This is a genomic window from Nocardia rosealba (assembly GCF_020216065.1).
In the GTDB taxonomy this organism is placed as follows: domain Bacteria; phylum Actinomycetota; class Actinomycetes; order Mycobacteriales; family Mycobacteriaceae; genus Nocardia; species Nocardia rosealba.
The window spans coordinates 1-227,691 of record NZ_JAIWNA010000004.1 but is presented as its reverse complement, the minus strand read 5'-3'; the positions used below and the strand labels follow the sequence as shown (position 1 = coordinate 227,691).

Annotated in this window: 213 protein-coding genes, 6 tRNA genes, 1 rRNA gene and 2 pseudogenes (1 of these 222 only partly in view); 101 read left to right on the top strand and 121 right to left on the bottom strand. The window is 68.2% G+C overall.

Going from position 1 to position 227,691, the window contains the following annotated elements; all coding sequences use genetic code 11:
• Positions 1-639: the 5' portion of a glutamate-5-semialdehyde dehydrogenase gene (locus LDL21_RS17875; RefSeq protein ID WP_225281027.1), read on the bottom strand. The gene continues 627 nt to the left of window position 1, outside the view; the window shows 639 of its 1,266 coding nt (coding positions 1-639); its start codon is at positions 637-639; the stop codon falls past the left edge of the window.
• Between the two features lie 184 nt (positions 640-823).
• Between LDL21_RS17875 and LDL21_RS17870 the strand changes: the two genes are divergently transcribed.
• The 7 genes from LDL21_RS17870 to LDL21_RS17840 all read left to right on the top strand — a co-directional run bounded on the left by LDL21_RS17870 (position 824) and on the right by LDL21_RS17840 (position 8,938).
• A complete protein-coding gene (locus LDL21_RS17870; RefSeq protein WP_225281026.1) occupies positions 824-1,699 on the top strand; it encodes a ribokinase in 876 nt (291 codons plus the stop codon).
• Positions 1,700-1,854: 155 nt separating this feature from the next.
• On the top strand, positions 1,855-3,078 hold the full coding sequence (locus LDL21_RS17865) for an RtcB family protein (protein ID WP_225281025.1): 1,224 nt from the start codon (positions 1,855-1,857) through the stop codon (positions 3,076-3,078).
• Positions 3,079-3,139: 61 nt separating this feature from the next.
• A complete protein-coding gene (locus LDL21_RS17860) occupies positions 3,140-5,263 on the top strand; it encodes a RecQ family ATP-dependent DNA helicase (RefSeq protein WP_225281024.1) in 2,124 nt (707 codons plus the stop codon).
• A gap of 79 nt (positions 5,264-5,342) precedes the next feature.
• Positions 5,343-6,434 carry a methyltransferase gene (locus tag LDL21_RS17855; protein WP_225281023.1) on the top strand — a complete coding sequence of 364 codons (1,092 nt, stop codon included), beginning with the start codon at positions 5,343-5,345 and terminating at the stop codon, positions 6,432-6,434.
• Positions 6,435-6,496: 62 nt separating this feature from the next.
• A complete protein-coding gene (locus LDL21_RS17850; protein WP_225281022.1) occupies positions 6,497-6,886 on the top strand; it encodes a hypothetical protein in 390 nt (129 codons plus the stop codon).
• A 64-nt stretch (positions 6,887-6,950) separates the two neighbouring features.
• Complete coding sequence (ligD, locus tag LDL21_RS17845; RefSeq protein WP_225281021.1) at positions 6,951-7,910, top strand: non-homologous end-joining DNA ligase; 960 nt, start codon at positions 6,951-6,953, stop codon at positions 7,908-7,910.
• 77 nt (positions 7,911-7,987) lie between these two features.
• Entirely contained in the window at positions 7,988-8,938 is a 951-nt protein-coding gene (locus LDL21_RS17840; RefSeq protein WP_225281020.1) for a D-isomer specific 2-hydroxyacid dehydrogenase family protein, read from the top strand.
• Here LDL21_RS17840 and LDL21_RS17835 read toward each other — a convergent pair.
• Together LDL21_RS17835 and LDL21_RS17830 are read right to left on the bottom strand one after the other, a co-directional pair.
• Complete coding sequence (locus LDL21_RS17835; RefSeq protein WP_225281019.1) at positions 8,932-11,676, bottom strand: ATP-binding protein; 2,745 nt, start codon at positions 11,674-11,676, stop codon at positions 8,932-8,934. The genes LDL21_RS17840 and LDL21_RS17835 overlap by 7 nt on opposite strands.
• 53 nt (positions 11,677-11,729) lie before the next feature.
• Complete coding sequence (locus LDL21_RS17830) at positions 11,730-12,530, bottom strand: DUF5602 domain-containing protein (protein WP_225281018.1); 801 nt, start codon at positions 12,528-12,530, stop codon at positions 11,730-11,732.
• 234 nt (positions 12,531-12,764) lie between these two features.
• Between LDL21_RS17830 and LDL21_RS17825 the strand changes: the two genes are divergently transcribed.
• Genes LDL21_RS17825 through LDL21_RS17815 form a run of 3 tightly spaced genes read left to right on the top strand, consistent with a single transcriptional unit; the run spans position 12,765 to position 15,334 of the window.
• Positions 12,765-13,499 carry an ESX secretion-associated protein EspG gene (locus tag LDL21_RS17825; RefSeq protein WP_181698333.1) on the top strand — a complete coding sequence of 245 codons (735 nt, stop codon included), beginning with the start codon at positions 12,765-12,767 and terminating at the stop codon, positions 13,497-13,499.
• Between the two features lie 36 nt (positions 13,500-13,535).
• Entirely contained in the window at positions 13,536-13,907 is a 372-nt protein-coding gene (locus tag LDL21_RS17820; RefSeq protein WP_181698332.1) for a hypothetical protein, read from the top strand.
• On the top strand, positions 13,907-15,334 hold the full coding sequence (locus LDL21_RS17815) for a hypothetical protein (RefSeq protein ID WP_225281197.1): 1,428 nt from the start codon (positions 13,907-13,909) through the stop codon (positions 15,332-15,334). The genes LDL21_RS17820 and LDL21_RS17815 overlap by 1 nt, the downstream gene beginning before the upstream one ends.
• A 399-nt stretch (positions 15,335-15,733) precedes the next feature.
• On the opposite strand, the gene LDL21_RS17810 is transcribed toward LDL21_RS17815, so the two are convergent.
• The 10 genes from LDL21_RS17810 to LDL21_RS17765 form a co-directional block, all read right to left on the bottom strand.
• Complete coding sequence (locus LDL21_RS17810) at positions 15,734-15,952, bottom strand: MafI2 family immunity protein (protein WP_504805436.1); 219 nt, start codon at positions 15,950-15,952, stop codon at positions 15,734-15,736.
• A gap of 103 nt (positions 15,953-16,055) precedes the next feature.
• Positions 16,056-17,171: a glutamate 5-kinase gene (gene proB, locus LDL21_RS17805; RefSeq protein WP_225281016.1), complete on the bottom strand. Its 1,116-nt coding sequence runs from the start codon at positions 17,169-17,171 to the stop codon at positions 16,056-16,058.
• A gap of 111 nt (positions 17,172-17,282) precedes the next feature.
• On the bottom strand, positions 17,283-18,746 hold the full coding sequence (gene obgE, locus LDL21_RS17800) for a GTPase ObgE (protein ID WP_181700559.1): 1,464 nt from the start codon (positions 18,744-18,746) through the stop codon (positions 17,283-17,285).
• Positions 18,747-18,864: 118 nt separating this feature from the next.
• Positions 18,865-19,131, bottom strand: coding sequence for a 50S ribosomal protein L27 (gene rpmA / locus LDL21_RS17795; RefSeq protein WP_067486232.1), 267 nt, complete (start codon positions 19,129-19,131; stop codon positions 18,865-18,867).
• Between the two features lie 22 nt (positions 19,132-19,153).
• Positions 19,154-19,465, bottom strand: a complete 312-nt coding sequence (rplU, locus tag LDL21_RS17790; protein WP_067486230.1) for a 50S ribosomal protein L21 — start codon at positions 19,463-19,465, stop codon at positions 19,154-19,156.
• 232 nt (positions 19,466-19,697) lie between these two features.
• On the bottom strand, positions 19,698-22,817 hold the full coding sequence (locus LDL21_RS17785; RefSeq protein ID WP_225281015.1) for a translation initiation factor IF-2 N-terminal domain-containing protein: 3,120 nt from the start codon (positions 22,815-22,817) through the stop codon (positions 19,698-19,700).
• Between the two features lie 496 nt (positions 22,818-23,313).
• Complete coding sequence (gene ndk, locus LDL21_RS17780) at positions 23,314-23,730, bottom strand: nucleoside-diphosphate kinase (protein WP_067486226.1); 417 nt, start codon at positions 23,728-23,730, stop codon at positions 23,314-23,316.
• A 46-nt stretch (positions 23,731-23,776) separates the two neighbouring features.
• Complete coding sequence (locus LDL21_RS17775; protein ID WP_225281014.1) at positions 23,777-24,175, bottom strand: DUF4233 domain-containing protein; 399 nt, start codon at positions 24,173-24,175, stop codon at positions 23,777-23,779.
• Complete coding sequence (gene folC / locus LDL21_RS17770) at positions 24,172-25,542, bottom strand: bifunctional tetrahydrofolate synthase/dihydrofolate synthase (RefSeq protein WP_181700591.1); 1,371 nt, start codon at positions 25,540-25,542, stop codon at positions 24,172-24,174. Before folC ends, LDL21_RS17775 begins: the two co-directional genes overlap by 4 nt.
• A 113-nt stretch (positions 25,543-25,655) precedes the next feature.
• Entirely contained in the window at positions 25,656-28,334 is a 2,679-nt protein-coding gene (locus LDL21_RS17765; RefSeq protein WP_225281013.1) for a valine--tRNA ligase, read from the bottom strand.
• Positions 28,335-28,748: 414 nt separating this feature from the next.
• Here LDL21_RS17765 and LDL21_RS17760 point away from each other — a divergent pair, with 414 nt between their 5' ends.
• Complete coding sequence (locus LDL21_RS17760; RefSeq protein WP_225281012.1) at positions 28,749-29,396, top strand: AAA family ATPase; 648 nt, start codon at positions 28,749-28,751, stop codon at positions 29,394-29,396.
• Positions 29,397-29,443: 47 nt separating this feature from the next.
• Here LDL21_RS17760 and LDL21_RS17755 read toward each other — a convergent pair whose 3' ends face one another.
• Complete coding sequence (locus tag LDL21_RS17755) at positions 29,444-30,394, bottom strand: diacylglycerol kinase family protein (protein WP_225281011.1); 951 nt, start codon at positions 30,392-30,394, stop codon at positions 29,444-29,446.
• Positions 30,391-32,019, bottom strand: a complete 1,629-nt coding sequence (locus LDL21_RS17750; RefSeq protein WP_225281010.1) for an FAD-binding oxidoreductase — start codon at positions 32,017-32,019, stop codon at positions 30,391-30,393. The genes LDL21_RS17755 and LDL21_RS17750 overlap by 4 nt, the downstream gene beginning before the upstream one ends.
• A 179-nt stretch (positions 32,020-32,198) precedes the next feature.
• Here LDL21_RS17750 and LDL21_RS17745 point away from each other — a divergent pair, with 179 nt between their 5' ends.
• Together LDL21_RS17745 and LDL21_RS17740 are read left to right on the top strand one after the other, a co-directional pair.
• On the top strand, positions 32,199-32,807 hold the full coding sequence (locus LDL21_RS17745) for a TetR/AcrR family transcriptional regulator (RefSeq protein ID WP_372462199.1): 609 nt from the start codon (positions 32,199-32,201) through the stop codon (positions 32,805-32,807).
• Between the two features lie 18 nt (positions 32,808-32,825).
• On the top strand, positions 32,826-34,385 hold the full coding sequence (locus LDL21_RS17740; protein ID WP_225281009.1) for a glycerol-3-phosphate dehydrogenase/oxidase: 1,560 nt from the start codon (positions 32,826-32,828) through the stop codon (positions 34,383-34,385).
• Between the two features lie 179 nt (positions 34,386-34,564).
• Here the strand turns inward: LDL21_RS17740 and LDL21_RS17735 are convergent, their stop codons facing one another.
• Both LDL21_RS17735 and LDL21_RS17730 read right to left on the bottom strand, forming a co-directional pair.
• A complete protein-coding gene (locus LDL21_RS17735) occupies positions 34,565-35,206 on the bottom strand; it encodes a GNAT family N-acetyltransferase (RefSeq protein WP_225281008.1) in 642 nt (213 codons plus the stop codon).
• Positions 35,203-35,844: a TetR/AcrR family transcriptional regulator gene (locus LDL21_RS17730; protein ID WP_225281007.1), complete on the bottom strand. Its 642-nt coding sequence runs from the start codon at positions 35,842-35,844 to the stop codon at positions 35,203-35,205. The genes LDL21_RS17735 and LDL21_RS17730 overlap by 4 nt, the downstream gene beginning before the upstream one ends.
• A gap of 152 nt (positions 35,845-35,996) precedes the next feature.
• On the opposite strand from LDL21_RS17730, the gene LDL21_RS17725 reads away from it, so the two are divergent.
• Positions 35,997-37,157 (top strand): FHA domain-containing protein, encoded by a 1,161-nt coding sequence (locus tag LDL21_RS17725; RefSeq protein ID WP_225281006.1) that lies wholly within the window; start codon positions 35,997-35,999, stop codon positions 37,155-37,157.
• Positions 37,158-37,227: 70 nt separating this feature from the next.
• On the opposite strand, the gene mihF is transcribed toward LDL21_RS17725, so the two are convergent.
• Positions 37,228-37,542, bottom strand: coding sequence for an integration host factor, actinobacterial type (gene mihF, locus LDL21_RS17720; RefSeq protein ID WP_019045768.1), 315 nt, complete (start codon positions 37,540-37,542; stop codon positions 37,228-37,230).
• A 476-nt stretch (positions 37,543-38,018) separates the two neighbouring features.
• On the opposite strand from mihF, the gene LDL21_RS17715 reads away from it, so the two are divergent.
• Entirely contained in the window at positions 38,019-38,828 is an 810-nt protein-coding gene (locus LDL21_RS17715) for a hypothetical protein (RefSeq protein ID WP_067486980.1), read from the top strand.
• A 77-nt stretch (positions 38,829-38,905) separates the two neighbouring features.
• Here LDL21_RS17715 and clpX read toward each other — a convergent pair whose 3' ends face one another.
• From clpX to LDL21_RS17690, 5 genes are all read right to left on the bottom strand, one after another.
• A complete protein-coding gene (gene clpX / locus LDL21_RS17710; RefSeq protein WP_067486214.1) occupies positions 38,906-40,186 on the bottom strand; it encodes an ATP-dependent Clp protease ATP-binding subunit ClpX in 1,281 nt (426 codons plus the stop codon).
• Between the two features lie 212 nt (positions 40,187-40,398).
• On the bottom strand, positions 40,399-41,064 hold the full coding sequence (locus tag LDL21_RS17705) for an ATP-dependent Clp protease proteolytic subunit (RefSeq protein ID WP_067486212.1): 666 nt from the start codon (positions 41,062-41,064) through the stop codon (positions 40,399-40,401).
• A 45-nt stretch (positions 41,065-41,109) separates the two neighbouring features.
• Positions 41,110-41,685 carry an ATP-dependent Clp protease proteolytic subunit gene (locus LDL21_RS17700; RefSeq protein WP_220139703.1) on the bottom strand — a complete coding sequence of 192 codons (576 nt, stop codon included), beginning with the start codon at positions 41,683-41,685 and terminating at the stop codon, positions 41,110-41,112.
• Positions 41,686-41,849: 164 nt separating this feature from the next.
• The gene (gene tig / locus LDL21_RS17695; RefSeq protein WP_181700579.1) at positions 41,850-43,214 is read right to left on the bottom strand and encodes a trigger factor; all 1,365 of its coding nucleotides are present in this window, start codon (positions 43,212-43,214) and stop codon (positions 41,850-41,852) included.
• Positions 43,215-43,356: 142 nt separating this feature from the next.
• The gene (locus LDL21_RS17690; RefSeq protein ID WP_181700581.1) at positions 43,357-43,878 is read right to left on the bottom strand and encodes an FKBP-type peptidyl-prolyl cis-trans isomerase; all 522 of its coding nucleotides are present in this window, start codon (positions 43,876-43,878) and stop codon (positions 43,357-43,359) included.
• Positions 43,879-44,039: 161 nt separating this feature from the next.
• On the opposite strand from LDL21_RS17690, the gene LDL21_RS17685 reads away from it, so the two are divergent.
• From LDL21_RS17685 to LDL21_RS17675, 3 genes and pseudogenes are all read left to right on the top strand, one after another.
• A complete protein-coding gene (locus LDL21_RS17685; protein ID WP_225281005.1) occupies positions 44,040-46,517 on the top strand; it encodes a phosphoketolase family protein in 2,478 nt (825 codons plus the stop codon).
• 78 nt (positions 46,518-46,595) lie between these two features.
• Positions 46,596-47,333: pseudogene (locus LDL21_RS17680) on the top strand (metallophosphoesterase); the annotation flags it as partial.
• Between the two features lie 79 nt (positions 47,334-47,412).
• Positions 47,413-47,772 (top strand): hypothetical protein, encoded by a 360-nt coding sequence (locus LDL21_RS17675; RefSeq protein ID WP_181700587.1) that lies wholly within the window; start codon positions 47,413-47,415, stop codon positions 47,770-47,772.
• 3 nt (positions 47,773-47,775) lie between these two features.
• On the opposite strand, the gene fabG is transcribed toward LDL21_RS17675, so the two are convergent.
• The 3 genes from fabG to LDL21_RS17660 form a co-directional block, all read right to left on the bottom strand.
• Complete coding sequence (fabG, locus tag LDL21_RS17670; RefSeq protein WP_067486204.1) at positions 47,776-48,534, bottom strand: 3-oxoacyl-ACP reductase FabG; 759 nt, start codon at positions 48,532-48,534, stop codon at positions 47,776-47,778.
• Positions 48,535-48,567: 33 nt separating this feature from the next.
• Positions 48,568-48,644, bottom strand: a tRNA-Pro gene (locus LDL21_RS17665).
• Between the two features lie 42 nt (positions 48,645-48,686).
• Positions 48,687-48,757 (bottom strand) — tRNA-Gly (locus LDL21_RS17660).
• Positions 48,758-49,406: 649 nt separating this feature from the next.
• On the opposite strand from LDL21_RS17660, the gene LDL21_RS17655 reads away from it, so the two are divergent.
• A complete protein-coding gene (locus tag LDL21_RS17655) occupies positions 49,407-50,363 on the top strand; it encodes a GGDEF domain-containing protein (protein WP_067486965.1) in 957 nt (318 codons plus the stop codon).
• A gap of 95 nt (positions 50,364-50,458) precedes the next feature.
• On the opposite strand, the gene LDL21_RS17650 is transcribed toward LDL21_RS17655, so the two are convergent.
• Together LDL21_RS17650 and LDL21_RS17645 are read right to left on the bottom strand one after the other, a co-directional pair.
• Positions 50,459-51,262, bottom strand: a complete 804-nt coding sequence (locus LDL21_RS17650; protein ID WP_225281004.1) for an Fpg/Nei family DNA glycosylase — start codon at positions 51,260-51,262, stop codon at positions 50,459-50,461.
• Positions 51,263-51,415: 153 nt separating this feature from the next.
• Positions 51,416-51,889 carry a ribose-5-phosphate isomerase gene (locus LDL21_RS17645; protein ID WP_225281003.1) on the bottom strand — a complete coding sequence of 158 codons (474 nt, stop codon included), beginning with the start codon at positions 51,887-51,889 and terminating at the stop codon, positions 51,416-51,418.
• Between the two features lie 36 nt (positions 51,890-51,925).
• Between LDL21_RS17645 and LDL21_RS17640 the strand changes: the two genes are divergently transcribed.
• Entirely contained in the window at positions 51,926-53,161 is a 1,236-nt protein-coding gene (locus tag LDL21_RS17640) for a M48 family metallopeptidase (protein WP_372462198.1), read from the top strand.
• A gap of 126 nt (positions 53,162-53,287) precedes the next feature.
• Here the strand turns inward: LDL21_RS17640 and LDL21_RS17635 are convergent, their stop codons facing one another.
• Positions 53,288-53,929 (bottom strand): mycothiol-dependent nitroreductase Rv2466c family protein, encoded by a 642-nt coding sequence (locus LDL21_RS17635; protein WP_225281002.1) that lies wholly within the window; start codon positions 53,927-53,929, stop codon positions 53,288-53,290.
• Positions 53,930-54,077: 148 nt separating this feature from the next.
• Between LDL21_RS17635 and LDL21_RS17630 the strand changes: the two genes are divergently transcribed.
• Positions 54,078-55,298 (top strand): NAD(P)/FAD-dependent oxidoreductase, encoded by a 1,221-nt coding sequence (locus LDL21_RS17630; protein WP_225281001.1) that lies wholly within the window; start codon positions 54,078-54,080, stop codon positions 55,296-55,298.
• Positions 55,299-55,307: 9 nt separating this feature from the next.
• On the opposite strand, the gene LDL21_RS17625 is transcribed toward LDL21_RS17630, so the two are convergent.
• Positions 55,308-55,727 carry a MarR family winged helix-turn-helix transcriptional regulator gene (locus LDL21_RS17625; protein WP_225281000.1) on the bottom strand — a complete coding sequence of 140 codons (420 nt, stop codon included), beginning with the start codon at positions 55,725-55,727 and terminating at the stop codon, positions 55,308-55,310.
• Positions 55,728-55,791: 64 nt separating this feature from the next.
• Here LDL21_RS17625 and LDL21_RS17620 point away from each other — a divergent pair, with 64 nt between their 5' ends.
• Entirely contained in the window at positions 55,792-56,202 is a 411-nt protein-coding gene (locus LDL21_RS17620) for a MarR family winged helix-turn-helix transcriptional regulator (protein WP_225280999.1), read from the top strand.
• Positions 56,203-56,241: 39 nt separating this feature from the next.
• Complete coding sequence (locus LDL21_RS17615; RefSeq protein ID WP_225280998.1) at positions 56,242-56,733, top strand: NUDIX hydrolase; 492 nt, start codon at positions 56,242-56,244, stop codon at positions 56,731-56,733.
• 1 nt (position 56,734) lies between these two features.
• On the opposite strand, the gene LDL21_RS17610 is transcribed toward LDL21_RS17615, so the two are convergent.
• Positions 56,735-57,697: an AraC family transcriptional regulator gene (locus tag LDL21_RS17610; protein ID WP_225280997.1), complete on the bottom strand. Its 963-nt coding sequence runs from the start codon at positions 57,695-57,697 to the stop codon at positions 56,735-56,737.
• Between the two features lie 124 nt (positions 57,698-57,821).
• Between LDL21_RS17610 and LDL21_RS17605 the strand changes: the two genes are divergently transcribed.
• Positions 57,822-58,580 (top strand): NAD(P)H oxidoreductase, encoded by a 759-nt coding sequence (locus LDL21_RS17605; protein ID WP_225280996.1) that lies wholly within the window; start codon positions 57,822-57,824, stop codon positions 58,578-58,580.
• A gap of 74 nt (positions 58,581-58,654) precedes the next feature.
• Here the strand turns inward: LDL21_RS17605 and LDL21_RS17600 are convergent, their stop codons facing one another.
• The gene (locus LDL21_RS17600) at positions 58,655-59,473 is read right to left on the bottom strand and encodes an NAD(P)-dependent oxidoreductase (protein ID WP_372462197.1); all 819 of its coding nucleotides are present in this window, start codon (positions 59,471-59,473) and stop codon (positions 58,655-58,657) included.
• A gap of 126 nt (positions 59,474-59,599) precedes the next feature.
• On the opposite strand from LDL21_RS17600, the gene LDL21_RS17595 reads away from it, so the two are divergent.
• Positions 59,600-59,956: a winged helix-turn-helix transcriptional regulator gene (locus tag LDL21_RS17595; protein WP_225280994.1), complete on the top strand. Its 357-nt coding sequence runs from the start codon at positions 59,600-59,602 to the stop codon at positions 59,954-59,956.
• Between the two features lie 15 nt (positions 59,957-59,971).
• On the opposite strand, the gene LDL21_RS17590 is transcribed toward LDL21_RS17595, so the two are convergent.
• The gene (locus LDL21_RS17590) at positions 59,972-60,808 is read right to left on the bottom strand and encodes a phosphoribosylaminoimidazolesuccinocarboxamide synthase (RefSeq protein WP_225280993.1); all 837 of its coding nucleotides are present in this window, start codon (positions 60,806-60,808) and stop codon (positions 59,972-59,974) included.
• A 166-nt stretch (positions 60,809-60,974) separates the two neighbouring features.
• Between LDL21_RS17590 and pepN the strand changes: the two genes are divergently transcribed.
• The 4 genes from pepN to LDL21_RS17570 all read left to right on the top strand — a co-directional run bounded on the left by pepN (position 60,975) and on the right by LDL21_RS17570 (position 65,504).
• Positions 60,975-63,566: an aminopeptidase N gene (pepN, locus tag LDL21_RS17585; protein ID WP_225280992.1), complete on the top strand. Its 2,592-nt coding sequence runs from the start codon at positions 60,975-60,977 to the stop codon at positions 63,564-63,566.
• A gap of 156 nt (positions 63,567-63,722) precedes the next feature.
• Entirely contained in the window at positions 63,723-64,175 is a 453-nt protein-coding gene (locus tag LDL21_RS17580; RefSeq protein WP_225280991.1) for an SRPBCC family protein, read from the top strand.
• A 124-nt stretch (positions 64,176-64,299) separates the two neighbouring features.
• Positions 64,300-64,905: a ClpP family protease gene (locus LDL21_RS17575; RefSeq protein WP_067486178.1), complete on the top strand. Its 606-nt coding sequence runs from the start codon at positions 64,300-64,302 to the stop codon at positions 64,903-64,905.
• Positions 64,906-64,913: 8 nt separating this feature from the next.
• Positions 64,914-65,504, top strand: a complete 591-nt coding sequence (locus LDL21_RS17570) for a ClpP family protease (RefSeq protein WP_181697908.1) — start codon at positions 64,914-64,916, stop codon at positions 65,502-65,504.
• An 8-nt stretch (positions 65,505-65,512) separates the two neighbouring features.
• Here LDL21_RS17570 and LDL21_RS17565 read toward each other — a convergent pair whose 3' ends face one another.
• The 3 genes from LDL21_RS17565 to LDL21_RS17555 form a co-directional block, all read right to left on the bottom strand.
• Positions 65,513-66,349, bottom strand: a complete 837-nt coding sequence (locus LDL21_RS17565) for an SDR family oxidoreductase (protein ID WP_225280990.1) — start codon at positions 66,347-66,349, stop codon at positions 65,513-65,515.
• Positions 66,346-67,818: a flavin-containing monooxygenase gene (locus LDL21_RS17560; RefSeq protein WP_225280989.1), complete on the bottom strand. Its 1,473-nt coding sequence runs from the start codon at positions 67,816-67,818 to the stop codon at positions 66,346-66,348. Before LDL21_RS17560 ends, LDL21_RS17565 begins: the two co-directional genes overlap by 4 nt.
• 175 nt (positions 67,819-67,993) lie before the next feature.
• Positions 67,994-68,971, bottom strand: a complete 978-nt coding sequence (locus LDL21_RS17555; RefSeq protein ID WP_225280988.1) for a patatin-like phospholipase family protein — start codon at positions 68,969-68,971, stop codon at positions 67,994-67,996.
• A gap of 60 nt (positions 68,972-69,031) precedes the next feature.
• Between LDL21_RS17555 and LDL21_RS17550 the strand changes: the two genes are divergently transcribed.
• Together LDL21_RS17550 and LDL21_RS17545 are read left to right on the top strand one after the other, a co-directional pair.
• On the top strand, positions 69,032-69,628 hold the full coding sequence (locus LDL21_RS17550; RefSeq protein WP_181697904.1) for a TetR/AcrR family transcriptional regulator: 597 nt from the start codon (positions 69,032-69,034) through the stop codon (positions 69,626-69,628).
• A gap of 243 nt (positions 69,629-69,871) precedes the next feature.
• Positions 69,872-70,684 (top strand): hypothetical protein, encoded by an 813-nt coding sequence (locus LDL21_RS17545; RefSeq protein WP_225280987.1) that lies wholly within the window; start codon positions 69,872-69,874, stop codon positions 70,682-70,684.
• Between the two features lie 232 nt (positions 70,685-70,916).
• Here LDL21_RS17545 and LDL21_RS17540 read toward each other — a convergent pair whose 3' ends face one another.
• The 9 genes from LDL21_RS17540 to LDL21_RS17500 form a co-directional block, all read right to left on the bottom strand.
• The gene (locus tag LDL21_RS17540) at positions 70,917-71,258 is read right to left on the bottom strand and encodes a DUF5713 family protein (RefSeq protein ID WP_225280986.1); all 342 of its coding nucleotides are present in this window, start codon (positions 71,256-71,258) and stop codon (positions 70,917-70,919) included.
• Between the two features lie 79 nt (positions 71,259-71,337).
• A complete protein-coding gene (locus tag LDL21_RS17535; protein WP_225280985.1) occupies positions 71,338-71,727 on the bottom strand; it encodes a helix-turn-helix domain-containing protein in 390 nt (129 codons plus the stop codon).
• 138 nt (positions 71,728-71,865) lie between these two features.
• The gene (locus LDL21_RS17530; protein ID WP_225280984.1) at positions 71,866-73,065 is read right to left on the bottom strand and encodes an alpha/beta hydrolase family protein; all 1,200 of its coding nucleotides are present in this window, start codon (positions 73,063-73,065) and stop codon (positions 71,866-71,868) included.
• Positions 73,066-73,170: 105 nt separating this feature from the next.
• Entirely contained in the window at positions 73,171-74,037 is an 867-nt protein-coding gene (locus LDL21_RS17525) for an alpha/beta fold hydrolase (RefSeq protein ID WP_225280983.1), read from the bottom strand.
• Between the two features lie 36 nt (positions 74,038-74,073).
• Entirely contained in the window at positions 74,074-75,213 is a 1,140-nt protein-coding gene (locus LDL21_RS17520; RefSeq protein WP_225280982.1) for an MFS transporter, read from the bottom strand.
• A 150-nt stretch (positions 75,214-75,363) separates the two neighbouring features.
• Positions 75,364-75,828, bottom strand: coding sequence for a DUF5130 domain-containing protein (locus LDL21_RS17515; protein ID WP_067486151.1), 465 nt, complete (start codon positions 75,826-75,828; stop codon positions 75,364-75,366).
• On the bottom strand, positions 75,815-76,093 hold the full coding sequence (gene ctaJ, locus LDL21_RS17510; RefSeq protein ID WP_067486150.1) for an aa3-type cytochrome oxidase subunit CtaJ: 279 nt from the start codon (positions 76,091-76,093) through the stop codon (positions 75,815-75,817). Before ctaJ ends, LDL21_RS17515 begins: the two co-directional genes overlap by 14 nt.
• A gap of 60 nt (positions 76,094-76,153) precedes the next feature.
• Positions 76,154-77,755 carry a glycoside hydrolase family 13 protein gene (locus tag LDL21_RS17505; RefSeq protein ID WP_225280981.1) on the bottom strand — a complete coding sequence of 534 codons (1,602 nt, stop codon included), beginning with the start codon at positions 77,753-77,755 and terminating at the stop codon, positions 76,154-76,156.
• A 175-nt stretch (positions 77,756-77,930) separates the two neighbouring features.
• Entirely contained in the window at positions 77,931-78,344 is a 414-nt protein-coding gene (locus tag LDL21_RS17500) for a globin (RefSeq protein ID WP_067486149.1), read from the bottom strand.
• A 152-nt stretch (positions 78,345-78,496) separates the two neighbouring features.
• On the opposite strand from LDL21_RS17500, the gene LDL21_RS17495 reads away from it, so the two are divergent.
• Positions 78,497-79,210: an HNH endonuclease gene (locus LDL21_RS17495; RefSeq protein WP_225280980.1), complete on the top strand. Its 714-nt coding sequence runs from the start codon at positions 78,497-78,499 to the stop codon at positions 79,208-79,210.
• Here LDL21_RS17495 and LDL21_RS17490 read toward each other — a convergent pair whose 3' ends face one another.
• The gene (locus tag LDL21_RS17490; protein WP_067486951.1) at positions 79,211-79,780 is read right to left on the bottom strand and encodes a helix-turn-helix domain-containing protein; all 570 of its coding nucleotides are present in this window, start codon (positions 79,778-79,780) and stop codon (positions 79,211-79,213) included. It abuts the gene before it with no gap.
• 65 nt (positions 79,781-79,845) lie between these two features.
• Here LDL21_RS17490 and LDL21_RS30075 point away from each other — a divergent pair, with 65 nt between their 5' ends.
• Positions 79,846-80,844, top strand: coding sequence for an AzlC family ABC transporter permease (locus tag LDL21_RS30075; protein WP_308017141.1), 999 nt, complete (start codon positions 79,846-79,848; stop codon positions 80,842-80,844).
• Positions 80,841-81,161: an AzlD domain-containing protein gene (locus LDL21_RS17480; protein WP_225280979.1), complete on the top strand. Its 321-nt coding sequence runs from the start codon at positions 80,841-80,843 to the stop codon at positions 81,159-81,161. The genes LDL21_RS30075 and LDL21_RS17480 overlap by 4 nt, the downstream gene beginning before the upstream one ends.
• Before the next feature lie 237 nt (positions 81,162-81,398).
• Here LDL21_RS17480 and LDL21_RS17475 read toward each other — a convergent pair whose 3' ends face one another.
• The 7 genes from LDL21_RS17475 to LDL21_RS17445 all read right to left on the bottom strand — a co-directional run bounded on the left by LDL21_RS17475 (position 81,399) and on the right by LDL21_RS17445 (position 93,124).
• Positions 81,399-82,070, bottom strand: coding sequence for a DUF8185 domain-containing protein (locus LDL21_RS17475; RefSeq protein ID WP_225280978.1), 672 nt, complete (start codon positions 82,068-82,070; stop codon positions 81,399-81,401).
• A gap of 4 nt (positions 82,071-82,074) precedes the next feature.
• The gene (locus LDL21_RS17470; RefSeq protein WP_067486948.1) at positions 82,075-82,500 is read right to left on the bottom strand and encodes a thioesterase family protein; all 426 of its coding nucleotides are present in this window, start codon (positions 82,498-82,500) and stop codon (positions 82,075-82,077) included.
• 41 nt (positions 82,501-82,541) lie between these two features.
• Positions 82,542-87,428, bottom strand: coding sequence for an NAD-glutamate dehydrogenase (locus LDL21_RS17465; protein WP_225280977.1), 4,887 nt, complete (start codon positions 87,426-87,428; stop codon positions 82,542-82,544).
• A gap of 198 nt (positions 87,429-87,626) precedes the next feature.
• On the bottom strand, positions 87,627-89,303 hold the full coding sequence (gene ettA / locus LDL21_RS17460) for an energy-dependent translational throttle protein EttA (RefSeq protein ID WP_181697892.1): 1,677 nt from the start codon (positions 89,301-89,303) through the stop codon (positions 87,627-87,629).
• A gap of 70 nt (positions 89,304-89,373) precedes the next feature.
• Positions 89,374-89,943, bottom strand: coding sequence for a single-stranded DNA-binding protein (locus LDL21_RS17455; protein ID WP_225280976.1), 570 nt, complete (start codon positions 89,941-89,943; stop codon positions 89,374-89,376).
• Between the two features lie 128 nt (positions 89,944-90,071).
• Entirely contained in the window at positions 90,072-90,974 is a 903-nt protein-coding gene (locus LDL21_RS17450) for a serine/threonine dehydratase (protein WP_225281185.1), read from the bottom strand.
• Between the two features lie 68 nt (positions 90,975-91,042).
• Positions 91,043-93,124: a bifunctional copper resistance protein CopD/cytochrome c oxidase assembly protein gene (locus LDL21_RS17445; protein WP_225280975.1), complete on the bottom strand. Its 2,082-nt coding sequence runs from the start codon at positions 93,122-93,124 to the stop codon at positions 91,043-91,045.
• Between the two features lie 134 nt (positions 93,125-93,258).
• Here LDL21_RS17445 and LDL21_RS17440 point away from each other — a divergent pair.
• Positions 93,259-93,332: transfer RNA gene (locus LDL21_RS17440), tRNA-Arg, on the top strand.
• Between the two features lie 440 nt (positions 93,333-93,772).
• Positions 93,773-94,141 (top strand): DUF732 domain-containing protein, encoded by a 369-nt coding sequence (locus LDL21_RS17435; protein ID WP_225280974.1) that lies wholly within the window; start codon positions 93,773-93,775, stop codon positions 94,139-94,141.
• A 146-nt stretch (positions 94,142-94,287) separates the two neighbouring features.
• On the opposite strand, the gene LDL21_RS17430 is transcribed toward LDL21_RS17435, so the two are convergent.
• The 6 genes from LDL21_RS17430 to LDL21_RS17405 all read right to left on the bottom strand — a co-directional run bounded on the left by LDL21_RS17430 (position 94,288) and on the right by LDL21_RS17405 (position 100,762).
• Entirely contained in the window at positions 94,288-94,998 is a 711-nt protein-coding gene (locus LDL21_RS17430) for a TetR/AcrR family transcriptional regulator (RefSeq protein ID WP_225280973.1), read from the bottom strand.
• Positions 94,999-95,117: 119 nt separating this feature from the next.
• Positions 95,118-97,328: an acyl-CoA dehydrogenase family protein gene (locus tag LDL21_RS17425; protein WP_225280972.1), complete on the bottom strand. Its 2,211-nt coding sequence runs from the start codon at positions 97,326-97,328 to the stop codon at positions 95,118-95,120.
• Positions 97,329-97,330: 2 nt separating this feature from the next.
• Positions 97,331-98,209: an SDR family oxidoreductase gene (locus LDL21_RS17420; protein WP_225280971.1), complete on the bottom strand. Its 879-nt coding sequence runs from the start codon at positions 98,207-98,209 to the stop codon at positions 97,331-97,333.
• 12 nt (positions 98,210-98,221) lie between these two features.
• A complete protein-coding gene (locus LDL21_RS17415; protein ID WP_067486119.1) occupies positions 98,222-99,100 on the bottom strand; it encodes a MaoC/PaaZ C-terminal domain-containing protein in 879 nt (292 codons plus the stop codon).
• Complete coding sequence (locus tag LDL21_RS17410; protein ID WP_181697885.1) at positions 99,097-99,537, bottom strand: type II toxin-antitoxin system Rv0910 family toxin; 441 nt, start codon at positions 99,535-99,537, stop codon at positions 99,097-99,099. Before LDL21_RS17410 ends, LDL21_RS17415 begins: the two co-directional genes overlap by 4 nt.
• Before the next feature lie 34 nt (positions 99,538-99,571).
• A complete protein-coding gene (locus LDL21_RS17405; protein ID WP_225280970.1) occupies positions 99,572-100,762 on the bottom strand; it encodes a lipid-transfer protein in 1,191 nt (396 codons plus the stop codon).
• A 205-nt stretch (positions 100,763-100,967) separates the two neighbouring features.
• Between LDL21_RS17405 and LDL21_RS17400 the strand changes: the two genes are divergently transcribed.
• The 4 genes from LDL21_RS17400 to LDL21_RS17385 all read left to right on the top strand — a co-directional run bounded on the left by LDL21_RS17400 (position 100,968) and on the right by LDL21_RS17385 (position 104,964).
• Positions 100,968-102,044: an alpha/beta fold hydrolase gene (locus LDL21_RS17400; RefSeq protein ID WP_225280969.1), complete on the top strand. Its 1,077-nt coding sequence runs from the start codon at positions 100,968-100,970 to the stop codon at positions 102,042-102,044.
• Between the two features lie 310 nt (positions 102,045-102,354).
• On the top strand, positions 102,355-103,143 hold the full coding sequence (locus LDL21_RS17395) for an ABC transporter permease (RefSeq protein ID WP_225280968.1): 789 nt from the start codon (positions 102,355-102,357) through the stop codon (positions 103,141-103,143).
• Positions 103,136-103,969, top strand: a complete 834-nt coding sequence (locus LDL21_RS17390) for an ABC transporter permease (protein WP_225280967.1) — start codon at positions 103,136-103,138, stop codon at positions 103,967-103,969. The genes LDL21_RS17395 and LDL21_RS17390 overlap by 8 nt, the downstream gene beginning before the upstream one ends.
• Positions 103,970-103,971: 2 nt before the next feature.
• Entirely contained in the window at positions 103,972-104,964 is a 993-nt protein-coding gene (locus LDL21_RS17385) for an ABC transporter ATP-binding protein (protein ID WP_067486110.1), read from the top strand.
• Between the two features lie 2 nt (positions 104,965-104,966).
• Here the strand turns inward: LDL21_RS17385 and LDL21_RS17380 are convergent, their stop codons facing one another.
• Positions 104,967-105,281, bottom strand: a complete 315-nt coding sequence (locus tag LDL21_RS17380) for a hypothetical protein (protein ID WP_067642455.1) — start codon at positions 105,279-105,281, stop codon at positions 104,967-104,969.
• Between the two features lie 335 nt (positions 105,282-105,616).
• Here LDL21_RS17380 and LDL21_RS17375 point away from each other — a divergent pair, with 335 nt between their 5' ends.
• Positions 105,617-106,102, top strand: a complete 486-nt coding sequence (locus LDL21_RS17375; protein WP_225280966.1) for a DUF4254 domain-containing protein — start codon at positions 105,617-105,619, stop codon at positions 106,100-106,102.
• Here the strand turns inward: LDL21_RS17375 and LDL21_RS17370 are convergent, their stop codons facing one another.
• Genes LDL21_RS17370 through LDL21_RS17360 form a run of 3 tightly spaced genes read right to left on the bottom strand, consistent with a single transcriptional unit; the run spans position 106,103 to position 108,697 of the window.
• On the bottom strand, positions 106,103-106,417 hold the full coding sequence (locus LDL21_RS17370; RefSeq protein ID WP_181697879.1) for a hypothetical protein: 315 nt from the start codon (positions 106,415-106,417) through the stop codon (positions 106,103-106,105). It lies immediately after the preceding gene.
• Positions 106,417-107,565 (bottom strand): fatty acid desaturase family protein, encoded by a 1,149-nt coding sequence (locus LDL21_RS17365; RefSeq protein ID WP_225280965.1) that lies wholly within the window; start codon positions 107,563-107,565, stop codon positions 106,417-106,419. Before LDL21_RS17365 ends, LDL21_RS17370 begins: the two co-directional genes overlap by 1 nt.
• A gap of 40 nt (positions 107,566-107,605) precedes the next feature.
• Positions 107,606-108,697, bottom strand: a complete 1,092-nt coding sequence (locus tag LDL21_RS17360) for a ferredoxin reductase (RefSeq protein WP_181697877.1) — start codon at positions 108,695-108,697, stop codon at positions 107,606-107,608.
• Positions 108,698-108,842: 145 nt separating this feature from the next.
• Between LDL21_RS17360 and LDL21_RS17355 the strand changes: the two genes are divergently transcribed.
• Positions 108,843-109,493, top strand: a complete 651-nt coding sequence (locus tag LDL21_RS17355) for a TetR family transcriptional regulator (RefSeq protein ID WP_181697876.1) — start codon at positions 108,843-108,845, stop codon at positions 109,491-109,493.
• Between the two features lie 159 nt (positions 109,494-109,652).
• Here the strand turns inward: LDL21_RS17355 and LDL21_RS17350 are convergent, their stop codons facing one another.
• On the bottom strand, positions 109,653-110,993 hold the full coding sequence (locus LDL21_RS17350) for an MFS transporter (RefSeq protein ID WP_225280963.1): 1,341 nt from the start codon (positions 110,991-110,993) through the stop codon (positions 109,653-109,655).
• Between the two features lie 113 nt (positions 110,994-111,106).
• On the opposite strand from LDL21_RS17350, the gene LDL21_RS17345 reads away from it, so the two are divergent.
• Both LDL21_RS17345 and LDL21_RS17340 read left to right on the top strand, forming a co-directional pair.
• On the top strand, positions 111,107-111,661 hold the full coding sequence (locus tag LDL21_RS17345; RefSeq protein ID WP_225280962.1) for a PadR family transcriptional regulator: 555 nt from the start codon (positions 111,107-111,109) through the stop codon (positions 111,659-111,661).
• Positions 111,658-113,688, top strand: a complete 2,031-nt coding sequence (locus LDL21_RS17340; RefSeq protein WP_225280961.1) for an NADPH-dependent 2,4-dienoyl-CoA reductase — start codon at positions 111,658-111,660, stop codon at positions 113,686-113,688. Before LDL21_RS17345 ends, LDL21_RS17340 begins: the two co-directional genes overlap by 4 nt.
• A 393-nt stretch (positions 113,689-114,081) precedes the next feature.
• Here LDL21_RS17340 and LDL21_RS17335 read toward each other — a convergent pair whose 3' ends face one another.
• Positions 114,082-115,248, bottom strand: coding sequence for a phosphotransferase enzyme family protein (locus LDL21_RS17335; RefSeq protein ID WP_225280960.1), 1,167 nt, complete (start codon positions 115,246-115,248; stop codon positions 114,082-114,084).
• Between the two features lie 156 nt (positions 115,249-115,404).
• On the bottom strand, positions 115,405-116,733 hold the full coding sequence (locus LDL21_RS17330; RefSeq protein WP_225280959.1) for a purine-cytosine permease family protein: 1,329 nt from the start codon (positions 116,731-116,733) through the stop codon (positions 115,405-115,407).
• 49 nt (positions 116,734-116,782) lie between these two features.
• On the opposite strand from LDL21_RS17330, the gene cmrA reads away from it, so the two are divergent.
• Positions 116,783-117,586 carry a mycolate reductase gene (gene cmrA / locus LDL21_RS17325; protein ID WP_067486092.1) on the top strand — a complete coding sequence of 268 codons (804 nt, stop codon included), beginning with the start codon at positions 116,783-116,785 and terminating at the stop codon, positions 117,584-117,586.
• A 4-nt stretch (positions 117,587-117,590) separates the two neighbouring features.
• Here cmrA and LDL21_RS17320 read toward each other — a convergent pair whose 3' ends face one another.
• Positions 117,591-118,487 carry a LysR family transcriptional regulator ArgP gene (locus LDL21_RS17320; RefSeq protein WP_225280958.1) on the bottom strand — a complete coding sequence of 299 codons (897 nt, stop codon included), beginning with the start codon at positions 118,485-118,487 and terminating at the stop codon, positions 117,591-117,593.
• 71 nt (positions 118,488-118,558) lie between these two features.
• Here LDL21_RS17320 and LDL21_RS17315 point away from each other — a divergent pair, with 71 nt between their 5' ends.
• Positions 118,559-119,179, top strand: a complete 621-nt coding sequence (locus LDL21_RS17315; RefSeq protein WP_067486088.1) for a LysE/ArgO family amino acid transporter — start codon at positions 118,559-118,561, stop codon at positions 119,177-119,179.
• A 1-nt stretch (position 119,180) separates the two neighbouring features.
• Here LDL21_RS17315 and LDL21_RS17310 read toward each other — a convergent pair whose 3' ends face one another.
• The 3 genes from LDL21_RS17310 to LDL21_RS17300 all read right to left on the bottom strand — a co-directional run bounded on the left by LDL21_RS17310 (position 119,181) and on the right by LDL21_RS17300 (position 120,858).
• On the bottom strand, positions 119,181-119,525 hold the full coding sequence (locus tag LDL21_RS17310) for a hypothetical protein (RefSeq protein ID WP_181697871.1): 345 nt from the start codon (positions 119,523-119,525) through the stop codon (positions 119,181-119,183).
• Between the two features lie 79 nt (positions 119,526-119,604).
• On the bottom strand, positions 119,605-120,234 hold the full coding sequence (locus tag LDL21_RS17305) for a transglycosylase SLT domain-containing protein (protein WP_067642507.1): 630 nt from the start codon (positions 120,232-120,234) through the stop codon (positions 119,605-119,607).
• 551 nt (positions 120,235-120,785) lie between these two features.
• A tRNA-Lys gene (locus LDL21_RS17300) sits at positions 120,786-120,858 on the bottom strand.
• A 253-nt stretch (positions 120,859-121,111) separates the two neighbouring features.
• On the opposite strand from LDL21_RS17300, the gene LDL21_RS17295 reads away from it, so the two are divergent.
• On the top strand, positions 121,112-122,320 hold the full coding sequence (locus tag LDL21_RS17295; protein ID WP_181697869.1) for a L,D-transpeptidase: 1,209 nt from the start codon (positions 121,112-121,114) through the stop codon (positions 122,318-122,320).
• A gap of 55 nt (positions 122,321-122,375) precedes the next feature.
• Here the strand turns inward: LDL21_RS17295 and LDL21_RS17290 are convergent, their stop codons facing one another.
• The 3 genes from LDL21_RS17290 to orn form a co-directional block, all read right to left on the bottom strand.
• Positions 122,376-122,717: a hypothetical protein gene (locus LDL21_RS17290; protein ID WP_067486076.1), complete on the bottom strand. Its 342-nt coding sequence runs from the start codon at positions 122,715-122,717 to the stop codon at positions 122,376-122,378.
• 155 nt (positions 122,718-122,872) lie between these two features.
• Positions 122,873-122,945: transfer RNA gene (locus LDL21_RS17285), tRNA-His, on the bottom strand.
• Positions 122,946-122,999: 54 nt separating this feature from the next.
• Positions 123,000-123,638, bottom strand: a complete 639-nt coding sequence (orn, locus tag LDL21_RS17280) for an oligoribonuclease (protein ID WP_225280957.1) — start codon at positions 123,636-123,638, stop codon at positions 123,000-123,002.
• Positions 123,639-123,810: 172 nt separating this feature from the next.
• Between orn and LDL21_RS17275 the strand changes: the two genes are divergently transcribed.
• Positions 123,811-125,472 (top strand): helicase HerA-like domain-containing protein, encoded by a 1,662-nt coding sequence (locus LDL21_RS17275; protein ID WP_225280956.1) that lies wholly within the window; start codon positions 123,811-123,813, stop codon positions 125,470-125,472.
• Here LDL21_RS17275 and LDL21_RS17270 read toward each other — a convergent pair whose 3' ends face one another.
• Positions 125,473-125,922: a MarR family winged helix-turn-helix transcriptional regulator gene (locus LDL21_RS17270; RefSeq protein ID WP_225280954.1), complete on the bottom strand. Its 450-nt coding sequence runs from the start codon at positions 125,920-125,922 to the stop codon at positions 125,473-125,475. It abuts the gene before it with no gap.
• 69 nt (positions 125,923-125,991) lie between these two features.
• On the opposite strand from LDL21_RS17270, the gene LDL21_RS17265 reads away from it, so the two are divergent.
• Entirely contained in the window at positions 125,992-126,963 is a 972-nt protein-coding gene (locus LDL21_RS17265; protein WP_181697866.1) for a pirin family protein, read from the top strand.
• Positions 126,964-127,080: 117 nt separating this feature from the next.
• Positions 127,081-127,380, top strand: a complete 300-nt coding sequence (locus LDL21_RS17260) for an excalibur calcium-binding domain-containing protein (RefSeq protein WP_067486070.1) — start codon at positions 127,081-127,083, stop codon at positions 127,378-127,380.
• 64 nt (positions 127,381-127,444) lie between these two features.
• Here LDL21_RS17260 and LDL21_RS17255 read toward each other — a convergent pair whose 3' ends face one another.
• Entirely contained in the window at positions 127,445-127,678 is a 234-nt protein-coding gene (locus tag LDL21_RS17255) for a DUF3618 domain-containing protein (RefSeq protein ID WP_084458565.1), read from the bottom strand.
• Positions 127,679-127,750: 72 nt separating this feature from the next.
• On the opposite strand from LDL21_RS17255, the gene bcp reads away from it, so the two are divergent.
• Positions 127,751-128,224: a thioredoxin-dependent thiol peroxidase gene (bcp, locus tag LDL21_RS17250; protein ID WP_225280953.1), complete on the top strand. Its 474-nt coding sequence runs from the start codon at positions 127,751-127,753 to the stop codon at positions 128,222-128,224.
• Here bcp and LDL21_RS17245 read toward each other — a convergent pair whose 3' ends face one another.
• A complete protein-coding gene (locus LDL21_RS17245; RefSeq protein WP_225280951.1) occupies positions 128,225-128,959 on the bottom strand; it encodes a TetR/AcrR family transcriptional regulator in 735 nt (244 codons plus the stop codon).
• 120 nt (positions 128,960-129,079) lie between these two features.
• On the opposite strand from LDL21_RS17245, the gene LDL21_RS17240 reads away from it, so the two are divergent.
• Both LDL21_RS17240 and LDL21_RS17235 read left to right on the top strand, forming a co-directional pair.
• The gene (locus tag LDL21_RS17240; RefSeq protein ID WP_181697858.1) at positions 129,080-130,021 is read left to right on the top strand and encodes an ABC transporter ATP-binding protein; all 942 of its coding nucleotides are present in this window, start codon (positions 129,080-129,082) and stop codon (positions 130,019-130,021) included.
• Positions 130,018-130,782: an ABC transporter permease gene (locus LDL21_RS17235; RefSeq protein ID WP_225280950.1), complete on the top strand. Its 765-nt coding sequence runs from the start codon at positions 130,018-130,020 to the stop codon at positions 130,780-130,782. The genes LDL21_RS17240 and LDL21_RS17235 overlap by 4 nt, the downstream gene beginning before the upstream one ends.
• Before the next feature lie 50 nt (positions 130,783-130,832).
• Here the strand turns inward: LDL21_RS17235 and LDL21_RS17230 are convergent, their stop codons facing one another.
• The gene (locus LDL21_RS17230) at positions 130,833-132,038 is read right to left on the bottom strand and encodes a hypothetical protein (RefSeq protein WP_225280948.1); all 1,206 of its coding nucleotides are present in this window, start codon (positions 132,036-132,038) and stop codon (positions 130,833-130,835) included.
• A gap of 283 nt (positions 132,039-132,321) precedes the next feature.
• On the opposite strand from LDL21_RS17230, the gene LDL21_RS17225 reads away from it, so the two are divergent.
• On the top strand, positions 132,322-132,954 hold the full coding sequence (locus tag LDL21_RS17225; protein WP_084457458.1) for a TetR/AcrR family transcriptional regulator: 633 nt from the start codon (positions 132,322-132,324) through the stop codon (positions 132,952-132,954).
• A 30-nt stretch (positions 132,955-132,984) separates the two neighbouring features.
• Here the strand turns inward: LDL21_RS17225 and acpS are convergent, their stop codons facing one another.
• Both acpS and LDL21_RS17215 read right to left on the bottom strand, forming a co-directional pair.
• Entirely contained in the window at positions 132,985-133,422 is a 438-nt protein-coding gene (gene acpS / locus LDL21_RS17220) for a holo-ACP synthase AcpS (protein ID WP_067486057.1), read from the bottom strand.
• An 11-nt stretch (positions 133,423-133,433) separates the two neighbouring features.
• Positions 133,434-142,763, bottom strand: a complete 9,330-nt coding sequence (locus LDL21_RS17215) for a fatty acid synthase subunit beta domain-containing protein (RefSeq protein ID WP_372462196.1) — start codon at positions 142,761-142,763, stop codon at positions 133,434-133,436.
• Positions 142,764-143,135: 372 nt separating this feature from the next.
• Here LDL21_RS17215 and LDL21_RS17210 point away from each other — a divergent pair.
• A tRNA-Leu gene (locus LDL21_RS17210) sits at positions 143,136-143,217 on the top strand.
• 297 nt (positions 143,218-143,514) lie between these two features.
• Here LDL21_RS17210 and LDL21_RS17205 read toward each other — a convergent pair.
• From LDL21_RS17205 to LDL21_RS17190, 4 genes are all read right to left on the bottom strand, one after another.
• Complete coding sequence (locus tag LDL21_RS17205; RefSeq protein ID WP_225280946.1) at positions 143,515-143,994, bottom strand: ankyrin repeat domain-containing protein; 480 nt, start codon at positions 143,992-143,994, stop codon at positions 143,515-143,517.
• 99 nt (positions 143,995-144,093) lie between these two features.
• Positions 144,094-144,672 carry a hypothetical protein gene (locus tag LDL21_RS17200; protein WP_225280945.1) on the bottom strand — a complete coding sequence of 193 codons (579 nt, stop codon included), beginning with the start codon at positions 144,670-144,672 and terminating at the stop codon, positions 144,094-144,096.
• A 301-nt stretch (positions 144,673-144,973) separates the two neighbouring features.
• Positions 144,974-145,621, bottom strand: coding sequence for an SMI1/KNR4 family protein (locus LDL21_RS17195; protein WP_225280943.1), 648 nt, complete (start codon positions 145,619-145,621; stop codon positions 144,974-144,976).
• A gap of 132 nt (positions 145,622-145,753) precedes the next feature.
• A complete protein-coding gene (locus tag LDL21_RS17190) occupies positions 145,754-146,263 on the bottom strand; it encodes a DUF1990 domain-containing protein (RefSeq protein WP_225280941.1) in 510 nt (169 codons plus the stop codon).
• Between the two features lie 88 nt (positions 146,264-146,351).
• On the opposite strand from LDL21_RS17190, the gene LDL21_RS17185 reads away from it, so the two are divergent.
• Complete coding sequence (locus LDL21_RS17185) at positions 146,352-147,056, top strand: helix-turn-helix domain-containing protein (RefSeq protein WP_225280940.1); 705 nt, start codon at positions 146,352-146,354, stop codon at positions 147,054-147,056.
• On the opposite strand, the gene LDL21_RS17180 is transcribed toward LDL21_RS17185, so the two are convergent.
• The 3 genes from LDL21_RS17180 to LDL21_RS17170 form a co-directional block, all read right to left on the bottom strand.
• Positions 147,038-147,613: a dihydrofolate reductase family protein gene (locus LDL21_RS17180; protein WP_225280938.1), complete on the bottom strand. Its 576-nt coding sequence runs from the start codon at positions 147,611-147,613 to the stop codon at positions 147,038-147,040. The two genes, LDL21_RS17185 and LDL21_RS17180, sit on opposite strands and share 19 nt — an antisense overlap.
• 222 nt (positions 147,614-147,835) lie before the next feature.
• On the bottom strand, positions 147,836-148,459 hold the full coding sequence (locus LDL21_RS17175; RefSeq protein ID WP_225280937.1) for a hypothetical protein: 624 nt from the start codon (positions 148,457-148,459) through the stop codon (positions 147,836-147,838).
• A gap of 363 nt (positions 148,460-148,822) precedes the next feature.
• Complete coding sequence (locus LDL21_RS17170) at positions 148,823-149,623, bottom strand: hypothetical protein (RefSeq protein WP_225280936.1); 801 nt, start codon at positions 149,621-149,623, stop codon at positions 148,823-148,825.
• A gap of 138 nt (positions 149,624-149,761) precedes the next feature.
• Here LDL21_RS17170 and LDL21_RS17165 point away from each other — a divergent pair, with 138 nt between their 5' ends.
• Complete coding sequence (locus tag LDL21_RS17165; RefSeq protein ID WP_225280935.1) at positions 149,762-150,184, top strand: FtsX-like permease family protein; 423 nt, start codon at positions 149,762-149,764, stop codon at positions 150,182-150,184.
• A 94-nt stretch (positions 150,185-150,278) separates the two neighbouring features.
• Here LDL21_RS17165 and LDL21_RS17160 read toward each other — a convergent pair whose 3' ends face one another.
• Complete coding sequence (locus LDL21_RS17160; protein WP_225280934.1) at positions 150,279-151,160, bottom strand: alpha/beta fold hydrolase; 882 nt, start codon at positions 151,158-151,160, stop codon at positions 150,279-150,281.
• Positions 151,161-151,242: 82 nt separating this feature from the next.
• On the opposite strand from LDL21_RS17160, the gene LDL21_RS17155 reads away from it, so the two are divergent.
• The 8 genes from LDL21_RS17155 to LDL21_RS17120 all read left to right on the top strand — a co-directional run bounded on the left by LDL21_RS17155 (position 151,243) and on the right by LDL21_RS17120 (position 157,612).
• Positions 151,243-151,872: a winged helix-turn-helix transcriptional regulator gene (locus tag LDL21_RS17155; protein WP_225280933.1), complete on the top strand. Its 630-nt coding sequence runs from the start codon at positions 151,243-151,245 to the stop codon at positions 151,870-151,872.
• A 94-nt stretch (positions 151,873-151,966) separates the two neighbouring features.
• Positions 151,967-152,305 carry an ArsR/SmtB family transcription factor gene (locus LDL21_RS17150; RefSeq protein ID WP_372462202.1) on the top strand — a complete coding sequence of 113 codons (339 nt, stop codon included), beginning with the start codon at positions 151,967-151,969 and terminating at the stop codon, positions 152,303-152,305.
• Positions 152,302-153,399, top strand: coding sequence for an ACR3 family arsenite efflux transporter (arsB, locus tag LDL21_RS17145; protein WP_225280931.1), 1,098 nt, complete (start codon positions 152,302-152,304; stop codon positions 153,397-153,399). The genes LDL21_RS17150 and arsB overlap by 4 nt, the downstream gene beginning before the upstream one ends.
• On the top strand, positions 153,396-153,806 hold the full coding sequence (locus LDL21_RS17140; protein WP_225280930.1) for an arsenate reductase ArsC: 411 nt from the start codon (positions 153,396-153,398) through the stop codon (positions 153,804-153,806). Before arsB ends, LDL21_RS17140 begins: the two co-directional genes overlap by 4 nt.
• A 40-nt stretch (positions 153,807-153,846) precedes the next feature.
• Positions 153,847-154,260 carry a hypothetical protein gene (locus tag LDL21_RS17135; protein ID WP_225280929.1) on the top strand — a complete coding sequence of 138 codons (414 nt, stop codon included), beginning with the start codon at positions 153,847-153,849 and terminating at the stop codon, positions 154,258-154,260.
• A gap of 293 nt (positions 154,261-154,553) precedes the next feature.
• Positions 154,554-154,982: a Gfo/Idh/MocA family oxidoreductase gene (locus tag LDL21_RS17130; protein ID WP_225280928.1), complete on the top strand. Its 429-nt coding sequence runs from the start codon at positions 154,554-154,556 to the stop codon at positions 154,980-154,982.
• 524 nt (positions 154,983-155,506) lie between these two features.
• A complete protein-coding gene (locus tag LDL21_RS17125) occupies positions 155,507-155,938 on the top strand; it encodes a MarR family winged helix-turn-helix transcriptional regulator (RefSeq protein ID WP_225280927.1) in 432 nt (143 codons plus the stop codon).
• Between the two features lie 78 nt (positions 155,939-156,016).
• Entirely contained in the window at positions 156,017-157,612 is a 1,596-nt protein-coding gene (locus LDL21_RS17120; protein WP_225280926.1) for a carboxylesterase/lipase family protein, read from the top strand.
• Here LDL21_RS17120 and LDL21_RS17115 read toward each other — a convergent pair whose 3' ends face one another.
• A complete protein-coding gene (locus LDL21_RS17115; protein WP_225280924.1) occupies positions 157,613-158,206 on the bottom strand; it encodes a hypothetical protein in 594 nt (197 codons plus the stop codon).
• 102 nt (positions 158,207-158,308) lie between these two features.
• A complete protein-coding gene (locus LDL21_RS17110) occupies positions 158,309-158,488 on the bottom strand; it encodes a hypothetical protein (RefSeq protein WP_067497001.1) in 180 nt (59 codons plus the stop codon).
• Positions 158,489-158,594: 106 nt separating this feature from the next.
• On the opposite strand from LDL21_RS17110, the gene LDL21_RS17105 reads away from it, so the two are divergent.
• Positions 158,595-158,864 carry a hypothetical protein gene (locus tag LDL21_RS17105; RefSeq protein WP_225280923.1) on the top strand — a complete coding sequence of 90 codons (270 nt, stop codon included), beginning with the start codon at positions 158,595-158,597 and terminating at the stop codon, positions 158,862-158,864.
• A 10-nt stretch (positions 158,865-158,874) separates the two neighbouring features.
• On the top strand, positions 158,875-160,707 hold the full coding sequence (gene glmS / locus LDL21_RS17100) for a glutamine--fructose-6-phosphate transaminase (isomerizing) (RefSeq protein ID WP_225280921.1): 1,833 nt from the start codon (positions 158,875-158,877) through the stop codon (positions 160,705-160,707).
• A gap of 1 nt (position 160,708) precedes the next feature.
• Here glmS and LDL21_RS17095 read toward each other — a convergent pair whose 3' ends face one another.
• A complete protein-coding gene (locus tag LDL21_RS17095; protein ID WP_225280920.1) occupies positions 160,709-161,518 on the bottom strand; it encodes an ABC transporter permease in 810 nt (269 codons plus the stop codon).
• A complete protein-coding gene (locus LDL21_RS17090; RefSeq protein WP_225280918.1) occupies positions 161,515-162,447 on the bottom strand; it encodes an ATP-binding cassette domain-containing protein in 933 nt (310 codons plus the stop codon). Before LDL21_RS17090 ends, LDL21_RS17095 begins: the two co-directional genes overlap by 4 nt.
• A 143-nt stretch (positions 162,448-162,590) precedes the next feature.
• Here LDL21_RS17090 and LDL21_RS17085 point away from each other — a divergent pair, with 143 nt between their 5' ends.
• Together LDL21_RS17085 and LDL21_RS17080 are read left to right on the top strand one after the other, a co-directional pair.
• Positions 162,591-163,229, top strand: a complete 639-nt coding sequence (locus LDL21_RS17085; protein WP_225280916.1) for a PadR family transcriptional regulator — start codon at positions 162,591-162,593, stop codon at positions 163,227-163,229.
• 70 nt (positions 163,230-163,299) lie between these two features.
• Positions 163,300-163,695, top strand: coding sequence for a RidA family protein (locus LDL21_RS17080; protein ID WP_225280915.1), 396 nt, complete (start codon positions 163,300-163,302; stop codon positions 163,693-163,695).
• A 3-nt stretch (positions 163,696-163,698) separates the two neighbouring features.
• On the opposite strand, the gene LDL21_RS17075 is transcribed toward LDL21_RS17080, so the two are convergent.
• Positions 163,699-164,166 (bottom strand): hypothetical protein, encoded by a 468-nt coding sequence (locus tag LDL21_RS17075; protein ID WP_181697803.1) that lies wholly within the window; start codon positions 164,164-164,166, stop codon positions 163,699-163,701.
• Positions 164,163-164,552 (bottom strand): hypothetical protein, encoded by a 390-nt coding sequence (locus LDL21_RS17070; protein WP_225280913.1) that lies wholly within the window; start codon positions 164,550-164,552, stop codon positions 164,163-164,165. The genes LDL21_RS17075 and LDL21_RS17070 overlap by 4 nt, the downstream gene beginning before the upstream one ends.
• Positions 164,553-164,774: 222 nt before the next feature.
• On the opposite strand from LDL21_RS17070, the gene LDL21_RS17065 reads away from it, so the two are divergent.
• A complete protein-coding gene (locus tag LDL21_RS17065; RefSeq protein WP_181697801.1) occupies positions 164,775-165,047 on the top strand; it encodes a hypothetical protein in 273 nt (90 codons plus the stop codon).
• Here LDL21_RS17065 and LDL21_RS17060 read toward each other — a convergent pair.
• From LDL21_RS17060 to LDL21_RS17045, 4 genes are all read right to left on the bottom strand, one after another.
• Positions 165,044-167,044 (bottom strand): hypothetical protein, encoded by a 2,001-nt coding sequence (locus LDL21_RS17060; RefSeq protein ID WP_225280911.1) that lies wholly within the window; start codon positions 167,042-167,044, stop codon positions 165,044-165,046. The genes LDL21_RS17065 and LDL21_RS17060 overlap by 4 nt on opposite strands.
• 12 nt (positions 167,045-167,056) lie before the next feature.
• On the bottom strand, positions 167,057-168,097 hold the full coding sequence (locus LDL21_RS17055; protein ID WP_225280910.1) for an ATP-grasp domain-containing protein: 1,041 nt from the start codon (positions 168,095-168,097) through the stop codon (positions 167,057-167,059).
• A gap of 331 nt (positions 168,098-168,428) precedes the next feature.
• Positions 168,429-173,885, bottom strand: a complete 5,457-nt coding sequence (locus LDL21_RS17050; RefSeq protein ID WP_225280908.1) for an ATP-binding protein — start codon at positions 173,883-173,885, stop codon at positions 168,429-168,431.
• A 291-nt stretch (positions 173,886-174,176) separates the two neighbouring features.
• Positions 174,177-175,205 (bottom strand): Acg family FMN-binding oxidoreductase, encoded by a 1,029-nt coding sequence (locus LDL21_RS17045; protein WP_443678046.1) that lies wholly within the window; start codon positions 175,203-175,205, stop codon positions 174,177-174,179.
• Between the two features lie 303 nt (positions 175,206-175,508).
• Here LDL21_RS17045 and LDL21_RS17040 point away from each other — a divergent pair, with 303 nt between their 5' ends.
• A complete protein-coding gene (locus LDL21_RS17040) occupies positions 175,509-177,026 on the top strand; it encodes a SulP family inorganic anion transporter (protein ID WP_225280906.1) in 1,518 nt (505 codons plus the stop codon).
• A 1-nt stretch (position 177,027) separates the two neighbouring features.
• Positions 177,028-177,396, top strand: a complete 369-nt coding sequence (locus tag LDL21_RS17035; RefSeq protein WP_225280904.1) for a MerR family transcriptional regulator — start codon at positions 177,028-177,030, stop codon at positions 177,394-177,396.
• On the opposite strand, the gene LDL21_RS17030 is transcribed toward LDL21_RS17035, so the two are convergent.
• Positions 177,397-178,443, bottom strand: coding sequence for a hypothetical protein (locus tag LDL21_RS17030; RefSeq protein ID WP_225280903.1), 1,047 nt, complete (start codon positions 178,441-178,443; stop codon positions 177,397-177,399).
• Positions 178,444-178,612: 169 nt separating this feature from the next.
• On the opposite strand from LDL21_RS17030, the gene LDL21_RS17025 reads away from it, so the two are divergent.
• The 6 genes from LDL21_RS17025 to LDL21_RS17000 all read left to right on the top strand — a co-directional run bounded on the left by LDL21_RS17025 (position 178,613) and on the right by LDL21_RS17000 (position 185,380).
• Positions 178,613-180,685, top strand: a complete 2,073-nt coding sequence (locus LDL21_RS17025) for an acyltransferase family protein (RefSeq protein ID WP_225280902.1) — start codon at positions 178,613-178,615, stop codon at positions 180,683-180,685.
• A gap of 56 nt (positions 180,686-180,741) precedes the next feature.
• Positions 180,742-181,323: a TerD family protein gene (locus tag LDL21_RS17020; RefSeq protein WP_067496979.1), complete on the top strand. Its 582-nt coding sequence runs from the start codon at positions 180,742-180,744 to the stop codon at positions 181,321-181,323.
• 157 nt (positions 181,324-181,480) lie between these two features.
• Complete coding sequence (gene nhaA, locus LDL21_RS17015; protein WP_225281182.1) at positions 181,481-182,770, top strand: Na+/H+ antiporter NhaA; 1,290 nt, start codon at positions 181,481-181,483, stop codon at positions 182,768-182,770.
• Between the two features lie 15 nt (positions 182,771-182,785).
• Entirely contained in the window at positions 182,786-183,313 is a 528-nt protein-coding gene (locus LDL21_RS17010; protein WP_225280900.1) for a TerD family protein, read from the top strand.
• Positions 183,310-184,011, top strand: a complete 702-nt coding sequence (locus LDL21_RS17005) for a response regulator transcription factor (RefSeq protein ID WP_181700143.1) — start codon at positions 183,310-183,312, stop codon at positions 184,009-184,011. Before LDL21_RS17010 ends, LDL21_RS17005 begins: the two co-directional genes overlap by 4 nt.
• Entirely contained in the window at positions 183,998-185,380 is a 1,383-nt protein-coding gene (locus tag LDL21_RS17000; RefSeq protein WP_225280898.1) for a sensor histidine kinase, read from the top strand. The genes LDL21_RS17005 and LDL21_RS17000 overlap by 14 nt, the downstream gene beginning before the upstream one ends.
• A 196-nt stretch (positions 185,381-185,576) precedes the next feature.
• Here the strand turns inward: LDL21_RS17000 and LDL21_RS16995 are convergent, their stop codons facing one another.
• Together LDL21_RS16995 and LDL21_RS16990 are read right to left on the bottom strand one after the other, a co-directional pair.
• Positions 185,577-186,242 (bottom strand): MspA family porin, encoded by a 666-nt coding sequence (locus tag LDL21_RS16995; protein ID WP_225280897.1) that lies wholly within the window; start codon positions 186,240-186,242, stop codon positions 185,577-185,579.
• A 34-nt stretch (positions 186,243-186,276) separates the two neighbouring features.
• Positions 186,277-186,921 (bottom strand): MspA family porin, encoded by a 645-nt coding sequence (locus tag LDL21_RS16990; protein ID WP_225280896.1) that lies wholly within the window; start codon positions 186,919-186,921, stop codon positions 186,277-186,279.
• Between the two features lie 285 nt (positions 186,922-187,206).
• On the opposite strand from LDL21_RS16990, the gene LDL21_RS16985 reads away from it, so the two are divergent.
• On the top strand, positions 187,207-187,578 hold the full coding sequence (locus LDL21_RS16985) for a hypothetical protein (protein ID WP_157105087.1): 372 nt from the start codon (positions 187,207-187,209) through the stop codon (positions 187,576-187,578).
• Entirely contained in the window at positions 187,527-187,991 is a 465-nt protein-coding gene (locus LDL21_RS16980) for a CinA family protein (RefSeq protein ID WP_225281181.1), read from the top strand. The genes LDL21_RS16985 and LDL21_RS16980 overlap by 52 nt, the downstream gene beginning before the upstream one ends.
• Here LDL21_RS16980 and LDL21_RS16975 read toward each other — a convergent pair.
• The gene (locus tag LDL21_RS16975) at positions 187,988-189,025 is read right to left on the bottom strand and encodes a beta-ketoacyl-ACP synthase 3 (RefSeq protein ID WP_181700137.1); all 1,038 of its coding nucleotides are present in this window, start codon (positions 189,023-189,025) and stop codon (positions 187,988-187,990) included. The two genes, LDL21_RS16980 and LDL21_RS16975, sit on opposite strands and share 4 nt — an antisense overlap.
• A gap of 93 nt (positions 189,026-189,118) precedes the next feature.
• Here LDL21_RS16975 and LDL21_RS16970 point away from each other — a divergent pair, with 93 nt between their 5' ends.
• A complete protein-coding gene (locus LDL21_RS16970; RefSeq protein ID WP_067642643.1) occupies positions 189,119-189,700 on the top strand; it encodes a TetR/AcrR family transcriptional regulator in 582 nt (193 codons plus the stop codon).
• On the opposite strand, the gene LDL21_RS16965 is transcribed toward LDL21_RS16970, so the two are convergent.
• From LDL21_RS16965 to LDL21_RS16935, 7 genes are all read right to left on the bottom strand, one after another.
• On the bottom strand, positions 189,691-190,614 hold the full coding sequence (locus LDL21_RS16965) for an alpha/beta hydrolase fold domain-containing protein (protein ID WP_225280895.1): 924 nt from the start codon (positions 190,612-190,614) through the stop codon (positions 189,691-189,693). The two genes, LDL21_RS16970 and LDL21_RS16965, sit on opposite strands and share 10 nt — an antisense overlap.
• 40 nt (positions 190,615-190,654) lie before the next feature.
• A complete protein-coding gene (locus LDL21_RS16960) occupies positions 190,655-191,197 on the bottom strand; it encodes a YaeQ family protein (protein WP_067497047.1) in 543 nt (180 codons plus the stop codon).
• 13 nt (positions 191,198-191,210) lie between these two features.
• Entirely contained in the window at positions 191,211-191,561 is a 351-nt protein-coding gene (locus LDL21_RS16955) for an MmcQ/YjbR family DNA-binding protein (protein WP_225280893.1), read from the bottom strand.
• A gap of 31 nt (positions 191,562-191,592) precedes the next feature.
• Positions 191,593-192,420, bottom strand: a complete 828-nt coding sequence (locus LDL21_RS16950; RefSeq protein WP_255675164.1) for a metal ABC transporter permease — start codon at positions 192,418-192,420, stop codon at positions 191,593-191,595.
• 41 nt (positions 192,421-192,461) lie between these two features.
• Entirely contained in the window at positions 192,462-193,190 is a 729-nt protein-coding gene (locus tag LDL21_RS16945) for a metal ABC transporter ATP-binding protein (RefSeq protein ID WP_225280891.1), read from the bottom strand.
• On the bottom strand, positions 193,187-194,116 hold the full coding sequence (locus LDL21_RS16940) for a metal ABC transporter substrate-binding protein (RefSeq protein ID WP_305082684.1): 930 nt from the start codon (positions 194,114-194,116) through the stop codon (positions 193,187-193,189). Before LDL21_RS16940 ends, LDL21_RS16945 begins: the two co-directional genes overlap by 4 nt.
• Positions 194,117-194,183: 67 nt before the next feature.
• The gene (locus tag LDL21_RS16935) at positions 194,184-194,558 is read right to left on the bottom strand and encodes a cupin domain-containing protein (protein WP_225280890.1); all 375 of its coding nucleotides are present in this window, start codon (positions 194,556-194,558) and stop codon (positions 194,184-194,186) included.
• A 70-nt stretch (positions 194,559-194,628) separates the two neighbouring features.
• Here LDL21_RS16935 and LDL21_RS16930 point away from each other — a divergent pair, with 70 nt between their 5' ends.
• Together LDL21_RS16930 and LDL21_RS16925 are read left to right on the top strand one after the other, a co-directional pair.
• A complete protein-coding gene (locus tag LDL21_RS16930; RefSeq protein WP_225280889.1) occupies positions 194,629-195,078 on the top strand; it encodes a MarR family winged helix-turn-helix transcriptional regulator in 450 nt (149 codons plus the stop codon).
• Positions 195,079-195,277: 199 nt separating this feature from the next.
• Positions 195,278-195,502, top strand: coding sequence for a hypothetical protein (locus LDL21_RS16925; protein WP_181700119.1), 225 nt, complete (start codon positions 195,278-195,280; stop codon positions 195,500-195,502).
• 4 nt (positions 195,503-195,506) lie between these two features.
• Here LDL21_RS16925 and LDL21_RS16920 read toward each other — a convergent pair whose 3' ends face one another.
• Together LDL21_RS16920 and LDL21_RS16915 are read right to left on the bottom strand one after the other, a co-directional pair.
• Positions 195,507-196,931, bottom strand: coding sequence for an amidase (locus LDL21_RS16920; protein WP_225280888.1), 1,425 nt, complete (start codon positions 196,929-196,931; stop codon positions 195,507-195,509).
• Positions 196,932-197,025: 94 nt separating this feature from the next.
• Positions 197,026-197,718 carry a DUF8020 domain-containing protein gene (locus tag LDL21_RS16915; protein ID WP_225280887.1) on the bottom strand — a complete coding sequence of 231 codons (693 nt, stop codon included), beginning with the start codon at positions 197,716-197,718 and terminating at the stop codon, positions 197,026-197,028.
• A gap of 100 nt (positions 197,719-197,818) precedes the next feature.
• Between LDL21_RS16915 and LDL21_RS16910 the strand changes: the two genes are divergently transcribed.
• From LDL21_RS16910 to LDL21_RS16865, 10 genes and pseudogenes are all read left to right on the top strand, one after another.
• A complete protein-coding gene (locus LDL21_RS16910; RefSeq protein WP_225280886.1) occupies positions 197,819-199,078 on the top strand; it encodes an ATP-grasp domain-containing protein in 1,260 nt (419 codons plus the stop codon).
• Complete coding sequence (locus LDL21_RS16905) at positions 199,075-199,896, top strand: hypothetical protein (RefSeq protein ID WP_225280884.1); 822 nt, start codon at positions 199,075-199,077, stop codon at positions 199,894-199,896. The genes LDL21_RS16910 and LDL21_RS16905 overlap by 4 nt, the downstream gene beginning before the upstream one ends.
• Entirely contained in the window at positions 199,893-200,975 is a 1,083-nt protein-coding gene (locus LDL21_RS16900) for a PLP-dependent cysteine synthase family protein (protein ID WP_225280883.1), read from the top strand. Before LDL21_RS16905 ends, LDL21_RS16900 begins: the two co-directional genes overlap by 4 nt.
• Entirely contained in the window at positions 200,972-202,237 is a 1,266-nt protein-coding gene (locus LDL21_RS16895; protein ID WP_225280881.1) for an MFS transporter, read from the top strand. The genes LDL21_RS16900 and LDL21_RS16895 overlap by 4 nt, the downstream gene beginning before the upstream one ends.
• Positions 202,234-203,211, top strand: coding sequence for a GHMP family kinase ATP-binding protein (locus LDL21_RS16890; protein ID WP_225280879.1), 978 nt, complete (start codon positions 202,234-202,236; stop codon positions 203,209-203,211). The genes LDL21_RS16895 and LDL21_RS16890 overlap by 4 nt, the downstream gene beginning before the upstream one ends.
• A pseudogene (locus LDL21_RS16885) lies at positions 203,208-203,921 on the top strand (ABC transporter ATP-binding protein); the annotation flags it as partial. The gene LDL21_RS16890 and the pseudogene LDL21_RS16885, both read left to right, overlap by 4 nt.
• Before the next feature lie 380 nt (positions 203,922-204,301).
• Positions 204,302-205,381 carry a FecCD family ABC transporter permease gene (locus LDL21_RS16880; protein WP_225280877.1) on the top strand — a complete coding sequence of 360 codons (1,080 nt, stop codon included), beginning with the start codon at positions 204,302-204,304 and terminating at the stop codon, positions 205,379-205,381.
• A 32-nt stretch (positions 205,382-205,413) separates the two neighbouring features.
• On the top strand, positions 205,414-206,388 hold the full coding sequence (locus LDL21_RS16875; protein WP_225280875.1) for an ABC transporter substrate-binding protein: 975 nt from the start codon (positions 205,414-205,416) through the stop codon (positions 206,386-206,388).
• On the top strand, positions 206,385-206,945 hold the full coding sequence (locus LDL21_RS16870) for a GNAT family N-acetyltransferase (protein WP_225280874.1): 561 nt from the start codon (positions 206,385-206,387) through the stop codon (positions 206,943-206,945). The genes LDL21_RS16875 and LDL21_RS16870 overlap by 4 nt, the downstream gene beginning before the upstream one ends.
• Before the next feature lie 66 nt (positions 206,946-207,011).
• Entirely contained in the window at positions 207,012-208,601 is a 1,590-nt protein-coding gene (locus LDL21_RS16865) for an AIM24 family protein (RefSeq protein WP_225280873.1), read from the top strand.
• Between the two features lie 140 nt (positions 208,602-208,741).
• Here LDL21_RS16865 and LDL21_RS16860 read toward each other — a convergent pair whose 3' ends face one another.
• Positions 208,742-209,971, bottom strand: coding sequence for a hypothetical protein (locus tag LDL21_RS16860; RefSeq protein ID WP_225280872.1), 1,230 nt, complete (start codon positions 209,969-209,971; stop codon positions 208,742-208,744).
• A 192-nt stretch (positions 209,972-210,163) separates the two neighbouring features.
• Positions 210,164-211,450, bottom strand: a complete 1,287-nt coding sequence (locus tag LDL21_RS16855) for a hypothetical protein (RefSeq protein ID WP_225280870.1) — start codon at positions 211,448-211,450, stop codon at positions 210,164-210,166.
• A 331-nt stretch (positions 211,451-211,781) separates the two neighbouring features.
• Here LDL21_RS16855 and LDL21_RS16850 point away from each other — a divergent pair, with 331 nt between their 5' ends.
• Positions 211,782-212,927, top strand: coding sequence for an acyl-CoA dehydrogenase family protein (locus tag LDL21_RS16850; RefSeq protein ID WP_181700091.1), 1,146 nt, complete (start codon positions 211,782-211,784; stop codon positions 212,925-212,927).
• Between the two features lie 97 nt (positions 212,928-213,024).
• The gene (locus LDL21_RS16845) at positions 213,025-213,513 is read left to right on the top strand and encodes a DUF4254 domain-containing protein (RefSeq protein ID WP_225280868.1); all 489 of its coding nucleotides are present in this window, start codon (positions 213,025-213,027) and stop codon (positions 213,511-213,513) included.
• A 6-nt stretch (positions 213,514-213,519) separates the two neighbouring features.
• Here the strand turns inward: LDL21_RS16845 and LDL21_RS30205 are convergent, their stop codons facing one another.
• Positions 213,520-213,828, bottom strand: a complete 309-nt coding sequence (locus LDL21_RS30205; protein WP_067496918.1) for an Rv3235 family protein — start codon at positions 213,826-213,828, stop codon at positions 213,520-213,522.
• Between the two features lie 314 nt (positions 213,829-214,142).
• Positions 214,143-214,973, bottom strand: coding sequence for a DUF72 domain-containing protein (locus LDL21_RS16835; RefSeq protein ID WP_225280867.1), 831 nt, complete (start codon positions 214,971-214,973; stop codon positions 214,143-214,145).
• Positions 214,974-215,078: 105 nt separating this feature from the next.
• Here LDL21_RS16835 and LDL21_RS16830 point away from each other — a divergent pair, with 105 nt between their 5' ends.
• From LDL21_RS16830 to LDL21_RS16810, 5 genes are all read left to right on the top strand, one after another.
• Positions 215,079-216,278, top strand: a complete 1,200-nt coding sequence (locus tag LDL21_RS16830; RefSeq protein ID WP_225280866.1) for an MFS transporter — start codon at positions 215,079-215,081, stop codon at positions 216,276-216,278.
• Positions 216,275-216,469 (top strand): hypothetical protein, encoded by a 195-nt coding sequence (locus tag LDL21_RS16825; protein ID WP_181700085.1) that lies wholly within the window; start codon positions 216,275-216,277, stop codon positions 216,467-216,469. Before LDL21_RS16830 ends, LDL21_RS16825 begins: the two co-directional genes overlap by 4 nt.
• Positions 216,470-216,560: 91 nt before the next feature.
• Positions 216,561-217,106: a YceI family protein gene (locus LDL21_RS16820; protein WP_225280865.1), complete on the top strand. Its 546-nt coding sequence runs from the start codon at positions 216,561-216,563 to the stop codon at positions 217,104-217,106.
• 26 nt (positions 217,107-217,132) lie between these two features.
• The gene (locus tag LDL21_RS16815) at positions 217,133-218,335 is read left to right on the top strand and encodes a L,D-transpeptidase (RefSeq protein ID WP_225280864.1); all 1,203 of its coding nucleotides are present in this window, start codon (positions 217,133-217,135) and stop codon (positions 218,333-218,335) included.
• Positions 218,336-218,460: 125 nt separating this feature from the next.
• Complete coding sequence (locus LDL21_RS16810) at positions 218,461-219,909, top strand: LCP family protein (RefSeq protein WP_225280863.1); 1,449 nt, start codon at positions 218,461-218,463, stop codon at positions 219,907-219,909.
• A 70-nt stretch (positions 219,910-219,979) separates the two neighbouring features.
• Here the strand turns inward: LDL21_RS16810 and fadD32 are convergent, their stop codons facing one another.
• Both fadD32 and LDL21_RS16800 read right to left on the bottom strand, forming a co-directional pair.
• The gene (gene fadD32, locus LDL21_RS16805; RefSeq protein ID WP_225280862.1) at positions 219,980-221,854 is read right to left on the bottom strand and encodes a long-chain-fatty-acid--AMP ligase FadD32; all 1,875 of its coding nucleotides are present in this window, start codon (positions 221,852-221,854) and stop codon (positions 219,980-219,982) included.
• The gene (locus LDL21_RS16800; protein ID WP_181700076.1) at positions 221,854-223,074 is read right to left on the bottom strand and encodes a KasA/KasB family beta-ketoacyl-ACP synthase; all 1,221 of its coding nucleotides are present in this window, start codon (positions 223,072-223,074) and stop codon (positions 221,854-221,856) included. Before LDL21_RS16800 ends, fadD32 begins: the two co-directional genes overlap by 1 nt.
• A gap of 181 nt (positions 223,075-223,255) precedes the next feature.
• Between LDL21_RS16800 and LDL21_RS16795 the strand changes: the two genes are divergently transcribed.
• On the top strand, positions 223,256-224,242 hold the full coding sequence (locus LDL21_RS16795; protein WP_181700074.1) for an acyl-ACP desaturase: 987 nt from the start codon (positions 223,256-223,258) through the stop codon (positions 224,240-224,242).
• On the opposite strand, the gene LDL21_RS16790 is transcribed toward LDL21_RS16795, so the two are convergent.
• From LDL21_RS16790 to rrf, 5 genes are all read right to left on the bottom strand, one after another.
• On the bottom strand, positions 224,230-225,549 hold the full coding sequence (locus LDL21_RS16790; RefSeq protein ID WP_225280861.1) for a sensor domain-containing diguanylate cyclase: 1,320 nt from the start codon (positions 225,547-225,549) through the stop codon (positions 224,230-224,232). The genes LDL21_RS16795 and LDL21_RS16790 overlap by 13 nt on opposite strands.
• A 48-nt stretch (positions 225,550-225,597) precedes the next feature.
• Positions 225,598-226,407: an SAM-dependent methyltransferase gene (locus LDL21_RS16785; RefSeq protein WP_181700071.1), complete on the bottom strand. Its 810-nt coding sequence runs from the start codon at positions 226,405-226,407 to the stop codon at positions 225,598-225,600.
• Between the two features lie 86 nt (positions 226,408-226,493).
• Complete coding sequence (locus LDL21_RS16780) at positions 226,494-227,141, bottom strand: YdcF family protein (RefSeq protein WP_225280860.1); 648 nt, start codon at positions 227,139-227,141, stop codon at positions 226,494-226,496.
• Positions 227,142-227,291: 150 nt separating this feature from the next.
• Positions 227,292-227,423, bottom strand: a complete 132-nt coding sequence (locus tag LDL21_RS29830; RefSeq protein WP_255495570.1) for a hypothetical protein — start codon at positions 227,421-227,423, stop codon at positions 227,292-227,294.
• A gap of 148 nt (positions 227,424-227,571) precedes the next feature.
• Positions 227,572-227,688 (bottom strand): 5S ribosomal RNA (gene rrf, locus LDL21_RS16775).
• Between the last annotated feature and the right edge of the window lie 3 nt (positions 227,689-227,691).

The following is a 227,691-nucleotide window of genomic DNA, read 5'->3' as shown; positions in this document are numbered from 1 at the left end:
GCGCGGGATGACCACATCGACCAGGCCGCGCGCCTGGATCAGGTGGGTGACGCTGGACCGGTCGTTGCTCGGCAGCAGCTGCACCGAGTCGGCCGGAATGCCCTGGGCGGTGAGCGCTTCGCGCAGGATCTCCACGAGCGCGGCATTGGAGTTCGCCGCCGAGGACGAGCCGCGCAGCAGCGCCGCGTTGCCCGATTTCAGTGCCAGGCCGAAGGCGTCGACGGTGACATTTGGCCGGGCCTCGTACACCATGCCGACCACGCCGAGGGGCACCCTGGTCTGCCGGATCTCGAGCCCGTTGGGCAGGGTGCTGCCGCGCACGACGACACCGACCGGATCGGGCAGGCCGGCGACCTGACGCAGGCCCGAGGCGATGCCGTCGATGCGGGCCTTGGTGAGCCGCAGCCGGTCGAGCAGGTTCTCCTGGGTGCCTGCCGCGCGGGCGGTCTCGATATCGGCGTCGTTGGCCGCGAGCACGCGGTCGGCCGCGGCGAGCAGCGCATCGGCCGCGGCGTGCAGTGCGTCGTTCTTCTGCGCCGTGGTGAGCTGAGCGAGCGCACGGGACGCGACGCGAGCCCTGCGGGCGGCGTCGTGCACCGCTGCGCGGATGTCGAGCTCGGGGGTCACTTCTACCGTCATGGGTATCAGCGTACGCATTGTGCCCGTCCCGCTCGACGCCACCCGGGACCCGGAATGTGGCTCCGACCGGCAGCGGGACCGAGTTATCCACAGGGTCTTGCGGGCAGGCGCCCCGCGACTCGACCACTGACATCGCGTCGCAAGCGGGCACCGCGCAACGCCGTCGCCGCTAAATTCGACGTTTATGAACCACTCCGCCGCACCGACCGTTGTGGTGTTGGGCAGCGTCAATATGGACCTGGTCACCACCACCGCGCATCGGCCGGCCCCCGGAGAAACAGTGCTCGGCTCCGGCTTCGCCACGGTTCCGGGCGGGAAAGGCGCCAACCAGGCGATCGCGGCGGCTCGCTCCGGTGCCGACGTGCGGTTCCTAGGCGCGATCGGCGACGACGCCTTCGGCGCCACCCTGCGCGCGACCCTCGACGACGCGGGCATCGACACCACCCTCCTGCGCACGGTCCCCGGCCCGAGCGGGGTAGCGACGATCGTGGTCGACGGTGCGGGCGAGAACAGCATCATCGTCGTGGCCGGGGCGAACGGCAGGATGACCCACCTGACCGAAGCGGAGCTCGCGGCGATCGAGGCCGCCGACATCCTGCTGTGCCAGCTCGAGATCCCCCTCGAAACAGTCACAGCGGCCGCACACCACGCCGGCTCCGCAGGCACACTCGTAGCCCTGAACCCCTCCCCCGTCCAGCTGCTGCCCGCACGACTGTGGGCCGATGTGGACCTGGCGATCGTGAATTCGCTGGAGTACGAACACTTCTCGTCGACGTTGGGGCCGGTGGCGCACGTGGTGCGAACCCTGGGCGCCGACGGTGCGATCTACCGTGGCAACGGCACGGAACTGACCGCCGATGGGCGCCGTGTAGACGTGGTCGACACGACCGGCGCGGGCGATGCCTTCACCGGCGCCCTCGTCGCAACGTGGTCTCAGGGCGCAGCCGCCGCTCTGAACTGGGCAAACACAGCCGGCGCCCTGGCGACTACCCAGCTCGGCGCCAGCGCGTCCATCCCCGGACGGGAACAGATCGCGGCCGCGCTCGCCGAGAATCGCTGATCCGCGGTGGCGAGTTCGGCACCGACCGCGCCAGAGCGCTAGGAGCGAATGGGACACAGGCAACGTTCCACCCACCCGCGACCGCGTGGTAAATGGGGTGCGCCGCCCACGACAAGGCCCCTACCGTTGGTGATACACCAAGGAAAGGACCGACCATGTTTCCCGTCGAGCTGCGCGGTACCCGAGCGCAGACGCTCATGTGGGCAGACGAGCACCAGATCGAGCAGGCCGCACTGAAGCAGCTCCGCAATATCGCCGAACTGCCCTGGGTGCACGGACTGCGCGTGATGCCGGATGTGCACCTGGGTAAAGGCGCGACGGTCGGTTCGGTCATCGCCATGCGGGACGCGGTGGCGCCCGCGGCGGTGGGAGTCGACATCGGGTGCGGGATGGAAAGCGTGAAGACCGGGCTCACGGCCTCCGATCTGCCAGACGACTTGCGTTCGTTGCGTGCGCGGATCGAGCAGGCGGTGCCGGTCGGGTTCCAGGCGCACAAGGAAGCCGTGAACGTCACGAAACTGGATGCCGGATTCGCGAACTCGCACGGCAAGGCGGCATTGCGTGCCAACAGCTGGGACCGGTTCTGGCGCGCGTTCGGGCAGCTGCACCCGGGTGTGTCGTCGTTGGAGTCCAAGGCGCACAAGCAGATCGGATCGCTCGGCGGCGGCAATCACTTCATCGAGATCTGCCTCGACCAGGACGACGCCGTGTGGATCCTGCTGCACTCCGGCTCGCGCAATATCGGCAAGGAGCTGGCGGAGCGGCACATGGCGATCGCACGGGCGCTGACGCACAACCAGCCGCTGCCCGATCGCGATCTGGCCGTTTTCCTTTCCGGGACACCGGAGATGGACGCCTATCGCCGGGACCTCACCTGGGCCCAGGAATACGCTGCGCGCAATCGCGCGGTGATGTTGTCGCTGGTCTGCCAGGCCGTGCGGGACGAATTCGGTGAGCGGCCGGTACGTTTCGAGGAGCCGATCAGCTGCCATCACAACTATGTGGCCGAGGAGATCATCGACGACGTGCCGATGCTGGTGACCCGTAAGGGTGCGGTGCGGGCAGGTGCCGGTGAACTGGCGCTGATCCCGGGCTCGATGGGCACGCGGTCCTACGTGGTGCGCGGCAAGGGAAACCCGCTGTCGTTCCAGTCGGCCTCGCACGGCGCCGGACGACGGATGAGTCGCAGCGCGGCCAAGCGGCAGTACACCGTCGCGGATCTGATCGCCCAGACCGAGGGCGTGGAGTCGCGTAAGGACGCGGGCGTGGTCGACGAGATCCCGGCCGCGTACAAGGACATCGACGAGGTGATCGCGGCCCAGGCCGATCTGGTCGACGTGGTCGCGACCTTGCGTCAGGTCCTGTGCGTGAAGGGGTGACCCGGCGGAAGGTCTGTATCGCCGATCAAACCTGTCGGTGGGGTGGGGCAGCATAGGGCCCATGACCACAGCGGCAGGTAACGACGTGCTCGACCTGATGGCTCCCGACCTGCGCGAACGCGCCGAGGAGCTGCTCCGCGACCTCGCCGGGCCGCAGGCCCGGCTACGCGAGGACCAGTGGACGGCGATCGAGGCGCTCGTCGTGCGGCGCAGCCGGGCACTGGTCGTCCAGCGCACCGGCTGGGGTAAGTCCGCGGTGTATTTCATCGCGGCCAAACTGCTGCGCTGGGCAGGTCGGGGGCCGACGGTGATCGTGTCGCCGCTGCTCGCCCTCATGCGCAACCAGGTGGCCGCCGCCGAACGGGCGGGGGTGGTGGCGGCCACCATCAACTCGGGCAATGTCACCGAGTGGGACGAGATCCATCAGCGGGTCGCCGACGGTGCGGTCGATGTGCTGCTGGTGAGTCCGGAACGCCTGAACAATCCCGACTTCCGCGACCAGGTACTGCCGAAACTCGCGGCCGACGCGGGGCTGGTCGTGATCGATGAGGCGCACTGTGTGTCGGACTGGGGTCACGATTTCCGTCCCGACTACCGCCGCATCCGCACCCTCATCGCCGACCTCGGTACCGACGTGCCGGTGCTGGCCACCACCGCGACCGCCAACGACCGGGTCGTCACCGATGTGGCCGGACAGATCGGCACCGACACACTGGTGTTGCGCGGCACCCTGGATCGTGAGTCGCTGCACTTGTCGGTGGTCCGGTTCGACGACGCGGTGCAGCGCACGGCGTGGCTCGGCGCCCACCTCGATCGGATGCCCGGTTCCGGCATCATCTACTGCCTCACCGTCGCCGCGGCGAACGACCTGGCCGACGTGCTCGCCACCCACGGCCACACCGTCGCTGCCTACACCGGCCAAACGGACCCGGCCGAACGCGAAGCGCTCGAGGCGGCCCTGCTGAACAACGAGGTCAAGGCCTTGATCGCGACCTCGGCACTCGGAATGGGCTTCGACAAGCCCGACCTCGGGTTCGTGGTGCACGTCGGCGCGCCGTCCTCGCCGATCGCCTACTACCAGCAGGTCGGCCGCGCCGGGCGCGGCACCGACCGCGCCGAGGTGGTGCTGCTGCCCGGCCCGGAGGACGCGCGCATCTGGAGCTATTTCGCCTCCGTGGCGTTTCCTCGCGAACACATCGTGCGCTCGGTACTCGCCGCCCTGGACACGAACCGGGCGATGTCGACGGCGGCGCTCGAACCGCTCGTGGAGCTGAACCGTTCGCGGCTCGAGATGGTGCTGAAAGTGCTCGACGTCGACGGCGCGGTTCGCCGCGTGCGCGGCGGCTGGCTGTCCACCGGACAGAACTGGACCTACGACACCGAGCGCTACGAACGCCTCGCCGCCGCCCGCGACGCCGAGCAGCAGGCGATGATCGACTACCAGTCGACCACGACCTGCCGGATGACGTTCCTGCGCCGCCAGCTCGACGACCCAGGCCTCGACGGCCTGGCCACCGCCGAGCTCGACTGCGGCCGCTGCGACAACTGCACCGGCACCCGCCCCGACACCAGCGTCGACGACGCCGCGATCGCCGCCACCCGTGCCCGCCTCGATCGCCCCGGCCTCGACCTCGCCCCGCGCAAACAGTGGCCGACCGGCATGGCGAAACTCGGAATTCCGTTGTCGGGCAAGATCACCGGCGGCGCCGAGACCGGCCGTGTGCTCGGCCGGCTCACCGATCTGGGCTGGGGCCAGCGCCTGCGCGCCCTGCTCGACGGGCCCGACGCCCCGGTACCCGACGCGGTGTTCGACGCCTGCATCGCCGTACTGCGCGACTGGGACTGGGCGGCCCGCCCCACCTCGGTCCTCGCCTTGGAATCGCCGCGCTATCCCCAGCTCACCACCAGCCTCGCGCAGCGACTCGCCCAGATCGGCCGCCTCACCGATCTGGGCACGCTGCACGCGCGCCCCGACCGCCCCCCGGTCTCGGCGGCGAACTCGGCCCACCGCGTCGCGGGATTGTTCGACTACTGGGAGGTACCCGACCTGTCGCAGGTGGACGGACCGATCCTGCTGGTCGACACCCTCACCGACACCGGCTGGACCATGACCGTCGCCGCCCATGCCCTCCGGGCGAGCGGCGCGGACGCGGTGCTGCCGTTCGCGCTGGCCACGCCGACCTGATCCACTCCGGCCCGGCGCGTCGCGAATCCCGTACCCTCAGCACGTACGCGCAGGTCGAACGGCCGACGATGGAGTCGCGATGACGACGAAGAAGCTGCCCCCGATTCCCGTGGTCCACGCGTTCGACCGGGTGCGCGACGCGCTGGCCAGGCTCCATCGGCGGCTCGTCCCCGGCCATATCGCGCTGCTGGAACTGCAGTTCGCGGGGTTCCTCTCCCAGGCCATCAGCACCGCCGCCGAGCTCGGCATCGCCGACCAGCTCGCCGACGGCCCGCGCACCTCGGCGCAACTGGCTGGCGCGCTCGAGGTGGACGAGGACGGACTGCGCAGGCTCCTGCGGCTGCTCGTGAGCTACGAGGTGTTCGCCCAGCGCCGCGACGGCAGGTACGCCCTGACCCGCATCGGCGAGGCGTTGCGGGGCGACGCGGCGGTGACCATGCGTGAGGTGGCCAGGTTCTTCGGCTCGCCCTACCACCGCAACCACTGGACCCATCTGGGCGATGCCGTCCGCACCGGCGAGGCGGTGGGCCAGGCGCTGGAGGGCGCGAGCTTCTTCGAATACGCCGCGCGCAATCGTGCGGTGGGCGACCTGTTCGACCGCGCGATGACAAGCATCGGCACGCTGTCGATCGAACCGCTGCTCGCCGCCTACGACTTCGGCCGCTTCCACACCGTCGTCGACGTCGGCGGCGGACGTGGCAGCCTGCTCGTCGAGATTCTCCGCCGGCACCCCGCGACCAGCGGGGTGGTGTTCGATCTGCCCGGCGTGGTCGAGGATCTGAGCACCGATCTCGCGGCTGCCGGACTCGGGCGACGCTGCACGGTGCAAGCGGGCTCGTTCTTCGAGGCCGTGCCCACGGGCGCCGACGCCTATCTGCTCAAGAACATCGTCCACGACTGGTCCGACGAGCACGCCGAACGCATCCTGCGCACCGTCCGCGCCGCCATGGGCCCGACCGCGACGCTGCTGGTGATCGAGCTGGTGCTGCCCGAGCATCATCGGCCGCACCCGGGCAAATTCGTCGATCTGGAGATGCTGGTCAATACCGAGGGCGGCCACGAACGCACCGAAGCCCAGTTCCGTGCCCTGCTCGACCGCGGCGGTTTCACCCTGACGCGCACGGTGGAAACCGTCGCGCCGGTCTGCGTACTCGAGGCCGTCGCGCGCTGATCGGGCCCGACACGCCGTCGCCGATTGTGTGTACCGCCGGTGAGCAGTGTTTCAATGCGGCTATGACCAGGACCACATTTGCTCGAACCCTGATGGCCGTCGCCACGGGCTGTGCGGCCGGCTTCACCCTTTTCACCGCCCCTGCCCAGGCGACGAACGAGAACCCCCTCGACTGCTCCGGGGTGCCGGGCGCCCAGGCCGCCGCCGACCGCGAAAGCGCGCGGCGCGGCATCGCCATCACCCCGCTGTGCTTCAGCGGCGGTCTCTACAGCGGCATCCACGCGGGCATCCCGCTGGCGGTGCTCAACCCGTTGACGATGCCCGGCACCAACACCGTGTGTGTCGCCGAACGCGAAACCGTCGAGGCGGCAGCCAAATTCGAATGGACCGAGCAGGTACATGTGATGCCGATGTGCATCCAGCACCGTGCCTTCGGGGTGTACGAGCTGTAGTCGCGGCGCCACGCGGGTCCGCTACCCGGCCACGGGGCGGGCCCGCTCGTCTATCGTTGCGCGTGTGGCCAAGTCTGCGGCTCCGGCGGTCGAACTGCCGGTGGGTGAGCACACGGTACGGGTCAGCAATCCCGACCGGGTGTACTTTCCCGAGCTCGGCGTGACCAAGCTCGACCTGGTGAACTACTACCTCGGCGTCGGGGACGGCATCGTCAACGCGCTGCGCGACCGGCCGTGCATGCTGCACCGCTTCCCCAAGGGGCTGGCCGGTGACAAGGTCCATCAGAAGCGGTTGCCCGCCGGTGCGCCCGACTGGATTCCGACCGTTCGGGTGTACTTCCCGCGCTACGGCAGGCATGCCGACGAACTCTGTGTGGAGAAGCTCGCCGACGTCGCGTGGGCGGTGCAGATGTCCACCGTGGAGTTCCATCCCTGGAATTCCCGCTCGACCGACACCGAGTCGCCCGACGAGTGGCGCATCGATCTGGACCCCATGCCGGATTGCCCGTGGTCGCGGGTGCAGCGCGTCGCCGGGGTGGTGCACGAGGTCCTCGACGAGTTCGGTGCCGTCGGCTGGCCGAAGACCTCCGGAGGCCACGGTCTGCACGTCTACGTGCGGATCGCCCCGGAGCACGGCTTCCAGCAGGTGCGCCGAGCGGCGCTGGCCTTCGCCCAGGAAGTCGAGCGACGCGCGCCCGACGACGTGACGACCGCCTGGTGGCGCCGCGATCGCGACCCCGGTGCCCTGTTCGTCGACTACAACCAGAACGCGCGCGACCACACCATCGCCGCCGCCTACTCGGTGCGTGGTGTCCCCGAGGCCACCGTGTCGACACCGGTGCGCTGGGACGAGATCGACTCCATCCATCCCCGTGATTTCACGATCCGGACCGTCCCCGCCCGCTACGCCGAACTCGGTGACATCCAGGCCGACATGGACGACGCCGTCTTCGACATCACCCCACTGCTGGAACTCGCCGACCGCCACGGCGTGGACGAACCCGTCGATCTCGACGAATCGTGAGTTCCTGGCTCGACGCGGTCCCGGCGGTCCGGGAGAATCGGAACTCTGCCCGCCCCGGCACCAATCAGGAGGACTTTGTGCAGGAATCCGCGATCACCGTCGCGATCGGTCCGGACCCGAACGCTCCGCGACTGCTCGAGAAGGCGGTTGTCGGCGCGGGTGCCCGGGTCGGTCCGCTCGCCGACGCCGACGCCCTGATCTGGACGGGGACGCCCGCTGATTTCCCGGCCGAACTGCCTGCGTCGGTGCGCTGGGTGCAGTTGCCCGCCGCGGGGATCGAGGACTTCTTCGACGCAGGCGTGTTCGCCGCCCACCCGGGCCCGACGTTCACCTCCGCGGCGGGCGCCTTCGCGCACAGCGTCGCCGAGCACGCGCTGATGCTGTTGCTGGCCGGCGTTCGGTATCTGCCCGAGCAGTTGCGCGCGACCTCGTGGCGGCAGCGCGAATTCTTCCCCCACGTCGGGTCGTTGCGCGGCAAGACCGTGACGATCGTCGGCGCGGGCGGTATCGGCCGCGCGCTGATTCCGATGCTCGCCCCGCTCGGTGCGCACGTGATCGCGGTGAACCGGTCGGGCAACCGCGTCACCGGACCCGGAATCGGCGCCGACGTGGAGACGGTGCCCGCCGATCAGCTCGGACGGGTCTGGTCGCACACCGACCATGTGGTCGTCGCGGCCCCGGCGACCGCGCAGACCCGTCATCTGATCGGTGCCGACGAGCTGGCCAGGCTCAAGCCGTCGTCGTGGGTGGTGAATGTGGCGCGTGGCAGCCTGATCGACACCGACGCGCTGGTCGACGCACTGAGGCGGGGGATCATCGGCGGTGCCGGACTCGATGTCACCGACCCGGAACCGCTGCCCGACGGGCATCCGCTGTGGGACCTGCCGAACGCGATCATCACCCCGCACGACTCCAATCCGCCGCAACTGCGCCTGGCCGCCTTCGCCGATCATGTGGGCGCCAACGTCACCCGGTTCGTGGCGGGCGAACCCTTGCGGGCGATCGTGGATCCGCAGCGCGGTTACTGACCGATCCGGCCGCTGCCCACCCAGGATGCGATCCGGCTGCGGCTGGTGAAGCCGAGTTTGGTGAGAATGTGCTGCACATGGTTCTGCGCGGTGCGTTCGGACAGGACGAGCGCGGCAGCGATCTCCCGGTTGGTGAGGCCGCGTGCCACGAGGCGGGCGACCTCGCGTTCCCGCGGAGTCAGTGTCGTGTCGCCGTTTCGGTGCACCGCGACCATCCGTAACCGCTCGATCCACGGGGTCATCCCGGCCGATTCGGCCACCGGCAACGCACCCCCGGCTACAGCGACGGCATCGGCGGTGGCGCCCCGGGCGAGCAGGAGTTCGGCCAGTTCGCAGTCGGCCTCGACGGCGAACCCGGGGGCACCGATCGTGCGGGCGGTCCGCGCCGCCGCGCGCAGATCCTTTTCGGCGGTATCCGGATCGTCCAGTACGGCAGCGAATTTCCCGAGCCACAACCTGACCGGTCCCAGATAGTGCGCGGTGCCACCGCCACCGGTGACGTGGCCGTGGCGGTAACGGGTCAGCCGCTCACGGAAGTAGGCCACGTCCTCGATGATGCCGAGTCCAGCCGCGACCGCACCACCGACGGTGAGCACATTGAGCGCGAAATACGGTGGGAACACCCAGGTTCCGGGGCGGCCGAGGCCACGGTAGAGGGACTCGGCCGCTGCGGTCATGCCGCTGTCCACCATCGGGAACGCGGTGCCGAGCGCGGCGAACAGCAGATTGCGCACCTCGCCGCGCAACGGTGCCTGCGGCAATGTCAGTGTCTCCGGCGGATGGCCGCGATGGTGCCCGACCACGACCAGCAATGACCGGTAGGCGCCGAACGCGGCGGGATGGCCGAGCGCGGTAGCCAGCTCGTGCGCCCGCCGGGCCCGGTCGAGAGCGTCGTCGAACTCGGCGCGCGCCTGCGCCAGCGCGGCTTCCGCGACCAGCCGGTGCCACCGCGCCATCGGGCCGCCGGTGTGTTCGGTACACCAGGACAGGCACGACAACTCGCCGGTGATCGCGCCCAGATCACCCTGCTCCCACAGCGCATCGATGCGCCACAACCTGCCCCACATCTCCATGGCCGGGTCGCGCGCGTGCTCGCCCGCGGCGATCATTCTCGTGGCGAGTTCGCGATGTTCCTCGCGATGGTCGGGCCCGCTGCAGGCGAGCTGACGGGCCCGTAACGCGGCGGCGAGGACGGCCGGGTCGGCACTGCGCTCGGCCACCGCGAGCGCGACCCGGCTCGACGCGTCGACACCCTGTGAGCGGCCCAGGTAGATCGCGGTTTCGGTGGACCGGGCCAGCAACCGGGCTCGCAGTGCAATAGGCAGGCCGTCGGCGGCGAGCGCTTCGGCGCACGCATCGGCGATATCGCGGTCCCAGCCGCGCTCCCCGATCGGTTCGAGTACCAAGGCCGCTTCGGCCTGCAGGACTGGTTCCCCTGCCTTGCGGGCCAGTGCCTCGGCAGCGGCGCAATCGGCGCGGGCGGCGACAAGGTGACCCGCCCTGACCTGTGCGGCGGCCCGCTCCAGCAGCAACCTGCCCCGCTCGAGCGGTTCCAGCTCGGCGGCATGGGTCACCGCCAGCCCGTAGAACCGCACGGCGTCCTCGAAAGCCAGCTCCCGCAACGCCACCTGCGCGGCGCGGCGCGCCCAGCGCACGGCGGGCTCGTGCGCTCCGGTCACCGCGGCATTCGCCCAGTGCCAGGCCAAGGCGGCCGAATTCGCCTCCACCGCATCGGGATACAACGCTTCGATGGCCAGGGCCGCCCGCTGATGCAGCACCACGCGCTGGTGCAGCGACAGATCGTCGAGCAGGGCGGCCCGCACCAGCGCGTGCGCGAACCGCACGGTGCCCGGATCGTCGTCGGTCGCCAGCAGACCCGCGTCGACCGCTTCGTCCACCGCGGCCAGACAGTCCGCCGCCGAGCGCTCGACCAGCCGCGCGGCGACCGCGATCGAGAACCGCTCACCCAGAATCGAGGCCGCCCGCAACAGTTCCACGGCCCGGGCCGACCGCGGCACCATCCGCGCGCGCACCACCTCGCGCAGACTGGTCGGCAGGTGCAGCGCGTCGTCGGTGCTACCGCGCATCGACCGACCGAGTTCACGCAGGTAGAAGGGGTTTCCACCAGTCATGTCGAAGGCACGGTCCGCCAGTTCGGCGGGTAGCGCGCGGCCCGCTTCGAGCTGCAAGCAGCGCGCCGAGTCCGCAGGCGAGAGCCCACGCACGGGCAGCGAGGCGGTCACCGGTTCACGAAGGAGTTCGGGCTTGATCGCGGTCCAGCCACCGTCCTCGGCACCGGTGCGCTCGGTGGCGCACACCATGACCCGGCGATCCCGCAGCCCGCGCACGACATAGAGCAGGGCCTGCAGCGAGGGCTCGTCGGCCCAGTGGATATCGTCGATCACCAGCAGCGTGCCGGTTGCCGCGCCGTCGTCCAAGCTCGCCGCGAACGTTTCGAACAGTGCGACCCGGTCGCCGTCGGGCGCGGCGATCCCCGGGCCAAGCGCCTGGCGCCACAACCAGAACGGCGGCGGATCGGGCAGCTCGAGCGCCCGCGCCCAGAGCGTGCGCACCCCTCGCTCACGTGCGCGCGCCGCCAGCTCGGCGACCAGCCTGGTCTTGCCGACCCCGGCCTCGCCGGTACAGATCACCTGCTGTGGAACCGCGTGGACCGCATCGTCGAGCCGGGCCAGCAGGTCCGCCAGCTCCCACTCGCGCCCGATCAGCTCGGTGATCACACCTCACCTCCGAGTAGACGAGCCTACTCGCAGGTGAGGGGCTTGCAGAAGGGTCAGGAAGCGGTGCGATCGGTGAGCCCACCGACCTTCACCACATACTCGTCGGACGCATCGTCGAAGCTGATCGAATAGGTGGTCGGGTACCGCGCGGTGTGCTGGTAGGCCTGCGGCTGCGGGATGTCACCGGTGAACGACGGCTTGGTGAGCAGCCATTCCAGGGTGAACATCGGCTCGGTGAAGATGTACTGGCCGTCCCAGGAGCCGTTGATCAGGGTTTGCGTGAATTGGCCCGGTGCGACCGGATTGCTCATGTCGAGCCAGTGCACGCCCATCGCGGGGACCGCCTGCATCTCGATCGGCTCGGGCGCCGTCACGTAGCCGGCCGGCATGTATTTCGCGTCCGGGTTCACGGCCGCTTTCGCCAGGAACTGCGGATCCTGCGGGCTGATCGCCGTCACCGCCGCGGCGTCGATGAAATAGAAGTGGGCGTCGAAGTGCGGCTTGTCGAACATGCCTGCCGGTGGATGGCCGTGCGGCACCCAATCGAAGGTGAGATGGTCGACCACCGCGCCCGCGGCTTCCTTCGGCAGCGCCAACGGTCTACCGGCGGGCGGTGGGCCCTCCGGCGCACCGGCGGGCATGGGCAGCCCCTCCAGTGCCGCCTCCTGGATTCGCAGGCCGACCTCGGTCGGCTTGCCCGAGTCATCGGTGGTCACGTAGGTGCGGATCTGCCCGTTGCCGAGGGCGAGTTCGTCGCCGTAGTAAGTCGTCGCGTCACTGTCGTCACCGCAGGCCGCGCCGAAGGCGAGCACGAGAACGGCGGCCAGTGCCGTGGTGATGCCGCGAGTACGCATGGTCCTCACCCCGGTTCCGCGAGTCGGACGGCCGCCTCGAACGTAGGTCATAGCTCCTCCAGTCAACGGATCTGTCCTGACGGTAGGAGTCACAGCGGCAACAGACGTCCGCCGAAATACTCATCCGGGTACTCATTGCGCCGGAGTTTCCATTCGGGCGGATGAACGGTGCGCCGGATTCGGACACTGCGGTTAGGCTGAGCTCGTCCTGGTTCGGTAAGGATGGGATCGGCAATGGGATGGACCTTCACCGCGGACGAGTTCGCGCACGTCTGGCGGGAGACCGGTCGCGACCGGGTGCCGTTTCCGCTGCGGTTGCTCGAAACGCCGCGCACCGAGGACGAAGCGCGCCGATTACGTTCGACTCTCGATCAGCGACTGACGCCCGGCACCGATCCCGACCTCACCGCGTGCCTGCGGATCGTCGCCGAACCGCACGCCAGGATCGTGCTCGTCGGCGGCGGGCACACGCCGGGCAGCGAGATCCGGTTACTGGCCTGCGCTGTCTACGATCACGCGGTTCTCCTGGTGCAGGAACCCGGCACCCGGCCCGATTACGGTGGGCAGGTGCGGGTTTCGATCGGGCACAGCGCCGGAATCGGCGCGCGCGTCACCGCCTGCCTGCCCGACACACCACCCGGACGTGAACCCGCTCGTGAGGCGGCGGCCGACGCGGTGCGCGACGAGGAGACCGTGATCGCGGCCCATCCCGCGGTTCCCCGGATCCAGCGGTTGCTGCGCCGCCCGCACACCGCCGAGGGGCATATCCGCATCGAAACCGGACTCGACCGCGAAACCCCTTCCCCACCGCTGCATTACAGCTGGATCGACGTCGCGAACGACGGGCGCTACCTGCTGCGCGTGGGGGAAACGGTGCACGTGGTTCCCGCTTCGACCGGTCAGCTCGCCGCGCAACTGCAGCGCCGGGTGGCACCGGCGCACAGTTCGCACAATCGTAGGTCCGGCTAGCCTGGACACCGACGCTTGATCTGGAGGGGAGACGCGATGACGATCGAGAGCAGCCGAGCCGAGATCTCCCGGTTCCGCAGCGCCGCCGCGGCGGGGACGGTGAAATTCGATCCCGAGGCCGCGCGCCGGTGTGCCGATCTCTACGCACAGCAGGCCGACCGGCTCGCCGAGTTACGCCACGATCTCGAAAACGCCGCCGAGGCAGGCGGATTCGGTGGTTTCGTCTCCGCACAGCAATTACAGGCCGGCTTCGCCCACAAGGCGCGCGATGCCGCCGATCTGCTCGATCGCTACATCGAAGCGGCCTACCGGATGCGTGAGGCGTTCCTGCTCAGCGCGGGCCTCTACGAGGAAGCCGACGCCGCCGCCTCCGCAGCGCTGCGCGCCATCGATACGCGGGTGCACTGATGAGTACTGATCCCACCTACATCAGTGCGATGGAACATTTCGAATCCATGCCGCACGAACAGATCTACGCCCGCACCCAGCAGATCGACGCCGGGGAGATCCTCGGCGCCTCGATGGCCTGGCTGGAAACCGCCGCTGCCCTCGTCACCCTCCCCGTCGCCAAGTCCAACGCCGATCAGGTGATGGAGGAGGCGGGATGGGAAGGCGAGGCCGCCGAAGCCGCCGCCGCGAGCACCCGCAGCTTCGCCGCCGCCATCGACGAATTGGCCGCGGTGATGGCGGAAGTCGGCACCCGCCTCGGTGGGGTGGCGGCCGCCGCCGAAGCGGTGAAACTGGCGGTGGTCGCCCCCGGCGACTCCGGCCCGATCGGCACCATCGCCCGTCTGCTGGCAGCCGCGGATGTCATCGACGCGCAGATGGCGGCCGAAGCGTTGCGCCAGGAAGCACTCCTGGCCATGAACATGATCTACAAGCCCGCCTACACCCTGGCCGGAACCGGCGTCCCCGCCCTTCCCGTGCCGGCTGCGGATTCCCCTGTCCCACTGGAAAACCCGCCCCGAACCAACGGCACTCCCCCTGCCGAGGTCACCCCCGAAACCCCGGCACCCGCCAGCCCGAACAACTCCGCCCCCACCACCGAAAACCCCGCGCCCCCAGCACCGTCGACCGAAGCACCTGCGCCGACCGAAAACCCGGCGCCACCCGGACAGCCGAGCCCCAACCCCGCTACCCCCAGCGAAAGCCCGGCCCCGACCACTGAACTTCCGGCACCCCCCAGCGAAAGCCCCTCGCCGACGAGCGAGCCACCTGCCCCGCCCAGCGAAACCCCCGCCCCCACCACCGAACTCCCGGCCCCGTCGAGCGAGATTCCGGCCCCGTCCAGCGAGCCACCAGCCCCGCCGAGCGAAAGCCCCTCCCCCACCACCGAACTCCCGGCACCGCCCAGCGAAACCCCCAGCCCGACAACCGAACTCCCGGCACCGCCCAGCCAGAGCCCCGCCCCGACGAGCGAGCTCCCGGCACCGCCCAGCGAAACCCCCAGCCCGACAACCGAACTCCCGGCACCGCCCAGCGAGAATCCCGCCCCGCCCAGCGAGCCACCGGCACCGCCGACGGCGAATCCTGCTCCGCCACCGGCGGAAAGCCCGGCACCGCCGAGCGACCCTCCCGCGCCACCGAGCCAGAACCCTGCACCGCCGAGCCAGCCCCCGGCACCGCCCACCCAGCAGGACTCCAACCCGACCGCCCCGGACACCAATACTCCGCCGGTCGTACCACCCGCACCCCAGAACGCCCCCGACATGTCCGACCCCGGCGGCCAACCCGGCGTCACCGGCCCCGTCCCCGGCGCCGAACCGCCCCGACCCACACCACCCCAACCCCCGGGCGGCCTGGACCAGCCGGGCGTCATCCCGCCGCAGCGATAAAATCCGACGCATTCGGCCGGGGAACGCTCACCCCGGTCGCGTCTCGCGGCCGACGTGGACCAGCCTGATGTCATCCCGCCGGCAACTTCAGGCATCGACTTGATAGGTCGACGGCTGCAGGACAACCCGTACAGCTCGGGACAGGCCCAAGACGATCACGAGCGGACCGAACTCAGCGGGACGAGCTGCCGGGGCTGGTACCGGCGCTGCACTCTAGGCGTCGCGGTCGGCGCAGCCAGACGGGTCGACGCGGCGCGGTCAGCGCAGGTGACGCCGGTCAGCGCGAGCCGTCCGACGCTGATCCGGAACTAGCCGCCCACCGTCAGGGCCGGTTTCCGCCCGTCGTCGACGGCACGTTCTCCTCAGGCGCCGGGCCGTCAGTGTGCATGCTGCAGTCGATCAGCCTTCACGCCGATGAAAAACGAGATGCCATCCGGGAGGCATGGCGACCCTCGTCGGCGGATCCAAGCGTTCGATGCGCTCGTCCACCCGGTGATCCGGAAAGTCCGCGATCACTTCGGCGGCTACACAGCTGGTCGAATCGCGATCGTCGTCGGTGATCGCTCCCTCGACGACGAACCTGATGGAGATCACCCCGTCTTCCACCTTGCAGAACACCGCCCTGACAGCGGCCGAACCTCGTGCCACAAAGCGCGATTCACCGAGAGGACCACAGCGTCGCGGCTCGGCTCCGGCTGCTTGTCGGTCGAGGTCGGGACGCTCACACCTTGACGAGGTCGTCGGCGTGGATGACCGGGCGCTGCATGGTTTCGGGGAGGTCGGTGGTGGAGCGGCCGAGCATGGTGGACAGTTCGGTGCTGTCGTATTCGACGACGCCTCGGGCGACGACCTCGTCGGTGGGGCTGACGAGGTCGACCACGTCGCCGCCGAAGAAGCGCCCGCGCAGGCCGGTGATGCCCGCGGCGAGCAGGGAGCGGCGTTCGGCGACGGCGGCGACGGCGCCGTCGTCGAGCAGGACGGCGCCGCGGGTGTCGGCGGCGTGGCGGACCCAGAACTTGCGGCCCGACAGGCGCACGGGGCGGGCGGCGAAGGCGGTGCCGACCGTGCCCGCGGAGAGGGCGGTCGCGGCTTCGGCGGCCGAGGCGAGCAGGACGGGGATGCCCGCGTCGGCGGCGAGGCGGGCGGCCGACAGTTTGGAGGCCATGCCGCCGGTACCGAGCGCACCACCGCTGCCTGCGATGACACCGTCGAGGTCGGCGCTGCCGCGCACCTCGGGAATGAAATTGGCGGGCCCCTTGCGCGGGTCGCCGTCGTAGAGCCCGGCCACATCGGAGAGCAGGATCAGGGCGTCGGCGCCGACGAGGTGGGCGACGAGGGCGGCGAGGCGGTCGTTGTCACCGAAACGGATCTCCTCGGTGGCGACGGTGTCGTTCTCGTTGACCACCGCGACCGCCCCGAGCGAGCGCAACCGGTCGAGGGTGCGCTGCGCGTTGCGATGGTGCTCCCGGCGGGCGAAATCGTCGGCGGAGAGCAGTATCTGGCCGACGGTACGGCCGTAGCGGGCGAACGAGGTTCCCCAGGCGTGCGCCAGGGCCAGCTGGCCGACACTGGCCGCGGCCTGTTTGGTGGCCAGATCCTTGGGCCGCTTCGACAGGCCGAGCGGTGCGAGCCCGGCGCCGATGGCACCCGAGGACACGACGACCACATCGGACCCGGCGCGCATCCGCGCTTCGACGGCATCGGCGAGCAGATCGAGCCGACCGGTGTCGAGACCGCCTTCGAGGCTGGTCAGAGCCGAAGACCCGATCTTGACCACCACGGTGCGCGCCGACACGATCGCGGCCCGCCCCTGACTCAGCTCCGAACCCACCTGCATCGCCCAACTCCCTGCACGAATCGTCGTCGACGGGCTCGCAGGAGCCCTACCGCAGTATGCCGACCGACTCGTCGCGCCCGACAGCGAATTTCGCCGGGCGCGACACCACCGTCAACTCTTCCGTTCACCGTTCTCGTCGAGCAGACCACGCCGCGCCTGCGAGGCGAGCTTGCGCTCGGCCGCGCCGATGCGGTCGTTGTTCTCGAGGCGCAGGTCGGTGCCACGCCCGGTCGGCTGCATGTCGACACCGGCCGAGATCTGCGGCTCCCACTCGAAGGTCACCTCGCCGATGGTCACCGGGCAGCCGGGTTCGGCACCCTGCTTGACCAGCTCCGCTTCGACACCGAGACGAGCCAACCGGTCGGCCAGGTAGCCGACGGCCTCGTCGTTGTTGAAATCGGTCTGGCGGATCCAGCGTTCCGGCCGGGTACCGCGCACGATGAAACCGCCGGGTTCCTGCGGATCGGCGATCACGCTGAAACCGGACTCGTCGGTCGCGATCGGGCGGATGATCGGACGCTTGGGTGCCGCCTTGGGGTGGTCTTCGCGGTACTGGCGGACCATGTCGGCCAGTGCGAAGGTCAGCGGGCGCAGACCGGCGCGGCTCACGGCCGAGATCTCGAAGACCGGCCAGCCGCGGGCGGTGAACTCGGGCGTCACCATCTCGGCGAGCTCTTTGCCGTCGGGGACGTCGGTCTTGTTCAGGATGACCACGCGCGGGCGATCGGCCAGGTCACCCAGGCTCTCGTCACCGGAGAGCGCGGGCTTGTACGCGGCGAGCTCGGCCTCGAGCGCGTCGACATCGGAGACGGGGTCGCGGCCGGGTTCGAGTGTCGCGCAGTCCACGACGTGGGCGAGTACCGCGCACCGTTCCAGGTGGCGCAGGAAGTCGAGCCCGAGGCCGCGACCCTGGCTGGCGCCGGGGATCAGGCCGGGTACGTCGGCGACGGTGAAGGTGGTGTCACCGGACTGCACCACGCCGAGGTTCGGCACGAGCGTCGTGAACGGGTAGTCGGCGATCTTCGGCTTCGCAGCCGAGAGCACCGAGACCAGCGACGACTTACCGGCCGACGGGAACCCGACCAGACCGACGTCGGCAACCGACTTCAGCTCGAGGACGAGATCGATTTCCTCGCCCTCCTCACCGAGCAGCGCGAAACCGGGCGCCTTGCGCGCCTTGGACGCCAGCGAGGCGTTGCCGAGCCCACCACGACCACCACGGGCGATGATGAACCGGTTGCCGACGCCGACGAGGTCGACCACGACCTTGCCGTCGCTGTCCACGACGACGGTGCCGTCGGGCACCTGCAGCACCAGGTCGGTGCCCTGCTTGCCGTCGCGGTTGCCACCCTCGCCCGGCTTGCCGTTGCCCGCCTTGGCGTGGGGATGGAAGTGGAAATCGAGCAGGGTGTGCACGTTGGCGTCGACCTCGAGGATCACATCGCCACCGTTGCCGCCGTTGCCCCCGTCGGGACCGCCGAGCGGCTTGAACTTCTCACGATGCACCGAGGCGCAACCGTGTCCACCTCTACCGGCACGAACATGCAGCACGACGCGGTCGATGAATTTGGACATGGGTTGATCCTCCTCCTTCTGACTTGTCGTTTGCGGTAAGGGTGGAAGAACACGACAGAGCGGGTCAGGGAAACCCTGACCCGCTCTGGTGTCCGTGGGGAGCTGACGCTCCAGGCGGTCAGGCCTGGACCGGCTCCGGGACAACGATGTTGACGGTCTTGCGGCCACGCTTGGTGCCGAACTCGACCGCGCCCGCCGCGAGGGCGAACAGGGTGTCGTCGCCACCACGGCCGACGTTGACGCCGGGGTGGAAGTGGGTTCCGCGCTGACGGACGAGGATCTCGCCCGCGCTGACCTTCTGGCCGCCGAAGCGCTTCACGCCGAGGCGCTGGGCGTTCGAATCACGACCGTTCCGGGAGCTGGATGCACCCTTCTTATGTGCCATTGCTTCGTCTCCTCGGGAATTCTTACTTGATGCCGGTGACCTTGATGACCGTCAGCGGCTGACGGTGACCCTGGCGCTTGTGGTAGCCGGTCTTGTTCTTGAACTTGTGAATCCGGATCTTCGGACCCTTGGTCTGATCGACGACCTCGGCGGCCACGGAGATCTTGGCCAGCTTGTCGGCATCGGTGGTCAGATCGGCGCCGTCGACGACGAGAACCGGGGTCAGGGCCACGGCGTCGCCGGGCTTGCCCTCGATCTTCTCGACCTTCACCAGGTCACCGACCGCGACCTTGTACTGCTTTCCGCCGGTCTTGACGATTGCGTACGCTGCCATCGGTCGGCTTCCTCCACTCACGTTGGTCCTGCACATGTCCACGCCGCAGCTGCGACGCGTATTCCTGGGCTCATCCCCGCACGTGCGGGGGAAGAACGTTAGCTGCCTGCCTGCGGTATCACCCGGCCGTCCGGCCAGATGCCCAATCGCTGGGCAGCGACCGACCTAGGTTACCAGAACGGTATGCCGTCCCCCAATTCGGCCGGTCAGGGCCGAATCGGGGGACGTCACCTCAGTTCGATTCCGGCGCAGGCGCGCCCGCCGGACGTGCCACCGCACGCCTGCGCGGCTTGCGCTGCGGGACGACGACGGGTTCGGCGTCGAAGTCCACGACGGCTGCCGCGGGCGGCTGCTCGTTCGCCGAGACGACGAACACCGCGCCCGCGCTGTCGGCGGCCGGAGCCGCCGTCGAACGGGCTACACGACGCCTACGCGGCGCCCGGGCGGCCGGTTCCTCGGCCACCGGGGATTCCTCGGCGGCCGGAGCGACGGGCTCCCGGGCGAGTGAGGACGATTCGACGGGCTCGACCGTCGGCGCCTCGTCGGCCGGGGCAGGCGTGACGACGACTTCCTCGACCACCTCGTCCTCGGCCGGGACGACCCCGGTCAGCGCGGGGCTGTCGATCGCGGTCTCGGCCTGCGCGGCGCGGTTGGACCGCCGCGACCGGGACCTGGAGCGCGAGCGGGTCGGCTCGGGAGCCGGCTGCTCGGTCTCGACCTCGGCCGACACTGTCTCGCCGTCCTCGTCGCCGTGGTGGGCGGCCATCGCCAGCGCGACCGGGTGGGCGCGCTTGACGGCGATATCCTCCTCGTCGGCCTCGGCGACCGGCGCGGTGCCGTTGGTGGCCGGTGCGACCGCCTGCGCGGGCTTGGCGTCGCGGTCCTTGTCCTTGCCGCGGCGACGCCGCGAACCGCTCTCCTTGCCGCGCGGTTCCTCGATGCCCGACCCGGAATCGACCGGGTAGGAGTGCACGAGGATGCCGCGGCCGTGGCAGTGCTCACAGGTGGTGGAGAACGCCTCGACCAGGCCGGTGCCCAGCTTCTTGCGCGTCATCTGGACCAGACCCAGCGAGGTGACTTCCGACACCTGGTGGCGGGTGCGGTCGCGGCCGAGGGCCTCGGTGAGGCGGCGCAGCACCAGATCGCGGTTGGACTCGAGCACCATGTCGATGAAGTCGACGACGATCATGCCGCCGATGTCGCGCAGCCGCATCTGGCGCACGATCTCCTCGGCCGCCTCCAGGTTGTTCTTGGTGACGGTCTCCTCGAGGTTCGAAGAGCCGGAACCGGTGAACTTGCCGGTGTTTACGTCGACGACGGTCATCGCCTCGGTGCGGTCGATCACCAGGGTGCCGCCCGAGGGCAGCCATACCTTGCGGTCGAGCGCCTTGGCCAGCTGCTCGTCGATGCGGTAGGCGTCGAACACGTCGACACCGTTGTTCTCGTGCCGGTTCACCCGCGGCAGCAGGTCGGGGGCGACGGTTCGCACATAGTTCTCGACGGTGCTCCACGCGCGGTCACCCTCGATGACCAGCTTGGCGAAGTCCTCGTTGAACAGGTCGCGGATGACCTTCACCAGCATGTCCGGCTCTTCGTAGAGAGCCTTGGGCGCGTCCTTGGCCGCGTTCTTCGAGGCCTCTTCGATGGTGCGCCAGGTGGCCTGCAGGCGTTCCACGTCGCGCGCCAGCTCGGGCTCGCTCACACCTTCGGAGGCGGTGCGGATGATGACGCCCGCGTCGGCGGGCACGATCTCGCGCAGGATCTCCTTGAGGCGCTTGCGCTCGGTGTCGGGCAGCTTGCGGCTGATCCCGGTGGAGGTGCCACCCGGCACGTACACCAGGAAGCGACCAGCGAGGGAGATCTGGGTGGTCAGGCGCGCACCCTTGTGGCCGACCGGGTCCTTGGAGACCTGGACCAGCACGGTGTCGCCCGGCTTGAGCGCCTGCTCGATCTTGCGTTCCTTGCCGCCGAGACCGGCGGCCTCCCAGTTCACCTCACCGGCGTAGAGCACACCGTTGCGGCCGCGGCCGATGTCGATGAACGCGGCCTCCATGCTCGGCAGCACGTTCTGCACCTTGCCCAGGTACACGTTGCCGACCATCGATGCCTGACCGGAGCTGGTCACGAAGTGCTCGACGAGGATGTTGTCCTCGAGCACCGCGACCTGCGTGGTGGTCTGGTGGCCCGGTGCGTGTTCGGCCGGATCGAACGCCTTCTCGCGCACGACCATCACCCGGTCGACGGCCTCGCGACGGGCGAGGAACTCCGACTCGGTGAGGATCGGCGGACGACGGCGGCCCGCGTCGCGGCCGTCGCGGCGGCGCTGACGCTTGGCTTCCAGGCGGGTGGAACCGGAGATGCCCTGCACCTCGTCGGAGGCACCGGCCCGGCTGCGGCTCTTGTTGCGCGGCTCGCGCTCGTGCACGACCGTGTTCGGCGGGTCGTCCTCGGCGGCGTCGGTGTCGGCGGAGTCCCCACCGACCTTGCGACGACGACGGCGCCGACGGCGACGGCTCGCGCCCTCGGGCTGGTTGTCGTCGTCTTCGTCGGAGTCGTCGGACTGCTCGGCCTCGGCCGGGGCGGGCTGCTCGGCGGCGGGCTCGTCCTCGGTGTCGTGCTCGTCGCTGTCGTTGTCCTCGCCGTCGGCGGACTGCTCGCCACGGCCGCGACCGCGACCACGGCGCCCACGACGACGACGGCGCGGCTGCCCGTCGGCGTCGTTGTCACTGTCGGAGTCGGTATCGGTGTCGGTGTCACCGGACTGGTCGGTGGCCTCGGTCTCGTCGAGCGCCTCGGGCTCCTCGACGGGCTCTTCCACCTTCTTGGGCGCGCGTTCGGCGCGACGGCGCTTGCGCGCCTCTTCGGCGGCGCTCGCGTCGGGCGGCAGGAACAGCGGCATACCGACCGAGGGCGCCTCGAAGGCCACCGGTTCGGGGGCCGGTTCCTCGGTCGCCCGGTGCGTGAACAGCCCGGTGTGGGCGTCGTCGGCCATCGGGGCGAACACCTCGTCGGGGCGCGCGACCTCGGGCGCGGAGAACAAGGTGGTGGTCGGGTCGGCCGGCTGCTCGGCGACGGGTGCGGTGGCTTTCTTCCTACCCCTGGTGGTCGGGGCGGGTGCCGGGGGTTCGCCGGTTTCGGCGTCGGCGGCGGCGATCGCGTCGCGTACGGTCTCGGCGACCGCTCGGTCGACATTGGATTGCACGCTGCGCGCCTCGGCGCCCAGCTCCGCCAATTTGGCCAGGATGCGCTTGCTGGTCACTCCCAGTCGTTTGGCCAGTGCATGAACTCGAATTCGCTCCGGCAATTGATCGGCATCCTGTTGTGTTGTGTCCAGCGGCTCTTGTTCGGCCACGAAGTCTCCTCGGGCCCCCGGGCGCGTCCATCCCCGGTACGGGAGTGACGCGGCCGGCGCGGGGGCATCGTCCGTGCACCTCGTACCCGATGGTACGAGGGTCATCTGGTCTCGCCCCGCGTATCCGGTCGCGCCTGGAATCGATCATCTGGCGGGCCAACCGGTCACGCGGCGCCTGGCTGTACGGCGTGACGCCGCGCGCTGAGGCGCTCATCCAGCGTGCCCGGCAACCCCAGCAACAGGGTTGTCCATGGCAGCGATGATCGGCATCCAACTGCGGTGTCATCCGGTCATGTCCGTCGCCGCTGCCGCGTACCTGCGCGTCAGGCTGTCACCGACCGCCCTGGTGGGGCTGCGATGACATCGGTATCGAACACATCCGTCTTCAGTATCCCATATGGTTCGCGCGGTGATCGCCATCGGCGCAACTCGCGCGCGGAACCGTCACTCGAGCCCGTCGCGTCCGCACCGGACGCGACGAGCGAGAACAGCACCGTCAGGCGGGGAATTCGGGGAACCAGAGCGCGATCTCGCGCTTGGCGGACTCGGGCGAGTCGGAGCCGTGAACGAGGTTGTACTGGGTCTCGAGACCGAAGTCGCCGCGGATGGTTCCGGGGACGGCCTTCTCGACCGGGTCGGTGCCACCGGCGAGCTGACGGAACGCCGCGATCGCGCGCGGGCCCTCGAGCACGGCCGCGACGACCGGGCCGGAGGTGATGAATTCGATCAGCGAACCGAAGAACGGCCGCTCGGCGTGTTCGGCGTAGTGCTCGCCCGCCAGTTCGGCGGACACGTTCTTCAGCTCCAGCGCCTTGATGGTGAGGCCCTTGCGCTCGATGCGCGCCAGGACCTCGCCGACGAGGCCACGGGAGACACCGTCCGGCTTGATGAGTACCAACGTCTGCTCAGTCACGCGCTAACCCTAGCGTCGGGTCGGCGTCTACGCCGAACGACCCCGTTCAGGACTGGGTCCGCCGCATCCGCTGGCTCGGCAACAACCCGGCGTCCATGCGTCGCTGCACGTCGTAGCGCAGCATCAGGATGAATGCCCACACGGCCGCGAACACCAGCCCGATGATCCCGATCGACAGGTGGATGAACGTCCCCGCCAGCACCAGGACCTGCAGCCCGAGGTTGAACGGGATGGCCCACGGCTTCCGCTGCAATCCGGCACCGAGGATCATCAACAGCGCGAGGACCACCAGGTATGTGCCCGAGAGCCAGGTCACCCCGCCGCCGACCGAACCGACGACCGGCAGCGCCAGCAACACCACGATCGCCTCGAGGATCAGCGTTCCGGCCATCACCCCGCGAAACCCCTTCCAGGGGTCGGTGGCGGGGGGTGGAACCGCACTCATGAGGGCCCCTTTCCGAACAGGGCGCGTGCGGCGCCGGCGGTGACCACCGAACCGGTGACGACCACGCCCGCTCCGGAGATCACGTCGCCGTCGTCGCCGGCCTGTTCGGCCAGGGCGATCGCCGATTCCAAGGCGTCGGGCAGGGTGTCGGCGGTGATCACGCGCTCGTCGCCGAAACGCTGGACGGCCAGGTCGGCGAGGGTGTCGACGTCCATGGCGCGCGGCGACCCGTTGCTGGTGACGACGATCTCGTCGAACACCGGTTCCAGGGCGTCGAGGATGCCCGCCGCGTCCTTGTCGCCGAGTACGGCGACCACACCGACCAGCTTGCGGAAGTCGAATTCGCCGGTGAGGGTGTTGGCCAGCGCCTGCGCGCCCGCCGGGTTGTGGGCGGCGTCGACGAAGATGGTCGGCGCGTTGCGCATCCGTTCCATCCGGCCGGGGCTGGTGACGGCCGCGAATCCGGCGCGCACGGCCTCGATGTCGAGCTGACGCTCGGCACCCGCCCCGAAGAACGCCTCGACGGCGGCCAGCGCGAGCGCGGCGTTGCGGGCCTGGTGCTCGCCGTGCAGCGGCAGGAAGATCTCGTCGTAGACACCGCCGAGCCCCTGCAGGGTCAGCAGCTGGCCGCCGATGGCGACGGCCCGTTCCAGCAGCCGGAATTCCGCGCCTTCGCGCGCGACCGCCGCGTCGGCCTCCACGGCCCGGCGCAGCAGCACGTCCATCACCTCGGGGGCCTGTTCGGCGATCACCGCGACGGTGTCGACCGGAACAAGTGCTTCCTTGGCGCGCTTGATGATTCCCGCTTTTTCCTTGGCGATCGACTCGAGGTCGGGACCGAGGTACTCGGTGTGGTCGAGGCCGATGGGGGTGATCACGGCGACCTGGCCGTCGATCACGTTGGTGGCGTCCCAGGTACCGCCCATGCCGGTCTCGACGACAGCCACGTCGACGGGTGCCTCGGCGAACGCGGCGTAGGCCATGCCGGTGAGCACCTCGAACTTGCTCATCGCGGGCCCGCCCGACTCGGCCGAACGCCGGTCGATCATGTCGATGTAGGGCGCGAGCTCGTGGTAGGTCTCCACGTACCGGGCGGGGCTGATCGGCGCGTTGTCGATGCTGATCCGCTCGGTCGCCAGCTGCAGGTGCGGGCTGGTGATCCGGCCGGTGCGCCGGTGCAGGGCGGTGAGTAGCGCGTCGATCATCCTGGTCACCGAGGTCTTGCCGTTGGTGCCCGCGATGTGGATGGCCGGGTAGTTGTGCTGCGGGTTGCCGAGCAGATCCATCAATGTGCTGATGCGCGTGAGCGACGGCTCGATCTTGGTTTCGGGCCAGCGTTTGTCGAGTTCGGCTTCGACGAGCGCCATTTCGGCCAGCTCGACCGGCGACGGACCGGTGCCGAGCTGGGCCGGGCGGTAGTCGTCGCCGCCGAAGCCCGCGTTCTCGGGGCCGAGATCGCCGTCGTCGGGGCCGATGTCGCTCACTTGGCGCTCAGCTCCGCCAGGCGCGCACTGATCCGGGCGACCTCGGCGGTGGCCACCTCGCGGCGGGCGGTGATCTTGTCGACCACCTGCTGCGGTGCCTTGGCCAGGAAGGCCTCGTTGGCCAGTTTGGCGGTGGTCTGGTCGAGGTCCTTCTGCGCGACCGCGAGATCCTTTTCCAGCCTGCGCCGTTCGGCGTCGAGGTCGATGGCACCGGAGGTGTCGAGCTGGACGGTCACCGTGCCCGCGGACAGGCGGACCTCCACCTCGGCGGTGGTCGCGAAGTCGTCACCGGGTTCGGTGAGGCGGGCCAGGTTCGCCACCGACGCCGCGAAGCCGGCGAGTCCGGCTTCCTCGATGCCGACCAGCGTGGCCTTCACCTTCTGCTTGTCGGCCAAGCCCTGATCGCCACGGAAGCGGCGGATCTCGGTGATGAGCCGCTGCGCGTCGGCGACCCGCTGGGCGGCCCGCTCGTCGGCGGCGACGCCACTGGCCTGCGGCCACGGCGCGACGACCACCGACTCACCGCCGGTGAGCGCCTTCCAGAGGGTCTCGGTGACGAACGGGATCACCGGATGCAGCAGGCGAAGCACCGCGTCGAGCACGTTGCCGAGGACCACCGAGGTGCTCTCGGCGCGCGCGTCGGACTCGGCGAACTGCACCTTCGACAGTTCCAGGTACCAGTCGCACAGTTCGTCCCAGGCGAAGTGGTACAGCGCCTCGCAGGCCTTGCCGAATTCGTAGGAATCGAACGCGGCGTCGACATCGGCGCGGACCTGGTCGAGCCGGTCGACGATCCACCGGTCGGCGTCGGTGAGGGTCTCGCGCGCGGGCAGGTCGCCGGTGCGGGCACCGTTCATCAGCGCGAACTTGGTGGCGTTGAACAGCTTGGTGACGAAGCTGCGCGAGGCGAGCGCGTGCGCGTCACCGACCGACAGGTCGCCGCCGGGCTGGGCGCCGCGCGCCAGGGTGAAGCGCAGCGCGTCGGCGCCGTAGGAGTTGATCCAGTCCAGCGGGTCGATGCCGTTGCCCCGCGACTTCGACATCTTCTTGCCGTGCTGGTCGCGGATGAGGCCGTGCAGGAACACGTCTTCGAACGGGACCTGCTTCTGCCCGCCCTTGCCCGCAGTGAGCACCGGGTCGTCGCTGACGTACATGCCGAACATCATCATCCGGGCCACCCAGAAGAACAGGATGTCGTAACCGGTGACGAGCACGCTGGTCGGATAGAACTTCGCCAGCTCGGGGGTCGCGTCGGGCCAGCCCATCGTGGAGAACGGCCACAGACCCGAGGAGAACCAGGTGTCGAGCACGTCGGGGTCCTGCACCCAGCCCTCGGGGGCCTGCTCGTCCGGGCCGAGGCAGACGATCTCGCCTTCGGGCCCGTACCAGATCGGGATGCGGTGGCCCCACCACAACTGACGCGAGATGCACCAGTCGTGCATGTTGTCGACCCAGTCGAACCAGCGCGGTTCCTGACTGGCCGGATGGATCTTCACGTCACCGTCGCGCACAGCGTCGCCCGCGGCCTTGGCCAGGGTGTCGACCTTGACCCACCACTGCATCGACAGGCGCGGCTCGATCGGCTCGCCGGAGCGCTCCGAGTGACCCACCTGATGTTTGTAGGGGTACTTGCGCCCGACGATGCGGCCCTCGGCCTCGAGGCGTTCGCGGATCTTCACGCGCGCCTCGAAACGGTCCATGCCGTCGAATTCGGTTCCGGTGTCGGCGATCCGGCCCGCCTTGTCCATGATCGTCGGCATCGGCAGGCCGTGGCGCAGACCGAGTTCGAAGTCGTTGGGGTCGTGGGCGGGGGTGATCTTCACCGCGCCGGAACCGAACTCCGGGTCGACGTAGTCGTCGGCGACGATCGGGATCTGGCGGCCGGTGATCGGGTGGTAGAGCGTGGTGCCGATGAGCGCCTTGTAGCGCTCGTCGTCCGGGTGGACGGCGACGGCGGTGTCGCCGAGCATCGTCTCCACCCGGGTGGTGGCCACGATGACGTGTGGTTCGTCGTCGTTCAGGGAGCCGAAGCGCATGCTCACGAGCTCGCCGTCGACCTCCTTGTGGTCGACCTCGAGGTCGGAGATGCCGGTCTGCAGCACCGGCGACCAGTTCACCAGGCGCTCGGCGCGGTAGATCAGTCCCGCGTCGTAGAGCCGCTTGAAGATGGTCTGCACGGCGCGCGAGAGCCCGTCGTCCATGGTGAACCGGTCGCGGCCCCAGTCGACACCGTCACCGAGGCGGCGCATCTGTCCCTGGATCTGGCCGCCGGACTCGCGCTTCCAGTCCCACACCTTGTCGATGAACAGCTCACGACCGAAGTCCTCTTTGTTCTTGCCGTCGACGGCGAGCTGCAACTCCACCACGGTCTGGGTCGCGATGCCCGCGTGGTCCATGCCCGGCAGCCACAGCACCTCGTACCCCTGCATCCGCTTGCGGCGGGTGAGCAGGTCCATGAGGGTGTGGTCGAGCGCATGACCCATGTGCAGGGTGCCGGTGACGTTCGGCGGCGGCAGCACGATGGAGTACGCCGGCTTGGCCGAGGTGGCGTCGGCGGTGAAGTACCCGGCGTTTACCCAGCCCTCGTACAGGTCGGCCTCTACCTCGCTGGGATTCCAGCTCTTGGGCAGGGCATCGGCACGATTACGCGAGTTGTCTGGGGCTGCGCTGGTCACGCCCCAATCCTAAGGGGAACGGACAACCGGGTTTCCCCCGCCTCACCCCGCAGTCCCAGCCACGTACGACCCGACCTCGAGGAGGGTCCGCCGCGAACCTCGCGCGCGCCAGCGCTCCAACTAAACAGAGGCGAGGTCTTCGGTGGATGAGGGACACCGAAGACTTCGCCTCTCGCAGTCGACTCTACCGGCGATTTTCGGCCGCCCCTCGAATACATAGCCAATTCTCAGATTCTTCCAAGCGGTGGTCGGCGAGGTTTGTGAGTGTCTCCATCGACACGCGGAAACTGTTGTCCGACAGGCCGGTCGACGCGAACTCAGGGTGTTCACCGATTGCCGAATTGTCTGTTTTCCCGGATTCTGGAGAGGGTGACGCCTCCGCTCGATGCCAGCTCCCCTTCCACCGATCGATCCGTGCCGTCCCGGACCGTCATTCCCGTCTCACTGCTGGACTTACGCGCGGACCACGTCGACGAATTGCGCTACCCCGCCACGGCGGTGCTGATTTTCGCCGGAGTGCCCGGTGCGGGGAAATCCACTGCGCTGCATCGCCTTTTCGGCGCCGACCCGAATGCGGAGCTGCCCGTGCGGACGGCAGCGGGTGCGCTGGTGCTCGATTCCAACCACGCCCGCAACCGATTGCGGCACCGGCTCGGCCGGGTCCCCTATCCCCTGTGGCGTCCGCTGGTGCACCTGGCGCACTACCGGGCGATCCGCGCGGCACTGCTGGTCGCCGACGGGCCGGTCGCCATCCACGACTGCGCGACTTTCGCCTGGAGCCGTCGCCTGATCGCGCGGTGGGCGCGCTCGGGTGAGCGCGAGGTGCACATGGTGTTGATCGATGTGCCCGCCACCCAGGCAAGGCGTGGTCAGGTCACCCGCGGCAGGCGGGTGAACACGGTCGCCTTCGGCGCGCACTGCCGCCGCTGGGAGAGCCTGATGCGCGACCTCGGCGCCCGCGGCACCGAACCACGCACTCCACTGCCCGCCACATCCGTGGTGATCGTCGACCGCCCGACCCTCACCGCGATCTCGGGAATCGCCTTCACCCCTGCCGCCTGATCGCCGGGTCGCGAGCTTCGGAGAACGCCCGCACTCACAGCTGCGGGTCAGGGCACCAGCACCGTCAACGCACCCGGCATCGCCTGGACGGTGACGGGAAGGGTGCCCGCCGGTTCACCGTCGGCGGTGGCATACCCACCCGACGCCGTGACGGTGATGCGGCGGGCGCGGTAGCGCTTGGTCGAGGGGTGATCGATGCGCTTGCCCGCCGACAGGGCGGGCAGCAGGCGCGCCATCTCGAGTCGCGAGACCGCGCCGACCACGGTGATGTCGAGGTAGCCGTCGTCGGGCAGGGCTTCGGGGCACACCAGCATGCCGCCACCGTAGGTGCGGGTGTTGCCGATGGGCGTCATCACGGCGTCGGTGTAGATCACCGCGTGCGCGTCGTCGGGGTTGTCGAGTGCGCCGGGCGCCAGACCCGACATCTCGATCTGGAACGGCAGCGTGTAACCGCGCATGAGTTCGGCGGCGGCGGCGAAGGTGTAGCGCAGCGGGCCGCGCGGGCGGCGCATCGCATTGGCGCGCAAGGTGACTCGCGCGTCGAACCCCGCGCCGACGATGGTGGCGAACCAGGTGGGCGTGGCGCCGACGGATTCGATACGGCCCAGGTCGATGGTCCTCGTGCGGCCGCGCAGCACGATCTCGGCGGCGGCGCGCGGGTCGCCGGTGGGGATGCCGAGTTCGCGGGCGAGGTCGTTGCCCGTGCCCGCGGGGACCAGCCCGAGCGGCACGCCGGTGTGGGCGACGGCGGCGAGCAGCACGTTCATCAGACCGTCACCACCCACGCAGACGACCGCGTCGGGCCGCCTGGCCGGGTCGGCGATCGCGGCGGCCACCTGCTCCACCGATTCCGCCGCGCTCGGCGCCCGCACCTGTGCGACCTCGACGCCACCGGCCAGGGCTACCGCCAGGACCGCCTCGGCGACACCGTCGCCGCGACCGGCACCGGAGTGCGGGTTGGTGACGAGCAATAATCGCTGTACCGAATGCTGTTTCACGGCACCAGCTTTCCAGGATTCAGCACGCCTGCGGGATCGAGTTCGTGTTTCACCGCCCGCAGCACCTGTACGCCCAGGTCACCGACCTCGGCACCCATCCACGGACGGTGGTCGGCGCCGACGGCGTGATGGTGGGTGATGGTGGCACCGGCCGCCATGATGGCGTCGCCCGCGGCGGTCTTGGCTACGCGCCACTGCGCGATCGGATCCTCGAGCTGCTTGGCGACGACGGTGAAGTACAGCGACGCACCGGTCGGGTAGGTGTGCGAGATGTGACACATCACCAGTGCGGGCGTGCCCTGCGCGGTGAGCGAATCCGACAGCGCGGCAGTCACTTTCGCCTTCAGGTTCGTCAGGTTCGACCAGCTGGTCGCGGTTTCCAGCGTCTCGCACAGCACCCCGACATCGAGCAGGGCGTCACGCAGGTAGGGCGCGGCGAAACGGCCGTGTTCCCACTGTTCGGCCGGGGCGGTCCCGAGCGCGGTTCCGCCTGCGGCGGCGAGCCATTCGCTCGCTTCGGCGCTGCGGGCCGCGACGTGGGCTGCGGTGCCCTCGAAGGTCGTCACCGCGAGGCAGCCCGACACGGGGGCGCCACCGATATCGCTCGAGCGGGCCAGGTTCAGACCGGTCTCGGCCTCGTCGGACAGGCGAAGCACCGTCGGCGCCGCACCTGTCTGCACGACGGTGCGCAGGGCGGCCGCGCCGGTGGCGAAGTCGGGGAACGACCAGGCCTGGTAGTCGGTGGTTTCGGGGATCGGGTGCACCCGCACGGTGACCGAGGTGATCACGCCGAGCGTCCCCTCGGACCCGACGAACAGTTCACGCAGGTCGGGCCCGGCCGCCGAGGCGGGCGCGCGGCCGAGATCGAGAGTGCCCTGCGGGGTGGCGACAACCAGGCGCTGGACCATGTCGTCGAAGCGGCCGTAGCCCGCCGAGGCCTGTCCCGACGACCTGGTCGCGGCGAACCCGCCGATGGTGGCGAATTCGAAACTCTGCGGGAAATGCCCGAGCGAAAGACCGTGTGCGGCAAGCAGTTTCTCCGCCTGCGGACCGGTGAGCCCGGCACCGAGGGTGGCGGTGCCACTCACCGGGTCCACGTCGGTGAGGGTGTCGAGCCTGCGCAGGTCGAGCGCGATCACGGTGGGGAACCGGCCGCGCACCGGGTCGACGCCGCCGACCACACTGGTGCCGCCACCGAAGGGCACCACGGCGACGCCGCGCGAGGAGCAGTACCGCAGCACCGCAAGCACCGCGTCGTGGTCGGCGGGCGCGACGATCGCGTCGGGCGCGTCCTGAGGGCGGGTGTCGCGGCGGCGCAGCAGGTCGAGGGTGCTCTTGCCGCCCGCGTGCCGCAGCCGGTCGATGTCGTCGGTGCTGACGTGCTCGGCGCCGACCAGGGCAGCGAGGTCCGCGCGGGTGGCGGCGGTGAGCGTGCTCTCGACCAGCGGCACGTCGCCCTCGTCGCGTCGTGCCGCCGGCTCACCCGAGATCCCGAAGACCTGGGTGAGCAGGCCGCGGATCTGCGCCGACAGGGGTTGATGTCCGGCGGGCACACCCCAGGCGTCCCACACCATACTCGGCCGTTCCGCCGTCGATCCGGACATTTCGCTGTTCAACTCGACCATGCGTTACATCCTGACATATAGTGTCAAGCAGTAACTACACGAGTTCTCCTCGAGTCGACCTCTACCCAGTTGTCGGATGTCACTGCCGCGAATTCGTGGCGACGAACCCACCGGCGCGCTCGATACCCTTGGGCGTTCCGGCCAGACCACGGCGCCCCACCACGGCGCCGTCGAACACCATGGGGGTGTACAGCATGATCGACCTCGCGGCTCGAGCTGACCAGCGGCTTTCGCCTACCGATATGGCGATTCTCGATGCCGCGCGGGCCTGCGTCGTCGATTTCGGGGTGCGCCGCACCACGCTCACCGAAGTGGCACGCCGCGCCGGTGTCAGCAGGCCGACGGTGTACCGGCGGTGGCCGGACACCGGCTCGCTGATCGCGGAACTGCTGGTGCGCGAGCTGCGCACCATCGTCGCCGAGACCATGCCCGACACGGGCCTCGGCCTCGACCGACTGGTGCGCGGCATCGTGGCGGGCGCGGCGGCAGTGCGGGCGAACGCGGTGTTCGCCAAGATCTTCCGCACCGACACCGACCTCATGCTCACCTACGTGTTCGGCAGGCTCGGGCGCAATCAGCGCACGCTCATCGAACTGTTCGCCACCGCGATCCGGATCGGCCAGGAAGACGGGTCGATCCGGGCGGGCGAGCCCGAGCAGCTTGCCGCCATGCTGCTGCTCATCGCCCAGTCGGCGGTGCAGTCGGCGGGCACGATGGCGCCGCTGCTCGAGGGCGCGCAGTTCGACACCGAGCTGGCGAGGGCGATCGAGGGTTACCTGCTTCCCTGAACCCCGACAAGGATTGTGATGACTGCTGATTCACCCACCGCGCTCGACGCGGCTCGCCGCACCGCCGACCTCGCCGCGCTCGGCGACCACCCGGAGGTGGATGTGGTGGTGATCGGCGCGGGCGTCACCGGTGCCGGTGCCGCGCTCGACGCCGCCGCGCGCGGCCTGCGCACCCTGCTGGTGGAACGCAACGACTTCGCGTTCGGCACGAGCCGCTGGAGTTCCAAGCTCGTGCACGGCGGGTTGCGCTACCTGGCGAGCGGGCGGGTCGGCATCGCCCACGAGAGCGCGGTCGAACGCGGCATCCTGTTGCGCACCACGGCACCCCATCTGGTTCGCCCCCTCCCCCAGCTCGTTCCGCTGCTGCCCGGTATGGGTGCGGCTCAGAGTTCGCTGATCCGTGCGGGCTTCGCCGCCGGTGACGCGCTGCGGATGGCCGCACGCACCCGGGCGGCGATCCTGCCGCGATCGCGAAAGGTCGCCGCCGCGGAGGCATTGCGGCTGGCGCCGACCGTGCGCCGTGACGGCCTGCGCGGCGGGTTGCAGGCGTGGGACGGGCAGCTCGTCGACGACGCCCGCCTCGTCGTCGCCCTGGCGCGCACGGCGGCCGGACAGGGCGCGACCGTGCTCACCCGCATGGAAGCCCTTGCTGCCGACGGCAATTCGGTGCGGCTGCGCGATACGCGCACCGGTGAGACGCTCGACGTGCGCGCCCGTGCCGTCGTCAACGCGACCGGTGTGTGGGCGGGCGAGGTCGACAGCAGCATCGAACTGCGCCCGAGCCGCGGCACCCACCTGGTGTTCGACGCCGCCGCCTTCGGTGGGCTCAGCGCGGCGCTCACGGTGCCCGTGCCCGGCAGCATCAGCCGCTTCGTGTTCGCTCTGCCTGCGGCCCACGGCCGCGTCTACCTCGGCCTCACCGACGAGGACGCCCCCGGCCCGATCCCCGACGAACCCCAGCCCACCGAAGCCGAGGTCGACTTCCTGCTCGACACCATCAACACCGCCCTGCGGGAACCGCTGACGCGCAAGGACATCCGTGGCCGCTTCGCCGGACTACGGCCCCTGCTGAAGACCGCCGACGACAGCACCGCCGACATCTCCCGCGAGCACGCCGTGCTCACCGCACCCGACGGGCTCATCACCGTCGTCGGCGGCAAGCTCACCACCTACCGGCGCATGGCGCAGGACGCGGTCGACGCCGCGATCGCGCAGGCGGGCCTGTCGGCCGCACCGTGCCGCACCACCCGGCTCCCGCTGGTCGGCGCGGTGTCCGGCGCCGCCCGCGACCGCATCGACGCCCCACCGGTCCTGATCGAGCGTTACGGGCACGAAGCGGGCGCCATCGTCTCGGCCTGGCTGGCCGACCCGACCCGCGCCGAACCCGTCGCCCCCGAAATCGACGTCACCGCCGCCGAATTCGACTTCGCCATCACCCACGAGGGCGCCGAAACGGTCGACGATCTCCTCGACCGCCGCACCCGCATCGGCCTTGTCCCCACCGACCGCGCCGCCGCGACCCCGGCCGCCGAAGCCGCCCTCGCCCGCAACGCCGCGATCATCGGACGTCGCTCGTAAGCCGCCCGACTCCGGAAGCGACCGCTACACCGACTCGAGGAGCCATGGCCGGCGCAAGGCCAAGCATTGCGAATAGGGCGCAGGACAGTCGCACACCCGCCGCCTAGACGCAGCGGCGGCGGACGGGTGGCGACTGGTGATCCGGGCGGGCACCACCGACTCGGACCCTCAACGTCGGTTCAGTCGTACACCCAGCTCGTCAGATCGACGCGCATGCACGCTCGCGGCCATTCGTCGAGGCCGTTGGCGGATTCCTCGGCGCGCACAGCGCGCAGGCCAGGTGGTTCGTCGTCGACGGGGATGTAGGTGAAGCCGAGCCGCTCGTAATAGGGCCCGTTCCAGGGCACCTCGGTGAAGGTGGTGAGGGTGAGTTCGCGCAGGCCGCGGGATTTCGCCCAGCTGACGGCGTGGTCGATCAGGCTCTTGCCGATCCGTAGACCGGAGTAGGCGGGGTCGACCGACACCTGGTCGATGTGCGGTTGCCCGTCGACGATGCCGAGCAGCAGGTAGCCGATCGGTTGGTCCTGCGCATCCGGCCACACCCAGGCGCGTTCGCCGACGAGGAACTCGCACAGTAGTTCCGCCGACGGCGGCTCGTCCTCGGCGACGGCGACCATGCCGATCTCGGCGAACGGCGCACCGGCGCGACGTTCGATCTCTTGCAGCGCGGCGATATCGCGCTCGCGAGCGAGCCGGATCGGCCCACCCGGCCGGCCGAGTTCACCGACCCGGATCGGTTCGCGGCGCCGAACGGAGTCGCCCGGTTCGATGGAGTAGCCGGTCCGGGTAACCAGCGCGGGTACGTGCTCCAGGCCGGTCATCGCACCTCCACGGGGGTGGTGAGGATGCCGTTGAGCAGCGCGTTCAGTGCCCACCGGGTGCGCGCGGCGGCGTCGCCCGCCAGGTGCTCGCGGACGGCGGTGATGTTCGGGTAGCGCCGGGCGGGCAGGTCGGCGAGGCGGCGCGAGACGGTCGTGTCGTCGTAGACGGCCCGCTCGGCGGCCGCGGCGGTGATGTGCGGGTACAGCAGGTCGACGGCCCAGGCGGCCCTGGCCGGGTCGAGCCCGCCCTCGCGCAGCAGGCCGAGCAACTGCTCGATCAGCCCGAGCGCGCGACCGGTGGACCGGGCGAACGCGATGAGCGCGAGACCTTCGTGGCGGCCGAGCGCGTCGACGGCCGAGGTGACGAGGGTTTCCAGGCGCTCGCGCCAGTCGCCGTGGGTTGGTGTCGGTACGGCGGCGAGGACGTGGTCGAGCATGCCCGTCATCAGGTCGTCGCGATTGGCGACGTAGACGTAGAGCGAGGCGGCACCGGTATCGAGTTCCTGCGCCACCCGGCGCATGGTGAGCGCGGCCGATCCCTCGGAGTCGAGGATGCGCAATCCGGTCTCGATGACGAGGTCACGACTCAGTGGAGCTTTCGCCGGTCTGGCCCGGCGACTGACGGGTGCGGCATTCATGGCAGGTAATCCTACTCGCCACCCGAACGTCGTTTGCGACGAACAATGTTCGCGAGACCGTCCGGTCAGTTTGCGAAGCCTGCGACAACCCGCTTCCGAGCCCGCCGTGTCCCTCTATGCTGGCAGTGACCCCGTCCGACAAGGAGGCGTTGATGCGCGCGCATTCGTCCACCGTGGCAATCGTGCCCGGTACCGGAATCGTCGCTCGGTTCGGCGATGTCGTGGTCTATCTGGCCGGCGAGACACCGTCGACCGACCGGTTACTCGGTGCGGTCGAGACCGTCGCGCTCAACACCACGGCCTCGGCACCCGGTGCGGCACTCGCCCAGCGGCTGGCCGGGGTGGTGTTCGGTGGCGCGTCGGCGCCACCACCGTTCGGTGTTCTCGCCCCCACCGCCGACGGGATCCTGATCTTGTTGCGCGGCACCGTGATCGCGGAGGTCTCCGGCGCCGAGGGCAACCGCCGGCTGGCCGGGGACCGCGCCTTCACCTGGGTCGACGAGATCATTCGCGAACCGGTGCGCCGCATCGCCATCGGCGCCGAGATGGCCGACCCGACCAGCGCCAACCCGCGAACGGATCTACGCGCGGGCATCGTCAACGGCAACGGTTTCGTGCTCAACCTGGGCCGTCGTCGCGGGCCCGCACCGCGCCGGGTGGAGGCGATCGACGAACCGCCACCCACCGAGGCCACCGGTTTCCAGGCGGTGCGCCCGCGCAGCGAGGCCGAGCCCGTTTCGGCACAGCCGTCGACCAGTGGTTTCGCCGTGGCCGACGAGCCGGTGACGAGCATTCCGGAGGGTGAGACCGTGAGCGTGGGTGGTCGGCCCGATTCCGGTGAGGGCGCCACTGTGAGCACCGGTCCGCGCAATTCTCCCGCCACGCACGCACCGCTGGCGTGGTCACAGGCGATCGATGCCGCCAAGCGCGCCGAGCCCGTGGGGCTGCGCAAAAGCCAAGAGCACCTGGGCAATTCGACCAGTCCGCGGGGCGCCTTGGTCACCGAGGACGGAATGAGCTATCCCCTCGACCGGCCATATGTGCTTGGCCGCAACCCCTCTGGCGACAATTCCGTTCGCCAGTCCGCGGCCACGCCGATCCTGATCGAACGCGATCGGCTGGTCTCGCGGGTTCATGCCTTCGTCGATCCCGACCGGGGCAAGGTGTTCGTTCGCGAAGCGCCCGCCACCTCCGGCACCTATTTCGCCGCCCCCGACAGCGACCGTTGGTCGCGGGTGGGCACCCTCCCGATCGAGCTGCAGCCGGGCTGGCGCCTGCGTATCAATGATTTCCTGCTGACCTACTGCGTCTGAGCTCCGGCGAGCCCGAGACCATCCCGACGCCCGTGCGTGGTGCACCACGGGCGCCGGATCACGATCCGGCTCAGGCCTCGAGGGCGTCGAGCAGTGCCGCGCGCTGGCGTGCACCGAGACCACCGATACGACGATCCTCGGGGATCTCGGCCTGATCCATCAGCTTGGCCGCCTTCACCGGGCCAACGCCCGGCAGCGCCTTGATCACGGCCGCGACCTTGGTCTTCTTGACCAGGTCGTCGCTGTCGGCCTTCTTGAGCAGATCGGCGACGGTGACCTTGCCCTCCTTCACCTTGCCGATCAGTTCCGAGCGCGCCTTGCGCACGGCAGCCGCTTTGGCCAACGCCTCGGTGCGCTGTTCGGCGGTCATCGTAGGCAGTGCCATGTCTCCTCCGCTTCCACTCGTCACTCGAACATCTGATTGACGGACCGAGTAAACAGCACGAAATCAGCAGCATCAGTCCGACACACCGCGAGGATACGCCGATGAGTTTTGCGAGGTGAGCCCGTCTTAATGGGTGAACGCCCTGCAAGGCGGACGAAACGGACGAAATGAAGGTTTCCGAACACCAGGTAACACGCTGGTGACCGGTAGCGACATCATCAACAGAAGCACTGAACGGGACAAAGGTTCAACGGCGAACCACGGAGGATCAAAGAAGCTCCTCGGCAACCGGGCGCGAACGATGCGAATCGTTCGTCACCGTGTCCACGAAGGCCTCTGAAAACACCTACACAGTTGTGCGCCAGAAGTTTCCGGCATCCGCATGTTCGATCGACCCGGACCTCGGATGTGCCTCGGGCGCCTCGATGCGCAACAATGACGCGACCAGGCGAACCCTTTTGCACACTGGAGTTGCGATGCGCGAGGAACACCCGCTCGATGACGAAGTCCTCGCGTTGCCCGTCCGGGTGGAACGTGCCCGGCAACGCATCACGTATCAATCCGACCCGGCGCTGACCGACGCGCTCTCGGAAGACGAACTGCGCGCCGAACGCGAGCTGGCCGAGAAGATCCGCACCTACGAGCGCGATCAGCGCTGGAAGCAGATCAAAGCCGCTTCGACGCACGCCGACCGCCTGCGCGAGACGACCGCCGAGCTCGAACGAGCCGAGATGGCCGACCTCATGCTCGCCCGCAAGGCCATCGCCGCGCAGCGCCGCGAATCCAACCCGCGCGCCCGGCTGGCCTCCCTCTACCAGCACCGGACCTGGTCGTTGCGCGCACTGGCGGGCGTGGTGATCGCGGGCATGCTGTGGTCGGCGGTGAACGTGCAGCACAACATCGCCCCCGGCGGCCCGAGCGACCCGCTGTTCTGGGCGAGTTTCGGCCTGGAGGCGATGATCAGCGTCTGCCTGGTCATCATCATGATCGGCACCACCCGGGTCTCGGAGTGGGGCGTGATGGGCAACCGCACCCAGGTGTTCGTCGCCGAGGGGTTCCTGCTCGCACTCACCATCGCCCTCAACACCTACCCGCATCTGAGCGCGGGCAACTGGTACGACGCCGCCGTGCACGCGGTTGCCCCCGTGATGATCGGTGTGGCCCTGCTCATCCACAATGCCGCCAGCGCGCGCTACAGCACCGCCATCGCCCGTGCCTCGGCCGAGATCCCCGCCGAGGACGACGAGGACATCGTGTCGGCGGCGCCTTCCTTCCGCGACAACTGAGCGACCGCGACAACTCACCACACAGCACAGCGCCCGCCGGATCGGATCCGGCGGGCGCTGTGGTGTTCGGGGACGGCCTAGGCCGACTTGTCGCGACGCTCCGTGCGCTGGGCCTTGCGCGGCACGATGGTCGGCAGGACGTTCTCGGTGACGGTGTCGGCGTTCACGACCACCTTGGCGACGTCGTCGCGGCCCGGGATGTCGTACATCACCGGCAGCAGGACTTCCTCCATGATCGCCCGCAGACCACGCGCACCGGTGCCGCGCAGGATGGCCTGATCGGCGACCGCTTCGAGGGCGTCGGGGGTGAACTCGAGGTCCACACCGTCCATCTCGAACAGGCGAACGTACTGCTTGACCAGCGCGTTCTTCGGCTCCGAGAGGATCTTGACCAGCGATTCCTTGTCCAGGTTCGTCACCGAGGCGACGATCGGCAGACGGCCGATGAACTCGGGGATCAGACCGAACTTGATCAGGTCCTCGGGCATCACGTCGGCGAAGTGGTCGTCGGTGTCGACCTCGGCCTTGGAGCGCACCTCGGCGCCGAAACCGATACCCCGGTGACCGGTGCGGTCGGAGATGATCTTCTCCAGGCCCGCGAACGCGCCCGCCACGATGAACAGCACGTTGGTGGTGTCGATCTGGATGAACTCCTGGTGCGGGTGCTTGCGTCCGCCCTGGGGCGGCACACTCGCCTGCGTGCCTTCCAGGATCTTCAGCAGCGCCTGCTGCACACCCTCACCGGAGACATCGCGGGTGATCGACGGGTTCTCGCTCTTACGGGCGATCTTGTCGACCTCGTCGATGTAGATGATGCCGGTCTCGGCGCGCTTCACGTCGTAGTCGGCGGCCTGGATGAGCTTGAGCAGGATGTTCTCGACGTCCTCACCGACATAACCGGCTTCGGTGAGCGCGGTGGCGTCGGCGATGGCGAACGGCACGTTCAGCATCTTGGCCAGCGTCTGCGCGAGGTAGGTCTTGCCGCAACCGGTGGGGCCGAGCATCAGGATGTTCGACTTCATCAGCTCGACGGCCTCACCCCGGCTGTCGCGACCCTTGTCGCCCGCCTGGATGCGCTTGTAGTGGTTGTAGACCGCGACGGCGAGGGTCCGCTTGGCGGTGTCCTGGCCGATCACGTAGTTCTCGAGGAAATCACGGATCTCCGAGGGCTTGGGCAGCTCGTCGAGCTTGACCTCGCTCGACTCGGCCAGCTCTTCCTCGATGATCTCGTTGCAGAGATCGATGCACTCGTCGCAGATATAGACCCCAGGGCCCGCAATGAGCTTCTTGACCTGCTTCTGGCTCTTTCCGCAGAACGAGCACTTGAGCAGATCGCCGCCGTCTCCGATGCGCGCCATCTCGTAGGTCCCTACTTCCTATGTCCGAGTGCGACCCTCGTCCTCCGATTGGGCCGGAATACGTTTCGGTGCCGACAATCAGAGCAATGGTCCCTGAGTCGACCGTACCTGCTGTGCGCGAGCCAGGTCGACAACTCGCGCATGTTCGATGTGTTGGGTTGTAGCAGAAAACCGGGTCCGCCGCCGGGTAGCAGACGACGGACCCGGGCGTGTCACTTCTGTCCGCTGAGCTTGCGGTAGTCGAAGACCTGGTCGACGATGCCGTATTCCTTGGCTTCCTCGGCGGTCAGGATCTTGTCGCGGTCGGTGTCCTTGCGGACCTGCTCCTCGGACTTGCCGGTGTGCCGCGAAATCGTGACCTCCATGAGACGCCGCATCCGCTCGATCTCGGCGGCGGCGATCTCGAGGTCGGACACCTGACCCTGCACGCCGCCCGAGGACGGCTGGTGGATCAGGATGCGCGCGTTGGGCAGCGCGGCCCGCTTGCCGGGGGCACCGGCGGCCAGCAGCACGGCGGCGGCCGAGGCCGCCTGGCCGAGGCACACCGTCACCACGTCGGGGCGCACGTACTGCATGGTGTCGTAGATCGCCATCAGCGCGGTGAACGAGCCACCGGGCGAGTTGATGTACATGGTGATGTCACGGTCGGGATCCTGCGACTCCAGCACCAGCAGCTGGGCCATGATGTCGTTGGCCGAGACATCGTCGACCTGGTTGCCCAGGAAGATGATGCGCTCCTCGAACAGCTTGTTGTACGGGTCGGAGGTCTTGACGCCGAACGAGGTCTGCTCGGTGAACTGAGGCAGGATGTAGCGCGACTGCGGGTTGGCGGCAGCAGCGCCACCGAGGCCTGCGCGCGGGTCGATCAGATTGGCCATGGTTGTCTCCAGGGTCGAGTCGAGTGTGTCGGGGCGCGGCGGCGGTTACTTCGTCTGGTTCGCGTGGCTGACCACGTGGTCGATGAAGCCGTATTCGAGGGCTTCCTTCGCCGTGAACCAGCGGTCGCGGTCCGCGTCCTCGGTCACCTGCTCGACCGATTTGCCGGTGTGCAGCGCCTGCAGCTCGTTGAGCTCGCGCTTGGTGTGCGCGAACTGCTCGGCCATGATCGCGATGTCGGCGGCCGAACCACCGATGCCCGCCGACGGCTGGTGCATCATGATCCGGGTGTGCGGCAGCGCGAAACGCTTGCCCTTGGTTCCCGCGGTGAGCAGGAACTGACCCATCGACGCGGCCAGACCCATCGCGACGGTCCTGATGTCGCACTCGGCGAACTGCATGGTGTCGTAGATCGCCATGCCCGCGGTGACCGAACCACCCGGGGAGTTGATGTAGAGGGAGATGTCCTTGGTCGCGTCCTCGGCCGAGAGCAGCAGGATCTGCGCGCAGATCTTGTTGGCGATCTCGTCGTCGACCTGGGTGCCCAGGAAGATGATGCGCTCGCGCAGCAGCCGTTCGTACACGGAATCACTGAGGTTGAGACCAGCAGTAGCGGCTGTCATGACCCCTGCCTGGTTGATTGTCACGGATACCTGCCTTCTCTTCTCACCGATTGCAAACGGCCTACGGTTCGTCGTCGTCTCAAACACTAACGAAACAGGGCGGCACCGAACTCCCGGTACCGCCCTTCTTCGCTCACAGCGCAATCAAATCACGCGGCGCGAACTTACTCAGCAGCGGCTTCGCCCTGCTCGGTCTCGGCGGATTCCGCAGGGTCACCGAACATTTCGGTGGTGTCGACCTCGTTGCCGTCGGTGTCGGTGACCTTCACCTGACCGACAACTCCGGCCAGCGCCTTGCCGCGGCGCACGTCGGCGAAGACCGCGCCGAGCTGACCGGCCTGCTGCACCTGCTGGATGAACTGCTCCGGCGACATGCCGTAGCGCTGGGCCTGGAACAGGATGCGCTCGGTGAGCTCCTGCTGGCCCACCTGGGTGCCCTCGGCCTCGGCGATGGCATCCAGCAGCAGCTGGGTCTTCACCGACTTCTCGGCGGCTTCCTTGGTGTCCTTGTCGAACTCCTCGCGGGAGGAGCCCTGCGCCTCGAGCGCCTCGGCCAGCTTGGCCTCGTCGTGGTCGAAGCCGTGCACGGCGTCGTGCAGCACCGCGTCGACCTCGGCCTTGACGACGGCCTCGGGCAGCGGCACCTCGACGGTCTCGAGCAGGGTGTCGAGAACCTTGTCGCGGATCTGACCGGCCTGCTCGATCTTCTTGGTGCGCTCGACGCGGCCCTTCAGGTCTTCCTTGAGCTCGTCGATGGTGTCGAATTCGCTGGCCAGCTGGGCGAATTCGTCGTCGGCCTCGGGCAGCTCGCGCTCCTTGACCGACTGCACGGTCACGGTGATCACGGCTTCCTTACCGGCGTGCTCGCCGGCGACCAGGGTGGAGGTGAACTCGGCGGACTCGCCGGCCTTCAGACCGATGACGGCCTCGTCGAGGCCCTCGATGAGCTGACCCGAACCGACCTCGTGCGACAGGCCGGTGGTCGCGGCCTCGGGCACGTCCTCGCCGTCGACGGTGGCCGACAGGTCGATCGAGACGAAGTCGCCGTCCTGCACGGCCCGCTCGACACCGGTCAGGGTGCCGAAGCGCTGACGCAGCGAGGTGAGCTGCTGCTCGATGTCCTCGTCGCCGATGGTGAAGGAATCGACGGTGACCTCGATGCCCGAGTAGTCGGGCAGGGCGATCTCCGGGCGAACGTCGACCTCGGCGGTGAAGGCCAGCTCGTCGCCGTCCTCGATCTTGGTGATCTCGATCTCGGGCTGGCCGATGACCTTCACCTCGCCGGCCTGCACGGCCTCGGCGTACTTGTTCGGCAGCGCGTCGTTGACGACCTGCTCGAGCACGGCGCCACGGCCGACGCGGGTCTCGATCAGCTTGGCCGGGGCCTTGCCGGGACGGAAGCCGGGGATCTTCACCTGCTGGGCCAGCGCCTTGTACGCCTTGTCGAAGTCGGGCTTCAGCTCCTCGAAGGGCACCTCGACGTTGATCCGGACCCGGGTCGGGCTCAGCTGCTCGACGGTGCTCTTCACGGACATGCTCCTTGGTTCGTAGTTCATGGTGGTGGCCCCCGCATGGGGCGTCGCGCCCTGAGTCGGTGCGGACGCACGCATCCCGACCAGGGTAGTTGACCGCAGGCGCGGTCGTGCAATCGGCGGTTGGTTGCGGTGGCGGCTAGCTGCCGACCTGCACCGCGTCGGTGACGAAGACCAGTGTCTCGTTTGGTGCGACCCCGTTGCCGCCCTCGCCGTAGCCGAGATCCGGCGGCACGATGAGCAGCCTGCGCGCACCCTGCTGCACGCCGAGCAGGCCCTTGTCCCAGCCCTCGATGACCTGGCCCGCACCGAGCGTCAGGTCGAAGGGCGCACCGCGCTTGAACGAGCTGTCGAGGGTCTGCTTGTCCGACCAGGTGACCAGCGCGTAGTTCATGGTGAGCGGCTGCATGGCCACCGCGCCGGGTCCGGTGCCGGGCACCAGGTCCTTGACGAGCAGCGACTTGGGCGGGGTGCAGTCGTCGGGGATGGTGATCTCCGGCGGGTCACCGAAGCCACCGGCCACCTTGATGTCCTCGGCGATGCATTCGCGGGTGGGAGCCGCCTTGGATTCGGCCGTTCCGCTGTCGGACCCGCACGCCGCGCTCGCGAGGGCGGCGAGGGCGACCAGTCCGGTCCCGATGATCCTGGGGAGAGAAACCATGGCCCGCACAGTAGTGGAGCGCGGATCCGACGGCGCGAACCGGCACGACGGTAGGCTCGGCACTGCGTTTCTCCACCGGCGCCGCCGGGTGTCCTCCGGCGCGCCGACCAGTCCGGCGGCGGGCGACGCCGCAGCTCAGGCGAGTGCGAGGAGAGTCAGCGATGACCCGGCTCAGCAACAGCGAGGGCGATACCGCCGCCGACAACGTGGGCGGCGGAGGCGAAGGCGAATCCATTGCCCCTCAACCCTATTCACTCACCGCGACCCCAGGTCCGCTGACCGGCGAGGAATTGATCGCGGTCGACACGTGGTGGCGGGCCGCGAACTATCTCGCGGTCGGCCAGATCTATCTGATGCGCAACCCGTTGCTGCGCGAGCCGCTGCGTTCCACCGACATCAAGCCGCGCCTGCTCGGCCATTTCGGCACGGTGCCCGGCCTGAACCTGGTGTGGGCGCACGCGAACCGGGTGATCCGCGCACGCGACCTGAACGCAGTCTTCGTCGCGGGCCCCGGCCACGGCGGACCCGGCCCCAACGCCTGCGCCTGGCTCGAGGGCGCCTACGCCGAGCTCTACCGCGACATCCCCCGCGACGCCGACGGTATGCGCCGCTTGTTCCATCAGTTCTCGTTTCCCGGCGGCGTCCCGAGCCATTGCGCCCCCGAGACCCCCGGTTCGTTCCACGAGGGCGGTGAGCTCGGCTATTCGCTGCTGCACGCCTACGGCGCCGCGTTGGACAACCCCGATCTCACGGTGTTCTGCGTGATCGGTGACGGCGAGGCCGAGACCGGCCCGCTCGCGGGCAGCTGGCACGCGAACAAATTCCTCAACGCGGCCCGCGACGGCGCGGTGGTGCCGATCCTGGCGCTCAACGAGTACAAGATCGCCAATCCGACGATCCTCGCCCGCATCCCCCGCGAGGAGCTCATCGAACTGCTGCGTGGGTACGGCTACGAACCGCTGATCGTGTCGGGCAACGATCCGTCGCGAGTGCATCAGAAGATGGCCGCCGCCATGGACGCCTGCCTCGACCGGATCGCCGGGTTCCAGCGGGCCGCGCGCGAGGACGGCGACACCACCCGCCCGCGCTGGCCGATGATCGTGCTGCACACGCCGAAGGGCTGGACCTGTCCCCCGGTGGTCGACGGCGAGCGGGTCGAGGGCACCTTCCGCGCCCATCAGGTCCCGTTGCCCGCGGCGCGCACCGACCCGGAGCACCGGCGGGTGCTCGAGGAGTGGTTGCGGTCGTATCGGCCCGAGGAACTCTTCGACGAAGCGGGCAGGCCGGTGCCCGCCCTGCTCGACCGGATTCCCGATCGGCCGATGAGCCTCAATCCGGTGGCCAACGGTGGGCTGCTGGTCCGCGATCTCGACCTACCCGACTGGCGCGAATACGGCGTGCCCGTGGAGCAGCCGGGGGCGAGCAGGCACGAACCGACCCGGGTGCTCGGCGGCTGGCTGCGTGACGTCACCGCTCGCAACCCGCACAACTTCCTGACCTTCGCCCCCGACGAACTCGCCAGCAACCGCTTGCAGGACATCCTCGAGGTGACCGGCCGCGACTGGCAGGCCGAGGTCGGGCGCTGGGATGTGGCGTTGTCACCGACCGGGCGCACGGTCGAAGTGCTGTCCGAACACATGTGCCAGGGCTTGCTCGAGGGCTATCTGCTCACCGGCCGCCACGGCGTGTTCACCTGTTACGAGGCCTTCATCCACATCGTCGACGCCATGTTCAACCAGCACGCCAAGTGGCTCGACGCCAGCCTCGCGGTGCCCTGGCGACGCCGCATCCCGAGCCTGAACTACCTGCTGAGTTCGCATGTGTGGCGTCAAGACCACAACGGCTTCACCCATCAGGACCCGGGTTTCCTCGATGTGGTGGTGAACAAGAGCCCCGAGATCGTCCGGGTGTATCTGCCGCCCGATGCCAACACCCTGCTGTCCACCTACGACCACTGCCTGCGTTCGCTGCACTACGCGAACGTGGTGGTCGCGGGCAAACAGCCAGGGCCGGACTGGCTTTCGGCGCCGGAGGCCGCCGTGCACTGTGCGCGCGGGGTCGGCATCTGGGAGTGGGCCGGGCACAACGACGACCAGGGCACCACCCCCGATGTGGTGCTTGCCTGCGCGGGCGACGTCCCCACGCTGGAGACGCTCGCCGCCGCCGCGATCCTGCGCGACCGCCTGCCCGACCTGCGGGTGCGCGTGGTCAATGTGGTCGACCTGATGCGGCTGCTGCCGGCCGAGGAACATCCGCACGGGCTGTCCGACGCCCATTTCGACACCCTGTTCACCACCGACCGGCCGGTGATCTTCGCCTTCCACGGCTACCCGTGGCTGGTGCACCGGCTCACCTATCGCAGGCGCAATCACGCGGGCCTGCACGTGCGCGGATACAAGGAGAAGGGCACGACGACCACCCCGTTCGACATGGTGATGCTCAACGACCTCGACCGCTTCCACCTGGTGCTCGACGTGATCGACCGGGTGCCCGGCCTGCGCACGCGGGCGGCGGGTCTGCGCCAGGAGATGGTCGACGCCCGGCTCGCCGCGCGCAGCTGGACCAGGGAGCACGGCGAGGATATACCGGCCGTCGCGAACTGGGTCTGGCCGGAGGCGTCGGTCCCCACTGTGACGTAACGCGGTTGCGGCACGGGTCGCGACTGGCCGACGATGGAGGCGATGACCGAGCAACGCCGTATCGACATACTCCCGCGTGACCGCCGCGACTTGCGCGGTCCCTTCGACGTGATCGGGGATGTGCACGGCTGCCGCGCCGAGCTCGAGGCACTGCTCGGGAAGCTCGGCTACGTCATCGAGCGCGACGACAAGGGCAGGCCGGTCACGGCCGCACACCCCGAGCGTCGCACGGCGGTGTTCGTCGGTGATCTCGTCGATCGCGGCCCCGACACGCCCGGTGTGCTGCGGCTGGTGATGGGCATGGTCGCGGACCGTACGGCACTGTGCGTGGCGGGCAATCACGACTACAAACTGGTGCGCGCCCTCGACGGCCGCAATGTGCGCATCGCGCACGGGCTCGAGCAGTCCCTGGCCCAGCTGGCCGACGAGGACGACGAATTCCGCGCCGCCGCACAGACTTTCCTGCGGGAACTGCCCGGGCACTACCTGCTCGACAAGGGCAGGCTGGTCGTCGCCCACGCGGGACTGCCGGAAAGCCTGCACGGCAGCACATCCGGGCGCGCCCGCTCCTTCGCGCTCTACGGCGCGCCCACCGGCGAAGTGGACGTGCACGGCCTGCCGATCCGCTACGACTGGGCGCAGGACTACCGGGGCACACCGGTGGTCGTCTACGGGCACACACCCGTCACGGCGTTGCAATGGGTCAACAACACGCTGTGCCTGGACACCGGCGTGGTGTTCGGCGGCACGCTGTCGGCCCTGCGCTACCCGGAACTGGAGACCCTGTCGGTGCCCGCCGAGCAGGTCTGGTGTGAACGAGCGGGTATCACACCGGTGCCCGACTAGGGCCTACCATCAGCAGCGGACGACCCGACTCATCGACGAGGAGAGGTTCATGCGCCGTAGTCTGCTCGCACTGTCCGTTCTGGCTCCACTGATGATCGCCGGGGTGGCGAGCGCCGATCCGGCGCCGCCGGGAACCGGGACACTCACTGTTCGCGCCATCACCGGCTCCGAACCGATGCCGGTCAACCGGGCCGATATCGAGGTCCGCGCCTGCGGCGCCGAGGAGGTCGTCACCACCTTGGTGAGCGGCGCCGACGGCAGCGCGAGCGTCGCGCTGCCGGACGGCTGCTACGAGGCGCGGGTGGCGACGGTGCCGGGCGGTTGCGCCCTCGCCGACACCGAACCCGTGCGGCTCACGGTCACCGCGAGCACCGAGGCACGCGCGGAATTCCGTTTCCGCTGCGCGTAGCCGTCAGTCCTTGGGACCGCCCGCCACATAGATGACCTGACCGGACACGAAACCCGCGCCTTCACTCACCAGGAACGAGGCGGTGTGGGCGATGTCGTCGGGCGTACCGACCCGGTTCACCGGAATCTGTGCCGCCGCAGCCTGTTTGAAGGCCTCGAAGTCGACGCCGACGCGGGCGGCGGTGGCCGCGGTCATCTCGGTCTCGATGAAACCGGGAGCGATCGCGTTGGCGGTGACACCGAACTTGCCGAGCTCGAACGCGAGGGTCTTGGTGAAGCCCTGCATGCCGGCTTTGGCGGCGGAGTAGTTGGCCTGGCCACGGTTGCCGAGCGCCGAGGTGCTCGACAGGTTCACCACGCGCCCGAACTTCGCCTCCACCATGTACTTCTGCACGGCGCGCGTCATCAGGAAGGCGCCGCGCAGGTGCACGTTCATGACGATGTCCCAGTCCTGCACCGACATCTTGAACAGCAGGTTGTCGCGCAGCACGCCCGCGTTGTTCACCAGCACGGTCGGCGCGCCCAGTTCGCCTGCGATCCGTTCGACAGCGGCGGCGACGGCGTCTTCGTCGGACACATCGGCACCGACGGCCAGTGCGGTTCCCCCGGCGGCTTCGATGGCCGACACGGTGTCGGCGCAGGCGGCTTCGTCGAGGTCGAGAACGGCGACGGCGTGACCGTCGGCGGCGAGCTTCTTCGCGACGGCGGCACCGATTCCGCGTGCGGCACCGGTGACGATCGCGACCCGTGAGGTAGTGGACATGCGCGCCACCCTATCGGGGCGCGTTCGTCGTGATGGTCGGGGTGACAGGATTTGAACCTGCGACCCTCCGCTCCCAAAGCGGATGCGCTACCAAGCTGCGCTACACCCCGATACCTCGGGGCGGTTCACGCCGTCGAGGGAAGTCATGTTTGAGCGGGTGACGGGAATCGAACCCGCACCATCAGCTTGGAAGGCTGAGGTTCTACCATTGAACTACACCCGCAGGCATACGACATCGATGGGATCGCCACGATGTCGTGTGCGCCACGACTGTACCGAATCCCGCGCGCCGAACGCCAATCCGGCCCCGCGAAACGCCTCGGCACTGCGGTGAGTCCCCTTCTTTCCGCGCCCGATTAGGGCCCTTAGGCCCTATTGCGGGACCACGGGTACCGGACACGATGGTGATTGCGTCTCAGGGGACCGACGCCTGCTCCACCGGGGGAATATAAAGGAGAATTTTCCTCGAAAACCTGGCATGGGGGCGGCGGGTAGGCCACCATAAAAGAGCGCGCGGCGGCTCTACCGGTCGGCGCGACACCTTTGCCAGGAGGGACCATGGCGACAACACGCCCACCGCCCGAAAACCGGGCAACACGCTGCACGTTTCGGTGTTTCCAAAGTTTTTTCGCGAAGTGTGTAACGCCCGGGCGGCTGTAGCGATGTCATAGCCGATCGCCATTCGCGAGAGACTGTAACGCGTTCTAGAACGCGGCTTTCGAGTCTCGAGTGGCTTGCTAGGATCCTTTTTGCCGGACGGGGGTATCTGGAAAGGGGGCGGTGAGCGTGTGCCGAACTCGGCGGACCCAACCGCGTAGCAGTGCGAACGATCGAGGTGGCAAGACCGTCGCCACCTTCTGCCGGTGATGTCGATGTCCGCACACATCGAGCCACCGGTCGCCGCGATGGCCCGCGCCTGGGCCCGCGCGGTGTGTGCCGAACCGGGATCGTCCGTGGCACCGCATCAGCTGGAGCCTGTGCTCATCGAGATCGTCGAGCGCCTGCTGCACCTGGCGAGGACAGAACCGTTCCCGGTACCGCAGGCACGCAAGCTCGGCGCACGGCTGGCCGAGGCGCCGTTCGAACGGACGAGAATGCTGGCCCATGCCACCCGCTGGTTGCTCGGTTTCCCCTCGGGGGTGCCGGGTTCCCTGGTGGCGACCCGCTGGCCGCTGGTGGCCAGCCAGGCCATCGACAGCTACGCCCAGGCACTACAGGAGCGCGCACTGGCGCAACAGGAGCAGAACATCTCGGCGAAGGTGTCGCTGCGCGTGCAGGAGATCGCCGCGCTGCAGCACCGCCTGCGCCACGAGGCCACTCACGACGCCCTGACCGACCTGGCGAACCGCACACTCCTGCAGGAACGGGTGCGTGCCTTCGCCGCCGACCCGACCCGTGGGGTCGGGGTGCTGGTGGTTGACCTGGACCGCTTCAAACAGATCAACGACGGCTACGGACATGCGATCGGTGACGAGGTGCTCGTGGAGCTGGCCAACCGGCTGCGCGAGGTGTGCCCGCCCGACACCGTGATCTGCCGGTACGGCGGCGACGAGTTCGTCGTGGCGGCCAACCCGCGCCGCGACACCCTGAGCGAGCTGGCGCACCGTGTGGTCGCGGCCCTGCGCGACCCGGTGTGGTCGAGCGCGGGCCCGGTGCCGGTGTCGGCCAGCGTGGGCACCGCGTTCTGCCCACCGGGAAAGACGTGCGATTTCACCGACCTGCTGCGTCGCGCCGACCGCGCGATGTATTCGGCGAAATCGGCGGGCGGGCGGCGTTTCGCCCTCGCCGAATCGGGCGACCCCGAACTGGGAACGGCGGTCGCCGGCTGAGTCCGGATCGCGAAGCCTGCACTTCGCGGCCCGGGCTCAGTCGACCTTCTCTGCGCACCTCGGCCACGGTTTCGACCGTGGCCGAGGTGTTTTCGTCAGCGGGGCTGACAGACGCTGCACCAGAACAGGTTTCGGGCTTCCATCGTGCCGTGGGAGACCGGGCTGCCGCAGACGCGGCAGGGTTCGCCCTGGCGTCGGTAGACGTAGGTGCGTGGGCGGTACTTGGCGTAGGACGGTGCGCCGGTGTCGTGTTCGGGCCGCACCACATGCATGCGGCCGGTTTCCACGCCGGTCGGCATGAGTTCGACGAGATCGGCCCACAGCGCGTCCCATTCGCTCGCGGTGAGCGAAGTGCCCGGTCGGAACGGCGAAATGCCGTGCCGGAACAGGACTTCGGCGCGGTATACGTTGCCGACGCCGGCGATCAGCGCCTGGTCCATCAGCAGCGCACCGATCGCCCTGCGGGAGCGCCGGATCCGCGCACCCGCCCGCTCGTGATCGGCGTCGGGGCGCAGCGGGTCGGCACCCAGGCGCGCGGTGAGCGCCTCCACCTCCGGCGGGTGCAGCACCTCACACGCGGTCGGCCCGCGCAGATCGGTACCGAATCCCGTTGCGGCACCGACCATCCGCATCCGCACCTGCCCCACTGGCGCGGGCATCGGCAATGCCACCTCGCTGAACGTGCCGTACAACCCCAGATGCACATGCACCGTCAACCCGGACGCATAGTGATGCAGCAGATGTTTCCCATACGCCTCGGCCCGCTCGAGCACCTGCCCGTCCACGAGCGCCGCCCCCTCGGTGAACCGCCCTTGGGGACTCGAAACCCGCACTACCCCACCAGCAAACCGCTCCTGATGCAGCCGCGCAATGCGATGAAGGGTGTGCCCTTCAGGCATAGACACACACCCTTCGATCCGAACTCACCAACTGATCTCGCAAGCACATGGGTAACTCACCGGGCACGGGCTGACCCGGCCACCTCGAGAGAGCTTGCCGCGTCAGGGACTCATCCCGCACCTGAGTCTGGCCGAAATTCGCGGGGAGGCGGATCAGTAAGCGGGGACCGCGGGGGCTTCGCCGGACTTCTCGTAGTCGGCGAGGATGTCGATGCGGCGCTGGTGGCGTGGCTCTTCCGACCAGGGCTGGGCGATGAACGCGTCGACGATGGCGAGGGCTTCCTCGGTGGTGTGCATGCGGCCGCCGATGCCGATGAGCTGGGCGTTGTTGTGTTCGCGGGCCAGCTTGGCGGTTTGGACGCTCCAGGCCAGGGCGCAGCGGGCGCCGGGGACCTTGTTGGCGGCGATCTGTTCGCCGTTGCCGCTGCCACCGAAGACCAGGCCGAGGGAGCCCGGGTCGGCGACGGTGCGCCGCGCCGCTTCGATGCAGAAGGCGGGGTAGTCGTCGAGAGCGTCGTATTCGAGGGCGCCGCAGTCGACGACCTCGTGTCCGGCCTCGAGCAGATGGGCCTTGACGTGATTCTTCAGTTCGAAACCGGCATGGTCGGCACCCAGGTAAACGCGCATGGCTGCGATTGTCGCAGGCGCGCTTAGAGTCGTTTCATGCACCCGCACGAACCGCATTCACCGCATTCGGCAGGTCCCCCACCGGAGCGTTCCGGCCAACCCGCCGACCGGCCGAGCGACGCCACCCCCGCCGACCAGCCCACGCCGCGGCCGGGCGAATATCCACCGCCCCCGTGGCCGCAGGGGCAGCCGGGGTTCGCCGGGTCGTCGCCGTGGCAGCAGCCGGGCCCACCGACCGGTGCGTTTCCCGCGCCGCGTTCGGGTGCGTATCCGTCTGTGCCGCAAGGTTTCTACCCGCCGGGAGGCCCGCCGGGGACGACGCAGCCGATGCCGCGTGGGCTTTCGCCGTTCGGGATGCCCGCGCGGCATCCGTGGGAGATTCCGCTGCTCGTGGTGGTCATCATGATCACCGGCGTGGCGTATCTGCTGGCGATCCTGATGTTGCTTGTGGAGTTGGTCGCCGAGCCCGTTGTCGACGCCCAGGGGCAGCCCGAGTCCGGCGGCTCGCTGCTGACCAGCCCGTATGTGCTGGTGCTCTTGTTCGCGCCGGTGCTGCTGTGGGCCGGACGTGGCATGAATTTCGCGCGTATGCGGATCAACGGGGTGAAGATGTCACCCACCCAGTTCCCCGAGGGGTACCGGATGGTGCAGGAGGCGGCCGCGCGGTTCGGCATGTCGAAGGCGCCCGACGCGTACGTGATCCTCGGCAACGGCCAGATCAACGCCTTCGCCTCCGGGCACGGGTTCCGCCGGTTCGTCGTGGTCTACAGCGATCTGTTCGAGATCGGTGGCACCGCACGCGAGCCCGACGCGCTCGCCTTCATCATCGGCCACGAGGTGGGCCATATCGCCGCTGGTCACGTGTCGTATTGGCGCCAGCTCGGCATGTTCGTCGCGCCGTACCTACCGATTCTCGGGTCGTCGCTGATCCGCGCGCAGGAGTACACCGCCGACAATCACGGCTTCTGCAACCGCCACCAGGGCGCGGCCGGCGCGATGGCCACCCTCGCGGCAGGCAAGTACCTCAACACACAGGTCGGTTTCGACGAGATGGCCGACCGCGCCGCCACCGAGAAGGGCGGCTTCGTCCTGCTGGTGAACGCCATGTCCAGCCACCCGGTCCTCACCTGGCGAATGTGGGCCCTGCGCGACCGCAGCAAACCGGGCCCCATGTTCTGGCACCCGACCCCACCCCACCCCGGAATGCTCCCACCCCCAGGCGGCTACCCCCTCCAGACCGCACCCCCAGCCCTCCCCCCGAAACCGCTCTGAGCCCCGACGCAACCACCACGGGTTTTCGGCCGCCTCGAATCCGAGGGGCGAGACGTAACGGCGAAGCCGCAGTATCGCCCCTCGGATTCGAGGCCTTCCGGGCCGAAAACCCCGCGGCGCCAGCCGCTAATCAAACACAGCCTCTTCGGTGCGGGTGCGCTTGAGTTCGAAGAAGTGCGGGTAGGAGGCGAGGGCGACGACGCCGTCCCACACCCGGCCGGCGTCCTCGCCGCGCGGGATGCGCGAGAGCACCGGGCCGAAGAACGCGACCCCGTTGACGTGGATGGTCGGCGTGCCCACATCGGGTCCGACCTTGTCCATGCCCGCGTGGTGGCTCACCCGCAGCGCCTCGTCGTAGTCGGTGCTGTCGGTGGCCTCGGCCAGTTCGGCGGGCAGGTCGAGTTCGGCGAGGGCGTCGGCGATCACGGCGGTCAGGGTTTCCTGCGTGGTGGCGCGTTCGAACTCGGCCTTGCGGTCGTGGATGCGGGTGCCGAGGGCGGTGTAGAGCGGGGCCAGGATCTCCTCGCCGTGCTTCTGGGCGGCGGCGATGGCGACGCGCACCGGGCCCCAGCCCGCGGCCATCAGTTCGACGTACTGCGGCGGCAGGTCCCTGCCTTCGTTGAGCACGGCCAGGCTCATCACGTGGAAACGGACCTCGATGTCGCGTACCTGCTGGACTTCCAGGATCCAGCGCGAGGTGATCCAGCACCACGGGCACAGCGGGTCGAACCAGAATTCGGCGAGATCCTTGGTGGCCTGATCGCTCACGGGTCTTCCTCTCGGGTCAGCTGGGGCGGGCAGGGCGGCCCGCTGGTTGGTGCAACCGTGCCGGTGCTTGATTCGTTCCCCTGATCGCCGGCCGCGGCTAGGCTCGACGGTGAGGGAAACCGGAACGTCCGTGAGAAGGAGTCCGTGTATGAGCTCGAATCAGCATTTCGTGATCGTCGGTGGTGGGCTGGCCGGCGCCAAACTGGCCGAAGCCTTGCGCGCCAACGATTTCGACGGCCAGGTGACGTTGCTGGCGGCCGAGGACGACCTACCGTACGAGCGTCCGCCGCTGTCGAAACAGCACCTGGCCGGTGATCAGCAGCTGCCGGATTTCACGGTGGATTCGCCGGCCTGGTACCGCGATCACCACATCGACCTGCGCTTGGGTACCACGGTCGAGGCGTTCGATCCGGCCGCGAGGACGGTGTCGTTGCCGGACGGTTCGACCCTGTCCTATGACAAGCTCGCGCTGGCCACCGGGTCGCGGCCGCGCACACTCGACGTTCCCGGCGCCGAGGCGAGCAATGTGTACACCCTGCGCACCATCGGTGACTCCGATCGGCTGCTCGAGGTGTTGCGTTCGAAGCATCGGCTGGTGATCGTCGGCGCCGGCTGGATCGGGCTCGAGGTCGCCGCGCAGGCGCGGGCCAGGCAGGTGGAGGTGACGGTGCTCGAGGCGGCGGAGCTGCCGCTGGTGTCGGTGCTCGGTCCGCAGATGGGCACCGTGTTCGCCGAATTGCATCGCGGCAACGGTGTCGACCTGCGTACCGGTGTCGTCGTCGACATGATCCTCACCGAGGACGGCGTGGCCACGGGCGTACAGCTCGACGACGGCCAGGTGGTGCCCGCCGACGCGGTGCTGGTCGCGGTGGGTGCGCAGCCGAATATCGAGATCGCCGAAGCCGCCGGGCTGGCCACCGGTACCGGCATCCTGGTCGACGAGTCCCTGCGCACCAGCGACCCGGATGTGGTGGCGGTCGGCGACATCGCCGAGGAGCTGCATCCGCTACTGGGCAAGCGGGTACGCGTGGAGCACTGGGCCAATGCCCTGAATCAGCCGGCCGTCGCCGCGCTGACGATGCTCGGCAAGCCCGCCACCTACGACCGCCTCCCCTATTTCTTCACCGACCAGTACAACCTCGGCATGGAGTACACCGGCTATGTCGGTCGCGACGACGACGTGCGGGTTGTCGTCCGCGGCGATGTGGCAAAACCGGAATTCGTCGCCTTCTGGCTGGACCGGGACAACCGCGTGCGCGCGGGCATGAACGTCAATGTCTGGGATGTCACCGATCGCATCAAGGACCTGGTGACCTCGGGCGAACCGGTCGACCCCGAGCATCTGGCGGATCCGAACACCGAATTGTGAGCGAGCAGCTCAGGTCGCCGACTTGAGGTTCGCGATCATGCGTTCGAGAGTCGCTGTGCAGGCGGCGAATTCGTCCGCGCCGATGCCGTCGGACAGGTGGCGCCGGATGGTCCCCACGGAATCGGTCGCCGACTCGTAGGCGCGTCGACCCGCTGACGTGAGTTCCCAGCGACCCGTCGATGCACCGGTGATCCAGCCGCGTTCGGTCAAGCCCTGGATCACCGCGTCGACGGATTCGCCGTTGTGCTCCCAGAACGGGCGAAGCGCTCGCACCAATTCCGCATGGTCGGGGTGGTCACACTCAATCGTCGAGAGCGTCTGCCACTCGCGGCGCGTCATGCCGACGGACTCGACGGCACGGTCGAAGGCGGCCTCGATCAGCTGGTCCAGCCGCTTGACCTGGTACCCGATGAGCCGACGCTCAGCCATGAGAAACCTCCCAACGCATGTATATGTCAAAGGACATGTACATGTAAAAGGCTATCATGATGGCGTGAACGAGATCGAGCACATCGAACGAGCCATGATCGGTATCCGGCGCCGCCAAACCCGGCGGACGCTGTCGCCGGACGCGCCGACCGGGCAGGTGTTCGATGTACTCGACGTCATCGAGGCACACCAGAGCCCCACTGTCTCCACCGTCGCCGCCGCCCTCGCCGTCGACCAACCGCGCGCGAGCAAGCTGGTCGCCGCCGCCGTGGCCGACGGCTCGGTGCGCCGCGTGGCCGATCAGACCGACGGCAGACGGTCACTCCTGGAGCTCACCGACCGGGGCACCGGCATCCTCGCCGCCGCCCACCGACGCCGCCAGAGCGCTTTCGATCGCGCCATGTCCGGCTGGACCCCCACCGAGCGCACCGAATTCGCCCGCCTGCTCACCCGTTTCGTCGACGCCCTCGACTGAGCCGCCACCGCGTTTCCCGCACCTGGCAGACTCGACGGCGTGAATGTCTACAGCGCGGGTGTACTGGTGTTCCGGCGTGGCGAGGCCGGGATCGAGGTGTTGATCGGGCACATGGGCGGACCGTTGTTCGCGAAGAAGGACGAGTCGGCGTGGTCGATTCCCAAGGGCGAGTACGAGATCGGGGTCGAATCGGCGGAGGTGGCCGCCGCACGCGAGTTCACCGAGGAGCTCGGGTTGCCGGTGCCGGACGGCCCGTGGATCGCGCTCGGTGACGTGCAGTACGGCAGCGGATCGCGCCGTAAGACGGTCACGGTGTGGGCAGTGGAGGGCGATCTCGATCCGGACGCGATCGTCCCGGGCACCTTCACCATGGAGTGGCCGCCGCGCTCGGGCCGTCTCGGCGAGTTCCCCGAGATCGACCGGGTGGGCTGGTCCGCCCCGGCGATCGCCGAGCCCAAGCTGGTCAAGGGCCAGCGTCCGCTGTTGCAGCGCCTGGCCGAGCACCTCGCGGGTACCGCCCCGACGCCGTGACTCACGCCCTCGCCAGGGCGGGCTGTCGCAGCGTGGAGCGGAATTCCGAAGGGCTCTGTCCGCGAAGGCGTTTGAATGCGGCACTGAACCCGAACGCATCGGAGTAGCCGACGGTCGTCGCCACCTGGGCGACGCTACGATTCGGGTCGGCGAGCAGTTCCTCGGCCTCGGCCATCCGCCATTCGGTGAGATAGGCCAGCGGCGTCTCGCCCATCACCTCACTGAACCGGCGCGCGAACAGGGCCCGCGACACCGCCGCCTCGGCCGCCAGATCGGCCACCGTCCAGCGCCGGAACGGATCGTTGTGGATGGCCTCGAGCGCGGGCCCGACGACCGGGTCGGCCATACCGCGATACCAGGCGGGCGCGCAATGTTGCTGTGCCGCAAGCCAGGTGCGCAGCGTGCACACCAGCGCCCAGTCCAGGAGCCGGTCCATCAGCGCCTGTGAGCCCGCGCTGAGCCGGACCGCGTCGGCGGCGGACTGTTCCAGCCACGCGCAGACCTCCGGGTCGTCGCTGACGACCATCACCGGCGGCAACGCTCGCAGCAGCCGTTCGTGCCGTCGCCCGGACGCCCGATAGGCGCCGACGACGAGCGATGTCTCCTCGGGCGCGCCGGTCGCCGTCTCGACGAGTTCCGGTGTGGCACAGGCGAGATCGGCCGGGCCGAAACCGCGGGGCACGAAACACGACAACTCGTAGCCCATGTGCGGGCGGTCGAGCGTGGCGCGGGTATCGGCCAGGTGGAACGGTTCGCAGGCCTGGACGACGGCGGTGTCTCCGGCCACCAGCCGGGTCGACGACCCGTCGGCGAGCACGAGAGTGCCGCCACCACACAGGACGGTGACCATGACCAGGGGCGCACGGTCGGCGAAACGGATGGTCCACGGCGACCGCAGCACGGCGTGCGTGACGACCGATCCTTCGGCACGAATGCCACTCAACAGCGAACTCAACGGATCCACGCCACCAGCGTAGACGAATTCCTATCGACTGGAGATGATCACCCATAGATCGTCCACGCGATTCACGGTTGACTCGAAGCACACAGGGCAAACCGCCCGCACCACCGATGACCAGGGAGTCACCATGTCGCAGCCCTCCGCTACACCCGAATCCGCGCGCACCGCAACGCCTCCCGCGTCCACCGGCCTCGCTCACCCCGGGAACGCAGGAGAATCGGCGATCGACCGGCGGGCCCTGGTGGTCCTGTCGCATCACCGCGCCGATTCCCTGTCGGCTCATGTCGCCGACCGCGCGGTCGCCCGGCTCACCGCCGCCGGGTACGCGATCGACTTCCTCGACCTGCACCGCGAGAACTTCGAACCCCGGATGACCGTCGCCGACCAGCCCGAATGGGGCAATCGCGACAAGGTGTACTCGGCGACCATCGAGGCGCACATGCGCCGGGTCCAGGCCGCCGACGTGATCGTCGTCGTGTTCCCGGTGTACTGGCAGAGCGTTCCCGCCATGCTCAAGGGCTGGATCGACAGCGTCTGGAACTACGGTTTCGCCTACGGCCGCAGCAAGCCGAAGCTGGCGGGCAAACGCATCCTGTGGCTGGGTTTGGCGGGCGCCACCGCGGGCGACGCGATCGTTCCCGGCATGCAGCAGCTACTCGAGGCCCAGCTCAACGAGGGGTTGGCGTACTACAGCGGCTTCGCGGACTCCCGCGTCGGCCTGCTGCCCGACGCCGAGGACCAGCCCCAAACCATCGACGCCGAAGGCAATCTGGTGATCGGCGAGGCCATCGCGGGTGACGCACGAGCCGCGCATTACGCCGCGTTCGACGCGCGGGCCGAGGGCTTCGTCGACGAACTCCTCGCAGCCGAGTTGGTGAACGCCTGACCCCGGCCCGGTCGCCGGGCACACAGCGCGGTCCGATCGCGGAACTTTCGCACGGTCGGACCGCGTACTCGGGCTCAGATGCCGGGCACCGTCTTCAGCAGCACCTGAAGCAACTCGGAGGGCGTACCCGCCTCGTCCGCGGCGGTGTTGATGGTGGTGAGCGCGCCCGCGGTGAATTCGGCGCTCTGTTCGGGAACATAGGTTGCCGGGTCGTCGATGCCGGGTGCGTACTGCGCGAACATCCCGGCCATCGCCTGCAGGAACGGGCCCATCAGGGTGGCCAGGTGAGCAGCCGAACCACCGGTGGTGCGCACCATCTTCCCGCCCTGCTGGAAGCCGGCGAACATCGAGTACATGCCGCCGAGAATCGCCAGGTCGTACATGGCTGCGGCACCGTAGTCCGTACCGACCCATTCGGCGCGGCCGAACAGATCCAGAACGTGCCGGAACCGGTCGAACGCGGCGGTGATACCGCTGTAGAGCAGGAAGGCCGCGGGCCCGCCGATCATCGACGGCACCGCCATGATGCCGCCGTCGACGAGCTCCACGCCGTTCGCCTCGGCCCAGCGGCCGAGCGAGCGCCCCTGTTCCGGGGTGGTGGTCGTCAGATTCACCACCACGCGGCCGCGCAACTGCTCGGCGGCGGGCTCCACGTGCTCGCGCACCGCCGCGTCGTCGAGGACGCACAGGATCACCAGGTCCCCGGCCGCCATCGCCTCGGCCGAGGTGGTCGCCACCGTCGCGCCTTCGGCAACCAGCGGTTCGGCCCGCGCGGCGGTGCGGTTCCACACCGTCACCTCGTGTCCACCCGCCAGCAGCGCCTTCGCGAGCGCGGCACCCATCGCGCCGAGACCGATCACCGAAACGCGCTGTACCGCAGTCGAGTTGCTCATTGCTCCCCTAGTCCGAAAGGTTGTCGCCGTCGCTCGGCGATGCACTTCCAGATTCGCCCGTTGCGCTAGACTTCACAAGTACCGACTGTGAAGTGCAATACCTACAAAAAAGTAAGTAAGGCGAAGATGAAGCAGCGACAGCATCCGTATTCATGCGGCATCGATGCCGCCCTCGACGTGGTGGGCGGCAAGTGGAAGGCCCTGATCCTGTGGGCCCTGTCCACCGGCACCCAGCGCTTCGGCGACCTGAAACGCCTCGTCCCCGGTGTCACCGAGAAGATGCTGATCCAGCAGCTCCGCGAACTGGAGCACGACGGCATCATCAGCCGTGAGATCTACCCGCAGGTCCCACCGAAGGTGGAGTACTCCCTCACCGAGCGCGGGGTCTCGCTCAACGCCGCGCTGGTGAGCCTCGGCGAATGGGGAAACGAGCAGATGGACCACATCTGTGCGGTGAAAGGTGTTGCCGCACCCGTGCACTGACGAGCGCGGCGAAGACTATCCCCGGGTACCCGTCCAGCTCGCACCGGTAATGCGCTCGTAGGCTTCTTCGTACTTGCGCCGGGTCGCCTCGACCACGTCGGCGGGGATCTCCGGGCCGGGGTATTCCTTGTTCCAGCCGGTAGAGGTGGACCAGTCGCGGACGAACTGCTTGTCGAAGGAGCGTTGGGGGCGGCCGGGCTCCCATTCGTCGGCGGGCCAGAAGCGCGAGGAGTCGGAGGTGAGCACCTCGTCACCGAGGGTGAGAACCTCACCGTCCCAGCCGAATTCGACCTTCGTGTCGGCGACGATCACGCCCGCCTTTGCCGCGTGCTCGGCACCGCGCGTGTAGATCTCGAGGGTGAGGTCCCGCAGTTTCTCGGCGACCTCACGGCCTTCCTGGTTCACCACGTCGGCGAAGCTGATCGCCTCGTCGTGGCCTTCGGCGGCCTTGGTCGAGGGGGTGAAGATGGGCTCGGGCAGTTTGTCGCCGTCGCGCAGCCCCGGGGGCAGCGCGATACCGGAGACGGTGCCCGACTGCTGGTACTCCTTGAGTCCCGACCCGGTCAGGTACCCGCGCGCGATGCACTCGACCTGCAGCATCTTCAGCGGCTTCACCCGGATACCGCGCCCGGCGAACTCGGCGGGCACGTCGGTGGCCGACACCACATGGTTGGGAATGTCGGTGAAGTACTCGAACCACCAGTTCGACAGCTGGGTCAGCAGCGCACCCTTGCCGGGGATCGGCGTGGGCAGCACCACGTCGTAGACCGAGACGCGGTCCGACGCGACGAGCAGCAGGGTATCGCCGTCCTCGTAGAGGTCACGGACTTTCCCGGCGTGCACATGCTTCAACGTCGAGCCTCCTGGTAGGTGCGAACTTTTCCGTAGGCACTGTACCGAGGGGGCCGAAACCCGTGAGCGGGTGTCGGCGGCAAGTGGCATTGTGGACGCTGATGTGCGCGCGGCCGAGGCCGGAGCGCGCGAGGCGTGCCGTGTTCGTCGACGACGAAGGAGATCAATGTCTGCCCCGAATCTCACCCGCGACCAGGCGGTCGAACGCGCGGCCGTGGTGGCCGTGGACAACTACCGGATCGAGCTCGACCTCACCGACCAGCCGCGCGGGGCGGATTCGGCGGTGTCGGACACCTTCGGTTCGACGACGACCGTCACCTTCACCGCGAAGCCCGGGGCGAGCACTTTCATCGATCTGGTCGCGGCGCGGGTGCGCTCGGCGGTGCTCAACGGTCGGGACCTCGATGTGAGTTCCTACGCCGAGGAGACCGGTATCGCCCTGTCGGACCTGGCCGAGAACAACGAGCTCGTGGTGGTGGCCGACTGCGAGTACTCGCACACCGGTGAGGGCCTGCACCGCTTCGTCGACCCGGCCGACGGCAAGGTCTACCTGTACTCGCAGTTCGAGACCGCCGACGCCAAGCGGATGTTCGCCTGCTTCGACCAGCCCGATCTCAAGGCCACCTTCGATGTGGTCGCGACGGCGCCGAGCGACTGGGTTGTCGTGTCCAACGGCGCCGATATCGACCAGCACAGGGTCGGCGCCGTCGTGCGCCACACGTTCGCGACCACGCCGCGGATGAGCACCTACCTGGTCGCGATGATCGCCGGTCCCTATGCCACGTGGACCGACACCTATTCCGACAGCCACGGCGAGATCCCCCTGGGCCTGTTCTGCCGGGCCTCGCTGGCCGAGCACATGGACCACGAGCGGCTGTTCACCGAGACCAAGCAGGGTTTCGACTTCTACCACAAGAACTTCGGTGTGCCGTACGCCTTCGGCAAGTACGACCAGCTGTTCGTGCCGGAGTTCAACGCGGGCGCGATGGAGAACGCGGGCGCGGTCACGTTCCTCGAGGACTATGTGTTCCGGTCCAAGGTGACCCGCGCGTCGTACGAGCGCCGCGCAGAGACGGTGCTGCACGAGATGGCGCACATGTGGTTCGGCGACCTGGTCACCATGAAGTGGTGGGACGACCTGTGGCTCAACGAGTCGTTCGCGACGTTCGCGTCGGTGCTGTGCCAGGCCGAGGCGACCGAATACACCAGTGCCTGGACCACTTTCGCGAATGTGGAGAAGTCCTGGGCCTACCGCCAGGACCAGCTGCCCTCGACCCACCCGATCGCGGCCGACATCCCCGACCTGCACGCGGTGGAGGTGAACTTCGACGGCATCACCTACGCCAAGGGCGCCTCGGTGCTCAAGCAGCTGGTCGCCTATGTCGGGTTGCAGCCGTTCCTGGCCGGTCTGCGCGACTACTTCGCCGAACATGCCTACGGCAACGCCACTTTCGACGATCTGCTGTCCGCGCTGGAGAAGGCGTCGGGGCGTGATCTGTCGGACTGGGGTGCGCAGTGGCTCAAGACCACGGGCCTCAATATCCTGCGGCCCGATTTCACCGTCGCGGCCGACGGCACCTTCTCGAGTTTCGCCGTCGTGCAGGAGGGCGCCGCACCGGGTGCGGGCGAGTACCGCGTGCACCGGATCGCGATCGGTGTCTACGACGATGTCGACGGAAAGCTGGTGCGTGCCAAGCGCATCGAGCTCGACCTCGACGCCGCCGCGCGGACCGAGGTTCCGGAGCTGGTCGGGGTGCCGCGTGGGGCCCTGGTACTGGTCAACGACGACGACCTCACCTACTGCTCGCTGCGCCTGGATCCCGATTCGCTCGCGGTGGTCGTGGACCGTGTCGGTGACATCGCCGAATCACTGCCGCGCACGCTGGCCTGGTCGGCGGCCTGGGAGATGACCCGGCAGGCAGAGATGAAGGCGCGCGATTTCGTGGCGCTCGTGCAGCGCGGGATCGGCGCCGAGTCCGAGATCGGGGTGGTACAGCGGTTGCTCATGCAGGCCGCGACCGCCATCTCGAGCTACGCGGAGCCCGGTTGGGCCGAGCAGGAGGGCTGGCCCGGTTTCGCCGATCGGCTGCTGGAACTGGCGCGCGGCGCCGAGGCGGGTTCGGATCATCAGCTGGCGTTCGTCAACGCGCTCACCGGCGCCAAGCTCGACACCCGGCACACCGATGCGCTCGCCCAGCTGCTCGACAGCGATCCGGTGGAGGTCGGGCTGGGCGGGCTCACTGTCGACACCGACCTGCGCTGGCGCGTCGTCACCGCACTGGCCGCCGCGGGACGCATCGACGCCGACGGGCCCGAGTCCCCGGTGATCGACGCCGAGCTGGACCGTGACCCGACAGCGGCGGGCAAGCGCCAGGCCGCCGCCGCCCGCGCTGCCCGCCCGCTGGCGGCGGTGAAGGAACAGGCCTGGAACACGGTGATGGGCGACGACACGGTCCCCAACATCACCGCCCGCGCCATCGTCGGCGGCTTCGCCCCCGCGGGCCAGGGTGAGCTGCTCACCCCGTATGTCGACCGCTACTTCGCCGAGGTTCCCGCCGTCTGGGAACGCCGCTCGAGCGAGGTGGCCCAGACCGTCGTCGTCGGCCTGTACCCGCACTGGGCGATCACCGAGGAAGCGATGGCCGAGGCCGACGAATTCCTCGCCGGTGACCACCCGCCTGCCCTGCACCGCCTGGTCTCGGAGGGTCGCGCCGGCATCGAACGCGCCTTGCGCGCACGGGAATTCGACGCCAAGTAGCGCCACGGACCCGATGGCCCCGATCTCGCCGGATCGGGGCCATCGGCCGTTCCGGCACGGCGTAGCTCGACCCATTTCGCCACGACAGAACTACTACTGAGAGTAGTATTCGAGTCGGGGGATTTCCTCCATGTCGATCTTCGAAGGAGAAGCGGGATGGAAACCATTGCGGCCGAGCGCTTTATCGCGGCGCCGATCGAGCAGGTCTTCGAATGGTGCGCCGACACCAGGAATTACGGGCGTTCGTTCTGGGTGCTGCGTAATCGTTGGGTCCGGCCGGGGACAGACGCGCCCTACGGCGTCGGCGCGGTTCGCCGGCACCTGTGGTTGATCGGCCGGTTCACCGAGCGGATCACCCGATACGACCCGCCGCATGCCTTCGACTACCTCGTCGAACGCAGTTTTCCGCCGTCGCGGCACGACGGCGGGACCATGACGTTCACGGCGGAGCCGGGCGGAACCAGGGTGCGCTGGACGAGCGTCGGCGAGGTGAAGGCCCCGTTCGCCGCCGCCACGATCACCCGGCTCACCACACCGATCGCCGCGATGGTTTTCGGGAAGATCCTGGATGCGTGCGCGAGAGACCTCGGAGTCTCCGCCTCCCGCTGAAACAATTCGCTGTCATCACGGCACGGCCGCCGTGCTCCGGTGTCGCCGTGTTCGCTGCTGTGAGCAGATCTGCTGGGGGCAGCATCGGCGGCGAATTGTGGTGTGCGCGAGGCACCGTTGACTCATGGCACACGACGACAAAGCACCGATGTTCAGTTGGCGGATGCGTGAGCAGTTGTTCGGGCGGCGGATTCTCGTGCTCGACGGTGCGCTCGACGACGACAACGGGACCCTGCTCATCACCCAGATGCTCACCCTGGCCGCCCAGGCACCCGAAGCGGGGATCTCGCTGTGGATCCACTCCCCCGGCGGCTCGGTGCCGTCGATGCTCGCCATCCGCGACGTGATGCGGCTGGTGCCGTGCGAGGTGTCCACACTGGCGCTCGGATTGGCTTGCAGCGCAGGGCAGTTCCTGCTGTCCTCCGGGACGCCCGGTAAGCGGTACGCGATGCCGCACGCCCGCATCCTCATGCACCAGGGCTCGGCGGGTATCGGCGGCAGTGCCGTCGAGGTCGAGGTGCAGGCCGACGACCTGCGCTACACCGTCGACACCGTGCTCGGACTGATCGCCGAGGACACCGGCCAGCCGTTCGACCGCGTCTACGAGGACTCCCTGCACGACCGCTGGTTCACCGCCACCCAGGCCCTCGAGTACGGCTTCATCGACCACGTGGTGGAGTCCTTCGACCAGGTCGTCCCCAATCGCCGCCGCATCGGCATCACGGCCTAGGAGCTGCCATGACCAGTTACACCATTCCGAATGTGGTTTCCCAGCACCGCGGCGGGGAACGCATCACCGACATCTACTCGCACCTGCTCAGCGAACGCATCGTCTACCTGGGCACACCGATCGACTCGGGCGTCGCCAACGCGCTCATCGCGCAGCTGCTGCACCTGGAATCCGACAGCCCGGGCCAGGCGATCAGCCTCTACATCAACTGCGAGGGCGGCGACCTGTCGGCCATGCTCGCCGTGTACGACACCATGCGCTTCATCAAGGCACCCGTGCACACCACCTGTGTCGGTCAGGCCATCGCGGTCGGTGCGGTGCTGCTCGCCGGTGGCGAGGCCGGGCACCGGGCGATGCTCCCGCACACCCGAATCGTGTTGCACCAGCCCGCGACTCGCGGGCAGGGCACGATTCCCGATCTGATCCTGCAGGCCGACGAGATCGTGCGCATGCGGGCGGCGATCGAGGCGATCCTGTCCAAACACACCGGTCAGAGCCCGGAGACCTTGCGTCGCGATACCGATCGCGACCGGGTGTTCACCGCCGAGACGGCCTTGGAGTACGGGCTGGTCGACCAGGTCCTGCACGAACGGGAGTGACCCGTGCGCTACTGCTTCTCGATGCGATCGAGGTAGACCCGGCGCACGTCGTCGTCGACCCGGTTGATCGCGGCGTCGTCGTGAGCGGCCTTGCGCACCAACCGGATCAGCGATTCCGGCAGCAGCGTGGCGGCGTTCGCGGCGACGCCGACATACGACGGGACCGATGTCTCGGCGGCCCGGGTCTTCACCGTGCGGACCACGGCGGCGGCGATGTCTTCGGGCTCGACCGTCGGCAGAATGCCCACGTCGATGCCGGAGCTCAGTTCGGTGCGCACGGCCGAGGGCAGGACGGTGCTCACGCTCACCCCGGTTCCATCCATCTCGAGCCGGGTCGCCGCACTGAGCCCGACCACCGCGAACTTGCTCGCGTTGTACACCGCCAGCCCCTTGAGCGGGAACTTGCCCGCCAGCGAGGCCACGTTCACCACGTGGCCGTAACCGCGTTCCACCATGGCCGGTAGCGCCAGCCGCATGCCGTGGATGACCCCGTAGACGTTGACGTCCATGGTGAGCCGGTCGATGCGCTCGGACTGTTCGAGGAACGGCGCGTTGGGCATCACGCCCGCATTGTTCACCAGCACGTCGAGCGGGCGGCCGTGCCAGTCGACGGCGGCGTCGAGAAACCGTGCGTAGGAATCCTTGTCGGTGACATCGAGCGCGTGTCCCATTGCCCGGTCACCGAATTCGGCCGCTGCCTGCACGACCAGCGCCTCGTCGAGATCGCCGAGCGCCACCCGCGCACCCGCCGCCACGAAGGCACGTGCGGTGGCCAGGCCGATGCCACGCGCCGCGCCGGTGATGGCGACGAGCGCGCCGTCGAGTTCGATCTTCGGATAGCTCATGACAGCACCTTGCTCTCGGTGACGGTGAAATCGGCGGGATCGAACGAACTGACCCGGCTCCTCAGGGCCCCGGTCGACCACGGCCAGCTGAAGCTGTTGCGCCCGTTCACATCCAGGTAGTAGCTACTGCAGCCACCGGAGTTGTAGACGGTCCCGGGCAGCGCGGCCTGCACCTCGTCGACATACCGGGCCTGCACCTCCGGGCGCACGTCCAGCACCGGCCAGCCCTCGCGGCGGGCGCGGGTGACCGCCGAAACCAGGAAGGTGATCTGGGCTTCGAGAACGGCGAACGCCGAGGAATGTCCGGTACCGAGGCTCGGTCCGAGGATGGAGAACATGTTGGGGAAACCGGTGGTGACGGTGCCGAGGTAGGCCTCGGGTGAACCCTTCCAGTGGTCGGCCAGTGAACGTCCGTCGGCGTCGCGCACGATCTCGCCCAGCGGGGAGTCCAGGATGTGGAAGCCGGTGCCGAGGATGATCGCGTCGACCTCGGCACTGCTGCCGTCGGCACCGATCACCGTGTTGCCCCGGATTTCGGTGACGGCGGTGGCGTGCACGTCGACATTGGGTTCGGTGAGCGACTGTAGGTAGTTGTTGGAGAACAGGATCCGCTTGCAACCGAGCAGGTAGTCGGGAGTGAGCTTGGCCCGCAGCGCCGGATCACGCACCACAGCACGCAGATACGCCGAACCGATCCCCTGCACCGCCTGCATGAGCGGACGCGGATGCCGGAAGGCCACTCCGAGTCCCTCCATCATCGCGTACTCGATGCCACGTAAAGCTTTGTGCGCGAACGGGACCCGGCGCATCACCTGCTTCTCGATGCCCGGCACCGGATGGTCCGGCTTCGGCAGCACCCACTGCGCGGTGCGTTGGAACAGGTGCAGTGCGGCCACCTCGGGCTGGATCTGCGGCACGAACTGCACCGCCGACGCACCCGTTCCGATCACCGCGACCCGCTTCCCGCGCAGGTCGTAGTCGTGATTCCAGCGCGCCGAATGGAAGACCTCGCCCTCGAACTCGTCCAGGCCGGTGATGTCGGGGAAGCGCGGTTCGTTCCACGGGCCCGCCGCCGAGACGACGAAGCGCGCCGTGAATTCGCCGGAAGTGGTGTCCAGGCGCCACAATTCGGCTCCTGCGTCCCACTGGGCTCCGGTCATCGTCACCCCGAAACGGGTGCGCTCGGCGAGGCCGTGCTCGCGTGCCACCCGGTCCACATAGGCGAGGATCTCCGGCTGGGTCGCGAACAGCCGCGACCACTCCGGGTTCGGCGCGAACGAGAACGAATACAACCCCGAGGGCACATCACACGCGCACCCCGGATACGTATTGGCCCGCCACGTCCCCCCGAACGTTTCGGCCTTCTCGACGATCACCACATCGTCGACCCCCGCCTCCCGCAACTTGACGGCAGCGCCGACACCGGACACCCCCGCCCCGATCACGATCACCTCATGGTGCTGAGTCATCCGGCTCTCCTTCTTCGCAGAATCTCGGGTCACTGTGTGCTCGTCGTGTGCATGAGCTCATGGGCCAGATGCCGCACGCCTGTGGCCGCGGCCCGCGCCCGCAGACGACAGGGCACCTTCCGGCGGCCGGGGCCTGCCGCGCACCGAGTTCGTGCTCTGATCTGCGAGCTACCGATCATCGCGCGAGACTCGCGGTGCGCAGTGCTTCGTGCACGCGGGCATGGGCATTGGCGTGGGCGGCGGCGAGGGTCGCCGGGCGGCGACGGGAATCCATGAAGTTGGGGCCCATCGCGGCCAGTTCGGCGGGGCCCGGCTCGACGCGGATCACGCGGACGCCGTTGTCGCGCAAGAGCTTCACCTCGCGGTCGAGGCCGCGGGTCATCTGGGTGCGCAGGAGGCGTTCGATGCGGTCGAGGCCGGTGGCCGGGACGCCGCCCGCGGAGGTCATCGGGGCGACCACCACCACTTCGTCGAGGTCGAGCGGGAGCAGCAGGTCGGCCGAGACCGAGGAGACGGCTCCTCCGTCGACGTAGTCCCGGCCGTTGATCCGTACCGGCGGGAACCAGCCGGGGATCGCCCAGGACGCGGCGATCGCGTCACCGAGGTCGACAGGAGCGCCCTCGGCGGGCCGATGCAGCGAATCGGCCTCGAACCCGTTGGCACCGAAGGCGATCCGTTGCCCGGTCGCGGCGTCGGCAGCCACCAACCAGGTCGCGGGGTGATCCACCCAGCCGTCGGCATCGGCGAGCTCCCGGCCGAACGAGCGGAGCCAGCTCGCGTCACCGCGTCCGCGTGGCAGCAGCCCGGCCAGGGCGCTGTAGGCCGAGCCCGCGCGGAGTCCGGCACCGATCAGGCCGAGGTTCGGCAGGCCGATACCGGGCAGCGGTGGGAACTTGCCGGGGTCGACGGCGATGTGCGCCGCGAGTACCGGGTCGGCGTCGGGCTCGGCGTCGAGGGCTGCCACGAGATCGGCCGGTGTGCGGCCGGAACCGAGGGCGGCCACGATCTCCGCCCCGGCCGAGGTCCCGATCAGCACGTCGGCCGATCGAGCATCCCAGTCCAGCGCGCGTTCGACCGCATGGAGGGCCACAGCGGTCCAGGCGAACCCGAGGACACCACCGCAACCGATGGCAAGGCCACGTCGAGTGCTCATAATCCAGATACTAACGGTATTCGAATTCCACCGGTACCCCTTTTTGCTAAACTGCCGCATATGACCAGGCTGACGCGCAAAGAGTCCCACGCACGGACGCGCGAAAGTCTCGTCGAGACCGCCAAACGCCTGTTCCTGGCCGACGGTTACAACGTGACCTCCCTGGAGAAGGTCGCCGCCGAGGCCGGTTACTCCAAGGGCGCGGTCTACTCGAATTTCGCCACCAAACACGAACTCGGCCTCGCCGTGCTCGATGTGGTGCACGTGGAGCGGGCCGAATCCCTGTCGGCCGCGATTCTCGGACCCGACACCATGGCCGAACGGATCGAGGGATTCGCCCGGTGGGCCGACGAGAACATCGGCGACGTCGGCTGGACAGCCCTGGAGGTCGAGTTCGCCACCAGCACCCGCCACCTCCCCGATATCCGCACCGAACTGGCCGAACGCCGCCGCTCCCTCACCGCCGTCCTGGCCTCCCTGATCGAAATCCAGACCGCCGAACTCGGCATCACCCTCCCCGTCCCCGCCGACGAAGCGGCCCTGCGCATGCTCGCCCTCGGCATCGGCCTCGGCGTCCAGCGCGCCATCGACCCGGAGATGCCGGTAACCGCCCTCGTCGACATGCTCCGCGAACTGACCATCGTCCGAACCAGCTGAATCGATCCGCTACCGGGCACCCAAGCTCGAATCGAACCACGTCGATCCAGTGGGCCGCGGGCGGCGAAAATCGGTAGACACCGCGGCGACTTCTCCATGCCATAGCCGGTGCCGTAACGGTCGTCGTCTACAAGGCAGACGGCAGGCAGGGCGCGCTTCCGTCCCCCGAGTCGCGATGGACGAGACTGTTCGTATCCGGCCGAATCCGCAGTCGCGCCTGAAGGTCTAGTTCACGGGGGACAGATGGTCTACGAATCTGCTCAGCGGGTCGGGCCCTGCGACCAGTGTGGTGCAGAGGTGTTGAGCGTAGTCAGTGAAACTGTTAACGCTGCAACGTTCGAGTGGGCCATCGAAGGCTCTTGTAGCGAATGCGAACACATCTGGCATGCCAGTGGGAACGGTATTTCGGCGGAGGTTCGCGCCGCGATCATCGCCGACAACGGTCCGAGCGGGCTGCGGATTGTGGATCCGGATCCCTCGGTGGGCGCGATGATGCGGGTGATCCGCAGCCGGGAATCGTTGCCGCTCCATGAGCTGAGAGCTGCGGCCGAGGATCTGGTGGCGAACGGGCGTGCGGGGACACTCGCGGAGATGTCGCTGCTCCGAGAGCGATTGGAAGATCAGGGTGTCCGGGCCGAGGTCGTCTTCGCGACGCCGCGACCATCCGGACGCACGATCAGCCTTGTCAAGCGCGTCGTCTATCTCGTTCCGCCTAAACGGCTCAGTGATCCGGACACTCGGACGGCACTGGTTCCCCACCGCCTGGCCGAAGCAGAGGCCGAGCTTCTGGCCGGGTACCTGGAATCGGCGACCGTGCTGGCGATAGCCGCGAGCAGGCTTCCGGATCGATTGACCGGGCGCCTGCTGTTACCACTGGGCGTCATGACCGATGGGGAATGGGTCTGGAATCTCGACTGGGCGGACTACGTTCGGGCCTATCGCGTGGACCCGTCCCAGCAATTCCGCGACCACGCCCGCAGCCGCAATTACGCCCCGGTCGAGCTCGACGACGACCGCCTCCAGCAGATCTCACGCACCCTCGGCGTTCCGGGGTAACGCGAAACGCCCTGTCGATCAGGCGAAGACACGCGTGGTTGTGCCCCGTCAGCAACGCGTTCGGCGCAATGATCGTGACCGCCCCGTCCCGACAGCCTGATGATCGGTTCAGCACAAGGGGTTGTCGGTGTGCAGGATTTGTTCGGCGAACCATTGAACTCGGGCCGAGGTGATTCCGGTTCGATGCTCGACGGCCAGGGGGTGATCGGTGGTCGCTGCGGTGAACAGCCCGTCACCAGTCGCGCCCGGCCAGCAGTTCCTCGGAGTCCGCATTCGGGAAGCCGTAGGCCGATGCGATCGCGCAGAAGTCATCGGCGATCACTTCGCGTGCGACCGTCTCGATTTCGCTGCCGGCCGCCTCGAATTCCGCCTCCAGGTCGTTGAACTCCGCTGTGGCGCCCTGGGTGAGGATGTACAGGGCCGCCAGATCCGACGGCCGTTCCGACTCGATGGTCTCGCACAGGCGGAGCAGGACCGCCTTGCACCGGTCGAGCACGACATCGGGATAGTACGGGTCTCCGTACATCTCTCGCAGGAACGGATGCCCGGCGATCTGGCGGTTCGTGATCGGCATGCGTCGATCATGCACGGCACCACCGACAACCGCGCGGTCACCGATCATCGGAAGATGGACGAGCGCATCAGGATTGGTGTCAGGCCGCCATCAGCAGTGCGTTGGGTGCGATCATCGTGGTGCGCGGCATAGCGGGGGCGGCGATGCGGCGGTCGCCGCCGACGACGACGGCTGTGCGCTGGCGCATCATTTCCGCCACCTGGCCGACGAGGTCGCCGACGCTGGTGCCCAGTGCACCGGCCAGGGCGGCGATCATCTCGCTGGAGGGTTCCTTGCGGCCGCGTTCCACCTCGGAGAGGTACTGCGGGGAGATGCCCGCGCGGCCCGCGGTGTCGACCAGCGTCGAGCGCTGCTCTTGGCGCAGGGTACGCAGCCGTTCGCCGAGGGCCTCGCGCCACAGCAGTTCGGGGCGTGCCCGCCGCTCCTCGCGCCCGCCTGGAATCACCCGCAAACCCTTGTGCTCGCCCATGCTCCGAGCGTAAGGACTGCCGGCGCGACACACCCGGTTCTTCTGCTGTGGGCGTAACTCAGCGGCAGTGCCGGGACAGCGCGACGACGCCTTCAGCCAGGTGACACCGCAGCTCGCGTCGATCCGACGGCATACGCGTCAACGGGTGATGCCGAAGCGGGTATCGACCCAGCCGAGGGCGTCGGTGAACGACGCGGAGATGATCTCGCTGTGGTCGACGCCGTCGTATTTGCGGTAATCCACCGATTGACCGCGCATCTGCTGCTGGGCCACCATCGCATCGGTCGACTTCAGCGGAACGGTGTGATCGTCGCGGCCCTGCAGCACCAGGACCGGTTCGGTGAAACTCAACCCGCTCGGGTCGTTGTCGTCGAGGACGCGCAGCAGCCCGGACAGGTCACCATCGCGCTCGAGAACGTCCTTGACCGACAGCCCACCCCATTTGCCCGATTCACTCAGGGCCGCCGCGCAGTCGGTCTCCGCGAGTGGCAGCATCGACACCGCACGCTCGGTGAGGAACCGGGCCGGGTCGAGCTCGGTGACGGTCTGCGCGCCGCGAACCAGCATCGGCAGGTACACCGCCAGCCCACCGGTCCCGACCGAGCCGAGCGGGTTCGACACCGCCCACTTCGCCATGCGCACCTGCTCCGCCAGATGGGACGCGGGTGCGAGCGCGACGGCACCGAGCAGATCGACCGCAGGAGCCCAACCGCCGGCCGCGCTCGCGGCGAACAGGGCCGCGTGCCCACCCTGGGAGTGGCCCATCGCCACCCAGCGGGCACCGATATCGCGGTTGAATTCCCTTGCCGCGACGACGATGTCGGCCACGGCACGCTGCTCGGTCTCCCCGATGAGGTAGCCGTGGCCGCCGGGTGTGCCAAGACCCTGGTAGTCGGTGCGGGCCACCGCGTACCCGGCGGCGACCCAGCGGGCCAGCTCGTCCCTCGTCGGTGACGCACCGTCGGCCCGCGAGGGCGCGCACACGTCGGCGACGCCGTTGGTGCCCGGCGCGAAGGAGATCAGCGGCCAGCCGCCCACCGGCGGCGTCCCCGGCGGCACCGATACCGTTCCCGAGACGGCGACCGTCGCCCCGTGCGCGTCGATCGAGCGATAGAGGATCAGCTCGGTGCGGGCACCCGGTACGGCATCGGGCAGCGAACGAGTGCGGATCACCGAACCCCGTGCGCCCGGCAGGGTTTCACCGTCGGCGGTGTAGAAGTCCGAGGTCGGTGCACCGGCGGCGGGTTCGGTGTCGCGGAACGAGTCGTCGGCGCAGCCGACGGTCGACAAGCAGGTCACCACTACCGCGGTGACGATCCGAGCCAGTGCTGTGCGCATGATCCCCCTTCACCGGCGACCGGCCGTGCCGGCCGCGAAAGCCGCCGCTCAGGGTACTCGATCACGCGCGGACGGCCGGGCGGGTGCCCGGCCGTCCGCAGTGTCTCAGCGCAGGACCCGGCCGAGGAAATCACCGATCAGCGTGGCGATCTCTGGGCCGTGTGTTTCGAGGGCGAAGTGCCCCGCGTCGAGCAGGTGCAGTTCGGCGTCGGGCAGATCGCGCAGGTAGGCGCGGGCGCCGTCGGCACCGAAGATCTCGTCGTGCTCGCCCCAGGCGATGAGCGTCGGGGGACGGTGCTCGGCGAAGTACTTCTGGAATTCGGGGTAGCCGTCGAGGTTGTTCTTGTAGTCGGCGAACAGGTCGAGCTGGATCTCCTTGTTGCCGGGACGGTCCAGGTAGGCCTGGTCGAGAGTCCAGGTGTCCGGGCTGACCAGCGACAACCGTTCGGCCGGAACACCATGGGTGTACTGCCATTTCGTCGCGTCGGGCTCGAGCAGCTTGCGGACCTCCGGTTCGTGGGCGGCGCGGTCGTTCGCGTGGGCGAACAGCGGCTCCCAGAACGGTGTGAAGCCCTCCAGATAGGCGTTGCCACTCTGGGTGATGAGGGCGCTCACGCGCTGCGGGTTGCGTGCGGCGATACGCAAGCCGATGGGCGCGCCGTAGTCCTGGATGTAGAGCGCGAACCGGTCGATGCCGAGGGTGTCGAGCAGTTCGAGGGTGAGGGCCGTGAGGTTGTCGAAGGTGTAGTCGAACTCGTCGGCCGTCGGCATCCCGGACTGCCCGAAGCCCAGATGGTCGGGCGCGATCACGTGATAGTCGGCGGCGAGGGCTGGGATCAGGTTCCGGAACATCGCCGAACTCGTCGGGAATCCGTGCAGGAGAACAACTGTCGGCGCCGACGGGTCACCCGCCTCGCGGTAGAAGATGGACTGGCCCTGGATCTGGACCGTGTTGTGACGAACCTTGCTCATGATGGATCTCTCTTTCTCGGTGGGTATTTCGGAGGTTCAGACGGTGACCGGTTCGCGACGGCGAACCGGTGCGACAAGGACAGCGGCGGCAACGGTGAACACCACGGTGAGCGCGAAATAGCCGCGGTAGCTGTCGGTGAGCGCGTGGATCACGGCGGCGACACCCAGCCCGGCGGCGGCCGACAGCTGATGAATCACCCAGGCGGGAGCCAGGGTTCGGCCCATGCGCGCCGGATCGAGTCCACGCGACACGATGGCCATGGTGAGCGGGATGACCGGGAAGGAGGCGATGCCGAACAGCACCGCGACCAGCACCAGCGAGCCCGGCACGAACACCGCGAGCAGCAGCGCGGCGAGTCGCACCATGAACAGGATCCGCAGCAGGTCTTCGGGTCGGTGACGGCGCAACAGCGGAACCAGCGCTGCGGAGGTCACGCCGGCCGCGAGCGCCGCGACGGCGACCAGCCTGCCCGCCCCGGTGACCGACCACCCCAGTTCCACCGCGTGCTTGGGCAGCATCAGCACGACCACGTACAGGGTGGCGGAGTGTAATCCGAACGCCACCAACATCTTCCACCGATCCGCAAGCGACTCCCTCGCACCGGCCACACCGGTGGCTCGCTGATCGTCGGGCAGCAGCCGCCACAGCACGGACGTGACGGCCAGGCCGACGGCGCCGAGCAGGGTGAAGGTGGCGCGCACACCGATCGGCTCGAACAACGCGGTCGCCGCCCACGGAGTGACGAGCTGACCCAGATTGATGCCGATCGCCGCCCGCGCCATGGCAGGTCCCGCCTGCGCGCCGTGCGCCCGCCCGAGCAGCGTGGTGACCGTGAGGGTGGACGCCGAGGCGAACCCGAGCCCGCCGAGCACCATGTACGCGGCGACGAACTGCCAGGTCTGGGTGACCACGGCCAGCACGAGATAGCTGCCCGAGATCAGGCCGAGCCCGCCGATCAGCACCCGCTTGGGCCCGAGCCGATCGAGCAGCCGCCCGATCCCCTGCTGCGCCACCCCGGTGACCGCCGTCCCCAACGCGGCCGCCACGGCCAGTGCCGTCGCCGACACCCCGTACGACGCGGCGGTCGGAGCGAAGAACACCCCCATCGTGAAGTTCAGCCCGAACGACACGGTCATCGCCGCCAGTCCCGCCCAGGCAAGATTCTCTCGCCGCATGCCCGCCACTTCCTAACCGGTGAAAATTGTTTCACTGGTTAGAAGTCGACAGCCGTCAGGTTGATTCCCGATGCGCAGAAATTTCTTCCCCGAAACACGAACGGCGCGTTCACCTCTGAAGGTGAACGCGCCGGTGCGCGGAGAAAGGGACTAGCGGCCGATAGCGGCGGCCATCACCCGGACAGCCGAGATCAACCCGTCGATCAGGTTGCCCTGACGGAAGGAGGCCAAGGCGGCGGTGACGCCGAGCTGGCAGATGCGGTCGTTGGCGCGCTCGGCCACGGCGGCACCCGAACGGACCTCAACGGCACCCTGGTTGGGCGAGACCGCGATGAGGACCGAGTCGGCGGACTCGGGGGTGTTCGGCAGCAGCGCGTCGGCGCCCGCGGCCGGGTCGGCACCCAGGTCGCCGAGGTAGATGTTGAAGCGCACCTTCGTGGCGCGGGTGGCGTCGGTGAGCGCGTTGTCGAGGGCGACCCGCTCACGATCGGTGAACGGCACCTCGTCGAACACCGTGCCGGGCTCGTGCACACCGGAGACGCGGCCACTGCTGGTCAGCGCGTACCCGTGCGGCAGGTCGGCTTCGACAACCGCGGGCCAATTAGAACTTGCCACTTGCCCGGCCTCCGATCAGCTCCGCGTGCGCGGGTTCGAGAACCGCATGGCTGCCATGCGGTTCGGCGTGGTGGTGACCGGACGCAGCGGTCACCTCGTCGGTAGCGCTCCACAGCACCGGCGGGTGGGTCCACTTCTGCCCGAGCTCGAAGTGGGCCGGCTTCTCACCGGGCAGTGGCTTACCGAGATAGGACAAACCCGCGATCGCGAAGTAGATCGCGGCCGGGATGCCGACGAAGATCAGCACTGTCTCGAGAATGCTCACGAGTGAAACGTTAGACGATGCTGTGTAGTAGTTCATCTCCGGTCGTCGGAAACGCGCGTGTCAGACCAACCAGGCCGCTGAATTCGCGGGCAGGCGGTCGTCGGCCACCGGAGCGCTGGACAGCAGCAACTCCCCCGGCGGCAGCTGAATCGGCCCGTCGGAGGCGTTGAGCACGCACACCAGCCCACCCGGCCTGCGGAACGCCAGACACCCCGCGGGACTGCCGTACCAGTCGATCTTCTCGCCCGCGAATTCCGGCCGGGTACCGCGCAGATCGATCGCCAGGCGGTACAGCGACAACGTGGAGTGCAGGGTTTCCAGCTGGGCTTCGACGGTGCGGTCGGCCCACTCGGCGGGCATCGGCAGCCACGGTGCACCCGTGGTGAAACCGAACGGCGGCGTACTGCCCTCCCACGGAATCGGCACCCGGCACCCGTCGCGACCACGCTCGGTGTGACCCGAGCGTTCCCACACCGGATCCTGCAGCGCTTCCTCGGGCAGATCGTCGACATTGGGCAGCCCGAGCTCGGCGCCGTTGTAGACGAATACCGCACCCGGCAGCGCCAATTCGACCATCATCATCGCCCGCGCCCGGGCCACCCCGGTCTTGCCGCCGCCGTAGCGGGTGACCTCACGTTCGATGTCGTGGTTGGACAGGGTCCAGGTTGGTGGGGCGCCGACCGCGCTCACCGCCTCGAGCGAATGGGTGATGGCGGTGCGCACGTCCTCGGCGGTGAAGGCCGCCTCGGCCAGCCGGAAGTTGAACGCCAGATGCAGTTCGTCGGGGCGCACGTACTCGCCGAAGCGCACGTTGTCGTCGACCCACACCTCACCGATGGACACCGCGTGCGGATAGTCGTCGAGCACGGTGCGGATGCGGCGGTGGATGGCGTGCACGCCGGGGTTGTTGAAGCGGGGATCGTCGTCGTCGTGCACCAGCATCTTGGTGTCGACTTGCGCCATGTCGGGCAGGCCCTCCGGCTTGGCCATGCCGTGGGCCACGTCGAGACGGAAACCGTCGACCCCGCGATCGAGCCAGAACCGCAGCGTCTTCTCGAAATCCGCGGCGACGTCGGGGTTGTCCCAGTTCAGATCGGGTTGTTCGCGGGCGAAGATGTGCAGGTACCACTGACCGGGGGTGCCGTCGGGTTCGGTGATCCTGGTCCAGGCCGGGCCGCCGAAGATGCTCGGCCAGTTGTTGGGCGGCTCGGCGCCGTCTTCGCCGCGACCGTCGCGGAAGATGTAGCGGGCCCGTTCGGGACTGCCCGGTGCGGCTTCGAGCGCGGCCGCGAACCACGGATGCTCGGTGCTGGTGTGGTTGGGCACCAGATCCATGGTGACCTTGATCTCTCGATCGTGGGCCTCGGCGATGAGTTCGTCGAGGGCCTCGAGGCCACCGAAGAGCGGGTCGATGTCGCGGGGATCGGACACGTCGTAGCCGCCGTCGGCCTGCGGTGAGCGCATCACCGGACAGATCCACAGCGCGTCGACACCCAATAGCTCGAGGTAGCCCATCTTCTCGCGCACACCGCCGAGGTCGCCGACCCCGTCACCATCGGAGTCGGCGAACGAACGCGGATAGACCTGATAGAACACGGCGGTTTTCCACCACGGAGCGGTGCTGTTGTCCCCCGGCACCGGCGAGGCAGGTGTCTGTGTCACAACCGCAATATTGCCAAAGAACGCCCACAATATTCATGCGGCGCGAGACTTTCTTCGAATCCGGCAAATCGCCAGCGTTCGCCACGCCGGACGGAAACATCGCGGTAAACCGGGGCGCAGGTCCGAAATCGGGCCTCTACCTGGACGTCACCAGCGAATCCCGGGCGTCCCGGGCTCAGTGCGGAGCGTTCTGCAACGAGGCCGCTGCCATCTGGAAGTAGTCCAGCATCGCCTTGCGGTGCTCGGCGTCCAGGATCGACGGTTCGATCTCGTCGACGGCGATCCGCATGCAGCGCAACCACGCGTCCCGCTCGAGCGCCCCGATGACGAACGGATGATGACGCATCCGCAGCCGGGGGTGGCCGCGCTCGTCGGAGTAGGTGCGTGGCCCACCCCAGTACTGTTCGAGGAACATCCGCAACCGGCGCTCGGCCGGCCCCAGATCCTCCTCCGGATACAGCGGGCGCAGGATCTCGTCGGCAGCGACCTCGCGATAGAACACCGACACGATGCGGCGGAAGGTCTCCGCGCCGCCCACCGCGTCGTAGAACGAGGTCGTTGTCTGCTCACCTGAAGTCACGCGCTCCATTGTGCCCCGAGCGCGTGCCGGGCCTTCAATCACAGTTCACCCGAAAGTTTGAAAAATAACCGTGCAATACGGGCTCAACCGTGGTCAACTGGGGGACAGTATCGGCCCCAGATACCACATGATCCTGCCAATCATGAAATTGAGGTCACACAATGAAGCAGCGGCCAAGCGCCAGGTCACACGAGGCGCGCGCGCACCGACAACTCCAGCCCGCCGACGTCCACAATCGTGGCTCGGGGGCTATTCCGCTGCACATCTTGTCCGATCACCATCCGGGCGCACACGGTCTGCACGACCTGCCGCATCGCCCCGCGCCACTGCATCTCGCCGGCGATCACGACGCCGCCGCCTGGCGTAAACGCCGGGTGCTGCTTCTCAACGCCACCTACGAACCACTCACCGCACTGTCCGCTCGCCGCGCTGTCGTTCTGCTGATCTGCGCGAAGGCCGACGCGGTCCACGACGATCCCGCCGCCCCGGTCCTGCATTCGGCGGGCGCGACGGTTGCCATTCCCTCCGTTATCCGGCTGCGCACCTATGTGCGCGTCCCCTACCGTGCCCGGGTGCCGATGACCCGGGCGGCACTCATGCACCGCGACCGCTACCGCTGCGGCTACTGCGGCGGCAAAGCCGAAACCATCGACCACGTCATCCCGCGCAGTCGCGGCGGGGAGCACTCGTGGGAGAACTGCGTGGCCAGCTGCGCGCCGTGCAACCACCGCAAAGCCGACAAGATGCTGACCGAGCTGGGCTGGACGCTGCGTCATCCGCTGGTCTCGCCCAAGGGCCCGCACTGGCGGTTGCTGTCGACCACCGCCGACCTCGACCCGCTCTGGTTGCAGTACCTGGGCGAAGGGGCCGCCTGATCAGGCGCTCTCGATGACCATCGTGGCCCACGTGCCCGGCTCGAGAGCCTCGAAGACGTGCGGGAGATCACCCAGGTAGCGGATGTAGTCACCTGGGCGCATCTCCACGGGCTCGTCGGCGGGACCGACGATGGCATGACCGGCCGCGAGGACCACGTGCTCGACCACACCGGGCGTGTGCGGTTCCGAGCGACGAATCTGACCGGGTTCGGCCGCGATCCGGTACACATCGCAGCGCGTGTGTGACTGGCCTGCCGCGAGCAGCGTGACGCGATAATCCGCGTCGGCGGAGGGCACCTGCGAACCCTCGTCGGCGCGGATCACCTGCACGTTCGGGCGCGGCGGATCGAGCAGTCGCGAGAACGGCATCTCCAGGGCGACACACAGCGCCCACAGGGTTTCCAGGCTGGGATTACCGGTGCCCGATTCCAGTTGCGACAGTGTGGACTTCGCCACACCCGCGCGGCTGGCGACCTCGGTGAGCGACAGGCCGGCGCGGGCGCGTTCTCGTCGTAGGGCCGCCGCGATCACCGCTTGCGGTGGTCCGGCGACCGGGTCCTGCCGGTCCATCAACGCCTCCTCCGGAGCTGTTTCCGCGTTGACTTTACCGACCCGCAGCGTTCACTATGAAAAACATGCGTTCGATCTGGCGAACACTCGATCGGCGGACCGCCGCCGCCGTGGCCGCGGCCTGCCTGGCCGTCGGCCTCTTCGGCGTCTCCTACGGCGCCTCGACCATCGCTGCCGGGTTCCCGGTGTGGATGCCGATCGTCGCCGCGGTGACGGTGCTGGCCGGCGGCTCGGAACTGCTGTTCTTCGGGATCGTCGCGGCCGGTGGGAGCCCGCTCGCCGCCGTCGTCGCCGGGTTGCTGCTCAATGCCAGGCACCTGCCGTACGGGTTGGCCGCCCCCGATGTGTTCGGCCACGGCTGGCGACGGCTGCTCGGGATCCACGTCCTCAACGACGAATCGGTGGCCTTCGCGACCGCACCCGGCGTTCGGGAACGCAAGCGTGCGGCGTATTGGGCCTGCGGAATCGGGGTGGCACTGTGCTGGCCGCTCGGCGCGACCCTCGGCGCCGCCCTCGGTTCCCTCGTCCCCGACACCTCCGCACTCGGCCTGGACGCGGTGTTCCCGGTCATCCTGCTGGCGCTCCTGCTGCCCGCGCTGCGTGACCGCGCGACGCTGCGCCCGGTACTGGCCGGGGCCGGGCTGGCAGTCGCGATTGCGCCATTCGTGCCGGCCGGGTTGCCGGTGTTGATCGCGCTGATCGGGTTGCTGCTGGCGTCCCGGCCTGCGAAGCCATCGGATTCCTCAGCGGCTCAACCGGAGAGCGTCGGCGGAGTCGGCCACGCGGCGGGGGCAACACCGCCGGCAACACCACAGCGCGTCCCGAAGGCCGGCTATGCGGAAGCCGATGCACCGGACACCACAACCTCGGCGACACCACAAGGTGTCCGATCGGCTCGCCATGCGAAGGTCGGCGCTCTGGGCGACCGAGGCATGGTTTCAGCGGTGGACGATGGTTGCGTAGCAGGCGTCGGCGTGGCGGGTGCCGGCGTGCAGCCAGGAGTGTGGGTCGCCGGCGCGGATTGCTGCCCAGCTGCGGCATTCTCGCGCGGGGATGCGACGTGAACGCGCCCTACCTGGTGCCCGCGATGATGGCGCTGGCGGTCGGCACCTATGCGTTGCGGTGGGCGGGGCCGGCGTTGCGGGATCGAATCCGGTTGTCGGCGCGCACTGTTGCGCTGCTCGACACCGGGGCGTTGATTCTGCTGGCCGCGCTGGTGGCGACGGCGACGTTGCCGACGGGCACCGGGAAACTCGGCGTCGCCTTGCCCGCCGGGGTGGCGGTCGGCGGTGTGCTCGCCTGGCGACGGGCACCCTTACTCGTCACGGTGATCGCCGCAGCCGCCACGACCGCACTGCTTCGGCTCGTCGGCGTGCATTGAGCCGAGTCCCACCCGCGCCGCGCGATCGGTCGAGGGGCGTAGCGCCGGCCCATGGCAAGGTGCCGGCCTGTGGCAGAGTGCCTCCCGGTGGCGTAGCGCGGCCCGGTGGCGTAGCGCGGCCCGGCGGCAAAATACCGACCGATCGCAATACGCGGCCCGATCACATCGCACGGCGCTCGGGTCGAATTCGGCACCTGCGTGCCTGCCGGTTGGCGTCTAGCGCTGCTGCGTGTGAGTTCAGCTGGGCGACAAGGGGATTCCGCCACCCAGGCGGCGAGCGACGGAACCGTAGCGGGCGTCGAGGCGTAGCCAGGTGCGGGTGGTGCGGACGCGGACCAGTTCGGTGGGCTGAATGCGCCGGGATTCGGCCTTATCGCCCGCGTGCGGGATGAAGTCCATGGCGGTGAGGGCAAAGACGACGCGCATCGGGACCTCGACCGCGAGATCACCCGCGCCGGTCACTGTGAGCACCGACTGGTCGAGCAGGGACGCGGGCGGACCGTGGGCGCCGCCGTGCTCGCGCGCCAGATCGGCTCCGCGCTCGGCCAATTCGACGAGTGCGCGGGCCGGAACGTCGTCGACGTGGGCGAAGCCGTCGGTCGGCGGGAGCGCACCGCGCCAGGCCGAGTCCATCGAATAGCCGAGGTCGATCGGATGCCCGGTACCGAGCCCGGCCAGCACCATGTCGGCACCGACCGTGACATCGTCGACACCGAGTTCGGCCGTGATCGTGCGCACCGCCAGTGTCTCGAAACCCGTTGCCACCCAGGCGGAGACGAGACTCGAGCCGCGGCGGCGCAACCGCACCACCGCCGCTTGGTCCAAGCGCAATGCCCGCGACAGGAAGGTGGCCAGGTTCTCGCGTTCGGCCGGGTCGGGCGTATGCAGCACTCGCTGTTCGGAACTCACGAAATCAGGCCCGCCACAGCGCCAGGTAGTCGCGTTCGGTGTCGGTGAGCCTGCGCAACCGCTGGGTGTCGATGTCGAACGCCGCGAGCTGGGTGGTCGCGGTGACCGCGGGCGGCGAATCCGGTGCGGCGCCGCTGGCCCGCACCTCGTAGCCGACGGTGAAGTCGACGGCGCGCAACTGCTTGATCCACATGGCGATATCGAGCGGGGTGTCCTCGTGGCGCAGTTGTCCCCGGTACTTCACGTGCAAATCGACGAGCACACAACCCTGCCTGCCCATCGACGCGGTCGGCTTGTCGTCGTCGAACAGCCAGGGGATTCTGGCCTCCTCCAGCAACGTCACCATGCGGGCATGGTTGACGTGCTGGAACACGTCCATATCCGACCAGCGGATCTCGACCTTCGCGTGGAAACGCTGCGGCAGAACCAGCTGCGCTTCGGGCGCGGCGGTGCTGCCGTTCGGCGAACTCGTCACCGTGGTACCTCCGATTGGGCGCCCACCCCGCTCACCATGCTCCGCACCTGTCGCGCGGCGACCGACAGTGTGGCGAGGTCGTGGGTCCCGGACTCGAACAGTTCCGACAGGGCAGCGCGCGCACGACCCAGCCGGGACTGGTTCTTCGACTCCCAGTATGCAATTTTCTCGTCGGGCGTCTCCTCCGGGTCGCCCGCCGACAGCACATCGAGGGTCAGCGAGCGCAGCGAACCGTACATGTCGTCGCGCAGCGCGAGCCTGGCCAGCGCGTGCCAGCGGTCGCCGCGCTCGAGGTGGCTCACCGCCTCGAGCAGCCAATCGATCTTGAGGTGCTCGTTGAGCGCGTAGTACAGCGCACCGACTTCGGCGCCGTCGCGGTCGGTGATGTCGGCGATGTCGACCACGTCGAGCAGCGGGAAGAGACCGAGCAGTCCGAATACTTCGGTGGCCAGTTCGGTCGGGGCGCCACGGGCGATGAGTTCGGCCGCACCCTGAGTGAGCGAGGTGACGTGGTGCCCGCGCAACCAGCCGGGCACCTGCGGCGCCAGCTCCTGCACCCGCCGGTGGTAACGGTTGATCTCCGCGCCCACGGCGACGGGCTGCGGGCGGTTGCTCAGCAACCAGCGCGAGGCCCGGTCGAGAGTGCGCTTGGATTCCAGCTCGAGCAGGTCGCAGACCGCGGCGGGGGCGTCGGCGCTGCGGATACGCGACCACACGTCGTGCAGCTGGAAGATCGCGGTGGCCGCGGCGAACGCGCGAACCGTGTCGGACGTGGTCGCACCGACCTCTTCGTTGAGCCGGTGGGCGTAGGTGATTCCGCCGTAGTCGACCACCTCGTTGACGAGCATCGTGGTGACGATCTCGCGGCGCAACCGGTGCTTCTTGATCTCGGCACCGAACCGTTCGCGCAGTGGCGTGGGGAAATACAGCGGCAGCCTGCCCGCGAACGCGGCGCTGTCGGGCAGGTCCGTGTCGAGCAGGTCGGCCTTGAGGCCGAGCTTCACGTGGGCCAGCAGGTTCGCCAGCTCGGGCGAGGTGAGACCGACGCCTTCCGCCTCCCGCTGTTGCAACTCGGTTTCCGACGGCAGCGCCTCGAGCTCACGATCCAGACCACGTCGCTGTTCGAGATCGGAGATCACCCGCGCGTGCACGCTGGCCATCTGTGCCGCGTCGGTGCGGGCGATACCGATCAGGAAGTTCTGATCCACGTTGTCCTGCAACACCATTCGCGCGACCTCGTCGGTCATCGAGGCGAGCAGCGGGTTGCGGTCCTGCGGTGCGAGCGCGCCCGCGCTCACCACACCGTCGAGCAACACCTTGATATTGACCTCGTGGTCGGAGCAATCGACGCCCGCCGAGTTGTCCAGGGCATCGGTGTTCATCTTGCCGCCCGCGCGGCAGAACTCGATGCGCCCGAGCGCGGTGGCGCCGAGGTTGCCGCCCTCGCCGATCACCTTGACGCGCAACTGGTTTCCGTTCACCCGGACCGCGTCGTTGGACTTGTCGCCCACCTCGGCATTGGTCTCGGTACTGGCCTTCACATACGTGCCGATACCGCCGTTCCACAGCAACTGCACGGGCGCGAGCAGGATGGCACGCACCAGTTCGGGCGGCGACAGCGCCTGCACCGCGTCGGGCAGGCCGAGCGCCGCCCTGGCCTGCGGCGAGATCGGCACCGATTTCACGGTGCGTTCGAACACGCCGCCGCCCGAGCTGATGAGGCTGCGGTCGTAGTCGGCCCACGACGAACGCGGCAGTGCGAACAGCCGCTCTCGTTCGGCGTAGGACGTGGCCGCGTCGGGGTTCGGGTCGAGGAAGATGTGGCGGTGGTCGAAGGCCGCGACCAGCCGGATGTGGCGCGAGAGCAGCATGCCGTTGCCGAACACGTCGCCGCTCATGTCGCCGACGCCGACCACGGTGAAGTCCTGGCTCTGGGTGTCGATGCCCATCTCCCGGAAGTGGCGTTTCACCGACTCCCACGCGCCCTTGGCGGTGATGCCCATGGCCTTGTGGTCGTAGCCTGCCGACCCGCCGGAGGCGAAGGCGTCGCCGAGCCAGAAGCCGTAGCGCTTGGCGACATCGTTGGCGATGTCGGAGAAGCTCGCCGTGCCCTTGTCGGCGGCCACCACGAGGTAGGTGTCGTCGCTGTCGCGGCGGACCACGCGCTCGGGCGGCAGCACCGCACCCGTGGCCAGGTCGACGTTGTCGGTGACGTCGAGCAAGCCGGAGATGAAGGTGCGGTAGCAGTCGATGCCCTCGGCGATGCTCGCCTGACGGTCGGCGGCCGGGTCGCCGGTGGCGGCGGGCGGCCGCTTCACCACGAACCCGCCCTTGGCACCGACCGGCACGATCACCGCGTTCTTGACCGCCTGGGCCTTCACCAGACCCAGGATCTCGGTGCGGAAGTCCTCGAGCCGGTCGGACCAGCGCAGACCGCCACGCGCCACCGAACCGAAGCGCAGGTGCACACCCTCGACCCGCGGCGAGTACACGAAGATCTCGAACTGCGGTCGCGGCTTGGGCAGTTCGGCGATTTCTCGCGGCTCGACCTTCAGCGACAGGTAGCCGCGCGGTGCGCCGTCGGCGTCGACGACGTAGTTGTTGGTGCGCAGGGTCGCCTTGATGAGACCGAGGATGGCGCGCAGGATGCGGTCGGCATCCATGCTGACCACCTCGTCGATGCCGGCGCGCACGCGTGTTTCCAGTTCGGCGGCGTGCTCGGCCGAGACGGTGTCTGGATCGAATCGCGCGGCGAACAGGGCGACGAAGTCGCGCGCCACCTCCGGATGCGCGAGCAGGACGCGGGCGATATTGACCTGGCTGTAGGGAAAACCCGCCTGCTGCAGGTACTTCGCGTAGGCGCGCAGGATGGCGACCGAGCGCCAGGGCAGGCCTGCCCGCAGCACGAGTTCGTTGAGACCGTCAGCTTCGGCACGGTCGTACCAGACTGCCTCGAACGCCTCGGTGAAGCGGGCGCGCAGGCCGTCGGCCTGGCCCGGGTGTTCGAGCAATTCCGCGTCGAGATCGCCGCCGAGGGCGTTGCGCAGCAGTTCGGGACGGGCCTGCAAGCCGAAATCGTAGATCCAGCGCTCGGTTCCGCCGTCGAGTTCGAGCTGGTAGGGCCGCTCGTCCACGACCTCCACGCCAAGGCTCTGCAGCACCGGAAGCACCTGGCTCAACGACACACCACGCCCGGCGATGTAGAGACTGAACCGCCACGAACCGGGTTCGGCCTCGGACCGGCGGTACAGGTGCTGATCGATGCCACCTTCGGACAGTTGCTCGAGGCGCGCGATGTCGGCCAGGGCTCGGGCAGGCGCGAAGTCTTCCTTGTAGCTCTCCGGCAGTGCCTTCGAATAACGCGAGACCACGGCGGGATCGAGCACCGTCGACGACGCGACCTCGTCGCCGATCCGATCGTCCCAGGAGTGGCTCGCCGCGTTCAGCAGCGACTGCAGGCGGCGCCGGTTCTCCTCGGAGGTGTCGGGGCCGTCCTGACCGGCGGCCTCGGGCGGCAGCATCACCGTGAAATACACACTGGCGAGCTCGCTTTCGCTCACCCGGGCCGAGTAGTCGATGTCGACGCCGCCGAGTTCGCGCACCAGGATGGACTGCATTTCCAGCCGCACCGCGGTGGTGTAGCGGTCGCGCGGCAGGTACACCATGCAGGCGACGAACCGGCCGTAGGTGTCGCAGCGCAGGAACAGCCGTACCTGCCTGCGCAAACCGACGCCGAGGACCGCGACGGCGGTGCGCCGCATGGTCGCGGTGTCGGCGGAGAACAATTCGGTGCGCGGGAACGACTCGATCACCTCGAGCATCGCCTGCCCGGAGAACGAGTCCTTGTCGAAGCCCGCGGCCTCGATGGCGGTACGTACGCGGCGATTGATGACAGGAATATCGAGCACGTTCTCGTGCACGGCGCTCACGGTGAACACGCCGATGAACAGGTGCACACCGACCACGGCGCCGGCGTCGTCGACATCGGCGACCCCGATGAAGTACGGGTACACCGAGCGGTGCACGGTCGCGCGGACCAAGCCCTGCGTGAGCATCAGCAGCGGGCGGTCACCGCCGTTGATCGGCACCTGGAAGTCGGTGCCGATGTCGGGGCGAAGCACACCGAGGCTGGTGCCCGGAACCCGCGCGGGGACGGTGTGGCCGTTCTCGGTGGTGCGCTGGTAGCGCGTGTAGCCGAGCAGCGTGAAGTTGCCGTCGGCCAGCCAGCGCAGCAGCTGGGCGCAGTCGGCGAGATCGACCGACGGGAAGGGCGCGGTGCCCGCCGCAGCGGTCCGATCGAGACGATCGGCGAGCGAACTCTGCGCCTCGACCATCGCCTCGGTGTCGTCGATCACCTGACGCACGTCGGCGAGCACCTCGGGCAGGGTGCGTTCGATCTCGTCGAGCTGGGCCTGCTCGGTCGACGGGTGCAACTGCAGATGCATCCACGACTCGGCCAGCCCCTCGGCGCCGTTGCCGTCCACCTCGTGCGGTGCCGCGCCGACGAGCGTGCCGTCGGCGTCGCGAGTGACCTCGAAGATCGGGTGGATCAGCTCGCTCACGCTCACCTGCATGCGGCCCAGCGCCGCCGTGATCGACTCGACCAGCAGCGGCATATCGTCGGTCACCACCTGCACGGCGGCTCCCATGCCCGACCCGTCGTCGGGATGATGCACCTCGACCAGGGCCTTACCCGGTTGACGGCGGGCGGCGAGTTCCATGTGGTGGCGGAAGATCTGGGTGATCCCGGTGATCGGAAAATCCACGTCCCCCGCGTCGACGTGTCGGAAATACGCCTCCTCGAGTGTCGCGAGATCGTCGCGCAAACTCGGTGGCATTCCCGCCGCCCAGCCCGCACTCGACATTTCCGACGAGACCGTCATCTTTCGCCTGCTCCCATGTTTCGGTTGGCTTCGATTCCGTAAAGTCCGGTGACGCGATTCCGAGACTAACGCCGCCGCGCGAGCCGTGCCGTCGGAAATCCGGCTTCCCCGCCGGTAACTTGTGAAACGCCGACGGCCCGGCCGTTCGATCGACAAGTCGATCGTCAGGCCGGGCCGTCGATGCGGTCCGCGCGGATATCAGTCGCGAGTGAGCTTGCGGTGCGTAACCCGGTGCGGGCGAGCGGCTTCCGCGCCCATCCGCTCCACCTTGTTCGCCTCGTAGGCCTCGAAGTTGCCCTCGAACCAGAACCACTTGGCTTCGTTGTCGTTGTCGCCTTCCCACGCCAGGATGTGGGTGCAGGTGCGGTCGAGGAACCACCGGTCGTGGGAGATCACGACGGCGCAGCCCGGGAACTGCTCGAGCGCGTTCTCGAGCGAGCTCAGGGTCTCGACGTCGAGGTCGTTGGTCGGCTCGTCGAGCAGGATCAGGTTGCCACCCTGCTTGAGGGTGAGCGCCAGGTTCAGGCGGTTGCGCTCACCACCGGAGAGCACTCCGGCCGGCTTCTGCTGATCCGGGCCCTTGAAACCGAACGCGCTGACGTAGGCACGCGAGGGCATCTCCTGGTTGCCGACCTCGATGAAGTCGAGCCCGTCGGAGACGACCTGCCAGACGTTCTTGTTCGGGTCGATGCCCGCACGGTTCTGGTCGACGTAGCTGAGCTTGACGGTCTCGCCGACCTTCACCTCGCCGCTGTCGGGCTCCTCGAGCCCGACGATGGTCTTGAACAGCGTGGTCTTACCGACACCGTTGGGGCCGATCACCCCGACGATGCCGTTGCGCGGCAACGTGAACGACAGATCCTTGATGAGCTGACGATCGCCGAAGCCCTTGTCCAGGTGCGAGACATTGACCACGATGTCGCCGAGGCGCGGACCCGCGGGGATCTGGATCTCCTCGAAGTCCAGCTTGCGGTGCCGCTCGGCCTCGGCCGCCATCTCTTCGTAGCGACCGAGTCGGGCTTTGTTCTTGGCCTGGCGGGCCTTGGCGCCGGAACGAACCCAGGCCAGCTCCTCCTTGAGGCGCTTCTGCAGCTTCTGGTCCTTCTTGCCCTGCACCTCGAGACGCTGGGCCTTCTTCTCCAGGTAGGTGGAGTAGTTGCCCTCGTAGCCGATGGCCCGACCGCGGTCGAGTTCGAGGATCCACTGCGCGACGTTGTCGAGGAAGTACCGGTCGTGGGTGACGGCGAGCACGGCACCCGGGTAGGAGGCCAGGTGCTGTTCGAGCCACAGCACGCTCTCGGCGTCCAGGTGGTTGGTCGGTTCGTCGAGCAGCAGCAGGTCGGGCTTGCTCAGCAGCAGCTTGCACAGCGCGACGCGGCGACGCTCACCACCGGAGAGGTTGGTGACCGGCTCGTCCGGCGGCGGGCAGCGCAGCGCGTCCATGGCCTGCTCGAGTTGGGAGTCGACATCCCACGCGTCGGCGTGGTCGAGGAACTCCTGCAGTTGGCCCATCTCGTCCATGAGCTCGTCGGAGTACTCCGTGGCCATGAGCTCGGCGATCTCGTTGAAGCGATCCAGCTTCACCTTGACCTCGCCGAGGCCCTCTTCCACGTTGCCGCGGACGGTCTTCTCCTCGTTCAGGTCCGGTTCCTGCATGAGGATGCCGACCGAAGCGCCGGGCGCGAGGAACGCTTCACCGTTGTTCGGCCGGTCCACCCCCGCCATGATCTTCAGCACGCTGGACTTACCCGCACCGTTCGGGCCGACCACGCCGATCTTGGCGCCGGGCAGGAAGTTCAACGAAACGTCGTCGAGAATGACCTTGTCGCCGTGCGCCTTGCGAACTTTGATCATCGAATAAATGAACTCAGCCATATATGGAAGCCTATCGGTGCGGGTAACAGGGGTGCGATGCGGAGCGGGGGCCGGTGCCGCGGACCTGCCCTCAGGCGTCGACCTGCGCGGGAATGCCTTCGATCGGCATCTCGTCCGGCGATCGCGCCGGGAGGGAATCCGCCGCGGACGTAGAGGCTACGGCAGAACGGTCCTCGGGCGCATACTCGCCCTCCGCCCCCGGCGGTGCGGCAGCCGACACTACAGCGCCCTGATCGCCCGGAATATTCCGTACCACGTGCGGGGTGAACCGCGCCGCCTCCGATCGTCGCTGGATGGTGGCACTGCACCGGCCGAGATCGGGTCCCACCGCGACAGCGCGCATTTCCAGATCACGACGTTCGCCGCCGTCCTTGCCCCGGTATTCGTGCGAGCGCAGCTGACCGTAGGCGATCACCGGATCGCCCCGGCGCAGTGATCGGTCGACCCCGGCGACCAATCTGCGCCAGCAGCTGACCGTGAGATAGAGCGTGCCCGCATCCACCCATTCGCCCGCGCTCGGATCGAACCGGCGTGCCGTGCTCGCCATCCGGAACGACACCACCTGCTCCCCGTTGGCCAGATCCCGCCGCACGGGATGGTTGACCACCGTGCCGATCACCGTCGCATTCGCCTCGTACATCGAAACCGCCCCCGCTCAGACATTCGGTGTTGTTGCTCTGACCATTCAAGGATGGCGCAGGCAGGCACCGCCGATCCGGCACCGCCGATATCTGGGGACAACTTCTCGGGTTGTGGATATCCGCCGTGTCAGAGCATGGGCAGTTCGGTGTTCGCCCCGCACAGCACCACGATCGGCCGCACGCCCGGCTCCGGGGTGTAGGCCCCGCTCTGCACCGCTGCCAGCGCGGACGCGCCCTCGAGTTCGACGACGACCCGGAATTCGCGCCACAGGTATTCGCGCGCACGGGTCACCGCGTCGTCGGCCACGCCGAGGGCCCGCATCTGCTGTCGACTGGCGATGTCGTAGGCGATATCGCCGACCCGGGTCGCGCACATCGGCTCGTCGCCCGGGGACGGCGCGGCGACGTCGACCGGCCTGCCCGCCGCGAGCGCGGCCGACAGTGCGGGCGTGTGCTCGGATTCCACCCCGACGATCTGACGTCGCCTGCCGAGCGCGGCCCCGAGCCCGGCGATCAGCCCGCCGCATCCAACGGCTGCCAGCACCGGCGGCCGCCCACGCACCTGTTCCTCCAGCTCGAGACCGATGATGCCCGCGCCCGCCACCACCGCGGGAATGTCGTCGGCGCGCAGGTGCCCGGCGCCGCGTTCGGCCGCCAGGGTCACCGCGTGGCGCTCGGCTTCGGCGAAGGTCGCCCCGTGCCAGAGCACCTCCGCACCGTGCGCCCACATGGCCGCGACCTTCGTGTGCGGTGCGGATTCGGGCACGACGACCGTGCATTCCTTACCGAGCTGCGCCGCTGCCAGCGCGAACGCGATCCCGGCGTTGCCACCCGAGGCGACCACAACGTGCCCGGCAGATTCCTCGGCCAGCAGCGCGTTGAACGCGCCACGCACCTTGAAGGTGCCGCCGTGCTGCAGGAATTCCATCTTCAACGACACCGGAACCGGTCCGTCGGGCCCGTCGACGCTGGTGTGGAACACCGGTGTCTTACGCACCCGCCCCGATAATCGGCGCCGAGCCGTCCGCACATCGGTCCGCAGCACACGCGGCGTCCCGACCGGTCGACTCGTCTGGCTCGCCGGTGTACCGCATTCGGTCACGGACGCACCTCGCGGTCGCGACGCGCCAGCTCGGCGTACATCGCGTTGTAGGCGTTGAGTTCGGCGTCGTTGTCGCGGTCGGCCGCGCGATCGGTGCGCTTGGCGAGCCGCTGATCGCTGCGTGACCACTGGATCAGCAGCGCCAGCATCACCACGACCAGCGGCACCTCACCGCTTGCCCAGGCGAAGCTGCCACCGTTGCGCTGGTCGGCCAGCAGGTCGATATTCCAGCCCAGGTCGAGGGTGCGGTAGAACCAGCCACCGAGGACGGTCGTCATGCTCATCAGAGCGATACCGAAGAAGGCGTGGAACGGCAGGGTGCCGAACACCATGGCCAGCTTGGTCAACGGCGCCACCTCACGCGGTTTGGGATCGATGCCGATCACCACCCAGTAGAACAGATAACCGCTGATGAGGAAGTGCGCGTTCATCATCAGGTGCGCCGCGTGCGAATCGACGGTGGCGTCGAAGATCCCACCGAGGTAGAGCGCGTAGAACCCGGCCACGAAGATCACCGACGCGACCACCGGCTGGGTGAGGAACCGCGAGACCGGGTTGTGCACGGCCGCGAGGATCCATTCGCGCGGGCCGGGAATCCCGCCGCGACCTGCCGGCGTGAGCGCGCGCAGGGCGAGGGTCACCGCACCGCCGAGGGCGAGCAGGATCGGTGCGAGCATCGACAACGCCATGTGCGCGCCCATGTGCACGCTGAACATGGCGGGTGCGTACCGGCCGACGCCCGAGGAGGTGGCGAGCAACAGCACGAGGCAGCCGCTGCACCAGGCGATGGTCCGGCCGAGCGGCCAGGCGTCGCCGCGGGTGCGCAGCCGGTACACACCGAGCAGGTAGAGGGCGGCGAGCACGATGGCGAGGGTGCCGAAGATCAGGTCGAACCGCCAGTCGAACAGCAGCCTGCCGACGGTCGGCGGGCCGTCGACGGTGTAGCCCAGTTCCACTTCCGTCGGCGTGGGGATGGACGTCGGTGGCGGAGGTGGGGTGCGCCCGAGGCCCACGGCGAGGCCGATCGTGGCGGCGAAGATCAGCATCTCCACGCCGGCGAACCGGATCAGCGCCGCCCGATCGCGCGCGTCGGCGGCCAGCGCCGGCAATGCCGACCGTCGCTGCAGGAAGCCGAGGCCCGCGAGCAGCACGAGTGCCGCCGTTTTGGCGAGCACGAGCCTGCCGTACGTGGTGGTGAACAGCTCGGCGGCCGGCACCCGAACCCAGGCGTTGATCACACCGCTGAGCGCGATGACAACGATCGCGACGGTCGCGGCCAGCGAGAAACGCCGGGCGGCGACATCGGTATCGGCGCCGCCGCGCATCGCGTGGGCGAGTACCGCGACCAGCCCACCGACCCACACCGCGGCCGAGATCATGTGCAGGATGAGCGAGTTGGTCGCCACGTCGTGCGAACCGCCCGAGGACGAGTGCCCGGTCAAGGCCAACGGCATCATGGTGCCGATCGCGAGCGCGAGCAGGATCGGCGTCCAGCTCCAGCGCAAGGCCAGTCGGCATCCGATCGCGAGGACGAGGGCGAGCACGGTGGTCGTTCGCCAGGCGCCCGCCACCTCGACCTGGGCGATCACCGGCCACAGCACTTCGGGCCGCCAGATCGAACCCACCGGCTGACCCGTCGTATCCGACACCGTCAGCGGCACGAGCAACGCCGCGCACACCGCCCAGACGATCGCCGCGTCCGAGGCCCGTCGCACCGCCCGGTACCCACCGGCCTCGAGCAACCCGCTGTCTTTCGGCGGCAGCAGGAACGCCGCGAACAGCAGGGAGCCGACCGTCACGGCGGCGGACAGGTCGGCGAGTGCCCGCAACGCGGGCAACCCGTACGTGGTGAGCGCACCGGGATCGGGAATCCCCAGCAGACTCAGCGCCTGCGCCGCCGACAACGCGACCACGATCGCCGCGACCGCCGCGGCCATCGCCCCGGCGATCACCCCGAGCGCACCGAACGCCCGGCCACCCGCCGAGGAACTGCTGCCCGTCGCGGCCGCCCGATCCGTCTCCGCCGGTCCAGCGCCGTCGCCGACGGTTCCTGCGGAGGGGTCTTGCGATAACGACATGTCAACGAGGGTAGTTCGACCTGCTCCCCCACGCGCCCATGGGGCGCCGCTCCCAACCCCGCCCACCACCCGGTCGGTCGCTATACTTTTCGCGCTGGACACCGACGCCGACATCGACAAAGGTGAATGCGTCTGCCTCCGTAGCTCAGTTGGATAGAGCAAGGGCCTTCTAATCCCTAGGTCGCAGGTTCGATTCCTGCCGGGGGCGCAAAATAGCCCCTGACCTGCACATTCGCGGGTCAGGGGCTTTCTTGACCTTCGAGCTCGATGCACCAGTAGGTAGGAACCTGCAAACAGTCCCTGACGTGGGCCGGATCTGGACTACTCAGACAAGGTCTCAAAGCTTCGCGGACGAGCTGCCGTAACCGAACAGGCCCCTGGCTGCGTCGGCCCCATCCAGGGATGCCGGCTCCTTCCCACCAGTCGGTATTTCCAGAGGCTCACAACACCGATCCTGCGGTTGCAGCAATCCTGGCGCCACACTGAAATACCGCGCCGATGGGCGGGTGCACTGACAAATACGACATGCCGTCGTGGCAGGTTCTGGCGAGTCGATCGGAATCAAGACCATGTTGCGCGACCCCTCACGTAACAGAGGCAGAACAAGTGCGACAAACAGAATAGGGCGGGATACCGACGGAGACCACGATGACGATCAATCACCCGACCTACAAGGCATTGTGTGCATCCACACTTGCCGCCATGACAGCAGTTTCCCTCGTGGCAGGCTGTAGCAGCAGCGACAGCAGTTCTGATGCAGATGAACGGTTCGACAAGGCGATCTCCGAGCGAAACCTTCAGGTCGACCCCGACCAGGCACGATTGCAAGCCAAGAATTCGTGCGCTGATTTGACAGCATCGACCGGCGACCCCGCAAATCTCGATCCCTTCGAGCTGGCCCGAATTGTGCAGAAAGTCGAAATCAAGACCAATCTGAGCCAGGATGACGCCGCACATTTGATCGCGTTGGGTATCGAGTCCTATTGTCCCGAATTCAAAGCGTCGTTCGGGGAGTAAAGGCTCAACTGGTGCGTGGTCAGCCGGACATTCGGGTACCCACCGGACGAGCAGGCCCGGCGTGCAAAACCGGACCGCCTCCCGGGCTCGATTCTCGTTCTCGGGGTCGGCGTACCGCCATTCTCACCAGGGCCGTTGTCGGCTTCTCAGTTGTCCTGGTCGGGGCCGAAGAGGTCGGCGACCGGGGTTTGGGCGTCGACGGCGACGCCGAGGTCGGCCAGGGTGACGGCGATCGTGTTGACGATCCAGCGTTGTAGGACGCGTGACAGTTCGTCGGCGGTAAGTGGTTGCATGCCGCGGCTGAGCCAGCGGTTGACCGAGTTGTCGACCATGCCGACGAGACCGAAGGCCAAGGGCTCGGCGACCTCGGTTGTCCCACCGTGGCGGGCGATGCTGATCGCGAAGAGGCGGGCGGTCTGCACCGCGACGGCTGTGCGGGCGTCGGAGACCGACGGGGAGCTGCCGACGACCCGTTTCGAACCGGCGGCCAGGAATCGGTGCAGATGAGGATTAGTGACGATCCAGCCGATATAGGTTTCGACGGCCCTGGTAACTGCGTCGCCGACGGTTCCCTCCGGGTTGAGGACGGGGGTCAGCCGTGTCATCAATTCGGAGATGATGCGGATGCGGACCTGTTCGTCGAGGTCGTCGCGGTCGCCGAAGAGGCGATAGACCACCGAGCGTGGGACGCCTGCGCGTGCGGCGATGTCCTTGACGCCGACCCGCGCGCCGTCCTCGCGGATGGCGACGACGGCGGCGGCCAGGATCTGGTCACGTCGTTCGGCCTTGTGCCCGTCCCACCGCTGCGATCGACCATCGGACGAGGTAGCGGGCGCGGCGGATTCCAGATTCGGCACAGTCGGACCCTACACCGCGAGGTCGGACGTGGATTTGCCCGCGAAAAGGGCATCGACGCAGCGCAGGTGCTGCCCGGCCGTCACGTGATGACAGCCGGACAGCAGACCGATCGGCATGGTTACGCGCTCGGCGCCGCGTCGCGCGGCAGCCCGAGCATGCGCTCGCCGATGACATTGAGCTGCACCTCGGTCGTGCCACCGTAGATGGTGGTGGCGCGACCGGCGATGAGCTGTTCCATCGCGTGATCGCTACGCTCGCCGGGCACCGAGACGACACCGGCGACACCGAGTTCGGCGACGATGAACTCCGAGATCGCCTGTCCCAGACCCATACCGAGCAGCTTGCCGACGCTCGAGGTGGTGGAGACATCGATGCCGGACAGCTGCTTGAGCACCACCCGGGAACCGATCACGTCCACCGCCCGGCTCTCGGCCATCAGCTCGCCCACCCGGTAGCGGGCCACCGGCGACAGATCGCGGCCGATCGCGAACCGCAGCAGGTCGGTGTCGGTGGCGTAGGCCTCCATCTTCTGGCTCAGCGCCACCCGCTCGCCCGCCAGGGTCGTGCGGGCCACGTGCCAGCCGTCGTCGACGGCGCCGACCACGTTCTCGTCCGGGATGAACACGTCGTCGAGGAACACCTCGTTGAACAGCGCCGACCCGGTCATCTCCCGCAGCGGACGCACCGTGATGCCCGGGCTCGACATGTCGAGCACGAAATAGGTGATGCCCTCGTGCTTCGGCTTGTCCGGGCTGGTGCGGGCGATCAGCATCGCCCACTGCGCGAACTGCGCGACCGTGGTCCAGATCTTCTGGCCGGTGACCCGCCAGCCACCGTCGACCTTGACGGCCTTCGTGGTCAGGCTCGCCAGGTCGGATCCGGCGCCCGGTTCGCTGAACAGCTGGCACCACACGAGCTCACCGCGCAGCGTCGGCACGACAAGTTCACGCTTCTGCCGCTCGTCACCGTGCGGGACGATGGCGCCGACCGCCCAGGTGCCCATCAGCAACTGCGGCATCGCGATACCGGAGGCCTTGATCTCCTGCGAGATCACCACCTGCTCGAGCGGCGAGGCCGAACGGCCGTACGGGCGGGGCAGGTGTGGCAGGTTCCAGCCGCCGTCGCCGAGCGCGACGAGCTGGTCGTCCTCGTCGTCGATGGCCGCGATCTCGGCCAGTTCGGCCCGGATGCCCGCCCGGATCTGCTCTGCTTCCTCGGGCAGTTCCAGTTCGTTCGAGAGGGTGACCCCCGACAAGGCGTACCCCGCGACCGCCTCGGCCCGTTCGTCGCGCCCACCCAGCTGACCGCGCAACGCGAGCGCGCGCCGGTAGTACAGGTGCGCGTCGTGTTCCCAGGTGAAGCCGATGCCGCCGTGCACCTGGATGCAGTCCTGGGCCACCTCGACGGCGGCGTCGGGAATGATCAGCGCGGCGATCGCGGCCGCGTAGTCGGCGGTGTCGTCGTCGCGATCGAGAGCGTAGGCGGCATCCCACAGCACGGCGCGCGCCTTCTCCAGGGCGATACCCATGTGCGCGCACTTGTGCTTCACACCCTGGAACTGCCCGATCGGGCGACCGAACTGCACGCGGGTCTTGGCGTACTCCGCCGCGGTCGAGACACACCACGACATCACGCCGACGGCCTCGGCGCCGAGCACGACCGCCGCCACCGAGCGCACCCGGGTCGAGGTCACCGTGAGCACCCGCTCGGCGGGCACCTCGACGGCTTCCGCCTGCAGCCGCCCGGCGCAACGCAGCACGTCGACGTTGTCCTGGGTGCTCACGCTCAGCTCGACATTGTCGAACGCGACCCACTGCCGGTCACCGTCGACGGTGACCGGCGCGATGAGCACATCCGCCGACAACGCCCCGACGACACCGTCGGCCGTCCCGTCGACGATCAGCACGCCGTCGCGCAGCACACCGGTCAACGACGACGACAGCGCGACCGCACCGGTCCGCGAGCCGTCGGCGAGACCGGGCAGCTGGGCACGCGCCCACGCTCCCCCGTCCTGTGCGAGCACCGCACTCGCCAGTGCCGTCGGCACGAACGGTCCGGTGTGCAGGCCGCGGCCGAGCGGCTCGAGGGCGACGGCCAGCGTCAGCAGGCCCGCGCCCTGTCCACCGAGGTCCTCGGCGATGTGCAGGCTGAGCAGATCCTGCGCGACGAGGGAGTCCCAGTAGGGCAGCTTCCCGGCGTCGGTGGATTCTACTGCCGCACGGACGGTTTCGCTGGTGATGGTGCGCTCGACGAATCCGCTCACCGCGTCGGCGAGGGCCAGGTGGTCCTCGCTCACGCCGACGCCGAGCTCATAGCTGTTGCGCGCCATGGCTAGCTGGTCTCCTTCAGCTGCGCGGCGACACCGTCGATGGTCCACGGGCCGTCGGTCTCGACGGTTCGCACGTCGTGCCAGCCGCCGAGTTCGATGATGGCGCCGCCCTGCACCGCGAACACCTTGCCGGTGAGCGGGCAGTCGGCCTCGGCCAGGTGCGCGACCAGCGGGGAGATGTTGGCCGGAGAGAACGGGTCGAACTCGCCCTCGGGCACCTCGGCGGCGAACAGCGCGCCCATGCCGGGGGTGGCCAGGGTGAGCCGGGTGCGGGCGATCGGGGCGATCGCGTTCACCCGCACGCCGTAGCGCTCGAGCTCGTCGGCGGCGACCAGCGTCAGCGCGGCGATGCCCGCCTTGGCGGCGCCGTAGTTGCCCTGGCCCGCGTTCGGCATGAAGGTGCCCGACGCCGAGGCGGTGTTGATCACCGACGCGGAGACCGGGTTACCGGCCTTGGTCTGCGCCTTCCAGTACGCGGCGGCGTGGTGCAGGGTGGCGGCGTGGCCCTTGAGGTGCACGGCGATGACCGCATCCCACTGGGATTCCTCCATGCTCGCGATGAACGCGTCGCGCAGGATGCCCGCGTTGTTGACCAGTACGTCGAGCGAGCCGTACTCGCTGACCGCCTGGTCGACAAGGGCTTTCGCGCCCTCCCAGGTGGCGATGTTGTCGGTGTTGGCCACGGCCTGCCCGCCCGCGGCGACGATCTCGTCGACCACCTGCTGGGCGGGCCCGGCATCGGTGCCGGTGCCGTCGTTGGCGCCGCCGAGATCGTTGACCACGACCTTGGCACCCTCGCGGGCGAACAGCAGCGCGTGTTCGCGACCGATACCGCGACCGGCACCGGTGATCACCGCGACGCGACCATCAAGCTTTCCCATAAGTCTTGTCTCCTAATTGAATTCGACGCGGCCGTCGGTGATGGCGATCTGCCCCGCGGCTTCGGTCTCGAAGGCGTAGGCACGCACACCGGAGTCGGCGGACCCGGTCGGCCAGAAGGTGGTGGTGATCTCCTGGCCCGGCAGGACGGGCTTGGCGAAGCGCACGGCGAGTCGGCGCAGGCGCGCGGTCTCGCTGTCGGCGAGCTCGGTCAGCGCCGCCCAGGAGGTGAAGGCCATGGTGCACAGGCCGTGGTTGATGATGCCGGGCAGCCCCGCCATCTGCGCGATCTCGTCGTCGAGGTGGATCGGCATCGGATCGCCGGAGGCCGGCGAGTACCGGAAGGTCTGATCCTTGTCGATCTGCGCGGTGACCTGTGCGGCAGGCTCGCCCGCGCGGTCGGCGTCGGTGATGCGGTGCTCCGGTGCGGCCTCGCCTTCGCCGGGGCCCGCGTCGACCTTGCGGAAGAACGCGGTCATCCACTGCTCGTTGACGAGTTCGCCTGCCGCGTCACGGGTTTCGGCGTAGACGACGACGGTGGACCCGTTGGGCTTGCCGACGTACCCGATCGGCTTGGCCCGCACGACCAGTTCGTCGCCGGGCCGGATCGGGCGGTGGAACAGAAAGTCCTGCTCACCGTGCACCAGCTTCATCAGCAATTCCACCGGCGCCACCGACAGCGCGGCGGGCGCCATCGACGTGAACACCGGAACCACCGCGAACACCGGCGGCGCGACTTCGCCGTTGCGGTGGGCCGCGATCGGATCATTGGTCGCGGCAGCGTATTCGGCGATCCGCTCGGCGGTGACCGAGAAACGCTCCTCGTCGGTCCATTCCCCCAGGCCGGAGCCGTCGAAGACGACTCCGGCCGTGGTCGCGTCGGCGCTGCTCACGCCGCGGACCCGACGAGCTCGGTGAACTTGGCCATCGACTCCTTCAGATCCGCCTCGGCGTTCTTGGCGACGGCCTTGCCGATCGGGCCGACGATCATGGTGCCCTTGAACGAGGCGTCGAAGGCGGCGGAGGAACCGGTGGCGGTCGGCTCGACCTTCAGCGCGAATTCCACGGTGACACCCGCCATGCCGGTACCGGTGATCTTGAGGTACTTGTTCGGGTCGACCTCGGCCACCGTCCACTCGATCTTGTTGGCCATGTTCATCACCGACACGACCTCGATGAAGCGCGCGCCTGCGGTCAGCTCGGCGGGCAGGTCCGAACGCCAGCCCTGGTGGATGGTCAGCCACTCCTCCCAGTTCGCCAGGTCGCTCAGCCGCGCCCAGGCCTGCTCGGGGGTGACGGGAAGGTCGGTGGAAACGGTCACAGATGCCATGGGGGTTACTCCTCGTTGAGATTGGTGGCGGAAATCAGCGGTTGGCCGGGCGGTAGGCGGTGACTACGACCGCGCCACCGAGACCGATGTTGTGTTGCAGGGCGATACGCGCTCCGTCGACCTGACGGGCGTCGGCGGTGCCGCGCAGCTGCCAGGTGAGTTCGCTGCACTGGGCGAGACCGGTCGCGCCGAGCGGGTGACCCTTCGAGATGAGGCCACCGGAGGGGTTGACGACCCACTTGCCGCCGTAGGTGGTGGCGTTGTCGTCGACGAGACGTCCGCCTTCGCCCGCTGCGCAGAGGCCGAGCGCTTCGTAGGTGAGCAGTTCGTTGGTGGAGAAGCAGTCGTGCAGCTCGATCACGTCGACGTCCTCGGGCCCGATCCCGGCCTGGGCGTAGACCGCTTCGGCGGCGGTGCGCGACATGTCGGCGCCGACCAGGTTGATCGCGCTCTTGGTGGAGAAGGTGGTCTCGAGGTCGGTGACCATCGACTGCCCGACCATCTCGATCGCCTGGTCGGCGAGGTTGTGCTTGTCGACGAAGGCCTCGCTCGCCAGGATCACCGCGCCCGAGCCGTCGGAGGTCGGTGAGCACTGCAGCTTGGTGAGCGGGCCGTAGATCTGCTTGGCGGCCAGCACTTCTTCCAGGCTGTATTCCTTCTGGAACTGCGCGTAGGGGTTGTTCACCGAGTGCTTGTGGTTCTTCACGCCGATCTTGGCGAACTGCTCGGCGGTGGTGCCGTAGCGCTCCATGTGCTCTTTGCCCGCGGCGCCGAACATGTACGGCGCGGGCGGCATGGCGAACTCCTGCAGTTCGGCCAGCGCCAGCAGGTGCCGCATCATCGGCTGCTCGCGGTCGTCGTAGGTGGAGCCGAGCGAGCCCTTCTGCATCTTCTCGAAGCCGAGCGCCAGGGTGCAGTCGGCCAGGCCGCCGCGGATCGCCTGGGCGGCGAGGTAGAGCGCGGTCGAGCCGGTGGAACAGTTGTTGTTGACGTTGACCACCGGGATGCCGGTCATGCCCAGCTCGTAGACAGCGCGCTGTCCGGCGGTCGACTCGCCGTAGACGTAACCGACATAGGCCTGCTGGACCTGGTTGTAGTCGATTCCGGCATCGGCGAGCGCCTTGGTGCCCGCCTCGCGGGCCATGTCCGGGTAATCCCACTCCAGCGCGCCCGGCTTCTCGAACTTCGTCATGCCGACGCCGACGACGAACACCTTCTGTGTCATGTACGCACTCCTGTGTGTCGCGTATCCCAAGTACGTGGGACTACGTGTACCAGGAAGGTATATTGGACATCGTGTCCCAGTCAATACCTGGAAGTCCGGGAATTCGCCGGTCACGCGGATGTGCGCACCACGGAAAGTTGCGGCTCATCGCGTAAGTGAGACACGATGTCCAGGTCAGCGCAGGCATAGTGATGGAGGGAAGACGATGGTCGGATGGGGCACCGCGGTGCGCAACATCGGCGCCTTGTTCCGGGAGGGGATAGAGCCCTACACCCCGACACCGTCGGTCGACGTGTACAACCACCCCCACCGGCGGCTGCGGTGCTATCGCCGCACCACACCAGCCGTCGGCAAGCCGATCCTGCTTGTCCCGCCGCTGGCGGTCACGATCTCGTGCTACGACCTGCGGCCCGACCAGAGCCTGGTCGAGTTCCTCCTCGGCCTCGGCCGTGCGGTGTACGTCATCGACTACGGCGAGATCACCTACGCCGACCGTGATCTCGGCTTCGAGGAGTGGGTCGACGACATCGTGCCCGACGCGATCCGCCGGGTCAGCGCCGAGCACGGCTACGCCCCGGTCGAGGTGATCGGCTGGTCGTTCGGCGGCACCATCAGCCTGTTGACCACCGCGGCCGACCCCGAACTCCCGGTCGCGTCGGTGACCGCGGTCGGTACCCCGTTCGACCAACGACGCAACGGGCCGATGTCGCTGGCCAGGTCGCTCGGCCGCCTCGCACCGACCAAGATCGTCACCACGCCGGTGCGCCTACTCGGCGGCATCCCGAAACAGGCCGTTCGGATCGGTTTCCGCGCCCAATCGCTCGACCGCGAGCTGACCAAACCGCTCTACATCGCGCGCCATGCCAACGACCCCGAATCCCTGGCCAGAATGCAGGCCGTCGACCGATTCATGGACACGATGCCGGGCTACCCGGCGCGCTTCTACTCGCAGGTGTACCGCCAGCTCATCATCCGCAACGAAATGTGGACCGGCACGGTGCATCTCAACGCCCAACACGCCGTCGACCTGACCGCGATCACCGTCCCGGTACTGCTGATCGGCGGAAACCGCGACACCCTCGCCTCCGCCGCGTCGGTAGCCGCCGGAATCGATGTCCTCACCGGAGCCCCCGTCACCTTCGTCGAAGTCGACGGCAGCCACCTCGGCATCATCGCCGGCCCCGACGCCCGCACGACCAGCTGGGCCGCGATCGCCGACTTCCTCGCCGAGACCACCGTCGACACGGACGAACTCTTGGCACGGAGTGCCACCGCACACTGACGGTCCGGCCACGAGTGCCCGCGATGAGACGGACCGATGCCGTGTCAAGTGTGGGCGACAGGTAATCTTGCCCCCCATGTGGATCATTCTCGCCATCTCTGTGGTCAGCTCGGTCGCCATCGCGATCCTGTTCGCGACGGGGTTCCCCAAGGACTGACAACGATCGGCGAACAACGCCGTTTTCGTCCTGATTCAAGGTTCTGCCGCCTAGAGTTGACTGATTGTGCGGGGCAATGCGGAGGGGGACGCGGGGATTGTTCTCGCGGTGCGCCGACGCAGGTGCCGACGGCGTACACCAGGTACCGCCGGGGTGTATTGGACCCTGGTGCGGGCGGGTTTCAAGAGACAGGCACAGTACAAGCTGGCGATGTTCGCCGGGCTGTTCACCAACTGCATCTTCGGATTCGTCCGTGCCGCGGTGATGGTCGCGGCCGTGCGATCGGCCGGGGACTTCGGCGGGTACGACGAGGCGACCATCGCCGCGTACGTGTGGTTGTCGCAGGCCCTGCTCGGGGCGACGCAGTTCATGGGCCCGCCGATCGATCTGGTCGAGCGGATCAAGACCGGTGACGTCGCCATCGATTTCCTGCGCCCGGTCGACGTGCAACTCGGCTACCTCGCCACCGATATGGGCCGGGCGGCGTGCACGTTCCTCCCCCGCGCGGTGCCGAGCATCCTGATCGGTGCGACGATCTTCGGTCTGTCGATGCCGGACTCACCGCAGGCCTACCTGCTCGGCCTGCTGAGTGTGCTGCTCGCGGTCGCGCTGTCGTTCCTGTGCTTGTTCGCGGTCGCGCTGTGCGGCTTCTGGGTGGTGGAGATCCGGGGCATCCGCATGCTGTACCAGATCGTCGGCACGTTCCTTGCGGGGCTTTTCGTACCGGTCCACATGTTTCCCGAGTGGTTGCGTCTGATCGCCCACGCTACCCCGTTTCCCTCCATCCTCCAGTCCCCGATCGATACGCTGTCAGGGCGGGTCGTCGGAATGGAAGCCTTGTCGGTCGTTGCGGGACAAGGTTTCTGGGTACTGGTGATCGGACTGCTCGGCAGGGTGTTGTTGCGAGCGGGACAACGCAGGTTGGAGGTACAGGGTGGCTGAACCGGAGACCGCACGCATTGTGTCCGGGACCTGGTTCACCCCCTACCTCGCAGTATTGCGTTCGCGTGTCAAAGCACAGCGGGTCTACCGGGTTTCGTTCGCCACCGAGGTGTTCAGCGCGTTCCTGATCGGGCTGGTGGAATTCGCCGAGGTGTGGGTGATCTTCCACAACGTCGGCACCCTCGGCGGCCTCGACGTCGACGCGGCACTGTTGCTGTTCGGCCTGTCCAACACCGCTTTCGCACTCGCCCAGGTCCTGGTCGGCCACCTCGACTCGCTCCCGGCGATGATCCGCATGGGCACCCTCGACGCGTATCACCTTCGCCCGCAACCACTCCTGCTCCAGCTGATCACCAGCGACATCTCGCTGCGCCGCATCGCCAGGGCAGCCGTCGCGGTGATCGTGCTCGGCATCGGGCTGTGGCGCAACGAAATCGACTGGGGCATCGTCCCGGTTACCTTGATCGTGATCACCCTGCTGAGTGGAATCGCGCTGTTCTGTGGCCTTTTCGTATGCGCGGCGGGGCTACAGTTCTTCTTGATAGACGGTGCCGAGCTCACCAACAGCTTCACCTACGGCGGCTCGTTCGCCGCGATGCAGCCGGCCTCGGTGTTCCCGACACCGCTGAAACTGTTGTTCGGGTTCGCGATTCCGGTCGCGTTCACGGCGTACGTGCCGACCATCGCGCTGCTCGGTCTGCAGGGTCCGCCGCTGCTGCCCGCGTGGTCGGCATGGCTCACCCCACTGGCCGCCGCCTGGGTGTGGTTGCTCGCGGCGGCGGCGTGGCGGGTCGGGACGAGGCACTATCAGGGAGGAGGCGGATAACGATGGACGACAACGCCACATCGGATCCGATCATCGACATCGACGACCTCACCCGGCAGTTCAGCGTGTATCGCAAGAACGGCAGCCGCTGGCGCAGACATCGCGACATCATCACCGCCGTCGACCGGATGAGTTTCCGGGTCGAACGCGGCTCGGCCGTTGGCTATATCGGCGCCAACGGCGCGGGCAAGTCGACCACGATCAAAATGCTCACCGGCATCCTCGTCCCCACCAAGGGGACGGTTCGCACGTGCGGTCTCGAACCCGTGCGCCAGCGGCGGGAACTGGCCTCGCGCATCGGTGTGGTGTTCGGGCAGCGGTCGCAGCTGTGGTGGGATCTGCCGCTGCACGAATCGTTTTCGATCCTCGCCGCGATCCACCGGCTCGATCCGGAGGTCGCGGGCAAGCGGACACACGAGCTCGTCGAGCAACTGGAGATGGCCGACACCCTCGACACGCCGGTGCGTCAGCTCTCGCTCGGTCAGCGGATGCGCGCCGAGGTGGCCGCCGCCCTGCTGCATTCGCCGGAGCTGGTGATTCTCGACGAGCCGACGATCGGTCTCGATGTGTTGTCCAAGCAGCGATTACGCGAGTTCCTGCGTGCCGAACGCATGGAGCGCGGCACCACTTTGCTCCTCACCACCCACGACATGGGCGATATCGAACGACTCTGCGAGCGGGTGCTCGTAGTCGATCACGGCACCCTCGTCTACGACGGTTCGCTCACCGGCCTCGGCGCCACCGTCGGCGCGCGCCGGGTGCTCGTCGTCGACCTGGCCGAGCCGACACCGGATCTCGACGATCTGCCGTGCGGTGCGCAATTGCTGTCGAGCGCGGCGGGCGGTATGCGTCAGCGCCTGGCCTTCGACGCCGAACACACCACCGCCGCGGCGTTGCTCGCGGCGGTCTCGGATCGGGCCAAGGTGCGCGATCTGTCCATCGAGGAACCGGGCATCGAGGACGTGGTGCGCCGAATCTACGAGTCTGCGCGCTGAATTCAAGCGTTCGGGTTACCGGAGTACATGCTCACCTCGCCGCCTTCGCCGATGAAGGCGTTGACCAGCATGATCCGCTGCGCGCGCAACTCGTCGGCGTCGGGGGCGCTGGTGGTGATGGCGATCTGCGGGATGGCGGCCCAGTTCACCACGTAGCGCTGCGGTGGTCCTTCGTCGTCGGACAGCCGGGCGAGCCGGAATACCGACACCGCACGGCGTTCCATCAGGTCGCGGACCACATCGGCGATTCGCTGCGGGTCTTCCAGCGCGAAGAGAAAGCCGAAGGTCAGCTCGGGCGAGGACACGTAAGCCGGCACATCTACCGAGGCTAGTGCATACACGGGTCTTGTCGCCGGTGAGATTGCCGTGAATGTGCCGCAGCGGTTTTCCCGGTCACCGCCAGGTGACCCGCCCGTCATCGGCACATAACAATTTCTGCCGACCCGGAGTTTTGTACACCATACTATTGCGCGTCGATCCCGGATCGCGCTTTCCTGAAAGGGTCCCGATATTTCCCGGGCCGTCATCCTCACCGCAGCGTCGCGGAATACGTCGGCGCCTGGGCGGGGCTACGCCGGTGCCGGGGCGCGTCCCGGCGATTTCCCCGGCCCCGGCGTATCCACCCTCGCGAGCTTTTCCAGGGGCGTGCACCATGCCGATCGACTCCGGCCACCTGACACAACCACCGTCACCGTCGGCCTTGTTACGGGCATTCGTCCGGCCGATCGATCGGAACCGGCCCCGTCACCGGGTACTCGACGCGGCCGCCGCCCTCGCCGAATGCCACGCACGCAGGCGCGCGGTGATCGAGGAGGCCCGCGACCCGGCCGTCTCGAGCGCGCGGATCCTGCGCCAGATCGACGAGATAGACCGCGAACGCGCCACCCAGATGGCGCTCATCGATAACTGGGTCGCCACCAACCTGGCCCATCGCGCGGGCGCCTCGCTGCACACCGAGACCCTCGGCGCGGTGATCGACCGGATGGCACGAAAATGGATCGCCGCCCAGCATGCGCTGGACGGCGATCCGGAGGGTCGAACCCATCTGCACTGGTCCCGGCTGGCCGAACTGGCCGACGGCTACCGCGATCTCATCACCGATGTGATCGAGCACCGGCGCCGGTTGCCGGTGTGGTGATCAGTGCTGTTCGGGAACCGGCTTCGGCGAGACCACCTCGGCCTCGTCGACGATCTCGGCCTCGGTGACGGGCTGCTCGGGCGCCCGCACCTCGTCGTCGGTGGCGTCGGAGGCCGGTTCGGCCGCGGCCGCGTCACGACGAGCCGCGGCGGCCGCTTCCTTCATCTCGATCGCGTCGGTGATGAACTCACCGATCTCCCGAGCCACTCCCGCGACGGTCCCGGTGATGAGTGCGGCGATATTGCCCACCCGCTGCGCACCGGAGGTCGTCAATTCCTGGACGAGATCCTTGTTGGTTTCGAATTTGCCGACCATTACACGCCCACTTCGGTTGCCTTCCGATTACGCATAACGATAACACCGGGCTTGGGCGCCCTCTTGATGATGTTGTCGGGCAGCGCGAGCTGGAAGATCTTGACCCACACCGAGCCGATCTGCTTGGAGAAACGGCCGGTGTTGTAGGGCAGACCGTACTTCTCGCACAGCGCCTTCACCTCGGGCGCCATTTCCGGGTACCGGTTGGCCGGGATATCCGGGAACAGGTGGTGCTCGATCTGGTGCGAGAGGTTGCCCGACATGATGTGGAACAGTCGCGAGCCGTTGATGTTGGCCGAGCCGAGCATCTGGCGCACGTACCACTCACCACGGGTTTCCTCCGCGGTCTCCTCCTTGGTGAACGTCTGCACGCCCGCCGGGAAGTGACCGCAGAAGATGATGGAGAAGGTCCACAGGTTGCGCATCAGGTTCGCGGCCGCGTTGCCCGCCAGGGTGTGCAGGAACAGCGGGCCGGTCAGCGCCGGGAACACCACGTAGTCCTTGAGGACCTGCCTGCCCGCCTTCTTGAACTGCCCCTTGAGCAGCGGCTTGAGGTCCGACCACTTGCGCTTGCCCTTGATGATGTTGTCGGCCTCGAGGTCGTGCACCATCACGCCCCACTCGAACAGCACCATCAGCAGGAAGGCGTAGACGGGGTTACCCAGGTAGTAGGGGTTCCACTTCTGGCCCTCGTCGATACGCAGGATGCCGTAACCGATGTCGCGGTCCATGTCGTGGATGTTGGTGTAGGTGTGGTGCATGTAATTGTGCGAGTGCTTCCACTGATCGGCCGGGCACACGGTGTCCCAGTCGAATTCGCGGGAGTTCACGCCGCGCTCACGCATCCAGTCGTACTGGCCGTGCATCACGTTGTGGCCGATTTCCATGTTGTCGAGAATCTTCGACGCGCCGAGCGCGGCGACGCCGGCCAGCCAGAACGGCGGGAGGAAGCCGAGGTACATCAGGCCGCGGCCTGCCACCTCGAGACCACGCTGGGTCTTGATGATCTTGTAGATGTATTCGCGGTCGCGTTCGCCGAGGTCGGCGACGACGCGGGCACGCAGGTCGTCGAGCGCCTTGCCGAGCTCTTCGACCTGGTCGGGGGTCAGGATGACCGGGCCGTCTGCGGTTTCGGTGAGGATCGTCATAGCAGTATCTCCCCTGGGTTGTTTCGCGGTAATCGGTTGACTAGAGGGCGATGTCGACGTCGCCGACGGGTGCGTTCACGCAGATCTGGATCTGCTTGTCGGGGTCGGCGTCGAGTTCGCCGGTGCGCAGGTTGCGGGTGCAGCCGGACACCTTGGTCGCGGTGCAGGAGAAGCAGATCCCCATGCGGCAGCCGTATTCCGGGGTGAGCCCGGCCGATTCGGCCTGTTCGAGCAGCGAGGAACCGTTGTTCTCGGCGGCGACATCGCTGCCGGAGAAGGTGACGGTGCCGGTGGCCTCGGACGGGTCGAGCGGAACGGTGGTGAGGGTGAACTCCTCGCTGTGCACCCGATCGGCGAGACCCTCGGCCTCGAAGATGTTCTTCACGGCGTTCATCAGTGGCGGCGGGCCGCACACGAAGGTCTGCGCGTCGGCGAACCAGGGCGCCACGCGCTCGAGCTCGTCGTAGTCGAAAAAGCCGCTGCCGGTGGAGGTCTCACCGTTGACGACCGTGCCCGGCTCCACCGGGAAGCGGTATTCCACCCGGAAGTTGGGACGCCGGTTGGCGATCGCGGCCAGCTCCGCGCGGTGCGGAATCATCTCTGGCTGACGCGCGTAGTGCAGGAAGGTGACCTCACCGGTGTATGCCTCGGCGTCGAGGGTGCGCAGCATCGACAGCACCGGAGTGATGCCGCTGCCGCCACTGATGAGCAGCACCTTCGCGGGCCGCTGCTCGGGCAGCGCGAATACGCCGCTCGCCGGCTCGAGGTTGACGACCATGCCCGGTTCGGCGTGATCGTGTAGGTAGTTGGAGACCAGCCCGCCGGGGTGTGCCTTGACGGTGAGCTGCAGGAAACGGTCGCTGCCGCCCTCGGGGTCGATGGGCGAATAGCAGCGGACGTGGCGCACGCCGTCGATCAGCACCCCGATCTGGATGTACTGCCCGGCCTTGTGTCCACGCCAGCGGCGCGATGTACGCAGGGTCAGCGTCACCGAGCCGGGCACCGCGCGAGATACATGGGTGACCTCGGCACGCAGTTCCCGCGCGGTCAGCGCCGGGCTGACGAGTTCGAGGTACCGGTCCAGCGGATGCGGCGTCGTCAACGTCTGCACCAGGTCGATCAGTCCCACCATGTGTGTTGCCCCTCTGCGGATGTTCCGTGGACGTGCTGGCGAAAATTTCAGTGCACGCCTGTACACTCACCAGTGTGCCGGATGAACCCGGCCTACTGTCAACCGGCAGCGATGTGAGCCGGACTACATTTCCAAGGAAGCGACTATGGTGAACGGATGTATGCTCACCGATGTGACTGAGCAGGCAGGAACCCGGAATGAGCGCAAAGCGCACACTCGGGCGGCTCTCCTCGACGGCACGCTGGCCCTGGCCGCGGAGCGCGGGTTCGCCGCACTGAGCCTGCGCGAGGTCGCACGCTCGGCCGGAATCGTGCCGACGGCGTTCTACCGCCACTTCGCGTCGCTGGACGATCTGGGCGCCACCCTCGTCGACGAGGGTGTCACCGCGCTACGGCTGGCATTGCGCGAGGTCAGGCGCAAGCCCGACGCCCACCTCGCCGACACCGTGCGGTTCGTCTTCGACCAGGTCGCCGCCAAGCGCGCACTGTTCGGATTCCTCCTGCGCGAACGGCACGGCGGTTCGGCACCACTGCGTCAGGCCATCGCGATGGAGATGCAGCTGATCGTGCGCGAGATCGTCGCCGACCTGTCGAGGTTGCGCGCGCTCGACTCGTGGAGCACAACGGAACTCGAGATCGCCGCGGATCTGCTGGTCAGCACTGTCACCGACGGCATCGGTTCCTTCGTGTCGGCGACGCCGCGCGAGGAGGCGGCGGTCGTGGAGCGCACGGTGATGCAGATGCGCTTGATCGCCTTGGGTATCGCCGCATGGCAAACCCGCCTCCCCGAAAATTAAGGCCAGACTCAGGTGCGGGGGACTTGGGTCGGCGGCCAGACACAGGTTCGTGGTTGCGTTTGTTCGTACCCGGTGAGTTACCCATGTTCTTGCGGATTTGCGGTTGAACCGGTTGGGAGTACAGATGTTCACAAATTGGAACGGGGGAAATCGGTGACGCTACACAGGTTTGGCGTCCTGGACGGTGTTCGGTGCACGGACCGGAAGTAGCACGAGTAGGCCGACGGTTAATACGACGAGTAGGCCGATGATTCCGGCGCGGTCGTTGTGGAAGGCCCAGGCGAACAGGCCGAACAGGGCAGGTGCCAGGAACGAGACGGCGCGGCCGGTGGTGGTGTACAGGCCGAACAGCTGACCCTCGCGGCCCGGCGGGGCGAGGCGGGCGAGGAACGATCGGGCCGAGGCCTGGGCGGGGCCGACGAAGACCGTCAGGGCCAGACCGAAGATCCAGAACATCAGCGAACCGGTCACCACCAGCAACACCGTGCCGCAGACGATCATCCCGATCAGTGAGCCGACGATCACACGCTTGGGTCCGAGCCGGTCGTCGAAGCGGCCCGCCGCGATCGCCGCCGCACCGGCCACCACGTTCGCGGCCACCCCGAACAGCAGCACATCAGCATCAGCGAAGCCGTACACGCCCACCGCCAGCACCGCGCCGAAAGTGAAAACCCCGGCCAGCCCGTCGCGGAAGATCGCGCTGGCCAGCAGGAACCACACGGTGTGCCGGTCGGTGCGCCACAGGTCGCGCACGTCACGCCACAGCACCCGGTAGGAGCCGAGGAATCCGACGCGGTCGGCGCCGGGATCGGCACCGGTGCGTGGCAGTTCGGGCACGGTGAACAGCACCGGCAGCGCGAACACCGTGAACCAGACGGCGGCGAGCACGATCACCAGGCGCACATTGAGGCCCTGATCGGTCGGCATGTCGAGCAGGCCACGGCGGTCACCGTCACCGGCGAGGAAACCCGCGTAGCAGGCGAGCAGCAGCACGATGCCACCGAAATAGCCCATCGCCCAACCGAATCCGGACACCCGGCCGACCGTCGTCGGCGTCGACACCTGGCGCATCATCGCGTTGTAGGGCACCGTCGCCAATTCGAAGGTGGCCGAGGCGAAACCGAGCAGCGCGAGACCGAGCCACAGGTCGCGGTAGTCGGCGTGGACGAAGAACATCAGCGCCATCGCACCGACGGTGAGCGCGGTCAGCGTGGCCAGCGCGCGCTTGCGGGAGCCGACCGCGTCGAAGTACTGCCCGCACACCGGTGCCGTCAGCGCGACCACCAGACCCGCACCCGCCAGCGCCCAACCGAGCCACGCACTCGCGGAGATCGTTCCCGGCAGATCCTTGCCGACCTTGTCGGTGAGATACACCGAGAACACGAAGGTGAGCGTCACGGCCTGGAACGCCGAGGACCCCCAGTCCCACAATCCCCACGCCATCACCTGTCCGCGTCCAGCCGCCTCGCCGATGGTCGCGGACGCGCTCACCTCGGTCATGCACCGAGCGTAACGGCGTGTTCGGCGCCCGGCAGGGCATCGATGATCCGCCACGCCGTCAATCCATATGAACCTGGTTGCATAGAACCGTTGGTTGCGCATATCCTCGTCGCATGGCACTCGAGCACGCGCTCCTGGTCTCGCTGAGCGAGCGAGCAGGCTCCGGCTATGAATTGGCCCGCCGGTTCGACAAGTCGATCGGCTACTTCTGGAGTGCCACCCACCAGCAGATCTACCGCGTGCTCAAGCGGATGGAGGAAGCCTGCTGGGTCACCGTGGAATCGGTCGCCCAGCAGGGCAAACCCGACAAGAAGGTGTACTCGGTCGCCCCTGCGGGAGCCGAGGAACTGGCCCGCTGGATCGCCGAACCCGCCGAATCGGTGCCCACCCGCGACGAACTCGGCGTCAAGGTGCGTGGCGCCGCGCACGGCGATATCGACGCCGTCTGCGCCGAGGTGGCCCGCCATCGCGCCGAACACGCGCAACGCCTCGAGGAGTACCAGCTCAGCGAGAAGAAATTCTTTCCGGCGCCGGACCAGCTCTCCGGCACCGCTCTGCACCAGTACCTGGTGCTGCGCGCGGGTATCCGCGCGGAGACCGGTTACGTCGAATGGTGCGACGAAGTACTGCAGGCCCTGCGACCGCGAAAAGGTGACCATCGCCCATGACTGCCTATCCCCATCTGTTCGAGCCCCTCGACCTCGGCCACACCACCCTGCGTAACCGGGTGGTCATGGGTTCCATGCACACCGGCCTGGAAGACCGCGCCTGGGACACCAACAAGCTCGCCGCCTACTTCGCCGAACGCGCACGCGGCGGTGTCGGGCTCATCATCACCGGCGGGTACGCACCCAACCGCACCGGCTGGCTCCTCCCGTTTGGCGGCAAGCTCACCACCAAGACCGAGGCCTACCGGCACCGGCGCATCACCAAGGCGGTGCACGACGAGGGCGGCAAGATCGCCATCCAGATCCTGCACGCCGGTCGCTATTCCTATATGCCGACCAGCGTTTCGGCCTCGGCGATCAAGTCGGCGATCAACCCGTTCAAGCCGCGCGCACTGTCGGCCAAGGGCATCGAACGCACCATCGACGACTACGCCCGGTGCGCCGGGCTGGCCAAGTTCGCCGGGTACGACGGTTGCGAGATCATGGGCGGTGAAGGGTATTTCATCAACCAGTTCCTCGCGCCACGGGTGAACAAGCGCACCGACAAGTGGGGCGGCACCCCGGAGAACCGGCGGCGGCTGCCGGTGGAGATCGCCCGCCGCATCCGCGCCGAAGTAGGCCCCGATTTCATCATCGTGTTCCGGTTGTCGATGGCCGAGCTCGTTGAGAAGGGTCAGACCTTCGACGAGATCGTCGCGCTGGCACAGGAATTGGAGGCTGTCGGTGTCGACATCCTCAACACCGACATCGGCTGGCACGAGGCGCGGGTACCGACCATCGTCACTTCGGTGCCGCGTGGGGCGTTCGTGGAGTTCACCGCCAAGATCGCCCGCAAGGTGAACATCCCGGTGTGCGCGTCGAACCGGATCAACATGCCCGAGATCGCCGAGGAGATCCTCACCCGGGGCGACGCGGCCCTGATCTCACTCGCACGCCCGCTGCTCGCCGACCCCGAGTGGGCGAACAAGGCACGCGGTGACCGCGCCGACGAGATCAACACCTGCATCGCCTGCAACCAGGCCTGCCTCGACCACGCCTTCGGCAACAAGAAGGTGTCGTGCCTGGTGAACCCGCGTGCGGGCAGCGAGACCACCCTCAACCTGCTGCCCACCCGGCGCACCAAGCGCATCGCGGTGGTCGGCGCGGGCCCCGCAGGCCTCTCGGCCGCGGTGAACCTCGCCGAGCGCGGCCACCACGTCGACCTGTTCGAAGCCGACGACAAGATCGGCGGCCAGTTCGACATCGCCCGCCGCATCCCCGGCAAGGAAGAGTTCGACGAGTCGATCCGCTACTTCCGCCGCAAGATCGAGCTCACCGGCGTGCGACTGCACCTCGAAAAGCGCGTCGATGCAACCGAACTCATCGACGGCGGCTACGACTCGGTCGTCCTGGCCACCGGCGTGCGTCCCCGCATCCCCAACATCCCCGGCATCGACCATCCGATGGTCCTGTCGTACGCCGAACTGGTGAAGCAGGAGAAGCCGGTCGGCAAGAAGGTCGCGGTGATCGGCGCGGGCGGTATCGGCTACGACGTGAGCGAATACCTCACCGTCGACGGACATCCCACGCTCAAGCTCGACGAGTGGAAGGAAGAGTGGGGCGTCGACTCCGACAACGAGCAGGTTCCCGGCCAGCTCAAGAAGCCCAACCCCTCCCCCGCCGCCCGCGATGTCGTTCTGCTGCAACGCAAGTCGACTCCGTTCGGCAAGGATCTCGGCAAGACGTCCGGGTGGGTCCACCGTGCTGCGCTCAAGGCCAAGGGTGTCGAGCAGATCGGTGGGGTGAATTACGAGCGCATCGATGATGCCGGGCTGCACATCAGCTTCGGGGAGAAGCGGGAGAATCCGCGGGTTCTCGAGGTGGACAACGTGATCGTTTGTGCCGGGCAGGAATCGGTGCGTGAGCTCGAGGAACCGTTGCGGGCGGCCGGGGTCGAGTTGCATCTCATCGGTGGGGCGGAATTGGCTGCTGAGCTCGATGCTAAGCGGGCCATCGACCAGGGCACTCGTTTGGCTGCCCGTCTCTAGACTCGGTCGTCCGACGCGACGGACGATCGTTCGCAGCGCCCCCATTCACCGAACTCGCATCCGGTGGGTGGGGGTGTTGTCTTTTGTGGGGAGGTGGCGTGGGGGTTGGTGGCCGGCTCTTTTTGGATTGCGCCAAGGAGGTGCTGGCTGTGTTTTTGGAGCGCTGGCGCGCTCGAGCGCGGCCCCTGAGGGGCCGCTACGCCGCTTCGCGGCGGACCCTCCTCGAGGTCGGGTCGTGCGGGGTTGGGAGTGCGGTCATGGCGGACTCGAGTGGGCCGTGTGGCTGGTAGTGCGGTTATGGCGGACTCGAGTAGTGCCGTGTGGCTGGGTGTTCGGTAGGTGGCCTACTCGAGTGGTGTGGGGTGGCTGGCAGCGCGGGAGGTGGCAAGGGTTTCAGCGCGCGGATAGGTCGTGGAGCAGTGTTCTGAGGTCGTGGCCTTCGGGTGTTTCGTACCAGCGCAGGTGTCCCAGAAGCCAGTTGTGGTAGGCGATTTCGGCGTTGCGAGGTTCCTGGGGAATCGTGAGGAAGTAGTCGATCTCGGAGAGTTCGTAGCCGATGTGGGCCAGCGGGAGGAGATCCGGTAACAGCCGGCTTTCCGCGTGGTTCAGCGGACGGATGGATTGATAGCCGTCGAGCAGGGCCGTGATCTGGTCTGTACGAACGTTGGCGGGGCCGCCGTCTCGGAGGGAGATCCAGTCCACGGCGGTACGTTCCACGGCGGTGGCGAGGTCGAAGACGGCGGTGGTGCGGTCGGATAGGCCGAAATCGATCACCGAGGTCACCTCGTGGTTGCGCCAGAGGAGATTGGTCGGGTGCCAATCACCGTGCGTCCACAAGGGTTCGACGGTGGTGAGGTCGGTGCGGAGGTCGGGGACTTCCGTGCGCCAGTCGCGGGTGGCGAGGAAGGCTGCGAGGGCGGGCCGACGGGCGGTGTGCCATTCGAAGGCGCTGATGACGTCGCTGTGCATGGTGGCGAGCAACGGGCGGCAGGGGCGGGCGGGGGCATCGAAACCCTCGGCCGCCGAATGCAATCGGGCCAGCATCGTGCCTGCTCCGGCGGCATCCTCGACGTCGCGGAACGGTGTCCAGGAAAAGTCTGCGCGATACCGATCCTCTCCCTCCCCCACCCGATGAACCTCATAGACGAACTCACCCGAACCACCGCGTACAGGCCTGGAGCCATCAAGCTCTCCGCCGAACCGGCGCTCTCCGGCCTCGTCGCGCCGACCAGCCACCCGCAACGCGGACCCGGCGACGGCGCGCACCTCCGGTACCGGAATCCCGCGTGCTCGCAGGTGCGCCATGAACCGGTGCTCCTCTGCCAGAGCATCCAGGTCGCGCAGCGCGCTCGGCAACCGTTTGACGACGAATCGCTCCCCACTGCCGGTACGCACCCCGACCGTCGCGGAAAGTGGTCGCGCACTGCGCCATTCGATCGACGCTCCACCGAAGCCCCACGTAGCCGCGACGGCCGAGGAGGATTCGTCTTCGGTGAGCGCGGGCCAGGTCGGCGCGGCAAGGGGCTCGTCGCCCATTCCGAAAACGCGCTCATCATCCATCGCTCGGGCTCCGTCCGGTCGGCCGAAAGCTCGGGGAGACGCACGGCCGACGGGTTCGACATCGTGGGATGGCCGCCAGGTAGCCGACGGCGAAAGCGTCACCGGCGCCGACACGCTGGGGCCGTCGCTGCCGGAGCACCTCGCCGCGCCGCCGGCTCACCGTCGCCGACCGACGACCACGACGACCCCGGTGGCGGCACCGGCCGCGAGGAACGAGAACAGCGATGCCGATGTCCACCAGGTCGGATGCACGCCGAGCGCGTCCTGGATCCCGGTCCACCGGTCGGCCCACCACGACACCGAGCCGGGGTTGCACAGCTGGTACAGCACGAAGCCGATCGCCCAGGGCAGCAGCATGATCGGGCGGGCGGGCGAGTTGTCGGACAGGTCCCAGCCGGTTCGGCCGCGCCCGAAGAAGTAGTCGACCACGAGTACGGCGGTGAGTGGCACGAACACCGAGCCGATGAGCAGTAGGAAGTTCGCGTAAGAGCTGAAATCGCGCACGTTCAGGGCGAATACGGTGGCGAGCACGCCGACGACGGCGGCCAGGATGCGGCGATCCACGCGCGGCAGCAGGTTCTGCAACGACATGGCCGTGGAATACACGTTGGCGAAGGACTGGTCGGTCTCGCGCAGTACGAGCACCGCGAAGAACACCCAGCCCGCGGTGATCCCGAGGAACGAGTCGAACAGCTGGTTCGGGTCGCCGCCCACGTGCAGCAGGGCGACGATACCCAGCAGGTAGCACCAGATCTGGGCCACCGAGTACCCGATCACGGTGGCACCGCCCGCCACCTTCACCGACCGGGAATGCCGGGTGTAGTCGGCGGCCAACGGCACGAACGACACGGCGACGGCGAGCGCGGTGTCGACGGCGGGGAAGAACCCGGCCCACGAGGTCTGCCCCAGGTCGGGCAGCGGCTGACGCAGCATCTGCACGGTGAAATACAGCATGGCGATACCGACCGCCACCGTCACGTACCGGCGCAGGATGCCGACCACGTGCATCGGCCAGATCGCCATCACCGTGCTCAGTACACCGGCCGCGATCACCGCCACCGCGTGCGGCACCCGGTCGCTGGTGAGTGCCGCGATACCCGCCGCGATCACCGTGAGCTCGTACACACCCCAGCCGATGCACTGCACCACATTGGCCACCGTCGGCAGCCCGGACAGCTTGGTGCCGAACAGCCCACGGAAATTGGCCATCGCGGGCGCACCGGTTCCGGCGCCGACCGCACCGGCGGCGGCCACCATCGACGTGCCGACGATCGTGCCGACCACGGTCGCCAGCACCGCTCCGAGCAGCGGCAACCGGTCGTACCCGGGCGGTTGCAGCACGTAGATGGCGCCGGTGAACCCGATCAGGCTCACCCCGAGATTGGTCCAGAAGGCGGCCTGGTCGGTGAACCCGAACGTGCGCGGCGGCTCGGTGGTGAGCAGCAGCGGCGCCTCCTGGGCGCGGGGCGAGGAGTCAGTAGTCATAGCAAGAGCCATGCTATGGCCGGGCGGGCGATCCCCTAAGCTTCGCCGTGTGAGCCTGCCCTCCCCCACTGCTGACAATCGTGCCGTCGTCACCGGCGCGTCCTCCGGTATCGGCACCGCCCTGGCCGCCGAGCTGGCCGGGCGCGGCTATTCGCTGATCCTGGTCGCCCGGCGCGGAGAGATCCTGACCGAACTGGCGCAGCGGCTGACGCTGGCGCACGGCATCACCGCCGAGGTCCGCGCCGTCGACCTCGCCGACCGCACCCAGCGCGCGAGCCTGGTCGACGAGCTGTCGGTGCGCGATATCGCCATCCTGTGCAACAACGCGGGCATCGCCACCTTCGGCCCTGTCGCCGAACTCGACTTCGCCTACGAACGCGCGCAGATGGAACTCAACGCCACCGCCGTGCACGACCTGACCCTGGCCGTGCTGCCGGGCATGATCGAGCGCAAGGCGGGCGGCATCCTGATCAGCGGCTCGGCGGCGGGCAATATGCCCATCCCGAACAACGCCACCTACGCCGCGTCGAAGGCGTTCGCCAACACGTTCTCCGAGTCGCTGCGCGGCGAGCTCAAGGGCAGCGGCGTCAATGTCACCCTGCTGGCGCCCGGTCCCGTGCGCACGGAAACGCCTGCGCCGGAAGAGGAGTCGATCGTCGACAAGATGGTCCCCGACTTCCTGTGGGTGTCGAGCGAATACACGGCCAAGGTGTCGATCGACGCCCTGGCCCGCAACAAGATGCGCATCGTCCCGGGCCTCATCAGCAAGGGCATGAGCGTGGCGGGCAACTATGGTCCGCGCGCGATGACGGCCCCGATCGCGGGCGCGTTCTACAAGAAGCTCGGCGGCTGACGAGTCACTCGACGGGCAGCAGGGCTTTCGCGGCGGCCCCGATGATGGCGTCGGCGACCGCGTTCAGCGCCGGCGAATCCAGTTTCCACTGCTGCCAGTAGAGCGGCACATCGATGCGGGCCTGGCCGTTGATGTTCACCAAAGTGCCTTCGGCCCGGTCGGTTTCGGTCTGCAGGTCGGGCAGCATGCCCCAGCCCATGCCGAGCCGGACCGCCTCACGGAACGCGGTCGAGGACGGCACGAAATGTGTCGGCGGATCGGCGGGTCGCTGATTGGCGCCGCGCAGGTGCCGGGCTTGCAGGTCGTCGTTGCGGTCGAACTGGATCATCGGCACGTGGGTGTAGGAGCCGGGTCGCGCGCCGTCGGGGAACCAGTACTGCGCGAAGTTCGGCGTGGCGAGCGCCTGATAGCGCATGGCACCGAGCGGTTGCACCCGGCAGCCCTGCACCGGGGTGGCCGTGGCGGTGATCGCCGCCATCACCGTGCCGTCGCGCAGCAACCGGGTGGTGTGTTCCTCGTCCTCACGGTGCAGTTCGAGACAGGCGATGCCGGAGATCCGCGACACAGCAGGCAACACCCACGTCTCGAGCGAGTCGGCGTTCACCGCGATCGGAATGCGGGCTGGTCGCCCGACCGGCCGGTCCGGTTCGCCGAGTTCGCGCGCGGTATCGGCGGCGAGCACGTGCACCTGCCTGGCCAGTCGCAGCACGGCGAGCCCCGATTCGGTGGCCCGCACCGGTTTCGACCGCTGCACGAGAATGCGGCCCGCCGCGTCCTCCAGTGCCTTTATCCGCTGGCTGACGGCCGACGGCGTGAGGTTCAATCTGCGGGCCGCCGCGTCGAAGGTGCCTTCGGTGAGCACGGCGTCGAGCGCGCGTAGCTGGTCCAGCTGCAGATCCACATCAGTGATTCTAATGGTTCTGCAGAATTATTAGCTGGACTGAATGTGCCGAGCTTTCTAGCGTCAGGGATATGACGACATCGTCGGCCGCAGTGGCCGCACTCTCCGGGTTGGGTTTCGGGCTCTCGCTCATCGTCGCGATCGGCGCGCAGAACGCGTTCGTCCTGCGACAGGGCGTGCGCGGCCGACACATCCTCCCGGTGGTCGCGGTGTGCGCGCTCTCGGATGTGGTGCTGATCGCGGCCGGGGTGGCCGGGTTCGGCACCGTCGTCGAGTCGTTTCCGGCGGTCGTCACCATCGCGCGGTGGGCCGGGGCGGCCTTCCTGGTCTGCTATGCCCTGTTCGCCGCCCGGCGCGCGTTCGGGTCGTCGGCACTGCAGGCCGACCTCACGGGCACCTCGGCGGCACTCGGCGCCTCGGTGCTCACCTGTCTCGCGCTCACCTGGCTCAATCCGCACGTATACCTGGACACGCTCGTCCTGTTCGGCTCGTTCGCCAGCACCTGGGCGCCCTCGGAGCGCTGGTTCCTCGCGGCCGGGGCCATGCTGGCCAGCGTGCTGTGGTTCTTCGGCCTCGGCTACGGCGCGAGTCGACTCGGCCCGCTGTTCGCGAAACCCCTCGCCTGGCGCATCCTCGACTCACTGATCGCGGTGGTGATGCTCGCACTCGCGATCGGTCTCGTCCTCGGCTGACTCAGGACTGCGACGACCAGGGCGTCACCGGCGGCTTGACCCACAGCAGCTTCTCGTCGGCGTGGGCGCGGCGTGCGGCCTCGTGATCGGGGTTGCGCGCGGCCCAGCCGTCCTTCTGATCGAGCAGTTCCCCGACCACCCGCCACGTCTCGCCGGTGCTTGGCGGGTTGGTCTCGGCGGCACGGGCGAGCTTGCGCAGCGTCGGCGCGGGCAGAGCGCGCAGTTCGGCGCTGCTGATATCGCGAGCCCAAAGGTAGGCCGCCAAGCGGCGGGCCTTGGCGACGCGGCTCGCTGTCGCCGCGTCGGAATGCGCGTGATCGGGTGCCTGATCGGCGCTGTCTGGCACGAGGGCATTCTAACGGCGAACGCCCGCGCCCCGGTCTTCCCCAACCGGTGCGCGGGCGTTGCTGTGTTCGCAGTGCGTATCAGTACGCGCTGTTGACGTTGTCCATCGAGCCGTAGCGGTCGGCGGCGTAGTTGCAGGCCGCGACGATGTTGGCCACGGGGTGCCACACGTCGAAGGGTGTGCCCTCCACGTGGTAGGCGGCGAAGGTCGGGTCGATCACCTGGAGCAGGCCCTTGGAGGGGATGCCCGCGGCGGCGTTGGAGTCCCACAGGTTGATGGCCTGGGGGTTACCGGTCGACTCGCGCATGATGTTGCGCATGATGCCCTCGTAGCTGCCGGGGATGCCCTTGGCGGCCATGATGTCGAGGGCCTCACGGATCCAGCCGTCGAGGTTGTTCGGGTACACCGGCGCCGCGGGGGCGGGCGCGGGCATCGGGGCGGGCGCCGGCTCAGGAGCCGGGGCCGGGGCGGGCAGCACCTCGGGGGCGGGGGCGGGCACGGCCTCCACGGCGGGGGCGGGGGCGGCACCGACGGCCGGGATGGCCTCGGCCTGCTCGACGACCATGGCGGCACGCTGCGGGACGCTGTCGTCGGCGAAGGACACCGCCGAGGACGCGGCAACGGCCACCAGACCGACCGCGGCGACTGCCACGGTGAACGCCTCGCGGCGGTGGCCGATCATGGAGTTGAGCTTGTCTTTGACGATCATGTTCTTCTCTGTTCCTTCATCTCTGTCTGGCGACCGCAGGGCCCCGGTGGACCGCGCAGCGCGCGCAGCGGCGCACGCCGGTCAGGCGATGTGTTGTTTCTGTCGGTATGGGAATGTGCGACGCTGTGGTGACGGAGACGCTCGATGGCTGTCCCGCTCGTCGCACGGTGCTCCACAGCTGGCTGCGGGGAGACCACGCGCTGTTCGGTATCCGGGTTCCCGGTGGCTAACCAAACCGCAGGTCTGTTTGTGACCTGATGACAGAATGGTCACGGTAGGTTAACGTGAGATGAACGAAATCTGAACGGCAGGTGCTGGCGATCTTGGTCGCTTCTGCCGGTGGTTGCAGAATCGTTATGTATGCAGGGGGTTTAGAACTGCGACGACCGTGGTATGGGTCACAGAAAAAGTTTGCCCGAATCAGGTTTCCTGGCTGTTCGCGGTGGCAAAACGGGCGCGCGAGGCACCGAAGGTAACGATCGATGACGAGGCTGGCAGACCGCAAAAAGACCGCATCCCGGCAGTGGTAACTGCCGGGATGCGGTCTACTGTGCGCCATCAGGGACTCGAACCCCGAACCCGCTGATTAAGAGTCAGCTGCTCTGCCAATTGAGCTAATGGCGCTTGGCTTTGCCCCGCTGCGCGGTGCGTTTGCTCCGCTCTGCGGTGCGGAAGAAACATTAACAGGCCCGAGGGCGAAAAGTGAAATCGGGCGCTGACCAGCACCGATGCCGGACGGTTCGCAGTGTTAACAGATCGGGCCCCGGCACGTATCTAACGATTGCCCACTCGGGTCGTGTCGCCGCGCTTTCGACGTTGGTGGCGACCGGGCGGGCTGGCAGAATGGCGGGGCGTCGGTATGGAAACGGGGTTGGACATGGGTAAGAAGCGGGGGAAACCTCGGTCATTGCGGATGATCGTTCCGGTGGCACTGTTGGCGGTTTTCGCCCTCGGTGCTTCCGCGTGCTCGTCGGCCGAGGGTGCCGGGGTCGAGGTGGCGATCGACCGTAACCCGATCACCGAACTCATCAAGCCGAAACTGGTCTCCGAGATCAAGGACGGCCAGGTCGGCGTCTCGCCGGGGATGCCGCTGAAGTTCCAGGTGCAGGACGGCAAGTTCACCGAGGTGAAGCTGACCAACCAGCAGGGCACGCAGGTGTCGGGTCAGCTCGCGCCCGACGGGCGTTCGTGGGCCACCACCGAGGTGCTCGGTTACGGCAAGACCTATCAGCTCTCGGCCGCAGCCATCGGCCTCGGCGGAACGAACTCCTCCACCCTGAGCTTCACCACGAGCTCGCCGAACAACCAGACCAAGCCGTACCTGATGCCCGGCGAGGGCGAGGTGGTGGGTATCGGCCAGCCGGTGGCGATCCAGTTCGACGAGAACATCCCGGACCGCCGCGCCGCGCAGGACGCCATCAAGATCACCACCGAACCGCCCGTCGAAGGCGCGTTCTACTGGGTGAACAACCGCGAAGTCCGTTGGCGCCCAGAGCATTTCTGGAAGCCGGGTACGCGGGTGAACGTGGAGGTGAACGTCTACGGCAAGGACCTGGGCAAGGGTCTGTACGGCCAGGACAACCTCACCTCGCACTTCACCATCGGTGACGCGGTGATCTTCACCGCCGACGACAACACCCATCAGGTGACGGTCGAGCGCAACGGCGAGGTGATCATGACCATGCCTACCTCGATGGGCAAGGATTCCACGCCCACCGACAACGGCATCTACATCGTCGCCGACAAGCACGAGAAGATCATCATGGACTCGTCCACCTACGGTGTCGCGGTGAACTCCGCCGACGGCTACCGCACGCCGGTGGACTACGCCACGCGGATCTCCTACAGCGGCATCTTCTTCCACTCGGCGCCGTGGTCGGTGGGTCAGCAGGGTTACTCGAACGCCAGCCACGGCTGCCTGAATCTGAGCCCCGCCAATGCGCGCTGGGTGTACGAGAACGCCAAGCGCGGTGACATCACGATCATCAAGAACACGGTCGGTGGGACGCTGTCGGGCGTCGACGGGCTCGGTGACTGGAACATTCCGTGGGCGGAGTGGAAGGCCGGCAACGCCGACGTCTCCTGACCCCTACAGCAGAAAAGGCCGCCGGGTGTCTCCGGCGGCCTTTTTCGTGTCCTGATCAGACCGGGGTGGGCAGATCGGCGCAGTCCATCATGGCCTCGCCCGCCACGGCCATGGCGCTGCCGAGTGCCCCGCAGAGGATGCGTCCGCCGAACAGCAGGCGGTCGAGGTTGGGCAGGCCTGCCGAGCCGGTGCCGGAGGAGCCGGTGGTCTCCAGGCCGCCGGTCGATCCGCTCTGCGCCGATCCCGTTTCGGGCGGCCCCGGCAGTTCCATGCCGCCCGAGGGGGTGGCCGTGAAGTCGGTGAGGGGCAGGCCGGGGGTCTGCGCCGCCGAGGTGCCTGCGACGGGGCCGAGCACGGTGGCGGCCGCGAGGGCCACGACCACGGTGGAACGCTTCATCAAGGGTCTTTCCGGTCGAACGAGGATATGACGGCCCACACATTTGGGCAGCCGTCCAGAGTGTAGCGGTTCAAACGTGACCTGCGTCATGAAGCGGATGCGGGCTCCGACAACGAAGAAGGCCCCGATCCTGAGGATCGGGGCCTTCTCTTCGGGGTGACCGACGGGACTCGAACCCGCGACAGCCAGGATCACAACCTGGTGCTCTACCAACTGAACTACGGTCACCATCACCGGCTTGCACCGGCGCGGTAAATACTAGCTTGTACCGGCCCCGAAGCCCTAATCCGCTGGTCGGGACCCTGTTCCGGCGACGTCGACGGCCTCGGTGACCGCCGCCGCGATGCTTGCGATGTCGGCCGAGGACGGGCCGGGCGGCGCCACGAACGCGGTGCGCCGGTAGTACTCCAGCTCGCGGATGGATTCCTTGATGTCGGCCAGCGCGCGGTGCGCGAGCCCCTTCTCCGGCTGACCGAAGTAGATGCGCGGATACCAGCGGCGGCACAGCTCCTTGATCGAGCTCACGTCGACCATCCGGTAGTGCAGGTGCGCGTCCAGCTCGGGCATATCGCGCGCGATGAAGCCGCGATCGGTGGCGATGGAGTTGCCGCACAGCGGCACCGTGCGCGCGGCGGGCGCGTACTGGCGCACGTACTCGAGCACCTGCTCCTGGGCCTGCTCGAGGGTCACGGTCGAGCGCCGGACCTCTTCGGTGAGACCGGATTTCGCGTGCATGTCGGCGACGACGGGTGGCATGCAGGCCAGGGCGGCGTCATCGGCGTGGATGACGATGTCGACACCGTCACCGAGAATGTTCAGGTCGCTGTCGGTTACGAGCGCGGCGATCTCGATCAGCTTGTCGCTGTCGAGACGGAGCCCCGTCATCTCGCAATCCATCCAGACCAAGAGTTTGTCGGACACCCGAGCCACCCTAATGGGGTATCGGCGCGCCTCGCCGACAGGTGTGTCGCGCGGGCGCGGCGGAGGTGTTTGCCGACGACACCCGCCGAAGGCCACCACAGGGGTGACCGGCACGGATACAGTTTGCCTGAGATTTTCCGTTCATGTTCTTGCGATCGAGACGGAGGACGCGATGACCACCCCTCAGGAGAAGGCGGCAGCGGCTCGCCTGGCAGCCGAAGAGGCGGCGCGCGTCGCCGCCGAGGCAGCCGCCGCGGCGGAGGCCGCCGAGCGGGAGGCGGCGCAATCGGCTTCGGCGGCAACGTCACCCGACGCCTCGGCCGGGTCGGGTGCCGCCGCACAGATCGCGGCCGGTTACGCCTTCGACGGTCAGGCACTGGAGCTGGGGACCGTTGTCGTCGACGGAACCACCGATCCCGTTGCGCGCGTGCGTATTCCGCTGCGCATGATGAACCGCCACGGGCTCGTCGCGGGAGCGACCGGCACGGGCAAGACCAAAACCCTGCAGGGCATCGCCGAACAGCTCTCGCGGGCGGGCGTTCCCGTGGTGCTCGCCGATGTGAAGGGCGATCTGTCGGGTCTGCGCGACCCCGGTGCCGACAACGACAAGATCCGCGCTCGCGCCGCCGAGACCGGCGCGAGCGACTGGGCGCCGAGCGGTTTCCCCACCGAGTTCGTCTCGCTCGGTACCGAGGGCATCGGCGTGCCGATCCGCGCCACGATCACCTCCTTCGGCCCGATCCTGCTCAGCAAGGTCCTCGGCCTCAACGACACCCAGGAATCGACCCTCGGGCTGATATTCCACTGGGCCGATCAGCGGGGCCTCGCCCTGCTCGACCTGAAGGACCTGCGCGCGGTCATCACCCATCTGACCAGCCCCGAAGGCAAAGAAGACCTCAAGGGCATCGGCGGGGTATCCAGCCAGACCGCCGGGGTGATCCTGCGTTCGCTGGTGAATCTCGAGGCCGAGGGCGGTGACACGTTCTTCGGCGAGCCCGAACTCGATCCCGCCGATCTGGCCCGGGTCGTCGACGGCCAGGGCGTCATCACATTGGTCGAACTGGGTCAGCAGGCGGCGCGGCCCGCGCTGTTCTCGACGTTCCTGATGTGGGTGCTCGCCGAACTGTTCCAGACGCTGCCCGAAGTGGGTGACGTCGACAAACCCAAGCTCGTCTTCGTCTTCGACGAGGCGCATCTGCTCTTCGCCGACGCCTCCAAGGCGTTCCTGCAGCAGATCGAGCAGACCGTGAAGCTGATCCGCTCCAAGGGTGTCGGCGTGTTCTTCTGCACCCAGTTGCCCACCGACGTCCCGAACGCGGTGTTGTCGCAGCTCGGTGCCCGCGTCCAGCACGCGCTGCGCGCCTTCACCCCCGACGATCAGAAGGCGTTGGCGAAAACGGTTCGCACGTATCCGAAGTCGGAGGTCTACGACCTCGAGGAGGCACTCACCAGCCTCGGTACCGGTGAGGCGATCGTCACAGTGTTGTCGGAGAAGGGTGCGCCGACCCCGGTCGCCTGGACCAAGATCGTGCCGCCGCGGTCGCTGATGGACACCATCGGTGACGACGCCATCCGCTCCGCCGCCCGGTCGAGCTCGTTGCAGGGCAAGTACGGGCAGAGCATCGACCGCGAATCGGCCTACGAGATGCTGCTGGCCAGCGTGGCTGCCGCACCCGCCCCGGAAACAGCCCCGCCACCTGCCGGACCGGGCGCGGATTCGGCGGCCGAACGGATCATGAAGAACCCGGCCGTGAAGAGCTTCCTGCGCTCGGCGGCCAGTGCGGCGGGCCGCGAGATCAGCCGCAGCTTGTTCGGCACCCGGCGGCGCCGGTAGTCAGCTCTGCTCGACCGCCGAGGCGACCTTGTCCGAGAGTGACCGCAATGCCGCGCCTTCCTGGCGGGTCATGTTGTCCACGAACAACTTTCGCACCAGCTCGACATGTTCGGGCGCGGCGGCGCGCAAGACGTCGCGCCCGTGGTCGGTCAGCGTGACCACGATGCCTCGTGCGTCGTCGGCGGCCGGGGCCCGGTCGACCAGCCCGCGCGCCGCCATCCTGGCCAGCTGCTTGGACAACCGCGACTTGTCCCAGCACACCTCGGCGGCCAGATCCCTGGCGCGCAGACAGCCCTCCGGCGCGGCCGAGAGCGGAACCATCAGCTCGTAGTCGGCCATCGACAGCCCGTGCCCGGCCAGCCCGGCCGACAGCGCCGCGTCCAGCCGCTGCCGCATCCGGATGAAGGCCTGCCAGGTCTGCTGCTCTCGCTCGGACAACCATCGGGTCACGGGAATGATCCTAGAACCACATTGGTTGACATGGAAACCAAATAGGTTCCACTCCAGGAGGCGCTTCCCATGCCCGCGATCACCGTCGACGACATCATGGTGCTGCCCCGGCTCCCCCGCCCGGACGTCACCGAAACCCAGCGGCCGGTACGTCAGATCGTCACCGCCCACCGTCAGCGCGAGGGGGCGGGTTTCGAGGTGACGCGCCCGTTCCCCAGCGTCGACCTGCGCGCGGCCGACCCCTTCATCCTGCTCGACCAGATGGGCCCCGTGGCCTACGAGCCCTACGAGGCCAAGGGCGCGCCGTGGCATCCGCATCGCGGCTTCGAAACCGTCACCTACATGCTCGACGGCACCATGGTCCACCACGACTCCCAGGGTGGCGGCGGCGTGATCGGCGAGGGCGACACCCAGTGGATGACGGCGGGCTCGGGCATGCTGCACGACGAACTGCCCGAGGAGAAACTGGTGATCTCGGGCGGCCGGTTCCACGGCATCCAGCTGTGGGTGAACCTGCCACGCGCCCAGAAGTTCGCCACCCCGCGCTACCAGGACCTGCGCGGCAGCGAGCTCACCCTGGTCAGCTCGCACGACGGCGGCGCCCTGGTGCGACTCATCGCGGGCGAGGTCGGCGGTTTCGCCGGACCGGGCTCCACCTACACCCCGATCGCCTACGCGCACGCCTCGATCAGCCCCGGCGCGCAGCTCGAAACACCGTGGCCGCAGGACTTCACGGCCATGGCCTACGTGCTGTCGGGCAGCGGCACGGCGGGCACCGACCGTCGGCCGATCCACACCGGCCAGCTCGTGATGTTCGGTAAGGGCGAGGCCATCACGCTCACCGCCGACACCGCACAGGACTTCGGCGACCTCGAAGTGCTGTTGCTCGGTGGAAAACCGTTGCGCGAGCCCGTAATCCAGTACGGACCGTTCGTCATGAACACCCGCGCGGAGATCATCGAGGCACTCGAGGACTTCCAGGCCGGACGGATGGGCACCGTGCCCGCCGAGCACCTCACCGGGCGCAGGCTCGGCGAGTAACAGGCGAGGCACACGCGGTGCGGTTGACAAGCGGGGGCCCCGTCATGAAGGTTGACTTCGCCGCCCGAGGCGTGTGTCCGGGCCAACATCCGAACCGCAGCAGACATAGAGGAATTCATGAACGTTCGTCGGCTCACTGTCAGCCTCGCCGCCGTAGGCCTCGGCCTGCTCGTCGCCCCCGCCGCTCAGGCGAATCCGTTGGTGACGGGCTCCGCGGGCACCGGCTCGTCCAGCTTCGACTCCCTGCTCGGCGCCACCGGCTCGGCCAACCTGGTCCAGTCCGGTTCGGCCGGCGGTGCGTTCCGCAGCTGCGACGAGGCGATGGCCGCAGGCCGTGCCCCCCTGTTCCGTGGCGAGGCGGGCTACTCCCCCCACCTCGACCCGGACGGCGACGGCCTGGCCTGCCCCACGCAGTAATTCGCACGAAAGAGAACACCCGATGCGGTCCGCCGCATCGGGTGTTCTGTGTTTTCCCGCTCGGTCAGCGGCGGAAGAGTTTGACCAGGACCAGGCCCGCTACGAGGGCACCCGCGCCGATCAGCGTGTATTTGACCTTGGGCTCGTTGAACTTGGCGACCACGATCGCCTTCGTGTCGTCGGCGATCCGCTGCGGATCGGCGCGCACCGCCAGTTCGTCGAGCGTGGTCGCCAACCGGGCGCGCGCGATCTCGATCTCGCGTTCGATCCGGTCGGTGTCGTCCTTGGCCACCGTCACCTCCAGGTATGTGTCTGTGCTCGCCCGAGTCTATCCATGCCGTCAGCGGACCCGGTCGGTTACCGTGCGGTGGTGACCGACAACCATCGCCTCTCCCCCGGAGACACCGCACCCGATTTCACGCTGCCCGACGCCGACGGCAAGGACGTGTCACTGTCGGACTACCGTGGCCGCAAGGTGATCGTCTACTTCTACCCGGCCGCCTCGACCCCCGGCTGCACCAAGCAGGCCTGCGATTTCCGCGACAATCTCGCCGAGCTGAACGAGGCCGGGATCACCGTCCTCGGCATCTCCCCGGACAAGCCGGCCAAACTGGCCAAGTTCCGCGACGCCGAGGGCCTCACCTTCCCGCTGCTGTCCGACCCCGAGCGCACCGTCCTGCAGCAGTGGGGCGCGTTCGGCGAGAAGAAGATGTACGGCAAGACCGTCACCGGCGTCATCCGCTCGACCTTCCTCGTCGACGCCGACGGCAAGATCGAGGTGGCCCAGTACAACGTGCGCGCCACCGGCCACGTGGCCAAACTGCGCCGCGACCTGTCGGTGTAGCTACTCGGCGAAGGTGCGGATGAACACCTCGAAACCGTCGAGCATCCGCGCCAGCCCGAATTCGAAATCGGCTCGGGCCCAGTCGATGTCGATTTCGTCTTCGTCGCCGTCGAACGCCGCGCCCGACATGGCCGCCGTCACTGCGGGGAACCGCCGCGGGTCGAGCACGCGCGCCATCACCGAGGCGAAATCGGCACCTTCGACGGTCTGCAGATCGCGCAGCATGCGGCGTTTGCCGATGACGTAGACCGACACGTTCATCACCAGCTGCAGCTTCGCCGGCTCCGGCACGTAGGTCCCGGCGAGCGTGCCGAGCGCCACCTCGAGCCAAGCCATGTTGTTCGGGCCCATCGGCGGCCGGGCCAGCGGAATGTCGATCCACCACGGATGCCTGCCGATCCGGTCGAACTCGGCGAAAGCCCATTGTTCGAGACCCGCGCGCCAGGAGGTTCCGGCGGGGATGTCCGGTGGCGCGCCCACCACCCGATCCATCAGCAGGTCGAGCAAGGTGTCCTTGCTGTCGACGTAGCGGTACAGCGACATGGCGGTGAAGCCGAGCTGCTTGGCCACCCTGCTCATCGACAGCGCGGCGACGCCTTCCGCGTCGGCGACCTCGATCGCGGCATCGATGATCTGGTCGATGGTGAGCGCCCGTTTCGGTCCGCGACCGGCCGGCTGGGCCAGCCCCCACATCAGTTCCACCGCTCTGGGTAACGCCGCTTCGCCGGTCGTCATCGACTCGTCCGCCTCCTTCGCTCTGCCACGACTGTAACCGGCGGCCCACTTGTGTCCGACAACTGTTTAGCCTATAAACAATATAGGCCATAAACAGTGGCATCGATCGGAGAAAACACCATGGCACCCGAACCACCCGCACTCTCGGTGCGGCAGCTGCACAAGTCATTCGGCACCCACGTCGTCCTCGACGACCTCGACCTCGAGGTCCGTGCGGGCACCGTCTTCGCCCTGCTCGGCCCCAACGGCGCGGGCAAGACCACCCTGGTCCGCATCCTCGCCACCCTCACCCGACCGGATCGCGGCGAACTGCGCGTCCTCGGCCACGACCCCGTCACCGAGGCCGACGACGTGCGCGCGCTCATCGGCGTCACGGGCCAGTTCGCGGCCGTCGACGGAGTGCTCACCGGCCACGAGAACCTGCGCCTCACCGGCAAGCTGCTGCATCTGGACAAGCCTGAAATCGCCCGCCGCAGTGCCGCATTGCTCGACCGGTTCGATCTCGTCGACGCCGCGGCCAAGCCGGTCGACACCTATTCGGGCGGCATGCGACGCCGACTCGACCTGGCCATGAGCCTGATGGGCCGCCCGCGGCTGGTCTTCCTCGACGAGCCGACCACCGGCCTCGACCCACGCAGCCGCCGTGATCTGTGGAACGCCATCCGCGAACTCGCCGCCGAGGGCACCACCGTCTTCCTCACCACGCAATACCTGGAGGAGGCCGACCAGCTCGCCGACCGCATCGCCGTCCTCGACGGCGGGCGCATCGTCGCCGACGGCACCCCGGAGGAACTCAAGCGGCTCGTCCCCGGCGGGCACCTGCGGTTCCGGTTCGCCGATCACACCCTGCTCACCGCGGCGGCGAAGGCGGTGCCGAGCGCACAGGTCGACCCCGAACAACTGAGCATGCAGGTGTCCTCGACGGGCAGCGCAGTGGAGATCAAACTGCTGCTCGACCGGTTCGCCGAACTCGGCATCGCCATCGAGCAGCTCACCGTGCACACACCGGACCTCGACGATGTGTTCTTCGCGTTGACCGGCCGGACGGCGGTCGCGGCATGAGCGCCCTGACCACCGTGCAGGATTCGGTCACCATGCTCGACCGCAATATCCGCCACACCCTGCGCAGCCCGGACACCATGATCATGACCATCGCCCTGCCGGTGATGATCCTGCTGATGTTCGTCTACGTCTTCGGCGGCGCGATGCGGGTCGACGGCGCCTACATCGACTATGTGGTGCCCGGAATCATCCTGCTGTGTGCGGGATTCGGGGCCTCGACCACGGCGGTGGCGCTGTCGACCGATTTGGCCGAGGGCATCGTCGACCGGTTCCGGGCCATGGCGATCGCCCGCTCGGCGGTCCTCACCGGACATGTGGTGGAGAGCGTGCTGCGCAACCTGGTCACCTCGGCCGTCGTGATCGGCGTGGCCGTGGTGCTCGGCTTCCGGCCGACCACCGATCCGGTGCGCTGGCTCGGCGTGGCAGGCGTGCTCGCGATGTTCGTGTTCGCGCTGTCGTGGCTGTCGGCGGCGCTGGGAATGGTGGCCCGCAACCCGGAGGCGGCCAACGGGTTCACGTTCTTCTTCATGTTCCTGCCGTATGTGAGCAGTGCGTTCGTGCCGACCTCGACCATGCCGACCTGGCTGCACACCTTCGCCGAGAACCAGCCGGTGACGCCGGTGATCGAGACGATGCGCGGGCTGCTGATGGGCACGCCCATCGGTGACAGCGGCCTGCTCGCGGTGCTGTGGTGCGGCGGCATCGCGGTGGCCGGGTATCTGGCCGCGCGGTGGATGTTCCAGCGCCGCACCAGTTCCTGAGCGGAAACGGCACGGGCCGCGCGATCATCTCGCGCGGCCCGTGTGCCGTATCAGTCGGCCGACTGTGACATCCCGCCCGGCGGCGTCATCGCCTGGGCGGGTTGCATGCTGAGCGGGATACCGGTGCCCGGCACCGTCTGCGCGGCGACCGGGATCTCCGGGGCGACCGGCTGTACCGGTTCCAGCGGGAGCGGCTCGTCCTCGCCCGCGTCGCCGTAGAGCTGAGTCGGGTAGTCGAGCGGGAACACCCCGGGGTTGACCAGTTGCGGGTTCGGTGACACCTTCTCGTAGGGCCAGACGTCGGTCGGCGGTGTCGGGTCGACCGCGAGGCCGCTGCCACCTCCGAGCCCTCCGGCGGATCCGGTGTCGGCGGCCTCCTGGACAGCGGGGGCCGGATGTGCGGGGGCCGCACCGGGTTCCGAGGACGCGGCGGTGTTGTCGACCGTCGGCGCGCCACCGTCCATCAGCGCGTAGGAACCACCGACCACCAGCCCGCCCGCCAGCACACTCGCCGCCGCGGCGGCCACCGCGGTGCCGCGGCGGGACCGCGCGGGCCCGGTGATCGGCGCCACCTTCGTGTCACCGAGCGCGACCAGTGCGGCACCGGCCGCGGGCGCGTAGCCGGCCAGCCGGCACGGCAGCACCGGCACCCCGAAGCCCGCGGCTGCCTCGCGCACGGCGGGCGCGTCGGCCGACGAGCCGATGAGCACCACCGCGCCGGGCCGCACCGATGCCGCATCCAGCTGGTCGCCCGCCGCCGCCACCCCGGCACGCAGAGCCTCGGGCGTGGACGGACCGGTCTGCGAGCACGCGGCGAGCACGCGGTGCCTGCCCGGATCGAGCAGGGTCATCGCCTGGTAGCCCGGCACCGCCTCGTAGACGAGCAGGGTGTCGAATTCGTCGAGCCAGGTCATCACGCCACCGACGAACAGGTGCGCCGACTTGGCCGACACCAGCGACGCCGAGCTCCACGGCGTGGTCGCCAGATGGGTGACGATGGCGCGGCGATCGGCGGCGTCGCGGTATCCGACTGCCGCACCGGCGATCTCGTAGTCGTCGCCGAGTTCGGAGGCGAGGGCGTCGAGCGCCACCCGTACCGCTTCGGCCGTCTCCGGTCTGCTGTCACCGGCGGTACGGACGGTGCGCCGCAGCACCATCCGATCGGTGAGGGTGCTGCCCGTCTCGGCGAGCGCGACCGCGTGCACGGCTCCACGCTCGGTGCTCACGCCGAGGGTTACCACTGATACTGCTGCCACCAGTCTTGCCTTCCCCTGTAGCGAAACGATGCCCCTGTGCGACGCGGTGCGGTACGAACCGCGAATCAGCGTGCGGATGCACGCACGCTCATCTGATGATTCGTCACCGGTCACGGGTCGGATGGGTGGGAATCACACCGGTTCCTGACACGCTTCGGGTATGCGGATGTCGTATAGGTCCCTCTAGCGCTAGCCTGGATGGGTGGAAGTACATGCGCAGGCCCGGTCCAAGCAGCACCGCCCGGACCCCGCGCTGGAATTGCAGGACGATCCACAGGAATTGATGCCGCGCAAGCGGCCCACCCAGGAGCGCAGCAAGCGCAAGTTCGACGCATTGCTGCAGGCTTCGCGAGAACTGCTGGTCGAGGTGGGTTTCGAATCGTTCACCTGTGAAGAGGTCGCCCAGCGCGCCGAGGTGCCGATCGGCACGCTCTATCAGTTCTTCGCCAACAAGTACGTGATCGTCTGTGAGCTGAATCGGCAAGACCTCGTCGCGGTTTCGCGCGAGCTGGCCGATTTCCACGGCGAGGTGCCGTCGCTGGACTGGTTGCGGCACATGAACCAGTTCGTCGATCACCTGGCGAATCTGTGGACCACCGATCCGTCGCGGCGCGAGGTGTGGCTGGCGATGCAGTCCACCCCGTCCACCCGGGCGACGGGCGCTTTGCACGAGAAGGAGTTCGCCGAGGTCGTGTCGCAGATGCTGCGGCCGCTCACCCCGCGCACTCCCCGCGCCCGGCGCACGATGATGGCCGAGGTGCTGGTGCACGTCGTCTATTCGATGCTCAACTTCTCGGTGCAGGACGAGCAGTCCAACGCCGACGCCGTCGCCGAACTCAAGCGGCTGATGGTGGCGTATCTGCTGGTCGCCGAGAAGGAGTCCAGGCACGCGAAAGGACCCGGGTCGGAGGAGTGACCTCGACCCGGGCCCGGAACGTCTGCGGCGCTAGGAGTTTCCTACCCGTCCTTCGATGAGGTCGGCTAGTTCACCCGGATCTTCGAGAACCACCATGGCCGCGGCAGTGTCGCCGTCGTGGGTCAGCGACAGGTGCACGCGCACGCGCGGCAGGAACTCCGCGGCCAGGCCGTGCAGTTTGATACTCGGCCTGCCCCACGCGTCGTTGACCACTTCGATCAGCGGATACGGGTTGTCCCCGATCTGCGGGCTGCGCGCGAAACGCGACGACGCCCAGGCTTTGAGCACCGCCTCCTTCGCGGCCCAGCGGGCGGCGAAGCTGCGGGCCGGGTCGGTCTGCTTGCTCTGGCAGTAGCGGCGTTCACCGGCGGTGAACGTCTCCCTGAGCATGGCCGACCCGGGCCGCTGCAGCTGTTCGGCGAACTCGGAAATGGTGACCAGGTCCAAGCCGATACCGAGAATCGTCACGAAGCGGCAGCCTACGACGCTTCGCTGGTCTGCGGAGCGGAACCGAGCAGCCCGGTCTCGCAACCGATTCCGTTGGCCCGGTACAGCCCCTGGTCGAGGCGCGCCGTCGGCGAGAGCAGCATGTCGGCCTCGAGCTGCCGGACCTGCTTGGCCGGGGTGCCGTCGGCGCCGAGGCGACGATCGGCCGGCTTCTCGTACAGTGCCGCGCCGCCGCACATGGCCTCGGCGAAACGCTGCCTGCCCGCCAGCTGACGTGCCTGCGCCCGCTCCTGGTACTCCGCCCGCGCGCCCGGTTCGATCGCGGCGAGGAACGCCTGCGGATGCACCACCGCGAGCAGACCCGACACGTGTCCGAAGCCGAGCGAGGTCACCAGACCCGCCTTGAGCGCGAACTTCTCGCCGAAGCGCAGCGGTTCGCGTGCCCACACCAGATGCGGGTAGGCCTGCATCTTCTCGTCGACACAGTCCAGGCTCCGGTTCGGCGGCACCACACCGTTTTCCAGCACCTGGCACAGGCCGATGAGCTGGAAGGCCGCCGCGCCGCCCTTGGCGTGGCCGGTGAGGCTCTTCTGCGACACCACGAACAGCGGTGCGCCCTCGCTGCGACCCAGTGCGCCCGCGAGCCGCTCGTGCAGCTCGGACTCGTTGGGATCGTTGGCGGCGGTGGAGGTGTCGTGCTTGGAGATCACCGCGATGTCGTCCGGGGTGACGCCGAGTTTGCGCAACTCGGCCGCCAGCCGCGAACCGCTGCCGCCACGCCCCGCACCCAGCGCACCGAGACCCGGTGCCGGGATGGAGGTGTGCACGCCGTCGGCGAAGGACTGCGCGAAGGCGAGTACGCCCAGCACCGGCAGGCCCATCTCCACGGCCACGTCACCGCGGGCCAGCAGCACGGTACCGCCACCCTGGGATTCGACGAAGCCGCCGCGACGGCGGTCGTTGGCGCGGGAGAAGTACCGGTCGCTGATGCCCTTGGCGCGCATGGCCGCCGAGTCGGCGGTGGCCGACATGTCACCGAAGCCGACGATGCCCTCGATACCGAGATCGTCGTAACCACCGGCGACCACGACCTCGGCCTTGCCGAGCCGGATCTTGTCGACGCCCTCCTCCACCGACACCGCCGCCGTCGCGCACGCCGCGACCGGGTGCACCATCGCGCCGTAGCTGCCGACGTAGGACTGCACCACGTGCGCGAGTGCGACGTTGGGCAGTGCCTCCTGCAGGATGTCGTTCGGGCGCGGCTCGCCGAGCAGGTTGTCGACGTAGAGCGAGCGCATCGAGGACATGCCGCCCATGCCGGTGCCCTGGGTGTTGGCCACCAGGCTCGGGTGCACCCAGCTCATCAGCTCGTCGGGACTGAAGCCCGCCGAGACGAACGCGTCGACGGTGCAGACGATGTTCCACAGCGCCACCCGGTCGATCGAGGCCGCCATGTCGGCGGAGATGCCCCAGATGGTCGGGTCCCAGCCGGTGGGGATCTGACCGCCGACCACGCGCGACAGCTTCGCCTTGCGCGGGACCCGGATCTCGGTGCCCGCCTTGCGGGTGACGGTCCAGTCGCTGGAATCGGCGACCGGGGTGATCACCGTGTGCTCGGGATCGGCCGTGTGGAACGCGCGGGCCTCGGCCTCGCTCGCCACCGTGAACGACAGGTCCTGGTCGAGGAACACCGAGGTGAGCAGCGGGGCGGCATTGTCGAGCATGGCGCCGTCGTCTTCGTAGCGGCGCACACCGCAGCGTTCGACGACGGTGTCGTGGTAGCGCTCGGCCACCTCTTCCTCGGGCACGAAGTCCCCGGATTCGGTGTCGTACCAGCCCGGCTTCGGCTCGTTCTCCCAGCGGATCAGACCGGTGGTCCAGGCCAGCTCGAGCACGCCCGCGGCCGACAGCTCGTCCTCGACCTCCATCTCGAAACGGGTGCGCGCGGAGCCGTACGGGCCGAGCTCGCCCGCGCCGACGATGACGACCATCTCGCTGAGATCGGCGGTCACCTCGCCCCATTCGGGCACCGGCAGCGCCGAGCTCATGGTCGGCGGTGCGGGCAGCGCGGCGATGGTCGCGGCGGTCGCCGCTTCCTCCTCGGCCGCGGCCGCGGCTTCCTGTGCCTGCTTGGCCAGCGCGGGCAGGTCGAGCTTGGCGCGGGCCAGGCCGCCGGTGAGGTCGATCTGCTGCGGGCCGGTGACCGTCACCTGACGGGCACGCGAGGTGCACCACTTCAGCAGTTCGTCGGCCATCTCGGTGGTCGACCAGGTGTGCACGCCCGCCGCCTCGACGGCCTCGACCATCGGGTCGTTGTGCCCCATCAGCCCGGTGCCGCGCACCCAGCCGATCAGCGCGTGCACCAGGGTGACCCGTGCGGCCCACGACTTCTCGGCCCGCCACTTGGCGACCACGGCGTCGAGCGCGGCCTTGGACTCGCCGTAGGCACCGTCGCCACCGAAGAGGCCACGGTTGGGCGAACCCGGAAGCACCACATGCAGTTTCGCGTCGACGTCATGATCGGCGCCGAGGGCGGACAAGCCGCCGATCAACCGCTCCACCGACCACAGCAGCACGCGCATCTCCATCTCGGCACGCGCACCGGCGTCGGCGAGATCACCCGCGACGCGCGGCGCCGCGAACGGCAGCAGCAGCGTCGGAGTCATGGCGTCCTTGACCTTGATCTTGGCGCCACCGGCGTTGTCGACCTGCTCGGACCCGACCCACTCGATGAGCGCGTCCAGATCCTGGTAGGAGGCCATGTTGGCGGGGACGACCCACAGCGCCGCGCCGTGGCGGGCGTTGTCGCGATACAGCGAACGGTAGAACCGCAGCCGTTCGTCGTTCAGGCTCGAGGTGGTCACCACCACGGTGGCACCGCCGGCGAGCAGCTTGCCGGTGACGGCGGCGGCGATGGAACCCTTGCTGGCACCGGTGATCACGGCGACGTCGTCGGACCACAGCCCCGGTTCGCTGGTGTCGAGGGCGACCTGCGCGATCTGCGCGTACACCCCGGCCAGCACCGAGCGGGCCTCGTGCATGGCCCGCTGACGCCACCAGTTCGCCTGTGCTGCAACCGCTTCCCCGGCACCGTAGTAGCCGTCGATCGACAGCTGGGCGGTCTCGGCGTCGTTGCCGAGCCACATCTTGGCGAGATCCTCGCGGGCGGTGGCCCAGCGGTCGTCGATGAGGACGGCCTTGCGAGCGTCGAACGCGGGAGCGACCAGACGCGGCCAATCCGAACCCAGTTCGGCCGACACCAGGTCGACGAGGGTATCGGGGGTGGCTTCGGGTGCGCTCACCTGCTCGCTGAGGCCGAGCTGCTCGAGCACCACGCGAGCCGCCGTGGCGAGCACGCCGTCGCGACCGGTGATCTGCTCGGTGAACTCACCCAGCGCGGCCGCGTCGACGGTGCCGCCCGACGCGCCACCGGCCGAGGGCAGCGAGACCGCGACCCCGCGCCGGGCGGCGACAGCCTGCACGGCCGCGTCGATGGCGGCATCGACGGAGGCAGCGTCGGTGAGAGCGCCACCGACGAGTCCGCCGAGGTCCCCGCCGCGCACGCTGGCACCTTCGCGGGTGCCGAGCGAGACCTCGGCGGTGACGTGGCTGGCCCAGCCGTCACCGAGTTCCCAGACCTTCTTGACCCGGTCGGCGATGGCGGCGGGCCGCTTGCCCGACGGCCCGAAGACCTTGCGCAGGTGGTCGCCGATGGCGTCGGTGAGCACGGTGCCGAACGGCTTGTAGGTGCGGGCCAGGCGTTCGACGGTGGCCGCGAGCGCGCCCATGTCGGCGTCGGCGGCACCGTCGATGGCACCGAGCGAGAGCTCCGCGCCGAGGTCGACCAGCAGCTGGTTGCGCCGCGAGGACACACCGTCGCAGAGGCTTTCGATGGTGTCGACCGGGCCGATCTGATCCAGGCGCAGCTTGGTCCACAGCGCGATGAGCACGCGGGTGGCGTCGGCGGCGGTGAAGGCGATGTCGTCGGGGCGCGGTCCGCCGGTCGCCACCGGTGCGGCGGCCACGGGAGCGGCTGCGGCAGCGGGGGTTTCGGCGGCCGGGGTCTCCTCGATGTCGTCCTCGACCGGCGCGGGATCGGTGTCGGTGGAGTAGACGACCGCGGCGTCGCGCTCGACATTGACCACCTCGACCGTCGCCCCACCGAACGCGGGCAGCTTCAGCGTCTGGCTCGCCAGGTTCGCCACGGTCGGAGTGGCACCGAGACCGATCTCGACGAAACGCTCCACGCCGAGACCACCATGGGCGGTGTCGGTGAACAGCAGGTCCTGGGTCTCGATCCAGCGGACCGGGCTGGCGAACTGCCAGGCCAGCAGCTCGATCAGCACCACGCGGCACAGTTCGGCGTCGCGCTCGGCCCAGCTGTCGAAGTCGGCGAGCACCGCTTGCAGCGGCTCCGACGGCACGAGTTCGGCGATCTCGGTGAGGAATTCACGCTCCAGCGAGAACGGCCGCGGCACCAGGTTCGGGATGTAGCGCCCGACGAGCACCTCCGGGTGTACCTCGGTGGGCAGCAGCTGCTCGAGCTTGTGCCGGAACTCCGGCACGCCGTCGCGCAGCACCGAGGAGTGGAACGGCACGTCGATACCGGGGACCAGGATGAACGCCCGCTTGCCACCGAACTCGGCGCGGCGACGGTCGATCTCGGTCTCCAGGGCTTCGAGCCCGGCGACGGTGCCCGCGATGGCGTACTGCGAGCCGCGCAGGTTCAGATTCACGACCTCGAGGAATTCACCGGTCGCTTCGCCGATGCCGGTGACGAAGTCGATGACCTCGTCGTCGGGCAGGGCGATCTGCGACGGGCGGATGGCGGCCATCCGGTAGTCGCTGCGACCCTGCGCGTCACGCGGGACCAGCTCGTGCATGGCCGAACCGCGCTGGAACACCACCTCGAGCACGGCTTCCAGCGGCAGCACACCGGCCACGGCGGCGAGTGCGTTGTACTCACCCACCGAGTGCCCGGCCAGCATGGCGCCTTCGACGAAGGCACCGGCTTCGCGCAGCTCGGCGACCTGGGCGACACCGAGGGTCGCCATGGCGACCTGGGTGAACTGGGTCAGGTGCAGCACACCGTCGGGGTGACGGTGTTCGACACCGCGCGCCTTGAGGTAGGTGGGGTTGTCGCGCACCACCGCCAGGATCGAGAAACCGAGTGCTTCGCGGGTGTGCGCGTCGGCACGCTCCCACACCTGCTTGGCCGCCTTCGAGCGGGTCAGTGCGTCCAGGCCCATCCCCTTGCGCTGGATGCCCTGCCCGGGGAAGGCGTACACGGTCTTCGGGGCGGCGGTGCGCCCGGTCGCGGTCATGACCAGGTCACCCTCGACGCGGCAGGAGACCTCGACGATCTCGGCGCCGGCGTCCACCGCGATCCGCTCCACCCGCACGTCCACGGTCGCGCCGGGGCGCACCATGCCGAGGAACCGGGTGGTCCATGCCGTGAGAGTGCGTGCGGGAACGGAGCTTTCGGGATCCACCGCCACCACGGCGTGCTGGGCGGCGGCCGAGAGCCACATGCCGTGCACGATCGGGCTGCCGAGGCCGGCCAGCTTGGCGGCGGCCTCACTGGTGTGGATCGGGTTGTGGTCGCCCGAGACGGCGGCGAAGGCGTGCATGGCGCGCGGCGCGGCCATGCTCACATCGCGACGGCGGCGACGCGGGGTGTCGGTGGCCGCGCCGGACACGGACCCGGCGGCCCGCGGCGGGTCGGTGAGTTCACCGGCGCCGTTGCGGCCACGGATGGCGAACCGTTCGACCAACCGGGCCAGCGGGGTGGCGTCGAGGCCCTGATCGAGGATGACGCCGATGCTCACGGCCACCTCGACCACGCGACCCATATCGGTGTCGACCACTTCGCCGCCGTCGGCGCGGACGACGAGAATCGCTGTCTCCGAGGGCAGTTCGGCGAGCAGTTCGATCTGGTGATCCAGGTGGACCAGGTCGAGCATGCCCTCGATCACCGAACCGCCGGCGGGCGTGCGGGCCGCGCCGAGCACCGCGAAGACAGCGGGCCAGCAGGCGCCGACGAGCACGTCGGGTGCGGTGCGGCCGAGGGTGCTGAGCGTCTCGGGCAGACCCGAGCCGGTGACGCCCGCGTGGTCGGCGATCAGATCCGGTTGCCAGGCCAGGTTCAGATGTGCCACACCGGATTTCACGTCGGGCAGCGATGCACCGGCGGCCACGCCGAGCAGGGCGGACATGGCGGTTTCGGCATCGGCTTCGGTGATGACCGGCGCCCCGCCGGAGTACACGCTCGTCGGGACGGTGATCCGGATCCGCACAGCGTCCTTGCCGAGCAGCGGAACAACCAGCTCGACGTAGCTGAATTCGGCTTCCGGGCCGGTCGTTTCGGTCAGGGTGGCACCGGTGCCAGTATGCACCGCGCTGCCCTGCTCGACCACCCACTCCGATACCGCGCCGAGGCGATGCACCGGGTTGACGGTGGTGCGCCCGGCCCACTGCACATCAGGGGCCGCCAGCACCGTGTCGATCGGGCCCGCGACCACACCGGCCACCCGGCGCGCGTCCACCGGCGCCGGGGTGACACCCGAGCGGACCAGGCTGAACGCGGCGTCCTGCTCGAAGCGGTCGAGCAGCTCACCCACCGGCTCGTCGACCCGGGTGATACCCGCGACGGCGACGGTGCCGGGGATGACGCACACCTGGTCGGCCGAGTAGCGCGGGTCATGGGCCTGCCACAGCGAATCCGAGCGCCACCAGCGGCGCACATCGGCGTCGATGACGGGCACGAAGTTCACCGGCTTGCCCGGCGTCTTGCACAGCGACACGAAGAACGGCACGTCCGCCGGATGCAGCACGGTCTCGGCGACGGCCGGGTACTGCTTCTTCAGCGCGCACAGCGCCTGCACGGGGTGCTCGAAGTCGGCGTCGTCGGCGAAGAGGGTTTCGATCTCGCCGCGGTCGGCCGGGTGCAGCCGGGCCTCGGTGCGGCGCATCATCTCGGCGAACCGGTCGCGCCAGCTGATGTCGAGCCAGTCCGAGCGCGTGGCGTCGCGAATGGCGTCACCGATATCGCTGCCGCAATCGAAGGAGATCGGGACATCGCTGGAAACGGCCAAGGAGACATAGCGTTCCAGCCACTGCTGGTAGGTCATGGTCGCCACGTCGCCGAAGTACGGCTTGGCGGTGGCATCGAGCGCGGCGATGATCTCGTCGCGGCGCGCGGCCACGGCGTCGGCGTCACCGGCGACCTCGTCGAGCAGGCGGCCGGTGCGCGAGGCGGCGTTGTCGATCTCGTGGATGTCGGCACCGAGCTGGCTACGGCCCGAGGCCATGCCGCCGCTCGCGGTGCCCGCGCCGACCCAGTCGGGGGTGCCAGGGGTGTCGACGAGCAGCTGCTTCACCTCGGGGGCGGTGGTTGCCTCGAGGGTGGCCATGGCCGCGGTGCCGACCAGCACGCCGTCGAGCGGCATCACGGGGTAGCCGTGGTTGCTGGCCCAGGTACCCGTGAGGTAGTCGGTGGCGCGCTCGGGGGTGCCGATGCCGCCGCCGACGCAGACGACCACGTTGGCGCGGGCGCGCAACTCGGCGTAGGTGGCCAGCAGCAGGTCGTCCAGGTCTTCCCAGGAGTGGTGCCCGCCCGCCTTGCCACCTTCGATGTGCATGATCACCGGGTAGTCCGGCACCTCGTCGGCGATCCGCAGCACCGCCCGGATCTGGGCGACGGTGCCCGGCTTGAAGGCGACGTGGCTGATACCCACCTCGGTGAGCTCGGCGATCAGCGCGACGGCTTCGTCGAGTTCGGGGATACCCGCGGTGACGATCACGCCGTCCAGCGGCGCACCAGCCGCGCGCGCCTTCTGCACGAGCCGCTTGCCGCCGAGCTGCAGCTTCCACAGGTACGGGTCGAGGAACAGCGAGTTGAACTGCACCGCGCGGCCCGGCTGCAGCAGCTGACGCAGTTCGGTCATCCGGTCGGCGAAGATCTGTTCGGTGACCTGTCCACCACCGGCCAGCTCTGCCCAGTGCCCCGCATTGGCCGCCGCCGCAACGATTTTCGCGTCGACCGTGGTCGGCGTCATGCCGGCGAGCAGGATCGGTGAACGGCCGGTGAGGCGGGTGAACGCGGTCTCCACGACGATGCGGCCGTTGGGCAGGCGTACCGGCTTGGGCGCGAACGCCGACCACGGCACCGACGGTTCGGGCGCCGCACCCGGGGTGAGAAGGCTGCGCTGCCCCGCGCGCGTGGCGGCCGCGACGACACCGACACCGGTGCCCTTGAGCGAACCACCGGTCAGGCGCGAGAGCAGGTCACCGGGGCCGAGGTCGAGGATCCACTGGGTGCCCGCCTCGACGGCGGAGTCGACGATGGCGACCCAGTCGATCGGGTCGACCAGGATCTGCTGGGCGAGCGAGGCGGCCAGGTCTACGTCGAGCTCGCACTGACGGGCCCAGCCCGCGACCACGTCGACGGTCTCGGCCAGCGCCGGATGATGGAAGGCGACGTCGACGGTCACGTCTTCGAAGACCGGCGAGAACACCGCGCCACCACGGATCTTCGCCTCGCGCTCACGGTTCTGTTCCTCGTGCAGCTGCGCGCAACGCGCCCGCACCCGGTCGATCTGCGCGGGCGCGCCCGACAGCACGACCCGCCTGCGCCCGTTGCGGATCGACACCACCGCGGCCTGCGCCGGGTCGACCCCTTCGCTCACCTCGGCGACGATCGCGCGCAACTGCTCAGGATCGACATTCGACACCGCCACCATCGGCGAGCGCTCCCCCACCGGCATCAGCCCGCGCCTGCGCGCGATCAGACCGGCGGCCGCACCGACGAGCTGGGCAATCGCCAGCAGCTCTGCGTCGCGCGCGCCACCGGCCCGCACCGCCTCGGCGGCGAACAGCCCCTGGGAGTGCCCGATTACGGCGACCGGCGCGTGCTCGGCCGGGTCGAGACCCTGCAGCCGCAGCGCGCGAATCGCCGCGAGCTGGGTGAGCAGTACGCCGGGCATCGATACGGCCGCCGACCGCAGTACCGCGTCGGCCGGCGCCGAGGACGGCTCCTCCGGCTCGTCGAGTTCGCTCTCGAGCACCCAGCCCATGGGGTCGAACCCGCCGGGACGAACCATCAGCAACTGGGTGGCAACCGGATCTACCAGCGCCGCGGCCTCGCCGACCAGCGCCGTCAGCTCGGATTCCAGCGCGCTGTCGCGCCCGATCTCCTCGAGCTCACGCAACCACTGCGCGCCCTGCCCACCGAAGGCCAACGCGTATCCCGCGCCACCGCGCAACTGCTCGAGCAGCGACACCCGGACACCCGTTGCCCGGCCACGACCTTCGGCTTTCGCGGTCGACCCCGTGCCCATCTCGGTGCTCTCGTTGATCGTCAAGTCGCTCGACTTCCTTCTCCTGGCGCTCCGCCCACCGACGGCACGCACACGTATCCGGCAGCCCCTCGGGCCTGTTAGAAGCCACGATCGCACAAAATCATGAGGAAAGCCTCACGTTTCCCGCCCCCACGGCAGCTACCACCCAGTATTTCCGCACGCCCGTACCACTTTATTCTGAAACATGACCCCGCCTCATGTTTGAACCCGCAGGTGAGGCCCTACTGTCCGTTTGCAAAACATGAGTGCCCCTCATATTGACCTTTACCGAATCGTTATAACCCCAGGTCGTGTTACCCACCAGTACGCCACGCCGCCCCAACGCTTGGGAGAGCCCGATTCGCCCGGTAGAGTTTGGACGGTCGTACACATCCAGCGCGAGTGGCGAAATTGGCAGACGCGCCAGATTTAGGTTCTGGTGTCCACGGACGTAGGGGTTCAAGTCCCCTCTCGCGCACAGATTCCTGACCTTCGGGTCAGATCAGGGCTGATCGGACGGCGCCGAGTGGGCCCCGCGCGTGTCTAGAACCCGGCGCGTGCGAGAAACGTCTCGGCGTCCTGCACGGTGACCAAGTGGCTCACCTTCAGCCACAGGCCGGTGCGGCGGTCGAGGTACTCCATGAGGTTCCGAGACCCACCGTCCGCGTTGCATGAACCACCGCCCCTGCTCGCTTGGGCGCGGCAGACTCGGTGAGTTGCGAGGGGACTTCGGACGACGGCGTCGCCGGTCCGGCCGGTGGCGGTGCGCCGCAGTTTACTGTTCGAGTAGCCGGAGTATCTCCGCCGTACCTTCTGTAGGACGCATTGCGGCGAGCTCCCGAGGGGTTTTTCCGCTCGCGAGGCCTACCTGCGGGCCCATCCGAACATCGACCCGTGCTCCTGCCCGCAAGAGAGCTCGGATGCACTCGGGCGAGCCGCCGATTGCTGCTGCGCACAGCGGCGGCCACTCAGTCGGAAGATCCGGATTCATGCCATGGTCGAGCAGTAGCCTCACCGTCTCGGCATGTCCCTTGTCCGCGGCCTTCGAAAGAGCTCTCGGCTCCACCTCGATTCCCTCGGCCAGCAGGTACGCGAGGATCTCGGTTCTGCCCCACTCCGCAGCCCAGCCGGAAAGAGTGCCTCCCGGCGCGGTGGCGCTCGCCAGGTCGACGCCGGCCTCGTGAGCGCGTCGCACCTCGTCGATGTCGCGACGAATGACAGCCATTACGAGATCGAACTCTTCCGCTCCGAGCACCACATCAGTATCCCCGCAGCAAAACCCCCGGTGCGGCTGGGCTTTTCACCACAGCGGCACCGGGAGTCCCGAAGCAGGGGCAGCTACAGACCTACATTGTCAGGGCAGAACTTGCGGAACGACCTCCGGATTCACATGGCCCACAACGCCACCGATGATGGCACCGATTGCCGCGTGGGGAAGAACGCCGAGGAGGAGGCAGATCGGGTAGCCCACACCCAAGACGATCGCGGACGGGATGCAGTTGACCAGCGTGGCCAGCGCACCAAGACCGGCACCGGCGAGAGCACCATTGACCACCGGGTCGGAGTTCTCGGCCTTCGGATTGGTCGCGACCTCTTCCACCTGGTTCTCGATCACGTCCGAAACAACGGGGGCGGTTGCCTCGGAAATCGCGGGAGCTGCCACCTCCGAAACCAAGCCTTCGTCCGAAAGCTCGGCGGCCTGCGGAATCGAAGGCTCGGCATCCTGCGAAATCACAGCGCCCGCCGGGACGGCGGATCCGAACGAAAACGCGGCAACGGCCGTCGCGAAGTTGTCCCCCGGGACGGCCAGCACGGTGGCCGGCTGAGCCTGCTGGTCGGCGGCGGCGTCCGCCGACGCGACGCCGCTACCGGCGAAGGCGACCGCCACAACTACGGGCAGTGCACCGAGGAGAATGTTGCGGGTTGAACGCATGAACATTGACTACTCCCTCTCGACCTTTTGCCCCCCAAAGCTGGACCAAGCGAATGTCGACCGGGCTATTAGTAATAGCCGAAAGATATTAAATCAATATTTGTGATCTATTTCACATCTGCGCCGATCGACCAATCCATTCTTTGGTTCAGATCCGCGATCGATATGCGAATCACCTTTCGCGCACAGTTTTGAAACACGCATGCCGCGTTCGGAATTCGGCGTGATTGCCCGGCTCACGGTCGGCGGCGCCGTGGTCTCGCCGGGATGAACGGCCCCCCTGGAGATGGCCGTCCGAAAGTCACCGCTGATTCTCGGCGGCCGAGAAGGTTCGAGCTGAGTTTCGCGCTGAGTAAAAGCGCTGTCCGCCACCTGGATAAAGAACGAGGCAGTAGCCACCTCGCTCACGGGCTGTGCGGTTGTTGCGCTCACTCAGCCGGAGCTGCGCGTCGACATAGTGGGCGAACGTGGCCGCGATCTGAATGTCCTCGTCGGGACTTCCATCCGTCCATCGCAGAACCGGTCCGTCGAATCCGCCGACTGCACGCACGTAATCGAACGTATAGCCCTGATGGGTGAGAACGATGGCGGCGTCGGGCGGTAGTGTCCACCTGCCGCCCACGTCTTCGACGATCTCCCGTGCGTCGTCACACAGCCGATCGAAGCATCGGATACCCCCGCGATCGCTCCCTCGGAAGAGGTCACCGCACGCCTCACCCATCTGCAGCAGGTACTGACGAAACACCTCAGGGAACCGCCCGCCGATCCGCTTCTCGACAGCCTCGAGCTCCGCGTCGGTACAGCCCTCGAAGGTGGTGAGCCGTGCCCGATGCCGGTCGATCAACTCTTGCGGCGTGTCGACAAAGACATACTCCGGCGTGCGCGCGAGCGCGATCAGTCGCGACTTCCATTCTTCGACAACGGCATCGGCGGTCAGCTCCCCGGACATAGACCAGATCGTCGCACGGCCGTTCGCTGCTGCACCACCGAAAATCTGCGGCTCTTCTGGCGGTGTCACCGCTGTTGATCAGCATCGACGTGTGGGCTGGTGTCGCCGCGTCGACAACGCACGTCGACGCGGTCAGCGCAGCAGTGCACGCAGATAGCGGCGGCGGTAGTGGCGCTGGGCGACGAGCAGGATCGGAAAGATCGTCCGCCAGAATCCGGTCGGCGCGGGTCGGGTGAGCGACCTCAGTGTGAATTCCACGGTCCCGTCAGGTCGTCGATGCACCACGAACGCCTCCTCACCACACACCGGATGCCCCGGCAGGGTGCCATAAGCGAACCCACACCTGTCCTCGGTATCGACCACCGCCACCACCCGCACGGGTTCATGGATCGACAGCGGCCCCCACCCCACGCTCACCCGATACTCCGCGCCGACAGCGACGGTCCCATCCGGGACGACCCGAAACCCACTGCGCCGCTTCACACCCCAGCACAACACCGCCTGCCTCGCCGCTTCACACACCTGCTCACCGTCCCCGATCACCACGCAGGTCTCGAATCGCTGGAACCCGTCGGGACCTTCGGCCCACATGCGCTCGGCGGGGCAGGTCGAGCCTGCGGGTGCGTAGGTCAGATCGTGCATGCCTACGACGGTACTTTTCCGCGACAACGGCGGCGGTCAGCACCGGGGACAGGGACCAGATCGTCGCACGGCCTATTAGCATCGACGTGTGGGTTTGGTGTTCGACGGGCGCGGGTCCGATTCGCCGTGGGTTTCCACGGTATGGACCTGTCGTAGCGAGCACGTGGCGGAGATGACCTCCGTGGCGACCGAAACGTGGGGATTGGTCTTCTGGGACCAGGACGGTGTGCGCGGAGCCGCGGTGACGGGGCCGGAGAGCCGGGCGGGAACGGCGCCGGTACCCGAGGGCGCCAGTTTTCTCGGTGTCCAGTTCGCCGTCGGCACCTCGTTGCGTACCGTCGCGACATCGTCCCTGGTAGACGGTGGAGTCATGCTGCCGGACATCACCGACCGCGGCTTCTGGCTCGACGGAGCACGCTGGGAGACACCACACCCGGACGACGCCGAGACGCTCGTCGGACGGCTGGTCACGGCGGGCGTGGTCGGTCGCGACCAACTGGTCGTCGAGGCACTGCGTGGTGCACAGCCCGCTGTCGGTGAGCGGACACTCGAACGCCGATTCCGCACCTCCACCGGCCTCACACAGGGGGCGGTCCGCCAGATCGAACGCGTCCGCACCGCGGCTCAGCTGCTGAGTGCGGGTGAGACGGCGGCCGATGTCGTGGCCAAGCTCGAGTACTACGACGAACCCCACCTCGCCCGCGCGCTGCGACGCTATGTCGGGCGCACAGCGCGGCAATTACGCGAAGGTGCGGGCGGGGCGATCGCGCTCGGTCAGCGCACCACGTCGTAGACGAGTTTCGCCACACCGTTGCTGTAGGTATCCGAATCCCGCAGCCGCAGTTGCTGTTTCGGTCGGTCCGAATGGCTGAAGAGGTTCTTGCCCGCGCCGAGCAGGACCGGGAAGACCAACAGGTTGTAGCGGTCGATCAGGTCGGCGTCACCGAGAGTCCGTGCCAGTTCGGCACTGCCGTGGATGAAGATGGCCCCACCGTCGGACTGCTTCAGCTTCTCCACGTCCGCGACGGTCCGCAGGATCGTGATGTCACCCCAGCCGTCGATCAGATCGTCCTCGGACAGTGTCGAGGACACCACATACTTGGGCAGATCCTTGTACGCGGCGTGGTCTTCGGAATCCCGCCAGATCGGCGCGAACGCCTCATAGCTGCGTCGCCCGAACATCAGCGCCGAGGTCTCCGCGAGCTCCTCCCCCTTGAGCGAATACGCCTCCGGCACGAACTCGGTCTGCATGACCCACCCACCACTGCGATGCCCTTCAACGGTGCCACCGGGCGAATCGACCACTCCGTCGAGCGACATGAATCCCGTGTAAACCAGCTCGCGTGTCATGCGATTCCTCCTGAAGATCGTGCGTCGGACTGCACTCACCCTAAGTCGAGGCACCAACGCCCGTCTTGGACGAAACCGACACGATCACCCCGGCCGGAGATCAGGCGGACCGAGCTCTCCACTGCCTCGGTGAACGCCGTGATCCGGGCCACCTCGACTCGGTGTCCGCCGGGCACGGCCGATCCGGCCGGAAGCACCCTCCCGGCCGGATCACCCAGCGCATCACACCAATTCGGGTACGCGCAGGTGCGCGAAGCCGAGCCGGAACTCCGCTACATCGAGGACGTCGGCGCTCAGGCTGCGCGAGGCCGCGGCCCTCATCCGGTCCGTGTGTTCGCGGCTGCTGTCCAACTCCTCGACACTCGACCAGACGGTGGAGCCGACCGCACGCCCGGTTTCCCGGTCGACGAACAAGCTGGCGCTGCGGAACCCTTCGAGCTCCTCGAACGCAGGCAGCAGTCTGTTCTTGAATGTGTCGATCAGCAGGTCCATCCCGGCCGGATCCACCTGCAACCAGGTGCATCGGGTGCACGCGCGCGGGCCTGCCAGATGTTCGCGGTGCATGACGGCAACATCCCATTCGTCGATCTTCTCCAGCCGCCCACTCATCGCCTGGGCCAGACCGTCACGCAACGGCTGGGCACGCGACTGGCTCGACTGCAGCGCTTCCTCCGAATCCCACGCGGTCGTGGCGATGCAACGTCCCGTCGCCCTGTTCACCATCAGCGACAGGCCGACCCATCCGTCGAGCTCGGGCAACTGCGGCATCACGTTGTTACGGAGGTACGCGATCCCGCTGTCGATCGAAGACGGCTGAGCCGCGATAGTGCTCGAACGTGCGTACACAGGCAACCTCCTGCTTCTCCAAGAGTGGCGCCCCCGGTGGACACCACCGGACATACCCACTGTCCTCCGCACCGGCCGTCCGCACAATGCCGCACACCAACACCTCGCCCGACCTCGGAATTTCGGCGAAATAGTCAGGCAACAAGTATTGACAGCAGGAGAAATCGGAGCAGACTGGAGACATACCGGAGCACCGGAAAATGGCTACGCTACCGACAGAGACGTCCGTCGACAGCGGTGAGTTGTTTTTCAGGATCCGGCTAAGCCCCCGGCAAGCCAGTCGAATTCCGGAGCTGTCAGCGACGACTGATAACCCACGGTTCGATGGAGACTACCGGGGACTGTTCTGTGTGGGGGTATCTCTCAATCGAGGAAGTAGGCGAGAGCCTTCTCCTCGGAATCCAGGATCTCGTGCACAGCCACGCCGAGTTCTACCGCCAGCTCGATCGATCCGGTCAACGCAACCTGGATGTCGGGCGAGAAGGCCCGTTCGAGCAACCCGAGAAAGTCCGACATGCCCCGATCCAGCTGCGCCAGTACCTCCTGGTACTCGGCGGCCAGCTGCTCGTCGAGGACGCGCTGCTCGTCGAGGTAGCGCTCGATCAGCGCCGCCTCACGCTTCGACAGCGACGACGCGACGGCCTTGTACATCACCGTGCCGATCGTGGTGCCGATGACAGCTCCGAGAACAGGAATGGGGATCGTCGCCTGGCCGACGAACGACGACAGCGCGCGCACAGCGGCCTCCAAGGCCACGAGCTCGGCGTTCTCGATGAACGCCAGTTCGTCGATCTCGTCGCGACGCAGCTTGTTCGCTTGCTCTGCGATACCGAAAGAAGCGGTGACTATCGAGCTCGCGACGGCGGCGGAGGTAGCGGTGAAATTCGTGAGCGCATAGATACTCAGACCTCGGACACCACCCTTGCCGAAACCCATGCCGGCCCCGCCCGCGATATCAGCCCAGTCCTGCGCACTGAACTCAGTGAGCCGCTTGCCTTCTCGGCGCCTGGCGACCACGGCCAGCACGAACGCGGTCCCGCCCGCAAGTGTGGCGGCGGTCAGGCCCGCCGTCGCGCCTTCTCGCAGAGTGGGCAGGCTCTGCTGGTAGGCAACGTCGCGTGCGGACTGGTCTGCGGCGAGAAGCGATTCTTTCTCTGCCGCCATCGTCGAGGAGTAGGCATCGCGCTGCACGGCCCCGCCGGGCACCTCATCGCACGCAACCTCGCCACCGCACCGGAACGGATACGTCCCGCGGTCACTTTCCTGACTCTGTTCATCGGGGTCGCCGCGGGCACGCTGTCCATGCAGAGCATCGAGAACCGTCACGGCGCCGCAGGCACCGACGGGGAACTGATGGCGACCATCAACTACCTGGTGGTATTCCTCATCGCCGCGTTCATGGCAATCGCCTTGTCCAACAACCTGATCGCCTCCATCGCCCGCCGCCACCCGGAGTTCGCCACCATGCACCTCATCGGCGCGACGGCGAGCCAGTCACAACGGATGCTCGTCGGCGAGGCCGCAGCAGCCGTCATCATCAGCGCTGTCACCGGTGCGTTCGGCGCGTTCGTCACCACCGTCCCGTTCGCGGTAGTGAAGACCGGTGATCTGCTCGCCGCGTTCGCTCCATTGCCCTATGCGCTCGCCGTCGTGCTCGGTGCGGGCACGACGGTCGGGGTGACCGCGGCGGCAGGCCGTCGAGCGGTTCGAGCAGCTGCGGCGTAACAGGACCGTCGGCCGACCGGATAGCCGTCAACCGGTCGGCCCGACGTGTGCTGAGCGCAATCGACCGGATTTCGTTCTCGGACAGACGGTTCCGCTACCGCGCGGCCCATTCGCGGAAAGCGGCGACGAACTCCTCGGGTGCGTCCGACTCCACATAAGTTCCCGCACCCTCGACGATCACGGACTTGTGAGCGACGAATGTCGCTTCGAGTCGCTCACGCTCCTGAGCGCGGAAGGCGATGTCGGCGTCACCCCACACGATCAGCGTCGGCAGGTGAGCGATGGCGGCGAGTCCGGCCTCGATTTCGGCGAAGAATGCCCGGCTGGCCAGGACACGGCCGGGCAGCACGGCGCAAGCCTGACGGCGCTCCGGCGTATCCAATGCCTTGCTGTAGTGCGACATTTCGGCCGCTGTCGGCTTGCGCCTCCGGTGTCCCGTGGGAATGAAGGTGTTGACCAGCAGATTGAACCGGCGGATCAGGAAGCGGCTCAGCGGCCCGCCGGCGAGGCGGCCGAAAGCCTCGAAGTGGAGAATGCCGTTGACCGGCCAGGCCCAGGTGTTGGCAAGCACCAGCCGATCGAAGACGGCAGGCCGACGCTGCACGACAGCCAGCCCGATCGTGCCACCCCAGTCCTGCCCGACCAGGGTGACGCCGTCGAGGCCGAGCTGGTCGACGAAGGCGGTGACCACGTCGGCGTGTTCTTCCGGCAGGTAGCCGTAGCCGGGCTTCGCCGTCGACAACCCGAACCCGGGGTAGTCCAGGGCGATGCATCGATAGTCGGGGCGCAGCTCACGGATCACGTCGCGCCAGAGGAACGACCAGGTCGGGTTGCCGTGCAGCAACAGCAGTGTCGGGCCGGATCCCTCGTCGACGTAATGCACGGTGTGCCCGTCGATCTCGACGAATCGGCTCTCGAACGGGAACAGTTCGTCGTCGACCCAACCGGGCCGCACGCTGTTGGTTGTGTCGGCCATGGTGGTCTCCTCAGAACTCGACATCAGAGTATGCTTGAGGATCTCACGCGCACTTTAGAATTTCAAGCGATAGTAGGTGATGATGCGCAGCTACGGTCAGTACTGCGGGCTCGCCCGAGCCATCGAAGTTGTCGGCGACCGATGGAATCTGCTCATAGTCCGGGAACTCCTCCTCGCCCCGGCCCGCTACCGCGACCTTCTGGAAGGCCTTCCCGGCATCGCGACGAATCTGCTGGCGGACCGGCTCCGAGACCTCGAGGCTTCGGGTGTGGTCGAGCGGCGGTTGACCGGCGAGGGCAGCATCGTCGAGTACGCCCTCACACCGTGGGGTGCCGAGCTGCGCGAGCCGATCGAAGGCTTGATCCGCTGGTCGACGCCGCTGATGAGCCGCGGCCCGACCGAGGGTGACTCGTTCCGCCCCGGGTGGCTCGCGCTCGCGCTCCCCGCCTTGCTCAACGCACGGGTCGAGCTTCGCCGTGCGGTGACGATCGGCCTCGAGATCGATGCGGAGTTCTTCCAGCTGCGCGGTACCCGGTCGGGCTTCGAGGTCGGGCGACACGACGGCCGCGAACTCGACGCAGGCGTACGCGCCGATCCCGGATGCCTTCTCGGCCTCGCTGCGGGCGCGCTGACGCTGGATGAAGCGCGCGCCCTCCAGTTGGTCGAGATCCATGGCGACGAGTCGGTCGTCGACAACGTTTTCGGCGGCTGACCGGGCGCATCCTGGGCAGCTGTCACCGCTACCGTTTGCGCATTGATTCGATATACGTCAATATCGATGTATGTCGAAGTCGGAGCTGAACCTGATGGTCGAGGCCGCGTGCTGCGCGGAACCGGTTGTTCGTGATCCCTTGACCCACACCGAGGCGGCCGAGCTCGCCGCGGTGTTCAAGGCGTTGTCGGATCCGGTGCGGCTTCGGTTGCTGTCGCTGGTCGCGAGTCGCGCCGGTGGTGAGGCGTGCGTGTGCGACATCTCCGACGGTGTGGAGGTGAGCCAGCCGACCATCTCCCATCACCTCAAGGTGCTGCGCGAGGCCGGGCTGCTCACCAGTGAGCGGCGTGCCTCGTGGGTGTACTACCGCGTGGTGCCCGAAGCGTTCGCCCGCATTTCCAGCGCGCTGAGCACCGAGGATGTGCACGCGTGAGCACGGCGACCACCGCCGAGCAGCCGCCCGTCGTCGGCAAGCTGTCGACCCTCGACCGGTTCCTTCCGTTGTGGATCGGTGCGGCGATGCTGGCCGGAATCCTGTTGGGGCGCATGATTCCCGGCCTCGGCGACGCTCTCGGTGCGGTGGAGATCGACGGTGTTTCGCTGCCGATCGCCATCGGTCTGCTGATCATGATGTACCCGGTGCTGGCCAAGGTGCGCTACGACCGGCTCGACACCGTCACCGGCGACCGCAAACTCCTCATCGGCTCCCTGGTGCTGAACTGGGTGCTCGGCCCCGCCCTCATGTTCGCCCTGGCCTGGATCTTCCTGCCCGACCTGCCCGAATACCGCACCGGCCTGATCATCGTCGGCCTGGCCCGCTGCATCGCCATGGTCATCATCTGGAACGACCTGGCCTGCGGTGATCGCGAGGCCGCCGCCGTGCTGGTCGCCCTGAACTCGGTGTTCCAGGTGTTCATGTTCGCCGTGCTCGGCTGGGTCTACCTGTCGGTGCTGCCCGGCTGGCTCGGCCTGGAACAGACCACCATCGACACCTCCCCCTGGGAGATCGCGAAATCGGTCCTGATCTTCCTCGGCATCCCCCTGCTGGCCGGGTACCTGAGCAGGCGCATCGGGGAACGGACCAAGGGCCGCGACTGGTACGAGTCGACATTCCTGCCCAAGATCGGGCCGTGGGCGCTGTACGGGCTGCTGTTCACGATCGTGATCCTGTTCGCGCTCCAGGGCAGCCAGATCACCTCCCACCCGTGGGACGTGGCACGTATCGCGCTGCCGCTGCTGGTGTACTTCGCCGTGATGTGGGGTGGCGGTTACGCGCTCGGGGCCGTCATGGGCCTGGGCTACGCGCGCACCACCACCCTCGCGTTCACCGCGGCGGGCAACAACTTCGAACTCGCCATCGCCGTGGCGATAGCCACCTACGGCGCCACCTCCGGCGAGGCTCTTGCCGGTGTTGTCGGGCCGTTGATCGAGGTCCCCGTTCTTGTAGCCCTGGTGTACGTCTCGCTGGCGCTGCGCAACCGATTCGCCGGTGCTACGCCGGCTTTCACTTCCGAGGACATGAAATGAGCGGCAAACCGTCGGTGCTCTTCGTCTGCGTCCACAACGCCGGACGATCCCAGATGGCACAGGGGTTCCTCACCCACCTCGCGGGCGATGCGATCGAGGTCCGTTCCGCGGGCAGCGCCCCCGGCGACACCCTGAATCCCGCCGCCGTCGAAGCCATGGCCGAACTCGGCATCGACATCACCGCCCAATCCCCCAAAGTCCTCACCCCCGAAGCAGTCGAGACGTCCACAGTCGTCATCACCATGGGCTGCGGCGACGCCTGCCCCTACTTCCCCGGCATCGACTACCGGGACTGGAAGTTGGACGATCCGGCAGGCAAGGGCGTCGAATCGGTGCGCCCGATCCGCGACGAGATCAAGAAACGCATCGAGGATTTGATCGCCGAATTGCTGCCGACCCGCCTCTGAACCGGAAGTGTGGTCACCGTCGACATGGTGAAGTATCCAAGTGGAGAAACCTGCAGGTCTCGATGCACACTTCGCACGGCGGGCACGCGCCACTCAGTGGAAGCCGACAGCCCCGGACGGATTGACGGAGCGCGAGTACCTACTCCAGTTCGCCGCGCGCCCAGGCATGTTCATCGGTTTCACCACGGTTCGTGGCGTGACGTGCTTCCTGAACGGCTACGACTACGCGGCTCGCCGGACCGGAGGTCGAGGTCTGGACGGCTTTCGCGAGTGGCTTCTCGCCAACCACCTTCGTCGCGAGAGTAGCCTCTGCTGGTCGGGTTTGGTTACGCAGATTGCGCTGCCCGCGCGCGACGACGAAACAGATCTCAGTCCTGAGCAGGAACTCCGCGTCGTCGAGGTCTTGTTCGACCTGCTCGATCAATTCCTGGCTGAACGTGCGGACGTCGTCTGAATCCGATTTCCGTCCATCAGTCGGCGGAGGCACAGCCGGAGGGCGCTCTGCATCCGGTGACGTATCTGTTCGATCGGCTGCACTCTCTGACAGACGAAACGAACGATGGGACAGGGCAATGCGGGTCGGGGTCGTGGGTTTGCGGATGGGGTTGCATCTGGCGATGTGGTGTCGTCGGCTGGGGATGGAGGTGGTCGCCGCGTGTGATCGGGATGCGGCACGACGGGGCGAGGCGGCCGATGCTGCCTGGGACTACCTTCTTCGGGAAATGGACCGCGCTTCTCGATCACCCCATGGATGCCGTGGTGCTGGCCAATGACTTCGACGAACACGCACCCTTGGCCATCGCCTTCCTTGATCGGGGCATCCACGTCCTGTCGGAATCGGCTGCCTGCGTGGACGAGCGGCAGGCGGCGGCGTTGCTCGCGGCAGAGCGGCGGTCGTCGGCCACCTATTCGTTCGCCGAGAACTACGTGTTCCATCCGCATGTGAATCTCATCCGGAAAGCCTTGGCGGACGGGGAGATCAGCCGGCCAACCCTGACCGAGGCCGACTATCTGCACGCCATGTCACCCGCCGACGTGACGGGCCTGATCGGCGATCCCGCGCACTGGCGAGGACGCATCGAACCGACGGCCTACTGCACCCACACGCTCTTTCCCTCACCGGTGAGCTGCCGGTCGAGGTGTCGGCATACCCGGTCGACACCGCCGATGCGCTAGCGGCGGTCGTCATGGCGGTCCGGCTCAGCGGGGGCGGGCTGGCGATCAGCAGGCACGGGTTCCTACAGGGCGAGCCCGACAGCCACTGGAGCTGGGTTTCGGTGCGCGGCACCGAAGGGCTGGCGGAATCGGTGCGGGCGCCCGGCGATCGCGCCTGGTCGGTGCGGGTGCGCACCGAAGGATGGGTGGGCGGCGCCACCGTCGACGAAGAACGCGCGCCCACACCCAGGTATCTCGCCGACGGCACACCAGTCGAGCCGAAAGCCGAGGGCACGGTCCGCATCCTCGAGGGGTTCCGCGCATGCGTCGAACACGGCGCAACCGTTGGTTCCGGTAGAACAGGCGATCGCGGCATCGCTGGTCGGCGTCGCGGGAGCGCGGTCTCTCCGAGAGGGCTCCCGCCCGATCGAAATGCCGAAACTGTCCGAGTGAACTGCCGCACACCACGGCCGGCCCCGCCGCTCTCGACACCTGACGTAGGTAGCCGCGGACAGCCATTCGTCGGAGGCCGGGAGAATGGCGGGATGGCAGGTGGCGTCGAAGCTCAGTTGAGTGCGTTGCTCGGACCGTTGCGGCGGGCGGTACTGCGGCGGACGCGGGCGCTGGCGGGACTGCCCGATCTGCCGGAGGCGCAGATCGAGCTGCTGAGATTGCTTGTGGCACATGATGGTCTGGCGCCGGGGCGGGCGGCGGACGAGCTCAAGGTGGCGCAGTCGACGGTGAGCAATCTGGTTCGGACGATGGCCGATCTGGTGGATCGGGTGCCGTCGACCGAGGACGGACGCGGTGCGGTGCTGGTCGCGTCGGCGCGGGCGCGGGAACTGCTGGTCAGGTACGACCGGGCCAGTGCGGCGATGCTGCGGGACTCGCTGGCGAAACTGTCATCGGCGGATCGACGGGCGCTGGAAACCGCCGTGCCCGCCTTGCAGCGGCTGCTGTCCGTGCTGGACGAATAGGTCGCACACTCTTCCGTCTGTGAGGCCGGTCACCTACAGTAGTTTTGTTTCAAAAGTATTTCACTGTGGGAGCGTGCGTTGCGGAGCCCGAAGTTCATCCGTCAGTTGCTGGCGGTAGCCGTTGTCCTCGCGAGTGCCGGTGCGGCGGTGGTTTCGCCTGCCGCCGCGGCACCCGACGACACGGTTGTCACCGTCGCAGGCGGGCCGATCAGCGGTCGGCACACCAACGGCATCGTCGAATATCTCGGGGTTCCGTTCGCTGCCGCAACTGCGGGCGAAAACCGTTTCGCCCCTCCGCAACCCGCCGCTCCGTGGACGGATGTGCGTGCGGCGGTCGCGCATGGACCGCAGTGTCCGCAGGCTTCTCCGGCGCCGTTCGGACTAGCGCTGCAGGAATCCAGCGAGGACTGCCTGAGCATCGATATATATGTGCCGGAGAACGCCGCAGGCGCGAAACTTCCGGTGATGGTCTGGCTCTACGGTGGCGCCTTCGTACTCGGCTCCAATGCTCAGTACGACTCCCCCGACCGGTTGGTGCGTGAGGGCAAGGTCATCGTGGCCATCCCCAACTACCGGGTCGGCCCGTTCGGTTTCCTCGCGCTGCCCGAACTGGCCGACAGCACCGGCGGCATCACCGGAACGTACGGCACACTCGATCAGCAGGCGGCGCTGCGGTGGGTTCAGGAGAACGCGGCCGCGTTCGGTGGCGACCCCGGAAATGTCACCATCTTCGGCGAATCGGCCGGTGGGATGAGTGTGTGCACACAGCTCGCTTCGCCGCTGGCACAGGGCCTTTTCCACCGGGCGATCATCCAGAGCGGGTCGTGCGCGCGCAGTCCGCTGTCACCGCCGGACAGGGAACTCGCCTTCCAGCGGTCGGCCGACTACGCGGCGAGCCTCGGTTGCCACGATCCGCACACGCGACTGAACTGCCTGCGCGCGCTTCCGGTCGAGAAACTGCTGGATTCGCCCAGCGCCGAACTGCATTCGATGGCGGTCACCTGGAGTCCAGTACAGGACGGGGTCGTGTTGACCTCCACTCCCGAAGAGGCTCTCGCCGCCGGAGCCGCGCGCGATATACCGCTGGTGGTCGGCAGCAATGCCGATGAGGGTGCCGCTTTCATCGCCCTGCTCGACTACCTGAAGGGCACGATCCCCGATGAATCCGATTACCTGACCTGGGCGCAGGAACTGTTCGGCGACAACGCCGGCCAGGTTCTGCACCGATACCCGACGGCCGACTTCCCCTCTGCGGCCAAGGCGAAAGAAAAGGTGCTCACCGACGGGTTCTTCGCTTGCCCAGCGCTTTTCACTACCGAGGCCGCGCGCGCCGGTGGCGCCGAGGTCTGGCAATACCGCTTCAACGAAGCACCGCTCGGCCAGAACCCGTTGCTGCCCGGCGCCTTTCACGCGGCCGAACTCCCCTACGTGTTCACCGATCTGCTCGGCATCCCGATCCCGTTGCCACCGGCAGGCGACCAACTCTCCCGCCGCATTCAGCAGAGCTGGGCCCGGTTCGCCCACACCGGCGATCCGGTGACAGCGGACTTCGCCGACTGGCCGACCACCCCCGGCTCTACCCTCGAAATGAGCAGCGCGGGGATCAGTGCCGGCGAATCCTTTGCCGCCCAGCATCATTGCGACCTGTGGGCGGGAATCAGCCGAATCGGTTAGTCAGAATTTGCCGGTGTGGTGCACCGTCCGGTGGCCGAGCTGGGTCGCGAGTGCGCTGACGAAGGTGTCGTGCAGTGGTGGCCAGTGCCAGAATTCGACAGCCAGTACGCCGAGGGCGAAGTCGTCGGACCAGGTCCAGGCGGTGATCGACGCGGATGTCCGACAGGTTCGACAGGTGACGTCGCCTGCGCCGGTGGTGACCCATTCCTCGATCGCGGCTGAAAAGGGTTGCCAGACATCCGCATCGGCTTGCCATTGATTCGGGTAATCGATGATGACGGTGCGGGTGGCGCAATGCGGGCAGGTGGCGTACTCGGGTTCGGTTTCGCCCTGGCCGCCGTGGTGGGCGTGGCGGCCGACGATGACGGCCACCGGGCCGGGCACCCAATCGGCGCCCCAGTCGTCCGCGACAGCCGCCCACTGCGGCCCGGGGACGTAACCCGCCTCGACCTTCCCGCTGTACATCGACTCGCTGGACATCTCCCGCGTCAGCAAGCCACGCGACACCATCCAGTCCACTGCCCGCGCGCCGAGCGCCTCCGCCTCGGCCACACCCACCTCGACATCGACGATCCGCTCGAAATAGTCACCCACCCACGCATGGTGCCACGGCAGCGGCGCCCGAAAGCACCCGCAGATCGCGAACGCTCGGAACTCGCCCGCTGGCGGGACCAGGGGCGCGGGTGGGATCGCAGCTCAGCGGGAGTAGTCGCGGAAGGTCATGACGCCGCCGACCATGATGGCTACGACCATGAAGAGGTAGACGACGACGCGCAGCCAGGTCGGGCCGTAGAACGTCACCGCCATGGTTGCTCCCAGCGCTGCGAGAATCAGCACCACCCCGTAGAAGGGGGTGCGTTGTTCTCTGTCGACCATGGTTCCAGTGTCCGCCGAATACCCGCGCGGTGCCATGAGCAACAATTCTGCCCGAAATCGGGCAGGGAACTTGGCGGAAACAGTCGCGGCGGGCAAGATTGCGGCGGTGAACGACGGATCCTCGGCGGAGCTGGTGCGGCATGTGGCCATGTCCACGGGGCTTCCGGAGCGGGTCGCAGCTCGGGTGGTCGCCGATATCGTCGGATACTTCGACGAGACGGCCGAGGAGTTCGTGCGCCGCAGGCACGGGGAGTTGCAGGCCCGGCAGGTGCGTAATGCCGAGATCTGGCGGTTGCTCGCGGGCGAACTCGCGCAGCGGCCGGTGGCGGCTCCCCGGTTCACCGAACGGCAGTTGCGGCGCATCGTCTACGGGTAAAGGAGCCGGCATGTGTGGAATCGTCGGGTACGTCGGGCATCGGCAAGCGGTTCCGGTGCTGCTGGAAGGGTTGCATCGGCTCGAGTACCGGGGCTACGACTCGGCGGGTTTGGCGTTGCCGTACCGGGGCAAACTGCGGGTGCGCAAGACGCAGGGCCGGGTCAAGGATCTGCGGGACAAGGGCGACACCGCCACGTTGCCCGGCAATGTCGGCATCGCGCACACCCGATGGGCCACCCACGGCGAGCCGAGTGACGCCAACGCCCACCCGCACACCGACACCAGCAGCCGAATCGCGGTGGTGCACAACGGCATCGTCGAGAACGCCGAACAGCTGCGGTCCGAACTCACCGCACTCGGGGTGCAGCTGGTCTCCGATACCGACACCGAGGCCATCGCGCACCTGATCGCGGCCGAACTCGACGCCACCGACTCGCTCGAGGCTGCCGTCCGCACCGCGCTGCACCGCGTGCAGGGCACCTACGGACTGCTGGTGCTCGACGCGCGCCGACCCGACGAACTGGTCGTGGCCCGCAACGGCAGCCCGATCGTGCTCGGTGTCGGCGACGGCGAGATGTTCATCGCCTCCGATGTCGCCGCCCTGGTGCACCATACCCAGCGGGTGGTGTTCCTCGACGACGGCGAGATCGCCACCCTGCGCGCCGACGGCTTCCGCACCAGCACCCTCGGCGCCGAACCCGAGCAGACCGACAAGGTGCCGACCACCATCGATATGGCCGCCGAGGACTACGCGCTCGGCGGCTACCCCGACTTCATGCGCAAGGAGATCGCCGAGCAGAGCGAGGCCGTGCGCCGGGCCCTGCGCGGACGCCTCGACGACCGCTTCGCCACCGCGCGCCTGGGCGGCCTGAACATGGACGCGCGCGAACTGCGCGGCATCAGCAAGGTGGTGTTCCTCGGTTGCGGGTCGGCCTATTACGCAGGTCAGCTCGGTGCGCAACTGGTGGAGGAGCTCGCCCGCATCCCCGCCACGGCGGAACCGGCCTCGGAGTTCCGCTACCGCAATCCGGTGGTCGACCCCGACGCGCTGTACGTGGCGATCAGCCAATCCGGGGAAACCCTTGACACCCTTGCCGCGGTGCAGGAACTGCAGCGCAAGGGTGGCCGGGTGATCGGTGCGGTGAACGCGGTGGGCAGCGCGATCGCCCGCCAGTGCGGTGCCGGTGTGTTCCTGCACGCGGGCCCCGAGATCTCGGTCGCCTCGACCAAGGCGCTCACCAACATGACGGTGTCGTTCACCATGCTCGCCCTGCTGCTCGGGCGGGTGCGTGACCTCTCGGCCGCCGACGGGCAGCGCATCGTCGACGGTCTTCGCGCCGTGCCCGATGCCATCGATCAGCTGATCGGTGACGAAGCGGCTATCGCCGAGATCGCCCAGCGCTACGCGAAGGCGCGCAGCATGTTCTTCATCGGCCGGGTGCGTGCCTGGCCGGTGGCCCGCGAGGGCGCGCAGAAGCTGAAGGAAGTCAGCTATGTGCACGCCGAGGCGTATCAGGCCTCCGAACTCAAGCACGGCCCGCTCGCGCTGATCGACCCGGAGATGCCGAGTGTGGTGATCGTCCCCGACGACGAACTGCTGGCCAAGAACATCAACACGATCGAGCAGATCAAGGCCCGCGGTGGTCCGGTCATCGCCGTCACCAACGCGGACCTTCCCGACAGCATCGCCGACGACGTGATCCGGGTACCGAAGGTCGCGCCGGAACTCGACCCGATGTTGCTCACCATCCCACTGCAACTGCTGGCCTACCACTGCGCCCTCGCCCTCGGCCGCGACGTGGACAAGCCGCGCAACCTCGCCAAGAGCGTCACCGTCGAATAGGTCAGCGGCTCAGGTCGCGGAACCGCCGCACCGCGAGCGGGAAGAACACCGCGATCAACGCCACCGGCCACGCCACCGCCAGCAGTTCCGCGTGCTCGGCTGCCCAGGAGTCGCCCGCGGCGACCGGGTTGCCGAACAGGCCGCGCACGGCGGTGGCCGTGGCCGACATCGGGTTCCATTCGATGACCGCGCCCAGCCAGGACGGCATCGACTCGGGCGAGGCGATGGCGTTGGACAGGAAACTCAGCGGCCAGATCAGCAGCTGCACGGTCTGCACCAGCTCAGGTTTGCCCGCGACCATCGCCAGATAGATCCCGATCCACAGCATCGCGAAACGCAACAGCAGCAACAGCGCGACGCCGGCCAGGAACGCGGCGGGTCCGTCGTGCCAGCGCCAGCCGATGGCGTATCCGGCCGCGATCATCACGGCCAGGCCGAGCACCGACGACAGCATGTCGGCGACGCTGCGCCCGACCAGCACCGCCGCCGAGTTCATCGGCATCGAACGGAAGCGGTCGATCACGCCCTTGCCGAGGTCCTGGGTCACCGCGACCATGGTGGCATCGAGGCCGAAAACCATTGTCATGGTGAGCATTCCGGGGACCAGGTAGTCGGTGAAGTCGCCGTCGATGCCGCGTCCGCCGCCGATCAGGTAGCCGAACATCAGCAGCATCATCACCGGGAACACCAGGCCGACGCCCACCTGGACGGGTTGGCGCGCCCAGTGCGCGAGTTCGCGCCGGGTCATGGTCCAGGAGTCGGTCAGCGCCGCGCTCAGTGTCGAGGCCGGGTGGGGGTGGGTGACGCTCATGCCGCGTTCTCCTTGGTCAGATGCAGGAACACTTCGTCGAGGGTGGGGCGGCGGATCGCGATGTCCTCCGGTTCGATGCCGTTGTCGCTCAATGCCCGGACGGTTTCGGTGAGGGCGACGATCCGGTCCCCGACGGTGGCGCTGACCATCCGGCGGTCCTCATCGATCACCGGATCGCCGGGGATGAGCGCGGCCGCGCGGGTCAGGTGGGCCGGGTCGCGCAGCACCACGTCGATGCGGTCGCCGCCGGTGTCGGCCTTCAGTTCGTCGGCCGTGCCGTCGGCGATGACCCTGCCGTGGTCGATCACCGAGATGTGGTCGGCCAGCTGATCGGCTTCCTCGAGGTACTGGGTGGTGAGCAGGACGGTGGTGCCACCGTCGACCAGGGAGCGCACCGAGTTCCACACCTCGGTGCGCCCGCGCGGGTCGAGGCCGGTCGTCGGCTCGTCCAGGAACAGCACCCGCGGCGCGGAGATGAGCGAGGCTGCCAGGTCGAGCCGGCGTCGCATACCACCGCTGTACTGCTTGACCGCCTTCTTGCCGGTGTCGGCGAGCCCGAAACGGGCCAGCAGTTCCTGCGCGCGTGCGCTCGCACCGCGTGCGCCCAACCGATAGAGCCGACCGAACATCTCGAGGTTCTGGCGGCCGCTGAGTTCCTCGTCGACGGCGGCGTGCTGGCCGAGCAATCCGATGCGGGCGCGGACCTCGTCGGCCCGGGTGCGCACGTCGAGACCGGCCACCTCCACCCGGCCCTCGTCGGGACGAAGCAGCGTGGCGAGGATACGCACGGCGGTGGTCTTGCCCGCGCCGTTCGGGCCGAGTACGGCGTGCACGGTTCCGGTGCGCACAGCCAGGTCGAGTCCATCGAGCGCCTGTTTCGCGCCGTATTTCTTGCGCAGGCCCTCGACGACTATCTCGTGGTCGCTCACTTCAACCCTCCCATTAATCAAACTTGACTAGGCGGGCCAACGTACGCTCGTGAGCTCAATTAGTCAAACTTGATTACTGGCCTGAGTAGTCAAACTTGATCCGCTGCTACCTTTGGTTGCCACCACACGGAAGGGAGACGGCCATGTCAGCGATCCGGCTGCTGGTTCTCGGCGCGGTCCGTCAGCACGGGCGCGCACACGGCTACCAGGTGCGCAACGACCTGGAGTTCTGGGGCGCCCACGAATGGTCCAACGCCAAACCCGGGTCGATCTACCACGCGCTCAAGCAGTCGGCCAAGCAGGGACTGCTACTCGCCCACGAAGTCGCGCCGAGCACCGTCGGCGGACCTCCGCGCGTCGAGTACGAGCTGACCGAGGCGGGCACCGAGGAGTACTTCACCCTGCTGCGCGAGGCCCTCACCTCCTACGACCAGAAGGTGGACATGCTCTCGGCGGGCATCGGGTTCATGGTCGACCTCCCCCGCGACGAGGTGGTGACCCTGCTCGAACAGCGCATCGGCAAGCTCGAGCAGTGGCGCACCTCGGTGACCGAGTACTACACCCCGGAGCAGGGACCGGGGCAGCTCGGGCACATCGGCGAGATCATGCACATGTGGGTCGACTCGGCCGACAGCGAAGGAAGGTGGACGCGCGGCCTCATCGAGCGCATCGCCGACGGCGCGTACGTGTTCGCCGGTGAGGGCGAGCCCTTCGTGGGCGTTCTCGCCGACGAAGAGCCCAACCCCTTCAGTACCGGACCCCACCCCTTGGACGCACGCTAGCGGTTGTCACACTCGCCGGCGGTGCGTCGTCTCCTCTGTGCCGACCATTCGCGCACACAGGAGAGATGCCATGCCTTTGGATATCAGTAACCCCGTCGACCTGCACGATCCCACCGGATTCGGCTACAGCCATGTCGCGAAGGTGAGCGGTGAGGTCGTGCTGATCGCGGGTCAGTACGACTCGGACGCGCAGGGTCACATCACCACCGACGACTTCGCCGGACAGGTCGAGCGGGCCTTCGCCAACCTCGGAACCGCGCTGCGCTCCGCGGGGCTCGACTACGGTGACGTCGCTCAGCTGCGGACGTTCATCGTCGAGCACGACCTCGACAAGCTGACCGTGCTCGGCAAGCAGATCGCGCGGATCTGGGGTGAGCGGCCGCCCACCCAGACGCTGCTCGGCGTCGCCGCGCTCGCCCTGCCGGGAATGCTGTTCGAGGTGGACGCGCTCGCGGTCCGCGGCTGAGGGTCAGCGGGCGGCGACGGGAACGGTCCAGCTGGTCCGGTCGACGACGCGCAGGGAATGGTCGAGCTCGAAGACCTGGACGAGGGTTTCGGCGAGACCCAGATCGTCGTCGGCCAGGCCGTACAGGGACAGCAGGAAACACGGCTGCCCCGCGACCGGCTCGACCACGACGGGGCAGCCCGAGAGCAGCATGAGAACGGTGGCCAGGTCCTCGGCCTGGTCACCGCAGCCGCAACCGGCCGCGGCCGCCTCGACCAGGTCGCCCGGGCAGCGGACGGCATCGTCGAGGGTGATGCCGTCCCAGTGGTTCCGAGGACCGAACACAGCGCGATCGCTGTGGCTGATCCAGTGCTGCCTGGCGCGAGCGAGGAGCTGGGCGAGCCGCGTCCCGCACCGGTCCCGGTCGAGAACCTCGACGAACAATCGGCACCGATGGCACTCGACGACGCCGACCCGCTCTGCCGCCGTCATGGCGCACCCCGCACAGCGACGCCGCTCATCCCCAGCCGGGGCCGGAGGCCGTGGGACACCGGGGTTCGCACGGTCGTGGCCTCGGGGACCGGGCGCGGTGTGCGACGACGCCACGCGGTGGCCAGCAGCCAGAGCCCGGTGACCAGGCACACCGCCACCGCCGCGATCGCCACGACCAGTGAGGCCGTGACGGCGGTGCCGACCTGCGGCCCACCCGCCCGATACACCAGTACGGCCGCGATGACCGGCCCCGCCATTCCGCCACCCGCGGCGAGCAACACCATCGCCCCGGTGACCAGTTCCGTCACCCGCAACGGCCGCCGCGCACGCACCCGAACCGCCCGATGGCTTCCTCTCAGCGAACCCTTCTCTGCCCCGACCACCATGTCGACAACCCCATTTCATCCTGAGCATCAGCACATTCGAACAGGGAATTGCACGATATAACGTGGAGTAACTTCCGAACGAAAATGAAATAGAAGAGATGCGTGGCGTTCACCAGCAACCGGTCAGCGACGTTCCGGTTCCGACGATGAGTGAGCGCTCATGTGCGCCGTCACAGCCGACAGCGCAGTGCCCGCCGACGCCCTTCCTACTACGCTCGGGGAATGCCAGGACCCCAGGTGCCGCCACCGCGCAACGGTGCGGGACTGCTCTCGCTGGTACTCGGCATCTTCGCGTGCGGATTCTCCGTGATCCCGTTCGCGAGTGAGTTTCTCGCGGTGCCCGCCGCCGTGATCGCGGTCGGCGCGGCGTTCGTCGGCTGGGACCGGATCGAACGCGGGATCGCGACCAATCGCGCCGACACCATCGCCGGCGGCATTCTCGGCGCGCTCGCGCTCGGCGTGGCCACGCTGGTCTACCTTGCGACGCACAGTTAATCCTGTTCGGCCACAACATCTTCCGGTGGCAGGCGGTCCGCACCCCAGCTGCGCCGGATGTATCCGGTGACCCGATCGAGTTCCGCGCGGTCCACGGCCGCCGATTCGCCGGGCTCGAGCGGGTCGAAATGGAAGATGTAGAGCCGCGACGCGAACTGCTCGAAGGGCAGCGACGCTTCGCCGAAGCGTTCGCCGTGGCCCGCGGTACCGACGACCACGCCGTCGCCCCAGTCCTGGCCGCTGTCGTTGTTGGGGTTGTAGAAGTAGACGCGCATCTTGCCCTGCGGGTCGAGGCTCACGCGCAGGATGGTGATCGCGTGCCAGCCGACGAAGCGGGCGGCGCTGTCGGTGACCGCGATACCGGCGGGCTGCGGGTGGATCACCGGCTGATTGCCGTTGTAGAAGGGGTGGTAGCCGGCGTAGAAGTGGCGCTGGAAATCGTCGAGGTCGATGAGGTTGCCGGTGGCGACGTCGACATTGATGCGGAAACCCCGCCCGGACCACCACCCGTGGAATTCGGGGTTGATCCAGCGATGCGGGTCGCCCTCACGGCCCGCGCACCGGCGGCCCATTTCGGCGTAGATGCGGTCCAGATGCGGCACGACCAGTAGCGATACCGGATCGAGGTCGTGGTGCAGCAGAGCGTTCACCTGGTCGCCGTGCTCGCGTGAGGACAGCGGCTGACCTTCGAAGTGCATGACGATCTCGTCGTCGCGCGCGGCCCACACCACCGATTGCAGCAGGTAGTCGGGATCGTTGTAGGCCCACATCGACAGGGCCCGCGCCGATTGACAGGTGGGGTTGTCGCCCTGGCCGATGCCGAGCGGCTGACCGAGCACCGACAGCACCCCCGCGAGCAACCGCGCGCGCGGGTCGGGCACGGCACCGAACACCTGCGTCAACCGCTGCTGTGAATGCGGTGAGAGGCGCAGCGACAGTTGCCGCCACAGCGCGGGCGCCACCGGCGGCTGATAGAGGATGCCGCGCTCGAGCAGCAATGCCAAACCGTAGACACACTGCGCGGTTTCGACGAAAACGGCCTGCTCGATCAAGGTGCGGACGAGTTCGTGGTAGCAGAGCAGGCTGTCGCGGCCGGTGCTCGACAGGCCCATCGCCTCGCCGAGCAGATATTCACCCTTGCCGAGCAGAAAGCGAAGCAGCACAGCGTGATACGGCGATACGAGGCCGGTGTCGTGCATGGAGCGCGCGAAACCTGTCGCCTCGTACTGCAACGCGCTGTCGTCCATGGATTCGAGCCGGGCGCGGTAGATCTCGACGCCGGGATCCTCCCGGCACCCCTCGGTGGTGCCGTAGAGGCTACTGATGAGCCGATCCGCTCCGAGACCGCTTGCCCCCAGATCGACATCAGGATTGGCTCTGGCCACCGCGATCTGGGTGATCATCCGCTTCACCGCGTCCACCTGGATGGGCCGCTGTCGCAGAATGCGCCAGATCTCGTCCACCAGATTCTCGAGCACCTTCTCGTACCCGACCTCGGCGACCAGGTAGTGCAGCAGTTCGCGCGACACCTGCGCCATCCGCCCCTGCTGCTCTCGCTCGGCCTCCGTGGGCGGCGAGAACAGCAGCGACAGATTCACCGCGAGCACCTGCGACAGGTGCTCAGTGGCCGCCGCGGCCGAGATCAGCGGATGCTCGTAATCACCCTTGGCCACGGCGAGCAACCGCAGATCGCTCACCGCCTCCACCACAACGGTGTCGGCGTTGGCGCTGCGCAGCGAACCGGTGCTCAGCGCGGGAATGAGAATCTGCGGCTGCGCCCAATCGGTGCCGAGGAACAGGCCTGCCGCCTCGAGGCGCTGCGCTCGCTCGCGCACCGCCGCACACCCGCCCGGCACCAGCAGTACCCGGCGCAGCGCGTCGAGCACTCTCGGCAGCTTCACCTGCTTGCCGAATTCGCCGGTGTCGTGCAGGGCCCCGGTGGCGTGGTCGAGGGTGGCGAGACGCTTGTCGAGCGTCGCCTGGTCGCTTGGACTCAATCGCCGATCCGATCAGATGTAGAAGTCGAGCTCTTCTTGTCGCTTCAGCAGATCCCGCAGAGTGTACGGGTCGTCACCGAAGAAATAGAGCAGGCCCCAATGGTTGCCGAAAGCCGTTCGCTTGGTGACTTTCTCGGCCAACGGCTCGGTGAGCTCGTGGGACTCGAAGTAGTCGTGGTCCTCGGTTTCCGGCGGAATCGACAGCTGGCTGACCACCCGCCTGCGCGGATACACCCCGAAGCACCCGGCGTGCCCGGTGGCGTCGACGACTTCCTTCGGGAAGAAGGCGTCGATCTCCTCGTCGGTGGTCTTCGGGTCGAAGGCCAGCACCAGCGCGTGATAGGCGTTGAAACCGTAGGTGCGTTCGAGCAGTTCGAACACCTTGAAGCCCGGCGGCCGATAGGCGACCTCGCCGAAATACATCTCACCGTCGCTGGTGACGAAGTACTCGGGATGGATGAAGCCGAACTCGATATCGAAAGTCTTGATGAGCTTTTCGACCTGACGGGTGATCTCCGGCCGGTATTTCTCGAGCTCCGGAGTGGCCGGGACGAACACCGAATAGCCGAGGGTGACGTATTCGGAGATGTTGAGAAAGCAGATGCGGCCCTTGTGTACCCAGGCCTCCACCGCGAACTCCCAGCCGTCGAGATGCGATTCCATCAGCATCGGGAACTCGTCGTCGGGGATGGTGTCGATCTCGTCGGGCGTGCGGATCACGCGGTGACCCAGGCAGCCCGCCTTGTCGAACGCCTTGAGGTGGATCGGGTCGTTGGGGTCACCGTCGAGCTTGAGCAGGGTCTGATTGACCCGCTTGAGGAAACGGGCCACGTCGTCGCGGTCGTGTGCCTCCTCGAAGATGCCGACCCGGATGCCGCCGAGCTGGGCGCGCCGCTTCATCAGCGACTTGTCGCGCAGCAGCATGGCCTGCCCGAGCAGGCGGGGGTTGTCGAGCAGCACCGAATTGATCGCGCCTGCCCATTCGACGGTTTCCTCGAAGATCGGAATGGCGACGTCGACGCCCAGATCCTTCAGCGTTTCCGCGATCTCCATCGAACGATCGTTGAGACGTTCGAAATCCCATGGAATATAGGGAATGTCGTGTTCTGTGCAATAATCTTGCGCCCATGCGGGGGCTACCACGATGTAGCGCCGATCGAAACGATCGACAGCCGCTACGGCGTTCAAACTCCAGCCCAAAAGGGCGATATAGCCTTTGTTCGGATTTCGACTCTGGGATTCGTCAGCGGAAATCGACAAACCTTATCCCTTCTCGATCGACAGCCGACAGGCTGCCAACCGAGAATTACCCAGTTCGGGCGAGCGGAATCATGACGAAGCTGTGACCGGCCGCCCGAGCGGGCGGCCGGTCACCCGAAATCGCCTAGCCCAGGCGGGTTTCGATCGCTTCGATGATGCGCGGGCGCAGGTCGGCGACGCTGACGATCGCGTCGACCGAACCGACCTCCACCGCGCGCTGGATGTTGTGCACGCGGTCGAATTCGGCGGCCACGTCGCCCAGCTTCTCCGCGCGGACCGACGACCGGAGTTCGTCGAGTTCGGCGGCCAGGGTCGCCCGGTCGGTGCCCGAGGCGTTGGCCACGCGCGCCTCCAGTTCGCCGATCCGGGGATCGGCGGCGGTGCGGGCGTTGACCTCACCGGCGAACACCACGGCGGCGGCGGGCGCGCCACCGAGCACCGAGGCGAACGAGCCTTCCAGGGCGAGCACGGTCATGTTCGGGTTCAGCGCCTTCGAGAAGACGACGAACGCGCCGCCGTGGTAGCGCGAGATCACGCAGAACACGATGGGGCCGTCGAAATTGACGATGGCACGGCCGATTTCGGCACCGTACTCGAGCTGCAGCTTGCGCATCGACTCCGGCGAACCGTCGAAGCCCGACAGGTTCGCCAGCACGACAAGCGGACGGTTCCCGCTGGCCGCGTTGATCGCGCGGGCGGCCTTCTTCGACGAGCGCGGGAATAGGGTGCCCGCGGTGTAGGTGTCGGGACCGTCGGTCGGCACCAGGCCGCGACGCGCCACATTGCGCGACTCGATACCCAGCAGGCACACCGGGATTCCGCCGAGGTGCGCGTCCTGCACCACGGCGGTCTCGGCGTCGGCCATGCCCGCCCAGCGTTCCAGCACCGGGTGGTCCTGGTCGGCCAGCGCGCGCATCACCGTGCGAATGTCGAAGGGCTTCTTGCGATCCGGGTTCGCGGCCGCCGAGAAGATCTCGCCGACGGTGGCGAAGGTGCTGTCCGCCAACACATGCGGGAAGCTCGAGATGTCCCGGTCGACGGGGTCGGTGCTGGTGGCCCGGCGCGGTGCGGACTCACCGGGGACGACGTAGGTGTGCTCGTAGTGCGACATCAGCACATCGCGTGCCGCGCCGAGGTTCGGCGCCCAGTACTGCGCCTGACCGTTGGGGCCCATCACCCGGTCGTAGCCGCCGATGCCGAAGTTGTCCTCGGCCGACACACCACCGGAGAAGTCCAGCGACTGCTTGCCGGTGAGCACCATCGCCGAATCCGGGGTCATCACCAACACGCCCTTGGTGTGCATGAGCATGGTGGCCTCGGCGTTCCAGTACGGCTGGGCGCCGACGTTGATGCCGGCCACGACGATGTTGATCTCGCCGCCGTCCTGGGTGAATTCGACGATCCGCTTGAGCGCGGCCGCGACCCAGTCCATGTTCTCGGTGCCCGAGCTCATCGAAATACGAGCACCCGAGGACAGGGCGTACCACTCCAGCGGCAAACGCATCTGCTCGGCCAGATCCAGTGCCGCGATCACCCGGCGGCACTCCGGCTCCGACAGGGCGCCGAGGGATTTGGTCGGGTCACCGAGCAGCAGCACCCGGGTGACGCCCTCGGGGTGACGCGGGGTCGGCGTGGTGACCACACCGGCCACGAGCGCCGCCTTGTTGTGGCCCTTCGGCCGGTCGACGGGGACGAGCGCATGGTTCTCGTCGAGGTCGTACTCGGTGAATTCGCCGAGCAGTCCGGTCAATTCGTAGGGGTAGACCGTGTTGCGGGCCGCCGCGCGCAGCACCTTCTGGCGGTATTCGTCGAGCGGTTCGACGGCTTCGTCGGTCCGCTCGCCGACCGTCACCTCGGTGCCGCCGGTGGCGTCGAAGGAGATGCGCACAACGATCTTGTTCAGCTCGCCGGTCTGCGGATCGCGCTGGCGGGCGATGAGCAGGATCTCCTCGAGGCCGACACCCGCCGCCGACGGCAGCACGTGACCACCGATGGTCTCGAGTTCGGCCCGGGTGACGTCCATCGGCGGCCAGATGTACATCACGATGCGGTTGGTGTTGAGCCGCTTGGCCGACGGGCGCCGCGACTGGGCCCGGCGGATCGAATCGACACAGGTGGCGATGGCGCTCTCGGCCGTCGGCAACGCGACCAGCCTGCCGTCCTGCTCACGCAGCGCCGCCAGGTCACGCACCTGGGCGAAGGCGATCAGGCGGTCGTCGGAGGGGTTCTCCTTGGCCACGGCACGGAACAGGTACACCTCTTCGTCCGAGGACGACAGGCGGGTGAGGTCGAACTTGCGCAACCGCTCCATCTGCATGCGCTGCGCGATGTAGGGGTGCAGGCCACGGATCAGCCGCTCCTCGGCCATGCCGGTGACCGAGGGACGGAAAGTGAAGTGGTGGTGCATGACCGAGCCGCCGCTGCCCGCGACGGTGGCGGTGATGCGGTGCACCTGGTTCGGTTGCGGATGCCCGCCGAGTACCTCCTGCAGGGCAACTGCCATCGCGTCGAAGTCCTCGGGCTGATCCTCCCAGCTGAGGTAGATGTCGGCGTCGATGGACACCGCGCCGCGGGCCAGCTCGGCCAGCCCGTCCAGGGCGGTACCGAGCGCGGCGAAGCTCACCGCGGTCGACACCAGGCTCGACCCGGCGCGTTCGGCGACGACGAAGGTGGTCGCGCCGACCTGCTCGGTGCGAACCCCGGTGATGCCCTTGTTGCCGTAGTAGCGGCGGGTGAGCACCTCGAGCATGGCGGTGTGGTCGGGCTTGCCGCGCTGCAGCCGCTGGCCGAGCAACCGGACGAGCGGTTCGGTGCTGCGCACCATCTCCGCGATCCGCTCGGTGCGGTCGGAGGCCTGCGGGTTGGCGTCGAGGTAGCTCAGGTGCCTGCGGACATTGGTGTAGACGCGGGCGCGGTTGCGGCGCAGCAGCGGCTGGCCGTACCAGGCGTACACCAGACCGCGGGCGAGGTCGGCGACCACGGGGAAACGGACCTGGGTGGCGGCGACGAGCCGTTCGAGGGCAAGACCCACCGGCTCGCGCAGCACCTGATCGGGCATGGGCTCGGTGAGCCATTCGCGCAGCAGTGTGGTGATCACCGCGCCGGTCTCGGCGGGCCGCTGCTGGACCAGGAAGATCCGGAAGACGGCGGCCTCGAGATCGGGCGTGCGATCCAGTTCGGTGATGCCGTAGTGGCCGAGCGCGGCCGACAGCTTGGCCTGGTAGGACTCGGGCAGCCCGGCCCGCTCCACGTCCAGGCTCTGCAGGTAGGTGTGGAAGTACTCGCGGGCGCTGTGCACGTGGCTGTGGGCGCCGTCGTCGTCGGCGGGCCGGTTGTGGCTCAGTTCGGCGAGGTCTGCGAAGACCTGCACCAGTTCGAGTTCCTCGCCGAGCGGGCGGATGTTGTCGGCGACGGTTTCCTTGCGCGCGGTGACGTAGTCGTCGAGCACGCGGCTGTTGTCGTGCGGGTCGACGTCGAAGCCGAGCAGCAGGCTGCGCAGGTCCTGGAGCCCGCGCGACATCCGCTCGTGCGGGCTGCGCGGGGTCGGCTCGGCGGGCAGGTCGAGGACGACCGTGCCGGTGGCGGCGGTCTCCTCGGCGTCGTCGTCGGCCAGCGGTTCCAGGCGCAGCAGCGGCGCACCCGTCTCCACCTGGGTACCGACCGAGACCGCGCATTCCTTGAGGCGGGCGCGGAACGGCGCGCGCAGCACGGTTTCCATCTTCATCGACTCGAGCACGAGCACCGGCGCACCGGCCTCGACCTCGGCGCCGACTTCCAGCGGGGTGCCGACGACGAGCGCGGGCGCGGGCGACCGGACCACGCCGCCCTCGTCGCGGCTGATGCGGTGGGTGATGCCGTCGACATCGACCACGTGGGTGGGGCCGTGGGTGCCGGTGATCAGGCGGTACCGGGTGCCGTTGACGACGATCTGGCCGGTGTGGCGATCGAAACGATCGAGGTCCACGTCGGCGGTGCGCAGGTCGGCGCCGGCCTCGATGCCGACGCGGAAACGGTGCGCGCCGATGCGGGCCACCCGCACGCGGTAGCTCGCGCCGCGCAGTTTCAGGTCGAGCGGGCGACCGCTCTGGTGCTGCACCTGCGGACGGCCACCGGACGCGGTCGACAGCAGCCGATGTTGTTCGGCGCGTTCGTCTTCCTCGTAGGCGTCGATCGCGGCGACGGCCAGCGCGACGGTGGAGTGGCGGTGGGTGACCAGGCGGCCCTCGCCGCGCACGCGGTCGATCCAGCCGGTGTCGGCGCTGGCGTCGATCACCTCGGGCTGGTCGAGCAGGTCGAGCACGAAGCTCTTGTTGGTGGCACCGCCCTCGATGACGACGCGGGTCTCGGCCATGGCCCGGCGCAAACGGCCGAGCGCCTCGTCGCGGTCGCGACCGTAGGCGATGATCTTGGCGATCATCGAGTCGAAGTCGGCGGGGATGGTGTCGCCTTCGCTGACACCGGTGTCGACACGGATGCCGGGGCCCGCGGGCAGGTCGAGGCGGACGATGCGGCCCGGGGCGGGCGCGAAATCGCGGTCCGGGTCCTCGGCGTTGAGGCGGGCCTCGATGGCGTGGCCGCGCTCGGCGGGCGCGGCGCCCTCGAGCTTGATCCCCGAGGCGACGCGGATCTGGGCGTGCACGAGGTCGAAACCGGTGGTGATCTCGGTGATCGGGTGCTCGACCTGCAGCCGGGTGTTCACCTCGAGGAACGCGAACAGCTGATCGCCGGGGTGGTAGAGGAATTCGACGGTGGCCGCGCCGCAGTAGCCGACGGCGATCGCGAGCCGCTCGGCCGAGGCCTTCAGATCGGCGGTCTGCTCGGCGCTCAGCACCGGCGACGCCGACTCCTCGATGACCTTCTGGTTGCGCCGCTGCACCGAGCAGTCGCGCACGCCAAGTGCCCACGCGCTGCCCTGACCGTCGGCGATCACCTGGACCTCGACGTGGCGGGCGCCGGTGACCAGGCGCTCGAGGAACACCACGCCGCTGCCGAAGGCGCGGGCGGCTTCCTGCTTGGTGCGCTCGTAGGCGTCGACGAGCTCGGCTTCGTTGGTGATGACGCGGATACCGCGCCCACCACCACCGGCCGTGGCCTTCAACATCAGCGGGTATCCGATGCGGGCCGCGGCCTCGATGGCGTCGTCGATGGTGTCGACCGGGCCGCGGCTCCACGGCGCCACCGGGACGCCGACTTCCTCGGCGATCAGCTTGGCGCCGATCTTGTCGCCCAGCTTGCGCATGGCGTCGGCGCTCGGGCCGATGAAGGTGACACCGATGTGGTCACACAGCTCGGCGAAGGCCGGGTCCTCGGCGACGAAGCCCCAGCCGACCCACGCGGCGTCGGCCTTGGTGGCGACCAGTGCCTTCTCGAGGGCCTTGAGATCGAGGTACGGGCGGGCCGCGGCGGGCCCGAGGTCGTAGGCGATGTCGGCCTCGCGCACGAAGGTCGCGGTGCGGTCGACGTCGGTGTGCAGGGCTACCGTTTCGATCGGTAGTCCTGTCGCCGCCGCCAGATCACGCACGGCATGGATGAGGCGCATGGCGGCCTCTCCCCTATTCACGATGGCGATACGGCTGAACACTCGCCGACTCCTTCCACAATTCTCCAAGGACCTGGCCCGGACGGGTGAGGTTGCGAAACTCGCGATTGCTGGCAGTCTGCCCTCTTCTGCCACGTATGTGTACCGCGAGGCAGGGTTACCCGCACGTATCGTTGTCCGAAGCGGCAGTACGCGTCTGGCGATACAGTCGTATATCGCCGCGTGGCAGAGATGATTACGGATGGCGAGCCGATTTCGTTCGAGCCCGAACGCGCGTCAGCGCCGCGCGCCCGGATCGGGCGGCGGCGCTGACGGGGACTGCCGGGCGGCGAACTAGGCCATGGCGAACACGGTCTCGTCGTACTCGATGACGTCGTCCACGAGGCGGCGAGGAGTGGATTCCAGGGGTGCGGCGGCGTGGGGCATGACGCCGAGGCGGACCATCACATGCGGGAAGGCGCATTCCTGCAGGACCGTGGTGCGGATCTGGTCGCGCAGATCGAGCATGCCGAGGGGTTCGGACTGCAGACTGGTGGCGAGACCGAGCCGGGTGGCTTCGAGCAGGATGGCGCTCGTCGCCTCGCCCGCCCGCAGCTGGGAGAGCCGGGTGTCGCGGGGGGTACACACCACCAGCCAGTGCGCGGCGTCGGGCTCGTCGGTGTACTCCGACAGCCGCGCGTCGGCGAAGACCCGCACCGGTAGTTCGTCGGGGCGGCGAGGTGCGGGGGCGTTGTGGGCGGGCACACCGGTGAGCTCACCGTGGCAACCGCTCCATTCGCTCAGTTCCGCGAGGTAGTCACCGTCGACGGCGTGCCGGGCGGCGGCCGAGCGCATGGGTTCGGCCAGTTCGGGCAGCAGCATGTCCGGGACGTGGCGGGCCGCGGCGCCGAACCGTGCGGCACAGCGCGACACCGTACGCAGGTCGCGCGCCGGGATGGGCAGGTCGGGAAAGCGGCGGCGATCCGAGCGTCGCACATGGATGGCGGCGGCCAGCCGGATGTCGTGGTCGCTCGGCGAGCGCGGGGTGAGTTCGACCCGCGCGAGGTGATCGGTCCGCGCGGGGTCGGGCAGTCGTTCGACGACCGCGTGCCAGCCCAGCATCGCGAACGCGACGGTCAGATGGTGCAGCGCGGCACCGCAGCTCACCGTCAGCGCACGGGCGCGCGGATCGGTCGCGCCGACCTGTCGGCCGAAATCGGCGAACAGGTCGACGCGGCCGTGACCGATGCGCCACCGCCACGGTTGGGTGTTGTGCACCGACGGTGCTCGCACGGCCATCTCCACCGCGTCACGGCACGTCTGTGTGCTGGGTCTTTTGCGAAGCAATGTCCGCCCCCGACTTCCTCTTGGCGAATACTCCATCTCGTCGAGCTCGGTAACCGACCCTAGGCGCGCCACCTGGCACTTTCCATGTGATCTGGGCCGTTGACCAGTTCGTGACCTGAGCAGGGATCGGCCAGAACCCCCGTCGATCGCCGAATCCTGCGCCTACTCCCCCATCACGAGGACGGGCGGCAGTGGCGAAGCTCGCACCTGCGGTTATCTCGTCGTGACCGGCGCCGACAAACTCTACCCTTACGGGAGGGTAGAGTTTGTCGATCGCACGGGCGTCCGCTCGTGCCGGCCGAGCGCCGTGAGGGCGACACTTTTCGTTGGGAGCAGCCGATGGGGACAGCCGTGTCCGCCAGTAGACAGACCGAAGGGTCGGTGATGGCCGCCCTGCGCAGCCCGCGCCGGCTCCGCACGGAAGTGCTGGCCGGGCTGGTGGTCGCGCTCGCCCTGATCCCCGAGGCCATCTCGTTCTCGATCATCGCCGGGGTCGACCCGCGGGTGGGGTTGTTCGCGTCGTTCACCATGGCCGTCACCATCGCGTTCGTCGGTGGCCGCCCGGCGATGATCTCGGCCGCGACCGGCGCGGTCGCCCTGGTGATCGCGCCCGTCATGCGGCAGTACGGACTGGACTACCTGATCGCCACGGTCATCCTCGCCGGTGTGCTGCAGATCGTACTCAGCGTGATCGGGGTCGCGCGGTTGATGCGGTTCATCCCGCGCAGTGTGATGGTCGGGTTCGTCAACGCGCTGGCGATCCTCATCTTCACCGCGCAGATCCCGCACCTGCTCGGGGTGCCGTGGCTGGTGTATCCGATGGTCGCCATCGGTATCGCGATCATGGTATTGCTGCCCAAGCTGTCCGACGTCGTTCCTGCCCCGCTGGTGGCGATCGTGCTGCTCACCGCCGCGACCCTCGTGTTCTCGCTCGATGTGCCGAACGTGGGCGACGAGGGCGAGCTGCCGTCGAGCCTGCCCTCCTGGCTGATCCCCGATGTGCCGTTCACGCTGGAAACGCTGAAGATCATCGCCCCGTACGCGTTGGCGACGGCGTTGGTCGGCCTGCTCGAATCGCTGATGACCGCCAAACTCGTCGACGACATCACCGACACCCACTCCGACAAGACCCGCGAGGGCTGGGGCCAGGGTGTGGCCAACGTGGTGACCGGCTTCTTCGGCGGTATGGGCGGTTGCGCCATGATCGGCCAGACGATGATCAATGTGAAGTCCTCCGGTGCGCGCACCAGGATTTCGACGTTCCTGGCCGGGTTGTTCCTGCTGATCCTGGTCGTCGGGCTCGGTGACATCGTCGCCCTGATCCCGATGGCCGCGCTCGTCGCCGTGATGATCATGGTGTCGGTGGGCACCTTGGACTGGCACTCGATCGCCCCGAAGACCTTACGCCGCATGCCTTTCGCCGAGACCGCGGTCATGCTGGTCACCGTCGCCGTCACGGTGGCGACGCACAACCTCGCCTACGGCGTGATCGCCGGTGTGCTCACCGCGATGGTCGCCTTCGCCCACCGCGTCGCCCACTTCACCGAGGTCGAGAAGATCGGCGAGGCCGATATCGACCACGACGGCGACATCGACACCCGGGTCTACAAGGTGCGCGGCGAACTGTTCTTCGCCTCGAGCAACGACCTGGTGTACCAATTCGACTACGTCGACGACCCACGCAATATCGTGATCGACATGTCCGACGCGCACATCTGGGACGCCTCGACGGTCGCCACCTTGGACGCGATCACCACCAAGTACGAGTCCAAGGGCAAGAAGGTCGAGATCGTCGGGCTCGACGCGGCCTCCGAACAGCGCCACGGCAGGCTCTCCGGGCACCTGGCAGGGCACTGAGATGCCCGCCCGCGCGCATTTGCAGATCGGTCAGGTCGCCGAACGAACCGAGTTGTCGGTCAAGACGATTCGGCACTACGACGAGGTCGGCCTGGTGCGGCCCTCGGCACGCAGCGCGGGCGGGTTCCGCCTCTACACCGAGGACGATATCGACCGGCTGCTGGTGATCCGCCGGATGAAGCCGCTCGGCTTCACCCTGGCCGAGATGGGCGAATTGCTGTCCGCCCTCGACGATCTCGGCAACCCGGCGGCCCGCGAACTGCTCGCCGCGCTGCACGCCAAAGCCGAGGACAGCGTCGCGAAACTGCGCCGCCAGCTCGGTTACGCCGAGGAGTTCACCACGTTGCTCGCCGAACGACGCGCGCGCTGATCACTTCTGCCAGTAGTTCTTCGGGCCGACGGTGGTGGCCGCCGCGTTGGCGCCCGCCTTGCACCATTCCTCGAGGCTGCTGTTGTCGGACAGGTCGATGTAGATGCCGGTGGCCTGGGTGAAGTAGCGGTGACTGTAGGCCGACCACTGCACCCGGGTGGCGGACATGATGTCACCGTGGCAGGTGTCGCTGGCCAGACCCGTTGTGGGACACCAGATTCCCCAGTCCTGCGTCTGGCCGTCGAGGGTGTCGTAGGCGGAGCGGGCGGCGGAGTTCGTGGGGAACACCAGCACGTTCACCGACACCAGGATGTGGTCGTCCTTGTCGATGTAGGAGCCGGTGATATTGGTGGTGCACCCGTTGGATGTGATCGCGGACGACACGTTGTCGGAGTTGCCCGGCTGATCGCACCCGTGTTCGCCGCTGGCACGCAGGGTGTAGAGCACGCCCTTGGAGTCGGTGAAGCTTTGCGGCAGTAGGGCTTTCACGGTGAGCGGGGTGTCGTCGGTGGAGGCGCTGTCGAGGGTGTTCCAGTCGAACGGCTTCGAGGTCGGTGCGGCCGAGGTGGTGGAGTAGGTGGACGGCACCGTCGAGGACGTGGTGGTCGGCGCGGCGACGACCGGCGAATCGGAATCGGAGTTGCCGCCGATCACCACCGCGATCACGATGAGCACGAGGAACGCGCAGACCACCGCGCCGCCGATCAGCCACGGTGTCGACGAGGACCCCGACCGCGCGTACGGCGGACGCGGCTGCTGCCACTGCGGCTGCCCCATCATCGGCTGACCGGGCATCGGCTGACCGGGCATCGGCTGACCCGGCACCGGCTGCTGCCACGGCTGACTCACCGGCGGCTGCTGCCACGGCTGACTCTGCTGACCGACCGGCCACTGCGGCTGACTCATCGGCGGCTGCTGCCCGAAACCGGGCGTATCCGCGCGCACCGTCGGCGGGGCGGCATCGGCCTGTTGCCCGTCGGCACGCGGTGTCATCCACCACGAACCCTGATCGTCGGCACCCCCGGCGGGCGGATCTTCGCGTGTCACAGGTCTCTCCCAGCCCCGCGCGGCATCGATCGGTGATGTCCGCGTCCCTTCCCGAAATTTTGGCGCCTGTTCGGGTGGAAGGCAAACCCGTCGCGCCATGTTCGCTGCGGCGCACGGTTTTCGATGCCTCGATGTGACATCCACGCGGGCCGCGTGATAGTCACATGACATGGCGTGGTCACCCTCGGTTCTCTCGCCGGAGACCTCGGCAGGTTCGGGCTCGACGGCCGAACAACGCAGCGGCACAGTGCAATACCGCTCCGACCTCGACGGTCTGCGTGGCCTCGCGATCGGCCTGGTCGTGGTTTTCCACATCTGGTTCGGCCGGGTGTCGGGTGGCGTAGACGTCTTTTTGGTGCTGTCCGGATTCTTCTTCACCGGGATGCTGCTGCGCCGCGCCGAGCACGGTCCACGCGGGTGGGTGTGGCCGGTGGTGCGGCGGACCGCGCGGCGGCTGCTGCCTGCCATGGCGGTGGTGCTGGCCGGGGTGTTGGTTGCCTCGACGCTGCTGCTGCCCTACACGCAGTGGTCGGCGGTCGCGGCGCAGACGCTGGCCTCGCTGCTGTTCGCGCAGAACTGGGAATTGGCGCTCACCTGGGCCGACTATCTGGCCGCCGACCCGTCGGTGAGCCCACTGCAACACCTCTGGTCGATGTCGGTGCAGGGCCAGTTCTATCTGGCCGCGCTGATCCTGGTCGCGGTGTGCGCACGGCTGCGACAGGCCCGAGCCGTTGTCGGTGTGATCGTGATCGCCGCTGCCGCGGCATCGTTCGTGTACGCGACCCGGGGCACCGCGACCCATCAGGGCTGGAACTACTACGACACCTTCGCGCGCGGCTGGGAACTGCTGATCGGCGCGGCGCTCGCGGTCGCCGCGCCGTACCTGGTGCTGCCGCGCTGGTGCCGGGCGCCGCTGGCGGCCCTCGGCATCGCGGGAGTCGTGCTGTGCGGGTGGCTGATCGGCGACGCCGCCAACCGTTTCCCCGGCCCGGCCGCCCTGCTTCCGGTGCTCGCGGCCGCCGCGGTGATCGTGTCGGTCGCCAACGTGCCACGCCACGAATGGGACGGACCCAACCGGCTGCTCGCGCACCGGCACATGCGGTTGCTCGGTGAGCTCGCCTACCCGCTGTACCTGTGGCACTGGCCGATTCTCATCTTCTTCCTCACCGAACGCGACAGCCCCGACGTCGACCTGCTCGGCGGCACCGGAGTAATCGCGGTGTCGCTGGCACTGGCCTGGCTCACCAACCAGCTGATCGAGAAACCACTGCGCGCCAAGACGCGCCGGCCCGGCAGGCGCCTGGTCACCGCGGGCGTCGCGGCACTGCTCGCGGCCGTGGTCGCGACCGCGTCGGCCTGGGAGTTCGCCGTCGTGCGGGCGGCGCCACCGGCCGCGACCACCGACGTCGAGGCGACCAGGTACCCCGGGGCGCGAGCACTCACCGCGAACACACCCGTCGCCCCCGAACCGTTGCGGCCCAACCTCTTCGAGGCCCGCAACGACCAGCCACCGCCGACGCTCGACGGCTGCATCGCCGACTGGAACACCCGCTCCGTCATCACCTGCACCTACGGCGACCCCGACGCCGAACGAACCATCGCCATGGCGGGCAGCTCCCACGTCGAACACTGGTTGCCCGCGCTGCAGGTACTGGCCGAGGAGCATTCCTTCCGCATCCAGGTGTATCTGAAGATGGGCTGCCCCCTCACCCTCGCCGAGGACGCCACCTACAACGGCGAACCCATCCCCGACTGCCGGGACTGGTCGCGCGAGGTGATCGACCGGCTCGGCACCGACCGCCCCGACTGGGTGTTCACCATCGGTACCCGGCCCCGCGACGCGGGCGGCGACGAGACCCCGCAGGAATTCCTCGATGTGTGGACGGCCCTGTCCGAGCGCGGCCTCGCGGTGCTCACTCTGCGCGACACACCGTGGCTGCGTCGCGACGGCGTGCGCTACCGCGCCACCGACTGCCTCGCCTCGGGCGGCGACCGCATCAGCTGCGGCATGCGCCGTAGCGACGCACTCGACCCGATCGACCCGCAGCGCGAAGCGGCGGCGCCCTTCCCGCACGTCTTCCCCGTCGACCTCACCGACGCCGTGTGCGGCCCGACCGTCTGCGCCGTCGCCGAGGGCAATGTGCTGATCTACCACGACGAGCACCATCTCACCGCCACCTACTCGCGCACCCTCGCCGACGCGCTCGGCCGCGCCATCGGTCCCGTGCTCGGATGGTGGTGAGGTAGCGAAATCGCTTGGGCATGCGGGCAACTCGGGAAGTCCGTAGCCTCGGAGCTGTGATTACTCTGAAGAAGGAAGACGGCGCGGCCGATCTCGCCGGTATCACCAAGATGAGCGTGGGGGTGAGCTGGGACCCGTCGGCCGGTTCCAGCGGTGGACTGCTCGGCATCGCCCGCCGCAAGCGCGGCGTCGACCTCGACCTCGTCGCCGTCCTGATGCAGGGTGGCGAGCCGGTGCGTTTCGCCGGTCTCGATTCGCTCGACCCGCTCGGCAACGGTGCGGTACTGCACACCGGTGACGAGCAGACCGGCGCGGCCGCGGGCGACGACGAAACCGTGCACGTCACCTTCGCGAATGTGCCCACCGCGATCGACGCCATCGTGTTCGTCGCCGCCGCGTTCAAGAAGGGGTCCTCGTTCGACAAGGCCAACAACGTCTCGTTCAAGATCTACGACGCCACCGGCGCCGACAGCCAGCCGGTGGCCGATATCTGGCCGTCGCTGCTCGGCGCCGAGAACGCCAACGCCATCGCGCGGGCCTTCCGCAACGGGCCGGTGTGGCAGCTCGAGGTGCTCGATCGCAAGGGCAAGATCAAGCAGGGTGACAAGCAGGCGCTGCTGCGTTTCGCCCTCGGCTAGCGACGCGCACGGTTTGCACGGGGTGCGGTCGGTGCGGCAAAGTTAGGCTCGGTGCGCCGGGAAGTCTGGTCGGCAGCCCGGCTCGAATTCGGTCGAGCGGGGTTCGAGCGAAGACGGGAACCCACATGTCCGCACCTACCTCTCCCCGGCACGGATGATCCGCGCGGCACGTCGCACCGTTCTCACCCGGGGCAGCTGGCCCGAGGCCCGTCGCGTCAGCGAGGTGCTGCGCCGCGAAACGGTCGGCGGTGTCCTGCTGATCGTCGCGGCGATCGTCGCCCTGGTCTGGGCCAATACGCCGTGGGCGGATGCCTATGTGGCACTGCGCGACTACCGTATCGGCCCCGAATCGCTGCACCTGAACCTGACGCTGAGTCAGTGGGCCGCCGACGGGCTGCTCGCCGTCTTCTTCTTCGTCGTCGGCCTCGAACTCAAACGCGAGTTCGTGGCGGGCGATCTGCGGGATCCGCGCCGCGCTGCGCTGCCGGTGGTGGCGGCCGTCGGCGGGATGGCCGTGCCCGCGCTCATCTACTTCGCGATCAACCGGGGCGGCGCGGTCGACGGCTGGGCGATCCCCACCGCCACCGACATCGCCTTCGCGCTCGCCGTGCTCGCGGTGATCAACACCCACCTGCCCACCGCGCTGCGCACCTTCCTGCTCACCCTCGCCGTGGTCGACGACCTGCTCGCCGTCACTGTGATCGCCGTCTTCTACACCAGCGAACTGCACCTGCCCTACCTGGCGCTTGCCCTGATCCCGATCGCCCTGTTCGCTGTCGCCGTGCAGCGCCGGATCAGTTCGCCGTTCCTGCTGGTGCCGCTGGCCCTGGTGACGTGGTGGCTGGTGCACTCCTCCGGCGTGCATGCCACGGTGGCGGGCGTGCTGCTCGGTTTCACCGTTCCGGTGCTGGCCGGGCGCGGCGAGACCGACACCGAACACGGCCTGGCCGAGCGGTTCGAACACACCATCCGCCCGCTCTCGGCCGGGGTGGCGGTGCCGGTGTTCGCGTTCTTCGCGGCCGGTGTCACCATCGGCGGTCTCAGTGGGTTCACCGATTCCCTCGCCGACCGGGTGACGCTCGGCATCATCGCGGGCCTGGTCGTCGGCAAGCTCGTCGGCATCACCGCGACCACCTACCTCACCGCCAAACTCACCCGCGCCGAACTCGACGCCGATCTGGCCTGGGTGGACGTGGCGGGTGTCGCGCTGCTCGGCGGCATCGGTTTCACGGTGTCGCTGCTGGTCGGCGAACTGGCCTTCGCGGGCGACCACACCCGCGCCGACCACGTCCGCATCGGCGTGCTGTGCGGCACGCTGGCCGCGGCCCTGCTGGCGACCATCGTGCTGCGCGCCCGCAACCGCGTGTACCGCCGCCTCGACGAAGAGGAACACATAGACGCCGACGGCGACGGCATCCCGGACGTCTATCAGCAGACCCCACCCTGATCCAGGAGCTCCACCATGTCTCTCACCCACGTGACCGTCGGCCTCGGCTGGGACCCCGCGCCACCGAGCGGCCCCTTCGGCAATACCCGCAAGGACATCGACCTCAATGTGACGGCCCTGGCGTTCGCGGGTCAGGACTTCGTCGACGCGGCGTTCCACGAACAGCTCACCTCCCGGGACGGTGCCCTGCGCCATCTCGGCGACAGCGTCACCGGCGACGGTGACGGCGACAACGAGATCATCACCGTCGACCTCACCCGCGTCGACGCCGCGATCAGCACCATCGTCTTCCTCGTCACCTGCTACACCGGACAGACCTTCCAGCAGGTCGTCAACGGCTTCTGCCGCGTCGCCGACAGCGTCGCCGGGGTGGAGCTCGTGCGCGTCGACCTGTCGAGCGCCACCACGCACACCGGATTCGTCCTCGGCAAACTGCACCGCATCGGTGCGGGTTGGGACTTCGCGATGATCGGTGACCCGATCTTCGCCGATCACCCGACCGTCGCCCTGCCCCAGCTGACCGTATATTTGGGCCCGGTATGAGCGCGCAGTTGATGATCGTGGAGGACGACACCCGGGTACGGGAGTCGTTGCGGCTGGCGATGGAGGACGAGGGGTATGTCGTCGCCGAGGCCGAAAGCGCCGAACACGCGCTGGAACACGTGCACAACGTCGGCGTGCCGGACGTCCTGATCGTCGACCTCATGCTCGGCGGCATGGACGGGTTCACCTGCATCCGCGAGGTGCGCCGCGAACACGACGTGCCGATCATCGTGGTCAGCGCCCGTGACGACACCCACGACGTGGTCGCCGCCCTGGAAGCAGGCGCCGACGACTTCGTCACCAAACCGTTCGAGGTCAAGGAGCTGACCGCGCGGATCCGGGCTGTGGGCAGGCGCACGCGCAACAGCACCGAACGCGAGGTGGTCGAACTCGTCCTCGACGCCGACCGGCAGCTGATCCTCTGCCCGGAGCGCGGTTCGGTGCGGCTGGCGGGCGAAGACGTGCACCTGACGCTCACCGAATTCCGGTTGCTGTGCGAACTGGCACAGAATGACGGGCTCGTGCTGAGCAGGCAGGTGCTGCTCGACAAGATCTGGGACCGCGGCTTCTTCGGCGACGACCGCATCGTCGACGTGCACATCCGCCGCCTGCGCACCAAGATCGAACGCGATCCCGCCGAACCGCGCCTGATCGTCACCGTGCGCGGGCTCGGCTATCGCCTCGATGCCGGGTCCTGAATTGCCCACCCGGTTACGCGGCCTGCGTGGTCGCGTGACAGCGGCGTTCGTCCTCAGTGCCAGTCTCGTCGCGGTACTGCTGTCGGGTTCGGTGTATGCCATCAGCACCAATTACATGGAGTCCCAACGGGTTCGGACGGTCGAACGCGCGGTAGGAGTGCACGCCGAGATCCTGCGGTTGCGGATGGAATCGTTGGCCACGGGGCAGGAGGCCCTCGAATCGTTGCGGCTGCCCGCCGGCACCATCGCCCTCCTCGACACCACCGCGGGCACCGGTGTGCTCGGCGCCGACCAGGCCACCGTCGCCACGCTCGAACGGGCCGCCCAGGTGCCGTCGCCCGCCACCCGTGTCCGGATCGCGGGCGAGCCCTATCTGCGCACCGCGACCTACGTCGAAAACGGTGCCGTCCTCCAGGAATTCGCGCCGCTGCGCGAGCTGGAGGACACCCTGAAGATGCTGCGCACCATCCTCTTCGCCTGCGCGGTGCTCGCCGTCGCGGTGGCCGCCGCGCTCGGCGCCTGGGCCGCGCACCTCGCGCTGCGCCCGCTGCGCCAGGTGGCGGGCACCGCGTCGCGCATCGCCGCGGGCGACCTCGACCTGCGCTTGTCGCGGCCCGAAGATGTCGACCTGTCGCCGACCGTCGAGGCCTTCAACGCCATGGTCGACTCCCTGCAGCGGCGCATCGAACGCGAACGCAGGCTCGTCTCCGACCTCAGTCACGAGTTGCGCACCCCGCTCACCACCCTGACCACCACCGCGACCGTGCTGGCCGGGCACCGCGACGAACTGTCCGAAAGACCGCGCGCCGCACTGGGGCTGCTCGTGGAGGAGACCACCTACCTGCGCGGTCTGCTCGACGACATGCTCGCCCTCGCGCGCGCCGAGGCGGGTATCCACCGCTCCGACCCGGCGCCGCTGTCGCTGGCCGAACTGCTGGCCAACCTACTCGCGAGCCGTCGCATCGAGGCCGAGGTACTCACGACCATCGACCCGGGACTGGTGCGCGGGCGGCGGATGGAACTCGAACGCGCCCTGCTGAACCTGCTCGTCAACGCCGAACGCCACGGTGGCGGTGTGGCCGCAGTGCGCGTCGAGCGCGACGGTGAGGACGTGCGGGTCACCGTCGACGATGCCGGACCCGGCGTCGAAGCGGCCGATCGCGAGCGCATCTTCGAACGTTTCGTCACCGCGTCGCGCCGGACCGGCGGCACCGGCATCGGCCTGGCTCTCGTCGCCGAAACCGTTGCGGGACACCAGGGCCGGATCCGCTGCTCGGAGCGGCCGGGCGGCGGTGCGCGCTTCGAGTTGACGCTGCCCGCGCTGGATCGTCACGTGATCGCAAAGAAAACGTCCGAGCCGCCGCAATGAATGTGGTCCATTCTCGTCACGGTCACCGGGTCGGGTGATCGCCACGGCCTCGGGCTGGAGGAGGACAAGTCGCGCTGCCACGGCACGCGGCCGATTCCCGAAGCCGTCGCGCGACACCGACACCGGTGACTTCTCGTCATGACACAGCGGGGCCCGGCGCCACTCGGACGCCGGGCCCCGCTGGGGTCGGTCGGGATCAGCCGATGCTGAAGGGCTGGCCCCACAGGGTGACGACCGAGCTCACGTTCTCGGTCTCCACCTTGACCTTCACGAAGGCACGCGCCTGGGCGTAGCCACCGCAGCCGCTCAGGCCGATGGTCGAGTCGGCCCAGGTCACCGAGCCGCTCTTGCCCTTGAACTTGTTGTTGGTGCCGTGGTCCTCGTTGCCGTAGTCGTCGGCCTTCTCGATGTCGAGAATGTAGAACGACTTGGCCTGGCCGGGGCCGAGGCTCAGTTCGGCACCGGACTCGGCGCCGACGCTCACGTCCTCGCCGTCCCAGCTGCTCTCGCCCTCGACGCCACCCTCGACGCCGCCGCCGTCGATGTTGACCTGGCAGCCCACCACGTAACCGGGGTAGATCTTGCCGCCCTTGGCGTTTCCGGAGACCTCGACCTGCGCGGAGCCGGACACCCACGCGTTGCGGTGCACCGGGGTCGAGCCCATCGAGGGGCTGATGAGGGCCGACTCGCCGACCAGGCGGACGGTGACGGTCGAACCGTCGGACAGGGTCTTGACGATCTCGCCGCCGGGCAGCGGAACGAAGGTGTCGGCGTTGGCGGCACCGGCGGACAGCAGGCCGAAGGTCACGGCGGCCGCGCCGACCAGACCGGCCATGCGGGCCGAATTCTTACGGTCGATCATGTGTGTCATTCCTTGCGATCGAAGTCGGATGCGCTCAGCCGATGCTGAACGGGGCACCGTAGAGGGTGGTCTTGGAGTAGTGGTCGCCGATGATCTCCACGACCGAGTAGGCGCGGGCCTGGGCGTAACCGGCGCAGCCCTGGATCTCGATCTCGACGTCCTGGTACTCGACCGAGTAGACGCCCGCCTTCAGGATGTCCTTCTTCTCGATCTGGACGAACTTCACCTCGCCGGGGCCAAGGTCGAGGCCGACCGAGCCGCCGATGCTGCCGCCGGACAGGTCGATGCCGCCGGAGACGCCCGCGGAGATGGCGTCGTCACCGATGGCCACCTGGCAACCGACGATGTAGCCGGTGTTCAGCTGCGAGGCGCCGTGGGTGGAGGAGTTGTTGGAGCCGTCCTTGCCCGCCGGACCGTTGAACGGGCCGACCTCGCCCTCCGGCGTCGCGGTGACGTCGGCGGTGACGGTGCCCGAGACCCAGGCGACGCGGCCGGCGCCGTTGGCCGCAAGCGAAGGCGAAACGGTGGCGCGCTCGGCGGTGCGGGTGATCGTCACGCCCGGGCCTGCCTTCTGGCCGTCGGGCAGCGGGACGAAAGCGTCGGCGCCGGCGGAACCGGCGGCGAAACCACCGAGTGCGACCGCGGCGGCCGTGGCCACGTAGAAGCGTTTGATTGTCATTCTTCCCCTCATCAGGTTCGAGCGGTATCGCCTCGACGTCGGCACCTGGCAGGGCGCGTCGAGGGCCGGATCGAAGCATTCACGCGCCCCATGGCGGGGTGAGAACCAGTCGAGGACCCGGCGATGAAGCTCATGGAACGAGAAGATTTCCGGTTCTTTGCGATGGTGTTGCGATGGGCGCAGACCGTTCGTCACACATGCGGCGGTCAGCCAATGTTGCGAAGTTCGGTATAGGGGGCGTGATTTCGATGTTCCCTGGATAGTTGCTGCGTTACGGTTTCCCACATGGACGACATCGAGTTGGATTTGCCGAGCGTCGCTTCTCCCCACAACTCCGGGCGAATTCTCGACATCGGCGCGGTCGGATTGCGCAATCCGCTTCCGGTCGACGGTGAACAGACCCACGCCTATGTTTCCTGCGTCGACGGCACCACCCTGCGGCTGCCGGATTCTTTGCAGAACTGGGCCATGCAGACCCTCGCCGCGAACTACGACCTGCGCGCCACCGGCCTGCCGTCGCTGTTCCCGTGCCGGTTCGAGTTCGGCATCCGCGACGGGGCGGCCTACGCTGTTCCGGTCAGCGATCAGGCGCGTCAAAGGAGGCCATCATCACCACCGCAGCAGATGTCGGCGACTTCGCCAAGCGTCACGGGCTGACAGTCGCCGTAGCCGAATCCCTCACCGGCGGTAACCTCGCCGCCGCCCTCGCGGCGGCACCCGACTCCGCGCAATGGTTCCGCGGCGGGGTCGTCGCCTACTCCGTGACGGTGAAACAGTCCGTTCTCGGTGTGCCCGACGTGCCGGTGGTGTCGGAGACGGCCGCACTGGCCATGGCCGAAGGCGTGCGGGCACTGACCGACGCCGATATCGCCGCCGCGACCACCGGCGTCGGTGGGCCGGGCGATCAGGACGGCGAACCGGCGGGGTCGGTGTGGTGCGCTGTCGCCACCCGCGACACCTCCTGGGCCGTGCACCGGAATTTCGACGGCGAACCCGAGCAGGTGCTCGAGCAGTCGGTGCGGTGCGCGCTGGAGATGTTGGGCGAGAGCGAGAAACGCTTCACCGGCTAGACGATCGGTGGCAGGTGCACCACCTGGCCCGCGTACGCCAGACCCGCACCGAAGCCGAGCAGCAACGCGGTCTGGCCGGGTTCGGCGCCGCCGCTGCGCAGCAACTGTTCCATGGCCATCGGGATCGAGGCGGCACTGGTGTTACCGGTGTCGACGATGTCGCGCGCCACGGCGACGGTGTCGGGCAGGTCGAGGGTGCGGACCAGCGCGTCGGTGATGCGGATATTGGCCTGGTGCGGCACGAAGGCGTCCAGGTCGGCGGCGGTGACACCGGCCAGCTTCAAGGCCTCCCGGCACGCCTGCTCCAAAAAGGTGACGGCCCAGCGGAATACCTCGGTGCCGTTCATCCGGATATAGGGCCGCACCGTCGTGCCGCCACTGGCCTCGGCGGCCGCCACCTCGGCGAAGTACTCCTGGAAGTCCTTGTCCTGCTTGATCGCCGAGGTACGTGACCCGTCCGAGCCCCACGCCACCGGGCCGATCCCCTCCTGCTCGGCGGCGCCGACGACCACCGCGCCCGCGCCGTCGGCGAAGATGAACGCCGTACCGCGATCGGTGCGGTCGAGCAGGTCCGAGAGCCGTTCCACACCGATCACCAGCACGTGGCGCGCCTGACCGGAGCGGACCAGGTTGGCGGCATCGGCCAGCGCGTAGCAGAAGCCCGCGCACCCGGCGGAGATGTCGTAGGCGGCGGTGTCGTGCATGCCGAGTTCGGTGGCGACCACCGCGCCCGCCGAGGGGCCGAGCACCATCTGCGACGAGGTCGCCAGCAGCACGGCGTCGACCTGATCGGCGGTGATGCCCGCGGCGGTGAGCGCGTCGCGCGCGGCAGCGGTGCTCATCGACACGATGGTCTCGTCGTCTTCGGCCCAGTGCCTGGCCGCGATGCCGGATCGGGTCTTGATCCATTCGTCGGAGGAGTCGATGGCCTCGACGATCTCCGAGTTGGGCACGACGCGGCGCGGCCGGTACACGCCGAGGCCGAGAATTCCCGTGTGGGTGGTCGGAATCGAGGTGGCGATGGGGGTTGGCATGACATCCTCTCCATGTGAACCGATCGGTTCATCCGTCATAAGGTCTAACATGAACCGATCGGTTCAATCAAGCGTTTCGGGGAGGAGAGTCGGATGCCGGCCGGACCACGCGCCCGACTGATCGAGCACACCATCGCGACCGTGCAGGAGCACGGTGTGCACGCGGCGGCGTTGAGCGAGCTGCTCAAGCGGAGCAATACCTCACGCAACTCGCTCTACCAGCATTTTCCCTCCGGCAAGAGCGAACTGGTGCAGACCGCGGCCCGCATCGTGTCGCGGCTGGTGTACTCGCACGTCAGCGCCGTGGCCGACGCCCTACAGACCGCGCCGTCGGCGCAGCAGTGGCTGACCGACCTGTTCGCCTTCTGGCGGGTGCCGCTCGAACAGAGCGAGTTCCGGGCCGGATCGTTCATGATGGCCGCCGCGCTGGACGAGAGCGATCCGGTGGTGCAGTCGATCGCCGGGCAGGCCTTCGCCGAATGGACCGCGCGCCTGGCCGACGGCATCGTCGCGGCCGGGATCGAACGCGCGACGGCGGTGTCACTGGCCGGGTTCCTGCTCACCACCATCGAGGGCACCATCGTGCACAGCCGGGCGCTCAAGTCGGCGCATCCGTTCGATCAGGCGGTCACCCAGCTGACCATCCTGTTCAACTATCACCTGTCTCAGCGTTGAGGTGAAACATCCTGTGCGCCATCGAGATCGGCGCACAGGGTGGTGACGATGCGGCGGCGGGCCCGCGCACCTTCGGGACTCGGGGTCAGCGGGTACACGTGCACCAGGCCCGGTTCCTCGATGTAGTCCAGGTCGACACCGGCCGCGCGGGCCTTGTCCCGCAGCAGGCGGGCGTCGGGGTTGAGGATGTCGTCGGTGCCGGTGAACAGGGTGAGCGGGCCGAGGCCGGTGAGATCGCCGAACAGGGGGCTCACCATGGGGTCCTTCATCGGCAGCTCGCCGCTCCACCGGCGGCCGTAGACGAGGCCGCCGTCGCGACCGAGCCACGGGTCGCGCTGCTGCACGATGTCGATCTGCGGGTTCTCGAGGGTGAGGTCGAGGGCCGGGGAGATGAGGACGGTGCGCGGCAGTGTGGTGCCGAGGTCGCGCAGGTGCAGTGCGGTGGACAGGGCGATCTGGCCGCCGGCCGAATCACCGGCGAGGAAGGTGGGGCCGTGTTCGTCGGCGCTGGTGCGGACGAGGTCGGCTACGCGGGGAATCACATCCGCGGCGGTGCCGAACGGAATGAGGGGGTAGATCGGCACCGTCACCGTGAGCCGTGCGCGGATGGCGAGCATGGCCGCCAGCCGCCAGTGCTGCACCGCGATCTCACCGACCCAGCCGCCACCGTGCGCGTACACCAGGCCACCGCGTGGTTTTCCGGTGCGCGGGGTGAGGGTGTAGACGGGCCAGCCACGATCGCGCACCACGGCGATGTCGACTCCGCGCAGGGTGCGTGGCGGGCCGTAGGGCAGTGGGCGAAGCGCCAACTCGCGGATATGGGCCTCGGCGCGTTCGGCATCGATGTAGTTCCGGTTGCGGCGCGCTACTCGCAGGAACCCGGGAATCACGAACCGGCTCATCACTGTGGGCACCGCAACCTCCACTCGTACAGGTGCCCGCCAAATTACCCGTTCAGGCCAACGGTTGTTCGATGATGTCGGTCCGCAGACTCGAGCCGTTGAGATCGAGGTACACCACGCCCTCGGTGATCGACAAACTCGCGGTATTGCGCCGATCCACCAGCCGCGCGGCCTCGTCGATGAACGCCCGATCGAAACTGTAGAGCGGAATCGCGGCCGCGTTGTGAATCTTCTTCCCCGCGTACTGCGCGAGCACCTTCACCGGATCCCGATGCGTGTACACCGCCGCCCGCCCCGCCAGCTTGCTCCCCCGGTGAATCCGCTCCGAGTCCGGCGCCCCCACCTCGATCCACGCCGTCGTCCGCCCCGTCAGATCCCGCACCTGCACCGCGGGCTCGTCGGTAGCCGAGATCCCACCCTCACTGAACACGATCCCCTCCTCGTACTGCAGGCAGTACGCCAGAATCCGCGTCACCATGTACTCGAGCGTCTCGGACGGATGCCGAGCCACCCGCAACTCCAACTCCTCATAAACCCCCCGATCCACATCGGCGAGCTGAATAGCGAAAGTGTGCACAGTAGCGCTGATTCCCATAAGACCCGCCACCCTAGTTGGTAGCGGACTCATGAGGCTCCAGGAGGGCTCGGGGGGCGGCCTGGGTCCAGGAGTCGGTGATGATGGCGGTGAGTTCGTCGTGGTCGTCGAGGGCGGAGAGGTGGACGCGGACCCAGGCGTTGTTCGCTTCGTGGGAGGCGATCCAGAACTTGGCGGGTTCGGCTTGGACGAGTTCGTCGCGGTCGATGATCGGGCAGCGGACGGCCATCGAGGTCTCGTTCTCGGGGAGGGTGAGGAACAGGCGGCCCGAGACCTTGAAAATCGGCATGCCCCAGGCGAATTCCTCCGCGGTGCCGGGCAGGGACAGAGCGAAGGTGCGGACGTCGTCCCCGGTGACTGTCATGATCCGATCATCTCAAAACGCACCGACAGGTTCAGACGGCGAGCTTGGCCGAACGGGCCCGGCTCGCGGTGATGCGGCGGCCGATGATCCCGTGGCGCGGCGCGAACAGGTAGACCAGGGTGAAGGCGACACCCTGGGTGACCACCACCATCCCGCCCGCGGCGGTGTCGAGGTGGTAGCTGATGTAGAGACCGGTGACCGCGCACAGCACCGACACGGTCGGCGCGATCAGCAGCATCCGCGAGAAACGGTCGGTGAGCAGGTAGGCCGTGGCACCCGGAATGATGAGCATGGCCACCACCAGCACCACACCCACCGCCTGCAACGCCACGACCGAGGTGAGGGCGAGCAGGGCGAGTAGGGCGGTGCCGAGCATGCGGGGGTTGAGGCCGATGGCGTGCGCGTGGGTGGCGTCGAAGGCGTACAAGGTGAAGTCGCGACGCTTGAGCACCAACGCCACGAGCACGATCGCCGCGAGGATCATGATCTGGATCATCTCCCCGCGGCTCACCCCGAGCAGATTGCCGAAAACGATGTGGTTCAAGTCGGTTTGGCTCGGTGTCACCGACACCAGCACCAACCCGAACGCGAACAGCGTCGTGAAGACGATCCCGATGGCCGCGTCCTCCTTCACCCGGCTGGTATCGCGCACCACCCCGATCAACGCGACCGCGAGGAACCCGAAGATCACCGCACCCACCGCGAACGGCCAGCCGACGATGTAGGCGAGCACCACCCCGGGCAGCACCGCGTGCGACACCGCGTCACCCATCAGCGACCAGCCGATCAGCACCAGCCAGCACGACAGCACCGCACACACCACGGCCGCGGTGACCGTGGTCGCCAGCGCCCGGACCATGAATTCGTAGCGCAGCGGATCGAGGAAGAATTCTTCGAGGGTCACCGGTCTGTGTCCAATCCGAATGCCTTGGCCAGGTTCTCGGGCCGCAACACCACGTCGGGGTCACCGTGTTCGAGCACCCGGCGGTTCAAAAGCACTGCCTCGTCGGCCAGTTGGGGCAGTGCGTGCAGGTCGTGGGTGGAAACAAGGATCGTCGCGCCACCGGCGGCAAGCTCACGCAGCAGCGCGGTGATGGTGGCCTCGGAGCGCTTGTCCACACCGGCGAACGGTTCGTCCAGCAGCAGGATGGTCGCCTCCTGCGCGATGCCGCGGGCCACGAAGGTCCGCTTCTTCTGTCCACCGGAGAGCTGACCGATCTGCCGGTCGGCGAAGTCGGTGAGTTCGACCCGCGCCAGCGCCTCCTCCACGGCGGCCTTGTCGGCCTTGCTCGCGCGCCGGGTGAAGCCCATTTTCCCGTAGCGCCCGGTCATCACCACATCACGCACCGACAGCGGGAACGTCCAATCCACGTCCTCGGATTGCGGCACGTACCCGAGGGCGCCCGCCTTGCGCGCGGCGGCGGGTGCGCCACCGTTGACCAGCACCCGGCCACGATCGGGCGTCACCAGCCCCATGACGGTCTTGAACAGTGTCGACTTCCCCGACCCGTTCATCCCGATGAGCCCGCACACCCGACCCGATTTCAAGGTGAGTTCCACGTTGTCGAGGGCGAGCACATCACCGTAATGAACTGTCACGTCCTGGATTTCGACAACCGGCTGGGTCATTTCGGTGCTCCTGCCAGTGCCGCCGCGATGGTGTCGGCGTCGTGCCGGATCAGGTCGAGGTAGGTCGGCACGGGACCGTCCGCCTCCGACAGCGAGTCGACATACAGCGTGCCGCCGAAGCGCGAACCGGTCGCCTCGACCACGCGCTGCATCGGCGCGTCCGACACCGTCGACTCGCAGAACACGGCGGGCACCCCGCGCTGGCGGACGAAGTCGATCACCGACCCGATCTGCTGCGGTGTGGCCTGCTGTTCGGCGTTGACCGGCCAGATGTACTTCTCCGTCAGCCCCGCGTCGCGGGCCAGGTAGGAGAACGCCCCCTCGCAGGTGACCAGGGCTTTCTGGTCGGCGGGCAGTGTGCTGACGGCGGCCACCAGCTCGTCACGGACCGCGCCGAGCTCGGTTTTGTACGCCTCGCCGTTGGCGCGGTAGGCGTCGGCGTGGTCGGGGTCGAGGTCGGTGAACGCGCGAACCATGTTGTCCACATAGATCTGCGCGTTCACCGGCGACATCCACGCGTGCGGATTCGGCTTGCCCGCGTAGGCGTCCTCGCTGATGTTCATCGGTGTCACGCCCTCGCTCACCACGGCGTGCGGCACCTCGAGGTCGGCGACGAACTGGGCGAACCAGGCCTCGAGATTGAGGCCGTTGTCGAGGATGAGATCAGCCTTGGCGGCCTTCTTGATATCCCCCGGCGTCGGCTCGTACCCGTGGATCTCGGCGCCGACCTTGGTGATCGACTCGACCCGCAGATGCTCACCGGCCACATTGCGCGCCATATCGGCGAGCACGGTGAAAGTGGTGAGGACCACCTTCCGGTCGTCGTCGGACGCGGCGACGCCACCGCAAGCGGTGAGCGCGAACACCATGACACTCAGCACGCACGCCGCGAGTACTCGCGACGAACGGTGGAACCCAACCTTCATCCCGGAATTATATTGTTCGGGTGACCGAACTTTCAAGTTCAGCCACCGAAACAGCGCCGGTGACCGGTCACGATGCCCAGGGCGGAACGAAAGTAGACCCGTCCGGCAACTCCGCGGCGAAGCCGGCGCGGACGGCGACCAGCAATCGCGCACCCGCCCCGGCTTCGTCGGTGAGCGCGATGAGCGAACCGGCGGGCGCCACGGCGGCATCACCGGGTCGCAGGGTGGCCGACTCACCGTCGATGGTGAGGACGATTTCGCCCGTGAGCAGCACGAATGCCTCTTCCCCGAGGATCCGGTGAGCGACGCCGACCGTGCCGGGCGCGACCTCGGTCTGCCAGACGCACAGGTCGGAACTGCCGGTGCCGGGGCGGATCAACGAGGTGAAGCGGGCGTTGTGCACTTCGTGCACCTGGGCGTCGGCGGAACGGACTACCGGCATTGCGTCTCCCTTATGGTCAATTTACTTGTCTATATAGTCAAATAGCTTTCCTATCCCGTCAAGTGCCAGAATGTCGAGCATGCCCCCTGCCGGTGACCTCCCCTTGTTGCTGCTCGCGGCAGCCGCCCAGGTGACCGACGCAGTCCAGGCCGGGGTCGCCGCAGCCGGCTTCCCCGATGTACGGCCGGCACACGGATTCGCCTTCGTGCGAATGGCACCCGACGGGGCGACCGTCGGTGAGATCGCCGAGCATCTCGGCGTCACCAAGCAGGCGGCAAGCCAACTGGTCGACGAGCTGGTCACCAAGGGCTACGTCGAACGCAATCCGCACCCACGCGACGCACGCGCCCGGCTCATCACGCTCACCGATCGCGGCTGGGCGTGCACTCGCGCCGCCGACGCGGCCTTGGGCGAACTCACCAGAAACTGGTCCGGAACCCTTGGCACGGGCGACCTCGTGCAGGTCAGGGACGCGTTGGCCCGGGTGGTCGCCCCCGGCCGGGTCCGCCCGAGCTGGTGAGGGCGTAACCCTTCGCGGCGGACGAACGATCTTGTGTCGGGTATCCGTTAATCCGAACAACAGGATTTTCGAAACCTGCGCGCGACATCGCGACGAGCGGCATACTCGGCTGCGAGCGGTGACGCGCCACCGCAGCACCCCGGGCCGCCGGTCCGGGCCGTGCCTCGTCACGCACCGTTCCCGCTATCCCGGAGTTCGAATGTCTGCTCTTGCCACCGTCACCTCGGTCGACACCATCACCCGCCACAAGTACGAGCGGCTGCAGTACACCGGTTCGGCCGGTGTCGTCGCCTCCCTCGAAGACCCTCGGCTGGTGGACCGCTGGCGCACCGAGCACCCCACCTGGCGGGGCGAGCACTGGGCGTTCGAGGCGGGCACCACCGGCAGCCTCCGCCCGATCAACGTGGCGACCCGCCACAACTGAGCCCTCAGGCCGCGCCCGCGTCGGCGCGACGGTCGGTGATCCGGGGGAACGGGCTGGCCGCTTCCAGCTGGTAGGCCAGGTCGAGCAGGGTTCGCTCCGCGCCGCGCGGGGCGGCCAGCTGCACCGAGCCGGGCAGACCCGTCGGCAGCAGTCCGTGCGGAAGCGAGATGCCCGGTCCCCCACCGACATTGTTGAGCGGCGTGAAGCCGACATAGTCGACGAGCTTGGCGAACAGGTCGTCGAAGGGCTGGTCCGGCGCGAGTTCACCGATGCGCGGCGCCGGGTGCGACAGCACCGGGCTGAGCATCACATCGATATCGGCGAAGTGCCGGTCGTAGGCGGCGGTTCCGGCACGTAGCCGCCACGCGGCCGCCGCGGAACCCAGTGGGTTGCGTTTGGCCATTCCGATCAGGCCGGTGGTGAACGGGTCGAGTTTGCGCGCGTCGAATCGTCCGCGATGACCGAGCCGGAACGACAGCGTCATCGCCGCGGCCATCACCGCCCAGTACTGCTTGAAATCGTCGACGAAGCGCGGGTCGACCTCCAGCCGCTTCGCGACGATCTCATGCCCGAGGCCCGCGAAGACATGGACGGCCGAATCGAGGACGGCCCGGTTGTCGGGATGCACCGGCCTGCCGAACACGTCGGCGGTGACCACGCCGACGCGCAGTCGTCGCGCACTCGGCCCTTCCACCAGCCCCACCGGCGCCAATTTCGGGTGGGCACCGAAACTCTCGACCGCGGCCAAGTAATGCGCCGTATCGCGCACCGACCGGGTGAGCACACCCTCGGCCACCAGATGCACCGGCAGTTTGCGCGCGCCCGGCTGGTCGAGCAGCCGGTACCGGGTGGGCTTCAATCCCACCAGGCCCGTCGCGGCGGCGGGAATGCGAATCGAACCACCGCCGTCGTTGGCATGGGCGATCGGCACCGCCCCGGCCGCGACCAGCGCCGCCGACCCACCCGAGGACGCGCCCGCCGAGAACTCCGGATTCCACGGGTTGCGTGTCGGCGGGCGGTGGACGAATTCGGTGCTCGCGGTGAGCCCGAACTCCGGCAGCGTCGACTTGCCGAGCACGACGACACCCGAGTGCAGGAATTGCGCGGCGGGTCCGCTGGTCGCCGTCACCGGGTGCGGCGTGAACGCGGCCGACCCGTGACAACTCGGCAGCCCGGCGACATCGGTGTTGTCTTTGACGAAGGCGGGCACCCCGGCGAACACGCCGGCGGTTTCGGGTGCCGAGGCGGCCCGTTCGAAGCTGCGCACCTGCACGGCGTCGAGGCGCGGGTCGACGGCCTGGGTCCGGGCGATCGCGGCCTCGATCACCTCGGCCCGGCTCACCTCCCCGGCGCGCAGTGCGGCGGCGAGGCCGACGGCGTCGTGGTCGCCGAGGGCGTCGTCGGTGAATCCATGGACGGCAGAGCTCATGACCGCAGCCTAATCGCGACCGTACGCGCGGGTAACGAACTTCGCTCAGACAGTGCGGCCCGCCCGGCAGTGGGCGAGCCGCACGAGCGGGCCCCTACTTGGCAGGCGCCGTGAACGGCTGGTTGATCGTGGTGACGTACTGGATCACGGCGCCGATGGCGACCGGCGCGGTGACGAAGATCTGACCCGCGAGGACACCGAGGAAACCGACGGCGGCCGCACCCGCGACACAACCGGCCAGCGGTCCCGCACCGAACAGCGTGAGCAGGGCACCGGTGAGCACGACGCCCGCGGCGGCACCGGCGAGGCAACCGAGGGCCGCGCCGCCGATGCCACCGACGAGGGTGCCGATGGTGGCGCCCATGGAGATGGTGCTCGTCATCCGGGACCAGGCGGCCTGTTCACGATCGTATTCGGATTTCCACGGCGCCTTGTCCTCGAACGGCAGGGCGACCGGCTTGTACACGGCCTTATCCATGCTCAGCGCGGGGGTGAGGGTCGCCGTTCGACCGTCGACCCGGGCGTCGATGGGGAACTGGAAGTCGTCGATGGCGAAGGTCAGCGGTGTCGCGCCGACGACGGCGCCTGCGGAGTCACGCACCTGCAGGGTGCCGTTGTCGACCACCAGCGAACCGTGCTCGATCTCGATGACCGAGGTGGTGCCGTCGGTGTGCGCGGTGTATTCGACCGGCCGCGGTGCGGGGGGTTCCGCCTGGGCTCCGGCTGCGGTCACGGCCAGAGCGGAGAGCGAAAGTGCCACGGGCACAGCGATTTTCTTCAAGAACATGGGTGATTCCTCATCGATTTCAGCCGATCGCGGTGACCGGCGGTGGCAATCGTAGCGATAATGGTTATCATTATCATCTCGATGAGGCTGGGAGGTCGTAGTGGGACATCTGCTGATGGTGGAGAGCTGGGTCGGCTCGATGAGCACCCTGCTGCCGCAGGGAATCAAGGACGGCGGACACCGATTCAGCTTCCTGACCAGGGATCTCGGGCATTACCTCCGCCCGGGCACACCGTCGCCGCACCCGCTGCTGGCCGCTGACAATGTGTTCACCGCCGAGACCAACGACGAGGCCGCGCTGCTGCCGTATGCACGAAAGCTGCACGAGCTCTTCGGTTTCGACGGCGTACTCACCTCGTGTGACTACTACCTGCCGACGGTGGCCGCGATCGCCACCGATCTGGGTCTGCCCGGTCCCGGCCGAGAGGCGGTGGTGGCGGCGTGCGACAAGTACCTGACCCGCGAGATCTGTCGCGCCGCCGGAGTTCCCGGGCCGGACTTCGCGGTCGCCGAGACGATGGACGAGATCCTCGGCGCCGCAGATCGATTGGGCTATCCGCTGGTGGTGAAGCCGATCGATCTGTGTGGCGGGATGTTCGTGTGCCGGGTCGACGACGACGCCGAGTTGCGCGCCGCAGTCGAGCGTATCGCTGGATTCCCGGTGAACGCGCGTGAGCAGCGCAGGTCACCGCAGGTGCTGGTCGAAAGATGCGTGCAGGGGCCGGAATTCAGCGTGGAGACGGTGACCGTCGCCGGGCAGACGACTGTCATCGGGGTCACCGACAAGCAGCTCACCGGCGCCCCGGCCTTCATCGAGTCGGGCCATATGTTCCCGGCCGACCTGTCGGCTATCGACCACCAGGCCGTCGCCGAGACCGCCGTTGCGGCAGTCGAAGCGCTCGGTCTCGACGCGACCGTCGCCCATACCGAGGTCAAGCTCACGGCGGACGGGCCGTGTCTGATCGAGGTGAACCCACGGCCCGCAGGCAACCGGATCACCGAGCTGGTCCGCCGGGTCACCGGCATCGACCTCACCAGGGTCCATGTCGAGGCAGTCCTGGGCGGGACACCTGAGCTCACCCCGCGGCAGACCGAAGCAGGGAGCGCCGCCGTCGCCTTCGCCGTCCCCGACCGGGCAGGCGTGGTGACCCGTGTCGCCGGGGCGGCCGGCTGGGCCGACGATCCGCGCATCGTGGAACACAAACTCCCGGAACCCGGCGCCGAGGTCCGACCGGCCACCGACAACAACACCTACCTCGGCCACGTCCTCGTGACGTCCGAAAATCCGGGCGAGGCAGGCAAACTCGCCGATGCCCTGATCGCCGAGCTGCGCGTCGAGCTCGACGGCGGTGCCGCGTGATCCAGACGCACCCCGCCTCGGTGGCCGAGCTCACCACGTGGGCACGGTCCGGACGACTCGGCCCCGACCCCGACACTCTGAAAGCATCGACCGCCTTTCTCACGACCTACGGCACCAGGCACGCAGGACGCACCCGCGCCTACCGCAACGAGGTGCTCAGCATCCGGGTCGGTGCGGCGGTCGGCTCGTGTGGGCTCGAACCCGGTTCGGCCACCGGCGATCTGATTGACGACTGTGTCGCGGCGACCGTCGGTGACCTGCTCGAACACCGGGTCGGGGCGGTGCGTGTCGCGGCGCTCGATGCCTATCTGATGCATGTGCACCCGCACCCCCACGCAGGTGGTCTGCACGGTAGCCCCGTGGTTGTGGCGGGACCGACCTCGTTGACGAAATCGCGGCGCCGCGCCGACACCGTCATCGATCTGCTCCCCTCCGGGGTCACCAAGGTACTGGTGGTCGGGGTGGTCGGTTCGTTGCTGGCCGAGTTGCGCGACCGTGGCATCGCCTATGTGCCCTGCGATCTCGCGGGCGGTGTCACCGAGTGGGGCGAACCGATCTTCGAGTCCGTGGCATCGGCTCCGTCGGACTACGACGGACTGCTCGTCACCGGAATGACCCTGGGCAACGGCACATTCGACGAATTCCGCGCCATCGCGCGCGAGCGGGGACTACCCCTGGTTCTCTTCGCGCAGACGGGCAGCGCGGTGCTGCCCTGGTTCCTCGGCGCCGGAGTGCACGCCATCTCGGCCGAGCCGTATCCGTTCTTCTCTCTCGACGGTGCCGCGAGCACCCTGGTCACCTACCGGGAGCTCTCATGACCGCACCGCAACCCGGCCTGCTGCAGCTGATCGGCGGCACCCCGGTCGTCCGGGTCCCCACCGGAAACAGCTGGTACACAGCCAAACTCGAATCGGCGAGCATCGCCGGGATGAAGGCTCGTGCGGCCGTCTCGATGATGCGGGCGGCGGCCGCGCGCGGCGACCTCGCACCGGGTGCGACGATCATCGAATCGACCAGCGGCACACTTGGATTGGGACTTGCCCTGGCAGGCAAGGCACTCGGACATCCGATCGTGCTGGTGGTCGACGACGAACTGGAACCGGACCTGCGCGCCCTCTTCTCGGCGTTCGGCATCACCCTCGAGGTGGTCACCACCCCGCACCCGACCGGCGGCTGGCAGCAGGCCAGACTCGACCGGCTGGCCGAACTGCTGGCCGCGACACCCGGCGCGTACTGGCCCGACCAGTACGACAACCCCGACAATGCCGGTGGCTACCAGGCCATGGGCGCCGAGATCCTCGCGCAGGTCGACGACGTCGACGTGCTCGTCGCCTCGATCGGTTCCGGCGGCCACTGCGCGGGGCTCACCCGCGTGCTGCGTACCCGCTGGCCTCGGCTGCGGGTGGTCGGCGTCGACGCCGTGGGCTCACGCATCTTCGGTCAGCCCGACCGCCGCAGGCTCATGCGCGGCCTCGGCAGCAGCATCCTCCCCCGCAACGTGGCCTATGCCGACTTCGACGAGGTGCACTGGGTCGGCGCCGCCGAAGCCGTCGCGTCCTGCCGCGCACTCGCGGCACGCACCGGAATCGCGGGCGGCTGGAGCACCGGTGCCGCCGCCCTGGTCGCCGCCTGGATCGCCGACCGCGAACCGGATTCCCGCGTACTCACCGTCTTCCCCGACGGCCCCCACCGCTACCTGCGAACCATCTACAACGACACCTGGTGCTGCGCGAACGGCCTGTTCGCCCCTCCCGCAACAGAACCCACAACCATCCCGGCACCCGACAGCGCCGAGGTCAGCGGCTGGGGTCGCTGCACAGTGGTCCGCGATCCTGCCCCCGCGTCGACCGATCCCGCCACCGCAGTGCACGACGACGCTGCCGAGGTGCTCGGGTGAGGACGACGTTTCTCGCGCTGCCCGAGGGCGTGCGCTTGCTGCTGGTCAATCATCTGGTCGGGCATATCGGTTTCTATCTGCTGATCCCGTTTCTCGCCGACTATCTGCTGCACGACCTCGCGCTGTCGGCCGCGGTGGTCGGTGTCGTGCTCGGGGTGCGCAACCTGAGTCAGCAGGGCCTGTTCCTCGTCGGGGGTTCGGCGGCGGATCGGCTGGGGGCGCGGGGCGTGATCATGGTGGGGCTGGCCGTGCGGGCGCTCGGGTTCGCGTTGTTCGCACTCGGTGGTTCACTGCCAGTGGTGCTCGCGGCGGCGATCCTCACGGGTTTCGCGGGCGCGCTGTTCAATCCGGCCGTGCGCGCGTATATCGCCACCGACAGTGGTTCGCGGTCGGCGGAGGCGTTCGCGCTGTTCAATGTGTTCGGCAATGCTGGGTCGGCGATCGGGCCGGTGCTGGGGACCGTGCTGATCGCGGCGGGCTTCCGGATATCCGCCCTGGTCGCGGCCTTGATTTTCGTGGTGCTTGCGGTGGTTCAGTGGATACTGCTGCCTGCGCGACCGGTGCCCGCGCACGAGAGCGGGATCGGCGCCGACTTCACGACCGTGTTCACCGATCGCCGTTTCTGGGCGTTCACCTTCGCCCTGATGCCGATGTTCGCATTGCAGAGCCAGATCTATTTTCTGCTCACGTTGCAGGCACAGGACAGCGCCGAGCCCCGGTACCGCGCCGCGGCGGTGGCCGCGCTGTTCGTGGTGGAGACCATAGCCGTTGTGGCCCTGCAGGTTCGGGTCACCACGGCGCTCGTCCGTCGGCCTCGGCGAGGGCCCGCGATGGCGGCCGGAATGGCGATCATGGGCGTGTCGTTCCTGATCGCCCCGGCCGCCGCGGGTGTCGTCACCGGCGTGGGCAGTGGACTCGCGGGGACCGTACTGCGGGTCACTCCCGTGGTGGCGGGCGCGGTGGTGCTGGCCATCGGGGTGACGGCAGTGCAGCCGTTCGTGAACGAGTCGATCGGCCGCTTCGCCGGAAACCGGCTCACCGGAACCTATTTCGGGGCGTTCTACCTGGCATCGGGACTGTTCACCGTGGTCGCGACCTCGCTCAGCGGCGCGGTGCTCGACCGGGCGGGCGGGTCGCTCACCTGGCCGCCCGCACTGCTGTGCGCCGGGACCGGCGTGCTGTCCGCGGTCGCGATCCTCGGCTTGCATCGGCGGGCCGTGCTGCCTGATGCCGACATCGCTTACTCGGGAGACCGCACATGACTGATTCCCGCCATCCGGTGCGCGAGTGGCGCACGCATTTCGTCGAGCACCGGACGGCCGACACTCCGGGTATCGGCATCGGCCGCGCCAACGGCAGTTGCGGGGAACTGCTGCAAGGCGTCCTCGACGGGGACCGCCATTTCCTCGTCACGTTGCCTATCCAGCGCGGCTCCGTCGCCGTCTTCGAACCCGGCGGTGACGACATCACCGTCGTCCCCGGCCACAAGTCGAAGGCTCGGCGCCTGGCGAGCGCGATGATCGCGCGCTCACGGGTGCTGCGCGGCGGACGACTCACCGTGCGCAGCGAATTGCCCGAGGGCAAAGGCCTGGCCAGCTCCACCGCCGACCTGGTGGCGACGGCTCGCGCGGTCGCCGACGCCGAAGGCCGCACGGTCGGCCTCACCGAACTCGAAGCCGACCTGCGTGCCATCGAGCCCTCCGACGGGGTGATGTATTCCGGCACGGTCGCCTATTTCCATCGGGAAGTGCGTCTGCACACCCGGCTGGGCGCCCTGCCGCCGCTGACCATCGTCACCGGCGACGAGGGCGGCATGGTCGACACCGTCGAATTCAACCGCACCGAACCGTCTTTCGGTCCCGGGCACCAGCGCGAATACGCCGGATTGCTCGACGAACTCGGTGTCGCGATCGTGCGCGGAGACGTGACGGCGATCGGCGCGGTGGCCACCCGCAGTGCTGTGCTCAGTGCCGCGTTCCGCCACCGCCCGCATCTGGACTCGACCATCCGGGAAGCACGCGCGCTCGGCGCGGTGGGTGTCGTCGTCGCGCACAGCGGCACGACCACCGGAATCCTGCTGAGCGAGAACGACCGCGACTTTCGCACCAAACTCGCTGCCGCAGAGCAGCTCTGCGCTTCCTTCGGCTGCGCGGTGAGCGTGCATCAGACCCGCCGACCGGTCCGGGGACACCGGCTTCCGCACGAGCGTCTCCCGAGCAGAGAGCTACCCGCATGATCACCATCGAACAGGTCCGCTTCGGCTACGGCGCACGAATCACCTTGGACGACATCAGTTTCCGCGCCGAGCCGGGCAGCACGGTCGGGCTGATCGGCCCGAACGGGTCGGGCAAGTCGACGCTGCTGCGCCTGCTGTACCGCGCCCTGCGCCCGGCCGGTGGGACCATCACGATCGATGCCACCCCGGTCGGCACACTGCGCGGACGGGACCTCGCCACCCGCCTGGCCGTCGTCGCTCAGGAATCACCACCGGACACGCCGATCACGGTCGCCGAGACGGTTCTGCTCGGCCGGGCGCCCTGGGTCGGTGCCTTCCAAGGGTATTCACGCGCCGACCGCATCACCGCAGCCGCCGCCCTCGCCCGCGTCGGCGCCCGCGACCTGGCCGACCGCCCCTTCGCGACCCTCTCCGGCGGCGAGCGTCAGCGCGTCCTCATCGCCCGCGCCCTGGCCCAGCAGGCCGACCACCTGCTCCTCGACGAACCGACCAACCACCTCGACATCCGCTACCAGCACGAACTGCTCTCCCTGGTCCGAGGCCTCGACAAGACGACGACCATCGTCGTCCTGCACGACCTGAACCTGGCCGCCCGCTACTGCGACCACCTGGTCCTGCTCGACAACGGCCGCGTCGCCGCCGCAGGCCGGGTCGACGAGGTCCTCACCCCCGAAACCCTCGAACCCGTCTACCGCATCCCCGTCCGCCGCACCACCGCCTTCGGCGCCACCCAACTCCTCTTCGGGCCGTCGGACGACGCGGACCAGCATCACGACGCAGCAGACGAACCACCGCAGGCGACCATTCCGCCCGGCGCCTCGCCGCGTGCTCGAACCTCGAGCAGATCAACCACATCCCTGTCCGCCGGGGAGGCTCGGCACGACGTAGGTCCACAGGCCGGGGTAGATCCGTCGCCGGCGGCCCCCACGTCCGGTGACTCGACAGAGGCCACCGCAGGCGACACAGCCCGTCCTCCCGCCGAGATCCACCCCGCGCCGGCCGACCACGCTCCCGGCGGCTCAGCAGAACTCACCGATGACGGCCCCGTCGGGTCATCGTCGACGACCGACACCCGAGAGGCGGCGACGCGATGACCGCGACACTGGAAGTCGAGCAGATCGTCGACGACCTCGATCACGCACGGCACCGCACGCGCGCAGTGCTGCTGATCGGCGGACTGCTCATCGCACTCGCCGTCACCGTGTTGGTGGCGGCCGGGTTGGGGCCGGTGGCGGTTCCACCGGGCACCGTTGCCCGGATCATCGGCCACCACACGTTCGGCCGACCGGTGACTCCCGATTGGACCACCGCGCAGGACTCGATCGTCTGGCTGGTCCGGGTGCCGCGCGTACTACTCGGCGCGCTCGTCGGCGCCGCACTGGCCATCACCGGCGCCGTTCTGCAGACCATCGTGCGCAATGTGCTCGCCGATCCACACATCCTCGGCGTCACCTCGGGCGCCTCGACCGGTGCCGCCGTCTACCTGCTGTTCGGCGTGAGCGCGGCGGCCACCTCCGCCGCACTCGCGGCGAGTGCGTTCATCGGGGCACTGATCGCCACGGTGCTGCTGTTCGCCATCTCCCGGATCAACGGGCAGCTCACCTCGCTGCGACTGCTGCTCGGCGGGGTGACCATCGGCTACATCTTCTCGGCCGCCACGAGCTTTCTGATCTTCGCCTCCGACCGCCCCGAAGGCGCGCGGACGGTGCTGTTCTGGCTGCTCGGCTCGCTCGCCCCGGCGGCGTGGTCCTCGGTGGCGACCACCGTCGCCGTCGTCGCGGGCGCCCTGCTCGCGGTGCTGCTGATGGCGCCACGCCTGGACGCGCTCGCCGCGGGTGACGACACCGCGCGCACGCTCGGCTTCGCCCCGAATCGAATCCGGTTGTGGGCGTTGCTGATCGTGGCACTGGCCGTCGGCGCGGTGGTGGCCGTCGCGGGGGCGATCGGCTTCGTCGGGCTCATCGTTCCGCATGTGGCGCGGCTGTGTGTCGGCGGAACCCACCGGCACCTGCTGGTGGTGAGCGCCCTGCTCGGCGCGCTGTTCCTGGTGCTCGCCGATGTGGGTGCGCGCACCGTTTTCGCGCCACGCGAACTGCCCATCGGCATCGTCACGGCCGCCGTCGGCGCTCCACTGCTCCTGCTGCTGATCCGGCGCTCCCGCGCCTCCTGATTTCTGCTCCATCGAAAGGAATACCGATCACCGTGTTCACAGGTGTCTCCTCCACACGTCACCGTGCGATCCCCGCCCTCGCGCTGCTCACCGCCGTGGTCACCGGCTGCGGTGCGCCCGCACCGGCCACCACCACGGCGGAAGACGGCTTCCCCCTCACTGTTTCGAGTTGTGGGCGTGATGTCACGTTCACCGCGCCACCGCAGCGGGTCGTCACCGTCGGCTCCATCGCCGCGCCCACGATCGCCGCCGCCGGTGCCGCCGACCGGATCGTCACCCGCACCTTCGAAGCCGCCGCCTTCCCGGGCCAGTACGGCGATGCCCTCAAAGACATCGAAATCACCGCCCCGACAGCGGAACTCGCTCGTGAGGAGATCATCGCCCGCTCCCCCGACCTGGTGGTGAGCGTCGAGGGACTGTCGGTGACCCCCGACGACCTGGCCCAGGTGAACATCCCGCTGATCGTCACCCGTGGCTACTGCCGCGACGCGGCGGGCACCTTCGAGGACGTCTTCGCCGACATCTCGCTCTACGGCAAGCTCTTCGGCACCGCGGGTGCCGCCGACGCCGAAGTCGCCACGCTGCGGCAGCGGGTGCGAGCGGTCACCGAAAAGCACAGCGGCACAACTGCTCCTCGACGCGCCGCGGCACTGATCCTTTCGCGCGACGGGGCCCAGCTCAAGGCCTACGGTTCCCAGAGCACCGTCCACGAACAGATGCGCATCCTCGGCCTGTCCAACATCTACGGCGACATCGCCAAACGCAATTTCGAAGCCAACACCGAAACGCTCATCGCCCAGGATCCCGAGGTGATCATCCTGCTCACCCAGGGCGACCAGACCCCCGAATCGGTGCGAACCACCCTTCGCCAGCGCCCCGAGCTGGCGGGATTGCGCGCCATCCGCGAGAACCGGATCATCGTCGTACCCTTCGGCTACACCGGTCCGGGACCGGTCGCCGTCGAGGGTTTGGAAGTGCTCGACCGCGAACTGGCGGGCCTGCGATGACCTCGACCACCACCGACTATCTCGTCCGCCCCGCTGGTCCCGGCGACCTGACCGGCGCACGCAGCGTCATGCTCGACACCTTCTACCACGTGTTCGGCATCGGCTACCTGCCCGAACACCACCACGACGTGATCGACCTCGACGCCACGTACCTGCGTCACCCGCGCAATCGCCTGTGGGTGGCCGAGCACGAGGGAGTCGTCGTCGGTACCACCGCGATCCGCGCGCAGGGGCCTGCGCACCCACCCCATCCGGCCGAGCTGGCACGCCGCTATCCCGACGGCACCACCGCCCAGCTGTTCCGGGTCTACGTCCGGCCCGAGCACCACCGGCGTGGGCTGGCCACCCGGCTCGTCACCGCCGCCGTCGAAACTGTCCAGGACACACCGGAATTCGACCGGCTGTACCTGCACACCGACGCGCGGACACCGGGCGCCCTGGAGTTCTGGCTCACCTTCGGCCACATCGTGCACGACGCGCGCGGTCCGCACGACGGATTCCAGACCGTGCACCTCGAGATCCCCCTCGACCGGCCGGATCGGGAACTGGCGCGGTGACGGCTCACACGGCACTATCGAACTCGTGGAACAGCAGCGAAACCGCCCGCGATCGGGTGCCGTGTCGTGACCGTGCTCGCACCGGGAGAGAACCGGCCCGCGCCGGGCGATGAGCTGACCGTCACCGTGGCCTGTTCGGCCCCGGTCGACGTGTCGGCCCTGTTGCTCGACACCGCGGGCAAGGTGCGCTCCGACGCCGACTTCGTCTTCTTCAACCAGCCGACCGGGCCTGGTGTGGTGTACCGGCACGGCAACGGTGGGCCCGACATCGTGCAGGTGAAGACCTCCGCGCTGCCCGCCGACGTGGACAAGGTGGTGGTCACGGCAAGCCTCGACGGACGCGGACCCGCCACCTTCGCCGCCGTCGGCAACCTCACCGCCACCATCCAGTCCGGGCCGACCGCCCTGACGTTCCCCGTCTCCGGGCTCACCACCGAGAGTGGTGTGGTGTGCGTGGAGATCTACCGACGCGGCGGGGCGTGGAAGGTGCGCGCCATCGGCCAGGGATACGACGACGGACTCGCGGGCATCGCGTCGGCCTACGGGGTGAACCTCGACGACGAACCGGAACCCGCCGCGCCCCAAGGGAATACGACACTTCCCGCGCACCCGCCACAGGGCGCGCCGCAGCATCCCGGCGCCCCGATGCCTCCCGGGCAGCCCCCGGTGGGCGGGGGTCACCCCCTTCCTGGTCACGGCGTTCCCGGGCAGTTCGCACCTCCCGGACCACCTGGCGCGTACCCACCACCTGGGCAGGCCCCGGCCCCCGGACAAGGCGCCTACACCCCTGCGCCCGGACATGCACCAACCCCCGGACCGGCGGCCTACCCGCCGCCCGGGCAGTTCCCCCCGCCTGGTCAACCGGGTTCCCCACCACCCGCTCACCCTGGTGCGCAATCTTCGTACGCCTCTCAGCAAGGAGCCCCGCCCGTGCACAGCGACCTGTTCGACCCCTCGCATGCCGAGGTCAACGGCCTCGGTATCCAGAAGCAGGGCGGCAAGATGGTCAAGGTCGGGTTGAACGGGGAGGTGATGGCGCGGTCCGGCTCGATGGTGGCCTACCAGGGTGACCTGAAGTTCGAAGCGCTCGGCTCCGGCGGCATCGGCCGCGCGATCCGGCAGCATCTCACCGGCGAGGGTGTGCCGTTGATGAAGGTGAGCGGGCGCGGCGACCTGTTCCTGGCCAACAGCGCCGCCGACGTGCACATCATCGACCTCGACGGCTCCGACGGTCTCACCATCAACGGCGCCAACGTGCTCGCCTTCGACTCCACCCTGCGTTACGACATCGGCCGGGTACAGGGCGCGGCCGGAATCGCCTCCAACGCGGGTCTTTTCAACTGCGTCTTCACCGGCCGCGGCCGCATCGCCATCACCACCCACGGCACCCCGGTCGTCCTCACCGTCGACCAGGCCACCTACGCCGACCCCAACGCCGCCGTGGCCTGGTCCTCCAGCCTGCAGACCGGCATCAAACGCAACGACTCCTTCGGCCTGGGCCGCCTCATCGGCCGCAGCACCGGCGAAGCGAGCACCCTGTCCTTCTCCGGCCGCGGCTTCGTCATCGTCCAGCCCTCCGAACTCCCTCCCGGCGGCCTCCTCGGCGGCACCGGCGGCGGCCAGCAAGCAGGCACCGGCGGCAGCCTCTTCGGCTGAACGGCGTTTACACCGGGTCGGGCCGTCGGCCACGCAATCGACCGCCAATGCCCGAAACGTCAGCGACGGAGCACCCCGGCGCCCATACGGTCGAGTGCTGCGGCGCTGCTCGCGCATCCTGCAGCCACTGAAAGACCCGGTCAGCGGTGCGGCGTGCCCTGCTCATCGGGAGCGTGACGCCGCCACACCAGCAGCGCACAGCCGACGATGACGCCCGTCGCGATCAGGACGGGCGTCTTGCTGTCCAGCGCCGGGGAGTACGTGTCGGGAACGTACGCGGTCCACCCGGACTCGCTGCCTCCGGTGAACCGGGTGTCTCCGAGCAACGTCGCGACGAACAGCACGGCGAATGCTGTGACGGCGGTAGTCGGTGCGGCGGGAAAACACGTGCCGATCGCGAATCCGGCCACGGCGGGCAGCAGGAAGCGGAAGGTGAGGTCTGTGAGGGTCGTGGAGTCGACGACGGCCGGGAGCAGCCCACTGACGGTGACCACCCCGCACCCGAGAATTCCTATCAGCGGCCGCCGACGAGCTACGCCGATCAGCACACCGACCACCACCAGCCCGATCTGCGCCGACGCACCGAGCCGATCCGGCCCGGAGACCGCCGACGAGTCCACGGCGAGCATCGCCGCCACCGCCAGCACCGTCAGCACGGCCGTTCCGTCCTGCCGCGGCAACCGAAAGCTCAGCGCGACAAGGGCGATCACGGCGACCGTCGCTACCGCGACAGCAGGATCTCCACCGGCCTGGGCGGTCACCGCGACCGACACCGCCAGGCTGAGCGGGACAGCGATGCCCGTCAGCACTTCCCGGCCGGTGGCCTCGCCATCCACCGCCTGCCCGCGAAACCCGTAGACGACCAGCGCTGCCACCAGTGCGACGAGTACAGCCCAACTCACTGCAGGCCCGGAAGTCGACGGTGCTTCCAGGTAGTCCGCGTACCGCTCCGGCATCCCGGTATCGACCTCGAGTCGCTCGCCGTACAGCGCCGCGATCAGCGAGCCGGCCACGAACCACACCCGCGCGCCCACCGGAAGCACGGCTGCCCCGATAACCAGCCCGGCACCGACCGCGACCACCACGCGCTGTTCCACAGCCGTACCGGCGCCTGCCACAAGCAACACGATCCCGACCGACCCGGCGACCGAGACAACGATCCGACGCGGCGCGAACCGACTGATCAGAGCGATGGTCAGCACCGCGACGACGGCAGCCCCGGTCGCCTCGTACACCGGCTCCGGCGGAAACAACCAGCCCGATCCGGACGCGACAACAGCGAACGCACGGTCGGCACACGCGATCGCACATCCGCTGACATACCCGCCGATCAAGCCGACCGCCGCAGCGACCACCACACGCATGTTCATTCACACCCCTGCCGTCCGAAACAGCGCCCACGCCGCCGACGAATCGCCCGCCATGGTGAAACGGTTCGGTGCCGTCGGCATCGCCGGTCGTGGAGGCTACGACGGTAGCTTCCGTTTCAGCGTTCGGTGTGGCTCCGCGTCCGAGCGGCGCCCGGCATGTCGGACCGCGAGTGCGAGGCGACGAGGCCCCGTCTACGACCCCGCGCGCTCCTTGCGGGCCTGCCGCCGAGCCTCGCGCATTTCGTTGAGTTCCTGCTCCAGGCTCTCGGCGATGCGGAACTGGCCGGTGTCGTAGATGCTGGTCGGCTCGATGGCCTCGTAGCCGAAGTTGGCTTCGGCGAAGGCCTTTTCGACTCGGGCCTCGATGTCGGAGATCGTGCTCTTGCGGGCGGCGGGGACCGAGTCGGTGGTCTTCACCTGCTCGACCGGCTTGGGTGTTTCCTTCACCGGCTCGGCGGCGGCGACGACGGTCTTCTTGGCCGTTGCCTTGTCGCCCGAGGACGGCTTGCCGATGCCGAAACGCTTGCGCTTCTCGGCCGGCCTGCCGTTGGAGACCGGCTCGGACGGGGTCCAGGCGGGTTCGCGGGTGATCGGGGCGGTCACCGACGGCGCGGGCGGTGCCGACTCGATGCGGGTGCTTCCGGTCATCGGCGGGGTGTAGGTGAGGCGCACGCCGTCGACGGCCTGCCGGTTGAGGATGCTCTCGGCGGGGTCGGGCAGGTCCCTGACCTGGCTGGTCGCCCGGGTGATCGCCAGGCCGTACCTGGCACTCACCGCGTCGTGGATGAGCAGCGCGACGCCGATCATCACGGGCGCGACGGCGTGCACGGCGGCGTCGTACCAGCGGCCGTCACGCACATAGGGATAGGTGTTGAGCGTGACGGTGAGCGAGAGCAGCGCCATTTCGGCCAGCGCAACCTGACGCCGGTTGTCGATGACTCCCCACTCGGCCACCTTGTTGGTGCCGACCATGATGATGATCAGACACACGCTGATCATGGCCTCGAGCAGGTAACTGAACCAGAACAGCGGGTCGGTCGGCCCGCCGGGCGCGATGTTCTGCTGCACGTTCACCGCCGACCACAGCATGCCGGCGGCGACCACGCCCGCAAGGGCTTTCAGTGACCAGGACCGGTGCCGATACAGCGAGGCGAGTTTGGCGTGCGGGCTCGATTCGCGCCGCTGGGCGGCCATCGCCTTCCTGGCGAGCAGCAGATCTCGCATGTCGGCCTTCTCGATAGCTTCGGTGGTCTGCCTTGCACGGTCCGAGGCCTGCGCCATCGCCTGGGTGTGTTTCCAGCGCTGCTCGCGATCCTGTTCGCGGATGCGTTCGGCGAGTTCACGTTCGGCGCGCAGTTCGTCCTCGGACAGGGCGTCGGTGAGCGCCGGGTCGAACTGGTAGGCGAGTCGTCCGCGCGCCCGTTCGACGCGCTGGGCGAGCTGGCTGACGTCGTCCTCGAGGGGCGATTCGCTGGTCATGCCAGACCACCGCCCCGGGATCGCGATGGCAGACAGGTGAGCACACGTGTGAACGGCACACGCCATTCTTAATGCATTCACCCTCCGGCGCGAAACCGATGCTCCCACACCACTGCCCAAATGCGGCGCGCCGCGAGCGACACGCGCATTTCACACCTGCGGCCGAAACAGCCCACTTTTCACTTCACTGCGGCTCAAATGTTGTCGAACACCGTTCGCCACCCCGACCGAAGCCGCTATTGTCACTCCGCCAATATTGGTACACACTGTATCCGTAACCACCGGTCACGCCTGAGGCCGGTGCTGTGCCGAGCCGTAATAAGGAGACTCGATGGCCGCCAATCGGTCCAGCTGGATGAACGAGGATCTGGACGCCCTGCGCGACCTCGCCCGCGCCTTCATGGCCAAGGAACTCGTCCCGAATATCGACAAGTACCGCGAGCAGCACCATGTGGATCGCGACCTGTGGAACAAGGCGGGCGAAGTAGGTCTGCTCTGTCTGTCGATCCCGGAGGAGTACGGCGGCGGTGGCGGCACCTTCGCCCACGAGGCGGTGCTGATGGAGGAGCAGGCGCGCGCCGTCGACACTTCCTGGGGCGTGAGCCTGCACAACGGCATCGTCGCCCACTACCTGCTCGCCTACGGCACCGAGGAGCAGAAGAAGCAGTGGCTGCCCAAGATGGCCTCCGGTGAGGTCGTCGGCGCCATCGCCATGACCGAGCCCGGCACCGGCTCCGACCTGCAGGCCGTGAAAGCCAAGGCGATCCGCGACGGCGACGAGTACGTCATCAACGGCTCCAAGACCTTCATCACCAACGGCGCCCAGGCCGACCTCATCATCCTGGTCGCCAAGACCGACCCCACCCAGGGCGCCTCCGGCGTCTCGCTGGTGCTGGTCGAGGCCGACCGCGAGGGCTTCCGTCGCGGCCGCGTGCTCGACAAGATCGGTCAGAAGGGCCAGGACACCTCCGAGCTGTTCTTCGAGGACGTGCGCGTCCCGGTGAGCAACCTGCTCGGCTCCCAGGAGGGCCAGGGCTTCGTCCAGCTGATGCAGCAGCTGCCCCAGGAGCGCCTGATCGTGGCCCATGGCGCGGTCGCGGGCATGGAGGTGGCGCTCGAGCACACGCTGCGCTACACCAAGGAGCGCGAGGCGTTCGGCCGCCCGGTGTTCGGTTTCCAGAACACCAAGTTCAAGCTGGCCGAGGTGGCCACCGAGGCCCGCATCGCGCGCGTGTTCATCGACGACTGCATCGAGAAGCACCTGCGCGGCGAGCTCGACATCCCCACCGTCGCGATGGCCAAGTGGTGGTGCACCGACAAGGCGATGCAGATCGCCGATACCTGCCTGCAGCTGTTCGGTGGCTACGGCTACATGAACGAGTACCCGATCGCGCGCATGTGGGTGGACAACCGCGTGCAGCTGATCTACGCGGGCACCAACGAGATCATGAAGGAGATCATCGCGCGCAGCCTGTAGGACCGCGGGCGGAACCGTCCGACCTATCCGTATCCGCAACCGGGACGAATGTTCTTCGGAAAGCGGTACGAACAGGACAAGGATGGTGCGGCGAAACGTGGACAGGGAACCGGGACTGCCTGCCCGCGCCGACATGATGCGTGCCGTGTGCGGGGTCGCCGGGTCCGCCGATCCCGTGCTCGCGGCCGCGCACGAACTGGCGGCCCTGCACGAACGCCGCGAACAGCTGGTGCCTGGCGACACCAGCGATATCGATTGGGAGCGCGCCCGGTTGGTCTGCGAGATCGACCGCTGGGTGCTGCTCCGCTCGCCGAAACCACCGACCACGGCGCCGATGCACACCGAGAGCATCGGCGCCGTTGTCGATCGCATGGCCCATTTCGCCGCGCTCACCTACCGGGCGCTGGCCTGCGGCGCCGAGGCCGATTTGCGCGCCGCCCAGCAGCGGCTGCACGAATTGGCCTGCGGCTACGACGATCTCGTCGCCGAGGTGGCCAACGGCACGCGCCGCCTGCCCGATGGCTCCGACGACGCCCCCTACAGCGGCCGCGACCAGGCCGACCAGCATCGGCCGGGCACCGAATAGCCTTCTTCAATACATTCGCAGCGCGACCAACCGCCAGGTGTCCTTGCCTGATTCGATCCGTCCGGCGATGGCGAGAGTGCGGTCGCCCCGCTGATACAGGGCGAACACTTCAGCTGCTCCAGGTTCCGCCGAGGTCTGACGTACACGCGTGAGATTGGCGGCGCCCAATCCCTTTCCGGGAACCAGATCCTGGGCGAGCATGGTGGCGACCGCCGACACCACCAGCGGATCGGCGAAGGGTCGCAGATGCGTCACCGACCGACGCCGATCGAGAACTTCGAGCACCCACCGCAGCACCTGCTCGGCGAATCGCATTGTGTCCGTGTGCGCTTCGGCGACCGGCGTCTGCGCCACACACGCACCGCGCACCGCGCGCCTGATCCCGGCGGGCGTCCCGTGCCCGGACCGCCGCGTGCGCGCCCGGGTAACCCGGTGCGGCACAACCGCTTCCGATCGCCCGCCGGGCTCCAAGCGCGGCTCACAATGCGGCGCGGGCAACAACGACGTTCCATCCATCGACCCAGACATGGGCTGTCCCCTCGAGTCCCGCCCACACACTCCCCAGTGATGGCGCACAGCATGCCACGACCCTCCGACAAGTGTGCGCGGAATCGACACGGACAGGCTGGTCAGAACAGTGTCATCGGTTCCTCGGTACCGCCGGCGGGTTGCGGTGGCAACTCGGGAATCACCGTGGCGACCTCGGCGTGGAACCGGCGGGCCAGGTCGCGGGCGGCTGCGTTGTCGGGTGTGTGCACGAAGACCGTCGGCGACCGGCCTTCCCGCAACCACTGCGCCACCGTCTCCACCCAGGGCTCCCACCCGGCTACCGTGCGCTCCTCGTCGGAACGGCCGTGATAGCGCACGATCGGGTACTCGGTGAGCGCTCGGGTACGCCTGGGTACCCGAGGCTTCTTCGCCCGCGCCTCCACCTCGGCCGGGTCGGCCGACGGCCCGTCGAACAGCACCGTCGTGTCGAAGGGGACCCATTCGGCACCGATCCGACCGAGCACCCGTTCCAGCTGCACGGCGGCGCGGTCGTCGGTGAAGAAGGCCGGGTGCCGCACCTCGACGGCGCAGCGCAGACCCGAGGGCAGCTCCCGCTGGAACCGGGCGAGCGCGCCGAGATCACCCGGACCGAACGACGCGGGCAGTTGCAGCCACAGCGCGTGCACCCGGGAACCGAGTGGCGCCATCACGTCCAGGAAGGCCGCGAGTTCGGCGCGCGCGTCGACGAGCCTTCGTTCGTGGGTGATCGCCCTCGGCGGTTTGAGGACGAATCGGAAGTCCGGCGCGGTCTGACGCGCCCAGGATTGCACCGTCGAGGCCGAGGGGGTCGCGTAGAAGGTCGTATTGCCCTCCACTGCGCCGCAGTGCGCGGCGTAGGAACGCAGCTTCTCGGCCGACGCGGGCCACTGCGGATGAGTCCACATCGCACACCCCACCCGCAGCTCACGCACTACCCGACCGTATTACAGCGAGCGCCCGTCCCTAAAATGAGACCGGTTGCCACCATTTCGCCCGTGCGCGTTTCCCCGGTGCGCGCACGACGGAAAGGGCCTGTGATGGCGATTCTCACCAGCGAGCGGCCCCGTGCCGTCCCGGCGACCCGCGCCTGGCAGGCGGTCTCGGCCGCCGTGGTGGCGATCGCCTGGGGCGGCAACGAGTTCACCCCGTTGCTGGTGATGTACAAGGGGCACGGACTGGCCGCCACGGCCGTCGATCTGCTGCTTTTCTACTACGTGCTCGGCATCGTGCCCGCCCTGCTCATCGGCGGTCCGCTGTCGGACCGCTTCGGCAGGCGCCCGCTCATGCTGCCCGCCCCGCTCATCGCCGCGGCCGGTTCGCTGTTGCTGGCGGCGGGGGCGTCGTCGGTGCCGATGCTCGCGGCCGGGCGGATGCTGTGCGGTGTCGCACTCGGGCTGGCGATGGCCGTCGGCGGCAGCTGGCTCAAGGAATTGTCCGGGCCAGGCGTCGGCGCCCGGCGCTCGGCGATGAGCCTGACCGCGGGTTTCGCCCTCGGCGCGGGTGTGGCGGGCGTGCTCGCACAGTGGGGTCCGCTGCCCGATTCCACCGCGTATCTGGTCAATGTGGCGCTGTGTGTCCTGGCCACGGCCTGGCTGGTGCGAGCACCGGAAACCGTGCGGCGACAGACACATCCGACCCGGCTGCTCCACGATCTGAAGATCCCCGCCGCAGGTCACCGCCGCTTCCTCCGGGTGGCGGTGCCCGTGGCCCTGTGGTTGTTCACCGCCAACGCCACCGCCTACGCCGTGCTGCCCACGCTCATGCTCGGGCAGGTCGGCGACGCCCCGATCGCGTTCTCCGCGCTGGTCACCATGGTCACGCTCGGTTGCGGTTTCACCATTCAGTCGGTCGCGCGCCGCATCGACCGGCCCGGCACCGCCCGCGCCGCGGTGCTCGCGCTCGTGCTGCTCACCGCCGGCATGCTGCTCGCCGCGTGGACCGCGTCGACCCTCACCATCGGCGCGACACTGCTCACCGCCGTCGTCCTCGGCAGCGGATACGGCATCGGCCTGGTCGCCGGCCTGCAGCAGATCGAGCGGATCGCGGGCCCCGGCGACCTTGCCGGGCTGAACGCGGTGTTCTATTCGGTGAGCTACCTCGGATTCGGTGTGCCCGCGATCCTGTCGGCACTGCACGGCAGCTTCGGCTTCGGCTATCCCGCCATGTATCTGGTGACCGCGGCGATCGCCGCGGGCTGCCTCGCGCTGGTCGCGGCCAACTATCGTGAACGAGTATGAGCACCGACCCGGTCGAAACCCTGCGCCGCTGGGCGGATTCGGGCGCGATCTGGCGGGTGCTCACCCGTCGCGCCGACAGCGTCACCATCGGCTTGTTCGAATGCACCGGCGGCCAGGAGGTCGACCGGTTCACCTCCACCGACCCCGCGCTGCTGCGGTTCCTCGGCGAACGGACGAGCAGCGATAGCTGACCGATACTCCCCGCCGGGCTAGGCTGGGTTCCGTTATCGCTTCACACCCCGTCGGCCGTCCCACGGCCGGATCGTCAAGTGAGGAGAGATCATGTCGGCACCTGCCAAGGGACTGGTCGCGGGAACCTGGGTCATCGACCCCGCCCATTCCAGCCTCGAATTCTCGGTTCGTCACCTCATGGTGAGCAAGGTGCGCGGCCGGTTCACCGACTTCTCCGGCACCCTCGTCGTCCACGACGACGGCACCGCCGACGCCGAAGCCGAGATCCAGGTCGCCTCACTCACCACCGACAATCCCCAGCGTGACGCCCATTTGGCCACCGCCGACTTCTTCGACGCCGCCAACTATCCGACGGCCACCTTCAAAGCCACCGGATTCAAGGCCCTGAGCACCGAATTCAGTGTCACCGGCGATTTCACCGTCCGTGGTACCACCCATCCGGTCACGCTCGAGGTGGAGTTCCTCGGCACCGGCCCCGGCATGGCCGACGCGCCGGTCGCCGGTTTCACCGCGACCGCCACGGTGAACCGCCGCGATTTCGGCCTCACCATCGACATGCCGATGGCCGACGGTGGCGCGGTGATCGGCGACAAGATCAACCTGACCCTCGACATCGAGGTCGGCCTGCAGAGCTGAGCGGAACCGGACCGAGGGAGGGGCAGATGATCCGACAACGTTGTTCGGCCGCGCTGGCCGCCGTGCTCGTGCTGCTGCTGGTCGCGGCCTGCGGCGGCTCGACCACCGACTCCGGGTCCTCGACCCAGGCCCCACCCGAGGCTGTCGTCTCGGTGTCGCCCGAGTCGGGCGCCACCGAGATCGACCCGCTGGCCCCGGTCCGGGTCAGCACCAGCGAAGGCACGCTCACCTCGGTCACGATGACCAATGAGCAGGGCAGCGAGGTCGAGGGCGTCTTCACCCCCGATCGCACCGCCTGGAAGCCGACCGAACCCCTCGGCTACGGCCGCACCTACACGATCACCGCCGCGACCGACCGCGGCACCGAGCCGACCACCTCGACGTTCACCACGCTCGCCCCCAACAACCAGACCAAGGTGTATTTCCGCACCACGGGCGGCACGGCCCTGTCGCCACAGGGAACCTTCGGCGTCGGCACGGTTGTCGTGGCCCACTTCGACGAGAACGTGCCGGATCGGGCCACCGCCGAACGGCACCTGTCGGTCACCACCGACCCGCCCGTCACCGGCTCCTGGTACTGGCTCGACGACCGCAACGCCCACTGGCGCCCGCAGAACTACTACGAGCCGGGTACCCGCGTGACGCTCGCCGCCGATATCTACGGCAAGGACCTCGGCGGGGGGCTCTACGGCCAGGAGGACACCAAGACCAGCTTCACCATCGGCCCGTCCCACGTGTCGATCGTCGACGACACGACCAAACAGGTCCAGGTCTACGAGAACGGCACGCTGGTGCGCACCATGCCGACCTCGATGGGTCGCGGCGGCAGCGAACAAGTGGCGGGCAAAACCATCTCTTTCTGGACCCAGCCCGGTGTCTACACGGTGATGGACAAGGCCAATCCGGTCGTCATGGACTCCTCCACCTACGGCCTGCCCGTGAACTCGCGCCTCGGCTACAAGGAGACCATCGGCTGGGCGACCAGGATCAGCACCGACGGCATCTACCTGCATCAACTCGACGACACCATCTGGGCGCAGGGCAACACCAACGTCTCGCACGGCTGCCTCAACCTCAGCGGGGAGAACGCGCGCTGGTTCTACGAGTTCTCCCAGCCCGGTGATGTGGTGGAGATCCGCAATACCGGCGGCGCACCGCTCGAAGTGTGGCAGAACGGTGACTGGAGCGTGCCCTGGGACCAGTGGCTGGCGGGTAGTGCCCTGAGGTGAACCGGATCGATGAACCACCGGCGCCCTGGCCGCGCCGGCAGCCACCCAGGCGTATCGGCGCCCCACCCGTCCCCCGGTCGACCGGCCGTGCCCGGCTCCGCCGCATCGGCTCGATCGTCACCAGGATGTTCGTCGCCGCCGCCGCGCTCGCGGTGCTGGCGGGTACGGGCCTCGCCTGGTCGGCGAAGAACGGTTTCGATGCCGGTTTCCTGCACTCCGACGCCCTCGGCGACGACGCGCCACGCTCGCTCGACGGCGCGGTCAACATCCTGCTGATCGGCCTGGACACCCGCAAAGACCTCGACGGCAAGGACCTGCCGAAAGCGATCCTCGACCAGCTGCACGCCGGTGACGGCAGCGAAGGTGGCTACAACGCCAATTCGCTGATCCTGCTGCACATTCCGGCGGATATGAGCAAGATCGTCGCCTTCTCCATCCCCCGCGACAACTATGTGGCGGTCACCGGCATCCCCGGCTACTCGCGCATCAAGATCAAAGAGGCATACGGCCTGAAAAAGGCTGTGGTGCAGGCGAAACTGATGGAGCAGGGCGTCGACGACCCCGTAGAACTCGAGCGCCGCAGCCGGGAGGCGGGCCGCGAATCCATCGTCACCACGGTGCGCAACCTGGTCGGAGTGCCGATCGACCGGTTCGCCGAGATCTCGCTCGCCGGGTTCTACGACCTGGCCGACGCGGTGGGCGGCGTCGATGTGTGCCTGACCAACGCCGTCGACGACAGCGAGTTCTCCGGCGCGGTGTTCCCCGCGGGCCGTCAGCATCTCGACGCGTCCCAGGCCCTCGCGTTCGTGCGCCAGCGCCACGGTCTGCCCAACGGCGACCTCGACCGCACCCACCGCCAGCAGGCCTTCCTCACCTCGGTTGCCAAGTCGCTCAAGGACTCCGGCACCCTCACCGATCTGAGCAAGCTGTCGGCGCTGATGGATGCGGCCCACCGCGACGTCGTGCTGTCGCAGGGCTGGGACCTGTTCGAGTTCGTCCGCGACCTCGGTGCGGCGGGCAGCATCCCGGTCGAGTTCCGCACCCTGCCGGTGTTGCGCTACGACGTGATCGACGGTCAGGACGTCAATATCGTCGACCCGGCCGCCATCAAACGCGAGGTGCGCGCGGCTTTCGGCCAACAAGCCCCGACAACCACTGTGGCGGCGGCGAATCCCGATGCCGTGGTGGACGTGCACAATGTCGGCTCGACGACAGGGCAGGCCGCCCAGGTGTCGAAGATGCTGACCGCGCGCGGCTACGGCACGGGCGAGGTCGGCAGCGGTGACGGCAACGACGAGCCCTATTCGGCGGTCACCTACGGCCCCGGCGCCATCCACGACGCGCGCGCTGTCGCCGAAATCCTCGGTGGCCTACCGGTTTCCGCGTCGCCCTGGGTGGAGGACGGCCACGTGCGCGTCGTCCTCGGCGCCGACTTCACTCCCCCGGCCGAACTGAGCCCGACCACCACCACCCGCCCCGTCACCACGACCAGCAGCGTCGCCGGACAGCCCCTGCCGGACGCAGGCAAACCACTCACCACCAACATCGGCGACACGATCCCCTGCGTGAACTGAGCCGCTCCGCAGCCGACGACAAAACGGCCCGGCCACCGGTTTCCCAGCGGCCGAGCCGTTTTCGGTGAACTCAGTCGACCGGAGCGTCCGGGTAGTCCTGCTGCCGGTAGCCCCCACGCAGCGTCCCGTCGAGGTAGGCCGCCCGGCACGCACGCCGGGCGATCTTGCCGCTCGAGGTCCGCGGAATCGAACCGGCAGGCACCAGCAGCACATCACGCACCGTCACACCGTGCCTGCGCGAGATCGCCGCACGCACCGTTTCGATGATCGGCTGCGGATCGAGTTTCGCCGCCCCCGAACCTCTTTCGGCCACCAGGACCAACTGTTCGGCGATGTCGTCGGCATCGGCCACCCGCACCGGCGCGGGCAATTCTCCCGCCGGAACCGAGAACGCCGCGATGAAGCCCGGCCGCAGCGCGTTGCTCGCTTCCTGTGCCGAATACTCGAGGTCCTGCGGGTAGTGATTACGTCCGTCGACGATGACGAGGTCCTTCACCCGGCCGGTGATGAACAGTTCCCCGTCGTAGTAGGCACCGAAGTCGCCGGTGCGCATCCAGGTCGCGTCCTCCGGCGCGCCCTCGGCGCGGCTGCCGACCGGATTGCGGGTCACCCGGTTGTGGAAGGTCTGCGCGGTCTCCTCCGGCCGCCCCCAGTAGCCGATGCCCATATTGTCGCCGTGCAACCAGATCTCGCCGACCTCACCGTCGCACCGCTCGATGCCCGTCTCCGGATCGACGATCACGGCCCACTGCGACCTGGCGACATACCCGCACGACACCTGCGCCACCGCCTGCGCGGCGTGCTCGTCGACCTCGACCATGCGTCCGGCATTGAGCTTGCCCCGGTCCACATAGACCACCCGCGCCTCGTCCTCGCGGCGGGTGGCCGACACGAACAGCGTCGCCTCGGCCATCCCGTAGCAGGGTTTGATCGCGGTCTTGGACAGCCCGAACGGCGCGAACGCCTCGTTGAACTTGCGCATCGAGGCCACCGACACCGGTTCGCTGCCGTTGATGAGCCCGATCACGTTCGACAGGTCGAGCGTCTCGTCGCCTTTGGGCAACCCGCGCACCGCCGCGTGCTCGAACGCGAAGTTCGGTGCGGCCGAGTAGATCTCGGCTCCGTCGGCCTGGGCTGCGAGTTCCTTGATCCAGCGCGAGGGCCTGCGGACGAACGCGCTCGGCGACATGATGGTGATGAACTTGCCGCCGATGGTCGGCAGGATCACGGTGAGCAGCCCCATGTCGTGGAACAGCGGCAACCAGGTGACACCACGCGCGTTCTCGGTGATGCCGATGGCGTCGATCATCTGGAGCAGGTTGGTGCCGACCGAGCGGTGGGTGATCTCCACACCGGCGGGCACCCGGGTGGAGCCGGAGGTGTACTGCAGGTAGGCCACGCTGTCGATCGAGATGTCGGGCCTGCGCCAGCGCGATCCCACCGCGTCCGGGATCGCCTCCACCGCGATGATTCTCGGCCTGCGCGTGTTCGGCTGTTCGCGGAAGAAGTTGCGTACCCCCGCCGCCGAACCCGTGACGGTGAGCACCGCGGCCGGCTCGCAGTCACCGAGCACCGCGTGCAACCGATCGCTGTGCCCTTGCTCCTCCGGATCGAACAGCGGCACCGCGACATTGCCCGCGTACACCGCCGCGAACAGCGCCACCACGTAGTCGAGCCCCTGCGGCGCCAGAACCGCAACACGGTCGCCCGGCTCGGTGACCTGCTGCAAACGCGCCGCCACCGCCCGCAACCGCACCCCGAACTCACGCCAGGTGAGCTCCTGGTATTCGCCGTCGCGTTCGCGCGAGTAGTCGATGAACCGGTAGGCCAGCTCGTCGCCGTTGGCCTCGCTGTGCTTGTCGACGAAATCGATGAGCGTCTGGTTACCGGGAATGCGGATGGCGCCGTGCTCGTCGAGGTAGTCGTCGAGTGTCTCGCCGATCATCAGAACCGCCCGAAGGCCAGGGCCACGTTGTGCCCGCCGAAGCCGAACGAGTTGTTCACCGCGTAGTCGATGCGGCCCGGCCGCGCCTGACCCGAGACCACGTCGAGGTCGATCGCGGGGTCCTGGTTCTCCAGGTTCAGCGTGGGCGGGACGATGCTGTCGCGCACGCTGAGCACGGTGATCACCGATTCCAGCGCACCCACCGCGCCGATCGAATGCCCGAGTGCCGACTTCGGCGCGTACACCGAGGCATGCGACCCGATGGCCTTGCCGATCGCGTTGGCCTCGGCGGTGTCGCCGATGGGGGTGGCGGTGGCGTGGGCGTTGATGTGGGTGACGTCGGTGCGGCTGATGCCGCCGGTCTGCATGGCCCGCGTCATCGCCCGAGCCGCACCGGTGCCGTCGGGGTCGGGCGCGACCAGGTGGAAGCCGTCGGAGGTGACTCCCGCACCCAGCAGGCGCGCGTGGATCGTCGCCCCGCGCGCCTTGGCATGGGCCTCAGTCTCGATCACCATCATCGCCCCGGCCTCACCGAAGACGAATCCGTCGCGGTCGACGTCGAACGGGCGCGAGGCGCCCTTGGGGTCGTGATTGCGGGTGCTCATGGCACGCATCTGGGTGAAGGCCGCGATCGGCACCGCCTGGATGCAGCCTTCCACCCCGCCGGTCACCACCATGTCGGCATCGCCCATCACGATCATCCGCCACGCGTTGGCGATGGCCTCCGAACCCGACGAACACGCCGAAACGGGCGTGGAAACGCCTGCGCGCGCGCCCAATTCGACGCCGACACACGCGGCGGCGCCGTTGGGCATCATGGCCGCGACGGTCTGCGGCGACACCTTCCGGTAGCCGCCGTTGGACAGCTTGTCCCGCGCGTACAGCAGGGATTCGGCGCCGCCAAGCCCGGTACCGATGGAGACGCCGAGCCGATCCAGGTCGACCTCGGGGCTGCCCGCGTTGCGCCAGACCTCACGGCCGAGCGCCACGGCCATCTGCTCGACATAGGACAACCGGCGCGCCTCCTCGCGGGTGAGCGAGGCCGCCGGCGACACCTTCAGGTGACCACCGATCCGCACCGGAAGGTCGAAGTCGTCGATGAAGGAGTCCTCCAGGACGTCGATCCCGCTCTCGCCGTTGAGCAGACCTTTCCAGGTCGAGTCGACGTCGCCCGCGATCGACGTGGTCGCCGCAAGGCTCGTGACCACGATGTCCGTCATAATTCTTCGCTCACTCTCTCTAGCTATGCCACGACTGAACGGGAACCGCTGATGGAGCTGAACTGGTGAAGCGTAGAGAATGGCACCGCGTTTCGCCAGGTGCCTTGTGCCGGGTCTATTCTCGGCGACGACCGGCAACATTACCGACTCTTGCTTTTCCCTGCAGCGAAAGGGCACGAGCGTGGCCAGGAACCTCACCCAGCTGGAACTGCTGATCGAATTGGAAGATGTTGCGGCGCGCAATGTCGATCGTCATCTATCGATGGCCAAGGACTGGCACCCGCACGACTACGTGCCGTGGGAGCAAGGCCGCAATTTCGCATCGATGGGCGGAATCGATTGGGCGCCCGAGCAATCCGCCCTGAACGAGGTCGCCAAGGCGGCGATGATCACCAACCTGCTCACCGAGGACAATCTGCCCTCCTATCACCGGGAGATCGCCGAGAACTTCTCCCAGGACGGCGCCTGGGGCACCTGGGTCGGTCGCTGGACCGCCGAGGAGAACCGGCACGGCATCGTGATGCGTGACTATTTGGTCGTAACGCGCGGCGTCGACCCGGTCGCGCTCGAGAACGCGCGGATGATCCACATGACCAACGGCTACTCGGCCATGTCGGTGGTCGACGAGAAGGCCGGCGCCTTCGATGTGCGCGACACTTCCGGCGCCGGCTTCCTGTACTCGGTGGCCTATGTGACCTTCCAGGAACTGGCCACCCGGGTGAGCCACCGCAACACCGGCCGTGCCTGCGACGATCCGATCGCCGACCGCATGCTCGCCCGCATCGCCGCCGACGAGAACCTGCACATGATCTTCTACCGCAACCTGTGCGCGGCCGCCCTCGATCTGGCGCCCGACCAGACCATGGAGGCGATCGCGACCATCGTGGCCGGTTTCCAGATGCCGGGCGCCGGCATGCCCGGATGGCGCCGCAACGGTGTGCTGATGGCCAAGCACGGCATCTACGATCTGCGCCAGCACCTCGAGGAAGTCCTGCTGCCGGTGCTGCGCAAATGGGACATCTTCGATCGCACCGATTTCGGTCCGCGAGGCGAGAAGGCGCGCGACGATCTGGCCGCCTTCCTCGACCGGTTGCGCCACGACGTGGTTCGCTTCGAGGAACAGCGCGATCGCTCACTCGCGCGCGCGAAGCAACGTCAGCTGGTCTGATCGAGCGCGGGCGGCGACCGGTGCACCTGTGGCCGGATCGCCGCTCGCGCATGGTGTTTGTTCCGGTACATCGCGGCGTCGGCGGCCTGGAGCAGTTCGTCGGCGGCGGCCGGTGGCTGTTCGAAGAACGCGGTGCCGATGCTCACGCCCACGGCGAGCATGTGCCCGTCCACCTCGAGCGGCGCCGACAACGCCGCCATCAGCTCGTCGGCCAGCTCGGTCAATGCCTGTTCACCCGAACACTTTTCGACGAGCACGAGGAATTCGTCGCCACCGATCCGCGCGGGCAGCGCCGCGCGCGGGCCGAGGGTGTCGCGAAGGCGGTCGCCGACCACCCGCAGCACCCGGTCACCGATGGTGTGGCCCCACAGGTCGTTGATCTCCTTGAAGCCGTCGAGATCCAGATAGCACACGCCCACCGGCGGTTCGGCGCCCGCGAGCCGGCTGAACAGGTGCGACCGGTTCGGCAGGCCGGTCAGCGCGTCGTGGTTGGCGTCGTGCCACAGCCGGTCGGCCAGCTGCTTGCGCTCGGTGACGTCGACCGCAACACCGACCAGGAACCGGATGGCGCCCTCGGCGTCACGAACCGCCGACATCGACAGGTCGATCGAGGTGACCCGCCCGTCGTCGCGAACGTGTTCGGTCTCGGTCCGGAAGCTCTCCGACTCCCCCGCGACCATTCGCTGCAGTTCGACGAAGGCATCGTTGAGGTTCGCCGGGCCGAGGATGTCGGCGACGGTGCGCCCGACCATCGCCTCGGGGGTCTGCCCGAGCATTTCGGCCAGGGTCAGGTTGCAGTTCACCACGCTGCCGGTCATGTCGACGGTGCCGATGCCGACCAGCGCACCGTCGAATACGGCCTCGAAACGGGCCTCCGACAGGGCCCGCCGGTCCTCTGCCTCCTGCGCGGCCGAGAGCACTGCGGCCAGCGTCTGTTCCTGTTCGGCCAGTGCCGCCGCCCGCAGCGCGGCGGTGAAACCGGCCGCGAAGTCACCCGCCAAAGTAACTGCGCGGCTACGGATTTCGGGGAGAGCCGGGTCGTCGGAGCCGGCGGCGGCGTGCTCGACGAGGTCGGTGCACAGCACCGGAACCGTGCGGCTCACTGCGGCCGGGTCGCGGTAGTTCACCGCGACAAGCATGCGCGCCGCCTGCCGGGCGACATCGGGGTCCTCACCACCGCGCGCGGCATCGATGAGACCCGTGCACAGGGCGGCGAGCATGTCCTCGATCTGGGAGCGGGTGAGGGTGGGAGCGACAACACCGTCGAGCGCGTCAGCCCACCGCTGCGCCAGCTCCCATGACCCCACCGTTCATCCGCCCCTGTCGTCGTCTCTCGCACCGCCGTGACGACGGGCTCAGCCCTTGCGCGCGACCCCACCGAGACCGAGCGAACGCCCGGGCTTCTCGTGCTGATCTCGCTCCGACTCAGGTCGCCACGCCGGCAGTTCCACCACGCCCGGCGACTCCAGATCCCAACCATCGAACATGGCGACGATCGCGTCCTTGGGCCGGAAATGGATACCGACCCGGTTCTCGTTCGCCGCGTTGGCGCTCAGTTTACCCGCGTCCTCCGGCCGCAATTCCGAGGTCAGATGGGAGATGGCGACGAGACTGCCCGGCGCGACCACCTCCCGCAGCGCGCTCACCTTCCCCGCCGGATCGTCGTCGTCGGACACCAGATGCAGCACCGCGATCAGCAGCAGCCCGACCGGCTCCGCGAAGTCGATCAGCCCGGTCTCCCGGACGGCGGCCAGCAGGTCGTCGGTCTTGCGCAGGTCGGCCTCGATCGCGCCCGCCCGCTCGTTCCCGTGCAGGATCGTGCGCGAATGCATGACGGCCACCGGGTCGATGTCGACGTAGAGCACGCGCGCCTGCGGGTCGAGTTCGTGCACGATCTCGTGCACATTGCCCGCGGTGGGGATGCCGGAACCGATATCGAGGAACTGGCGGATGCCCGCGTCGAGCATGAACCGGACGGCCCGCCGCAGGAACGCACGGTTGCTCAGCGCCAGGCGCGGCAGATCCGGCACGAGCTTGGTTCCCATTTCGGCAGCCATCCGGTCGACCGCGAAATTGTGCGAGCCACCGAGTAGTGCGTCGTACATCCGAGCCGGGCTCGGTTGCTGCATATCGACACCGTCCGGTGCCCAGGCAGGCCTGTCCATCGCCGATCAACCCCTGTCTTTCCGCGCCGCGCCCCGGCGGCATTCGATGATCGTAAACTCCGGCACCGACATCGGCGCGGTTCGGTTCACTTGCCGGCGCCGTACGGCTGCGCCCACAGCGGCGCGACATCCGGCGTCATCGTCGCGACGACCGGCACCCCGGCTGCCAGAAAGTTCTCCAGCGCCCGGCGCATATGGTCGGCCGAGGTGATGAGCACCGCCTTTTGCACGCCGAGTGCCGCCATGAGCTGCGCCGAGAATTTCGCGTTCTGCACGGTGGAACCGGCTTCGGTTTCGGCGTGCAGCCGGTGCTTTGCCACGCCGCGTACATGCAGCCAGTCGGCCATCACCTGCGCCTCGGTGACACCGTTGCGCGGATTGCCACCGGTGACGATCACCGGCGAGGCGGGTGACATATAGGCCTGGACCAGCGCGGCGTGCAGCCGGTTGCTCAGTTCGGCACGCATGGTGCCGTCAGGTTGCAGGCCGTAGCCGAGAACGACGATCGCCGTCTCGGGGCCGTAGGTTTCGGGCAGATCGATTCCCGCTACTCCCGCAAGGGAATTCGCGGCGCCGAGCATATCGGCGGTGACCCGGTCGGTGATGCCCGCGAGCGGGTCGGGTCCGGGTTCGGCGGCTACCGGTGCGGCGGTGAGAACCGCCCCGATGAGGGCGGCGGGAAGCACGAGTGCGGCAGCGCCGCGACGGAGAACTTGATGAGCGAGCCGGTCCATGCGACAACCTCCAGAGCGACGTCGCATAATGGTCGCGCACCGGAGCGCCGGGCACAGAGGTTTTTGAAATGTTGCCGATTCGCTTCTGAATCCGCTCCGTGGGACGAAACAGGTCCCCCGGTCTCGGCCGAAGGACCTGCGGTACCTAGGTCAGAACGGCTGGCCTGAGAGCGAGCCGAGGATCAGGATCGGCAGGGCGATCGCCGAGAACAACGCGGAGCGGAGCGGATCGCCGGCCAAGTAGCCCTCGCGCAGCCAAGAAAGAGCGTCAGTAGAACCCATGAACATTCCCTTGTTCGAACGGCTCGAGATCGGTCACCCGGTGAATCGTGTCCTCGCTGCGAGACGTTACCGAGACTCATGACATGCATGCTCAGGAAAACGCAAAAAGGCCCTCCAGCATGGCTGGAGGGCCTTTTCGTGAATGATTGTCCGGCGGTGTCCTACTCTCCCACACCCTGTCGAGTGCAGTACCATCGGCGCAGGTGGCCTTAGCTTCCGGGTTCGGAATGGGACCGGGCGTTTCCCCACCGCTATAACCGCCGTAACA

What these genes read in the sequence shown, in the direction of transcription:
- LDL21_RS17355 (WP_181697876.1), top strand. Translation starts at nt 108,843, where the DNA reads ATGGTGAACGGATGTATGCTCACCGATGTGACTGAGCAGGCAGGAACC.
- LDL21_RS17655 (WP_067486965.1), top strand. Translation starts at nt 49,407, where the DNA reads ATGTCCGCACACATCGAGCCACCGGTCGCCGCGATGGCCCGCGCCTGG.
- LDL21_RS17750 (WP_225281010.1), bottom strand. Translation starts at nt 32,019, where the DNA reads ATGGTCGAGTTGAACAGCGAAATGTCCGGATCGACGGCGGAACGGCCG.
- LDL21_RS16940 (WP_305082684.1), bottom strand. Translation starts at nt 194,116, where the DNA reads ATGAAGGTTGGGTTCCACCGTTCGTCGCGAGTACTCGCGGCGTGCGTG.
- LDL21_RS17740 (WP_225281009.1), top strand. Translation starts at nt 32,826, where the DNA reads ATGACTGCTGATTCACCCACCGCGCTCGACGCGGCTCGCCGCACCGCC.
- LDL21_RS17260 (WP_067486070.1), top strand. Translation starts at nt 127,081, where the DNA reads ATGAACGTTCGTCGGCTCACTGTCAGCCTCGCCGCCGTAGGCCTCGGC.
- LDL21_RS17600 (WP_372462197.1), bottom strand. Translation starts at nt 59,473, where the DNA reads ATGAGCAACTCGACTGCGGTACAGCGCGTTTCGGTGATCGGTCTCGGC.
- LDL21_RS16925 (WP_181700119.1), top strand. Translation starts at nt 195,278, where the DNA reads ATGTCTGCTCTTGCCACCGTCACCTCGGTCGACACCATCACCCGCCAC.
- LDL21_RS16850 (WP_181700091.1), top strand. Translation starts at nt 211,782, where the DNA reads ATGGCCGCCAATCGGTCCAGCTGGATGAACGAGGATCTGGACGCCCTG.
- LDL21_RS17870 (WP_225281026.1), top strand. Translation starts at nt 824, where the DNA reads ATGAACCACTCCGCCGCACCGACCGTTGTGGTGTTGGGCAGCGTCAAT.
- LDL21_RS17650 (WP_225281004.1), bottom strand. Translation starts at nt 51,262, where the DNA reads ATGCCTGAAGGGCACACCCTTCATCGCATTGCGCGGCTGCATCAGGAG.
- LDL21_RS17080 (WP_225280915.1), top strand. Translation starts at nt 163,300, where the DNA reads ATGCCTTTGGATATCAGTAACCCCGTCGACCTGCACGATCCCACCGGA.
- LDL21_RS17190 (WP_225280941.1), bottom strand. Translation starts at nt 146,263, where the DNA reads ATGCACGATCTGACCTACGCACCCGCAGGCTCGACCTGCCCCGCCGAG.
- LDL21_RS16995 (WP_225280897.1), bottom strand. Translation starts at nt 186,242, where the DNA reads ATGATCGACCGTAAGAATTCGGCCCGCATGGCCGGTCTGGTCGGCGCG.
- LDL21_RS17170 (WP_225280936.1), bottom strand. Translation starts at nt 149,623, where the DNA reads ATGGCGGCAGAGAAAGAATCGCTTCTCGCCGCAGACCAGTCCGCACGC.
- LDL21_RS17085 (WP_225280916.1), top strand. Translation starts at nt 162,591, where the DNA reads ATGTCAGCGATCCGGCTGCTGGTTCTCGGCGCGGTCCGTCAGCACGGG.
- pepN (WP_225280992.1), top strand. Translation starts at nt 60,975, where the DNA reads ATGTCTGCCCCGAATCTCACCCGCGACCAGGCGGTCGAACGCGCGGCC.
- LDL21_RS16825 (WP_181700085.1), top strand. Translation starts at nt 216,275, where the DNA reads ATGAGCACCGACCCGGTCGAAACCCTGCGCCGCTGGGCGGATTCGGGC.
- LDL21_RS17160 (WP_225280934.1), bottom strand. Translation starts at nt 151,160, where the DNA reads ATGGCCGACACAACCAACAGCGTGCGGCCCGGTTGGGTCGACGACGAA.
- LDL21_RS17530 (WP_225280984.1), bottom strand. Translation starts at nt 73,065, where the DNA reads ATGCGCACAGCACTGGCTCGGATCGTCACCGCGGTAGTGGTGACCTGC.
- LDL21_RS17605 (WP_225280996.1), top strand. Translation starts at nt 57,822, where the DNA reads ATGTCGCAGCCCTCCGCTACACCCGAATCCGCGCGCACCGCAACGCCT.
- LDL21_RS17290 (WP_067486076.1), bottom strand. Translation starts at nt 122,717, where the DNA reads ATGAAGCGTTCCACCGTGGTCGTGGCCCTCGCGGCCGCCACCGTGCTC.
- LDL21_RS17815 (WP_225281197.1), top strand. Translation starts at nt 13,907, where the DNA reads ATGAGTACTGATCCCACCTACATCAGTGCGATGGAACATTTCGAATCC.
- LDL21_RS16815 (WP_225280864.1), top strand. Translation starts at nt 217,133, where the DNA reads ATGATCCGACAACGTTGTTCGGCCGCGCTGGCCGCCGTGCTCGTGCTG.
- LDL21_RS17410 (WP_181697885.1), bottom strand. Translation starts at nt 99,537, where the DNA reads ATGGCATCTGTGACCGTTTCCACCGACCTTCCCGTCACCCCCGAGCAG.
- LDL21_RS17195 (WP_225280943.1), bottom strand. Translation starts at nt 145,621, where the DNA reads ATGTCCGGGGAGCTGACCGCCGATGCCGTTGTCGAAGAATGGAAGTCG.
- LDL21_RS16930 (WP_225280889.1), top strand. Translation starts at nt 194,629, where the DNA reads ATGTCGAGCATGCCCCCTGCCGGTGACCTCCCCTTGTTGCTGCTCGCG.
- LDL21_RS16785 (WP_181700071.1), bottom strand. Translation starts at nt 226,407, where the DNA reads ATGGACAGGCCTGCCTGGGCACCGGACGGTGTCGATATGCAGCAACCG.
- LDL21_RS16780 (WP_225280860.1), bottom strand. Translation starts at nt 227,141, where the DNA reads ATGGACCGGCTCGCTCATCAAGTTCTCCGTCGCGGCGCTGCCGCACTC.
- LDL21_RS17690 (WP_181700581.1), bottom strand. Translation starts at nt 43,878, where the DNA reads ATGGTTTCTCTCCCCAGGATCATCGGGACCGGACTGGTCGCCCTCGCC.
- LDL21_RS16955 (WP_225280893.1), bottom strand. Translation starts at nt 191,561, where the DNA reads ATGACAGTCACCGGGGACGACGTCCGCACCTTCGCTCTGTCCCTGCCC.
- LDL21_RS17495 (WP_225280980.1), top strand. Translation starts at nt 78,497, where the DNA reads ATGAAGCAGCGGCCAAGCGCCAGGTCACACGAGGCGCGCGCGCACCGA.
- LDL21_RS17575 (WP_067486178.1), top strand. Translation starts at nt 64,300, where the DNA reads ATGGCACACGACGACAAAGCACCGATGTTCAGTTGGCGGATGCGTGAG.
- LDL21_RS17345 (WP_225280962.1), top strand. Translation starts at nt 111,107, where the DNA reads ATGGCACTCGAGCACGCGCTCCTGGTCTCGCTGAGCGAGCGAGCAGGC.
- LDL21_RS17735 (WP_225281008.1), bottom strand. Translation starts at nt 35,206, where the DNA reads ATGACCGGCCTGGAGCACGTACCCGCGCTGGTTACCCGGACCGGCTAC.
- rpmA (WP_067486232.1), bottom strand. Translation starts at nt 19,131, where the DNA reads ATGGCACATAAGAAGGGTGCATCCAGCTCCCGGAACGGTCGTGATTCG.
- LDL21_RS16975 (WP_181700137.1), bottom strand. Translation starts at nt 189,025, where the DNA reads ATGCCAACCCCCATCGCCACCTCGATTCCGACCACCCACACGGGAATT.
- LDL21_RS17040 (WP_225280906.1), top strand. Translation starts at nt 175,509, where the DNA reads ATGGGGACAGCCGTGTCCGCCAGTAGACAGACCGAAGGGTCGGTGATG.
- LDL21_RS17640 (WP_372462198.1), top strand. Translation starts at nt 51,926, where the DNA reads ATGCACCCGCACGAACCGCATTCACCGCATTCGGCAGGTCCCCCACCG.
- LDL21_RS17000 (WP_225280898.1), top strand. Translation starts at nt 183,998, where the DNA reads ATGCCGGGTCCTGAATTGCCCACCCGGTTACGCGGCCTGCGTGGTCGC.
- fabG (WP_067486204.1), bottom strand. Translation starts at nt 48,534, where the DNA reads ATGTCCACTACCTCACGGGTCGCGATCGTCACCGGTGCCGCACGCGGA.
- LDL21_RS17630 (WP_225281001.1), top strand. Translation starts at nt 54,078, where the DNA reads ATGAGCTCGAATCAGCATTTCGTGATCGTCGGTGGTGGGCTGGCCGGC.
- LDL21_RS17400 (WP_225280969.1), top strand. Translation starts at nt 100,968, where the DNA reads ATGGTCGGATGGGGCACCGCGGTGCGCAACATCGGCGCCTTGTTCCGG.
- LDL21_RS17855 (WP_225281023.1), top strand. Translation starts at nt 5,343, where the DNA reads ATGACGACGAAGAAGCTGCCCCCGATTCCCGTGGTCCACGCGTTCGAC.
- LDL21_RS17385 (WP_067486110.1), top strand. Translation starts at nt 103,972, where the DNA reads ATGGACGACAACGCCACATCGGATCCGATCATCGACATCGACGACCTC.
- LDL21_RS17130 (WP_225280928.1), top strand. Translation starts at nt 154,554, where the DNA reads ATGGATGCCGTGGTGCTGGCCAATGACTTCGACGAACACGCACCCTTG.
- LDL21_RS17420 (WP_225280971.1), bottom strand. Translation starts at nt 98,209, where the DNA reads ATGGGAAAGCTTGATGGTCGCGTCGCGGTGATCACCGGTGCCGGTCGC.
- LDL21_RS17305 (WP_067642507.1), bottom strand. Translation starts at nt 120,234, where the DNA reads ATGATCGTCAAAGACAAGCTCAACTCCATGATCGGCCACCGCCGCGAG.
- LDL21_RS17520 (WP_225280982.1), bottom strand. Translation starts at nt 75,213, where the DNA reads ATGCGGCGAGAGAATCTTGCCTGGGCGGGACTGGCGGCGATGACCGTG.
- folC (WP_181700591.1), bottom strand. Translation starts at nt 25,542, where the DNA reads ATGGCGCTCGTCGAAGCCGAACTCGACAAACGCTGGCCCGAAACCAAG.
- LDL21_RS16990 (WP_225280896.1), bottom strand. Translation starts at nt 186,921, where the DNA reads ATGACAATCAAACGCTTCTACGTGGCCACGGCCGCCGCGGTCGCACTC.
- LDL21_RS30075 (WP_308017141.1), top strand. Translation starts at nt 79,846, where the DNA reads ATGCGTTCGATCTGGCGAACACTCGATCGGCGGACCGCCGCCGCCGTG.
- LDL21_RS17850 (WP_225281022.1), top strand. Translation starts at nt 6,497, where the DNA reads ATGACCAGGACCACATTTGCTCGAACCCTGATGGCCGTCGCCACGGGC.
- LDL21_RS16960 (WP_067497047.1), bottom strand. Translation starts at nt 191,197, where the DNA reads ATGGGAATCAGCGCTACTGTGCACACTTTCGCTATTCAGCTCGCCGAT.
- LDL21_RS17330 (WP_225280959.1), bottom strand. Translation starts at nt 116,733, where the DNA reads ATGACTACTGACTCCTCGCCCCGCGCCCAGGAGGCGCCGCTGCTGCTC.
- LDL21_RS17535 (WP_225280985.1), bottom strand. Translation starts at nt 71,727, where the DNA reads ATGGGCGAGCACAAGGGTTTGCGGGTGATTCCAGGCGGGCGCGAGGAG.
- LDL21_RS17560 (WP_225280989.1), bottom strand. Translation starts at nt 67,818, where the DNA reads ATGACTCAGCACCATGAGGTGATCGTGATCGGGGCGGGGGTGTCCGGT.
- LDL21_RS17245 (WP_225280951.1), bottom strand. Translation starts at nt 128,959, where the DNA reads ATGACGACCGGCGAAGCGGCGTTACCCAGAGCGGTGGAACTGATGTGG.
- LDL21_RS16890 (WP_225280879.1), top strand. Translation starts at nt 202,234, where the DNA reads ATGACTGATTCCCGCCATCCGGTGCGCGAGTGGCGCACGCATTTCGTC.
- LDL21_RS17295 (WP_181697869.1), top strand. Translation starts at nt 121,112, where the DNA reads ATGGGTAAGAAGCGGGGGAAACCTCGGTCATTGCGGATGATCGTTCCG.
- LDL21_RS17110 (WP_067497001.1), bottom strand. Translation starts at nt 158,488, where the DNA reads ATGGTCGACAGAGAACAACGCACCCCCTTCTACGGGGTGGTGCTGATT.
- LDL21_RS17095 (WP_225280920.1), bottom strand. Translation starts at nt 161,518, where the DNA reads ATGAGCGTCACCCACCCCCACCCGGCCTCGACACTGAGCGCGGCGCTG.
- LDL21_RS16920 (WP_225280888.1), bottom strand. Translation starts at nt 196,931, where the DNA reads ATGAGCTCTGCCGTCCATGGATTCACCGACGACGCCCTCGGCGACCAC.
- LDL21_RS17825 (WP_181698333.1), top strand. Translation starts at nt 12,765, where the DNA reads ATGGGATGGACCTTCACCGCGGACGAGTTCGCGCACGTCTGGCGGGAG.
- LDL21_RS17490 (WP_067486951.1), bottom strand. Translation starts at nt 79,780, where the DNA reads ATGGACCGGCAGGACCCGGTCGCCGGACCACCGCAAGCGGTGATCGCG.
- LDL21_RS17265 (WP_181697866.1), top strand. Translation starts at nt 125,992, where the DNA reads ATGCCCGCGATCACCGTCGACGACATCATGGTGCTGCCCCGGCTCCCC.
- LDL21_RS17315 (WP_067486088.1), top strand. Translation starts at nt 118,559, where the DNA reads ATGACGACATCGTCGGCCGCAGTGGCCGCACTCTCCGGGTTGGGTTTC.
- LDL21_RS17225 (WP_084457458.1), top strand. Translation starts at nt 132,322, where the DNA reads ATGCCGCGCAAGCGGCCCACCCAGGAGCGCAGCAAGCGCAAGTTCGAC.
- LDL21_RS17675 (WP_181700587.1), top strand. Translation starts at nt 47,413, where the DNA reads ATGCGCCGTAGTCTGCTCGCACTGTCCGTTCTGGCTCCACTGATGATC.
- LDL21_RS17730 (WP_225281007.1), bottom strand. Translation starts at nt 35,844, where the DNA reads ATGAATGCCGCACCCGTCAGTCGCCGGGCCAGACCGGCGAAAGCTCCA.
- LDL21_RS16945 (WP_225280891.1), bottom strand. Translation starts at nt 193,190, where the DNA reads ATGACCCAGCCGGTTGTCGAAATCCAGGACGTGACAGTTCATTACGGT.
- LDL21_RS17165 (WP_225280935.1), top strand. Translation starts at nt 149,762, where the DNA reads ATGCAGAGCATCGAGAACCGTCACGGCGCCGCAGGCACCGACGGGGAA.
- LDL21_RS16935 (WP_225280890.1), bottom strand. Translation starts at nt 194,558, where the DNA reads ATGCCGGTAGTCCGTTCCGCCGACGCCCAGGTGCACGAAGTGCACAAC.
- LDL21_RS17745 (WP_372462199.1), top strand. Translation starts at nt 32,199, where the DNA reads ATGGGGGTGTACAGCATGATCGACCTCGCGGCTCGAGCTGACCAGCGG.
- LDL21_RS17370 (WP_181697879.1), bottom strand. Translation starts at nt 106,417, where the DNA reads ATGGTCGGCAAATTCGAAACCAACAAGGATCTCGTCCAGGAATTGACG.
- LDL21_RS17275 (WP_225280956.1), top strand. Translation starts at nt 123,811, where the DNA reads ATGACCACCCCTCAGGAGAAGGCGGCAGCGGCTCGCCTGGCAGCCGAA.
- LDL21_RS17350 (WP_225280963.1), bottom strand. Translation starts at nt 110,993, where the DNA reads ATGACCGAGGTGAGCGCGTCCGCGACCATCGGCGAGGCGGCTGGACGC.
- LDL21_RS17365 (WP_225280965.1), bottom strand. Translation starts at nt 107,565, where the DNA reads ATGACGATCCTCACCGAAACCGCAGACGGCCCGGTCATCCTGACCCCC.
- LDL21_RS17550 (WP_181697904.1), top strand. Translation starts at nt 69,032, where the DNA reads ATGACCAGGCTGACGCGCAAAGAGTCCCACGCACGGACGCGCGAAAGT.
- LDL21_RS16820 (WP_225280865.1), top strand. Translation starts at nt 216,561, where the DNA reads ATGTCGGCACCTGCCAAGGGACTGGTCGCGGGAACCTGGGTCATCGAC.
- LDL21_RS17360 (WP_181697877.1), bottom strand. Translation starts at nt 108,697, where the DNA reads ATGGTGGGACTGATCGACCTGGTGCAGACGTTGACGACGCCGCATCCG.
- LDL21_RS17580 (WP_225280991.1), top strand. Translation starts at nt 63,723, where the DNA reads ATGGAAACCATTGCGGCCGAGCGCTTTATCGCGGCGCCGATCGAGCAG.
- LDL21_RS17235 (WP_225280950.1), top strand. Translation starts at nt 130,018, where the DNA reads ATGAGCGCCCTGACCACCGTGCAGGATTCGGTCACCATGCTCGACCGC.
- rplU (WP_067486230.1), bottom strand. Translation starts at nt 19,465, where the DNA reads ATGGCAGCGTACGCAATCGTCAAGACCGGCGGAAAGCAGTACAAGGTC.
- LDL21_RS17150 (WP_372462202.1), top strand. Translation starts at nt 151,967, where the DNA reads ATGGTCGAGGCCGCGTGCTGCGCGGAACCGGTTGTTCGTGATCCCTTG.
- LDL21_RS29830 (WP_255495570.1), bottom strand. Translation starts at nt 227,423, where the DNA reads ATGGGTTCTACTGACGCTCTTTCTTGGCTGCGCGAGGGCTACTTGGCC.
- LDL21_RS17860 (WP_225281024.1), top strand. Translation starts at nt 3,140, where the DNA reads ATGACCACAGCGGCAGGTAACGACGTGCTCGACCTGATGGCTCCCGAC.
- LDL21_RS17240 (WP_181697858.1), top strand. Translation starts at nt 129,080, where the DNA reads ATGGCACCCGAACCACCCGCACTCTCGGTGCGGCAGCTGCACAAGTCA.
- LDL21_RS16900 (WP_225280883.1), top strand. Translation starts at nt 199,893, where the DNA reads ATGACCGCACCGCAACCCGGCCTGCTGCAGCTGATCGGCGGCACCCCG.
- LDL21_RS17035 (WP_225280904.1), top strand. Translation starts at nt 177,028, where the DNA reads ATGCCCGCCCGCGCGCATTTGCAGATCGGTCAGGTCGCCGAACGAACC.
- fadD32 (WP_225280862.1), bottom strand. Translation starts at nt 221,854, where the DNA reads ATGATCGGCGAGACACTCGACGACTACCTCGACGAGCACGGCGCCATC.
- LDL21_RS17025 (WP_225280902.1), top strand. Translation starts at nt 178,613, where the DNA reads ATGGCGTGGTCACCCTCGGTTCTCTCGCCGGAGACCTCGGCAGGTTCG.
- LDL21_RS17725 (WP_225281006.1), top strand. Translation starts at nt 35,997, where the DNA reads ATGCGCGCGCATTCGTCCACCGTGGCAATCGTGCCCGGTACCGGAATC.
- LDL21_RS17700 (WP_220139703.1), bottom strand. Translation starts at nt 41,685, where the DNA reads ATGACAGCCGCTACTGCTGGTCTCAACCTCAGTGATTCCGTGTACGAA.
- LDL21_RS17140 (WP_225280930.1), top strand. Translation starts at nt 153,396, where the DNA reads ATGAGCGGCAAACCGTCGGTGCTCTTCGTCTGCGTCCACAACGCCGGA.
- LDL21_RS17555 (WP_225280988.1), bottom strand. Translation starts at nt 68,971, where the DNA reads ATGAGCACTCGACGTGGCCTTGCCATCGGTTGCGGTGGTGTCCTCGGG.
- glmS (WP_225280921.1), top strand. Translation starts at nt 158,875, where the DNA reads ATGTGTGGAATCGTCGGGTACGTCGGGCATCGGCAAGCGGTTCCGGTG.
- LDL21_RS17445 (WP_225280975.1), bottom strand. Translation starts at nt 93,124, where the DNA reads ATGTCGTTATCGCAAGACCCCTCCGCAGGAACCGTCGGCGACGGCGCT.
- proB (WP_225281016.1), bottom strand. Translation starts at nt 17,171, where the DNA reads ATGCAGGTGGGTTCGGAGCTGAGTCAGGGGCGGGCCGCGATCGTGTCG.
- LDL21_RS17820 (WP_181698332.1), top strand. Translation starts at nt 13,536, where the DNA reads ATGACGATCGAGAGCAGCCGAGCCGAGATCTCCCGGTTCCGCAGCGCC.
- LDL21_RS17155 (WP_225280933.1), top strand. Translation starts at nt 151,243, where the DNA reads ATGCGCAGCTACGGTCAGTACTGCGGGCTCGCCCGAGCCATCGAAGTT.
- LDL21_RS17125 (WP_225280927.1), top strand. Translation starts at nt 155,507, where the DNA reads ATGGCAGGTGGCGTCGAAGCTCAGTTGAGTGCGTTGCTCGGACCGTTG.
- ettA (WP_181697892.1), bottom strand. Translation starts at nt 89,303, where the DNA reads ATGGCTGAGTTCATTTATTCGATGATCAAAGTTCGCAAGGCGCACGGC.
- LDL21_RS16870 (WP_225280874.1), top strand. Translation starts at nt 206,385, where the DNA reads ATGACCTCGACCACCACCGACTATCTCGTCCGCCCCGCTGGTCCCGGC.
- LDL21_RS17180 (WP_225280938.1), bottom strand. Translation starts at nt 147,613, where the DNA reads ATGACACGCGAGCTGGTTTACACGGGATTCATGTCGCTCGACGGAGTG.
- LDL21_RS16830 (WP_225280866.1), top strand. Translation starts at nt 215,079, where the DNA reads ATGGCGATTCTCACCAGCGAGCGGCCCCGTGCCGTCCCGGCGACCCGC.
- LDL21_RS16800 (WP_181700076.1), bottom strand. Translation starts at nt 223,074, where the DNA reads ATGACGGACATCGTGGTCACGAGCCTTGCGGCGACCACGTCGATCGCG.
- LDL21_RS17865 (WP_225281025.1), top strand. Translation starts at nt 1,855, where the DNA reads ATGTTTCCCGTCGAGCTGCGCGGTACCCGAGCGCAGACGCTCATGTGG.
- LDL21_RS17545 (WP_225280987.1), top strand. Translation starts at nt 69,872, where the DNA reads ATGGTCTACGAATCTGCTCAGCGGGTCGGGCCCTGCGACCAGTGTGGT.
- LDL21_RS16915 (WP_225280887.1), bottom strand. Translation starts at nt 197,718, where the DNA reads ATGTTCTTGAAGAAAATCGCTGTGCCCGTGGCACTTTCGCTCTCCGCT.
- LDL21_RS17685 (WP_225281005.1), top strand. Translation starts at nt 44,040, where the DNA reads ATGACCCGGCTCAGCAACAGCGAGGGCGATACCGCCGCCGACAACGTG.
- LDL21_RS17705 (WP_067486212.1), bottom strand. Translation starts at nt 41,064, where the DNA reads ATGGCCAATCTGATCGACCCGCGCGCAGGCCTCGGTGGCGCTGCTGCC.
- LDL21_RS17405 (WP_225280970.1), bottom strand. Translation starts at nt 100,762, where the DNA reads ATGACACAGAAGGTGTTCGTCGTCGGCGTCGGCATGACGAAGTTCGAG.
- LDL21_RS17340 (WP_225280961.1), top strand. Translation starts at nt 111,658, where the DNA reads ATGACTGCCTATCCCCATCTGTTCGAGCCCCTCGACCTCGGCCACACC.
- LDL21_RS17010 (WP_225280900.1), top strand. Translation starts at nt 182,786, where the DNA reads ATGTCTCTCACCCACGTGACCGTCGGCCTCGGCTGGGACCCCGCGCCA.
- LDL21_RS17500 (WP_067486149.1), bottom strand. Translation starts at nt 78,344, where the DNA reads ATGGAGCGCGTGACTTCAGGTGAGCAGACAACGACCTCGTTCTACGAC.
- LDL21_RS17570 (WP_181697908.1), top strand. Translation starts at nt 64,914, where the DNA reads ATGACCAGTTACACCATTCCGAATGTGGTTTCCCAGCACCGCGGCGGG.
- LDL21_RS17065 (WP_181697801.1), top strand. Translation starts at nt 164,775, where the DNA reads ATGCCAGGACCCCAGGTGCCGCCACCGCGCAACGGTGCGGGACTGCTC.
- mihF (WP_019045768.1), bottom strand. Translation starts at nt 37,542, where the DNA reads ATGGCACTGCCTACGATGACCGCCGAACAGCGCACCGAGGCGTTGGCC.
- LDL21_RS17335 (WP_225280960.1), bottom strand. Translation starts at nt 115,248, where the DNA reads ATGGATGATGAGCGCGTTTTCGGAATGGGCGACGAGCCCCTTGCCGCG.
- LDL21_RS17830 (WP_225281018.1), bottom strand. Translation starts at nt 12,530, where the DNA reads ATGCGTACTCGCGGCATCACCACGGCACTGGCCGCCGTTCTCGTGCTC.
- LDL21_RS17540 (WP_225280986.1), bottom strand. Translation starts at nt 71,258, where the DNA reads ATGCCGATCACGAACCGCCAGATCGCCGGGCATCCGTTCCTGCGAGAG.
- LDL21_RS17200 (WP_225280945.1), bottom strand. Translation starts at nt 144,672, where the DNA reads ATGCGTTCAACCCGCAACATTCTCCTCGGTGCACTGCCCGTAGTTGTG.
- LDL21_RS17075 (WP_181697803.1), bottom strand. Translation starts at nt 164,166, where the DNA reads ATGACGGCGGCAGAGCGGGTCGGCGTCGTCGAGTGCCATCGGTGCCGA.
- LDL21_RS16860 (WP_225280872.1), bottom strand. Translation starts at nt 209,971, where the DNA reads ATGAACATGCGTGTGGTGGTCGCTGCGGCGGTCGGCTTGATCGGCGGG.
- LDL21_RS30205 (WP_067496918.1), bottom strand. Translation starts at nt 213,828, where the DNA reads ATGCGATTCGCCGAGCAGGTGCTGCGGTGGGTGCTCGAAGTTCTCGAT.
- LDL21_RS17425 (WP_225280972.1), bottom strand. Translation starts at nt 97,328, where the DNA reads ATGGCGCGCAACAGCTATGAGCTCGGCGTCGGCGTGAGCGAGGACCAC.
- LDL21_RS17375 (WP_225280966.1), top strand. Translation starts at nt 105,617, where the DNA reads ATGCCGATCGACTCCGGCCACCTGACACAACCACCGTCACCGTCGGCC.
- LDL21_RS17775 (WP_225281014.1), bottom strand. Translation starts at nt 24,175, where the DNA reads ATGAGTGCGGTTCCACCCCCCGCCACCGACCCCTGGAAGGGGTTTCGC.
- LDL21_RS16810 (WP_225280863.1), top strand. Translation starts at nt 218,461, where the DNA reads ATGTTCGTCGCCGCCGCCGCGCTCGCGGTGCTGGCGGGTACGGGCCTC.
- LDL21_RS17070 (WP_225280913.1), bottom strand. Translation starts at nt 164,552, where the DNA reads ATGGTGGTCGGGGCAGAGAAGGGTTCGCTGAGAGGAAGCCATCGGGCG.
- LDL21_RS16970 (WP_067642643.1), top strand. Translation starts at nt 189,119, where the DNA reads ATGCCGGCCGGACCACGCGCCCGACTGATCGAGCACACCATCGCGACC.
- clpX (WP_067486214.1), bottom strand. Translation starts at nt 40,186, where the DNA reads ATGGCGCGCATCGGAGACGGCGGCGATCTGCTCAAGTGCTCGTTCTGC.
- LDL21_RS17455 (WP_225280976.1), bottom strand. Translation starts at nt 89,943, where the DNA reads ATGTACGAGGCGAATGCGACGGTGATCGGCACGGTGGTCAACCATCCC.
- LDL21_RS17055 (WP_225280910.1), bottom strand. Translation starts at nt 168,097, where the DNA reads ATGGAGATCGCGGAAACGCTGAAGGATCTGGGCGTCGACGTCGCCATT.
- LDL21_RS17645 (WP_225281003.1), bottom strand. Translation starts at nt 51,889, where the DNA reads ATGCGCGTTTACCTGGGTGCCGACCATGCCGGTTTCGAACTGAAGAAT.
- LDL21_RS17715 (WP_067486980.1), top strand. Translation starts at nt 38,019, where the DNA reads ATGCGCGAGGAACACCCGCTCGATGACGAAGTCCTCGCGTTGCCCGTC.
- LDL21_RS16985 (WP_157105087.1), top strand. Translation starts at nt 187,207, where the DNA reads ATGGACGACATCGAGTTGGATTTGCCGAGCGTCGCTTCTCCCCACAAC.
- LDL21_RS17625 (WP_225281000.1), bottom strand. Translation starts at nt 55,727, where the DNA reads ATGGCTGAGCGTCGGCTCATCGGGTACCAGGTCAAGCGGCTGGACCAG.
- LDL21_RS17525 (WP_225280983.1), bottom strand. Translation starts at nt 74,037, where the DNA reads ATGAGCAAGGTTCGTCACAACACGGTCCAGATCCAGGGCCAGTCCATC.
- LDL21_RS17565 (WP_225280990.1), bottom strand. Translation starts at nt 66,349, where the DNA reads ATGAGCTATCCGAAGATCGAACTCGACGGCGCGCTCGTCGCCATCACC.
- LDL21_RS17045 (WP_443678046.1), bottom strand. Translation starts at nt 175,205, where the DNA reads ATGGAGTATTCGCCAAGAGGAAGTCGGGGGCGGACATTGCTTCGCAAA.
- LDL21_RS16950 (WP_255675164.1), bottom strand. Translation starts at nt 192,420, where the DNA reads ATGGTCCGGGCGCTGGCGACCACGGTCACCGCGGCCGTGGTGTGTGCG.
- LDL21_RS17005 (WP_181700143.1), top strand. Translation starts at nt 183,310, where the DNA reads ATGAGCGCGCAGTTGATGATCGTGGAGGACGACACCCGGGTACGGGAG.
- LDL21_RS17595 (WP_225280994.1), top strand. Translation starts at nt 59,600, where the DNA reads ATGAAGCAGCGACAGCATCCGTATTCATGCGGCATCGATGCCGCCCTC.
- LDL21_RS16855 (WP_225280870.1), bottom strand. Translation starts at nt 211,450, where the DNA reads ATGACCAGCGAATCGCCCCTCGAGGACGACGTCAGCCAGCTCGCCCAG.
- LDL21_RS17465 (WP_225280977.1), bottom strand. Translation starts at nt 87,428, where the DNA reads ATGACGGTCTCGTCGGAAATGTCGAGTGCGGGCTGGGCGGCGGGAATG.
- LDL21_RS16880 (WP_225280877.1), top strand. Translation starts at nt 204,302, where the DNA reads ATGACCGCGACACTGGAAGTCGAGCAGATCGTCGACGACCTCGATCAC.
- LDL21_RS17435 (WP_225280974.1), top strand. Translation starts at nt 93,773, where the DNA reads ATGACGATCAATCACCCGACCTACAAGGCATTGTGTGCATCCACACTT.
- obgE (WP_181700559.1), bottom strand. Translation starts at nt 18,746, where the DNA reads ATGTCCAAATTCATCGACCGCGTCGTGCTGCATGTTCGTGCCGGTAGA.